General features: G+C 73.7%; 153 protein-coding genes, 3 tRNA genes and 1 pseudogene. 89 read left to right on the top strand and 68 right to left on the bottom strand.

The window, feature by feature from the left end:
- Positions 1-235: pseudogene (locus ABD080_RS16065) on the bottom strand (hypothetical protein); the annotation flags it as partial.
- A gap of 36 nt (positions 236-271) precedes the next feature.
- Positions 272-1,192: a hypothetical protein gene (locus ABD080_RS16060; RefSeq protein WP_343906376.1), complete on the bottom strand. Its 921-nt coding sequence runs from the start codon at positions 1,190-1,192 to the stop codon at positions 272-274.
- A 152-nt stretch (positions 1,193-1,344) separates the two neighbouring features.
- Here ABD080_RS16060 and thiD point away from each other — a divergent pair, with 152 nt between their 5' ends.
- Positions 1,345-2,223, top strand: a complete 879-nt coding sequence (gene thiD / locus ABD080_RS16055) for a bifunctional hydroxymethylpyrimidine kinase/phosphomethylpyrimidine kinase (RefSeq protein WP_343906374.1) — start codon at positions 1,345-1,347, stop codon at positions 2,221-2,223.
- A 19-nt stretch (positions 2,224-2,242) separates the two neighbouring features.
- On the opposite strand, the gene ABD080_RS16050 is transcribed toward thiD, so the two are convergent.
- Positions 2,243-3,475, bottom strand: a complete 1,233-nt coding sequence (locus ABD080_RS16050) for a glycoside hydrolase family 3 N-terminal domain-containing protein (RefSeq protein ID WP_343906372.1) — start codon at positions 3,473-3,475, stop codon at positions 2,243-2,245.
- A gap of 62 nt (positions 3,476-3,537) precedes the next feature.
- Here ABD080_RS16050 and ABD080_RS16045 point away from each other — a divergent pair, with 62 nt between their 5' ends.
- From ABD080_RS16045 to ABD080_RS16030, 4 genes are all read left to right on the top strand, one after another.
- A complete protein-coding gene (locus tag ABD080_RS16045) occupies positions 3,538-4,149 on the top strand; it encodes a hypothetical protein (RefSeq protein WP_343906370.1) in 612 nt (203 codons plus the stop codon).
- Positions 4,146-6,308 carry a prolyl oligopeptidase family serine peptidase gene (locus tag ABD080_RS16040; RefSeq protein WP_343906368.1) on the top strand — a complete coding sequence of 721 codons (2,163 nt, stop codon included), beginning with the start codon at positions 4,146-4,148 and terminating at the stop codon, positions 6,306-6,308. Before ABD080_RS16045 ends, ABD080_RS16040 begins: the two co-directional genes overlap by 4 nt.
- Positions 6,305-7,672 (top strand): alpha/beta hydrolase, encoded by a 1,368-nt coding sequence (locus ABD080_RS16035; RefSeq protein WP_240811157.1) that lies wholly within the window; start codon positions 6,305-6,307, stop codon positions 7,670-7,672. Before ABD080_RS16040 ends, ABD080_RS16035 begins: the two co-directional genes overlap by 4 nt.
- A gap of 77 nt (positions 7,673-7,749) precedes the next feature.
- Positions 7,750-8,589 carry a hypothetical protein gene (locus tag ABD080_RS16030; RefSeq protein WP_343906365.1) on the top strand — a complete coding sequence of 280 codons (840 nt, stop codon included), beginning with the start codon at positions 7,750-7,752 and terminating at the stop codon, positions 8,587-8,589.
- A 19-nt stretch (positions 8,590-8,608) separates the two neighbouring features.
- Here ABD080_RS16030 and ABD080_RS16025 read toward each other — a convergent pair whose 3' ends face one another.
- Positions 8,609-10,066, bottom strand: coding sequence for a DUF2079 domain-containing protein (locus tag ABD080_RS16025; protein WP_240811156.1), 1,458 nt, complete (start codon positions 10,064-10,066; stop codon positions 8,609-8,611).
- Between the two features lie 43 nt (positions 10,067-10,109).
- Positions 10,110-11,699 (bottom strand): aspartate:alanine exchanger family transporter, encoded by a 1,590-nt coding sequence (locus ABD080_RS16020; RefSeq protein WP_343906362.1) that lies wholly within the window; start codon positions 11,697-11,699, stop codon positions 10,110-10,112.
- Between the two features lie 232 nt (positions 11,700-11,931).
- Here ABD080_RS16020 and ABD080_RS16015 point away from each other — a divergent pair, with 232 nt between their 5' ends.
- A complete protein-coding gene (locus ABD080_RS16015; protein ID WP_343906360.1) occupies positions 11,932-14,658 on the top strand; it encodes a S8 family serine peptidase in 2,727 nt (908 codons plus the stop codon).
- A gap of 100 nt (positions 14,659-14,758) precedes the next feature.
- Here ABD080_RS16015 and msrA read toward each other — a convergent pair whose 3' ends face one another.
- The 8 genes from msrA to ABD080_RS15975 all read right to left on the bottom strand — a co-directional run bounded on the left by msrA (position 14,759) and on the right by ABD080_RS15975 (position 21,978).
- Complete coding sequence (gene msrA / locus ABD080_RS16010; protein ID WP_137771454.1) at positions 14,759-15,454, bottom strand: peptide-methionine (S)-S-oxide reductase MsrA; 696 nt, start codon at positions 15,452-15,454, stop codon at positions 14,759-14,761.
- A 111-nt stretch (positions 15,455-15,565) separates the two neighbouring features.
- Positions 15,566-16,120 (bottom strand): hypothetical protein, encoded by a 555-nt coding sequence (locus tag ABD080_RS16005; RefSeq protein ID WP_343906358.1) that lies wholly within the window; start codon positions 16,118-16,120, stop codon positions 15,566-15,568.
- Complete coding sequence (locus ABD080_RS16000) at positions 16,120-17,454, bottom strand: DUF58 domain-containing protein (RefSeq protein WP_343906356.1); 1,335 nt, start codon at positions 17,452-17,454, stop codon at positions 16,120-16,122. Before ABD080_RS16000 ends, ABD080_RS16005 begins: the two co-directional genes overlap by 1 nt.
- Positions 17,451-18,509 carry an AAA family ATPase gene (locus ABD080_RS15995; RefSeq protein WP_343906354.1) on the bottom strand — a complete coding sequence of 353 codons (1,059 nt, stop codon included), beginning with the start codon at positions 18,507-18,509 and terminating at the stop codon, positions 17,451-17,453. Before ABD080_RS15995 ends, ABD080_RS16000 begins: the two co-directional genes overlap by 4 nt.
- Positions 18,506-18,976 (bottom strand): hypothetical protein, encoded by a 471-nt coding sequence (locus tag ABD080_RS15990; protein WP_137771451.1) that lies wholly within the window; start codon positions 18,974-18,976, stop codon positions 18,506-18,508. Before ABD080_RS15990 ends, ABD080_RS15995 begins: the two co-directional genes overlap by 4 nt.
- Complete coding sequence (locus ABD080_RS15985) at positions 18,973-19,677, bottom strand: DUF4129 domain-containing protein (RefSeq protein ID WP_343906352.1); 705 nt, start codon at positions 19,675-19,677, stop codon at positions 18,973-18,975. The genes ABD080_RS15990 and ABD080_RS15985 overlap by 4 nt, the downstream gene beginning before the upstream one ends.
- A complete protein-coding gene (locus ABD080_RS15980; RefSeq protein WP_343906350.1) occupies positions 19,674-20,951 on the bottom strand; it encodes a class I SAM-dependent methyltransferase in 1,278 nt (425 codons plus the stop codon). Before ABD080_RS15980 ends, ABD080_RS15985 begins: the two co-directional genes overlap by 4 nt.
- 40 nt (positions 20,952-20,991) lie before the next feature.
- Positions 20,992-21,978 (bottom strand): NADP-dependent oxidoreductase, encoded by a 987-nt coding sequence (locus ABD080_RS15975; RefSeq protein WP_137771448.1) that lies wholly within the window; start codon positions 21,976-21,978, stop codon positions 20,992-20,994.
- 108 nt (positions 21,979-22,086) lie between these two features.
- On the opposite strand from ABD080_RS15975, the gene ABD080_RS15970 reads away from it, so the two are divergent.
- A complete protein-coding gene (locus ABD080_RS15970) occupies positions 22,087-23,370 on the top strand; it encodes a molybdopterin molybdotransferase MoeA (protein ID WP_343906348.1) in 1,284 nt (427 codons plus the stop codon).
- Positions 23,371-23,407: 37 nt separating this feature from the next.
- A complete protein-coding gene (locus ABD080_RS15965) occupies positions 23,408-24,025 on the top strand; it encodes a PH domain-containing protein (RefSeq protein ID WP_168198125.1) in 618 nt (205 codons plus the stop codon).
- A 176-nt stretch (positions 24,026-24,201) separates the two neighbouring features.
- Here the strand turns inward: ABD080_RS15965 and ABD080_RS15960 are convergent, their stop codons facing one another.
- Genes ABD080_RS15960 through ABD080_RS15945 form a run of 4 tightly spaced genes read right to left on the bottom strand, consistent with a single transcriptional unit; the run spans position 24,202 to position 30,015 of the window.
- Positions 24,202-25,917: an ABC transporter family substrate-binding protein gene (locus ABD080_RS15960; protein WP_137771445.1), complete on the bottom strand. Its 1,716-nt coding sequence runs from the start codon at positions 25,915-25,917 to the stop codon at positions 24,202-24,204.
- Positions 25,918-25,949: 32 nt separating this feature from the next.
- The gene (locus tag ABD080_RS15955) at positions 25,950-28,049 is read right to left on the bottom strand and encodes an ABC transporter ATP-binding protein (protein WP_343906345.1); all 2,100 of its coding nucleotides are present in this window, start codon (positions 28,047-28,049) and stop codon (positions 25,950-25,952) included.
- Positions 28,042-29,016, bottom strand: coding sequence for an ABC transporter permease (locus ABD080_RS15950; protein WP_264451015.1), 975 nt, complete (start codon positions 29,014-29,016; stop codon positions 28,042-28,044). Before ABD080_RS15950 ends, ABD080_RS15955 begins: the two co-directional genes overlap by 8 nt.
- A 9-nt stretch (positions 29,017-29,025) precedes the next feature.
- Positions 29,026-30,015: an ABC transporter permease gene (locus tag ABD080_RS15945; protein ID WP_343906341.1), complete on the bottom strand. Its 990-nt coding sequence runs from the start codon at positions 30,013-30,015 to the stop codon at positions 29,026-29,028.
- A 342-nt stretch (positions 30,016-30,357) separates the two neighbouring features.
- Here ABD080_RS15945 and ABD080_RS15940 point away from each other — a divergent pair, with 342 nt between their 5' ends.
- Entirely contained in the window at positions 30,358-31,470 is a 1,113-nt protein-coding gene (locus ABD080_RS15940) for a ThiF family adenylyltransferase (protein WP_343906339.1), read from the top strand.
- A 19-nt stretch (positions 31,471-31,489) separates the two neighbouring features.
- On the opposite strand, the gene ABD080_RS15935 is transcribed toward ABD080_RS15940, so the two are convergent.
- Together ABD080_RS15935 and moaA are read right to left on the bottom strand one after the other, a co-directional pair.
- Positions 31,490-31,750 carry a MoaD/ThiS family protein gene (locus ABD080_RS15935; protein WP_240811154.1) on the bottom strand — a complete coding sequence of 87 codons (261 nt, stop codon included), beginning with the start codon at positions 31,748-31,750 and terminating at the stop codon, positions 31,490-31,492.
- Between the two features lie 2 nt (positions 31,751-31,752).
- Entirely contained in the window at positions 31,753-32,844 is a 1,092-nt protein-coding gene (gene moaA / locus ABD080_RS15930) for a GTP 3',8-cyclase MoaA (protein WP_343906336.1), read from the bottom strand.
- 124 nt (positions 32,845-32,968) lie between these two features.
- Between moaA and ABD080_RS15925 the strand changes: the two genes are divergently transcribed.
- From ABD080_RS15925 to ABD080_RS15905, 5 genes are all read left to right on the top strand, one after another.
- Positions 32,969-34,243: a molybdopterin molybdotransferase MoeA gene (locus tag ABD080_RS15925; protein WP_137771440.1), complete on the top strand. Its 1,275-nt coding sequence runs from the start codon at positions 32,969-32,971 to the stop codon at positions 34,241-34,243.
- The gene (moaC, locus tag ABD080_RS15920) at positions 34,243-34,734 is read left to right on the top strand and encodes a cyclic pyranopterin monophosphate synthase MoaC (protein WP_137771439.1); all 492 of its coding nucleotides are present in this window, start codon (positions 34,243-34,245) and stop codon (positions 34,732-34,734) included. Before ABD080_RS15925 ends, moaC begins: the two co-directional genes overlap by 1 nt.
- Entirely contained in the window at positions 34,731-35,279 is a 549-nt protein-coding gene (locus tag ABD080_RS15915) for a MogA/MoaB family molybdenum cofactor biosynthesis protein (protein ID WP_240811153.1), read from the top strand. Before moaC ends, ABD080_RS15915 begins: the two co-directional genes overlap by 4 nt.
- Before the next feature lie 17 nt (positions 35,280-35,296).
- Complete coding sequence (locus ABD080_RS15910; protein WP_137771438.1) at positions 35,297-35,734, top strand: molybdenum cofactor biosynthesis protein MoaE; 438 nt, start codon at positions 35,297-35,299, stop codon at positions 35,732-35,734.
- 67 nt (positions 35,735-35,801) lie between these two features.
- The gene (locus tag ABD080_RS15905; RefSeq protein ID WP_137771437.1) at positions 35,802-36,656 is read left to right on the top strand and encodes a metallophosphoesterase family protein; all 855 of its coding nucleotides are present in this window, start codon (positions 35,802-35,804) and stop codon (positions 36,654-36,656) included.
- A gap of 15 nt (positions 36,657-36,671) precedes the next feature.
- On the opposite strand, the gene ABD080_RS15900 is transcribed toward ABD080_RS15905, so the two are convergent.
- Positions 36,672-36,845: a hypothetical protein gene (locus ABD080_RS15900; RefSeq protein ID WP_343906330.1), complete on the bottom strand. Its 174-nt coding sequence runs from the start codon at positions 36,843-36,845 to the stop codon at positions 36,672-36,674.
- 369 nt (positions 36,846-37,214) lie between these two features.
- Here ABD080_RS15900 and groES point away from each other — a divergent pair, with 369 nt between their 5' ends.
- From groES to guaB, 6 genes are all read left to right on the top strand, one after another.
- The gene (gene groES / locus ABD080_RS15895) at positions 37,215-37,511 is read left to right on the top strand and encodes a co-chaperone GroES (RefSeq protein WP_137771436.1); all 297 of its coding nucleotides are present in this window, start codon (positions 37,215-37,217) and stop codon (positions 37,509-37,511) included.
- Positions 37,512-37,514: 3 nt separating this feature from the next.
- Complete coding sequence (gene groL / locus ABD080_RS15890) at positions 37,515-39,101, top strand: chaperonin GroEL (protein WP_137771435.1); 1,587 nt, start codon at positions 37,515-37,517, stop codon at positions 39,099-39,101.
- A gap of 140 nt (positions 39,102-39,241) precedes the next feature.
- Complete coding sequence (locus ABD080_RS15885; protein WP_137771434.1) at positions 39,242-39,931, top strand: hypothetical protein; 690 nt, start codon at positions 39,242-39,244, stop codon at positions 39,929-39,931.
- The gene (locus ABD080_RS15880) at positions 39,928-40,935 is read left to right on the top strand and encodes a pseudouridine synthase (RefSeq protein WP_343906327.1); all 1,008 of its coding nucleotides are present in this window, start codon (positions 39,928-39,930) and stop codon (positions 40,933-40,935) included. The genes ABD080_RS15885 and ABD080_RS15880 overlap by 4 nt, the downstream gene beginning before the upstream one ends.
- Positions 40,932-41,756: a hypothetical protein gene (locus tag ABD080_RS15875; RefSeq protein ID WP_240811152.1), complete on the top strand. Its 825-nt coding sequence runs from the start codon at positions 40,932-40,934 to the stop codon at positions 41,754-41,756. The genes ABD080_RS15880 and ABD080_RS15875 overlap by 4 nt, the downstream gene beginning before the upstream one ends.
- Before the next feature lie 97 nt (positions 41,757-41,853).
- Positions 41,854-43,353 carry an IMP dehydrogenase gene (guaB, locus tag ABD080_RS15870; RefSeq protein WP_137771433.1) on the top strand — a complete coding sequence of 500 codons (1,500 nt, stop codon included), beginning with the start codon at positions 41,854-41,856 and terminating at the stop codon, positions 43,351-43,353.
- 18 nt (positions 43,354-43,371) lie between these two features.
- Here the strand turns inward: guaB and ABD080_RS15865 are convergent, their stop codons facing one another.
- Positions 43,372-43,797: a VOC family protein gene (locus ABD080_RS15865; RefSeq protein WP_137771432.1), complete on the bottom strand. Its 426-nt coding sequence runs from the start codon at positions 43,795-43,797 to the stop codon at positions 43,372-43,374.
- A gap of 120 nt (positions 43,798-43,917) precedes the next feature.
- Between ABD080_RS15865 and ABD080_RS15860 the strand changes: the two genes are divergently transcribed.
- From ABD080_RS15860 to ABD080_RS15850, 3 genes are read left to right on the top strand one after another with little or no spacing between them, the layout of a single operon-like run.
- On the top strand, positions 43,918-44,637 hold the full coding sequence (locus ABD080_RS15860; RefSeq protein ID WP_137771431.1) for an exonuclease domain-containing protein: 720 nt from the start codon (positions 43,918-43,920) through the stop codon (positions 44,635-44,637).
- A gap of 40 nt (positions 44,638-44,677) precedes the next feature.
- Positions 44,678-45,787: a GuaB3 family IMP dehydrogenase-related protein gene (locus ABD080_RS15855; RefSeq protein ID WP_137771782.1), complete on the top strand. Its 1,110-nt coding sequence runs from the start codon at positions 44,678-44,680 to the stop codon at positions 45,785-45,787.
- A 25-nt stretch (positions 45,788-45,812) separates the two neighbouring features.
- Positions 45,813-46,400 carry a GNAT family N-acetyltransferase gene (locus tag ABD080_RS15850; protein WP_137771430.1) on the top strand — a complete coding sequence of 196 codons (588 nt, stop codon included), beginning with the start codon at positions 45,813-45,815 and terminating at the stop codon, positions 46,398-46,400.
- Positions 46,401-46,406: 6 nt separating this feature from the next.
- Here the strand turns inward: ABD080_RS15850 and ABD080_RS15845 are convergent, their stop codons facing one another.
- From ABD080_RS15845 to pta, 3 genes are all read right to left on the bottom strand, one after another.
- Positions 46,407-46,982 (bottom strand): hypothetical protein, encoded by a 576-nt coding sequence (locus ABD080_RS15845; RefSeq protein WP_137771429.1) that lies wholly within the window; start codon positions 46,980-46,982, stop codon positions 46,407-46,409.
- 98 nt (positions 46,983-47,080) lie between these two features.
- Complete coding sequence (locus ABD080_RS15840) at positions 47,081-48,343, bottom strand: acetate kinase (RefSeq protein ID WP_137771428.1); 1,263 nt, start codon at positions 48,341-48,343, stop codon at positions 47,081-47,083.
- Entirely contained in the window at positions 48,340-50,448 is a 2,109-nt protein-coding gene (pta, locus tag ABD080_RS15835) for a phosphate acetyltransferase (RefSeq protein WP_205750649.1), read from the bottom strand. The genes ABD080_RS15840 and pta overlap by 4 nt, the downstream gene beginning before the upstream one ends.
- Positions 50,449-50,590: 142 nt before the next feature.
- Here pta and ABD080_RS15830 point away from each other — a divergent pair, with 142 nt between their 5' ends.
- From ABD080_RS15830 to ABD080_RS15815, 4 genes are all read left to right on the top strand, one after another.
- Positions 50,591-51,472: an SURF1 family protein gene (locus ABD080_RS15830; RefSeq protein ID WP_137771427.1), complete on the top strand. Its 882-nt coding sequence runs from the start codon at positions 50,591-50,593 to the stop codon at positions 51,470-51,472.
- A complete protein-coding gene (locus ABD080_RS15825) occupies positions 51,447-51,827 on the top strand; it encodes a DUF3817 domain-containing protein (RefSeq protein ID WP_103385005.1) in 381 nt (126 codons plus the stop codon). The genes ABD080_RS15830 and ABD080_RS15825 overlap by 26 nt, the downstream gene beginning before the upstream one ends.
- Before the next feature lie 96 nt (positions 51,828-51,923).
- On the top strand, positions 51,924-53,513 hold the full coding sequence (gene guaA / locus ABD080_RS15820) for a glutamine-hydrolyzing GMP synthase (RefSeq protein WP_137771426.1): 1,590 nt from the start codon (positions 51,924-51,926) through the stop codon (positions 53,511-53,513).
- Between the two features lie 225 nt (positions 53,514-53,738).
- Entirely contained in the window at positions 53,739-53,909 is a 171-nt protein-coding gene (locus ABD080_RS15815) for a hypothetical protein (RefSeq protein WP_168198122.1), read from the top strand.
- Positions 53,910-53,916: 7 nt separating this feature from the next.
- Here ABD080_RS15815 and ABD080_RS15810 read toward each other — a convergent pair whose 3' ends face one another.
- The gene (locus ABD080_RS15810) at positions 53,917-54,987 is read right to left on the bottom strand and encodes a GNAT family N-acetyltransferase (RefSeq protein WP_137771425.1); all 1,071 of its coding nucleotides are present in this window, start codon (positions 54,985-54,987) and stop codon (positions 53,917-53,919) included.
- Between the two features lie 120 nt (positions 54,988-55,107).
- On the bottom strand, positions 55,108-56,859 hold the full coding sequence (locus tag ABD080_RS15805; RefSeq protein ID WP_240811151.1) for an MDR family MFS transporter: 1,752 nt from the start codon (positions 56,857-56,859) through the stop codon (positions 55,108-55,110).
- A gap of 171 nt (positions 56,860-57,030) precedes the next feature.
- Between ABD080_RS15805 and ABD080_RS15800 the strand changes: the two genes are divergently transcribed.
- Complete coding sequence (locus ABD080_RS15800) at positions 57,031-57,666, top strand: TetR/AcrR family transcriptional regulator (protein ID WP_240811150.1); 636 nt, start codon at positions 57,031-57,033, stop codon at positions 57,664-57,666.
- Between the two features lie 11 nt (positions 57,667-57,677).
- On the opposite strand, the gene ABD080_RS15795 is transcribed toward ABD080_RS15800, so the two are convergent.
- Positions 57,678-58,685 (bottom strand): acyltransferase domain-containing protein, encoded by a 1,008-nt coding sequence (locus ABD080_RS15795; protein ID WP_137771423.1) that lies wholly within the window; start codon positions 58,683-58,685, stop codon positions 57,678-57,680.
- A 92-nt stretch (positions 58,686-58,777) separates the two neighbouring features.
- Between ABD080_RS15795 and ABD080_RS15790 the strand changes: the two genes are divergently transcribed.
- Positions 58,778-60,373, top strand: coding sequence for a helicase HerA-like domain-containing protein (locus ABD080_RS15790; protein ID WP_137771422.1), 1,596 nt, complete (start codon positions 58,778-58,780; stop codon positions 60,371-60,373).
- A gap of 202 nt (positions 60,374-60,575) precedes the next feature.
- Here the strand turns inward: ABD080_RS15790 and ABD080_RS15785 are convergent, their stop codons facing one another.
- The 4 genes from ABD080_RS15785 to ABD080_RS15770 all read right to left on the bottom strand — a co-directional run bounded on the left by ABD080_RS15785 (position 60,576) and on the right by ABD080_RS15770 (position 63,941).
- Positions 60,576-60,989 (bottom strand): hypothetical protein, encoded by a 414-nt coding sequence (locus ABD080_RS15785; RefSeq protein WP_137771421.1) that lies wholly within the window; start codon positions 60,987-60,989, stop codon positions 60,576-60,578.
- A gap of 213 nt (positions 60,990-61,202) precedes the next feature.
- Entirely contained in the window at positions 61,203-61,949 is a 747-nt protein-coding gene (locus ABD080_RS15780) for a phosphoglyceromutase (protein ID WP_137771420.1), read from the bottom strand.
- A gap of 47 nt (positions 61,950-61,996) precedes the next feature.
- Positions 61,997-62,422 carry a D-aminoacyl-tRNA deacylase gene (gene dtd / locus ABD080_RS15775; protein ID WP_137771419.1) on the bottom strand — a complete coding sequence of 142 codons (426 nt, stop codon included), beginning with the start codon at positions 62,420-62,422 and terminating at the stop codon, positions 61,997-61,999.
- Positions 62,423-62,429: 7 nt separating this feature from the next.
- A complete protein-coding gene (locus tag ABD080_RS15770; RefSeq protein WP_137771418.1) occupies positions 62,430-63,941 on the bottom strand; it encodes a phosphotransferase in 1,512 nt (503 codons plus the stop codon).
- 57 nt (positions 63,942-63,998) lie between these two features.
- Here ABD080_RS15770 and ABD080_RS15765 point away from each other — a divergent pair, with 57 nt between their 5' ends.
- The 7 genes from ABD080_RS15765 to purM all read left to right on the top strand — a co-directional run bounded on the left by ABD080_RS15765 (position 63,999) and on the right by purM (position 70,115).
- Positions 63,999-64,424: a DUF3151 domain-containing protein gene (locus ABD080_RS15765; protein WP_137771417.1), complete on the top strand. Its 426-nt coding sequence runs from the start codon at positions 63,999-64,001 to the stop codon at positions 64,422-64,424.
- Positions 64,425-64,544: 120 nt separating this feature from the next.
- The gene (locus ABD080_RS15760) at positions 64,545-65,843 is read left to right on the top strand and encodes an adenylosuccinate synthase (RefSeq protein WP_137771416.1); all 1,299 of its coding nucleotides are present in this window, start codon (positions 64,545-64,547) and stop codon (positions 65,841-65,843) included.
- Between the two features lies 1 nt (position 65,844).
- Positions 65,845-66,261 carry a sterol carrier family protein gene (locus ABD080_RS15755; protein ID WP_137771415.1) on the top strand — a complete coding sequence of 139 codons (417 nt, stop codon included), beginning with the start codon at positions 65,845-65,847 and terminating at the stop codon, positions 66,259-66,261.
- Entirely contained in the window at positions 66,258-67,055 is a 798-nt protein-coding gene (locus tag ABD080_RS15750; protein WP_343906314.1) for a copper homeostasis protein CutC, read from the top strand. Before ABD080_RS15755 ends, ABD080_RS15750 begins: the two co-directional genes overlap by 4 nt.
- Positions 67,052-67,393, top strand: coding sequence for a hypothetical protein (locus ABD080_RS15745; protein WP_343906312.1), 342 nt, complete (start codon positions 67,052-67,054; stop codon positions 67,391-67,393). The genes ABD080_RS15750 and ABD080_RS15745 overlap by 4 nt, the downstream gene beginning before the upstream one ends.
- Positions 67,394-67,467: 74 nt before the next feature.
- Positions 67,468-68,967 carry an amidophosphoribosyltransferase gene (gene purF / locus ABD080_RS15740; RefSeq protein WP_343906310.1) on the top strand — a complete coding sequence of 500 codons (1,500 nt, stop codon included), beginning with the start codon at positions 67,468-67,470 and terminating at the stop codon, positions 68,965-68,967.
- A complete protein-coding gene (gene purM / locus ABD080_RS15735) occupies positions 68,964-70,115 on the top strand; it encodes a phosphoribosylformylglycinamidine cyclo-ligase (protein WP_343906308.1) in 1,152 nt (383 codons plus the stop codon). The genes purF and purM overlap by 4 nt, the downstream gene beginning before the upstream one ends.
- Before the next feature lie 100 nt (positions 70,116-70,215).
- On the opposite strand, the gene ABD080_RS15730 is transcribed toward purM, so the two are convergent.
- The gene (locus ABD080_RS15730) at positions 70,216-70,407 is read right to left on the bottom strand and encodes a DUF3073 domain-containing protein (protein ID WP_137771410.1); all 192 of its coding nucleotides are present in this window, start codon (positions 70,405-70,407) and stop codon (positions 70,216-70,218) included.
- Between the two features lie 422 nt (positions 70,408-70,829).
- Between ABD080_RS15730 and ABD080_RS15725 the strand changes: the two genes are divergently transcribed.
- The 3 genes from ABD080_RS15725 to ABD080_RS15715 are packed head-to-tail and all read left to right on the top strand — an operon-like array spanning position 70,830 to position 72,548.
- A complete protein-coding gene (locus ABD080_RS15725; RefSeq protein ID WP_137771409.1) occupies positions 70,830-71,045 on the top strand; it encodes a BldC family transcriptional regulator in 216 nt (71 codons plus the stop codon).
- Positions 71,042-72,079: an alpha/beta hydrolase gene (locus tag ABD080_RS15720; protein WP_343906305.1), complete on the top strand. Its 1,038-nt coding sequence runs from the start codon at positions 71,042-71,044 to the stop codon at positions 72,077-72,079. The genes ABD080_RS15725 and ABD080_RS15720 overlap by 4 nt, the downstream gene beginning before the upstream one ends.
- Positions 72,069-72,548, top strand: coding sequence for a hypothetical protein (locus ABD080_RS15715; protein ID WP_137771407.1), 480 nt, complete (start codon positions 72,069-72,071; stop codon positions 72,546-72,548). Before ABD080_RS15720 ends, ABD080_RS15715 begins: the two co-directional genes overlap by 11 nt.
- Positions 72,549-72,568: 20 nt before the next feature.
- Here ABD080_RS15715 and ABD080_RS15710 read toward each other — a convergent pair whose 3' ends face one another.
- A complete protein-coding gene (locus ABD080_RS15710) occupies positions 72,569-73,735 on the bottom strand; it encodes a flippase-like domain-containing protein (protein WP_137771406.1) in 1,167 nt (388 codons plus the stop codon).
- A 60-nt stretch (positions 73,736-73,795) separates the two neighbouring features.
- Here ABD080_RS15710 and ABD080_RS15705 point away from each other — a divergent pair, with 60 nt between their 5' ends.
- Positions 73,796-74,131, top strand: coding sequence for a hypothetical protein (locus tag ABD080_RS15705; protein ID WP_137771779.1), 336 nt, complete (start codon positions 73,796-73,798; stop codon positions 74,129-74,131).
- Positions 74,132-74,205: 74 nt separating this feature from the next.
- Positions 74,206-76,935: a UvrD-helicase domain-containing protein gene (locus ABD080_RS15700; RefSeq protein WP_343906302.1), complete on the top strand. Its 2,730-nt coding sequence runs from the start codon at positions 74,206-74,208 to the stop codon at positions 76,933-76,935.
- Between the two features lie 81 nt (positions 76,936-77,016).
- On the opposite strand, the gene ABD080_RS15695 is transcribed toward ABD080_RS15700, so the two are convergent.
- Both ABD080_RS15695 and ABD080_RS15690 read right to left on the bottom strand, forming a co-directional pair.
- Complete coding sequence (locus tag ABD080_RS15695) at positions 77,017-77,409, bottom strand: hypothetical protein (RefSeq protein WP_137771404.1); 393 nt, start codon at positions 77,407-77,409, stop codon at positions 77,017-77,019.
- A 32-nt stretch (positions 77,410-77,441) separates the two neighbouring features.
- On the bottom strand, positions 77,442-77,705 hold the full coding sequence (locus ABD080_RS15690) for a hypothetical protein (RefSeq protein WP_137771403.1): 264 nt from the start codon (positions 77,703-77,705) through the stop codon (positions 77,442-77,444).
- Between the two features lie 189 nt (positions 77,706-77,894).
- Here ABD080_RS15690 and sucC point away from each other — a divergent pair, with 189 nt between their 5' ends.
- From sucC to ABD080_RS15665, 5 genes are all read left to right on the top strand, one after another.
- Entirely contained in the window at positions 77,895-79,061 is a 1,167-nt protein-coding gene (gene sucC, locus ABD080_RS15685) for an ADP-forming succinate--CoA ligase subunit beta (RefSeq protein ID WP_343906299.1), read from the top strand.
- A gap of 9 nt (positions 79,062-79,070) precedes the next feature.
- Positions 79,071-79,961 carry a succinate--CoA ligase subunit alpha gene (sucD, locus tag ABD080_RS15680; RefSeq protein WP_343906297.1) on the top strand — a complete coding sequence of 297 codons (891 nt, stop codon included), beginning with the start codon at positions 79,071-79,073 and terminating at the stop codon, positions 79,959-79,961.
- Positions 79,962-80,105: 144 nt separating this feature from the next.
- A complete protein-coding gene (locus ABD080_RS15675; RefSeq protein WP_343906295.1) occupies positions 80,106-80,837 on the top strand; it encodes a metal-dependent transcriptional regulator in 732 nt (243 codons plus the stop codon).
- A 222-nt stretch (positions 80,838-81,059) separates the two neighbouring features.
- Positions 81,060-82,034, top strand: a complete 975-nt coding sequence (locus tag ABD080_RS15670; RefSeq protein ID WP_343906293.1) for a C40 family peptidase — start codon at positions 81,060-81,062, stop codon at positions 82,032-82,034.
- Positions 82,035-82,128: 94 nt separating this feature from the next.
- A complete protein-coding gene (locus tag ABD080_RS15665; RefSeq protein ID WP_343906291.1) occupies positions 82,129-82,956 on the top strand; it encodes a hypothetical protein in 828 nt (275 codons plus the stop codon).
- Positions 82,957-83,005: 49 nt separating this feature from the next.
- Here the strand turns inward: ABD080_RS15665 and ABD080_RS15660 are convergent, their stop codons facing one another.
- Positions 83,006-83,851: an HAD hydrolase family protein gene (locus ABD080_RS15660; RefSeq protein ID WP_343906289.1), complete on the bottom strand. Its 846-nt coding sequence runs from the start codon at positions 83,849-83,851 to the stop codon at positions 83,006-83,008.
- Between the two features lie 118 nt (positions 83,852-83,969).
- Between ABD080_RS15660 and ABD080_RS15655 the strand changes: the two genes are divergently transcribed.
- The 10 genes from ABD080_RS15655 (at position 83,970) to hutH (ending at position 96,673) form a co-directional block, all read left to right on the top strand.
- Complete coding sequence (locus ABD080_RS15655) at positions 83,970-84,743, top strand: IclR family transcriptional regulator (RefSeq protein ID WP_343906287.1); 774 nt, start codon at positions 83,970-83,972, stop codon at positions 84,741-84,743.
- A gap of 25 nt (positions 84,744-84,768) precedes the next feature.
- Positions 84,769-85,755 carry an alpha/beta hydrolase gene (locus ABD080_RS15650; RefSeq protein ID WP_343906285.1) on the top strand — a complete coding sequence of 329 codons (987 nt, stop codon included), beginning with the start codon at positions 84,769-84,771 and terminating at the stop codon, positions 85,753-85,755.
- Positions 85,752-87,206, top strand: a complete 1,455-nt coding sequence (locus tag ABD080_RS15645; protein ID WP_343906283.1) for a condensation domain-containing protein — start codon at positions 85,752-85,754, stop codon at positions 87,204-87,206. The genes ABD080_RS15650 and ABD080_RS15645 overlap by 4 nt, the downstream gene beginning before the upstream one ends.
- Positions 87,203-87,886 carry a DUF6320 domain-containing protein gene (locus ABD080_RS15640; RefSeq protein ID WP_343906281.1) on the top strand — a complete coding sequence of 228 codons (684 nt, stop codon included), beginning with the start codon at positions 87,203-87,205 and terminating at the stop codon, positions 87,884-87,886. The genes ABD080_RS15645 and ABD080_RS15640 overlap by 4 nt, the downstream gene beginning before the upstream one ends.
- Before the next feature lie 117 nt (positions 87,887-88,003).
- A complete protein-coding gene (locus ABD080_RS15635) occupies positions 88,004-89,761 on the top strand; it encodes a urocanate hydratase (RefSeq protein WP_343906279.1) in 1,758 nt (585 codons plus the stop codon).
- A 5-nt stretch (positions 89,762-89,766) separates the two neighbouring features.
- Complete coding sequence (locus ABD080_RS15630) at positions 89,767-90,972, top strand: allantoate amidohydrolase (RefSeq protein WP_137771391.1); 1,206 nt, start codon at positions 89,767-89,769, stop codon at positions 90,970-90,972.
- On the top strand, positions 90,969-92,348 hold the full coding sequence (locus tag ABD080_RS15625; RefSeq protein WP_343906276.1) for a formimidoylglutamate deiminase: 1,380 nt from the start codon (positions 90,969-90,971) through the stop codon (positions 92,346-92,348). The genes ABD080_RS15630 and ABD080_RS15625 overlap by 4 nt, the downstream gene beginning before the upstream one ends.
- The gene (locus ABD080_RS15620; RefSeq protein WP_343906274.1) at positions 92,345-93,604 is read left to right on the top strand and encodes an amidohydrolase family protein; all 1,260 of its coding nucleotides are present in this window, start codon (positions 92,345-92,347) and stop codon (positions 93,602-93,604) included. Before ABD080_RS15625 ends, ABD080_RS15620 begins: the two co-directional genes overlap by 4 nt.
- A 44-nt stretch (positions 93,605-93,648) precedes the next feature.
- The gene (locus tag ABD080_RS15615) at positions 93,649-95,046 is read left to right on the top strand and encodes a YjiH family protein (RefSeq protein ID WP_343906272.1); all 1,398 of its coding nucleotides are present in this window, start codon (positions 93,649-93,651) and stop codon (positions 95,044-95,046) included.
- Between the two features lie 85 nt (positions 95,047-95,131).
- Entirely contained in the window at positions 95,132-96,673 is a 1,542-nt protein-coding gene (hutH, locus tag ABD080_RS15610; protein ID WP_343906270.1) for a histidine ammonia-lyase, read from the top strand.
- 22 nt (positions 96,674-96,695) lie between these two features.
- On the opposite strand, the gene ABD080_RS15605 is transcribed toward hutH, so the two are convergent.
- A complete protein-coding gene (locus ABD080_RS15605; RefSeq protein ID WP_137771386.1) occupies positions 96,696-97,565 on the bottom strand; it encodes a methyltransferase domain-containing protein in 870 nt (289 codons plus the stop codon).
- 40 nt (positions 97,566-97,605) lie between these two features.
- Here ABD080_RS15605 and ABD080_RS15600 point away from each other — a divergent pair, with 40 nt between their 5' ends.
- Entirely contained in the window at positions 97,606-98,190 is a 585-nt protein-coding gene (locus ABD080_RS15600; protein ID WP_137771385.1) for a GNAT family N-acetyltransferase, read from the top strand.
- A gap of 57 nt (positions 98,191-98,247) precedes the next feature.
- Here ABD080_RS15600 and ABD080_RS15595 read toward each other — a convergent pair whose 3' ends face one another.
- On the bottom strand, positions 98,248-100,611 hold the full coding sequence (locus tag ABD080_RS15595; RefSeq protein WP_343906267.1) for an ATP-binding cassette domain-containing protein: 2,364 nt from the start codon (positions 100,609-100,611) through the stop codon (positions 98,248-98,250).
- 84 nt (positions 100,612-100,695) lie between these two features.
- Between ABD080_RS15595 and ABD080_RS15590 the strand changes: the two genes are divergently transcribed.
- Entirely contained in the window at positions 100,696-102,138 is a 1,443-nt protein-coding gene (locus tag ABD080_RS15590) for a mycothione reductase (RefSeq protein WP_343906265.1), read from the top strand.
- Between the two features lie 49 nt (positions 102,139-102,187).
- Here the strand turns inward: ABD080_RS15590 and ABD080_RS15585 are convergent, their stop codons facing one another.
- Positions 102,188-103,732 carry an LCP family protein gene (locus ABD080_RS15585; RefSeq protein ID WP_343906262.1) on the bottom strand — a complete coding sequence of 515 codons (1,545 nt, stop codon included), beginning with the start codon at positions 103,730-103,732 and terminating at the stop codon, positions 102,188-102,190.
- Between the two features lie 893 nt (positions 103,733-104,625).
- Between ABD080_RS15585 and ABD080_RS15580 the strand changes: the two genes are divergently transcribed.
- Both ABD080_RS15580 and galE read left to right on the top strand, forming a co-directional pair.
- The gene (locus tag ABD080_RS15580; protein ID WP_343906260.1) at positions 104,626-106,086 is read left to right on the top strand and encodes a GuaB1 family IMP dehydrogenase-related protein; all 1,461 of its coding nucleotides are present in this window, start codon (positions 104,626-104,628) and stop codon (positions 106,084-106,086) included.
- A 59-nt stretch (positions 106,087-106,145) separates the two neighbouring features.
- Positions 106,146-107,123 (top strand): UDP-glucose 4-epimerase GalE, encoded by a 978-nt coding sequence (gene galE / locus ABD080_RS15575; RefSeq protein ID WP_137771380.1) that lies wholly within the window; start codon positions 106,146-106,148, stop codon positions 107,121-107,123.
- Positions 107,124-107,208: 85 nt separating this feature from the next.
- On the opposite strand, the gene ilvA is transcribed toward galE, so the two are convergent.
- The 3 genes from ilvA to ABD080_RS15560 are packed head-to-tail and all read right to left on the bottom strand — an operon-like array spanning position 107,209 to position 109,429.
- The gene (gene ilvA, locus ABD080_RS15570) at positions 107,209-108,534 is read right to left on the bottom strand and encodes a threonine ammonia-lyase IlvA (protein WP_343906257.1); all 1,326 of its coding nucleotides are present in this window, start codon (positions 108,532-108,534) and stop codon (positions 107,209-107,211) included.
- A complete protein-coding gene (ispF, locus tag ABD080_RS15565) occupies positions 108,531-109,136 on the bottom strand; it encodes a 2-C-methyl-D-erythritol 2,4-cyclodiphosphate synthase (protein WP_343906255.1) in 606 nt (201 codons plus the stop codon). Before ispF ends, ilvA begins: the two co-directional genes overlap by 4 nt.
- Positions 109,133-109,429, bottom strand: a complete 297-nt coding sequence (locus tag ABD080_RS15560; RefSeq protein ID WP_137771377.1) for a PTS sugar transporter subunit IIB — start codon at positions 109,427-109,429, stop codon at positions 109,133-109,135. The genes ispF and ABD080_RS15560 overlap by 4 nt, the downstream gene beginning before the upstream one ends.
- A 112-nt stretch (positions 109,430-109,541) precedes the next feature.
- Between ABD080_RS15560 and ABD080_RS15555 the strand changes: the two genes are divergently transcribed.
- Both ABD080_RS15555 and ABD080_RS15550 read left to right on the top strand, forming a co-directional pair.
- Complete coding sequence (locus tag ABD080_RS15555; RefSeq protein WP_137771376.1) at positions 109,542-110,294, top strand: IspD/TarI family cytidylyltransferase; 753 nt, start codon at positions 109,542-109,544, stop codon at positions 110,292-110,294.
- 10 nt (positions 110,295-110,304) lie between these two features.
- Positions 110,305-110,616, top strand: a complete 312-nt coding sequence (locus ABD080_RS15550; RefSeq protein WP_137771375.1) for a hypothetical protein — start codon at positions 110,305-110,307, stop codon at positions 110,614-110,616.
- A 34-nt stretch (positions 110,617-110,650) separates the two neighbouring features.
- On the opposite strand, the gene ABD080_RS15545 is transcribed toward ABD080_RS15550, so the two are convergent.
- Both ABD080_RS15545 and ABD080_RS15540 read right to left on the bottom strand, forming a co-directional pair.
- Positions 110,651-111,382: a 2-C-methyl-D-erythritol 4-phosphate cytidylyltransferase gene (locus tag ABD080_RS15545; RefSeq protein WP_137771374.1), complete on the bottom strand. Its 732-nt coding sequence runs from the start codon at positions 111,380-111,382 to the stop codon at positions 110,651-110,653.
- 28 nt (positions 111,383-111,410) lie between these two features.
- A complete protein-coding gene (locus ABD080_RS15540; protein WP_137771373.1) occupies positions 111,411-111,893 on the bottom strand; it encodes a CarD family transcriptional regulator in 483 nt (160 codons plus the stop codon).
- 222 nt (positions 111,894-112,115) lie between these two features.
- Here ABD080_RS15540 and ABD080_RS15535 point away from each other — a divergent pair, with 222 nt between their 5' ends.
- The gene (locus ABD080_RS15535) at positions 112,116-112,667 is read left to right on the top strand and encodes a hypothetical protein (protein WP_137771372.1); all 552 of its coding nucleotides are present in this window, start codon (positions 112,116-112,118) and stop codon (positions 112,665-112,667) included.
- Positions 112,668-112,766: 99 nt separating this feature from the next.
- Here ABD080_RS15535 and ABD080_RS15530 read toward each other — a convergent pair whose 3' ends face one another.
- Entirely contained in the window at positions 112,767-113,459 is a 693-nt protein-coding gene (locus ABD080_RS15530; protein WP_259360507.1) for a response regulator transcription factor, read from the bottom strand.
- A gap of 1 nt (position 113,460) precedes the next feature.
- Positions 113,461-114,681, bottom strand: coding sequence for a sensor histidine kinase (locus ABD080_RS15525; RefSeq protein WP_343906249.1), 1,221 nt, complete (start codon positions 114,679-114,681; stop codon positions 113,461-113,463).
- Between the two features lie 194 nt (positions 114,682-114,875).
- Here ABD080_RS15525 and phoU point away from each other — a divergent pair, with 194 nt between their 5' ends.
- Complete coding sequence (phoU, locus tag ABD080_RS15520; RefSeq protein WP_137771369.1) at positions 114,876-115,556, top strand: phosphate signaling complex protein PhoU; 681 nt, start codon at positions 114,876-114,878, stop codon at positions 115,554-115,556.
- Positions 115,557-115,632: 76 nt separating this feature from the next.
- Here phoU and ABD080_RS15515 read toward each other — a convergent pair whose 3' ends face one another.
- From ABD080_RS15515 to ABD080_RS15480, 8 genes are all read right to left on the bottom strand, one after another.
- Complete coding sequence (locus ABD080_RS15515) at positions 115,633-115,998, bottom strand: DUF4235 domain-containing protein (RefSeq protein WP_137771368.1); 366 nt, start codon at positions 115,996-115,998, stop codon at positions 115,633-115,635.
- A gap of 27 nt (positions 115,999-116,025) precedes the next feature.
- Positions 116,026-117,069, bottom strand: a complete 1,044-nt coding sequence (locus ABD080_RS15510) for an LCP family protein (RefSeq protein WP_264450051.1) — start codon at positions 117,067-117,069, stop codon at positions 116,026-116,028.
- 109 nt (positions 117,070-117,178) lie between these two features.
- Entirely contained in the window at positions 117,179-118,012 is an 834-nt protein-coding gene (trmB, locus tag ABD080_RS15505; protein WP_137771778.1) for a tRNA (guanosine(46)-N7)-methyltransferase TrmB, read from the bottom strand.
- A 2-nt stretch (positions 118,013-118,014) separates the two neighbouring features.
- Entirely contained in the window at positions 118,015-118,446 is a 432-nt protein-coding gene (locus ABD080_RS15500; protein ID WP_137771366.1) for a QcrA and Rieske domain-containing protein, read from the bottom strand.
- Between the two features lie 38 nt (positions 118,447-118,484).
- A complete protein-coding gene (gene def, locus ABD080_RS15495; RefSeq protein ID WP_137771365.1) occupies positions 118,485-119,051 on the bottom strand; it encodes a peptide deformylase in 567 nt (188 codons plus the stop codon).
- Positions 119,048-120,196, bottom strand: a complete 1,149-nt coding sequence (locus ABD080_RS15490; protein WP_137771364.1) for a YihY/virulence factor BrkB family protein — start codon at positions 120,194-120,196, stop codon at positions 119,048-119,050. Before ABD080_RS15490 ends, def begins: the two co-directional genes overlap by 4 nt.
- A 73-nt stretch (positions 120,197-120,269) precedes the next feature.
- On the bottom strand, positions 120,270-122,813 hold the full coding sequence (locus ABD080_RS15485) for a glycoside hydrolase family 65 protein (RefSeq protein WP_137771363.1): 2,544 nt from the start codon (positions 122,811-122,813) through the stop codon (positions 120,270-120,272).
- Positions 122,810-123,592 carry an HAD family hydrolase gene (locus ABD080_RS15480; RefSeq protein ID WP_137771362.1) on the bottom strand — a complete coding sequence of 261 codons (783 nt, stop codon included), beginning with the start codon at positions 123,590-123,592 and terminating at the stop codon, positions 122,810-122,812. Before ABD080_RS15480 ends, ABD080_RS15485 begins: the two co-directional genes overlap by 4 nt.
- A 190-nt stretch (positions 123,593-123,782) precedes the next feature.
- On the opposite strand from ABD080_RS15480, the gene ABD080_RS15475 reads away from it, so the two are divergent.
- The 6 genes from ABD080_RS15475 (at position 123,783) to ABD080_RS15450 (ending at position 129,630) form a co-directional block, all read left to right on the top strand.
- On the top strand, positions 123,783-124,556 hold the full coding sequence (locus tag ABD080_RS15475; protein WP_264450056.1) for an SRPBCC domain-containing protein: 774 nt from the start codon (positions 123,783-123,785) through the stop codon (positions 124,554-124,556).
- A gap of 79 nt (positions 124,557-124,635) precedes the next feature.
- On the top strand, positions 124,636-125,976 hold the full coding sequence (locus tag ABD080_RS15470) for an MFS transporter (protein WP_137771360.1): 1,341 nt from the start codon (positions 124,636-124,638) through the stop codon (positions 125,974-125,976).
- Positions 125,977-126,108: 132 nt separating this feature from the next.
- Positions 126,109-126,594, top strand: coding sequence for a VOC family protein (locus ABD080_RS15465; RefSeq protein WP_137771359.1), 486 nt, complete (start codon positions 126,109-126,111; stop codon positions 126,592-126,594).
- 71 nt (positions 126,595-126,665) lie between these two features.
- Positions 126,666-127,367 carry an ABC transporter ATP-binding protein gene (locus ABD080_RS15460; protein WP_343906242.1) on the top strand — a complete coding sequence of 234 codons (702 nt, stop codon included), beginning with the start codon at positions 126,666-126,668 and terminating at the stop codon, positions 127,365-127,367.
- A complete protein-coding gene (locus ABD080_RS15455) occupies positions 127,364-128,875 on the top strand; it encodes a hypothetical protein (protein WP_343906240.1) in 1,512 nt (503 codons plus the stop codon). Before ABD080_RS15460 ends, ABD080_RS15455 begins: the two co-directional genes overlap by 4 nt.
- Positions 128,872-129,630 carry a class I SAM-dependent methyltransferase gene (locus ABD080_RS15450; protein ID WP_343906238.1) on the top strand — a complete coding sequence of 253 codons (759 nt, stop codon included), beginning with the start codon at positions 128,872-128,874 and terminating at the stop codon, positions 129,628-129,630. Before ABD080_RS15455 ends, ABD080_RS15450 begins: the two co-directional genes overlap by 4 nt.
- 21 nt (positions 129,631-129,651) lie before the next feature.
- Here ABD080_RS15450 and ABD080_RS15445 read toward each other — a convergent pair whose 3' ends face one another.
- Together ABD080_RS15445 and ABD080_RS15440 are read right to left on the bottom strand one after the other, a co-directional pair.
- Positions 129,652-130,863, bottom strand: a complete 1,212-nt coding sequence (locus ABD080_RS15445) for an aminotransferase-like domain-containing protein (RefSeq protein ID WP_343906236.1) — start codon at positions 130,861-130,863, stop codon at positions 129,652-129,654.
- A 106-nt stretch (positions 130,864-130,969) separates the two neighbouring features.
- Positions 130,970-131,040, bottom strand: a tRNA-Gly gene (locus ABD080_RS15440).
- A gap of 216 nt (positions 131,041-131,256) precedes the next feature.
- Between ABD080_RS15440 and ABD080_RS15435 the strand changes: the two genes are divergently transcribed.
- From ABD080_RS15435 to ABD080_RS15425, 3 genes are all read left to right on the top strand, one after another.
- A tRNA-Pro gene (locus ABD080_RS15435) sits at positions 131,257-131,330 on the top strand.
- A gap of 91 nt (positions 131,331-131,421) precedes the next feature.
- The gene (gene tig / locus ABD080_RS15430; protein ID WP_343906234.1) at positions 131,422-132,975 is read left to right on the top strand and encodes a trigger factor; all 1,554 of its coding nucleotides are present in this window, start codon (positions 131,422-131,424) and stop codon (positions 132,973-132,975) included.
- Positions 132,976-133,109: 134 nt separating this feature from the next.
- The gene (locus tag ABD080_RS15425) at positions 133,110-133,697 is read left to right on the top strand and encodes a dihydrofolate reductase family protein (RefSeq protein ID WP_137771353.1); all 588 of its coding nucleotides are present in this window, start codon (positions 133,110-133,112) and stop codon (positions 133,695-133,697) included.
- A 154-nt stretch (positions 133,698-133,851) separates the two neighbouring features.
- Here the strand turns inward: ABD080_RS15425 and ABD080_RS15420 are convergent, their stop codons facing one another.
- Complete coding sequence (locus ABD080_RS15420; RefSeq protein ID WP_343906232.1) at positions 133,852-134,673, bottom strand: C40 family peptidase; 822 nt, start codon at positions 134,671-134,673, stop codon at positions 133,852-133,854.
- A gap of 391 nt (positions 134,674-135,064) precedes the next feature.
- On the opposite strand from ABD080_RS15420, the gene ABD080_RS15415 reads away from it, so the two are divergent.
- The 7 genes from ABD080_RS15415 to nrfD all read left to right on the top strand — a co-directional run bounded on the left by ABD080_RS15415 (position 135,065) and on the right by nrfD (position 143,883).
- Entirely contained in the window at positions 135,065-135,694 is a 630-nt protein-coding gene (locus ABD080_RS15415; protein ID WP_137771351.1) for an ATP-dependent Clp protease proteolytic subunit, read from the top strand.
- Between the two features lie 115 nt (positions 135,695-135,809).
- Positions 135,810-136,439, top strand: coding sequence for an ATP-dependent Clp protease proteolytic subunit (locus tag ABD080_RS15410; protein ID WP_137771777.1), 630 nt, complete (start codon positions 135,810-135,812; stop codon positions 136,437-136,439).
- Positions 136,440-136,598: 159 nt separating this feature from the next.
- A complete protein-coding gene (gene clpX, locus ABD080_RS15405) occupies positions 136,599-137,975 on the top strand; it encodes an ATP-dependent Clp protease ATP-binding subunit ClpX (protein ID WP_343906230.1) in 1,377 nt (458 codons plus the stop codon).
- Positions 137,975-138,334, top strand: a complete 360-nt coding sequence (locus ABD080_RS15400) for a chorismate mutase (RefSeq protein ID WP_137771349.1) — start codon at positions 137,975-137,977, stop codon at positions 138,332-138,334. The genes clpX and ABD080_RS15400 overlap by 1 nt, the downstream gene beginning before the upstream one ends.
- Positions 138,335-138,410: 76 nt before the next feature.
- Positions 138,411-141,716, top strand: coding sequence for a formate dehydrogenase-N subunit alpha (gene fdnG / locus ABD080_RS15395; protein WP_343906228.1), 3,306 nt, complete (start codon positions 138,411-138,413; stop codon positions 141,714-141,716).
- Positions 141,713-142,708, top strand: coding sequence for a 4Fe-4S dicluster domain-containing protein (locus ABD080_RS15390; RefSeq protein ID WP_137771346.1), 996 nt, complete (start codon positions 141,713-141,715; stop codon positions 142,706-142,708). Before fdnG ends, ABD080_RS15390 begins: the two co-directional genes overlap by 4 nt.
- Positions 142,705-143,883, top strand: coding sequence for an NrfD/PsrC family molybdoenzyme membrane anchor subunit (gene nrfD / locus ABD080_RS15385; RefSeq protein ID WP_137771345.1), 1,179 nt, complete (start codon positions 142,705-142,707; stop codon positions 143,881-143,883). The genes ABD080_RS15390 and nrfD overlap by 4 nt, the downstream gene beginning before the upstream one ends.
- 37 nt (positions 143,884-143,920) lie before the next feature.
- On the opposite strand, the gene selD is transcribed toward nrfD, so the two are convergent.
- Complete coding sequence (gene selD / locus ABD080_RS15380; protein ID WP_343906225.1) at positions 143,921-144,964, bottom strand: selenide, water dikinase SelD; 1,044 nt, start codon at positions 144,962-144,964, stop codon at positions 143,921-143,923.
- A gap of 191 nt (positions 144,965-145,155) precedes the next feature.
- Here selD and ABD080_RS15375 point away from each other — a divergent pair, with 191 nt between their 5' ends.
- The 4 genes from ABD080_RS15375 to selB all read left to right on the top strand — a co-directional run bounded on the left by ABD080_RS15375 (position 145,156) and on the right by selB (position 149,701).
- Positions 145,156-146,274: a fatty acid desaturase family protein gene (locus tag ABD080_RS15375; protein ID WP_137771343.1), complete on the top strand. Its 1,119-nt coding sequence runs from the start codon at positions 145,156-145,158 to the stop codon at positions 146,272-146,274.
- Positions 146,275-146,373: 99 nt separating this feature from the next.
- A tRNA-Sec gene (locus ABD080_RS15370) sits at positions 146,374-146,468 on the top strand.
- Positions 146,469-146,528: 60 nt separating this feature from the next.
- Positions 146,529-147,863: an L-seryl-tRNA(Sec) selenium transferase gene (gene selA / locus ABD080_RS15365; RefSeq protein ID WP_343906223.1), complete on the top strand. Its 1,335-nt coding sequence runs from the start codon at positions 146,529-146,531 to the stop codon at positions 147,861-147,863.
- Positions 147,863-149,701, top strand: a complete 1,839-nt coding sequence (selB, locus tag ABD080_RS15360; protein ID WP_343906221.1) for a selenocysteine-specific translation elongation factor — start codon at positions 147,863-147,865, stop codon at positions 149,699-149,701. Before selA ends, selB begins: the two co-directional genes overlap by 1 nt.
- Positions 149,702-149,711: 10 nt before the next feature.
- Here selB and ABD080_RS15355 read toward each other — a convergent pair whose 3' ends face one another.
- Positions 149,712-150,206 (bottom strand): hypothetical protein, encoded by a 495-nt coding sequence (locus tag ABD080_RS15355; protein ID WP_343906219.1) that lies wholly within the window; start codon positions 150,204-150,206, stop codon positions 149,712-149,714.
- 122 nt (positions 150,207-150,328) lie between these two features.
- Here ABD080_RS15355 and ABD080_RS15350 point away from each other — a divergent pair, with 122 nt between their 5' ends.
- Positions 150,329-150,778, top strand: a complete 450-nt coding sequence (locus tag ABD080_RS15350; protein WP_343906217.1) for a hypothetical protein — start codon at positions 150,329-150,331, stop codon at positions 150,776-150,778.
- Positions 150,775-151,230: a hypothetical protein gene (locus ABD080_RS15345; protein WP_343906215.1), complete on the top strand. Its 456-nt coding sequence runs from the start codon at positions 150,775-150,777 to the stop codon at positions 151,228-151,230. The genes ABD080_RS15350 and ABD080_RS15345 overlap by 4 nt, the downstream gene beginning before the upstream one ends.
- A gap of 45 nt (positions 151,231-151,275) precedes the next feature.
- Here the strand turns inward: ABD080_RS15345 and ABD080_RS15340 are convergent, their stop codons facing one another.
- The 3 genes from ABD080_RS15340 to ABD080_RS15330 form a co-directional block, all read right to left on the bottom strand.
- Positions 151,276-151,764 carry a PH domain-containing protein gene (locus ABD080_RS15340; RefSeq protein ID WP_343906213.1) on the bottom strand — a complete coding sequence of 163 codons (489 nt, stop codon included), beginning with the start codon at positions 151,762-151,764 and terminating at the stop codon, positions 151,276-151,278.
- A 97-nt stretch (positions 151,765-151,861) separates the two neighbouring features.
- Positions 151,862-154,528 (bottom strand): valine--tRNA ligase, encoded by a 2,667-nt coding sequence (gene valS / locus ABD080_RS15335; protein ID WP_343906211.1) that lies wholly within the window; start codon positions 154,526-154,528, stop codon positions 151,862-151,864.
- Positions 154,529-154,611: 83 nt separating this feature from the next.
- Entirely contained in the window at positions 154,612-155,859 is a 1,248-nt protein-coding gene (locus ABD080_RS15330) for an ABC transporter permease family protein (RefSeq protein WP_343906209.1), read from the bottom strand.
- 801 nt (positions 155,860-156,660) lie between these two features.
- Here ABD080_RS15330 and ABD080_RS15325 point away from each other — a divergent pair.
- Positions 156,661-157,425: a metallophosphoesterase family protein gene (locus ABD080_RS15325; RefSeq protein WP_343906207.1), complete on the top strand. Its 765-nt coding sequence runs from the start codon at positions 156,661-156,663 to the stop codon at positions 157,423-157,425.
- A gap of 86 nt (positions 157,426-157,511) precedes the next feature.
- Here the strand turns inward: ABD080_RS15325 and ABD080_RS15320 are convergent, their stop codons facing one another.
- From ABD080_RS15320 to ABD080_RS15295, 6 genes are all read right to left on the bottom strand, one after another.
- On the bottom strand, positions 157,512-158,105 hold the full coding sequence (locus ABD080_RS15320; protein ID WP_343906205.1) for a hypothetical protein: 594 nt from the start codon (positions 158,103-158,105) through the stop codon (positions 157,512-157,514).
- A 70-nt stretch (positions 158,106-158,175) separates the two neighbouring features.
- Positions 158,176-159,261: a lipoate-protein ligase LplAB gene (lplAB, locus tag ABD080_RS15315; protein WP_343906203.1), complete on the bottom strand. Its 1,086-nt coding sequence runs from the start codon at positions 159,259-159,261 to the stop codon at positions 158,176-158,178.
- Positions 159,262-159,326: 65 nt separating this feature from the next.
- The gene (locus tag ABD080_RS15310) at positions 159,327-160,682 is read right to left on the bottom strand and encodes a hypothetical protein (RefSeq protein ID WP_137771331.1); all 1,356 of its coding nucleotides are present in this window, start codon (positions 160,680-160,682) and stop codon (positions 159,327-159,329) included.
- A 61-nt stretch (positions 160,683-160,743) separates the two neighbouring features.
- Entirely contained in the window at positions 160,744-161,820 is a 1,077-nt protein-coding gene (locus tag ABD080_RS15305) for an ABC transporter ATP-binding protein (protein WP_343906200.1), read from the bottom strand.
- Between the two features lie 2 nt (positions 161,821-161,822).
- Positions 161,823-162,680: an ABC transporter permease gene (locus tag ABD080_RS15300; protein WP_343906198.1), complete on the bottom strand. Its 858-nt coding sequence runs from the start codon at positions 162,678-162,680 to the stop codon at positions 161,823-161,825.
- The gene (locus ABD080_RS15295; protein WP_370297010.1) at positions 162,673-163,476 is read right to left on the bottom strand and encodes an ABC transporter permease; all 804 of its coding nucleotides are present in this window, start codon (positions 163,474-163,476) and stop codon (positions 162,673-162,675) included. The genes ABD080_RS15300 and ABD080_RS15295 overlap by 8 nt, the downstream gene beginning before the upstream one ends.
- A gap of 125 nt (positions 163,477-163,601) precedes the next feature.
- Here ABD080_RS15295 and ABD080_RS15290 point away from each other — a divergent pair, with 125 nt between their 5' ends.
- Entirely contained in the window at positions 163,602-164,882 is a 1,281-nt protein-coding gene (locus ABD080_RS15290; RefSeq protein ID WP_343906195.1) for a dicarboxylate/amino acid:cation symporter, read from the top strand.
- A gap of 117 nt (positions 164,883-164,999) precedes the next feature.
- A complete protein-coding gene (locus ABD080_RS15285) occupies positions 165,000-167,201 on the top strand; it encodes a molybdopterin oxidoreductase family protein (RefSeq protein WP_343906193.1) in 2,202 nt (733 codons plus the stop codon).
- Positions 167,202-167,349 lie beyond the last annotated feature (148 nt).

Raw genomic sequence — 167,349 nt, 5'->3', positions numbered from 1 at the left:
CCGTGGTCTGCTCGGTGCTCGCGCTCGCCGACTCGGTGGTCGCCGTCGCGCTCGCCGTCGGGTCGCCGCCACCGGAGCCGGGACGCAGCACGAGGTAGCCGACGGTCGTCCCGACGATCAGCAGGAACACGACCGCGAAGGCGAGGCCGCCGATGAGCAGCGGCATGCCGCGACCGCCGCCGGGTCGCTGGGGCCCGGTGCCGGGGCTCGTCGTGGTGCTCGGTCCGGTGTGCATCGATGCTCCTGAAGGGCGGTCCGGTGGGGCGGGTCGTCAGTCGACGACCTCGAGGCTCGCGATGATGTCCTCGAGGTTCTGGACGTGGTCGGGGTGGTCGGCGGCGACGTCGGAGGCGAGGGCGCTGGGACCGTCCGGGGTCTCCACCACGATCGAGGTGACGATCGAGGCGCTCGTGCTGCTGAACTGGTCCTGGTCCTCGAAGTGGTAGGTGGCCTGCACGATCCACGCCGGCTGGCCGTCCACCGTCGTCGGCTCGGAGCGGTGGTCGGTGACCTCGGGGTTCTCCCCGAAGCCCACGAGCACGCCGGAGGTCGTCGCGTAGCACTGGAAGATCGTCACGGCGGCCTGCTCGAGGCCGGGGTAGCCGCCCTCGTCCTCCGTGAACTCGACCTTGCCGAGGTTGACGACGCTGTACCAGGAGCCCTCGACGTTGCGGCCCTGGGAGCCGACCTCGGACATGTAGGGCAGCGAGCTCTCGCTCCACGGGTAGTCCCAGCCCTCGGGGGGCGTGTACTGGAGGTTCCCCCCGCGCACCGTCCCCGGATCGGCGGCGGCGGCCGGCGCGTACTCCGGCATCGTGCAGTCCGTGGTGGGCGCCTGGGTGAAGATCGGGGGCGGCGGGGCGAGGGACGGGTCCTCCTCGTTGGGGACGTACTCCTCGTGGCCCTCGGCGCTGCGCGACGCGGTCGAGGAGGCGACGGTGCGCTCCTCGTCGTCGAGGCCGCGGAACACGGTCTGGGACAGCACGAGCGCCCCCACGGCGAGCAGCACGAGCGCGGAGCCGATCACGGAGAGCACGAGCACGAGGGTGCGGCGCCGCGCGCCCTCGGTGGGGCCGACGGCCTCGTCCCCGCCGTGCTCGTAGTCGGGGAGCCCGTCGGGGCCCGACCCGACGAAGTCGGGCAGCCCGGAGGCGGAGCCCGTGCCGGTGCCCTGATCCTGCGTCGGCGACATCCCGCCTCCCCTCACCCCTGGTCCGGCGGTCCCGATCGTGCCGCCCGGGGGCGATTCTCGCACGGGCGCGCGCGGTGCACGGCGAGCGCACGCCCATCGGGTCACCAGGACCCGCCGCTAGACTCCCCGCCAGCGAACGAACGGAGAACCCCATGCGCCCGCCCCTCGTCCTCACCGTCGCCGGGTCCGACGCCGCCGGCGCCGCCGGCGTCCAGGCGGACCTCAAGACCTTCACCGCCCTCGGCGTCTACGGGGCCAGCGCGATCACGCTCGTCACCTCCGTGGCCGGACACGGACCGCGCGGCACGCACCCGCTGCCGCCGGACGTCGTGCGCACCCAGATCGACGAGGTGGTCCGCGACCTCCACGTGGACGTCCTGAAGATCGGTGCGCTCGGCACCGCCGCGATCGTCCAGACGGTCGCGGACGCCGTGCGCACGCACCGCGACCGGTTCGGGCCGATCGTGCTGGACCCGGTGATGATCGCCTCCGACGGCGCCCCGCTGATCTCCGCCGAGGGGGCCGATGCGCTCCGATCGGAGCTCGTGCCGCTCGCGACCGTGCTCACCCCGAACCTCGCCGAGGCGGCGCAGCTGCTGGGCCGCCCGCAGGCGACGACGATCGAGGAGATGCGCGAGCAGGCCCTCGCCCTGCAGGCGCTCGGCCCGCAGGCCGTCGTCATGAGCGGCGGGCTGCTGCCCGCGGAGGACGACGCCGTCGACGTCGTGGTCCATCCCGGCGGCACGGACCTGCTGCGCGCCGAGCGCGAGGCGGGCCGGCACGTCGCCGGCGCGGGGGCGACCTACTCGGCCGCGATCGCCGCGCAGCTCGCACGGATCGCGGACTTCGACCGGGCCGGGGAGCTCGAGGAGATCGGCGAGGAGGGCGAGGACGACGACCTCGCGACCATCATCGCGACCGCCCGCGAGTTCGTCGCGAGCGCGACCGCGCACGCCGCGGACTGGGAGATCACCCGCTCCGCGCAGGTGCGCCGGCCGCTGAACCACCTCATCACCCTCGACAAGAGCTGACCCCGGGCGGCGCGGGCGATCAGGAGCCGAGCAGCCCCCGCCTCTCCTTGAGCGCGAGCATCCGTCCCGCTGCCTCCCGCACCCGGGCCGCCTGCTCGGGCGACTCCTGCGCCCAGGCGGCGATCGCCTCCGCGAGCTCGGCGGCTATCGACGGGTCCGCGGTGAGGACGACGTCGCCGCCCGCGGCCAGCAGGCGGGTCGCGCGCTCCGCGACGGGGACGTCCGCGACGGCCTTCGCGGCGCCGATGTCGTCGGTGACCACGAGGCCGTCGAAGCCGAGGGTCCCCCGCAGCAGGTCCGTCACCACGGCGGAGGAGAACATCGCGGCGTTGTCCGGGTCGATCCGCGGGTAGACGGCGGAGGCGAGCATGACGGCGTCCGCGCCGGCCGCGATGCCCTCCGCGAAGGAGTCGAGGAACGGGTCCTCCGCGCTCGTGGTGGTGTCCTCGATGCCCTCGGCGGAGAAGTCGGTGTTCTCCCGCACCCGGCCCAGCCCCGGGAAGTGCTTGAGGGAGGCTCCCACGCCTTGCGCGTCGAGCGCTTCGACGGCCGCGCGCACGCACGCGCCCACCTGCTCCGGGTCCGTGCCGAAGCCGCGGTCCAGCGCGCCGACGGGCCCGTTGTCCTCGCCGAGCTCGGGGTCGACGACGTCCGCGACGGGGGAGAGGGCCAGCGGGATGCGGCGCGCGGCGAGGTCCTCGCCGATGCTCGTGTAGGCCTCCGTGACCGCCGCCGCCCCCTCCTCGCCGAGCCGGGCGGCGGAGGAGGTGCGACGGGCGGCGCTCCCGCGCAGCATGCGCACCTGCCCGCCCTCCTGGTCCACGGCGAGCAGCGGGGGGAGGTCCTCGCGGCCGCCGTCGAGGGCGGCGTCGACGACCTCGTCCACGGCGTCGGCGGACTCCCACACGCCGAGCAGGAAGAAGCCGCCCACGGGATGCTCCTCGAGCAGCTCCGGGTCGATCGAGGTGCCCGTGCGCACGCCCACCATGACGAGCTGGGCGGCGAGGTCGTCCTCGGAGAGGTCCTCGAGCAGCAGCTCCGCGGCGCTCGGCGGGGCGGGGGCCGTGGGCTCCGCGGTGGCCGCGCCGTCCGAGGCGCCGCCGCCGTCGGACGCGGAGCCGTCGGAGACGCCTCCGTCGGACGTCCCGCCGTCGGCGGTTCCGTCGGAGCCGCCGCCCGCGGTGCACGCGGCGAGGGCGGGCGGCAGGGAGAGCGCGAGGGCGAGGGCACGGCGGCGGGGGAGGGAGGACATGACCTCGAGTGTTCCACGGCTCCCCGTGACCGGGGACACGGGCGGGACCGTAGTCTGGCCCCATGCAGGACCTCCCCGTCACGATCCCCCCGCAGGAGCACGCCCAGGCCGCCGCGATCGAGCGCGCCACCGGCACCCCGCTCGCCGAGTGGACCGCGCGCCTGGACGCCGCCGGCGCGCGCGAGCTGGGCCACCGGGAGATCGCCCGGCTGCTCGTGGACCGCCACGGCGTCGAGGAGTGGTGGGCGCAGGGCGTGACCGTCGCCTACGAGCAGGTCGTGGGGCTGCGCGTCGTGGGGCAGACCTGCGAGGGCGACTTCGCCGTCTCCGCCTCCCGCACCGTCCCCAGGGACAGGGACGCGGTGCTCGCCGCGTGGAGCGCCTTCATGACCCCCGAGCGCCGCGAGGACCTCCGGCTCGAGGAGCCCGCGATCAGCGAGACCGCGCGCTGGCGATACTGGCGCACCTCCGGGCTCGACGGGTCGCGCGCCTCGATCAACATCTGCGCCAAGGACGAGCAGGGCGGCCGCCCCCGCTGCACCCTCGCCGTCGCCCACAAGGGTATGGAGGACGCCGACCAGCGTGAGGCCTGGAAGGCCACCTGGAAGCAGACCCTCACCGACTTCACCGACAGCCTCGACACCACCACGGACACCACGCAGGAGCAGCGATGAGCACCACCCCCACCCCGTCCCTGCCCGCGCCGGACGGCTCCTCCGACCCGCACCTGTGGCTCGAGGACGTCACCGGCGAGAAGGCCCTGGACTGGGTGCGCGAGCACAACGCGCGCGCCGAGGCGGAGCTCGACGCGGTCACCGGCCCGGACGGCGCGCCGCTCGCCGCGACCCTCCAGCGGGAGATCCTCGAGATCCTCGACGCGAGCGACCGCATCCCCGGCGTCACCCACCGTGGCGGCCACCTCTACAACGTGTGGACCGACGCCGAGCACGAGCGCGGCCTGTGGCGCCGCACGACGCTCGAGTCCTACCGCACCGAGGAGCCCGAATGGGAGGTGCTGATCGACGTCGACGCGCTCAACGAGGCCGAGGGCGAGGACTGGGTGTGGCACGGCGCCCGCCTGCTGCGTCCCGCCCCCGGGCAGCCGTACCGGCGCGCCCTCGTGGACCTCTCCCACGGCGGCTCCGACGCGGACACGACCCGCGAGTTCGACCTCGAGACCCTCACCTTCGTGCCCGCCGCCGAGGGCGGCTTCGAGCGCCCCGAGGCGAAGGGCAGCCTCGCCTGGATCGACGAGGACACCGTGTGGGCCTGCACGGACTTCGGCGAGGGCACGCTCACGAGCTCCGGGTACGCCCGGCAGGCGCGGATCTGGCGCCGCGGCACCCTGCTCGCCGAGGCGGAGCTCGTGCTCGAGGCCGCGGAGTCCGACCTCGCGGCCTTCGCCTCCCACGACTCCACCCCCGGCTGGGAGCGCGACTGGGTGCTGCAGGCCCACGCGTTCTACGACCAGACCCTCCACCTCGTCGAGGGGATCGGGACCGAGGACGGCGTGCGGCTCACGACGATCGACGTGCCGCGGGACCTCGAGGCGAACGCCCACCGCGACCTCGGCGTCTTCTCCCCGCGCAGCGACTGGACCGTGGGGGAGCAGGTGTTCCCCGCCGGCTCCCTCGTGGTCGGCGACTTCGCCTCCTTCCTCGACGGGGAGCCGGGCCTCCACCTGCTCTTCGAGCCCACGGACTCCACCTCCCTCGACGGCATGACCATCACCCGCAGCACGATCGTGCTCTCGATCCTCGAGGACGTCGTGCACCGGCTCGAGGTCCACCACCGCGACGAGGACGGCGCGTGGGTCAGCCAGGACCTCTACCCCGAGCTGCGCGGAGCGCTCGGCGTCGCCGCCTTCGACGCGGACGAGGACGACCGCGTCTGGATCACCGTCACCGACTTCGTGGAGCCCACGACCCTGCTGCTCGGCGACCTCTCCGAGGTGCCCCATGGCGGCGCCCCCGGCGAGCTCGAGACGATCAAGCGCGCCCCGGCCCGCTTCGACGCGGAGGGCATGGACGTCACCCAGCACTTCACGACGAGCGAGGACGGCACCCGCGTGCCGTACTTCGAGATCTCGCCGCGCGGCGCCGAGGAGGCCGCCGAGGCCGGCACCCCCGTGCCCACCCTGCTCTACGGCTACGGCGGCTTCGAGATCTCCCTGACCCCGAGCTACCTCGGCCCGATCGGGAAGGCCTGGATCGAGCGCGGCGGCCGCTACGTCATCGCGAACATCCGCGGCGGCGGCGAGTACGGCCCCCGCTGGCACCAGGCGGCGCTCACCGAGCACCGCCACCGCGCCTACGAGGACTTCGCCGCCGTCGCGAAGGACCTCGTGGAGCGCGGTGTCACGGACCGCGAGCACCTCGCGGTGCGCGGCGGCTCCAACGGCGGGCTGCTCACCGGCAACATGCTCACCCGCTACCCCGAGCTGATCGGCGCCGCGGTGATCCAGGTGCCGCTGCTGGACATGAAGCGCTACTCGCACCTGCTCGCGGGCGCCTCCTGGATGGCCGAGTACGGCGACCCGGACACCGAGGACTGGGAGTTCGTGCGCACCTTCAGCCCGTACCACCTGCTCGCGGAGGGGGTCGACTACCCGCCGTCCTTCGTGCTCACCTCGACCCGGGACGACCGCGTGCACCCCGGGCACGCGCGCAAGCTCACGGCGGCGCTCGAGTCCCTCGGGGCGGACGTCCGCTCCTTCGAGAACATCGAGGGAGGACACGGCGGCGCGGCCACGAACGAGCAGGCCGCACGGATGAACGCCCTGCTCTACAGCTTCCTGTGGAGCACGATCGGGCGGGACGAGCGCACCGCGTGAGGTCCGTCGACCTCTTCGAGCGCTCCGCGCAGGACGACCTGCTGCTGCTGCGCGGGGACGTCATGACGGTGCTGCGGGAGATCTCGGGGAAGGACCCGCGGCTGTTCCCGCTGCGGTACGCCCGGCGCACGCCGCGCCATCCGCGGCCGCAGGACCTCGAGGCGGCGCGCCGCGCCGGGGTCGCCGCCCCGCAGGTGCCGCTGCTGCTGATCCCCGACGGGCCCGGCCGCGCCTCGGTGCTGCCCTACGACCGCCTGCGCCGCACCCTCAGCGACCGCGGCATGGACGTCATCATGATGGAGCACCGCGGGGTGGGGCTCTCGCGGCAGGACGGCGCGGGCCGCGACCTGCCGCGCCACGGCATGCGCCTGACGGAGGTGCTCGCGGATCTCGTCGCCGTCCTCGATCACGCGCACGTGCCGGAGGCGGCCGTCTACGGCGCCGGCTACGGCGGCCATCTCGCGCTCGCCCTCGCCGCGCACCATCCGGAGCGCGTGGCCTCCCTGGTGCTGGACTCCCCGCTCATCACCCCGGACGACGAGGCCGCGGGCCGGGACGCGCTGCGCGCCGCCTACTGGGACGGGACGGTCCCGGCGACCTCCTCCACGGCGTCGGTGCTGCGGCGGCTCGTGGAGGAGGGGCAGGTGGAGGGCCGGCACGCGGGAGCGGTGGTGCTCGCGGTGCACGAGCACGGCGGGCCCGCCGCGGTGCGCGACCTCGTGGACCTCCTCGCACTCGGCCGCGGCCGCCTCACCTGGAGCAGCGTGCGCCAGGTGCTCGCCCAGGACTGGCTGCAGTCCACCCCGTACGTCGACGAGCACGACCTCGTCGCCCCGATCGCGCACACCGAGCTCGGATACGGGCACCATGCCGACGGCGGCCCGCTGGACCCGCTGGGCCTCGCCGCCTCGCAGGGCCACGGGGTCCCGCCCTTCGCCGGGGAGCCCTGGGACATGCCCCGCCTCGCCGCGGGGATCACGACGCCGACGCTCGTGCTCGCGGGGGAGCGGGACCTCGTGCGGCCCCCGCACCTCTCGCGTGCGCTCGCCGCGGCGATGCCGGAGGCGGCGATGCTCGAGGTGCCGGGCGCGGGCCACGTGCTGCTCGAGTCGCGCACGCCGCTCGCGCAGGTCGCCGCCCGCTGGGCCGTGAGCGGGGCGCAGATGGAGCTGCCCCGCCTCACCCGGTCGCTCGCGGCGCTCCCCGCGACTCCCGCGGACCAGACCCTCGCGGGCGGCCTCCGGCTCGCGCTCGCCGCGGAGCGGTACTCGCCGTGGCGCCTGCGCGTGGAGTCCGCGCGCACGCGGCGGCACGAGGCGGCGGTGGATCCGACGGCCCGGCGCAGCCGCTCCGTGAAGCTCTGAGGTCGCGCCGGACCGCACCGGCGTGACCTGCACGGACCCTGGTGTCGGGGTCCGGAATCTCCCGATACCCTGTGCGCATGCGCCGTCGAGCCACCGGGATCCGCAGCTCCCTCCCCCTGCCGCCGCGCCGCCGCACGCCCGTGCTCGCGGCCGCCTCGTGCCTCGTCCTCGTGGGCGGGCTCACGGGTCTCGGACTCGCCGGCATGGGACCGCTCGGCGCCCTCGGCGGATCCTCCGCACAGGACGGCGCCGGCAGCGCCGTGGCCTCGACGCCGCCCTCCGCGTCGCCGAGCGCCTCGCCATCCGCCTCGGAGGAGCCGACGGTCGCACCCCCGACCATGGAGCAGCCGACGACCGAGCAGCCCACGACCGAGGCGCCCACGACGGAGGCGCCCGTGACCGAGGCGCCGACGACGGACGCGCCCGCGGTCGAGGAGCCCACCGCCCGGGAGACCGCGGCCGAGGACCCCACCCCCGTCGAGTCGGCGACCACGTCCTCGACGCGAGGCAGCACGACGCGCGGCACCGGCGGGGACCACGGATCCTCGGGGTCGGGGTCGGGGTCGAGCGGCGGATCCTCCTCGGGCGGGACGGGGTCGTCCGGTGGGAAGGGCGGCTCCGGTGGCCAGGGCGGCTCCGGCGGCAGCGGCACCGGCGGGTCGAGTACCCCGTCGGAGTCGGAGGAGCCCGCGAGCCCCTCGCCCTCCGACCCCGCCGATCCCGAGCCCACGACGCCGGACCCCACGGTGCCCGATCCCGATGACGGCACGCCGACCGGCGGCACCCCGGGCGAGGGGACGCCGTCGGAGGGGACCGCCGATCCGGGGGAGCCGGGCGAGGGGACGTCCTCCGGCTCCGCCTCGCCGGTCACCGATCCCGTCGCGAGGACGGGCGCCGGGACGGGCGCGGAGGGCTGAGCCCCGCCCCGTCCGGCGCTCAGGAGCGGCAGGCCACCACGAAGCCGCCGTCGTCCGAGGTCACGGAGTAGGTCGACCCGTACTGCTCGTGCGCCCAGGCGGCGACGTCGGAGGGCGGGGCGCCGCTCCAGGAGAAGGCCTGCTCGTCCACGAGCACGCACTGCGGGACCCGCTGGTTCGGCCCGTGCACCCACTGCACGTCGTGGTCCGGGACCGCACGGGCGAGCAGGGTGATGTCGGAGGCGACGACGGTGCCCTCGGGCAGCGCGTCCAGGGCGCGCTCGGCCGCGGGGAGCCGCGGGCTCTCCTGCCAGGCGGAGGGACGCAGCACGTCCACGAGCGGCAGTGCCCCGCCCAGGGTCGCCGTCACCGCGAGGGACACACCGATCGCGAGGCCGCGCACCACGGCGCCGGGCCGGGCCGCGGAGGTCCCCGTCCAGTCGCCCGCGCGGCCCGTGCGGCGGTCGCCGAGCGCGTCGAGCAGCGCCGCGATCATGACCGGCATGAGGATCGCGCTGTAGTGCCAGGTCCAGTCCCAGTAGAACTCGACCGTGCCGGTGAAGCGCCAGGCGAGCGTGGGCAGCACGAGCACCAGGAGCGGGGAGCGCAGCCCCACCATCCCCGCCAGCGCGAGCAGCATGAGGACCACCTGCCACTTCGAGGCGGGGGTGAACACGTCGAAGACGGACCCGAGGTTGCCCGTGTAGTCGTAGCGCCCGGCCACGTTCAGCAGCGGCAGGATGACGAAGGTCGAGAGCACGAACCAGGCGAGCCCCCAGGCGGCGAGGCCCAGGCCCCAGTGCCGTCCCTCGGCGCGTGACCGCTCCTCCGTGTGCGACCGCCAGGCGATGACGAGCCCCAGCATCAGCACCGTGAGCCCCAGGTCCTCCTTGACCAGGACGAGCGCCCCGCCCCACAGCGCCGCCGCCCGCACCCGCCCGCGCAGCAGGGCCGTGAGGGACAGGGCCAGCAGCGGCACCCCGAAGGCGATCTCGTGGAACTGCACGGCCGCCGCGGCCTGCAGCCCCCAGGACAGCGCGTAGGCGAGGCCCACGAGGGTGCCGGGGAGCGTGCCCAGGCGGTCGATCGCGAGCCGTGCGAGAGGGATCGCGGAGCCGCCCAGCAGCAGCGCCTGCGTCCACAGCAGCGCCGCGCCCGAGGGCCACACCCACCACACGGGGGCGAGCAGCACGAGGATCGGATGGAAGTGGTCGCCCAGCAGGTTCGCGCCGTCCCCCTTGATCGGCACGATCGGGGCGGAGAACGTGCCGTAGTCCTTCGCGAGCTGGGTGAAGATCCCCAGGTCCCAGGACGGCGCGTCGAGTGAGCGCCACTGCTGCACGCCCAGCAGCCCGTAGCCGAGCGCAGCGATCAGGGCGATCAGCGGCGGCACGAGCACCCGCGCCGTGAGCAGGCTCCGCACCGGGCGGGGACCGGCGGCGGCGACGGGGCGGGGCGGGTCGGCGGCGAGGGTCACGGCACGAGCGTAGCGGGAGCGGGACGGCGGGCCCCGGGCCGGCTCACAGGAGCACGATCGCCTGCACCACCAGGATCTTCACGACCATGCCGACGGCGAAGAGGGCGGAGTAGCCGGTCTCCGCGCGCTCGTCGTCCGTGAGCGACTGGACGTGGCCCAGCAGCACCGGCTGGCCCACGAAGCCGGCCATCGCGCCGAGCGTGCGCGGAGTGGACATGCCGAGCCGCCGGCCCAGCTCCCGCAGGGCGAGCACCGACGCGGCCGTGAGCACCGCGGCGAGCAGGGCGATCTGCAGGCCCGTGAGGCTGAAGGCGGTCGCCGCGAAGGAGTGGCCGCTCGCGAGGCCCACGCAGGCGAGGAAGAGCACGAGCCCCAGCTGCCGGATCGTGAGGTTCGCGGCGCTCGGCATCGTCCACACGAGCCGGCCCGTCCGCTCGATCCGGCCCAGCACGAGGCCCACGACGAGCGGACCGGCGGCCGCGCCGAGCGCGACGGAGGCCCCGCCGCCGAGCGGGACCGCGACGAGCCCCGCGAGCACGCCGAGGGCGATGCCGAGGCCCGCGCTCGTCCAGTCCACCTCGGTGATGCGCTGCTCGCTGTCCCCGAACAGGGCGGAGATCTCGCCCATCCGCTCGCGCGGCACGACCACCCGCACCCGGTCGCCGAGGTGCAGCGGCATGTCCGGCACGGCGAGCAGGTCCCGGTCCCCGCGGCGCACCCGGGTGATGATCCCTCCGAACCGCGAGGGGATCCGCAGCTGGGCGACGGTGCGCCCGGCGATCTGCGGGTCGGAGACCACCCAGCGGCGGTAGTCGACGACGGAGCGGTCGTCCGCGAGGTGCTCCGGGACCACGTGCCCCAGGGCCCCCGCGGCGAGCCGCACGGCCTCCGGCACGCCGACGAGCAGCAGCCGGTCGCCCACCTCGAGCGAGTCCTCCGGCCGGGCGACGCGCACGGCGCCGCCGCGCAGCAGGTAGGACATGCGCACCTGGCCTCCCGCGAGGCCCGTCGTCGCGGCGATGCCGGGGATCTCCCGCACCGTCATCGCCCGCTCGACCTCGACGGTCACGGTGAGCAGGCCCGCCGCGGAGGACGGCGCCGGGTCCCGGTGCCCCCGCAGCGGACGGTGCGCGACGGCGGAGAGCACGAGCAGGGAGACGACGACGCCGACGGGGTACCCGATCGCGAAGCCGATCGCCGGCTGCGGGGAGCCGCCGGTCGCCGCGGTCGCCGTGTCGAGCGCGGGGGAGGCGGTGGTCATGCCGGCGAACATGCCGCCGATCGCGCCCGTGTCCAGTCCCAGCAGCCGCGCCGCACCGAGGCTCGCGGCGCCCACGAGCACGAGCAGCACGGTCGCCCCGAGCACGAGCCGGGTCTGGGTGCGCAGGTCCCGGAAGACGGTCGCGCCCGCGGCGAGGCCCGTCGTGTAGACGAACAGGGCGAGGCCGAGCGCCTGCAGCAGTGCGAGCCCCTCGCCCAGGCGCGGATCGAGCGCGCCCACGGCGAGCCCCACGAACAGCGCGCCCGCCGCACCGAAGCGCACAGGCCCCAGCCGCACCGATCCGAGGGCCGAGCCCGCCGCCATGACGAGGAGCAGGACGAGCAGTGGGGAGGCGGCGAGGAAGTCCAGCATGCGACGAGCCTAGAACGCGGGGACCGTGACTCCGCAGGTCAGAGCGTGACGTGATCGGAACGTCACCGTGTCGTCCCGGTCACGGCCGAATAACGGTTTGCGTCTCCGGGGCGGTTCCGGCCCCGTGACGCGGCGCACATGGTCGAATGCCGCCAGCGGTGCGCCCCGGGAACGGTCCCGGAGGCGCGCGAGCGCGGCGCACCGCCCGTCCCCACCCCGGAGGTCCTCCTCGATGTCCGTCAGATCCACGCCGCCCTCTCCCTCCTCGCCGCCGTCGGCCCCGCGCCGGCACCTCCCGCGGGCCCGCGGGCTCCTCGCCGGGACCGCCGGCGCCGCCCTCGTCGCCGGGCTGCTCACCGCCCCCGCCGCCCTCGCCGCCCCCGCGGACCTCGACCCCCTCGGCTCCGCCTCCGAGCTCGGCGTCGACGTCCCCGTCCAGGACGACCTCCTCGACGGCGCCGCCGAGGCGATCCCCGGCCGCTGGCTCGTGCAGGTCTCCGGCGACCCCGCCCTCCAGGGCGGCAGCGCGGGCGCCAACCGCACCACCCAGAAGAAGGTCGAGGACTCGGCGGAGGCCGCCGCGGTCCCCTTCACCGTGCAGCGCTCCTTCACGGGCGGCTGGAACGGCATGTCGGTCTCCATGGACGATGCCGACGTCGCCGCCCTCCGCCAGGTCCCCGGCGTCGAGGCCGTCTTCCCGGTGCTCGCCGTCGAGGCCCCGCGGCCCGCCGACGCCGCCCCCGAGGACGAGTACGGCAACGCGATGACCGGGGCGGACACGCTCCAGCAGGTCGACGGCCTCACCGGCGACGGCGTGAAGGTCGCCGTGATCGACTCCGGCATCGACTACAACAACCCCGACCTCGGCGGCGCCGGGACGGACGACGAGACCGCCGACTTCCCCGGCGATCGCGTGATCGGCGGCTACGACTACGTGGGCGACGACTACGACTCCTCCACCGCGGGCAGCACCCCGCAGCCCGATGCGTACCCCGACGACTGCGGCGGCCACGGCACGCACGTCGCCGGCATCATCGGCGCCGACGGCGAGGTCACCGGGGTGGCGCCCGAGGCGGACCTCCTCGCGTACCGGATCTTCGGCTGCGACGGCACGAGCGACACCGACGTGATCCTCGCGGCGATGGAGCAGGCTCGGGCCGACGGCGCCGACGTGGTCAACATGTCCCTCGGCGCCTCGTTCATGACCTGGCAGGACTACCCGACGGCGCAGCTCGCCGACTCCCTCGTCGCCTCCGGCACGACCGTCGTGATCTCCGCCGGCAACTCCGGCACCTCCGGCACCTTCTCGAGCGGCGCGCCGGGCGTGGCCTCCGACGCGATCACCGTCGCCTCCGTGGACAGCACCCACCGCCGCTCGCCCTTCGCGACCGCCGCCGGCGCCGACCGCGGCTACGCGGCCGCCGAGGGCGCCGTCGCCCCGCCCACCTCCGGTGAGCTCACGCTCGTCGCGGCGGGCGAGGCCGGCACCGATGCCGCGCTCGCCTGCGACCCCGCCGCCGTCCCCGCGGCGACGGGCGAGGGCCAGGCGCTGCTCGTCTCGCGCGGCACCTGCAGCTTCCGCGAGAAGGCGCTCGCCGGCGAGTCCGCCGGCTACGACGCCGTGATCCTCCACAACAACGCCCCCGGCTCCCTCTCGCCGACGGTCGAGGGCGACCCCGCCCTCACGATCCCCGTGGTCATGGCCTCGCAGGCGGACGGCCTCGCCCTCCAGGAGGCACTCGCCGCCGGCCCGGTCACCTGGGCCTGGCAGGAGGGCACCACGGTGCTCGAGAACGAGACCGCCGGCCTCGTCTCCGACTTCTCCTCCTACGGCCTGACCGCGGAGCTGGAGCTCAAGCCCGACATCGCCGCCCCCGGCGGCTCCATCTGGTCCACGCTCCCGCTCGAGGAGGGCGGACACGGCTCCATGTCCGGCACCTCGATGGCCGCTCCGCACGTCGCGGGCGCCGCCGCGCTGCTGCTCGAGAAGCCCCCGGAGCTCACCCCGGCGCAGGTCAAGTCCGCGATGATGAACACCGCCGACCCGCTGACCTGGTCCCTCGCCCCGGACCAGGGCTACCTCGAGCCCGTCCACCGCCAGGGCGCGGGCCTGCTCGACCTCGTCTCCGCCGCGCATACGACGACCAGTGTCGCGGAGCCGTCGATCTCCCTCGGTGAGGGCGAGGACGGCCCCCGCACCGTGACCATCACGGTCGCGAACGCCGCCGACGAGGACCGCACCTACGACGTCGGCGTCCGCCACGGCGTCGCCACCGGCGCCCCGACCTCGGACCCGGAGTTCTACGCCGCCGAGGGGATCGCGGAGCCCTCCGCGAGCACCGTCACCGTCCCCGCCCACGGCAGCGCCGACGTCGAGGTGACCCTCGGCGAGGACTTCGGCGAGGACGGCATCATCTACGGCGGCTGGGTGACGCTGACCGGCACCGACGAGGACCTCGTGGTCCCCTTCGCGGGTCTCTCCGGCGACTACCAGGCGCTCACCGTGCTCGACGACGCCGGCGCCGGCCTGCCTGCGCTCGGCGTCTCCGACGGCGAGGGCAGCGTGAACCTCGATCCCGACGGCGGCCACACGTACACGATGCAGGACGGCGATGTCCCCTACCTCGCGTACTCCCTCGCCTACCCGGCGGAGCGCTTCGAGGTCCGTGCCTACGAGGTGAAGAAGAACGGGAAGCTGAAGATCGTGAACCCGTCCGTCGGCCACGTCGCCGCGGAGGACCACCTCGGTCGCACCGAGTCCCCCGAGGTCTGGGCCTGGGACGGCAGCTACGCGCTGAAGAACGAGAAGTCCAAGTCGGTCAAGAACGGCGACTACCTGCTCGAGCTGCGGGTGCTCAAGCCGCTCGGCGACGCCTCGGACCCCTCGGACTGGGAGACCTACACGTCCCCCCGGTTCACCATCGCGAACCCGACGCCCGGCAAGCCCGGGGCGCACTGACGCGCTGAGCGCGCACCGATGACGATCGGGCGGCGATCCCCTCGGGGTCGCCGCCCGTCGTGCATCCGGCACGGATCCGGGTCGGGCCCGCGCCGCGGGCTCAGCCGATCGAGCAGGCCACGCCGTTGAACCCGTGGTTGCAGTACCCGCCGGGGTTCTTCGCGAGGTACTGCTGGTGCTCGGGCTCCGCCGTGTAGTAGCGGCCGTCGCCGGCCTCCGCGAGCGGGGCGAGCTCTGTCGTGATCGCGCCACGGCCCGCCGCGTCCAGATCGCGCTGGTAGCGCTCGGCGCTGTCCCGCACCACGCGGCCCTGGGCCTCGGAGGTCCAGTAGACGGCGCTGCGGTACTCGGTGCCCACGTCGTTGCCCTGACGGTTCGCCGTCGTCGGGTCGTGCTGCTCCCAGAAGGCGGTGAGCAGGGCGCGGAGGGTCTCCTCGCCGCCCGTGTAGACCACCCGCACGGCCTCGGCGTGACCCGTCCGTGCGGAGAACACCTCCTCGTAGGTGGGATGCGCGGTGAAGCCGCCCGCATAGCCGGCGGAGGTCGTGTGGACGCCCGGCACCTCCCAGGCGATGCGCTCCACGCCCCAGAAGCAGCCGCCCGCGAGGACGATCTCCTCGGAGCCCGCCGGCCAGGGGGCCGGGTCCGTCGGCGCGTCGGGGCCGAGCATGTCCGTGCCGAGCACCGCGTGCTCGCGCACCAGGGGATAGGCGTAGCCGGGACGCCCCGGGAGGGCCTCCTCGCGCGAGATCATCTGCTTCTTGTGCCCGTACAGGAGGTCCATCATCTGCCACATGCCGACCACGCTAGACCTCCCGCGCACGGCGGTGGAAGCGGAGGTCGCGCACGGAACACGGGGATCCGCCCAGGGCGTACCGGGAGGGCCGTGGGGCCGACGGGACCCGTCTCAGCGCTCCCGGCGGGGGAGCACCACGACCGTGAGCGCGGCGAGCGCGAGCACCGCGGGGACCAGCATCCAGGGGCCGAGGTCCACCCGGGAGACGAGCAGCACGAGCCCGGCGCCCGCCGCGGAGGCCACGAGGACCATCAGGTGCGCACGCCCCGTGAGCGCCCACGCGGCGCGGGTGAGGCGGCCGTGCAGCGGGATCGTCGCCGCGAGCGCCCACGCGCAGTGCGCCGCGAGCAGGCACAGCGCCACGAGCACGGCCCGGCCCGCGGTCAGCTCCGCCTGCGGCACGAGCCCGAGCACCACGGCGGCGGAGGCGAGCAGTCCGAGGTCCGAGTCCGGGGCGAGGGTCGAGGCGATCAGCCCCGCGATCGCGGCGAGGGAGAGCAGCGCCGGACCGAGTCCCGAGAACAGGCCACCGGGCATCGTGAGCAGCAGCGCGGCCACGGTCGCGGCGAGGCCGAGCAGGCGCAGCCCCGCCTGCTCGGGGCTCACCGTGCGCAGCAGGAGCAGCCCCCGGGCGAGCGGGTCGACGAACCGCTGGACCCACCGCATCAGGACCGCCTCCGTCGCGGCGCGGTGCGGGCGGCGGTGAGCGAGAGCAGCACGGGGGCGAGCGAGCTCGGCCCCTCCCAGGGCGTGACCGGCACCCCGGACTCCCGCAGCTCGCGCACGGTCTCCTCCCGCTGCAGGCGCCGCAGCGCCCAGGCCTCCGCCCAGAAGCGCTCGCTCGCGCGGCCGTCCACGGCGAGCGGCCGGCCGTGGAGCACCGAGGTGTCGCCCACGCTCGCGGGCAGGGTGTCCACGACGACGACGTCCGCCCCGTGCGCGACGAGCACCCCGATCTGCTCGATCGCGGGCACGGCGAGCAGCGGGGAGCAGAAGACCACGAGCGTGCCCGGCCGCACGGTGCGCAGGCGCCGCGCGGGCTTCGGGGCGCCCGTGTCCCGGGCGGCGCGCGAGAGGGCGTCGGTGAGCACGCGCAGCTGCCGCGGACCGGTCCCCGGGCGCACGGGGCCCAGCAGATGGCCCACGTCGAACACGCCCACCCGGTCCCCGGCGCTCAGGTAGTGGCGGGCCACGGCGGCCGTGGCCCGCACGGTCACGTCGAGGCTGCTGGGGGCGTCCGGCCCCGCCCACGGCGCGGGCAGGACGTCCGCGATCGTGTCCGTCACGATGAGCACGTCCGTGTCCTGCTCGGTGAAGGTCGCGTTGGTGTGGAGGGTGCCGGTGCGGTTCGTGACCCGCCAGTTCACGCGGTGCAGGCGGTCGCCAGGGCGGAAGGCCCGCACCTCCGCGAGGGCCGTGCCGTCCCCGCGCCGGCGGGAGAGGTGCACCCCGCTCACGCCGATCGGGGTGGGCACCTCGACGGGGGCCTCGAGCACCGAGGCGTCCGGCAGCACCTGCACGTGCACGGGGGTGACCTCGACCTGCGCGCGCGAGGCGCCGAGGGGATCGGAGGCGAGGACGTGGAGCGGGCCCACCGCGATCCGGCCCCAGCGCCGGGCGCGCACCGCGATCCGCACCGCGCCGTCCCCCGCGAGGGAGCCGTGCGGCGGCGTGAGATCGCTGTGGCGGGTGAGCGGCACGGTCACCGCGGTGAGCACCCCCGGCCCCGTGCGCACGTCCACCGCGACGCTCGAGCCCTCCTCGACGATCCGCCGCGACGCCGCGACCCGTGCGGAGGGCACGCCCTCGGGATCACGGCGGAGCACCGCGACGAACGCCCACACGAGCAGCGGCACGACGACGAGGAGCACGAGCGGGCGCCCCACGAGCACCGCGAGCAGCGCCCCGCCGCCGCCCACGGACCCGGCGCGCACGAGCGCGGCCGACGGCCGGTCGCGCAGGCGCCGGGTCGTCGACGGGGGAGCGGGGGAGGAGGTCATCCGGCGCCGCCGGCCCGCGCGCCGACGGGGCCGGGCGTCGCCGAGGGCTGCTCCGCGGCGGGGACCGGGACCTGCTCGAGCACCGCGGAGACCACACCCGCCCCGGTCGCGTTCTGCAGCCACAGCTCGGGCTTGACGGTCACGCGGTGGTCGAGCGCCGGGTGGGCGAGGGCCTTGACGTCCTCGGGGACCACGTAGTCGCGGCCGCGGATCACCGCGAGCGCCCGCGCGCACGTGATGAGCGCGAGGGTGCCGCGGGGCGAGGCGCCCACGAGGGCGTGCGCGTGCTCGCGGGTGCGGCCCACGAGCTCGACCGCGTACCGGCCCACGGCGTCGGCCACGTGCACCGTCTCCACGGCGGCCTGCACGGCGAGCAGGCCCTCGCCGTCGAGCACCTGGGGGACGGACTGCTCCTCCTGGCGACGCACGAGGCGACGGGAGACCACGTCCCACTCCTCCTCGGGCGTCGGGTAGCCGAAGGAGAGCCGCAGCAGGAAGCGGTCCAGCTGGGCCTCGGGGAGCGGGTACGTGCCCTCGTGCTCGACGGGGTTCGCGGTCGCGAGCACGTGGAAGGGGCGGGGCAGCGGGCGGGTCGTCCCCTCGACCGAGACCTGCCGCTCCTGCATCGCCTCGAGCAGCGCGGACTGGGTCTTCGGCGGGGTCCGGTTGATCTCGTCGGCGAGCAGGAGGCCCGTGAAGACGGGACCGGGCCGGAACACGAACTCCCCCGTGAGCTGGTCGAACACCTCGGCGCCGGTGAGATCGGCGGGCAGCAGGTCCGGTGTGAACTGGGCGCGCGTGAAGGGCAGCCCGAGCGCCTGCGCGAAGGAGCGCGCGGCGAGGGTCTTGCCGAGCCCCGGGAGGTCCTCGAGCAGCACGTGACCGCCCGCGAGGACCCCGGCGAGCACGAGCTCGAGGACGGTGCGCTTGCCCACGACCGCGCCCTCGACGGCATCGAGCACACGGGCCGCCGCGCGGCTCGCGGCGGGTACGTCCGACGGCGGGGGCGTCCTCGCTCCGGCCGTGGGGGCGGGGTGCTGCGGGGTGTGGGTCATGGGAGCCTCTCCTCGTCGGCGGCGGCGAGCTGTCTCAGGTGGCGGTGCAGGGCGGCCCGGTCCACGGGCACGGCCTCGGGGCCGTCGGGTCCGCTGCGGCGCGGCAGGTCCAGGTGCACGCCGCGCGCCGCGGCGAGGCCCTCGAGCTCCCGCACGAGCGCGCCGGTCGTCATCCGGCGGCGCGGGCCGGCGCCGTGGATCGTCTCCTCGAGCCGCCGCACCCGCTGGTCCTGCGCATGGGGCAGGGCGTAGTCGACGTCGAGGTCCAGCGGCGGGGAGTGCAGCTGGTCGGCATGGTCCACGCCGACATGCACCCACCAGGCGATCGCCCCGGCCGCGAGGCCGAGCGCGAGCGGCAGCGGGAGCGCGAGCTGCAGGTCGAACAGGGAGCACACGAGCACGACGACGAGCGCGGTCGCGGCGCCGATCAGCAGCCGCACCGCGAGACCCGTGCCGCGCCCGTTCACGGCGCCTCCTGCAGCTGCGACTCGAGCCGCTCGAGCAGCAGCAGGGCGCGGTCGCGGTCCGCCTCGACGAGCGGGTGCGGGTCGAACAGGGCGCGCCGGTACAGTCCGGCGAGCTCGTCGAGGGCGGCGGCGTCGAGCGCGAGCGCGCCGAGCACCGCCACGACGTACTCGAGGGTCGTCTGCGAGGGAGCACGGCTCACCCCGGCCCGGCCGATCGCCCGCTCGAGGGCGAGCCAGGCGGCGATCACCGCGTCGTGCGCGGAGACGACGGTGGAGAGCGAGCGGCGGGCCTCGGCGAGCGCGTCCCGGGCCTGCTCCGTCGTGAAGCCCTCCTCGTCCTCCACCTCGCCGGCGCCGCGCAGCCGCTCCGGGGCGAGGCGCCACATGCGATAGGCGACGAGGGCCACGAGGGCCGCGGCGATCACGCCGAGCACCACGAGGATCCGCACGAAGGACTCCCGGGACATCGGGTCCATCGGCGGGGGGATCGTGGGCTGGTCCTCCGTCGCCCATTCGGGCTCCTCATAGGCCTGGCCCTCGGCCGGCGGCGGGGGAGCGGTGCGCTCCTGCCCGTCGAACAGGGCGATCGTGCCGCGATCCGCCCCGGCGCCCAGGGCGAGCATCGCCAGGGCGAGCACGCCGAGCAGGACCAGCAGCGGCGCGAGCGCGCGGCGGCGTGGGGCCCTGCCCGGGGCGGTCATGCCCTCGTGCTCCCGTGCGGTGACGCGACGATCACCGACTGCTCCCCGGCGATCCGGGTGAGCACGAGCGTCGCGGCCTCGTCGCCGAAGCGGCGGGGACGCAGCCTGCGGCGCAGCTCCTCGGGCTCGACGGCGGTGCCCCGCTTCTTGATCTCGAGCACCCCGATCCGGTGCTCCCGCAGGTAGCCCGTGAGGGCCTTGATCGAGAAGGGCATGACGTCGCGGACGGCGTAGCCGCGGGCGAGGGGCGAGTCGACGCGGCGGTCCGCGGTGAGATAGGCGATCGTCGGGTCGAGGGTGCGCGCCCCGAGCCGCTCGGCGAGGGCGCCGAGCAGACCGGCGCGGATGACGGCGCCGTCGGGCTCGTAGAGGTGGTCGCCGAGCGCACCGGGCACCGGGTCGCCGGGGGAGTCCGCGCGCAGGTCCAGCCGGTGCGCCCCCTCACGGCCGATGACCAGGGCGGAGGACCGGACCCCCTCGCGCGCGAGCGGGCCGCACCACAGCACCGCCTCGAGCACGCTCCCGTGCAGGGACAGCCACTGGACCTCGACCTCCTCGGGCAGCGCGGAGCGGTCCACGGCCGGGCCGAGCTTCGCGCCGAGCGCGCCGAGCGTCCCGGGCGCGGCACCGCCGCGCTCCCCGAGCCGGCGGGCGAGGTCGAGCACGAAGGACAGCGGCGGCTCGTACTCCTCGGGGTCGTGGAGCCGGCGGGCGCCGCGCGCCGAACCGCGCGCGGGAGCGCGGCGGGCGGGATCCAGCCAGATGCCGTCGGTCAGCGCGGGGTCGTGGTCCTCCGCGCTGCCCAGGTGCACGGCCGTGGAGGGGAAGGGGCGCAGGTTGACGGTCGCGACGGCCACCGTGAGCGGGTCCCGGTCCACGGCGCGCACGTCGAGGCCGAGGCCCGCGAGGGCCATCGCGTCCCCGCCGATCCCGCAGCCCAGATCCGCCACGGCGGAGACCCCGGCGCGCTGGAAGCGCTCCGCGTGCAGGGCCGCGACCGGCAGGCGGGTCGCCTGCTCGAGGCCGTGCTCGGTGAACAGCATGGAGCGCGCGAACTCGCCGAACTTCTCCTCGCCGCGGGCGCGCAGGCGTGACTGCGTGAGGGCGGCGGAGACGAGCTCCGGGGAGTGACCCGCCTCGCGCAGGGAGCTCGAGCGGGAGAGCACGTCCTGCTCCCGGTAGGGCGGGAGGGAGTTCAGCAGCGCCCAGCCCTGGGGGTNGTGCAGCAGGGGCTCGATCGCCCGCGCGGCGTCGTCGGCAGGGGCGGAGGGCATACCCGACACCCTACCGGCGGCGACGCGCCGGCGCGGCCGTTCAGGCGTGCGCGTCCAGCACGAGCTTCCCGCGCGTGTGACCCTCCGCGAGCAGGCGGTGCGCGCGTGCGATCTCGCCGAGCGGCAGCACGGTGGAGGCCTCGAGCGGGTAGGCGCCCGAGCGCAGGCCCTGCACGAGGTGGTCGAGGCGGTCGCGGCCGGGCACGAGCTGCGGCACGTGCACCTCGATGCCGCGCTCGGTCGCGGGGGAGGTGTCCGCGAGGGTGGGGAGGGTGACGATCCGCCCGCCCGGGGCGAGATGGTCCAGGCTCGGCACGAAGGTGGTGAAGTAGTGCGTGTCCAGCACGACATCCACGCCGCGGCCGCCCGTCGCCTCGTCGATCTCGGCGCGCCAGTCGGCGTCGTCGTACGCGATCGGGGTCGCGCCCAGCTCGCGGATCCGCTCCGCGTTCGCCGCGCGGCCCGTGGCCCACACCTGGGCGGCGCCGGCCTCGAGGGCCATGGGGATCAGCAGCTGTCCGACGCCGCCCGCGCCCCCGTGCACGAGCACCGTCTCGCCCTCGGCGATCCGGGCGCTGTCTCGCACCACGGCGATCGCCGTGAGGCCCACGAGGGCGAGGCCCGCCCAGCGGGGGAGCTCCTCGGCGGTGACCTCGTCCGGGATCGGGGCGAGATCGTCCGCCGCGATCGCGATGACCTCCGCCGCCGTGCCGCGCTGGTCCGCGCCGGCGCGCATGCCGAACACCCGGGTGCCGGGGGCGACGCCACGCGCCTCGAGCTCCGCCTCGTCGAGGTCGGGACCGGCGGAGAGCACCACGCCCGCCATCTCGCGGCCCGTCCCCGCGGGGAGCACGAGATCCTTCGAACGACCGGAGGAGCCGTCGCGGATCTTGTAGTCCAGAGGGTTCAGGCCCACGTAGGCGACCTCCACGAGCACCTCGCCCGGGCCCGCCACGGGCTGCGGGGCGTCGGTGTGGAGCGTCAGGACCTCGGGGCCGCCGAAGCTGTCGAAACGGATCTCACGCATGGCTCCATGATGCACCGGGAGACGGGGAGGTGGCAGGGTGCACCATGGGAACGGACCGTGATGGGACGATGCCACCGAGCACGGAGCCGCAGGCCGAGGAGGAGCAGCATGGGTGAGCACCGCGGCGATCCGTGGCAGTGGCGCGACGAGATCGTGCAGGCGCACGGCGCCGGGCGTCACGACACGTCGCACCACAGCGATCGCGGCCCGTCGGCCGGCCCGCTGCCGCGCACCTCCCTCGTCCCGCTCGCGGAGGTGGCCGGCCGGGTGCTCGCCGCGCCCCTGACCAGCCCCGAGGCGCTCCCCGCCCAGGACCTCTCCGCGATGGACGGCTTCGCCGTGCGCCGCGCCGAGCTCACCGCCCCCGGCGCGACCGTGCTCCCCGTCGTCGCGGACCTCCCCGCCCGGCCCGGTCACCCCGCACCGCTGCCGCCCGGCACCGCCGCCCGCATCATGACGGGCGCCCCGCTGCCGCCCGGGGCGGACGCCGTCGTCCCCGTCGAGGACACCGACGCGGATCCCGCCGGCCCCGTCCCCGCCGCCGTGCGGATCACCCTCGCCTCGCCCCTGCCCCCGCGCAAGCACGTGCGCGGTCCCGGGGAGGAGGTCACCCGCGGCGAGGAGCTCGCCCCCGCCGGGACCCGGGTGGGCGCCGCCCTCATCGGGCTCGCCGCCGCCCTCGGCGTGACCGACCTCGAGGTGCACGCGCCGCCGCGGGTGGGCATCGTCGTCACCGGGGACGAGCTCACGGGCGCCGGCCCGGCCGTCCCCGGGACCGTCCGCGAGTCCGACGGGACGATGCTCGCCGCCGCGCTCGTGACCCACGGGGCGATCCCGCGGGTGCTCCGCGGCCCCGACGACCCCGCCCGGCTCCGCGCGGTGCTCGCGGACGCCGCCCGGGACGCGGACCTCGTCGTGACGACCGGCGGGATCGGCCACGGCGCCTACGACGTGGTGAAGTCGCTGCTGGGCCCGGGCGGTGACGGCACCTCCCGCTTCGCGCACCTCGCCCTGAGGCCCGGCGGGCCGCAGGGGCACGGGACCCTGCCACCTGCCGACGGGGCCGACCACGGCACGCCCGTCGTGCACCTGCCCGGCACCCCCGTCGGCGCGCTCGTGGGCTACCACCTCTTCGTGCGGCCGCTGCTGCCGGGGCCCGCCCCCGCGCCGCGCCGCGTGCTCGTGGGGGAGGGCTCCTTCGCGGTGCGCCGCCCGGGGCTCACCGTCGTCGCCGGGAGGCTGCGCCGCGGGGCCGACGGGGGCGAGAGCGTGGACACGCTCCCCGGACGGCGGCTCGGCCCCTACGGTCGGGCGGACGCGCTCGTGCTGCTCGACGGGTCGCTCCCTGCCACGGCGGCTCCGGGGGAGAGCGTGCTCGTCCTCGATCTCTGAGCAGGTCATGGGCGGGCGGTTCCACTACCGTGGGTCCATGCCCGCCGCGCCCGATCCCGCCGCACCGCTGATTCTGCGCCCCCGCAGCGCGGAGGTGATCACGATCGTCGTGGCCGTCGCCGCGGCGCTGCTCGCCCTCGATGCGGTGCTGCGCGCCGGGCTCACCGGTGCGCTGCTGCTGCCCGGGCTGCTGCTGCTCCTCGCCGTCGTCTGGGCGCTCCTGTGGGCGCCGAGGGTGGTGCTGCACCGCGAGAGCCTCGAGATCCGCAACGTGTGGCGCACCCACATGCTGCCCTTCACCGCGATCCGCGAGGTGCGCCTCGGCGCCATGCTCCGCGTCGACGCGATCACGGCCGACGGCACCGAGCAGACCCTCACCGCCTGGAACGCCCCCGGCCTGCGCCGCGACAACCCGCTGCGCCGCCGCGAGGCCGCGGCCGACGGCGGCCCCCGCGTGCGCATGGGACCCGAGGAGCGCCTGCGCAAGGACCAGCGCGACTCGCGCAGCGCGATCGTCGTGGACCGCGTCGAGGCCTGGCAGGAGCACCACGAGGCGGAGGTCGGCACCGGCCGCGCCCGCACCCGCTGGAACGTGCCCGTCATCGCCGTGCTCGCAGTGACGCTCCTGCTCGTCGTGCTCCGCGCGGTGCTCTGAGCGCACAGCGAAGGGCCCGGCCACCGCAGGTGCGGTGACCGGGCCCTCGTTCGCGGTACGACGCTCAGGTTCTGCTTGTCTCGCCTGATCTCCTACCGCTCGTTCCTCGCAGTACGTCGATCAGGCTCTGCTTCTCCTGCCTGATCTCCTACCGCTCGTTCCTCGCAGTACGTCGATCAGGCCTTGATACCCACCTGGGTCCAGTCGGTGTTCTCGAACTGGGACGCGCCGGTGTTCACGACGCCCTTCTTCACGCCCACGATGTTCGGCGTCGCGTAGAAGGGGATGAGCACGAAGGACTCGGCGATGACCTTCGAGATCTCGTTGGCGACCTTGTGGCGCTCGTCGAGGTCGAAAGCGGCCTTGATCTGCTTGTCCAGATCGCCCAGGCGGTCGTCCGCGAAGTTCGTGTAGTTCTGCTGGGAGTCCAGCGGGTACACGAGGTTCACGGAGGAGGACTCCGGGAACTGCGAGCCCACCCACGAGAAGGTCACCATGTCGAAGGTCTTCGGGTTGATGTAGTCGTCGAAGTACGCGTCGGAGGGGACCGTCTGCAGCTCGACGTTCAGACCCACCGCGTTGAGGTTGGTCTGCACCTGGCGGGCGCGGTCGGAGTTCGACTTGGTGTCCGCCGGGATGATGATCGAGAGGTCGAAGGTCTTGCCGTCCTTCTTCCGCTTGTCGCCGTCGAGCGCCCAGCCGGCCTCGTCGAGCAGCTTGCCCGCGGCCTCGGCGTCGTACTTCAGACCCCCGAAGGAGTCCTCGTAGCCGTCCTGGCCGGGCATGTACACGAAGTTGTCGACCAGCTGGATCGGGGCCTCGAGCGGGCCCACCACGGCGCGGCCGATCGCGTCGCGGTCGATCGCGCGGGCGATCGCCTCGCGGACCTTGACGTCCTCGAGCTTGCCGTCGGCGCCCTTGACGTTCATGGTCAGGTGCGTCCAGGTGAGGCCGTTCGTGGACTGGATCTCCGCATCGGAGCGGGTCTTCGCCTGGGAGAGCACGTCACCGTTCGCGATGTCGAGGAGGTCGATCTCGCCGTTCGCGAAGGACTGCGGCTGCGTGGTCTGGTCCACCACCGAGAAGGTGATCGTCTCGAGCTTGGGGGCGCGGCCCCACCACTTGTCGTTGCGCTTGATGTTCACGACGCCCCCGGTGGTGTCCACGGAGTCCACGGTGAAGGGGCCCTTGGAGGGGGTCGGGGTCGAGACGTAGGACTCGTTCCACGCCTTCGCGGACTCCGAGACCTTCTTCGGGACGTCCGGGTGCACCACGGTGATCCAGTCGATGAAGGGCTCGGAGAAGACGATCTCACCGGTGTACTCGTCATCGGTCTGGGTGATCGACGTGATCTGGTCCCAGCCCACCGTGGAGCCGATCTGGTAGTCCTCGTTCTCGCCCGAGTTCGCCTTCCACTGCGAGATGAGGTCCTCGACCACGATCGGGGAGCCGTCGTCCCACACGCCCTTGGGGTTGTAGGAGAAGGTGACCGTCTGCGGGTCCTCGCTCGTGAGCTCGGCCTTCGCGATGTAGTCCGGGTTCAGGGTCTTCTCGCCGGACTCGGAGTAGGTGATCTCCGCGCCGGCGCCGAGCGGGCCGCGGATGTCGCTGAGGTCGGCGAGGAGGCCGTCGGCGTGGTTGTAGTTCCAGTTGTTGGGCAGCTGGGACACGGCGAGCTTCAGCGAGCCGCCGTCCGGCACCTGGTCGTAGTCCAGACGCTCCCAGGCGGTGCTGGGCAGCGCGGCCGCCTCCTCCGCGGCGGAGGAGTTCTCCTCGGCGGCCTTCGAGGCCTGCTCCTCGGCGGACTGCTGGCCGCAGGCGGCGAGCGCGGCGGCGCTGCCGACGACGCCGGTGCCGGCGAGGAACAGACGGCGGGTGCTCGTGATCTTCATGTTGTTTCTCTCTTCCTGGGTGGGATGCTGCGTCAGGCGCTGGTCACGGACGACTGGGAGGCGGCGTCGACGGTGTCGAGCCGGGAGATGGAGTCCACGTGGTGGCAGGCCACCCGTGAACCCCCGTGGAGCACGGGGACCGGGTCCTCGCCGCGGCACCGCTGCTGCTTGCCCTCGGGGAGGAGCGAGATCAGCGGGCACCGGGAGGCGAAGTTGCAGCCGGCGATGTCCTCCGCCGGGCTGGGCTGGTCGCCGGCGAGGATGATCCGGCGGCGCGTGCGCTCGACCTCGGGATCCGGGACCGGCACCGCGCTCATGAGCGCCCGCGTGTACGGGTGGCGCGGCGAGGCGTAGACCTCCGCGACCGGGCCGTACTCGACGATGCGCCCCAGGTACATGACGGCGATCGTGTCCGCGATCTCGCGGACGATCGCCAGGTCGTGGGCGACGAACAGGTAGGACAGGCCCAGCTTGTCCCGCAGGTCCTCGAGCAGGTTGACGACGCCCGCCTGCACCGACACGTCCAGCGCGGAGACCGGCTCGTCGAGCACGAGCACCTTGGGCTCGGTGATGAGCGCGCGGGCGATGCCGATGCGCTGGCGCTGGCCGCCGGAGAACTCGTGCGGGTAGCGGTCCGCCATCTCGGGGTCCAGGCCCACGAGCTCGAGCATCTCGGCGACCTTGCGCTGGCGCTCGGCGCGCGGGACCTTGTGGACCGTCAGCGGCTCGGCGACGATGTCGCCCACCGGGAGCCGCGGGTCCACCGCGGCCATCGGGTCCTGGAAGACGATCTGCACGTCCTTGCGCATCGCGAGGCGATCGGACTTGCTGAGCTTCGCGACGTCGTGACCGGCGACGTGGAGGCTGCCCGCCTGCGGCGCGGTGAGCTCCATGAGCTCGAGGCTCGTCGTCGACTTCCCGGAGCCGGACTCGCCGACGAGGCCGAGGGTCTGGCCGGGCAGCACCTCGAAGTCCACGCCGTCCACGGCCTTGACCGTGCCCACGGCGCGGCGGAACACGGCGCCCTTGTACAGCGGGAAGTGCTTGACCAGGCCCTTCGCGGAGACCACCGGCTCGGTGACGCGGTCCTCGAGCACCTCGCGCTCGTGGAACGGGGGCCGGGGGAAGATGTCCACCGCCCGCAGCGTGCCCGCGGCGATCTCGTCCGCGCGATGGCAGGCGACCTGGCGGCCGGTGCCGTCGGTCGCGAGCAGCTGCGGCTCCGCCTCGCGGCAGCGATCCTGCGCGGCGGGGCAGCGGGCCGCGAACGGGCAGCCCTGGGGGAGCTTCGCGAGGTTCGGCGGGCGCCCCTCGAGGGGCACGAGCCGGCTGCTGCCGGCGGTGAGCATGTTCGGCACCGAGCGCAGCAGGCCCATCGTGTACGGCATGCGGGGGGCGGAGAAGATCTCGTCCACGGGGCCCGTCTCGACGAGCTTGCCCGCGTACATGACGGCGACCCGGTCCACGTTGCCGGCGACCACGCCGAGGTCGTGCGTGATGAGCACGACCGAGGCGCCCGTGACCTCCTTGGCCTTCTGGAGGACCTCGAGGATCTGCGCCTGGATCGTCACGTCCAGGGCGGTCGTGGGCTCGTCGGCGATGATCAGCGAGGGATCGTTCGCCATGGCGATCGCGATCATCGCGCGCTGGCGCATGCCGCCGGAGAACTCGTGGGGGAACGCCTTCACCCGGCGCTCCGCGGCGGGGATGCCGACGATCTTCAGCAGCTCCACGGCCCGCTTGTGGGCGAGGTCCCCGCTGATCCCCCTGTTGTGCAGGGTCAGGGCCTCCTCGATCTGCTGGCCCACCGTGTAGACGGGGGTGAGCGCGGAGAGGGGGTCCTGGAAGATCATCGCCATCTCGCGGCCGCGCAGCCGGGAGAGCTGCTTGTCGCCCATCCCCAGCAGCGACTGCCCCCGGAAAGTGATGTCCCCGGTGATCCGTGCGGAGGAGGGCAGCAGGCCCATGACGGCGAGCGAGGAGACGGACTTGCCGGAGCCGGACTCGCCGACGATGCCGAGGAACTCGCCCTCGGCGACCGAGTAGTCGACGCCGCGCACCGCGCGGACGTCGCCGCTCGCGTTCGGGAAGGAGACGGTCAGGTCCTTGACCTCGAGAAGGGGCTCAGGCACGGTTCACCTCACTGGTGGGATCGATCGCGTCGCGCAGTCCGTCGCCGATCAGGGCGACGGCCGTGAGGAGCGTGACGAGGAAGCCGGCGGGGATCAGGAACAGCCACGGCCGGGAGACGGCGGCGCTCGTGCCGTCCTGAAGGAGCGTCCCGAGGGAGACGTCCGGCGCCTGGATGCCCAGGCCGAAGTAGGACAGCGAGGTCTCCGCGAGGATCGCGGAGGCGACGCCGAGGGTGGCGTCGATGATCAGCAGCGAGGCGACGTTGGGGATGATGTGGCGGCGCAGGATGGTCAGCGTGCCGACCCCCATGTAGCGGGCCGCCTTGACGTACTCCCTCTCCTTGAGGGACTTCGTCTGGTTCTTGACGATCTGGGCCATGATCATCCAGCCGAACAGGCCGATCGCGACGACCAGGATCACCCAGCTCATCGAGGACAGCAGCGGCGAGATGATCATGAGGACGTAGAACACCGGCAGCACGAGCAGCAGGTTGATGACCCAGTTGGTCGCCGTCTCCACGAAGCCGCCGAGGTAGCCGGCGAGGGAGCCGATGAAGGCGGCGAGCACGGTCGCGAGAGGCGCGGCGAGGAAGCCGATCAGCAGGGACTTGCGCAGCGCCTCCGTCATCGAGGCGTAGAGGTCCACGCCGATCGCGTCGGTGCCGAAGAAGTGCTGCCCGCTGGGCTTCGCGTTGAAGCTGTACGGGTCCTGCTCACCCAGCTCGTAGATGTTCAGCAGGTCGCCGAACAGGGCGAAGAGGACGATCAGCGTGAGGATCACGGCGCCGATCCAGAAGTTCGGCTTGCGCCGCAGGCGACGCCAGACGAGGCGACCGCGGGAGACGGGACGGTAGGCCTTCTGAGCCGCGGAGCCGGCGCCCACGCCGGCCTCCTCCGCGAGGGAGGCGGTGGGCTCGAGGTCCGTGGGGAGGTCGACGGCCTGGTCGGTGGGAGGGGTCGGAGTCATCGACATGGGTCAGACCCTCACTCTCGGGTCGAGCGCCGCGTAGAGGACTTCGGAGAGCGTGGAGCTGATCAGCAGCAGGATCGCGGTGAAGCAGACGGTGCCCGCGAGGGCGTTCACGTCGGACTGCTGGACGGCCATGATCCCGTACTGGCCCATGCCGGCCCACGAGAAGATGATCTCGAGGAAGGCGGAGCCGGAGACGAGCGTGCCGAAGTTGTACGCGAAGTAGGTGGACATGGGGATGAGGGCCACGCGCACGCCGTGCTTGACGAGGGCGTGGGTGCGGGTCGCGCCCTTGGCGCGGGCCGTGCGGATGAAGTCGCTGCCGAGCACGTCGAGCATGACCGCGCGCTGGTAGCGCGAGTAGCCGGCGGCGCCGAACAGCGCGAGCGCGATGGTGGGCAGCAGCAGGTGCACGCCCTTGTCCATGAGCTGCGGCCAGAAGCCCGTGATGCCGGGGGTGTAGGCGCCCGTGAAGCGGATCACCTGGTGACCGGTCGCGTTGTTGAAGTTCGTCGCGAGGATCTGCAGGATCACGCCGCCCACGAAGGTCGGGGTCGAGATGAGGATGAACGAGGCGTAGGAGACGATCTGGTCCGAGGCCTTGTACTGGCGCACCGCGCCCCACACGCCGAGGACCACGCCGAGGATCGCCGCGATGATCGAGCCCGCGAGCAGCAGCTGCAGGCTCACGCCGGCCCGGGAGAAGATCTCGGAGATGACCGCGTTGTTGCCGAGATCGTGCCCGAGCTTGTCCGGCAGCGGGTCCGTGACGATGCGCTCGATCCACCACCAGGTCCGCAGGAGGACCGGGTCCTTGTCGTTGATGCCGTATCCGGTGAGGATGCTGTCGATCGAGTCCTCGGGGATCGGGGGGTTGCGCCCCAGGTACCGGCGCCGAGGATAGAAGAACGTGGACGCGGCGATGTAGACGAACACCGTCGCGAGCGCCGTGAGGATGGCGTAGTTGACGAAGCGTCGCAGGATGTAGCTGGTCACGCCGCGGCTCCTCGTCGTGCACGCACTCCGCCGATGGTGCGGTCGACGTCACTGGACCCGATCGCGGGGCGATCGGGGAGCCGTCCCGACGGGGGCGGGGAGAAGGGGTGGAGCACGAGAGCGTCCTCACGGATCGGAAGGTGGTTCCCGCTGCGGTGCGGCAACCTGTCAGTAAGTTGTGGAGACTGTATGCCGAGTCACAGGGTGTTCAGCGCCAGATCGAGAGGCCATGGCCGAATCGTTATCGAGGGACACGGAAGCGCCGGCGAGAGCAACGGGCCTCACATGGCGGACGGAGATGGCGGAGCGAGGGCGGACGTGCAGGGCAAAAGTGCTGGACAGGTGTCGGAACAGGGTGCGCTGGGGCCCCGCTACGCCCGGCAGCGCCGGCTGCCCGAGCTCGGCGACGCGGGCCAGGAGCGTCTCGCGACCTCCCGGGTGCTCGTGATCGGCGCGGGCGGCCTGGGCGCGCCGCTGCTGTCCTATCTCGCCGCCGCGGGCGTCGGCTCGCTGACGGTCGTGGACCCCGATCTCGTGGACCTCACGAACCTCCACCGCCAGGTGCTGTTCACCCCGGCGGACGTCGGCCGCGCGAAGGCGGAGGTCGCCGCGGAGCGGCTGACCCTCCAGAACCCCGAGGTCGAGGTGCGGGCGGTGGTGGACGCGGTGACCCCCGTGACCGCGCTCGACCTCCTCTCCGGGCACGACCTCGTCCTCGACGGCAGCGACAACTTCCCCACCCGCTACCTCGCCTCCGACGCCTGCGAGATCCTGCGCCTCCCGCTCGTGTGGGGATCGATCCTCGCCTTCTCCGGTCAGGTGGCCGTGTTCCGCGCCGACACCGGCGGCCCCACCTACCGCGACCTCCACCCCGTGCCTCCGCGACCGGGTGAGGTGCCCTCCTGCGCCGAGGCCGGCGTGCTCGGCATGCTGTGTGGCGTCATCGGCTCGACCATGGCGCTCGAGGCCGTCAAGGTGCTCGCCGGCATGGGGGACCCGCTGCAGGGCAGGGTCGCGCTCTACGACGCGCTGCGCTCGCGCTGGCACGAGCTGCCGCTCGCCCGCGACCCCTCCCGCGCCCCCGTGACCGCGCTCGAGGACCTGCGGGTGACCTGCGCGCTCCCCGGCCCCTCGGGGCCTGCGGGATCCGCGGCGGCGCCCGAGGTGCTGCCCGTGGAGCTCCCGGCCCTGCTCGCCGCCGGGGTGCGCGTCATCGACCTGCGCGAGAGCTCGGAGATCACCGAGCGCGGCGCCGTCGCGGGCGCGGAGCACGTGCCGCTCGCGGAGCTGCTCGCGCTCACGGGGGAGGCGCGGGCCGCGCTCGAGGGAGCGGTGCTGCTGTGCGCGGGCGGCACCCGCTCCGGCAGCGCCCAGCGGGTGCTCGCCGAGCACGGCGTGGGCGTGCGCTCCCTGCGCGGCGGGGCCGAGGCCCTGCGCGCCTTCCGCGCGCGCTGACGCGGCCGCAGCGGCGAGATCAGCCGCCCGCGAAGGGCGGGAGCACGTCGATCCGGTCGCCGTCGGCCAGCGTCCTCCCGGGATCGGTGCAGGCCACGGCGTTCACGAGCAGGCTCGAACGGCCCACCACGGTGCGGGCCTCCGCGGAGGCACCCTCGAGCAGGTCCGCGATCGCCGCCTCCACGGTCGCCCCGTGCACGGTGGCGTCGTCGGCCCCGTAGGCCGCCGCCGCCCCGGCGAACAGCCGCACCCGGACCTCCGGGCTCCCTGCTGCGCTCATGCTCATCCTCCGATCGCGCTCATGGGCCGCTCGGGCGGCACGAAGTCCGCCCGGTCCATGCCGTGCCCGGCCTTCTTGCCCCAGTGGGCGGCGCGCCAGAGGTCCGCGATCTCCGCGTCCGTCGCACCGGAGCGCAGGGCCGTGCGCAGGTCCGTCTCCTCGCGGGAGAACAGGCACGTGCGCACGCTGCCCTCCGCGGTGAGCCGGGTGCGGCGGCAGTCCGCGCAGAAGGGCTCGGTGACCGAGGCGATGATCCCGAGGCGGCCCAGGTGCTCCCCATCGTCCCGGGCGGCGACGTCGAACAGCTCCGCGGGGGCGCCCTCGCGGGCCACGGGGGCGGGGGAGAGGGAGAAGCGGTCCTCGAGGATCTCCCGCACCCTGCCGGCGGTGACCATCGCGCCGCGGTCCCAGACATGGTCCGCGTCCAGCGGCATCTGCTCGATGACCCGCAGCTGCAGGTCCCGCTCGAGGCACCAGGCCAGCAGGTTTGGCAGCTCGTGGTCGTTCACGCCCGGCAGGATCACCGCGTTGATCTTGATCGGGGAGAGCCCGGCCTCCCGCGCCCCGTCGATGCCCTCGAGCACGCGGTGCAGCAGGGGGCGGCGGGTGATGCGCTCGAAGGTCTCGGAGACCACCGTGTCCAGGGAGACGTTGATCCGGTCCAGCCCGGCAGCGGCGAGACCGGCCGCCCGATGGTCCAGCCCGATCGCGTTCGTGGTGAGCGAGAGCTCGGGCCGCCCGGGCAGGGCCGCGCAGCCGGCGAGGATCTCCTCGAGGTCCGGGCGGGTGAGCGGCTCCCCGCCGGTGAAGCGCACCTGCTCCACGCCCAGCTCCTCCACGCCGATCCGCACCAGGCGGACGATCTCCTCCGTGGAGAGCAGCTGGTCGCGCTTGAGGAAGGTGAGCCCGGACTCCGGCATGCAGTAGCTGCAGCGCAGGTTGCAGAAGTCGGTGAGCGAGACCCGCAGGTCCGTCGCCGCGCGGCCGAAGCGGTCCACGAGGGCGGGGGAGGAGGGGCGGTCGGAGACGTCCGGCAGATCGCCCCGGGGATCGGTGCGGCGGGGCACGGGGATGCCGAGCGCGATGCGGGCCATGCGGCGGCTCCTTCCGTGGCGCGGGATGGCGGGCGTCCCTCCAGGATAGGCCGGGCGCTACCCTCGGTGGTGGCCCCCTCACCGCGCCGGATCGGTGAGGAGGTGCCCAGAAGGAGGCCCCGCCATGGCATCGCGCCGCATCCCCCTCGCGGACCACGTGGCGGACGTCACCGCCCTGCTCGCGGAGACCCTGGGGGCGTTGCCGGTGCCGCTGGGCGCCGCGGCCCTGGGACGCGTGGCCGCGCAGGAGCTGCGCAGCCCGCTCGACGTCCCCGCGGCGGACGTCTCCCAGATGGACGGCTATGCGGTGCGCGCCGCGGACCTCCCCGCCGCGGGCGAGGAGGTCACCCTGCCGCTCGGGGCGATGATCGCCGCCGGAGACCTGCCCGGCGAGCTCGCGCCCGGCACCGCCCGCGCGATCATGACCGGCGCCCCCGTCCCCGCCGGCGCGGACCTGGTGGTCCCCGTCGAGGAGAGCGCCGCCGGGCGCTTCGTGCCGGGTGGGTCCGACGGGCCCGACGGCGACGCGGTCTCCGTGGTGCTGACTCCGCTCGGGACCGGGTCCGGGCGCTTCGTGCGTCCCCGGGGCTCGGCGACCCGTCGCGGGGACACGATCCTGCGCGTGGGGCAGGTGCTCACCCCCGGCCGGATCGCCCACCTCGCCGCGTGCGGCGCCCGCGAGGTCGAGGCCCGCATCCCGCCGCGCGTGCTCGTCCTCTCCACCGGCAGCGAGGTCGCCCCCGCGGGCGGCGACCCCGGCCCCGGGCGCACCCATGACGCGAACGGGCCCGGTCTCGCCGCCGCGCTCGCCGAGGCCGGCGCCGAGGTCGTCGGCACGGCCGCCGTGCCGGACGACCCGGCCCTCCTGCTCGAGCGCCTCCACGCGGAGCTCGAGAGCACCGATGCGGACCTCATCGTCACGAGCGGCGGCGTGAGCCAGGGCGCCCGCGAGGTGGTGCGGATGGCCGCCGAGCACCCTGAGGTCTCGCTCGCCTTCCCGACCCTCGCCCTCCAGCCGGGCGGGCCCCAGGGCATCGGCACCCTGCTCCACGAGGGGCGCCGTGTGCCCTGGATCGCCCTGCCCGGCAACCCCGTCTCCGCGCTGCTCAGCTGCGAGCTGATCCTGCGACCGGCACTCGGCGCCCCGCCCCGCCGGCGGCTGCGGCTGCCGCTGCGGCTCGAGGACCCCGCCCGTCCCGAGCCCTCTCCCGCTCACCTGCTCCAGCACCGGCGGGCGCGCGTGCTCCCCTCGGGCCAGGTGCGGCTCGTGGGCGGCCCCGGCTCCCACCTCGTCGCCGCGCTCGCCGCCGCGGACGCCCTCGTCGCCGTGCCGGTCGGCACCGACCTCCTCCACGACGGCGACCTCGTCGAGACGATCCTGCTCACGGAAGGCTCCTGATGACCCGACCCGACGGCCTCTCCCATGTGCGCGCGGACGGCTCCGCCCACATGGTCGACGTCACCGACAAGCCCGTCACCTCCCGCGAGGCCACCGCCCGCGGGCTCCTGCGCACGCGGCCGGACGTGCGCGAGCGGATCCTCGCCGGGGACCTCCCCAAGGGCGAGGCGGTGCCCGTAGCCCGCATCGCCGGGATCATGGGCGCGAAGCGCACGAGCGACCTCGTGCCGCTGTGCCACCCGCTGCCGATCTCCGGCGTCACCGTGGACGTGGCCCCCGCGGGGGAGGATGCCCTCGAGATCACCGCCCGGGTGCGCACCACGGGCGTCACCGGGGTGGAGATGGAGGCGCTCACCGCGGTGAGCGTGACCGCCCTGACCCTCTACGACATGATCAAGGCCGTGGACCGGGAGGCGAGCATCGAGGGGATCCGGGTGCTCGCGAAGTCCGGCGGCCGCAGCGGCGACTGGCAGCGCGAGGAGGACCGATGAAGGAGATGCCCGCACGGCGCAGCGACGCCGACTGCTCCGCCCGCGACGAGGACGCGCCGCCGCCCGCCCTGCGCGGCAGGGCGCACGTGGTCGTCGCCTCGACCCGCGCGGCGGACGGCACCTACGAGGACCGCACCGGACCGCTGCTCGTCTCCTGGCTCGAGGGCAGGGGGCTGGAACCCGTCGTCCGCGAGGTCGTGGCCGACGGCCCCGAGGTCGGCGCCGCGATCCGTCGCGGACTCGACACGGGGGCCGACGTGGTCGTCACGACCGGCGGCACCGGCATCGGCCCCGCGGACGTGACGCCCGAGCAGACGGCGCCCCTCATCGAGCGGGAGATGCCGGGCGTGCTCGAGGCGGTGCGTCGGCGCGGGGAGGCCGCCTCACCCGCGGCGCTGCTCAGCCGCGGTCTCGCCGGCATGGCCGGCCGCTGCTTCGTCGTGAACCTGCCGGGCTCCCGCGGCGGTGTGAAGGACGGCATCGCCGTGCTCGACCCGATCCTCGACCACCTGCTCGAGCAGCGCGACGGGGCGGGGCACGAGTGAGCGCCGACGATCCCGCGATGGGTGAGGCGGCGGAGCGTCTCCGGCACGCCGGGGTGACGACCGCGGTCATCGAGGTCGCCGCGATGGTCGAGGCGGTCGCCGATCCGCGCTGCGGCGCCGTGGTCACCTTCGACGGCGTGGTCCGCGACCACGACGAGGGCAGGGGCGTCACGGCACTCACGTACACGGCGCATCCGTCGGCCCAGGAGGTCCTCGCGCAGGTGGCGCACGGGATCGCGGAGCGCTTCCCGGACGTGCGCCTCGCGGTGGCGCACCGTCACGGACCGCTCGCGATCGGGGACAGCGCGCTCGTCGCCGCGGTCGCCGCCCCGCACCGCAAGGCGGCCTTCGCGGCGTGCGACGCGCTCGTGGACGAGGTCAAGGCCCAGGTGCCGATCTGGAAGCATCAGCGGTTCACCGACGGCACCGACGAGTGGGTCGGGGCGCTCGGATAGGACGACCGCGCGCGGGTGAGGGGCTCCCGTTCACCCACGGGACACCCCCGCTCGCTACGGTGCCCGCATGCGCATCCTCCAGATCACGGACACCCACCTCTACGGCGACCCCGCCGCCCGCCACTACGACCGCATCGACACCGGCGCTGCCCTCGAGGGCCTGCTCGGGGCGCTCGGCGCGATCGGTCCCGTGGACGCGGTGGTGCACACGGGGGACGCCTCCGAGGACGGCACGGAGGAGTCCTATCGGCGCCTGCACGCGATCCTCGACCCCGTCGCGGAGCGGCTCGGCGCGCCGCTCGTGGTGACGATGGGCAACCACGACGTGAGCGCGGCCTACGCGGCGGTACGGGGTCCGGGGGCGCGGGGCACGGAGGTGCAGGACCGGGTGCACGAGCTCGCGGGCGGCGGCCGCGTCGTGGTGCTCGACTCGAGCCGGCCGGGTGCGGGCTACGGGGAGCTGACGGGGGAGCAGCTGGACTGGCTGCGCGAGGTGCTCGCGGAGCCCGCGGCGGGCGGGACCGTGCTCGCGATCCACCACCCGCCGCTCGTCGCGGCGACCCCGCTGCTGCGTAGCCTCGACCTCGAGCCGCTGGAGGAGCTCGCAGAGGTGCTCGCGGGGAGCGATGTGCGGATCGTGCTCGCGGGGCACTACCACCACGAGATGAGCGGCAGCATCGGCGGGGTGCCGGTGCACGTCGCCCCCGGGGTCACGAACGTGGTGGACCCGCTGGGGGCGGGGGAGAGCGAGCGGGCGCTCGCGCTGAGCGGGGCGAGCCTCGTCGAGCTCGGGGAGGGCGCCCCGCGGGTCGTCACCTCGGTGCTCCCGAGCGCGGGGGACACGCTCGGGGACGTCACCGTGCCGGTCTACCTGTTCGGGCCGGCGGAGGTGCGGGCGATCGCGGAGGCCGCGGGGCGCTGAGCCCGCGCCCGGCGGTCAGCGGCCCAGGCCGAGGGGGCTGACGCCCTGGGAGGTGCGGGCCTGGGTCACGGCGGCGACGTCGCCGCCCATCCGGTTGCCGATGACGGCGTTGTGCCGCTCGACGTCCTGGCCCTGCATGCGGTCGGCCATGCGGCCGAGGGCGGTGGAGAGGCTGCGGAGGAAGGTCATGGGGGTCTCCTGGTGGATCGGTCCTCGTGCGGGCCGCCCGGGGTCTCCGATGCGGCCGTGTCCCTCTTGTTGTACGCGGACGCGGGCGGGTCGTCACGGGTTCCGCCATGTCCAGTTGCCAGGTTCACAATAAGTGTGTGACCTGGGGCGCAGGAGAGTTCGCCGGGGGCGGACGTCCGGCCGTTAGCACTCGTCTTGCATGAGTGCCAGGACGGTCCTAGAGTGGTCCCCGTTGGCAGTCGAAGGCCGAGAGTGCCAGAGGCTGCCGTGAGGGTCCCGTCCCGGTCGGCACCGCGACGACGTCCAGGACACCGGGTCCCTCCGCCCAAAACTCAGCAGAGTCCATTCTTCTATGAAGGAGTGAGCCGCATGTCGGTCTCCATCAAGCCCCTCGAGGATCGCGTCGTCGTCAAGCCGCTCGAGGCCGAGCAGACCACGGCCTCCGGCCTGGTCATCCCGGACACCGCGAAGGAGAAGCCCCAGGAGGGCGAGGTCGTCGCCGTCGGCGAGGGCCGCTTCGACGACAAGGGTGCCCGCATCCCGGTCGACGTCAAGGTCGGCGACAAGGTCGTCTTCTCCAAGTACGGCGGCACCGAGCTCAAGTACGGCAACGAGGAGTTCCTCGTGCTGGGCGCCCGCGACATCCTCGCGATCATCGAGGCCTGATCCATGGCCAAGGAGATCCTGTACAACGAGGAGGCGCGCCGCGCCCTCGAGCGCGGCGTCGACAAGCTCGCCGACACCGTCAAGGTGACGCTCGGCCCCAAGGGCCGCAACGTCGTCCTCGACAAGAAGTGGGGCGCCCCCACGATCACGAACGACGGCGTCACCATCGCCCGTGAGATCGAGCTCGAGGACCCCTACGAGAACCTCGGCGCGCAGCTGGCGAAGGAGGTCTCCACCAAGACCAACGACGTCGCCGGCGACGGCACCACCACCGCCACCGTGCTCGCCCAGGCGCTCGTCCACGAGGGCCTGCGCAACGTGACCTCCGGTGCGGCCCCGGCCGCGCTCAAGCGGGGCATCGAGAAGGCCGTCGAGGCCGTCTCGGAGAAGCTCGGCGAGCTGTCCATCCCGGTCGACGGCAAGGAGCAGATCGCGTCCGTCGCGGCCGTCTCCAGCCAGGACCGCGAGATCGGCGAGCTGCTCGCCGAGGCGTTCGACAAGGTCGGCAAGGACGGCGTCATCACGGTCGAGGAGTCCTCCACGACCGCGATGGAGCTCGACTTCACCGAGGGCATGCAGTTCGACAAGGGCTTCATCTCCCCGCACTTCGTGACCGACGGCGACCGCCAGGAGGCCGTGCTCGAGGACGCCCAGGTGCTGCTGCACCAGGGCAAGATCTCGGCCGTGGCCGACATCCTCCCGCTGCTCGAGAAGGTCGTGGAGGGCGGCAAGCCGCTCTTCATCATCGCCGAGGACGTCGACGGCGAGGCCCTGTCCACGCTGGTCGTCAACCGCATCCGCGGCAACTTCAAGGGCGCCGCCGTGAAGGCCCCGGCCTTCGGCGACCGTCGCAAGGCGATGCTCCAGGACATCGCGGTCCTCACCGGTGCGCAGGTTGTCACCGCGGACCTCGGCCTGGACCTCAAGTCTGTGGGCACCGACGTGCTCGGCCATGCCGGCCGCGTCGTCATCACCAAGGACTCCACCACGATCGTGGGCGGGGCCGGCGACGAGCAGGCCGTGGCCGATCGCGTGGCGCAGATCCGCTCCGAGATCGAGAACACCGATTCCGACTGGGACCGCGAGAAGCTCCAGGAGCGTCTCGCCAAGCTCGCCGGCGGCGTGTCCGTGATCAAGGTGGGCGCCCACACGGAGGTGGAGCTCAAGGAGAAGAAGATGCGCATCGAGGACGCGGTCTCCGCGACTCGTGCGGCCATCGAGGAGGGCATCGTCGCCGGTGGCGGAAGCGCCATCGTCCAGGCCTCCACCGTCCTCGAGGGCGACCTCGGGCTCTCCGGCGACGAGGCCGTGGGCGTGCGCGCCGTGGCCCGCGCCGTCGTCGAGCCGCTGCGCTGGATCGCGGAGAACGCGGGCCTCGAGGGCTACGTCGTCGTCGAGAAGGTGCGCGACGCGCAGGCCGGCCACGGCCTGAACGCCGCCACCGACGAGTACGTCGACCTCGTCGCGGCCGGCATCATCGACCCGGTCAAGGTGACCCGCTCCGCGCTGCGGAACGCCGCCTCGATCGCGGCCCTGGTGCTCACCACCGAGACGCTCGTCATCGAGAAGAAGGACGACGAGGAGGCCTGAGCCCCCTCGCCCCACCGGGACGGGCCGCCCGGCAGCGACCCGACCGCCCGGACCGTGGCGGTGCGTCCCCGCCGTCAGGGAGGGGACCTAGTATGTGCAGGTCCGATGTGTCCGATCGTTGCGTGGCAGGAGGCGGTTCCGTGGCCGGAGGCCCCCGTGTCGACGAGGAGTCCCTGCCCACCCGGACCTTCTCCCCGCCGGCGATCGTGATCGGTGCGGCCCTTCTCGCCGGCGTCGTCTTCGGCGTGGTCCTCGAGTTCCTCGTCATCGTGAGCCTCATCGGGCAGCGGCTGTGGCACGACCCCGCCCTCGGCCACGACCTCCTGTTCACGCTCCCGCTGCTGCTCTGGGTCGCCGTGCTCGCGGCGACCGTGCTGGGTGTGGTGCGCGTGGTCTCCTCGTGGCTCGAGGTGGACGAGCACGGCTTCCGCCTGCACGGCCTCGTGCGCCGCGACAGCGCCGCCGGCTGGGACGAGGTCGCCAAGGTGCTCGCGATCCGCGAGATCGACCGCGGCCTGACCCCCGTCGAGCTCCTCGACGTGCCCGAGACCGCGTACGACGGGATCTACCTCCTCGACGCGCAGGGCCGGCGGATGCTCGCGGTCTCCAGCCGCATGTTCGGCCACCGCGCCCAGCGGATCACTCTCGAGCGGGCCCGCGCCGCCGGCGTCGAGGTCGAGGACATCGAGGTGCTCGCCTTCACCGAGCTGCGGGCGCGGGCGCCCCAGGCGCTCACCGTGCTGGACCGTCACCCGAACCTCTGCCTGGCCCTGCTGGCCCTGTTCTACGTGGGCCACAACGTGCTCACCTTCGTCGTCTGGGGACTGTGAGCGCATCCGGCCCCGGGCCCCGGCCCGGCCGTGCGGCCCGTCGGCGGGCGCGGCGGCCTCCCGCCCCGCTCCCGCAGCGGGACGGCCTGGACCCCGTGCGCTGGAGCGTCCCTCCCGCCTGGGACGGACCCACCACCGCTCTCGCCGCCCTGCTCCACCGCTTCCCGCCGCTCGCGGCGCCCGCGGCGACCTCGCTCGCGGACCGGTTCCGGGCCGGCGAGGTCGTGCGCACCGACGGCACGCCCTGGGCCGCCGAGGACGCCGTGCACCCGGGGGAGGAGTTGTGGTTCCACCGCGAGCTCGCCGCGGAGGAGGTGCCTCCGGCGCGGATCCCCGTGCTGCTGCACGACGCGCATCTGCTCGTGGTGGACAAGCCCTACGACATGGCCACCATGCCCCGTGGGGCGCACGTCCGCTCGAGCCTGCTCGTGCGCCTGCGCCGCGAGACCGGCATCGCGGAGCTGAGCCCCCTGCACCGGCTGGACCGGCGCACCGCCGGCGTCATCGCGCTCGGCATCCGCGCCGAGGAGCGCTCCGCCTACCAGCAGCTCTTCGCCGCGCGCGCCGTGCGCAAGGAGTACCTCGCCCGGGTGCGACCCGCGGAGGGATCGACGCTGCCGAAGGCGGTGGGGGAGCGGGCGCTGCTCGAGGACCGGCTCGAGAAGCACCACGGGGAGCTCACCACCCGGGTGCTGCCCGGGGAGCCGAACTCCTCCACCGAGCTCGAGGTGCTCGACGTCGAGGCCGACGGCACGCTCCTGCTGCGGCTCGTCCCGCTCACCGGCCGCACCCACCAGCTGCGCGCCCAGCTCTCCTCCCGCGGCGCCCCGATCGTGGGGGAGGACCTCTACCCGAGCCCCGCGGAGGCCGCTCGCACGGCAGGCGGCGGAGCCCTCCAGCTGCTCGCCCGCGGCCTCGCCTTCACCGACCCGGTCACGGGGGAGGCGCGTCACGTCACGAGCACACGGACCCTCGGGCCGGGCCCCCGTACGCTGGCACGATGAACGAGAGCGCGCCCGCGGAGGGACCCCGCGAGGAGGCCCCGGGGATGCCCGACGGGCCCGCGGGGTCGCCCGACGGGCCCGTCGCCGCGCCTCCCGCGCCCCGGCGCACCCGCTCCGGCGCCGTCGTCGTGGGCCCCACCGCGATCGCGCGCTGGCGCCCGCTCGCCCTCGTGGGTCTCCCGATCATCGCCCTGCTCCTGTGCCCCTTCGCCGCGACCGGCATCGCCCAGTGGCAGCAGGGCCGCGCCGCCGCGGGCCTCGACGACCTGCTCACCCGAGCCCTCGGCCACGGAGCGCTCCAGCTGCTGGTCGGCGCGATCGTGCTGTGGATCCTCTTCGCGCTGTGGGCCCTGGTCCCGATCCTCGCCACCCACAAGGTGGCCCTGCTCGACGAGGACGCCCGCACGCTCACCCTGCGCCGCGGGCTGCGCACCGCCGGGACCGCGCCGCTCGCGCAGGTGGTCTACGCCGTCGGCGAGGCGGAGCGCGGCAGCACCGGTCTCATCGGCGTGGACCGCGGCGGCGAGGAGCCCGAGCGCTGGATCCTGCCCGAGGTCGCCTGGGACGAGGAGTCCTTCGACGGGCTGCGCGTGCTGCAGGCCGCGGCCGGTCTGCGGCCCGCCCCGTCGCGCCGTGTGCTCGCCGCCCTCGCGCGCCGCAGCCGCCGCGGCGCCGCCCACCGTGAGCTCGCCGCTCGGCTCGGCATGCCCTGGCGGCCCGAGTACGAGGAGGACGAGGCCGCCTTCGGCGCCGAGTTCGACCGCGTGCGCCGGGTGATCGGCGGCAAGGAGCCGCCGCGCGAGGGGGACCCGCGCCCCTGACCCCCGTCGGCCGTCGGTCGCTGCGCCGGGGTCGACGTGGCCGGTCCCACGTCTCACGGCCTGCCGCCCCCCGGGACGCCCCGAGTAGCATCGGTGCATGACGAGCGCGGACCCCTTCGGCTTCATCGGACTGACCTACGACGACGTCCTCCTCCTCCCCGGGGAGACGGACATCATCCCCTCCGAGGTGGACACCAGCAGTCGCCTCACCAAGGAGATCTCGCTGCGGATCCCGCTGGCCAGCGCCGCGATGGACACCGTCACCGAGTCCCGCATGGCGATCGCCATGGCCCGCCACGGCGGCATCGGCATCCTCCACCGCAACCTCTCGATCGAGGACCAGGCCCACCAGGTGGACCTCGTCAAGCGCACCCAGACCGGCCGCATCACCAACCCCGTCACGATCGGCCCCGAGGCGACCCTCGAGGACTTCGACGCCCTGTGCGGCCAGTACCGCGTCTCCGGCCTGCCCGTCGTCGACGAGGGCCTGCGCCTGCTGGGCATCTGCACCAACCGCGACCTCCGCTTCATCCCCGTCGCCGAGTGGGCCACCACCAAGGTCGGCGACGTCATGACCACCGAGCTGTTCACCGCGCCGAGCGACGTCTCCCACGAGGACGCGACCGCGCTGCTGCGCAGGAACAAGCGCGAGCGCCTGCCGCTCGTCGACGAGCGCGGCATCCTCACCGGCCTCATCACGGTGAAGGACTTCGTGAAGTCCGAGCAGTTCCCCGACGCCTCCAAGGACGGCCAGGGCCGCCTGCTCGTCGGCGCCGGCGTCGGCTTCTTCGGCGACTCCCTCGAGCGCGCGGGCGCCCTCCGCGACGCCGGGGTGGACGTGCTCGTCGTCGACACCGCGAACGGCCACGCGCGCCTCGCGCTCGAGATGATCCGTCGCATCAAGGGCGATCCGGCCTTCAAGGACGTCCAGGTGATCGGCGGCAACGTCGCCACCCGGGCGGGCGCGCAGGCGCTCGTGGACGCGGGCGCGGACGCCGTGAAGGTGGGCGTCGGCCCCGGCTCCATCTGCACCACCCGCGTCGTCGCCGGCGTCGGCGTCCCCCAGGTGACCGCGATCCACGAGGCCTCCAAGGCCACGAAGCCCGCCGGCGTCCCGCTGATCGGCGACGGCGGCCTGCAGTACTCCGGCGACATCGCCAAGGCGCTCGTCGCCGGCGCGGACACCGTCATGCTCGGCTCGCTGCTCGCGGGCACCGAGGAGTCCCCGGGCGAGGTCGTCCTCGTGGCGGGCAAGCAGTTCAAGGCCTACCGCGGCATGGGCTCGCTGGGCGCCATGTCCTCGCGCGGCAAGAAGTCCTTCTCGAAGGACCGCTACTTCCAGGCCGACGTCGACTCCGACGACAAGATCGTCCCCGAGGGCATCGAGGGCCGCGTCTCCTACAAGGGCCAGCTGCGCTCGGTGGTGCACCAGCTCGTGGGCGGTCTGCACCAGTCCATGTTCTACGTGGGCTCGCAGGACATCACGCAGCTCAAGGAGCGCGGTCAGTTCGTGCGCATCACCGCGGCAGGCCTCAAGGAGTCCCACCCGCACGACATGGCCGCGATCATCGAGGCGCCGAACTACTCGGCGCGCTGAGCGGACCTCTCCGCTGAGTCACTCCGCCCGCTGGGCGGGATCCGCCTCGGTGTGCTCGTAGCCGATCAGCCAGAGCACGCCGAAGCGGTCCCGCACCTGCCCGTCGGAGGCGCCCCAGGGGCGACGCTGCAGCGGGTCGACCACCTCGCCGCCCTCGGAGAGCGCCGCGAACCAGGTGCGCAGCGTCGTCGGCTCCGCCCTCCCCAGGAGCGCCATCATGAGCCCGCGGGAGGCGAACACCTCGTCCCGCTCCGTCGCGTCCGAGGCGCACACGTCCACCGAGCCGCGCAGCTCGCCGTGGGCGATCGCGTGCGCCGGCCCGTCGGTGCGCGAGAAGTCCTCGTAGGTCGCGAGCACCAGCTCCCCGCCGAACACCCGCTGGTAGAGCTCGAGCGCCTCGCGCGCGGTGCCGGAAAGGTGGAGGTACGGGGTGGGCGCGGGCATCGGGATCTCCTCGGGGAGCGGGGTCGGGCGTCCCGTGATCATTCCTCCCCAGCGCCGCGCCGTCCACCGCCCCGGCCGGCGCGGGGGTGGACGGTCGGTGCCGGTGCATAGGCTGGGGGCATGACGACGGACACCGCCTCCCGCTGGATCGACCGGCCCCTGCTCGGCTTCGACACCGAGACCACCGGCACCTCGACGAGCGAGGACCGCATCGTCACCGTCGCGCTCGTCCACTCGGTGGGGCAGGGCCGGGAGAACGAGACCGTCGCGACCTGGCTGATCGACCCCGGTGTGCCGATCCCCGAGCAGGCGGCCGCGATCCACGGCATCAGCACCGAGCACGCCGCCTCCCACGGGATGGCGCCGGCCGCCGCCCTCGAGGAGGTCGCCGCGCTCATCGCGGAGTCCCTCGCGAAGGACGTCCCGCTCGTCGCCTTCAACGGCGCCTTCGACGTGCAGATCCTCGAGAACGAGCTGCGCCGCCACGAGCTGCCGACGGTCGCCGAGCGCCTGGGCCATGACGTCGCCCCGCTCGTGGACCCGCTGGTCATCGACCGCGGCGTGGACCGCTACCGCAAGGGCAAGCGCAAGCTCGTGGACCTCCTCGAGGTCTACGGCGTGCAGCAGGACGGCCGTCTCCACACGGCCGACGTCGACGTCTCCTCGACCCTCGACGTGCTGCGCGCGATGGTCGCCAAGCATCCGCGGCTCGGCGAGTCCTCCCTCGAGGAGCTGTTCCGCCAGGAGATGGAATGGCACCGCGAATGGGCGGAGAACTTCATCGGCTACATGAAGAAGCAGGGCAAGACGGTCGACGTCAGCACGACCTGGCCGCTGTGATCCCGGCTCCGGGCCGCGTCGCCGGTAGACTCCTCGCGTGATGAACGAGATCGAGATCGGCCGGAACAAGCGCGGGCGCCGCAGCTACAGCTTCGACGACGTGGCGGTGGTCCCCTCCCGGCGCACCCGTGACCCCGAGGACGTCTCGACCGCCTGGCAGGTGGACGCGTACCATTTCGACATCCCCATCTTCGCCGCCCCCATGGACTCGATCATGTCCCCCGAGGTCGCGATCGAGCTGGGGCGCCTGGGCGGACTGGGCGTGCTGGACCTCGAGGGCCTCTGGACCCGCTACGAGGACCCGACCCCCCAGTACGAGCGCATCGCGACCGCCTCCGAGGCCGAGTCCGTGCAGGTCATGCGTGAGATCTACAGCGAGCCCGTGAAGGGTGAGCTGATCCGCGACCGGATCGCGCAGCTGCGCGACGCGGGCGTCACGGCGGCCGGCTCGCTGTCCCCGCAGCGCACGCAGGAGCACTGGAAGACGGTCGTGGACGCGGGCGTGGACCTCTTCTTCATCCGCGGCACCACCGTCTCCGCGGAGCACGTCTCCTCGGACCGCGAGCCGCTGAACCTCAAGCGATTCATCTACGAGCTCGACGTCCCCGTCATCGTGGGCGGCTGCGCGACTTACACCGCCGCCCTCCACCTCATGCGCACGGGCGCCGCGGGCGTCCTCGTGGGCTTCGGCGGCGGCGCCTCGCAGACCACCCGCGAGACCCTCGGCATCCAGGTGCCGCTCGCGAGCGCGGTGGCGGACGTCGCCGCCGCCCGCCGCGACTACATGGACGAGTCCGGCGGCCGCTACGTGCACGTCATCGCCGACGGCGGCCTGGGCCGCTCGGGCGACCTCGTCAAGGCGATCGCCTGCGGCGCCGACGGCCTCATGGTCGGTGCGGCGCTCGCCCGCGCCGAGGAGGCGCCGGGCCGCGGCCACCACTGGGGGAGCGAGGCCCACCACCCCACGCTCACCCGCGGCCACCGCGTCGAGGTGGGCACGGCGGCGCCGCTCGAGCAGATCCTCTTCGGCCCCTCGATCTCCGCGGACGCGACGACGAACCTCGTGGGCGCCCTGCGCCACGCCATGGCCACCACCGGCTACACCGAGCTCAAGGAGTTCCAGCGCGTCGAGGTCGTCACCACGGCCTGAGCCGGCACGAGGAAGGAAACGCCGCATGGAGCACAGCACGACGCTCGCCCGGGACGGCGTGCACCTGCGCCCGCTGCGCGTCGAGGACGCCCCGGCGTTCCGCGCGCTCGTGGACGAGGAGAGCTGGGCGGGCATGTCCTCCCCGCTGCCGGCGAGCGACGAGGCCATGGCCGAGCATCTCGCGCGCATGATCGCGGCCCCGGCACAGCTCGCCTTCGCCGTGGAGCAGGACGGCCGACTCGCGGGCCGCACGACCCTCTACGAGCTCGTGCCGGGACTGCGCGTCGAGATCGGCAGCACGATCTACGCCCGGGACGTGTGGGGCACCGAGGTGAACCCCACCGCGAAGCTGCTGCTGTTCACACACGCCTTCGAGGAGCTCGGCGTGGGCCGCGTCGCGCTGCGCTGCGATCACCGCAATACCCGCTCGCACCGAGCGATCGCCCGGCTCGGCGCCCGCTTCGAGGGCACGCTGCGGGCGTTCCGCCGCGCGGCCGACGGCACCGTCGCCGACATCGACTACTTCTCGGTGCTGCGCTCGGAGTGGCCGGCGGTGCGGCAGGGGCTCGAGGCGCGGCTGCGCCCGGCCGAGCCCGTGCCGGGCATCGCCTGAGTCGGCTCAGGGTCGCGAGGAGCGCACGCGCGCCACGATTCCCCAGATGAGCAGGGCGATCGCGACCAGGCCCAGCAGCACCGGGATCAGCAGACCGACCACGAGCCCCACCAGGGTGCTGCCGAACCCCATCTCGCCCACGGCCACGTCGCTCACGCCCTGGCACGCGACGTCCACCTGCTGCGAGCTCGTCACCGTCACCGTGCCGACGCTCTCGTACGCGGCGCCGTCGACGGTGACCGGCATCCCCGAGGTGCTCGCGTCCCACTCGACGTCGCTCCCGGTCACCTCGCACGAGGCGGAGGCGGCCTCCCCCGCGGGAGCGTAGACGAAGATCATCGAGGAGGATGAGGTCTCGATCGTCGCGGTGGTGCCGCCCGCGCTCGTCGCGTCCACGTTCAGCACGGCGAACGCGGCGACCACGATGCTCGCGAGGAGCGGCATGACGACGAGCCCGATGAGGTTCGCGAGGATGCCGAGCGCGCCGAACACGATCCGCTTCATGCCGCGCTTGCGCGGTGGCGGTGCGTACGAGCCGTTGCCCGGGGCGGAGGGGTACGGGCTGGGTGCGGGGTAGGACACGGCAGGCTCCTCGAGGGTGCGGGACGGATGCTCCCAGCCTAGAGGAGCCGCAGGTCGGGGCCGACCTCCTTATGGACGGGGGGCCCGCCCGTGCCGTGTCAGCGGGCGGAGCGCGCCACCTCGAGGGACTGCTGCGCGATCGCGAGCTCCTCGTCCGTCGGCACGACGAGCACCCGTACGGCGGAGTCCGGGGCGGAGATGGTGCGCACGCCCTTCTCGCGCCGCGCGTTCGCCTCGGGGTCCAGCACGATGCCGAAGGCCTCGAGGCCCTCGAGGGTGCGCTCGCGCACCTCCGGCACGTTCTCCCCGATGCCGGCGGTGAAGGCGATCGTGTCCAGACCGCCCAGGGTGAAGGCGTAGGAGCCCACGTACTTGCGCAGCCGGTGCACGTAGACCCGCATCGCGAGCTCCGCCCGCTCGTCCCCGGCGCGGATCGCGGCGGTGATGTCGCGGAAGTCGTTCATCCCGCACAGGCCCTGCATGCCCGAGGACTTGTTCAGGAGCGTGTCGATCTCGTCGATGCTCATGCCCGCGCTGCGGGACAGGTGGGCGTACACCGAGGCGTCGATGTCGCCGGTGCGGGTGCCCATGACGAGGCCCTCGAGCGGGGTCAGGCCCATGGAGGTGTCCAGTGGCGCGTCACCGCGCACAGCGGAGGCGGAGGCCCCGTTGCCCAGGTGCAGGACGATCTGGCGCAGATCGGAGACGTCCGTCCCCTCGGAGGCGAGCAGTGCGGAGACCTGCTCGGAGACGTAGCGGTGGCTCGTCCCGTGCGCGCCGTAGCGGCGGATCCGGTACTCGGAGGCGACCTGCGCGTTCAGGGCGTAGGTGCGGGCCTCCTCCGGCAGGGCCGTGAAGAACGCGGTGTCGAAGACGGCCACGTGGGGGATGTCGGGGAAGAGCCGACGGGCCGCGTCGATGCCCTGGACCGCGGCGGGGTTGTGCAGCGGCGCGAGCGCGCCGAGATCCGCGATCTGGTCCCGCACCCAGGAGTCCACGAGCTGCGGGCTCGTGAAGCGGGCTCCGCCCTGGACCACACGGTGCCCCACGGCGACGACGTTCGCCTCCTGCAGGCTCATGCCGGCGTCCTCGAACAGCCCGGTGACGACCTCCATGGCGACCTTGTGGTCGGGGACCTCGCCCGCGTACGGCTGGCGGAGGTCGCCGGCCTCGAGATGCGCTTGGCCGCGGTCCTGGCCGATCCGCTCGACGATGCCGGAGGCGTGGACGACCTCGGCGACGGGATCCAGGAGCTGGAACTTCAAGGAGGAGGAGCCCGAGTTCAGCACGAGCACGGTCGCGGCGTCCGGCACCCCGGGGAGGCGGCCGGCGGCGTCGGAGCGAGGGGCGGGGGAGGTCATGCGGTCTCCTTCGGGGACGCGGCCGGGGCGGGGCTCTCCTCGGCGGCCTGCGCCTGGATCGCCGTGATCACCACGGTGTTGATGATGTCGTCGACGAGCGCGCCGCGGGAGAGGTCGTTGACGGGCTTGTTCAGGCCCTGCAGCACCGGCCCGATCGCGATCGCCCCGGCGGAGCGCTGCACGGCCTTGTACGTGTTGTTGCCGGTGTTGAGGTCCGGGAAGACGAACACGGTCGCGCGGCCGGCGACCGCCGAGTCCGGGAGCTTCGTGCGCGCCACGGAGGCGTCCACCGCGGCGTCGTACTGGATGGGCCCCTCGACGTCGAGATCGGGGGCGAGCTCGCGCACCAGGGCGGTCGCCTCGCGCACCTTGTCGACGTCGGCCCCGCTGCCGGAGGTGCCGGTCGAGTAGGAGAGCATCGCGACCCGGGGCTCCACGCCGAAGCGGCGTGCGGTCTCCGCGGACTGCAGGGCGATGTCCGCGAGCTGCTCCGCCGTCGGATCCGGGTTCACGGCGCAGTCGCCGTAGACGAGCACCCGGTCCTGCAGCGCCATGAGGAACACGGAGGAGACGATCTTCGCGCCGGGCTTCGTCCGGATGATCTCGAAGCTCGGCCTGATGGTGTGGGCGGTGGAGTGGACGGCGCCGGAGACCATGCCGTCCGCCTGGCCCGTCTGCACCATCATCGTGCCGAAGTAGGAGACGTCCTGGACCTTCTCGCGGGCCTGCTCGAGGGTCACGCCCTTCTTCGCGCGCAGCCGCGCGTACTCGGCGGCGAAGGACTCCACGAGCTCCGGGTCCTGCGGGGAGACGATCCGGGCCTCGGAGATGTCGTGGCCCAGCTGCGCCGCCCTCGCCCGGATCGCGGTCTCCTCGCCGAGCAGCACGATCCGTGCGACGCCGCGCGCGAGGATCGACTCGGCGGCGGCGAGGATGCGCGGCTCGTCGCCCTCGGGCAGCACGATCGTCTTCTTCTCGCCGCGGGCGCGGGCGAGCAGCTCGAACTCGAACATCATCGGGGTGACGACCTCGCTGCGCGTGACCTCGAGAGCGGAGAGCACGGCGGAGGCGGGGAGGTGCTCGGCGACGGCGCGGCGGGCCGCGTCGAGCTTCTGCGGGCTGTCGCCGCTCAGCCGGCCGCGGGTCCCGGCGACCTTCACGGCGGTGTCGAAGGTCGAGAGGTCCGTGGCGATGATCGGGAGGTCCTGCTGCACGCCCTCGATGAGCCGGTGCACCGCGGGCGGGATGTCGTAGCCGCCGGTCAGCACGATCGAGGAGAGCGCAGGGAAGGTGCCCGAGTGCTGCGCGAGGATCAGCCCGGGCAGCAGGTCGTAGCGGTCGCCGGGGGCGACGACGGTGCAGTTCTCGGTGAGCCGCTCGAGCACGTTGGGCAGGCTCATCGCGGCGACCACGGTGCCGGTGGAGACGCGGCCCAGCCACTCGGGGCTGCCCTGCAGGAGGGTGCCGGAGACGGCGTCCTTCACCTGCTGCACGGTGGGCGCGAGGATCACGGGGTTCTCGGGGATCGCGGAGACCAGCAGGCCCGGCACACGGGCGCTCACCGCCTCGCGCACCGCGTCCAGGCTCGCCGGGTCCGCGCGGTTGACGACCACGGCGATGGGGGTCGCGTGGTGGCCCGCGAACTCGCCCTGCGCGACCGCGGCGAGCGCGCCCACCTGGTCCGGGCTGCGGTCCATGCCGGAGAGCACGAGGATCACCGGGGCGCCGAGGTTCGCGGCGACCTCCGCGTTGAAGGCGAGCTCGGTGGGGTTCGCGAGGTCGTCGTAGTCGGAGCCGAGCACCACGAGCAGCGAGTACTTCGCGGAGAGCTCGCGGTGGCGGCGCAGGATCTCCTCCTGCGCGGCGTCCGGGTCCGCGAGCACCTGCTCGTAGTCGACGCCGACCGCCTCCTCGTAGGGCTGGTCCACGGCGGGATGCGCGGTCAGCAGGCTGACGGCGTAGTCCGGTGCGCCCGCGGACTTCACCACGGGGCGGAAGACGCCCACCCGCTCGGAGCGGGAGGCGAGGGCTTCGAGGAGACCGAAGGCCACGATGGACTTCCCGGTCATCCCCTCGGGGCTGGCGACGTACACGCTCTGGGACACGCGCTCACCCTACGGCGGGGACGGCGCGGTGGGGAGGCCCGAGGTCCTGTCCGGACGCCCGCGGGAGGTGCACGGGGCCGACGGCGGTGAGGAGGGCCACCTCGTCCCGGCCGCGTCCAGCCGGGGCTCCTACGATGAAGGCATGCTCCGTGCCGCCCTGCGCCCCCGCTCCCTCGGGATGCTCGCCCTCATGGTGGCGGCGACCGTCGTGTGCGGCATGCTCGCGGGCTGGCAGTGGGACCGTGCGCACCGGGCGATCACCGAGCGCACCTCCGCCCCGGCGGAGCTCGGCGACGTGCGCGACGTGCTCGAGATCGGCGGGGTCGTCACGAACGACGACTCCGGCGGCATCGTCACCGCGACCGGCACCTACGACGCCTCCCAGCAGATCCTCGTGGGCGGGCGGCACATCGACGGGACGGACGCCGCGATCGTCGTCACGGCCCTCCACCTGACCCTCGCCGACGGCTCCGAGGTGCTGCTGCCCGTCGCCCGCGGCTGGGTCGCGGCGGAGGACGTCACCGGGGCCGACGGCGAGCTCGACCCGGCCCTCGCCCCCGACCCGCCGAGCGGCGAGGTGACCGCGACCGGCCGGCTCGAGGCGAGCGAGGCCGCGACCGACGGCGTCGAGGACGGCATCGCCTCGGAGATCTCCACCCCGCTGCTCGTGAACGAGTGGGGGAGCCCCATGTACGCGGGCTACGTCGCGCAGACCTCCGCCGCGGAGGGCCTGCAGCCGATGCCGGAGGCCGAGTCCGCCTTCTCCCGCGGCCTGGACTGGCAGAACATCGGCTACGCGGCCCAGTGGATCGTCTTCGGCGTCTTCTTCCTGTACCTGTGGTGGCGCACCGTGCGCACCCACCACCTCGACGAGCAGGAGGCGCAGCGGGAGGCCCTGCGCGCCGCCCTCGGCGAGGAGACCCCGCGTCCCGCCCCCGGCGCGGACGCCCCGACCCCCGCCGGCGCCCCGGGCGCCGCCCATCCCCAGGAGGACGCCGATGCCGGCACCCCGCCCGCTCGATGAGGTGCAGGTGCGCACCTCCTTCGCCCGCTTCCGGGTCGCCTCGATCGTCGAGGGCTGCGCCCTGCTCGTGCTCTGCGCGATCATGATCATGCGCTACCTCGTCTACGGGGGGACCTCCCACACCTGGGAGCAGGTCTCCTCGGTGTGGTCCCCGATCCACGGCCTCATCTACATGGTCTACGTGATCCTCGGCTTCGACCTGTGGCTGAAGATGCGGTGGGCGCTGCCGCGCATGCTCCTGCTCATGCTCTTCGGCGTCGTGCCGGTGCTGTCCTTCTTCGGCGAGCGCTGGACCCACGAGTCGGTCGAGCGGGAGCTCGCCCGTCGGCCCACCCTGCAGGACGGCGAGCGCTGAACTCCCGCGCTCGGTGAGACGAGCACCGCTCGTTGAGACGAGCACCCCACGGGACGCGGGCGCGCCCGGGGTGCCGCGGCCCGTAGACTCTGCCGGGTGACCGACACCGACCAGCGCCCCGTCCTCGTCGTCGACTTCGGCGCCCAGTACGCCCAGCTCATCGCACGCCGCGTGCGTGAGGCGCGCGTCTACTCCGAGGTCGTCCCCCACACCATGGGTGTGCAGGACGTGCTCGCGAAGCAGCCGCGCGCGATCATCCTCTCCGGCGGCCCCTCCTCCGTGTACGCCGAGGGTGCGCCGCGCCTGGACCCGGCGCTGCTCGAGGCGGGGATCCCCGTGCTCGGCCTCTGCTACGGCTTCCAGTCGATGGCCGCGGCCCTCGACGGGACCGTCGCGCCGACGGGGGTGCGCGAGTACGGCGCCACGCGCCTCGAGGCCCTCGACGGCGGCTCCGAGCTGCTGCGGGATCAGGACCTCGAGCAGAACGTGTGGATGAGCCACGGCGACTCCGTGACCGAGGCCCCGGCGGGCTTCCGCGTGGTCGCCCGCTCGCAGGGCTCCCCGGTCGCCGCCTTCGAGCATCCCGAGAAGCACCTCTACGGCGTGCAGTGGCACCCCGAGGTGGGCCACAGCGACCGCGGCCAGGAGGTGCTCGAGAACTTCCTGCACCGTGGCGCGGGCATCGAGCCCACCTGGACCACCGGCAACGTCATCGAGGAGCAGGTCGAGCGGATCCGCGCCCAGGTGGGCGAGGGCACCGCGATCTGCGGCCTCTCCGGCGGCGTGGACTCCGCGGTCGCCGCCGCGCTCGTGCAGCGCGCGATCGGTGACCGTCTCACCTGCGTGTACGTGGACCACGGGCTCATGCGCCAGGACGAGTCCGCGCAGATCGAGAAGGCCTTCGGCGAGTCCACCGGCGGCGCCCGGCTCGTCATGGTCGACGCCGAGGAGCAGTTCCTCAGCGCGCTCGCCGGGGTCACCGACCCCGAGGAGAAGCGCAAGATCATCGGCCGCGAGTTCATCCGCTCCTTCGAGGGCGCCCAGGCGGAGATCCTCCGCGAGCAGGGCGTCATCCAGGGCGACCACGCCGAGGCGAAGACCTTCCTCGTGCAGGGCACGCTCTACCCCGACGTCGTCGAGTCCGGCGGCGGCGAGGGCGCGGCGAACATCAAGAGCCACCACAACGTGGGCGGCCTGCCCGAGGATCTCTCCTTCGAGCTCGTCGAGCCGCTGCGCGCCCTGTTCAAGGACGAGGTCCGCGCCGTCGGCTCCGAGCTGGGCCTGCCGGACGAGATCGTCTGGCGCCAGCCCTTCCCGGGCCCGGGCCTCGGCATCCGGATCATCGGCGAGGTCACCAAGGAGCGCCTGGACGTGCTGCGCAAGGCCGACGCGATCGCCCGCGCCGAGCTCACCGCCGCCGGCCTGGACCGCGACATCTGGCAGTGCCCCGTCGTGCTCCTCGCCGACGTCCGCTCCGTCGGCGTCCAGGGCGACGGTCGCACCTACGGCCACCCCGTCGTGCTGCGCCCCGTCACGAGCGACGACGCGATGACCGCGGACTGGGCGAAGGTCCCCTTCGAGGTGCTCTCCCGCATCTCCACGCGGATCACGAACGAGGTCAGCGAGATCAACCGCGTCACCCTCGACATCACCTCGAAGCCCCCGGGCACCATCGAGTGGGAGTGACGGCGCGTCCCTGACGCGCCCGCCCCCCCGCAATGGTCCGATTCCGTTCCAGATCCGCCGGCAATCCGGAACGAAATCGGACCTCTTTGCATTCGGGCGCCTCGTCGACCGCGACCCGGTCGCGCAGTTCGGCGACCTGTTCGCGATCGCGCAGCGCCACGGATGCGGGATCGACCTCCAGCTGCATGCCGGCGGTGAGCTCAGCTCTGCTCTTTCGACGACGCGATGATCAAGGACCGCACGCGTCACAGCGGGCTCACGGGGCGGCGGGACGTGGCGCACGGCTCCGCGCTCGGCCGTCTGCCCGCGGCGCGGCGGGAGGAGCTGCTCGCGCAGTTCGCGGAGCACCGCGACCGGGGCCGGGCGGTCGTGGAGGACGGCGCGCTGGCCGTCTGAGCCGCGCTCAGCCCTCCGGCGGCTCGAGCAGCCGGGAGGGGTGGGACGCGGCCCGCGCGTGCCAGGTCTGCGTGCGCTCGAAGGCCCGGAAGCCCATCGCCTCGTAGAGGCCGTTCGCCCCGGTGGGGGAGTCCGCGTCGACCTCGAGCTCGAGACGGGCGCGGCCGCGCTCGGCGGCGTCGCGGAAGGCGGCGTGCAGCAGCGCCTTGGCCACGCCCCGGCCGCGGGCGCTGCGGTGCACCCCGAGGTACTCGAGATAGGTGCCCTCGCCGAGGTCGCCGCGGGGCTCCTGGCGGGCGGCGACGAGACCGCCGGCGGGCAGCCATCGGCCCTCCCTTTCGACCTCGGCGATCCACCAGTGGTCCCAGTCCGCCTCGCGGGGGTCCTCGACCAGGCGCTGCACGAACTCGGCGAAGGACTCCCTGTAGGACCCCCAGTGGTCCGCGAAGGACTCCTCGAGCATGCGGTGCACGGTGGTGACGTCCTGGGCGACGGGCAGGCCCGAGGGGTGTCGGTGCACGCGCCGCACCCGTGTCCCCTCGCGAGGGGCGGGCAGGTCGGTCGCGTCGGTGGGGTCGACGGGGCGGCGCATGTGCAGCCAGGTGCGCACGTGCGTGAAGCCGGAGGCGGCCAGCAGCGCCGAGCGGTCCGTGTCCGTCTCGGTGACGGAGGCGTCCAGCCAGGTGGCCTCGACCCCGCGGTGGCGGGCGAAGGAGCCGCCCACCTCGCGGGCCCAGGCGAGCAGGGCCGCGGCGAGCTCCGCCCGGCGGGGCAGGTCGCGGGCGAGCGCCCACTGCAGGTCGGTGCGGCCGCTCGCGCGGTCGGCCAGGGCGATCCAGCCCACCGGCTCCGCCGTGTCGCCCGCTCCGTCGGGCACGACGACGACCTGCCGGCGGGAGAAGGAGCGCAGCCCCACGAGCCGCGAGCGCAGCGAGTCGGCGGTGACCTCGGCGTCGGGGGTGTGGGTGCGCTGGTCCGCGGTGACCAGGGCGTCGAGCGGTCCCACGTCCGCCTCGACGGGAAGGCGCGAGGTGAACCCCGCGGGCAGGTCGGGCGGGAAGTGGTCGCGCAGGAGCATCCGCCCATGGTGGCACGGCCGTGCCTCGGAGGCGCCCCGGGACGACCACGGCCCCCTGCCGCGAGGGCAGGGGGCCGTGGGGGAGCGGGGCGGACGCCGAGGTGCCGTCCGCGCCCGGGGTCAGCGCTCGGCGGGTCCGTCCGCCCGGTGCGAGTGCCGCTCCTCCGTGTCGACCACGCGGATCTCACCGGTCGTGGTGACCGAGCCGCTCGCGCCGATCGCCGCGAGGGCGCCGGTCGTGGTGTCGCGGAACTCGTGCGTCTCCTCGGCGGTCTCCGTCGAGTCCTGCTCGTGGAGCGTGTCGCGCAGCGGCATCTGCTTGATGAACAGCGAGAGCAGCAGCGCGGCGATCACGAAGGGCAGGGCGGTGAGGAACACGTCGTGCATGGCCTCGCCCATGCCGGTGCGGATCGGGTCCACGAGGAACGCGGGGAGCTTCGCGAGGGCCGACGGGTCCAGCACCGCGGCCTCGAGCTGGGAGGCGTCCAGCCCGCCCTGCTGCTGCAGGGCCGCCATCTGCTCGGCGGGGAGCTTCGCGAGCTGCTCGGGGATGGCGGTGGCCATCTGCGCGGTCATCACGGTGCCCAGCACCGCGGTGCCGATGGTCGAGCCGATGTTGCGGAAGAACTGGATCGCGGCGGTCGCGATGCCCAGCTCGCGCTGCGCGACGGCGTTCTGCACGACCAGCGTGTACACCTGCATGCACAGGCCGAGCCCCAGGCCGATCACGATCATCGCGAGGGTCAGGTGCCACTGCGAGTCGCCGTACTGCAGGTTCGCCAGCAGCAGGTAGCCGCCCACGAGCACGAGTCCGCCGAGGATCAGGAAGGGCTTGTAGCGGCCGGTGCGGGTGATGAGCAGGCCCACCACGATCGAGGTGACGATCATGGCGACGGAGAGCGGGATGAGGATCGCCCCGGAGTTCGTGGCGGAGACGCCCATGACGCCCTGCGCGTAGACCGGGATGTAGATGATCGCACCGAACATGGCGACGGCGATCGCGAAGGACGCGCCGACGGAGAGCGCCACGATCGGGCGGCCCAGCAGGTGCATGGGCAGCAGCGGCTCTGCCACGCGGGTCTCGATGATCACGAAGGCGGCGAGGAACAGCGCGGCCACGGCGTACATGCCGATGATCGTCGCGGAGCCCCAGTCGTAGGTGTTGCCGCCCCAGGTCGTCGCGAGCAGCGCGATGACCAGGCCCGGGGTGAGGGTGAGGATGCCGGGGAAGTCGACCTTGCCGTGCTGGCCGGAGACCGGCAGGTGCAGGAAGCGCAGGATGAAGCCGAAGGCGACCACGCCGAGCGGCAGGGTCAGGTAGAACAGCCAGCGCCAGCCGAAGTTGTCCGTGATCGTGCCGCCGATGAGCGGGCCGACCACGGAGGTCACGCCGAAGACGGCGCCCATGATGCCCTGGTACTTGCCGCGCTGGCGGGGCGGGATGATATCGCCGATGATCGTCTGGGACAGCGGCATCAGGGTGCCCATGCCCAGGCCCTGGACCGCGCGGGCGAAGACCAGGAACCAGAAGCCCTGGGAGAGGCCGGCGAGGATCGAGCCGATCATGAACACGGCGAGGCCGCCGAGGTAGAACCAGCGGCGACCGTAGAGGTCGGACAGCTTGCCGACGATCGGGACGGCCACGGCGGAGACCAGCATCGCGGCGGTCGCGATCCAGCTGTAGTGCTCGACGCCGCCGAGCTCGGCGACGATGCGCGGCATCGCGGGGCCGACGATGGTCTGGGAGAGGGAGGCCACGAACATGCCGAGCATGAGGCCGACGAAGACGAGCTTGCCCTGCCGGTCGAGGCCGGTGAAGGCGGTCTGGGGTTCGGCGCCGGAGCCCGGCGCCTGGGGGGTGGATGTGCTCACGGATACCTCGGAGTGATGGACGGTGGACGGATGGTGAGGGCGCGCGCGGACGCGCCCGGCGGTCGCAGCACGCCCTCGGGCCCGACCGGAACATGCTAGCCAACTGTTGCATTCACTGCACTATTGCACTGAGTGCAGTTTTTGTGAGATGGCGGACCTACGATGGACCCCGTGACCGACACCCGCACCCCGACCGACACCTCCACGGCCGCCCCCGCCTGCGAGGAGCTCGGGCTGCGCGAGCAGAAGAAGCGCCAGACCCGCCTGGCCATGCACCGCGCCGCCCTCGAGCTCGTCGCCGAGCACGGGCTCTCCGCGGTCACCGCGCAGATGATCGCCCAGCGCGCCGGCGTCTCGACCCGGACCTTCTTCAACCACTGGTCCACCAAGGAGTCCGCCATCCTCGGGGTCGTCGGGGACGAGGGGCCCCGCGCCGTCGCGTCGCTGCGCGAGAAGCTCGTGGTGATGACCGTCCGGCAGGCGCTGCACGCGGTCATGCGGGACGGCATCGCGAACGTGCCCGTCGACCCCGAGCTACGCGACCTCAAGAAGAGGGTCATGGCCAAGGAGCCGAGCCTGCAGAGCATGTCGACGGGGAACCTGCAGGCGATGCAGGCGGAGCTCGTCGATGTGCTCACCGAGTCCCTCGACGGCGAGCACGCGCGCGACCACGCCGAGATCATGGTGCAGGTGGGCTTCGCGCTCACGCGCAGCGCCTTCTCGATCGCCATGCGCCGCGGCATCGACCCCGTGCGCGCCTTCGACCAGGTCGTCGCCGTCTATCTCCGGGACGACATCGACCTCTGACCGCAGCGGCCTCAGCGCATCAGGCGCCCCGTGCCGCCCGTCCAGCCGCGGCCGTCGGCCAGCCGCTCCGCGACGCCCTGCTCGAGGCGGGTGCGGCGGGGGAGCGAGGCCGGGTCCACGGGCGGGCGCTGCCCGAACACGAAGAACAGTGCCGCGTCGTCCATGCGGGTGTGCTCGAGCATCTGCCAGAGCGCGGCGAAGCGCGCGAGGTTCGAGGTGGGTCCGGTGACCTCGGCGAGCTCCTCGCTCAGCAGCCAGGAGTCGCACGTGAACTCGTGGCCGAAGGCAGGCTCGTCCTCGGCGCGACCGGCGCCGAGATCGGCATAGTGCTCCGAGAAGTAGGCGGTGGCCGCCGCGAAGGAGGCCTCGACCTCCGCGGGGTCCAGCGGCCCGGTCGCGGGGATGTGCGTGCCGACCATCCAGCGGGAGGGCTCGTCCGGTGAGATCCGCTCGGCGCCGGTCGCGAGCCGCGCGACCCGCCGTTGCGAGAGGTCGAACTGGAGCCGGCCCAGGTGCACGAGGCGCCCCGCCCAGTTCCCGCTCACCCAGTTCAGCTGGTGCAGGCCCAGGCGGCCGGTGCCTTCGCGGTGCACCCGCATCTGCTGGCCGAGGTCCGCGAGCACGTGCCAAGACTGCTCGGGGCTCAGTCCGCGGGCGGCGTGCCAGGCCCGCACGGTCGAGGTCGAGACCAGCAGGGCGAGGATCGGCACGAGGCCCTCACCGGGGGCGAGGCGCTGCTGGAGCGCGTCGTGGCGGGGCTTCTCCGTCTCGAGGTCCACGGCGGGCACCTCGAGGCCCGCGCCGGCGCGCAGACGGTTCGCGAGGGCGGTGACCTCGGCGAGGATCTCCTCGTCGGCCGCGGCGGCATCGAGCAGCGCGGGGAGCTCCGCGGCGTCCTCACCCGTGATCCCGAGCTGGTCGAGGAGGGCGGAGCGCGAGGGGGCGGTGAGCATGACGCGCACGGCGGCGGCCTCGAGCTCGTCCTCGGCGTGCAGGGCGGTGGGCGCGGGCGACGTCATGGGGACACGCTAGTGGGTGACGGGCGCCACGGTGGTTACGATCACGGGGTCCCGTCCACCAGCGCCGTCCCCCGGCGACCAAGGAGCCCTCGATGACCGCCACGCCGCAGGATCCCTCCGCCCCTGCCACCCCGCCCGCCGCCGGCTCCGAGGAGGCGCAGAAGGTCCGCGACGCGTACGCCTTCGAGGGCGGCCGCATCCACCTCGGCGCGATGCTCGACGGCGAGGAGCCCGACCCCTCCGTCCCCGTGAACCTCTCCCTCGCCATGCTCAACCGCCACGGCCTCATCGCGGGCGCCACCGGCACCGGCAAGACCCGCACCCTGCAGATCATCGCGGAGCAGGCCGCGCACGCGGGCGCCGCCGTCTTCGTCGCAGACATGAAGGGCGACCTCTCCGGCATCGCCGTCCCCGGCACCGCCTCGGAGAAGCTCACCGCGCGCGCCGCCGCCCGCGGCCAGGAGTGGGTCTCCCGCGCCGCGCCCACGGAGTTCTACACCCTCGGCGGCGAGGGCGAGGGCGTGCCGATCCGCACCACGGTGAGCGACTTCGGCCCCGTGCTCATGGCGAAGGTGCTCGAGCTCAACGAGACCCAGGAGTCCTCGCTGGGTCTGATCTTCCACTACGCGGACTCCCAGGGCCTGGCCCTGCTGGACCTCAAGGACCTGCGCGCGCTCATCCAGTTCCTCACCTCGAAGGAGGGCAAGGGCGAGCTCCAGGGCATCGGCGGGATCTCCTCGGCGACCGCGGGCGTCATCCTGCGCAGCCTCACCGCCTTCGAGGCCTCCGGGGCCGACGTCTTCTTCGGCGAGCCGGCCTTCGACACCCAGCAGCTGCTGCGCACGAAGGACGGCGCCGGGATCATCTCCTGCCTCGAGCTGCCCGGCGTCGCGACCCGGCCCGCGCTCTTCTCGACCTTCATGATGTGGATGCTCGCGGAGCTCTACCAGGAGCTGCCCGAGGTGGGCGACCAGCCCGTCCCCAAGCTCGTGTTCTTCTTCGACGAGGCGCACCTGCTGTTCAAGGACGCCTCCAAGGCGTTCCTGGACCAGGTCGTGCAGACGGTCCGGCTGATCCGCTCGAAGGGCGTGGGGATCTTCTTCATCACCCAGACCCCCAAGGACATCCCCTCCGAGGTCCTCGCCCAGCTCGGCAACCGCGTCCAGCACGCCCTGCGCGCCTTCACCCCGGACGACGCGAAGGCCCTCAAGGCGACCGCTAAGACCTTCCCCACCTCGAGCCACGATCTCGAGGAGGTCATCCCGGCGCTCGGCACGGGCGCCGCGATCGTCACCGTCATGAGCGAGGACGGCGCCCCCACGCCCGTCGCGATCACCGCGGTGCGCGCGCCGGAGTCCTCGATGGAGCCCGCGGGTGCGGAGGTCATCAGCGGGATCGTCGCGGCCTCCCCGCTGCAGGCCGAGTACGGCACCCCGGTGGACCGCGAGTCCGCCTACGAGATCCTGCAGAAGCGCGCGGCCGGCGCCCCGGAGGCCGGTGCGGCCGACGGCGCACCCGCTCAACAGGGCCGGGCGGCGGAGCCCGACGCCGAGCCGGCCGCGAAGGCGAAGAAGAAGGAGGAGGGGATGCTCGACAACCCCGCCGTGAAGTCCTTCCTCCGCTCGGCGGGAACCGTCCTCGGCCGCGAGATCAGCCGCTCCCTGTTCGGCACCCGCAAGCGGCGCTGAGGCGCCGGGCGCCGCGCACGCCAGGGCCCCGGGGACACGGTCCCCGGGGCCCTCTACACTCCGGAACCGTCAGTCGCCCTCGTCGAGGGCTACGTAACCATCTGCCATGTCTCTGAACGCGAGGTTGTGCGCGGCAAGGGCCATGACCTGGTCCCTCCATGCACGGCGGAACGGGGCTCCGAAGTGAGCCAGCTCGGGGAGATCAGCGGCGGGGGAGACGTCTTTGCTGTCGATCGTCACCCCCGCGAGGTCCGAGGTGGATCGCCTCGAGTCCGTGCAGTCCGCTGATCGGGCTCAAGTCCTCGTAAGGGCCCCACTTGACGTCCAGGAACCGCAGGTTCGGCAATCCCGAGACGGCATCCAACAACCGCTGGGGGACGCGGGATGCGAGGAAGAGGTGGGTGATCGGCGCATCCCCCGCGGAGAGCAGCTCAATCCACCCGTCGAGTATGCGCCGTTTCTGGGTCGTCGTCCTCGCCTGCTCGTCGTCGAGCTGTGTCGCCTGGACGGCGACCCACGACTCGCCCGCGTAGGTCGCGGGGTCCCACAGCCCGGTGAAACGGTCCATGTGGCGCATCGGTGGGCTGAAGCCCTCAGGGACATCGGGGTAGAACATGGGCATCCTCCTGCAGGCGTCTGATGCCCCAATGATGCGCTGTCGGTCCTCGGACGAGATGCCACCGCGTCGTCCGTGGTGCGCCGGGGACCCGGCACGGTTCGACGCTGGCACGCCCCCGGTGACCCGGGGAAGGGGGAGAAGTCCCCATGGACAGCACGGCGCCCCCACCCTGCAGCAGGATGGGGGCGCCGTGGGCGCGGAGCGCTCAGCTCACTTCTTGCCCTGGTTGGCGACGGCCTCGGCGGCGGCCTTCGCGGCGACCGGGTCGAGGTAGCGGCCGCCCTTCTCCACGGGGGAGAAGGACTCGTCGAGCTCGTAGACCAGCGGCTGACCGGTCGGGATGTTCAGGCCGGAGATCTCGTCGTCGGAGATGCCGTCGAGGTACTTCACGAGCGCGCGCAGCGAGTTGCCGTGTGCCGCGATCAGCACGACCTTGCCGGAGACGAGGTCGGGCTTGATGCCCTCCTCCCAGTAGGGGAGGAAGCGCTCGACGACGTCCTTGAGGCACTCGGACTTCGGGAGCTGGTCGCCGAGGTCCGCGTACTGCGGGTCCTGGTCCTGCGAGAACTCGGAGCCGAACTCGATGGGCGGCGGCGGGGTGTCGTAGGAGCGGCGCCAGGCCATGAACTGCTCCTCGCCGTACTTCTCCCGGATCTCGGTCTTGTCCAGGCCCTGCAGGGCGCCGTAGTGGCGCTCGTTCAGGCGCCAGTCGCGGCGCACGGGGATCCAGTGGCGGTCCGCGGCGTCGAGCGCGAGGTTCGCGGTCATGATCGCGCGGCGCTGCAGGGAGGTGTGCACGACGTCCGGGAGGATGCCGGCCTCCTTGAGGAGCACGCCGCCGCCGGCGGCCTCCTCACGGCCCTTCTCGGTGAGGGCCACGTCGACCCAGCCGGTGAACAGGTTCTTCGCGTTCCATTCGCTCTCGCCGTGGCGGAGCAGCACGAGTGTGTAGGTCATGCCCTCAGCGTACTGGGCGCGCCCGGGCAGCCGCCGGGCCTCTCATCTCAGGCCTCGACGAGCACCGTGAAGGGGCCGTCGTTCAGGAGGCCCACGCGCATCTGCGCGCCGAACACGCCGGTCGCGACGGTGATCCCGCGGCCGCGCAGGTCCGTGACGACGGCGTCGACGAGCGGCTCCGCGACCGGTCCCGGGGCGGCGGCGCTCCACGAGGGCCGGCGGCCCTTGCGCGTCTCGCCGTAGAGCGTGAACTGGGAGACCACGAGGACCTCCGCCCCGGCGTCGGCCACGGAGCGCTCGCCGTCGAGGATCCGCAGCTCCGCGATCTTGCGCGCGATCGTCGCCGCCTGCTCGGGGCCGTCCTCGTGGGTGACGCCGACGAGGGCGAGCAGACCCTCGCCCGCGATCGCGCCGACGACCTCGCCGTCGACCTCCACGCTCGCGCCGTCCACGCGCTGCAGCACCGCTCGCACCGTCGCCTCAGCCCGGGAGGTTCGTGGGCAGGCGGCGCTCCTGCGTGGGGGCGTCGTCCTCCGCCGCGGCGGCCGCGTCGAGGGGAGCCTGCGGCGCGGTCGCGACGCCGGGCGCCGAGGGGACCGAGCGTGGCGGGGACGTCATCGGGGCGCCCGCGGGGGGAACGGGGTGCGGTGCCGGGGCCGCCGCAGGGACGGGACCCGGGGCCGACGGCGTGGGCACGACGGGCAGGCGCTGCGACTCCGCCGCCCGCGCCCGCTCGACCCAGCGCTCGGCGACCCGCACGATGGCCTCCGTCGCCGCCTCCCAGGACGCCTCCTGCTGGCGGTGCGGGCCGGTCGCGAGGGAGAGCACCACGCCCGCGGAGCGCAGCGCGAGCTCGGTGGGGTCCACCCGTTGGGCGAAGGTGACCTGCCAGGTCGTGATCGCCTCCTCGACTCGCTGCTGCATCGCCCGGTCGATCCGGCCGGCGTTGCCGTAGTCCGCGAGCACGCTCAGGTGCGCGAGCAGGCACGCGAGGTCGTCGGAGCGGCGGCCCGGACCCACGGTGTCGATGTCCAGCAGGCCCACCACGCGGCCGTCCTGCACGAACACCTGCGCCTCGTAGAAGTCGCCGTGGACGACGTCGTGCGGGCGCACGTCCATCCGCCGCTCGAGCGCCGCGAGGCCCTCGCGGATCGCGCGCACGAGCCCGTCCAGGCGCGGCCCGAGGGCGGGGACGGAGGAGGCGACGATGCCGGCGTAGAACTCGACGGAGTCCGTCCACGGCGGGCGCAGCGGCAGCGGGTACAGCGAGGCGGGGAGACGGTCCAGCAGGGCGACCAGGTCGTCCGCGGAGCAGGCCTGCACCCCCTCGTCCACGACTGCTCGGGAGAGCGGGCGGCCCGGCAGCTCGCGGAGCACGACGAGGCCGTCGTGATGGGCGAGGACCTCCGGGACGGGCACGCCGGCGCCGAGCAGCCGCTGGTGGCGGTCCACGATCTCGCCGCTGCGGTGGGGCTGCATGACCTTGAGGAAGACGGCGACGCCGTCCTGGCTCGCGCGGAGCACCGCGCGCCGGCCGGGACGGTAGGAGACGACGTCGATCGCGATCGGCGCCTGCGGGTCCGGCCCGAGCGCGACGCCCAGGTCGCGGAGGGTGCGGCCGACGACGTCCGGGTAGCAGACCTGGGGGAGCATCGGCAGCCACGGGTCGTGCGGGTAGCGCCACACGCGCACGTTGATGTCGCCGTCGGTCATGACGAGGGTCTGCTCGGCGACGTAGAGGTCCTTCTCCCGCTCGCCGATGTGGGCGCTCGCCCCGAACAGCTCCTCGCGGGCGGGGGCGTCCGGCCCGTCGAGCTCCGGCCAGGAGACCATCGTGCGGTACAGGGCCTTGGTGCTCCGGCCGGGACGGTGGTCGACGTGGTCGAGCTGCCAGCTGTGCAGCACCCCACCGGAGTTGCCGACGGCGGAGCGGAGGAGGCCTCCGGCGCCCGTGCCGGTGAGCAGCTCCGAGCCGTCCTGCGTGCGTGCCATGGATCGTTTCTACCAAGCGTCGGGGGATCGTGAGGCGGGCTCGCCTACGATGCGTGCATGGCTGATCGTACCGATACCCCGCGCTCCGCGAACCTCCTGGGGATCCCGGAGACCCTCCTCCCCGACGACTTCGTCGACGTCGAGGTGGCCGAGCTGCTCGTCGACGGGGACCCCCGGGAGATCGCGAGCACCCACCTGGATTCGCCCCTGGCCTGGGCGATCCTCGCGCAGGACGCCCTCGAGGACGGTGACGAGGTCGCCGCTTACGCCTATGCCCGCACCGGATACCACCGCGGTCTGGACGCATTGCGACGCAACGGCTGGCGCGGCCAGGGCCCGGTGCCCGCCTCGCACGCCCCCAACCGCGGCTTCCTGCGCGCGCTGGTCATGCTGGGGGAGACCTCCCGTCGGCTGGGCGACGAGGCCGAGCACGAGCGCGTGCAGGACTTCCTGCGCGAGGCGGATCCCACACTCCTGCCCTGAGCCCCGGGATCCCCTCGGGGACTCTGAGACCCCTGTCGCCGCGGCGGCGGCTCCCGGCCCGGTCACGGGTGGCGCTTGGTACGATCCTCGCGTCCTTCCACCGTCCTCCGAGGAGTCGCCATGCCCGCCGTCGTGATCGTCGGAGCCCAGTGGGGCGACGAGGGCAAGGGAAAGGCCACCGACCTCCTCGGTGAGCGCGTCGACTTCGTCGTCAAGCCCAACGGCGGCAACAACGCCGGGCACACGGTCGTCGTCCACGGCGAGAAGTTCGAGCTCAAGCTCCTCCCCGCCGGCATCCTCTCCCCGCGGGTGACCCCGGTCATCGGCAACGGCGTGGTCGTGAACCTCGAGGCGCTCTTCGAGGAGATCGCGACGCTCGAGTCCCGCGGCGTGGACACCAGCCGCCTGCGGATCAGCGCGAACGCGCACGTCGTCGCCCCGTACCACCAGACCCTCGACAAGGTCACCGAGCGCTTCCTCGGCAAGCGCGCGATCGGCACCACCGGCCGCGGCATCGGCCCCGCCTACATGGACAAGATCGGTCGCCTCGGCATCCGCGTCCAGGACCTGCTGGACGCGTCGATCCTGCGCCAGAAGGTCGAGGGCGCTCTGCGCCAGAAGAACGAGCTGCTGGTCAAGCTCTACAACCGCCGCTCCGTCGACGTCGACGAGATCACCGACGGCCTGCTCGCCTACGCCGACCGGCTGCGCCCGATGATCGTGGACACCACCGAGCTGCTGAACTCGGCGCTGGACCGCGACGAGGTCGTCCTCATGGAGGGCGGCCAGGCGACCTACCTCGACGTGGACCACGGCACCTACCCGTTCGTCACGAGCTCGAACCCCACCGCGGGCGGCGCGTGCACCGGCACGGGCATCGGCCCCACCCGGATCGACCGCGTGATCGGCATCGTCAAGGCGTACACGACGCGCGTGGGCGCCGGCCCGTTCCCGACCGAGCTCGAGGACAAGTGGGGCGAGTACCTCCAGCGCGTGGGCCACGAGGTCGGCGTGAACACCGGTCGTCCCCGGCGCTGCGGCTGGTACGACGCGCTCATGATCCGCCACGCGGTGCGCATCAACGGCTTCACCGACATCGTGCTCACGAAGCTCGACGTCCTCACCGGCATCGAGGAGGTGCCGATCTGCACCGCCTACGACGTGGACGGCGTGCTCCACCACGACATGCCGATGACGCAGACGGACTTCCACCACGCGAAGCCGGTGTTCGAGACCCTCCCCGGCTGGACCGAGGACCTCTCGCTCGCCCGCAGCTTCGAGGAGCTGCCCGAGAACGCGCAGAACTACGTGCGCCGCCTCGAGGAGCTCGCCGGCTGCCGGATCAGCGCGATCGGCGTGGGCCCGGACCGCGAGGACACGATCGTCGTGCACGAGCTGCTCCCGGCGGCGACCCGCTGACGTGGTGACCCGCCGCACCGATCCGCAGGAGGGACGGGACGCGCTCGCCGCCTGGGCCCTCGACCCCGAGGGCGCCCGGCGGCCCGTGCTCGCCCCGGCCGTGCGGCACACCCTCGAGCTGTTCGCCGAGGAGTTCCCCGGCGGCGCCGTCGAGCTGCGGGTCCCGCCCTACGCCGCGGTCCAGGCGGTCCCCGGGACCCGGCACACGCGCGGCACCCCGCCGGCCGTCGTCGAGACCGACGCCGCGACCTGGCTCGCCCTCGTGACCGGCGGCCTCACCTGGGCCGAGGCCCGCGACACCGGCCGCCTGACGGCCTCGGGGGAGCGCAGCGACCTCTCCGAGCTGCTGCCGCTGCCCGGACCCCGTCGCACCGTCCGCACGGCGCTGGCCGCGGGCGCCGCGGAGGACCCCTCATGAGCGTCGCCGTCGAGATCGCCGTCCAGGACCTCGTGGGCCTCGAGATCGCCGCCCTCGCGGGCGCCGACCGGGTCGAGCTTTGCGTGGGCCTCGAGCGCGGCGGCATCACCCCGCCCGCCGAGCTGGTCGCCGAGGCCGCGGAGCGCGCCGCGGCGCTGGTCTCCGTGCGCGACGCCCGGCCGCAGTTCGACGTCCACGTGCTCCTGCGCACCCGCGCGAGCACGGGCGACTTCCTCGGCCGGCCGGAGGAGTTCGTGCACGACGCCGAGGAGATCGCCCTGCTCGCAGCCCAGGCCGCTGAGGTCGTCGAGGCGGGCGCCGCCGGCGTGGTCCTCGGCGCGCTCACCCCCGCCGGCGAGCTCGACGTCCCCGCGCTCACCACGATCCGCGACGCGGCCCTGGGCGCCGCGCAGTCCGCGATGCGCGGGCTCACCCTCACGGAGCACCGCGCCGTGGACGCCCTGCCCGATCTCCCCGCCCGCGAGGAGGCCGTGCGCACGCTGCTCGGCCTCGGATTCCACCGGGTGCTGAGCTCCGGCGGCGCCGCACGCGCCCTCGACGGCGCCGCCGACCTCGCCGGCATGGTCCGCGCCGGCGAGGAGCTCATCGACATCTGCGCCGGAGCCGGCATCCGCCCGGCGGACATCGCCGAGCTCGTGCGCACCACGGGCGTCGCCGACGTCCATCTCTCCGCCCGCCGCCGCCCCGGCTCCGCCGTCGAGGCGGACGCCCCCGACACCCCCACCGACCCGGCGATCGTCGCCGCCGCGGTCGACGCCGCAGGAGCACTGTGAACGACACGTCCCACCCCGCCAGCCCCTCCACCCCCGCGACCGCCCCGGTGGCACCCGCCGCCGAGGACGCCCCGACGGAGTCCGAGCTCGCGGGCGCCACCACGCTCTACAAGCGCACGGGCCGCGTGCCCACGCTCGGGTTCTGGATCGTGATCGCCTTCCTCGCCCCCGTGCTCGTCGCCCTGATCGTCTCCCCGTTCCTGCAGCTCGGCGGTCTCGCCGGCGCCGTGACCCTCGCGCTGGACGCCGCCCTCTTCGTGGGTGTGCCGCTCGCGGCGATCGTCTGCCTCGTCGAGATGCTCGTGCTCCGCGCACGGTCCCGCCGCGCCGGTCGCTGACCAGCGGTTCCGTCGCCCGAGCGGGCGCGCGGACGACCGTCGCCGGGGATCTGCCGCTGTGGCAGAATGGCCGGGTGGCACGCGGCGACGGAACCCTCTCCCACGACCTCCTCCCCGGCGAGAAGGGCCCCCAGGACGCCTGCGGCGTCTTCGGAGTCTTCGCCCCGGGGGAAGAGGTCTCCAAGCTCACCTATTACGGGCTCTACGCCCTGCAGCACCGCGGGCAGGAGTCCGCTGGCATCGCGACCTCCGACGGCTCGCAGATCCTCGTCTACAAGGACATGGGACTCGTCTCCCAGGTCTTCGACGAGACCAGCCTCGAGGCGCTGCAGGGGCACATCGCGATCGGGCACACCCGCTATTCGACGACGGGCGGCTCGATCTGGTCCAACGCCCAGCCCACGCTGGGCCCGCGGCCGGACGGCACGGTCGCGCTCGCCCACAACGGCAACCTCGTGAACACCGAGGAGCTCCTCGCGCTCGTCGAGGAGCGTCACGGCGGGCAGTCCCGCGGCGAGATCGCCCGCGGCAACACGACGGACACCGCCCTGGTGACGGCCCTGCTGAACACCGAGGGATCGCTCGAGGACTCCCTCGCCGAGATCATGCCCCGCCTGCACGGCGCCTACTGCTTCACGCTCATGGACGAGCGCACCCTCTACGCCGCGCGCGACCCCCAGGGGATCCGCCCGCTCGTGCTGGGCCGTCTCGAGCGCGGCTGGGTGGTCGCCTCGGAGACCGCCGCCCTGGACATCTGCGGCGCGAGCTTCGTGCGGGAGGTCGCCCCGGGCGAGATGCTCGTCATCGACGAGCAGGGCCTGCGCAGCCGCCAGGTCATCGAGCCGAAGCCCAAGGGCTGCGTCTTCGAGTACGTCTACCTCGCCCGCCCGGACACCCGCATCGCCGGCCGCAGCGTCAACGAGTCGCGCGCCGAGATGGGCCGCCGCCTCGCCCGCGAGCACCCCGTCGAGGCGGATCTCGTGATCCCCACCCCGGAGTCCGGCACGCCCGCCGCGATCGGCTACGCGCAGGAGTCCGGCATCGCCTACGGCCAGGGCATGGTGAAGAACGCCTACGTGGGCCGCACCTTCATCCAGCCCAGCCAGACGATCCGCCAGCTCGGCATCCGCCTCAAGCTCAACCCGCTGCGCGAGGTCATCGCGGGCAAGCGCCTCGTCGTCATCGACGACTCGATCGTGCGCGGCAACACGCAGCGCGCGGTCGTGCGGATGCTGCGGGAGGCCGGGGCCGCGGAGGTGCACGTGCGCATCTCCTCCCCGCCGGTGCGCTGGCCCTGCTTCTACGGCATCGACTTCGCCTCGCGTGCGGAGCTGATCGCCAACGGGCTGGACACCGAGGAGATCGCGCGCTCGATCGGTGCGGACTCCCTCGGCTACATCTCCGAGGAGGGCATGATCGCGGCGACGGAGCAGGGCCGCGGCGCCCTGTGCACGGCCTGCTTCTCCGGCGAGTACCCCGTGTCCCTCCCGGATCCGGTCGCCCGCGCGCAGGGGATCCCCGCGTCGGCGAACTCCGCACCTCTCGAGCACCGCACCGTCAAGGAGCCCGCATGACCACGAGCGAGTCCGCCTCGCCCTCCGGCCTGACCTACGCCGCCTCCGGCGTCGACACCGCGGCGGGGGACCGTGCGGTGGACCTCATGAAGGAGGCGGTGGCCGCGACCCACGGCCCCGAGGTGATGGGCGGGATCGGCGCCTTCGCCGGCCTCGTCGACGTGAGCGCCCTCAAGGACTTCCGCCGACCGCTGCTCGCGTCCTCGACCGACGGCGTCGGCACGAAGATCGCGATCGCCCGCGCCCTGGACGTGCACGACACGATCGGCCAGGACCTCGTGGGCATGGTCGTCGACGACATCGTCGTGGTCGGCGCCCGCCCGATCGCGATGACCGACTACATCGCCACCGGCAAGGTCGTCCCCGAGCGGATCGCCGACATCGTCCGCGGCATCGCGGAGGGCTGCCGGCTCGCCGGCTGCGCGCTCGTGGGCGGCGAGACCGCCGAGCACCCGGGCCTCATGGCCGCCGACGACTACGACGTGGCCGGAGCGGCCGTCGGCGTCGTCGAGGCGGATGCGCTGCTCGGCCCCGAGCGCGTGCGCGCCGGTGACGTCGTGCTCGGCATGGACGCCTCCGGACTGCACTCCAATGGCTTCTCCCTCGTGCGCGCCGTGCTCGACGGCGCCGGCATCCCGCTGGAGGGGCACGTCGAGGCGCTCGGCCGCACGGTGGGGGAGGAGCTCCTGGAGCCCACCCGCATCTACGCGGCGGACGTCCTCGCCCTGCTCGAGGACGCGCGCACGACGGGCGCGGTCCATGCCCTGAGCCATGTCACCGGCGGCGGGCTCGCCGCGAACCTCGCCCGTGTGGTGCCCGAGGGCATCGGGGTGCGGATCGACCGCGCCTCCTGGACGCCGCTGCCCGTCTTCGGGGAGATCGCCCGCTGGGGTGCGGTGCCGCAGCTCGATCTCGAGGGGACCCTCAACATGGGGATCGGCATGATCGCCGTCCTCGAGGCGGAGCGCGCCGAGGCCGCGATCGCGGTGCTCGCCGAGCGCGGGCTGGGGGCGCGGGTGATCGGCGAGGTCCTCGATCCCGCGGAGCTGCCCGCCGCGTCCTCCCCGATCGAGCACGTCGTGACGGGGGCGAAGGGCGTCGAGGGCGGCGAGGTGCTCATGGCCGGCCAGCACCCGGGCTGGGCCTGAGCGGGCCGGGACCGCTCACCAGGACCATGACGGACAGACGGAGGGCCGCCCCGATGGGGCGGCCCTCCGTCGCACGGATCCGGTGCGTGACCGGGGAACGTCAGCGGCGACGTGCGGACGGAGCGTCCTCGTCGGCCCAGTCGTCGCTGTCCTCGTTCCCGTCGCTCTCGCCGACCTCTCCTCGCTGGCTCTGCAGCTCGCGCTGGAGCGCGGTGAGGTCGGTGGGCGGGCTGTAGTACTTGAGGTCCCGTGCCACCTTGGTCTGCTTGGCTTTCTGTCGGCCGCGACCCATGGATCTGACCCCCTGTGCGTCGGCTGGCGGGCGCTCTGACGGGCCCGGGAGATGGCAATGTATCGGAGTCCAAGAATACATGCCTGCACCGCCCCGCGCCCACCGCGCCCGAGGAGACGTGAGCGACTCCCTCGACATGGGGGCCGTCGGGGCCCCCGACGAGGCGGGGGCCGAGGCCATCGGCGCGCGCCGCGCGGGGAGAGGTCGTGCATATGTGGACACCTGTCGCGGGACACGGCACCGTGATCGTTTTACGATACTGTGGATAGACGTGCACGATGCAGGCCGCATCGGTGTGCGATGGGTCCGCGCCGCCTCTTCAGATGAACGGCCCCGATCGTGGGCGTCTACGCTGGTCCCCGGCGCGTCGGATTCCCCGCCCCGCAGCCGCTCTTCCCGCCCTGTCGAAAGGCCCACCTCCGATGAACGGATCCTCGGACGCTCCCACGAACGGTGACGAGCAGACGCAGCTGCTCACGCCGGCCGAGGTGGCCCAGATGTTCCATGTCGACCCGAAGACCGTGACCCGCTGGGCGCAGGCCGGGAAGCTGTCCTACATGCGCACCCTCGGCGGCCACCGCCGCTACCATCGCCACGAGGTCATCGAGCTGCTCAAGGAGAGCTCCGGGGACGCATGATCCGCGACCCCGTCTTCGGGGCCGGATACACGGCGCGGCGGATCGATCTCGGCGAGGACGCCGAGGGGCCGCTGATCGCCACCCTCGTCCATCGCGAGCAGGAGGACGCACCGCAGGAGCGACGACGCCCCCCGGTGCTCGCGCTGCACGGGTGGTCCGACTACGTGCTGGACCGGGACCTGCTCGACCACCTCGGCGCGTCCGGTCACGACGTCTGGGGGCTGGACCTGCGCAAGCACGGCCGCAGCCTGCTGCCGGGCCAGACGCCCACCGCGATCGACCACCTCTCCCGGTACGACCGTGAGCTCGATGCCGCGCTCCGGATCATCGGGACGCCTCCCGTCCTGCTCGCGCATTCCACGGGCGGGCTCGTCGCCGCGCTGTACGCGCAGCGCCGACCGGGCGCCGTCGCCGCGCTCGCGCTGAACTCCCCGTGGCTCGAGATGCACCTGGGTCGGGCCGCACGGGCCCTGCTCGAGGCGCCGATCGCGGCCCTCGCGGCGCGGAGGGGCGACCTGCCCGTGCTCCCGCCGGGGCCGTCGCACTACGTGCGCACCGTGCACCGCGACTACGGCGGCGAGTACCACTACGACCTCGAGCTCAAGCCGCCCGGCGGCCACCGCTTCCCGACCTCCACGCTCGCCGCGGTGCTCGACGGCCAGCACCGCCTCGCCGCGGCCGGTCCGCTCACCGTGCCGGTGCTCGTCCTGCACTCCGAGCGCAGCCGGCTCGGGTTCCGCTTCCAGGAGTCGATGCGGCGCGCGGACGTGGTGCTCGACGTCCGCGCGATCGCCTCCGCCGGGAGGCGGCTCGGGCCGTCCGTGCGGGTCGTCGCGCTCCCCGGCGCCCGCCACGACGTGTTCCTCTCGGAGGAGTCCGTGCGGACAGCCGCGATCGACGTGCTCGACGGGTGGCTCGAGGAGCTTCCCGCGCCGCCGGACGGCCCTACGATGGGCAGGCAGCAGTCCCCGGGCGGCACGGCCGGGGGCCCGAGGACGGCGAGCAGCGGGGGTGCACCGAGCGATGGACTCTGACCTGCGACATCACGCCTCCGCCCTGCGCCGCGGCGCGGACCGCCTGACCCTGCTGCGGCTGCGCGTCTCCCACGGGCTCGGCGCCCTCGCCGGATCCGGGCCGGAGCCGGAGCCGTCCGGGGCCGACGGCCCTGCCGCGGGGGAGGACCTCCTGGAGCAGTGGTCGGAGGGCGCCTATCCCGCGCTGGGCCGGGCCGCCGCGATGCTGCGCGGACGCGCCGGGGAGCTCGAGCGGCACGCCGAGCGGATCGAGCGCCGCAGCGGTCGCCGGCTCGGCGGCTACGCGGGCGCCGGGTTCCTGGGGCGCGGCGAGGAGGCCGGGCACCACGTGCGGGCCGTCGCGCGCTTCGTGGGGGCGGAGCAGGGTGCCGGGATCGGCGGGTTCCCGCTGCCCGGAGGGGCGGCCCCCGCCCCGTTGCACGTCTCCGACGACCTCGGTCAGTCCACGCCGGACGATCTCGAGGACTGAGCCGTCGCCTGAGGCGACCCTCAGGCGGAGACGCTGCGCCGCCGGGGCAGGAGCGCCGCGGCGACCGCGCCGATCACGATCGGCACGAGGGTCGTCGTCACCATGAGCAGCAGCATCGCGGAGGCCGCGGCGGCGGCCGGGACGCCGATCGCGACGAGCAGCGCCGCCCCGGCGGTCTCCGCGATCCCCGTGCCGCCGGGGGTGAGCGGGACGAGGGCGAGCAGCCGCCCCAGCGCGTAGACGACGAGCACGAGCAGCAGCGGGAGCACGACGTCCACCGCCCGCAGCGCCAGCCAGAGCGAGAGCAGCTGCACGGCGCGGGCGAGCAGGGTGGGGACCAGCAGGCCTGCGGGGCGACGCCGGAGCAGGGTGACCAGCCGGTCCCGCTGCTCGAGCACGGTGCCGAGGAAGACGGCCCGGCGGGACTCGTCCTGCTCCGCCGGGGCGAGGGCGGCGTCGGCCTCCTTCCGTGCGGGATCGCGCAGGTCCGGGAGATCCGTGAGGCGACCCGCCTGCTCCAGGAGGGTGCTCAGAACCCCGCGGCGCAGCGCGAGGGTCAGCAGGCCCAGGCACAGCAGCGCGACGAGGACGGTCGCGATCGCCGCGCCGATCCCCCCGGGCAGGTCCACGGACGCCGCACCGGTCGACGAGACGACCGCGTAGCTCCCGAGCCCGAGGACGGGGATCAGCATGGAGCCGATCACGAGCTCGACGAGGGAGGCGGCGATCACGCCCACGAGGATCGTGAGCAGGGTGCTGCCGCGCCGGCGGAGCACGAGACCCAGCAGGAAGGTCCCGATGATCCCGCCGCCGGGCACGGCCACGGAGACCGCGGTCGCGGCGGAATGCCCCTGCAGCGCCGCGGGATAGCGCGAGCCGGTGACGGCGACCTGCACGGTGCGGGCCTCGAGCGCGAGCGCGAGCACCCCGGCGAGCACCGCGGCGGGCAGCGCCCAGGCGGGCAGGGCGCCCAGCGCGCCGCCGATCTCGGTCCACGTGGTACCGGTCAGGCGGGGCAGCGCCCACCCCAGCAGCGCTCCCACGAGGAGCAGAGAGGCGAGGGCCGCGAGGATCCGACCCCGGCCCAGGTGCGGAGCCTGCGCGGCGAGCTGCTCGTCGGTCAGCCAGGCCGGATCCGCCGACTCGTGCGAGGGCGGGGGAGCGGCGTCGCGGCGGGGCTCGGGCATCTGCCGATTCTCGCACGTGACCTGGGGGAGCGGCGGGCACCGGGGACGTACCCTGGAGGCATGTCCTTCCTGATCTCCCTGTTCGTCGTCCTGCACATGATCTGCTGGGCCATGGCCCTTGGCACCTGGGTCGCGGCCGCCCGCACGAAGGAGCCGAACCCCGGCATGGCGCACGCCGCCGCGGGCGCGCTCGTGTTCGGCCTCGTGCTGATGATCCTGGTGTCCGTCGGCGGTGACGCGAACCAGGCCAAGCTCGGCGTGAAGTTCCTCCTCGCGCTGGTCGCGACCGCCTTCGCCTTCGTCGCGAAGAACCGCCGCGCCGAGACGCCCGGCGTCGTGTGGTTCGGCATCCCCGTCGCGATCATCGCGAACATCGTCATCGCCGTCTTCGTCTGAGCCGCGGAGACCTCGTCCACACCGGGCCCCGTCGGCGCTGCGCCGTCGGGGCCCGCGCCTATCCTGGGTGGGCCATGAGCTCACTCTTCGACGACCTCTCCCTCCCCGACTCCTTCCGCACCCTCGAAGGGGTGCGTGCGGATCCGGCCGCCCCCGCGCGCCGGGACGATCCCGAGGCGGACGTCCCGCCGGAGGAGGCGCCCGTCGAGGACGCCCCGCCGGAGGAGGACGGCCCCGAGGAGGAGGATCCCTTCGCGGGGGACGCCCCGTGGACCCCGGCCCCGCCCGCGCTGCAGCAGGCCGTCGCCCGCGTGCCCGCGCCGCGCCGCCAGGTCGACCCCGCCGCCCTCGCCGTGCTCGTCGAGGACCTCAACGGGCCCCAGCGCGAGGCCGTCGAGCACCGCGGCGGGCCGCTGCTGATCGTCGCCGGCGCCGGCTCCGGCAAGACCCGGGTCCTCACCCGGCGCATCGCCCACCTGCTCCGCTCCGGCGAGGCGCTGCCCGGCGAGATCCTGGCGATCACCTTCACGAACAAGGCCGCCGCGGAGATGCGCGAACGCGTCGCGGAGCTCGTGGGCCCCGCGTCGGCCGGTATGTGGGTCTCCACCTTCCACAGCGCCTGCGTGCGGATCCTGCGCCGCGACGCGCAGGCGGCGGGCCTGAAGAGCTCCTTCACGATCTACGACAGCGCGGACTCCCTGCGGCTGATCACCACGATCTCCAAGGACCTCGAGCTGGACACGAAGAAGAACGCGCCGCGCGCGATCGCGGCGCGGATCTCCGCGCTCAAGAACGAGCTCGTGGACCCGATCGACTTCGCGGACCAGGCGGAGACCGCGAAGAACCCCTTCGAGAAGACCCTCGCGCGCATCTACACGAACTACACCGAGCGCCTCCGCCAGGCGAACGCGGTGGACTTCGACGACCTGATCGGCCTCACGGTGCAGATGCTGCGGGAGAACCCGGCGATCCGCGAGGGCTACCGGCGCCGCTTCCGCCACCTCATGGTGGACGAGTACCAGGACACGAACCCCGCCCAGTACGCGCTCGTCCAGGAGCTCGTGGGGGAGGACCCGCGGGCGGACCTCACCGTCGTCGGCGACTCCGACCAGTCCATCTACGCGTTCCGCGGTGCGACGATCCGCAACATCGTCGAGTTCGAGCAGGACTTCCCCTCCGCGCGCACGATCGTGCTGGAGCAGAACTACCGCTCGACGCAGAACATCCTCTCCGCGGCGAACACGCTCATCGCGGGCAACGAGGGGCGGCGCCGCAAGAACCTGTGGACCGACCACGGCTCCGGGGAGAAGATCACCCTCTACGTCGCTGACGACGAGGCCTCCGAGGCGCGCTACATCGGCCGGCAGATCGACGCCCTCGTCGACGCCGGGCGCCGCGCGGGCGACGTCGCGATCTTCTACCGCGCCAACGCCCAGTCGCGCGCGCTCGAGGACCAGCTGATCCGCGTGGGCCTGCCGTACAAGGTCGTGGGCGGGACGCGCTTCTACGAGCGCCGGGAGATCAAGGACGCCCTCGCCTACCTGCAGGTCCTCGCGAACCCCGAGGACGAGGTCAACCTGCGCCGCATCCTCAACGTGCCCAAGCGCGGCATCGGGGACCGGGCGGAGGCCGCGGTCGCCATGCTCGCCGAGCGGGAGCGGATCGGGTTCGGCGAGGCGCTGCGCCGCGCCGAGGAGTCGCCGGGCATCGCCACGCGCTCCCTGAACGCCGTGCGCCTGTTCGTCGTCATGCTCGACGAGCTGCGGGAGCTGAGCGAGCAGGGCGTGACGCCCGCGGAGCTGCTCGAGGCGATCCTCACGAAGTCCGGCTACTACGCGGAGCTCCAGGGCAGCGACGACCCGCAGGACGAGTCGCGTCTCGAGAACCTCGCGGAGCTCATCAGCGTCGCCGCCGAGTTCGAAGCGCAGCAGGAGGCCATGGCCGCCGCCGCGAGCGAGGCGGAGGACGAGGAGCTCGACGGGGTCGGGGCGGCCACGGCCGGCGGGGCCACCGCCGGAGGGGCCGACGCGGCGTCGGCCGCCGAGGGCGCGGGAGACGGCGCGGCGGGCACGCGCCTGCCGAGCGTCGAGGATCCCGACGCGACGCTGCTGGACGCCTTCCTCGAGAAGGTCGCCCTCGTGGCGGATGCGGACCAGGTCCCCGGGGGTGAGGACCAGTTCGTCACCCTCATGACCCTCCACACCGCGAAGGGTCTCGAGTTCCCGGTCGTGTTCCTCACCGGCATGGAGGACGGCACCTTCCCGCACCAGCGCACCCTCTCTGATCCCACGGAGCTCGAGGAGGAGCGGCGGCTCGCGTACGTGGGCATCACCCGTGCCCGCGAGAAGCTCTACCTCACGCGCGCCCAGATGCGCGCGACCTGGGGCGCCCCGCAGTTCATGCCCGCCAGCCGCTTCCTCGACGAGGTCCCCGACGAGGTGCTCGACGTCGCGCGCGCCGGCTCCTCGCTGAGCGGCGTGGGCTACGGCGGCCGGGGCGGCTCCGGCGGGTACGGGAGCTCGGGCGGATCCGGTGGTCGCGGGCCCTCCTTCTCCGGCGGGATCGGCGGCGGCCGCAGCGACGTCAGGCGCACGAGCAGCTTCGGCTCGGGCCGCACGCCCACCCCGACCGCGTCGCTCCCGCAGCTCGCAGTGGGGGACCGGGTCACCCATGACTCCTTCGGCATGGGCACGGTCTCCGAGGTCGCCGGCCAGGGGGAGAAGACCCAGGTCGAGGTGCAGTTCAAGGCGCCGCACGGCACCAAGCGGCTGCTGCTGCGCTACGCCCCGCTCACGAAGCTCTGAGCCCCGGTGCGGCCGCGGCGAGGTCGCCGGTCCACAGCTCGAGGTGGTGCAGCGCGCCGCGGGCGCCGGGGGAGGGGACCGTCACCGGTCGCGGGGATCCGCGGCGCGCTCCCGCTGCCGGCGGACGTTCGCGTAGAGGCTGCTCGCGAAGGCGATGAGCACGATGATCAGCACCGCGACGATCACGGCCGTGAACGGGATGGGCAGCCCCGCCGCGTAGAGCACGCCCCAGATCGCGAGCAGCGAGCCGCCGATCAGCAGCGCGTCGCGGAAGGCGCGGGCGATCTTCCCGCCCAGGCCCTCCGACTTCGCCCGGTCGCCCGCGCGCTGCGCGGTGCGGCCGGCGACGGTGGCATACGCGTTCGCGCTGCGCCGGGCCCTCTCCGCGGAGTCCTGCACAGCGCGCTTCGCCCCGGGCGCCTGCTTCTTGGCCGTGTTCTGCGCGGCCTTCACATAGGTCTTCCAGTCGGCCATCGCGTCTCCTCGTGCTCCGTCCTCGCCGCGGCTCAGCGGCGGTCGTCCTCGCGCCAGCGGATGTCCCCGCCGCCCTGCGCCGGCGGGTTCCGCCGCGCGGTGCGGGCGCGGTGCTCCGACCAGTAGGACAGGCCGACGTTCAGCGCGAGGGTGATGAGCACGCTGAAGAAGAAGCCGGAGACCGTGGAGCGGACACCGAGCAGGCGCAGCAGGATGAACAGCACGAGGATCGCGACCACGCTGAAACCGAGGTGCTCGCGGATGCGCTGGGTGAGGCTGCGGGAGGAGCGGCTCATCGCGCCATCGTAGTCGTGGACCCTGGGACCTGCGTCACGGGCCCCGCGGCCGCTGTGACGGCGGGCACGCTGCCGCGGAGGCGTCCGGGAACCCCTGGTGGAGCGGCTACGCTGGCACCGATCACAGGGGCGGCCCCGAGGCCGAAGGCGGCCGGTCGCCCGCTGCCGACTGGGAAGGAAACTCACCCCGTGGACCTGTTCGAATACCAGGCCCGCGACATCTTCGAGAAGCACGGGGTTCCCGTGCTCGGAGGAGTCGTCGCGGAAGATCCCGCCGCCGCCCGAGCAGCCGCAGAGCAGCTCGGCACCCCCGTCGTCGTCGTCAAGGCCCAGGTCAAGACCGGCGGTCGTGGCAAGGCGGGCGGCGTGAAGGTCGCGAAGTCCCCCGAGGAGGCGGAGCAGAAGGCCTCCGAGATCCTCGGCATGGACATCAAGGGCCACACCGTGCACCGCGTCATGGTCGCCGCCGGTGCCGACATCGCCGAGGAGTACTACTTCTCGCTGCTGCTGGACCGCGCGAACCGCAACTACCTCGCCATGTGCTCCGTCGAGGGCGGCATGGAGATCGAGCAGCTCGCCGTCGAGCGGCCCGAGGCCCTCGCCCGCGTCGCCGTGGACCCGAACGTGGGCATCGACGAGGCCAAGGCGAAGGAGATCGTCGAGGCCGCGAGGTTCGACGCCGAGACCGGCGCGAAGGTCGCCCCCGTGCTGCAGAAGCTCTGGGACGTCTACCGCGAGGAGGACGCGACCCTCGTCGAGGTGAACCCGCTCGTGAAGACTGGCGCCGGCGACATCGTCGCGCTCGACGGCAAGGTCACCCTCGATGAGAACGCCGAGTTCCGCCACGAGGACCACACCGCCCTCGTGGACACCAAGTCCGAGGACCCGCTCGAGGCGAAGGCCAAGGCCCTCGACCTCAACTACGTGAAGCTCGACGGCGAGGTCGGCATCATCGGCAACGGCGCCGGCCTGGTCATGTCGACCCTCGACGTGGTCGCCTATGCCGGTGAGGCGCACGGCGTGAAGCCCGCGAACTTCCTCGACATCGGCGGCGGCGCCTCCGCGGAGGTCATGGCCAACGGCCTCGACGTCATCCTCGGCGACGAGCAGGTCTCCGCCGTGTTCGTCAACGTCTTCGGCGGCATCACCGCCTGCGACGCGGTCGCCAACGGCATCGTGGGCGCGCTGCAGAAGCTCGGCGACGCCGCCACCAAGCCGCTCGTGGTGCGCCTCGACGGCAACAACGTGGAGGAGGGGCGGAAGATCCTCGCGGACTTCGCCCACCCCCTCGTCACCCAGGCCGACACCATGGACGGCGGCGCGGCCGAGGTCGCCGAGCTCGCCGCCGGAAAGTGAGGGACCGCCATGTCGATCTTCCTCGATGAGAACAGCAAGGTCATCGTCCAGGGCATGACGGGCTCGGAGGGCATGAAGCACTCCCAGCGCATGCTCGATTCGGGCACCCGGATCGTGGGCGGCGTGAACCCGCGCAAGGCCGGCCAGTCCGTCGCCTTCGAGGGCGGATACGAGGTGCCGGTCTTCGGCTCCGTCGCCGAGGCCATGGAGGCCACCGGCGCGAACGTCTCGGTCGTCTTCGTGCCGCCGAAGTTCGCCAAGGACGCGGCGCTCGAGGCCATCGACGCGGCGATCCCGCTGCTCGTGGTCATCACCGAGGGCATCCCGGTGAAGGACTCCGCGGAGTTCTTCAACTACGCGCAGGGCAAGGGCACCACCCGCATCATCGGCCCGAACTGCCCGGGCCTCATCAGCCCCGGGAAGTCCAACGCCGGCATCACCCCCGCGAACATCACGGGCGCCGGCAAGCTGGGCCTGGTCTCCAAGTCCGGCACGCTGACCTACCAGATGATGTACGAGCTCGCGGACATCGGCTTCACGACCGCGATCGGCATCGGCGGGGACCCGGTCATCGGGACCACGCACATCGATGCGCTCGAGGCCTTCGAGAACGATCCTGACACCGTGGGCGTCGTGATGATCGGCGAGATTGGCGGCGACGCCGAGGAGCGCGCCGCCGCGTACATCAAGGACAACATGTCCAAGCCGGTGGTCGGCTACGTCGCGGGCTTCACCGCCCCCGAGGGCAAGACCATGGGCCACGCCGGCGCGATCGTCTCCGGCTCCGCCGGCACCGCGCAGGCGAAGAAGGAGGCCCTCGAGGCCGCCGGCGTGAAGGTGGGCAAGACCCCCACCGAGACCGCCGAACTCATGCGCGAGATCGTCAAGGGTCTCGCCTGAGCGACGCCGCACCGCACCGGCGCCGCCGGTGAGCGCGCCCCGGAGCCCCACGGCTCCGGGGCGCGCCCGCGTCGGGGCGGGGCGGGGCGTCTGCCCGGACGACTAGGCTGGGGTGATCTGCCGGCCGACCAAGGAGGGGACCGAGTGAGCGGCGATCTCATCGACACCACCGAGATGTACCTGAAGACGGTGTTCGAGCTCCACGAGACGGGGACCGCGCCGATGCGCGCCCGCATCGCCGAGCGACTGGGTCATTCGGGACCCACCGTCTCGCAGACGGTCGCGCGCATGGAGCGCGACGGCCTGCTGCACCTCGACGAGAACCGTCGGATCCAGCTGACGGATGCGGGCCGGGAGCTCGCGACGGACGTCATGCGCCGCCACCGGCTCGCCGAGCGGCACCTGCTCGACGTGATCGGGCTCGACTACGCGCTCGTCCACGAGGAGGCGTGCCGCTGGGAGCACGTCATGAGCCGTGAGGTGGAGCGTCGCATCGCCGAGCGCATCACCCCGCCCTACGTTGACCCCTACGGCAACCCGATCCCGGGGCTGCGCGAGCTCGGCGTCACCCTCGCGGGTGGCGAGGAGCAGGTCACCCCGGAGGGTCAAGAGCGTGTCAAGGCGATCGCGGACCTCGGTGACGTCGTCGCCGACGGCGCCCGCGCGGAGGTGCGCATCGAGCGGATCGGTGAGGTGCTGCAGTCCGATCCCGGCCAGCTCGGCGAACTCGCAGACCACGGCATCGTCCCCGGTGCGGTCGCGGACGTCGACCGGGTCGCCGACAGCTTCGTGCTGCGCGGGCCGGCCGGCGGCGAGATCGGCGTCCCGCTCGCCGTCGCAGGTCAGCTGCGTGTGACCGTGATCTCACACGGGTAAAGGCTTCTCCAAGCTCTTCCCCAGAAGCGCCCAGCGGGCGCGCAGGGGCGGGTGGGTCCCCCTAGGGTCGGACGCGTGCCGCGGCGAGGATCGCCCGGTTCGTCCCCCGGGTCCCCCACTGCGCACCGGGCAGGACAGCGAGGAGATCCGTGCGCAGGGTGAGAGCCCCGGGGGTCGGGAGCTCACGTGTCGAAGACTGCGAACAACACTCACCGTCGCGCCATGCGCACGGTGACCCCTGCCGTCCGCGCCGGGCGCGCCGCCGCCGGTGCCGCCGTCGCCGCGGGCCTCATGCTCGGCGGGGCCTCCGCCGCCCTCGCCGATCCGCAGTCCGACTCCGCTCCGCAGGCCGAGGCCGCCGCCGCGCCCGTCCTCGCCCCGGTGACGGCCCCAGCCGTCGGCATCCCCGCGGTGCAGGGCTCCGGTGACGATGAGGCCGAGGCCGCCCCGGCGCTCGCCCCCGCCGCCGGCACGATCTCCATCGAGCTGCCGCCCGAGCCCGAGCCCGTCGTCGAGGAGACCACGACCGAGGACGACACGACCTCGGACGAGGCCACCGACGAGGACACCAGCACGGAGAGCACCTCCTCCGAGGCCGCCGACGACTCCTCGGAGGACACCTCCTCCTCGCAGGAGACCCGCTCAAAGAGCTCCTCCTCGCGCAGCACCGAGCGCACCTCGACCGATGACGACGACGAGGACTCCTCGAGCTCCTCCTCGTCCTCCTCGAGCGAGAAGAAGTCCTCCTCGAAGAAGAAGTCCTCCTCGAAGAAGAAGTCCTCCTCGTCCTCGGACAGCGATTCCTCGGACGACTCGTCCTCCTCGGAGGAGTCGGAGAGCTCCGCCCCGGCGCCGTCCGCCGGCAAGGGCTCCTCGATCCTCGCGACCGCCCGCAACGGCATCGGCGTCCCCTACGTGTACGGCGGCTCGACGACCTCCGGCTGGGACTGCTCGGGCTTCACCGCCTGGGTCTACGCCCAGCACGGCGTCTCGCTGCCCCACAGCGCGGGCGCGCAGGCCGCCATGGGCACGAAGGTCTCCGCCTCCGAGGCCCGCCCCGGCGACCTCGTCTACAAGCCCGGCCACATCGGCATCTACGCCGGCAACGGCAAGTTCGTGGACGCCGGCAACAAGCGCGTGGACACCTCCGAGCGCAACATCTACTCCGGCAGCTGGACCTACATCCGCATCGGCTGATCCTCGGCCCGCCCGCCGCGGCCCCGCATCCCTCCTCGGATGCGGGGCCGCGGTGCGTCCGGGACCCTCAGGCGCCGCCGGTACCGTGGGGCCCGTGACCGCCCTCCGCGACCTGCTCTCCGTCCTGCTGCTCCTGGGCGCCCTCGTGCTCGGGGCGGCCTGGCTGCCCGCCGTGTGGTTCGAGCAGAACGTCGTCGACCAGGAGGGCTTCCTCGCGGTGACGCAGCCGCTCGCGGACGACCCCGCCTTCCGGACCACGCTCACGGACAGCGTCGTCGAGCAGCTGCTCGCCGACGACGCCGTGCCCTCCTGGATCCAGGAGTCGCTGACCCCGCTCGCCCAGGACCAGGCCTCGAAGCTCGCGGGGACCGACGCCTACGCCGCCATGTGGGACGAGACGATGGTCCAGCTGCACGGTGCGCTGTTCACGCCCGGCGGCGCCCCGGTCGACGTGGACCTCGCCCCCGGGATCGACGCGATCCTCGACGGGGTGGAGACGCACCTGCCGATCACCCTGCCGCGCCCCGACAGCGCCTCCGTCACGCTCTTCACGGTGCCGGACGTCCCGTTCCTCCACCATGCGACGGTGATGGACCCGTGGGCGCAGCGTCTGGGGCCGATCGCCCTGGGCATGGCGCTGCTCGCCCTGCTGATAGGCGGCCACCGCCGAGCGCTGCTGCTGCTCGCCGGGATCGCCGCGGCGGCCGCGGGGGCGCTCGACTGCATGCTCGCCTCGAGGATCGAGCAGGTGGTGCCCGATGCCGTGGACCAGGCCGCGTTCCTGGGCCCGCTCGTGCAGGTCTTCGAGGGTCGCTTCGCCGATCAGCTGCCGGCGCAGGCGGTCGTGCTCATGGGGGCCGGGGCGCTCGTCGCCGTCGCGGGCCTCGTGCTCCTGGGCCTGCGCCGGCGACCGGTGCGCTGAGGCCGCCGGGCGCCGGGCGCTCGTTCGCGGCTCCGTCGCGGGGAGGGCCTCAGAGCAGGCCGAGGCGCTCGAAGGCCAGGGCGAGGCCTGCCTCCTCCGGGCCGGGGACCACAAGATCCGCCGCCTCGAGCACCGACGCCGGGGCGCCCTCGATCGCGATCGAGGTGCCCGTGGCACGCAGCATGCCGAGATCGTTCAGCCCGTCGCCGGCGCCGACCGTGGCGTCCATGCCGAGCCCGAGGTGCTCCGCCGCCAGCTGCACGCCGCCCGCCTTGTCGAGGTGGCGCAGGAACAGCTCCCCGGCGCTGCCGTCCACCCGGCTCATCGAGCTTGGCAGCGCGGCGATCTCCTCACCGATCTCCGCAGCGAGCTGCTCGACGGCCACAGGGGAGCGCCACAGCGAGATCTTCGCGAAGGAGCAGCTCGCCAGATCCTCGGGGAGCCGCACGGCGCGCGCCAGGTCGAGGGTGCCGCCGCCCACGGTGCCGGCTGCGGCGGGCGGGAGCGCCTCGGCGCGGTCGCGGATCCAGTCGGCCATCGCCGGGGTGCAGAGCAGGGCGTCGGGGGCCTCGAGCACGAAGGGGACCTCGTGCGCGGTGAGGACCTCGACGGCGCGGCGGCCCAGGTCCTCCGGGAAGCGCTCGTCCCGCAGCAGGGTGTCTCCCACGCGCACGTGGGCGCCCGCGGAGCAGATGGCGCCGTCGAGCAGGTCGAGCACCTCGGGGGCGACGATCGAGGCGCAGCGGCCGGTGCTGAGCAGCACCGCGTGGCCGTTCTCGCGCACCGCGCGCACGGCCTCGACATGGGCGGCGGGCACGACGCCCTGCTCCGCGAGGGTCCCGTCGTAGTCGAGGAAGACGGCGCGGCGGTCGGACGGGGCGGGAGTGGTGGGCACGACGCTCCTGGTGCGGTCGGGACGGATGCTACCAGCCTATGTCGTGGGCACGGTCGGGGGAGCGGCCTCGCCCGCCTGGGCGGCGCCGGTCGTGCCCCGGGATGGCATCCTGGCCTCGATGCCCCATTCCAAAGTGCCCGCGGCCGATGCCACCCTGCGCATCCTCACGCATCTCGCGACCCAGCAGGGCCCGGTCGCCGCGGCGCGGATCGCGCAGGACCTCGATCTCCCGCGATCGCGGACCTACGACCTGCTCGCGGCCCTCACCGAGCACGGGTACGTCGTGCACCTGGGGGAGGAGCGCCTGTACGGGCTCGGGCCGGCGGCGCACGAGCTGGCCGGCGGCCACCTGCGTCAGGTGCCGCTCGCGAGGATCGGCCGGCGGGTCGTGGAGACGATGGTCGACGAGGTGGGGGAGTCCGGGCACCTGGCCGTGCTGCGCGGGGCCGACGTCCTCTACGTCGTCGAGGAGCGCGCACCACGGCGCCCGAGCCTCGTGACCGACATCGACGTGCGGCTCGCCGCGCACCTCACGGCGAGCGGCCGGGCGATCCTCGCGCTGCTCCCCGCGGCGCAGCTGCGCGCGCTCTACGGCCGCGAGGCGGACTTCTCCGCCCGCACCGATGTGCCCGGGCCCACCTCGCCGCGGGAGCTGCGGGAGCTGCTCGCCCGGGTGCGCGCCGAGGGCGTCGCCCACGAGCACGGGGAGGTGACGGCGGAGCTCGCCTCCGTCGCGGCGGTGGTCCGTGACCACGCCGGTTATCCCGCGGCCTCCGTCGCCCTCACCTATCCCGCCCCGCAGGAGGGCGGTGACCTCGCGGCGCGCTGCGAGGCGGCCGTGCGCGGCGCCGCGGCGGAGATCACCCGGCGGCTGCGCGGCGTCGCGGGCTGAGCCGCACGCCGCCTATCCTGCGCCCATGGACCCGTCCGACAGCTCCCGCCCCCGGGCCCGCTCCGAGCGCCCTCCGGTGGGGGAGCTGCGGTCGTGGCTGCTCCGCCTGGTCTCCGCGCCCCGCGTGAACATGCGCGAGGACTACGCGAAGGTGCGCCGCCTGCAGCGCGCGATCGCAGGGCTCCCCTCACTGCGGTACCAGCCGATCGACGTCACCGCCCGCTACGGCGAGGGCACCCATCCCGTGCCGATCCGGATGTTCCTCCCGCGCGAGCGGAGCCGCGAGGAGGTGGTCCTCTTCCTCCACGGCGGGGGCTGGGTCACGGGCGACGTCGAGAGCTACACACCCGCCTGCGCCGCGATCGCGGACGCGCTGGGATGCCCCGTGGCCTCCGTCGACTACCGGCTCGCGCCCGAGCACCCCTTCCCGGCCGGCCTCGAGGACTGCTACCGGGTCGCGAGGATGTTCCTCGCGGAGCCCTGGCGAGTGGGCCTCGAGGACGCCCGCTCGCTCGTGCTCATGGGCGACTCGGCCGGCGGGAACCTCGCCGCCGTCGTCTCCCAGCGGCTCGCCCGCGAGGGCCACGCGGTGCCGCGGCGGCAGATCCTGCTCTACCCGGTCACGCAGGAGGACCACGACCCGGCGACGAGCCCCTTCGAGTCCGTGCGCAGCTACGGGGAAGGGCTGCGGCTGACCTCCGCCGAGGTGCGTGACTACCTGGAGCTCTACGTCCCCGATCCCGAGCGCCGGCATGACCCGGAGGTGGCGCCGCTGCACGGCGCCGATCTCACGGGGCAGCCGGACACGCTCGTGATCACCGCGCAGCTCGACCTGCTCGCGGACGAGGGCGCCGCCTACGCCGCCGCGCTTGAGGCGGCCGGGAACCGGGTGCTCCTGCACGAGGTCGCGGGCGCCCTGCACGGCTTCATCACGCTGCCCCGCCGGGCGCGAGCGCCCCGTGAGGCGCTCGGCGTCATGACGGCCTTCCTCGACGACGGGCCGCCCGGGTGAGCACCCGCGCCTGGGCACGGCTGGACAACGCCTCGAACATCTTCCTCGCGGCGCGCAGCGCCCGCGATCCCAAGGTGTTCCGTCTCGGTGCGGAGCTCGACCACGAGGTGGATCCGGCGCTGCTCCAGCGGGCGCTCGAGCTCACCGTGGACCGCTACCCGCTGTTCCGGGCGGTGCTGCGTCGTGGGCTGTTCTGGTACTACCTGCAGGGCAGCGACAAGCATCCGCAGGTCGTGGCCGACGTCCTGCCGCCCTGCGCCCCGCTCTACGAGCCGGGCCACCCCGGCCTGCTGTTCCGCGTGGTCCACCACGGGGATCGGGTGGGCCTCGAGGTCTTCCACGCGCTCGTCGACGGCACCGGAGCGCTGTGGTTCCTCGGCGACCTGCTGGCCGCCTACCTGCGGCTGCGGGGCGAGGGAGCGGGCACGGACGCCGAGCGGGAGACCGAGGAGGCGATCGAGGCGGACGCCTCGGAGCACCGGGGCATCACGGGCGACGCCTTCCGCCACCACTTCCGGCGCCGCCGGATCCGCGACCGGGCCCCCGATCCCGCCCGCTTCGCCCGCGACGCCGCCCCCGCGGCCCTGCGCTCCGCCGAGGAGCTCGCCTCCCTCGTCTCCACCGGGGCGACCCGTCGGGGCGGTCGCGCCGGTCGCGACGCCGGGGGCGCCGGCGGCCACCACCGCCCGCGCGTGCACCGCGTGCACGGGGAGCTCACCCCGGACCTCCGCCCCCGCACCGTCGAGCTGTCGATGCCCGCGGACCAGGTGCTCGTCCTGTCGCGTGCGGCGGGGGTGTCCCTCTCCTCGTACCTCACGGCGCTGCTGCTCGAAGGGGTGCGCCGCTCCTCCGGCGGGCTCGGCGCGGCCCGCACCCTCGCGGTCTCTGTGCCCGTGAACCTGCGGCAGTTCTTCCCCTCGCGCTCCCCGCGCAACTTCTTCGCGACCGTGCGCCTCGAGCACACCTATGCGCCCCACGAGGCGGATCCCGAGGTCGAGGTGGACCTCGACGAGCTCGCCCGCTCCCTCGAGGAGGGGTTCCGCCCGCAGGTGAGCGCGGAGGCGCTCGCGGCGCGGCTGCGCCGGCTGATCGGCCTCGAGCAGATGCTGGGCCCGCGACTGGTGCCCCGCCCGCTCAAGGACCTGCTGCTGCGGGTCGTCAACGCGCGGGTGAACCGCACGCTGACCCTTGCCGTCTCGAATCTGGGCCGGGTGCGGCTGCCGGAGCCGGCGGAGGCGCATGTGCGGCGGATGATGTTCGAGGTCTCCGCGGTGCGCCCGCAGTTCTGCGCGATCTCCCACGCGGGGGTCCTCACCGTGAGCTTCACCGCGCCGTTCGTGCGCACGGACCACGTGCGGGAGGTGGTGCGGCTGCTCGTCGCACGCGGCGTCGAGGTCTCCGTCGCGGCGACGCGCGTGACCGAGCACGAGCTCGCCGAGGTGGGCGTGTGAGCCGCTGCCGCGGGTGCGAGGCCCGGGTCGAGGGGAGCTGGGCTCGCTGCCCGCTGTGCGGCACGGAGCTCGAGCCGCTCACGGACGGGACCGGCCCCGGCTCGCCGCGTCCCTCGGAGCCGTTCCCCGCCGTCGCGCTGCGCTACTCGGGCCGGCGCGTGCTGCGGGTGCTGCTGCTGGTCTCGTTGGGGATGGTGATCGCGTCCTTCGCGCTGCAGCTGCTGCTGCCGCACACCGAGTCCGGCTGGGGCTGGCTGCGCGCCTCCTGGCTGGGGCTCGCGACGACCTGGCTGCTCGTCCTCATCGCGCTGCGGGAGCGGCGCAACCTCGCCCGGGCGACGGCCTATCTCGTGGTGCTCGTGGGGCTGGTGAGCGCGTACTGGGACTACCTCACCGGCTGGCACGCCTGGTCGCTGACCTACACCGTGCCGATCGTGTGCGGCAGCTCGATCATCGCGGTGCTCGTGCTGGTCCGGGTGCGGCGCATGGAGCCGGGTGACCACGTCCTCTACGCGGCGCTCACGATCGCGGTGGGCCTGGTCCCGCTGCTCTTCCTGGTCCTGGGGTGGGTGACGACGCCGCTTCCCTCGCTGCTGTGCGCCGCGCTCGCGCTCGCGCAGATCACCGTCTCGCGGGGCCGGGAGGTCCTCCGCGAGCTCTCGAGGAGGCTCCATCTGTGACAGGCGTGTGAACTGTCCGGTATCCCGGACAACGGCTGCTCGGGGGCCCTCGACGGCCCGGGGTGCGGATGGTGTCCTGGATCTCACCCCGATCCCCACCCCGCAGCAGGAGCCCCGATGTCCCTCCCCGGCGCACGCCCCGTCCGCGCACCGCGCGGCACCGCCCTCACCGCGAAGTCCTGGCAGACCGAGGCCCCGCTGCGGATGCTCATGAACAACCTCGACCCCGAGGTCGCCGAGCGTCCCGACGACCTCGTCGTCTACGGCGGCACCGGCCGCGCCGCCCGCAGCTGGGAGGCCTTCGACGCGATCGTCGAGACCCTGCAGGACCTCGAGGAGGACGAGACCCTGCTCGTGCAGTCCGGCAAGCCGGTGGGCGTGCTGCGCACCAACCCCTGGGCGCCGCGCGTGCTCCTCGCGAACTCGCACCTCGTCCCGGACTGGGCGACCTGGCCCGAGTTCCGCCGCCTCGAGGGGGAGGGCCTGCTCATGTACGGGCAGATGACCGCCGGCTCCTGGATCTACATCGCGACCCAGGGCATCCTCCAGGGCACCTACGAGACCTTCGCGGCCGTCGCCCGCGCCCGCTTCGGCGGCACCCTCGCCGGGACGATCACCCTCACCGGCGGCTGCGGCGGCATGGGCGGCGCGCAACCCCTCGCCGTGACCCTCAACGGGGGCGTGTGCCTCATCGCCGACGTCGACCGCTCGCGCCTCGAGCGCCGCGTCGCCAAGCGCTATCTCACCGAGATCGCGGAGGACCTCGACGACGCCGTCGCCCGCGCCCGCGCCGCCCGCGACGAGGAGCGCGCCGTCTCCATCGGCATCGTCGGCAACGCCGCCGAGGTCTTCCCCGCGCTGCTCGAGCGCCACCGCGCGGGGGACCTGCGGATCGACGTCGTCACCGACCAGACCTCCGCGCACGACCCGCTCTCCTACCTCCCGCTCGAGCGCGAGGTGGGCACCTGGCAGGCCGAGGCCGCCGCGGACCCCGAGGGCTTCACCAAGAAGTCCCGCGAGTCGATGGCCCGCCAGGTCCAGGCCATGGTCGACTTCCAGGACGAGGGCGCCGAGGTCTTCGACTACGGCAACTCGATCCGCGACGAGGCCCGCACCGCCGGCTGCGAGCGCGCCTTCGCCTTCCCCGGCTTCGTCCCCGCCTACATCCGCCCGCTGTTCTGCGAGGGCCTCGGCCCGTTCCGCTGGGTCGCCCTCTCCGGCGACCCGCAGGACATCGCCGTCACCGATGCCGCGCTCAAGGAGCTCTTCCCCCAGAACGAGCACCTGCACCGCTGGCTCGACGCGGCCGGCGAGTACGTCGAGTTCGAGGGGCTCCCCGCCCGCATCTGCTGGCTCGGCTACGGCGAGCGCCACCTCGCCGGGCAGCTCTTCAACCGCCTCGTGAAGGAGGGCAAGGTCTCCGCGCCGATCGTCATCGGCCGCGACCACCTCGACTCCGGCTCCGTCGCCTCCCCGTACCGGGAGACCGAGGGCATGCTCGACGGCTCCGACGCGATCGCCGACTGGCCGCTGCTGAACGCCCTCACCGCCGCGAGCTCGGGCGCGACCTGGGTGTCCCTCCACCACGGCGGCGGCGTCGGCATCGGTCGCTCGATCCACGCCGGCCAGGTGGGCGTCGCCGACGGCACCGACCTCGCCGCCGCGAAGCTCACCGCGCTGCTCACCAACGACCCCGCCATGGGCGTGATCCGCCACGTCGACGCCGGCTACTCCCGCGCTGCCGAGGTCGCGGACGAGCGGGGCGTGCGCGTCCCCCTGCCCCCGCACGTGCGCGACGCGGGGGACCCCGCCGCCGCGCAGCGCGAGGCGACCGCCCGCGCCGCCTCCCGACAGGCCCCGAAGGCCGGGGCCTGAGCGCCGTGGCCGGTGGGTTCGACCGCCGCTGGGCGGAGCTGCTGCCCGTGGGCCGCGACGGCACCACGGGCGGCTACCGGCGCTTCGCCTGGACCCGCGAGGACCACACCCTGCGCGAGTGGTTCGCGGGGGAGTGCGGTGCTCTGGGCCTCGACCTCACCGAGGACCGCATGGGCAACCAGTGGGCCTGGTGGGGCGACCCCGACGCCGCGCCCGGCGTCGTCATCGGCTCCCACCTCGACTCCGTGCCCGACGGCGGCGCGTACGACGGCCCGCTCGGCGTGGTCTCCGCGCTCGCCGCCGTGCAGGCCCTCCAGGAAGAGGGCTTCCGCCCCTCCGTCCCGATCGGCGTCGTGAACTTCGGCGACGAGGAGGGCGCGCGCTTCGGCGTCGCCTGCGCGGGGTCCCGCGTCATCACGGGAGCCATGACCGCGGAGCGGGCCCTGGGCCTGCGCGACGCGGACGGCGTGAGCATGGCCGAGGCCCTGCGCGCCACCGGGCGCGGCCTCGACCTCGGCCCGGACCCGGCGACCCTCGCCCGCGTCGGCTCCTTCGTCGAGCTGCACGTCGAGCAGGGGAAGGCGCTCGCGCTCATGGACCCGGCGACCTCAGCGGTCGCCGTCGGCACCGACATCTGGCCGCACGGCCGCTGGCGCGCGGACTTCGCCGGCCGCGCCGATCACGCCGGCACCACGGCCCTCGCCGACCGGACGGACGCGATGCTCGAGGCCGCGGCCTTCGCCCTCGCCGCGCGGGAGGCCGCCGCCCGCCGCGACGACCACGAGCACCGCTGCGTGGCGACCGTCGGCAAGCTCGAGGTGACCCCGGGCGGGATCAACGCGATCCCCTCCCACGTCACCGCCTGGCTCGACGCCCGCTCCCCGCGCGAGGACCTCGTGCAGGGGGTGATCGCCGACCTCCACGGACTGTTCCCCGAGGCGCTGCGCGAGGAGTCCTGGACCCCCGCGACCCGCTTCGACGAGACGCTCACGCTGCGGGTGAGGGACGCGCTCGGGGAGACCACGCCTCTCCTGGGCACGGGCGCCGGACACGACGCCGGGATCCTTGCGAACGCCGGCGTGCCCACCACCATGCTGTTCGTCCGCAACCCCACGGGCTCCTCCCACACCCCCGAGGAGCATGCGGACGCCGCGGACTGCCACGCGGGCGTGGACGCCCTGGTCACCGTCGTGAAGGAGCTCGCGGCATGAGCGGGACGGCCGCCAGGGGCGTGCGGCGCACCCTCTGGTGCGAGCACGCGCTGCTGCCCGAGGGGCACCGCCGCGGGGTGCGCCTCGGCATCGACGCCGCCGGCCGGCTGGACCGGGTCGAGGTCGCCCGGCGACAGGACGGCGACGAGATCCTGCCCGGCGTGACCCTGCCGGGCCTCGCGAACACCCACAGCCATGCCTTCCACCGGGCGCTGCGCGGTCGCACCCATGATGCGGGCGGCACCTTCTGGACCTGGCGCGAGCGGATGTACCACGTGGCCGCGCGCCTGGACCCGGATGCGTACCTCGCGCTGGCCCGGGCCGCCTACGCCGAGATGGCGCTCGCCGGCGTCACCGCCGTCGGCGAGTTCCACTACGTCCACCACGCCCCTGGCGGCACGCCCTATGCGGATCCGAACGCCATGGGCCGCGCGCTCGAGCAGGCCGCCGCGGAGGCCGGGGTGCGGCTCACCCTGCTGGACACGCTCTACCTCGCGGGCGGCCTCGACGCGGGCGGGCACCTGCCCCCGGCCCCCGAGCAGCGCCGCTTCACCGATCGCGACGCGGACGCCTGGGCGCAGCGGGTCCGGGCCCTGCAGGAGCGCGAGGACCCGCAGGGCGACATGCTCGTGGGCGCCGCCGCGCATTCCGTGCGCGCCGTGCCGCTCGACCAGCTCGGGCGGCTCACGACCCTGCTCCCCGAGCTCGGCGGGGACGGGCCCCGCCTGCCGCTGCACGTGCACGTGAGCGAGCAGCCCGCGGAGAACGCGGCCTGCCTCGCCCACCACCGACGCACCCCCGTGCGCCTGCTCGCCGATGCGGGCCTGCTGGACGAGCACCTCACCGCCGTCCACGCCACCCACCTCACCACGCAGGACCTGCACCTGCTGGGGGAGGCCCGGGCCTGGGCGAGCTTCTGCCCCACCACCGAGCGGGACCTCGCCGACGGCATCGGACCCGCGCGGGCCCTGCGCGAGGCCGGGGCGCGGCTGTGCCTGGGCAGCGATCAGCACGCCGTGATCGACCTCGTCGAGGAGGCCCGCGCCCTCGAGATGCACGAGCGGCTGGCGAGCGGAGAGCGCGGTCGGTTCACGCCCGCACAGCTGCTCGAGGCCGCGACGGGCCACGGCAGCATCGGGCGGCCCGACGCCGGACGCCTCGCCGTCGGCGCCCCCGCGGATCTCGCGGTGCTCTCCCTGGACACGGTGCGCACCGCCGGCTCCGACCCCGCGCAGATCCTGCTCACCGCCACCGCGGCCGACGTCACGACCGTGATCCGCGGCGGGGAGACCATCGTCGCCGCGGGCCGTCACCGCCTGGGTGACGTGGCCCGCCTGCTCCAGGACGCCATCAGCCCCCTCTGGGAGGACGCATGACCAGCACCCTGCTCACCGGCATCAGCGAGCTCTGGACCCTCGACCCGGCCCTCGAGGAGCCGGGGGAGCGGGGCGCGGCCCCCGGCCAGGTGCTCCACGACGCCGCGCTCGTGGTCGAGGAGGGCCGCGTCGCCTGGACCGGCCCGGCCGCGACGGCCCCTGCCGCAGACCGGCGCGAGGACCTCGGCGGCCGCGCCGTGCTCCCCGGCTGGGTCGACTCCCACACCCACCTCGTCTTCGACGGCGACCGCGCCGCCGAGTTCGAGGCCCGCATGGCCGGGGAGTCCTACGCCGCGGGCGGCATCGCCGTCACGACCGCCGCGACGCGCGCCGCGAGCGACGAGCGGCTCCTCGCGCTCGTGCGCTCACGGCTCGCGGAGGCCGCCGCGGGCGGCACCACGACCCTCGAGACGAAGACCGGCTACGGACTCACCGTCGCCGAGGAGGGCCGCGCCGCGCGCCTGCTCGACGCCCTCGCCCGGGCCGGGGAGATCGACGAGGTGACCTTCCTCGGCGCGCACCTCGTGCCCGAGGAGCACGCGGGCCGCGCGGAGGAGTACGTGGACCTCGTGGTGGGGGACATGCTGCAGGCGGTCGCCCCGCACGTGCGCTGGATCGACGTGTTCTGCGAGGCGGGTGCCTTCGACCCGGAGCAGTCCGCGCGCGTGCTCGCGGCGGGCGCCGCCGCGGGCCTCGGACTTCGCGTGCACGGCCATCAGCTGGGCCGCAGCGGCGGCGTGGAGCTCGCCGTGCGCCACCGCGCCGCGAGCGTCGACCACCTCAACCACCTCGACGCGGGGGACGTGGACGCGCTCGCCGCGACCGCCTCCCTCCCCACCGCCCCCGGGGACGCCCCGGGCCGCCTCGCCGTGGACGCGGGGCCGACGGTCGCGACGGTGCTGCCCGCGTGCGACCTCTCCACCCGCGCCCCGCTCGCCCCCGCCCGCGCCCTGCTCGACGCGGGCGCCCAGCTCGCGATCGCCTCGAACTGCAACCCCGGCACGAGCTACACGAGCGCCGTGGCCTTCTGCGTCGCGACCGCGGTGCTGCAGATGCGCCTCACCCTCGCCGAGGCGATCCGGGCCGCGACCCGCGGCGGGGCGCTCGCCCTGCGCCGCGACGACGTCGGCCACCTCGGTGTGGGCGCCCGCGCGGACCTCCACGTGCTCGACGCCCCCGCCGCGATCCACCTCGCCTACCGCCCCGGCATGCCGCTCACCCATCAGGTGCGCCGTGCGGGGAGCCGGCTCGCCTGACCCGGGACACCCCGCTCCCCGCCCCCCGCACCGAAGAGGTCTTCATGATGACGACGCCCGACGCAGTCCAGGACCCCCGCCGCGAGCCCTTCGCGGGTTCCGCCGCCGATCGCGCCCGTTCCGTGATCGGCGCCGACGGCGCCGAGCGTCCCGTCCCACCCCACCGCTGGCGGTTCTTCCTCTACAGCGCGATCGGCATCGCGATGTTCTTCGTCTCGGTCGAGATCGGCGGGAAGTCCACGATCCTCGTCGACCACGCCCTGACGTTCGTGCGGTGGGTGCTCGGCCCCGCCGTGCCCTGGGTGGTCGTGGCGCTCGTGCTCGTCGGCACCGTCCGCCCCTTCGTCACCGGCACCTGGAGGGACGGCGCGCTGCGCACCGTCTTCGCCCTCGCGAACATCGTGGGCCTCGTCGTCGCGGTCTGCGCGGCCGCGGGCTTCTATCCGGGCCCGCTCTCGAACCCGGACATCGGCCCGTTCCTGTGGGAGAAGCTCGGCATCCCGGTGGGGCTGATCGTGCCCGTCGGCGCCGTGTTCCTCGCTCTGCTGATCAACTACGGCCTGATGGAGTTCATCGGCGTGCTGGTCCAGCCGATCATGCGTCCGGTGTGGAAGGTCCCCGGCCGCGCCGCGGTCGACGCCGTCGCCTCCTTCGTCGGCTCCTACTCCCTCGCCCTGCTCATCACCGACCGGGTCTATCGCGAGGGGCGCTACACGGGCCGGGAGGCCGCGATCATCGCGACCGGGTTCTCGACCGTCTCGGCGACCTTCATGGTCATCGTGGCGAGCACCCTGGACCTCATGCAGCACTGGACGCTCTACTTCCTCCTCACCTTCGCGGTGACCTTCGCGGTCACCGCGATCACGGTGCGGATCCCCCCGCTGAGCCGGGTGGCCGACGAGCCCTTCGAGGGGGTGGAGCATCTCGCCGAGCCGGTCTCGCGGGGCAACCGCCTCACGCAGGCCTGGGACGAGGCGATGCGGGCGCTCGCGATCGCCCCGGGCGTGGTCCGGGGAAGCTGGGCGACCTTCAAGGACGGCGTGCTCATGGCCGCCGCGATCGTCCCCTCGATCCTCTCGATCGGTCTCGCTGGGCTGCTGCTGGCCACGTACACCCCGGTGTTCGACCTCATCGGCTGGCTGTTCGTGCCCTTCGCCTGGCTGGTCCAGCTCCCCGAGCCGGCGCTCGCGGGGAAGGCCTTCGCCGTGGGCATCGCGGAGATGTTCCTGCCGGCGACCGTGGTCGCCGGCCACGAGTCGGAGGCGCTGCGCTTCACCGTGGGCGTCACCGCCGTCTCCCAGATCGTGTTCTTCTCCGCCCTGGTCCCCTCGATCCTCGCCACGCGGATCCCCGTGAACGTGGGCCAGCTGGTGGTGCTGTGGTTCGTCCGGGTCGTGCTGACGATCCTCATCACCGCACCGCTCGCCCACCTCCTGCTCTGAGCGGCCCCGTCCTCACCCCGTCCTCACCACGGCCACCGTCCGCGGCGGTCGGCGCGGCCCGCGACCGCCGTCCGAAAGGAACCCCATGACCGGCACCGTCCGTCTCTCCCGCTCCGACCTCACCGCCGCCGAGGTGCTCGCGGTCGCCCGCCGCGGCGCCCGCGTCGAGCTCGACCCCGACGCCCGCGAGCACGTCGCCGCCGTCCGCGCCCACATCGACGCCCTCGCCGCGGGGGAGACCCCCGTGTACGGCGTCTCCACCGGGTTCGGCGCCCTCGCGGACACGTCCATCCCGCCGTCGATGCGGCACGCCCTGCAGCGCTCCCTCATCCGCTCCCACGCGGCGGGCGCCGGTCCCGAGGTGGAGCGGGAGGTGGTGCGCGCCCTCATGCTGCTGCGCGCCCGCACCCTCGCCTCCGGCCGGACCGGCGTGCGGCCCGTCGTCATCGAGACCATGCTCGCGCTGCTGAACGCCGGCATCACCCCGATCGTCCACGAGTACGGCTCGCTGGGCTGCTCGGGGGACCTCGCCCCGCTGTCGCACTGCGCGATCGTGCTCATGGGGGAGGGGCGCGCCCGGGACCGCGACGGCGCGGAGCGTCCCGTCCCGGAGCTGCTCGCGGAGGCCGGGATCGTCCCCGTGCTGCTCGAGGAGAAGGAGGGCCTCGCCCTCATCAACGGGACCGACGGCATGCTCGGCATGCTCCTCATGGCCCTCGCTGACCTCGACGAGCTGGTGCGCACCGCGGATCTCGCCACCGCCCTGACCGTGCAGGGCCTGCGCGGCCGGGACGGCGTCTTCCGGCCCGAGCTGCACGCGCCCCTGCGCCCGCACCCCGGGCAGGCGGCCTCCGCCGCGAACGTGCTGGCCCTGCTCGAGGGCTCGCCGATCATCGCCGACGTCGCCGCCGAGGGCTCGCGCGTCCAGGACGCCTACTCGCTGCGCTGCGCCCCGCAGGTCGCGGGAGCCGTCCGGGACACGATCACGCATGCCCGCACGGTCGCCGAGCGGGAGGTCGCGAGCGCGATCGACAACCCCGTCGTGCTCGAGGACGGCACCGTCACCTCGAACGGCAACTTCCACGGCGCCCCCGTGGCCTACGTGCTCGACTTCCTCGCGATCGCGAGCGCGGACCTCGCCTCGATCGCCGAGCGCCGCACCGACCGCATGCTCGACAAGTCCCGCTCCCACGGGCTGCCGCCCTTCCTCGCCGACGATCCCGGCGTCGACTCGGGCTTCATGATCGCCCAGTACACGCAGGCGGCCCTGGTCTCCGAGATGAAGCGGCTCGCGGTGCCCGCGAGCGTCGACTCGATCCCCTCCTCGGCGATGCAGGAGGACCACGTCTCCATGGGATGGCACGCGGCTCGCAAGCTCCGCACCTCCGTGGAGAACCTGCGCCGGGTGCTCGCGATCGAGCTGCTCACCGCCGCGCGGGCCGTGGACCTGCGCGCCCCGCTGCAGCCCTCGGCCGCGTGCGCCGCGGTGATCGGCGTGCTCCGCGAGGACGTCGAGGGGCCGGGCCCGGACCGCTTCCTCGCCCCGGACATCGCGGCCGCGGAGGAGGGCCTGAGGGACGGCTCCCTGCTCGCCGCCGCGGAGGAGGTCGTGGGGCCGCTCGCCTGATCCCGCGTGTGGACGGTGCGGGTCAGCGCACCGTCCACGCGCTCACCCGTACCGAGAGCGTCACCTCGAGCTCGTCCGGCAGGCCGAGCGCGGCGGGGTCGACGTGGCGCGCGCTCGGGGTCATGAGCACGAGGTCCGCGGCCGCCTCCGCGCCGAGCCGCAGCGGCGCCCGCACGATGATCTCGGGGCCTGCCGTGAAGTGCGGGTCCAGGGCGGCGGCGAGCCGCTCCTCCTTGCGCGGGTCGATGCCGACCATCGCGGGCACGGTCTCCCGCAGCTCGGCGAGGTGGTCCGGTGCGGGGCGGGCCACGACGAGCCGGCCGCCCGGGCGCAGCATCCGCGCGAACTCGGGCGGATTGCGCGGGGAGAACACGTCGAGCACGACGTCCACGGAGGCGTCGGCGAGCGGCAGGCGGGAGAACAGGTCCGCGCCGATCGCGGCGAGGTCCTCGTGGGCGCGGGCCGCGAAGCGCAGGGACCGGGTCGAGGTGTCCAGGCCGATGCCGAGGGTCCCCGGCTGCTCCGCGAGCAGGGCGGCGAGGTACCACCCGGAGCCGCAGCCCGCGTCCAGGACCGTCCGACGGGCGCCGACGGGGCTCCCGTCGGGATCGGCGCAGACCTCCGGTGCGGCGAGGTCCAGCACGGCGTCCCGCAGCGGGCCGTAGGCGCCGGTCGCGAGGAAGCGGTCCCGGGCCCGGGCCATGTCGTCGTCGTCCCCGCTCACGGGGGCGGGACCGGAGAGCAGGGAGACGGAGCCGCCGCGCGCCGCGTCGAAGCGGTGGCCGCCCGCGCAGCCGAGGGTGCGCTCCCGGGCGTCGAGCGGCAGGGCGCACACGGGACAGCGCAGCAGCGGCAGCGCGGCGAGCAGGGCGGCGGGGAGCGGGCGGGTCACGGGGACACGGTACGGGGTGCGCCGGCCCTACGCTGGCGCCATGACGGCGCAGCGGCAGGACCCTCACGAGCGCGTGGCCCCGGAGCGGATCGCGCTGCGGCTCCTGCTCGAGGAGGACGCCGCGCGCCTCGCCCACCTCGAGACGGTGAACCGCGAGCACCTGCTCACCGGGGCCCCGGTGCGCCCCGAGGGATGGGCGACGGAGGAGGGCCAGCGGCGCATGATCCGCTCGCTGCGCACCCAGCTCGAGGCCGGGTCCACGGTCCCGCTCGTCATCACCGTGGACGACGAGGTCGTGGGCCGGCTGACCCTCAGCGGGGTGCTGCGCGGCCCCGCCCAGTGGGCGAGCCTCGGCTACTGGGTCGATGCGGGGGCCACGGGGCGCGGCGTCGCCTCCTGTGCGGTGCGCGAGGCCGTCGACCTCGCCTTCGGCGCCCTCGACCTGCACCGCGTCGAGGCGAGCGTCGCCGTGGGCAACGAGGCCTCCGCGCGGGTCCTCGAGCGCAACGGCTTCACGCAGATCGGCCTCGCCCCGCAGTACCTCCGGCTCGGCTCGGCGGGCGGCGGCTGGGCGGACTGCCGCCTGTTCCAGCGGATCAACCCCGCCTGGCGCGGCAAGAGCTGAGCCGGCGGGCCGACGTCCCCGTCGGCCGTCCCGGCGTCGGCCCCGTCGGCCGGCCCCTCAGGCCCCGACGTACTGCGCGAGCGCCTCCCCGGTGAGGCCCGCCCGCTCGGCGACGAGCTGCGCGGGCGTGCCCTCGAAGACGACGGTGCCGCCGTGCTGGCCGGCGCCGGGGCCCATGTCGATGATGCGGTCCGCATGCGCCATCACGGCCTGGTGGTGCTCGATGGCGATCACGGACCTCCCGGCGTCCACGAGGGCGTCCAGGAGCGCGAGCAGCTGCTCGACGTCCGCCATGTGCAGGCCCGAGGTGGGCTCGTCGAGCACGTAGATCCCGCCCTTATCGCCCATGTGGGTGGCGAGCTTGAGGCGCTGCCGCTCGCCGCCGGAGAGGGTCGTGAGCGGCTGGCCGATCGTGAGATAGCCGAGGCCCACCTGGTCCAGGTGGCCGAGGATCCGCGCCGCGGCGGGCACCTTCGCCTCCCCGTCGGAGAACAGCTCGCGCGCCTCCGCGACCGACATCTCGAGAACGTCGGCGATGCTGCGCCCGCCGAGGGTGTGCTCGAGCACGGAGGCCTGGAAGCGGCGGCCCTCGCACTCCTCGCACACGGACTCGACGGTCTCGAGGAAGCCCAGCTCGGTGTACGTGACGCCGGCGCCGTTGCAGACGGGGCAGGCCCCCTCGGAGTTCGCGGAGAACAGGGCGGGCTTGACGCCGTTCGCCTTCGCGAAGGCCTTCCGGATCGGCTCGAGCAGTCCCGTGTAGGTCGCGGGGTTCGAGCGGCGAGAGCCGCGGATCGGGGACTGGTCCACCATGACGACGTCCGCGTCGCGGGGGAGGGAGTCGTGGATGAGCGAGCTCTTGCCGGAGCCGGCCACGCCGGTGACGACCGTGAGCACGCCGAGCGGCACGTCGACGTCGACGTCGCGGAGGTTGTGGGTGCTCGCCCCGCGGATCTCGAGCACCCCGCTGGGCTCGCGCACCGTCTCCTTGAGCCGGTTGCGGGCGGCGAGGAAGCGGCCCGTGAGGGTGCCGGAGGAGCGCAGCCCCTCGACGTCCCCCTCGAACACGAGCTCCCCGCCGTCGCGGCCGGCCCGCGGGCCCAGGTCGACGACGTGGTCCGCGATCTCGATGGTCTCCGGCTTGTGCTCGACGACGAGCACCGTGTTGCCCTTGTCACGCAGCTCGAGCAGCAGCTCGTTCATGCGGGAGATGTCGTGGGGGTGCAGGCCCACCGTCGGCTCGTCGAAGACGTAGGTGACGTCGGTGAGGGCGGAGCCGATGTGCTGGACGAGCTTCGTGCGCTGCGCCTCGCCGCCGGAGAGCGTGCCGGAGGGGCGGTCCAGGGAGAGGTAGCCGAGGCCGATACCGACGAAGGCGTCGAGCAGGGCGCGGAGGTTCGCCAGCAGCGGGCCGACGCCCTCGTCGTCGAGACCCGCGACCCAGTCGCGCAGGTCGGTCACGGGCAGGGCGGAGACGTCGGCGATGGAGACCCCGTCGATGAGGGAGGTGCGGGCGTGCTCCGCGAGCCGCGTGCCCGCGCAGTCGGAGCAGGTGATGAAGGTGACCGCGCGGTCCACGAAGGCGCGGATGTGCGGCTGCATCTGGTCGCGGTCCTTGGAGAGCATGGACTTGCGGATCTTCGGGACGAGCCCCTCGTAGGTGAGGTTCACGTCCCCGATCTTCACCTTCGTGGGCTCCTTGTAGAGGAAGTCCTCGCGCTGGCGGGCCGTGAAGTCCTGGATCGGGACGTCCGGCGGCATGAACCCGGACTCACGGATGATCCGCACGTTCCAGCCGTCGCCCGTGTAGCCGGGGATCGTGAACGGGTCCTCGGAGAGGGTCTTCGTGCCGTCGTACAGCTCCGTCAGGTCGAGGTCGCTCACGTTCCCCATGCCCTCGCAGCGCGGGCACATGCCGCCCACGCGGGAGAAGTCCGCCTTCTCCGCGAGGGTCTTCCCGCCCTTCTTCACGGTGATCGCCCCGGCGGCGGAGACCGAGGGGACGTTGAAGGAGTACGCGCCGGGGCCGCCCACGTGGGGCTCGGCGCGGCGGGAGAAGAGGGTGCGCAGGTAGGCGCTCGCATCGGTGATGGTGCCGACGGTCGAGCGTGGCCCGCCGCCGAGCCGCTCCTGGTCCACGACGATCGCGGAGGTCACCCCGGAGAGCACGTCGACCTCGGGGCGCGAGGTCGAGGGCATGAAGCCCTGCACGAAGGCGCTGTAGGTCTCGTTGAGCAGGCGGCGGGACTCCGCGGCGATCGTCCCGAACACGAGCGAGCTCTTCCCGGAGCCGGAGACGCCCGTGAAGACGGTGAGGCGGCGCTTGGGGATGTCGACGTCGACCCCGCGGAGGTTGTTCTCGCGGGCCCCGACCACGTGGATCACGCCATGGGCGTCGGCGGGATGGGCGGCGGCGGTCATGGCGGCTCCTGGGTGCGGTGGGGGACGTCGGGACCGATTCAACCAGGATCACCCCGCCGGCGCGCGGCGGACTAGCCTGGCCCGGTGAACGCGCAGACCCATTACGACATCGCCCTCATCGGCTCCGGCTCGGTGAACTCCTTCCCGGGACCGGACCTCGCGGGCCACAGCATCGTGCAGATCGACCGCGGGGTGGGCCCGCAGGCCGTGTTCGGCGGCACCTGCCTGAACCTCGGCTGCATCCCCACGAAGATGTTCGTGCGCACCGCGGACCTCGCGCTCGCGCCGTCGGAGTCCGCCGCGCTCGGTGTGCGCGAGCGGCTCGAGGGCGTGGACTGGCCCGCGATCCGGGACCGGATCTTCGGCCGGATCGACCCGATCTCCGCGGGCGGCGAGGAGTACCGCGCCTCCCACGAGGACAATGCGAACCTCACCCTGCTGCGCGGCGAGGCCCGCTTCACGGGCCCGAAGGCGCTGCGGGTCGAGCTCGCGGACGGCACCACCCGCGAGATCACCGCGGACACGATCGTCCTCGGCGCCGGCTCCCGCCCCGAGATCCCCGCGATCGACGGTCTCGCCGACGCCGCCCCGCAGACCTCCGACACGGTCATGCGGATGGACGCGCTGCCCGCGTCGATGCTGATCCTCGGCTCGGGGATCATCGCCGTCGAGTTCGCGCACGTGCTCGACGCGCTCGGTGTGGACGTCACCCTCGTCGCCCGCTCCCAGCGGGTGCTGCGCGCGGCCGATGCCGACGTCTCCGCCCGGCTCACCGAGATCCTCGGCGGCCGGATCCGGCTCGAGACCGGCCTGGACACGACCTCCGTGCGCCGCACCGCGGAGGGCGTCGAGCTGCGCGGCACGCGGGGCCGCGAGGAGGTGGTCCTGCAGGCGGAGGACGTGCTCGTCGCGACCGGCAGGCGCCCCAACTCCGACCGGCTCGACGTGGCCGCCGGCGGGATCGGCCTCGCCGACGGCGGCCGGGTCGCGGTGGACGCCTACCAGCGGGTGCTCGACCCGGGGGGCCAGGTCCTCCCCGGCGTGTGGGCGCTCGGGGACATCTCGAGCCCCGACCAGCTCAAGCACGTCGCGAACCATCAGCTGCGGATCGTTCGGCACAACGTGCTCCACCCCGAGGAGATGCGCCGCTCCGACGAGATGCCCGTGCCCTTCGGCGTCTTCACCCATCCCCAGGTGGCCTGGGTGGGCAGGGACGAGGAGACGGCCCGCGCGGAGGCCGAGCGCTCCGGTCGCGAGATCCGCGTCGCCGTGCAGGAGTACTCCTCGATCGCCTACGGCTGGGCGATGGAGGACACCACCGGGTTCCTCAAGCTCGTCGTGGACGCGGAGTCCACGGCGATCCTGGGTGCGCAGATCATCGGCCCGGAGGCGACCTCGCTCATCCAGCTGCTCGTGCAGGCGATGAGCACCGGGCAGACGGCCCGGGACCTCGCGCGCACCCAGTACTGGATCCATCCGGCGATGCCGGAGCTCGTGGAGAACGCCCTGCTGCAGGTGGCCGACTGACCCGTCCCCGTCCCCGTCACCGGGGAGGGCCGGGGGAGGGACCTGTCGGTCAGTTCCCCTCCTCGGCCCCCGGCAGGCAGGACTTCAGCGGGTCCTGCTCGATGACCGGGGCGGAGGACTCGCTCGAGGTCTCGTCCCCCGTGGAGGAGGACTCCTCCTCGGTGGGCGTCGCCTCCTCGGTCGTGGTCTCCTCCTCGGCGGAGGAGCTGGACTCCTGGTCCGGGGCGGCGCCGGTCTCCGCGGGCTCTGTGGAGCCGGCCTTCGTCTCGCCGGTCACGGACTGCGCGCCGGTGGACTGCATGGAGTCCTCGATCGAGGCCTGGGTCCACTTCTTGAGGTAGTCCCAGTCGGCGTCGTAGCTCGGCGTGACGTCCTGCGTGATCGGGTAGGACTTGAAGCCGGAGTCCTTGATCCGCAGGGCGAGCTCGGCGAAGGCGTCGATGTCCGAGGTCGGGATGTCGGTGACGATGTTGTTCTCGGTCGCGGTGACGAGCCCGGGGATCGACATGGCGAGCGTCGCGGGGTTGGACTCCTCGGTGACCACGCGCACCATGCGCTGCTGGCGGCACATGCGGTTGAAGTCGTCGGAGCCCTCGCGGGAGCGGGCGTACCAGAGGGCGTGGTAGCCGTCGAGGTGCTGCTGGCCGGGCTCGATGTACCCGGTGATCGGGTACTTGCCGCCCGTGGCCTGGTTGGTGCCGCCGCCGATCGGGATGCGGCGCTCCACGACCATGTCCACGCCGCCGATCGCGTTGACCATGTCCTCGAAGCCCTGCAGGTTCACCTGCGCGTAGTAGTCGGTCTTCAGGCCGAGGGTCTCCTCGACGGCCCAGGTGGTGGCGGTGAGGCCGGGGCTGTCGTCCCCGGGGAACAGGTCCTTGTTCTCCTCCGCCCACGCCCACACGGCGTTGATGAGGTTCTGGTTCTTCCCGTAGTAGTCGAAGCCGTCGGGGAACTTCTCCGCGGCGACGGTGCCCTCCGGGAAGCGCACCTTCTCGAGGTTGCGGGGGATCGAGAAGAGGGCCGTCTTGCCGGTCGCAGTGTCCACGGAGGCGACCATGATCGTGTCCGGTCGGGTTCCCGTGCGGTCCTGCCCGGCGTCCTGGCCGAGCATGAGGATGTTGATGCGGCCGACGCCGGCCCACGGGTCCTCGCCGTCCGCGAGGGTGGAGGAGCCCGAGCGGGAGAACACGGAGTCCGAGCCGAGCAGTCCCTGGGTCACCCACAGCGACTGGACGCCGCGGCCGAAGGGCAGGCCGACGGCGATCACCATGACGGCGGCGAGGCCGAGCGCGACGAACCGGCGCCGGCGCTCGAGCCGCTGCGCCGTGGAGTGCGCGAGGGCGGCGAGGACGATCTGCACCATCCACACCACCATGGCGACCGCAGCGGCGACGAGCAGGGCGATGAGCACCCCGCGGTGGGTGACGAGCTTGACGCCCGTGCGCAGGGGGTCGCCGAGCAGCAGGAAGGCGGCGACGCCGAGGACGACGGCGGCGAGCAGGCCGATCAGCACCCAGCCGAGCTTCCGCATCCGGGTCGTGACCAGGCCCAGGCCCGGCAGCACCGTGGTGCCGACGGTCCAGGCGGCCACGCGTCCCAGGCTCCCGCCGCGGCGGGAGGGCTCGGGGCGCTCGTCGCGCGCGCCCCGATCCGAGGGAGGCTCGTCCCCGGAGCCGGAGCCGGAGCCGGATCCCGACCCCGCTTCGGAGCTCGCGGCTGCGGGAGCGGCGGCTGCGGGAGCGGCGGCGGTGACGTCGGCGGGGCGCGAGGGCTCGCGCGGGGGGACGGCGCCGCGCTCGGCGGCCGCGGCGGAACGGCCGGCGGTGGACCAGGCGTCACGCTCCTCGGCGGGCTCGGGGGAGGAGGCCGCCGCCGCCAGATCGTGCTCGGCGGCGATCGGGCGCGCCGCGCGCCGACCGTGGCCGGTGCGTCGCGCCGGGGGTACGACCGTCCCGCGGGGGTCCTCACCGGATCCGGCGTTCCCCGCCGGCGCGGCCGACGTCGCGCCTGTGCCGGACTCTGCCGATGCTGCGGACCGGACGCTCGGCGTCGGCGTGGGGGCTGCGGCGGGCTCCGCGGCCGCGGCGGGCCGGAGCGGCTCGGTGGCCGGCTCGACGGTCCCCGCCGGGGGCGTCAGGGGACGGGAGGCGTCGCCGGCCCGAGCGGCGGGAGCGCTCTGCTCGTCGGCCGTGTCGGGCCGGGAAGGGTCGACGGGATCCGCGCCGCGACCGGTAGGGGCGTCCACCCAGGTGCGGGGGGACGTGCCGAACGCCTGCTCCCGATTCTGGCGGGCGACGTCGGGAGGGAGGGGGCGGGACGAGTCGCGGCGGACCGGCTGCTGATGCCGGCCTCCACGACGAGTCCTGCGCCACGAGGCCGAATCCGTCATGCGGGCCATCCTAGGTTCTCCCTCGGCGGGACCCGGGACGCGCCTGTGAGGGGATCGTGGAGGTCACGCGGATCCGGGGTCCCTATCCTGGGCAGATGCGCCTCATCCACACCCCGTCGACGGACCTCACCTACGACGACTGCTTCTTCCTCCCCGCGCGCTCCGACGTCACCTCGCGGTTCGACGTCGACCTCGCGAGCGACGACGGCACCGGCACCACGATCCCCCTGGTCGCGGCCAACATGACCGCTGTCTCCGGCCGCCGGATGGCCGAGACGATGGCGCGTCGCGGCGGACTCGCCGTGCTCCCGCAGGACCTCTCCGCGGAGCGCATCGACTCGATCGTCCGCTCGCTGAAGACCCGCGACCTGATCGTCGACCACCCGCTCACCCTCCCCGCGGACGCCACCCTCGGCCAGGCCGCGTCGCTGCTGCCCAAGCGACCACACGGCGTCGTCGTCGTCGTGGACGGGGAGCGTCGCCCCCTCGGCGTCGTCGGTCCCGAGGAGATCACGGGCCGGGACTCCTTCGCCGCCGTCGGCGACCAGCTCGCCGCGGACGTGCTCGTGCTCCGTCCCGCGGATCTCGAGGCGGAGCCCGCGGCGCTGCACGCCCGGATCGCCGCGACCCACCACGACGCCGCCGTCGTCGTCACCGAGGACGGAGTGCTCCAGGGCGTGCTCACCGCGACCGGCGTGCTCCGCTCCACGATCTACCGCCCGGCGACCGACGCCGAGGGCCGCCTCCGCGTCGCGGTCGCCGTCGGCATCAACGCCGACGTCGCTTCCCGCGTCACGGACCTCGTCGCCGCCGGCACCGACGTGATCGTCCTGGACACCGCCCACGGCCACCAGGACAAGATGATCGAGGCGCTCCGCACCGCGCGCGCCGTGCTCGGTCCCTGCGAGGGGACCTCCGTCCGGCTCGTCGCCGGCAACATCGTCACCGCCGAGGGGACGCGCGAGCTCATCGAGGCCGGCGCCGACATCGTCAAGGTGGGCGTGGGCCCGGGCGCCATGTGCACGACCCGCATGATGACGGGCGTCGGCCGCCCCCAGTTCTCCGCGGTGCTCGAGTGCGCCGCCGAGGCCGCCCGCCACGGGAAGCACGTGTGGGCGGACGGCGGCGTGCGCCATCCCCGCGACGTGGCCCTCGCGCTCGCCGCGGGCGCCTCCAACGTCATGATCGGCTCCTGGTTCGCCGGGACCTTCGAGTCGCCCGGCGAGATGCGCACCGACGAGCACGGCCGCCGCTACAAGGAGAGCTTCGGAATGGCCTCCAAGCGGGCCGTCTCCCACCGCACCGCGCACGAGGACGCCTTCGCCCGGGCCCGCAAGGGCCTCTTCGAGGAGGGCATCTCGAGCTCGCGCATGTACCTCGCGGAGGGCTCCGGCAGCGTCGAGGGGCTCATCGACGAGATCACCGCCGGCGTGCGCTCCTCCTACACCTACGCCGGCGCGCGCAGCACGCCCGAGTTCCGCGACCGCGCGGTGATCGGCCTGCAGGGCGCGGCCGGCTACGCCGAGGGCCGTCCGCTGTCCAGCTCCTGGACCTGAGGCGCGACCGGGGAGCGGCGGGACGACCGCTCCCCGGGTGACCCGGTAGGCTCGCGACCATGACGACTCTCGTGATCGGTGGTGCCGGGTACATCGGGTCGCACGTGGTGCGACTCCTCCTCGACAAGGGGGAGCGGGTGATCGTGGTCGACGACCTGTCGACCGGCTTCCGCTCCCGCACGGAGGGGGCCGAGCTGCTCGAGCTCGACGTGACCCTCCCCGACGCGGTCGAGAAGCTCGCCTTCGCCCTGCGCTCCTCGGGTGCCGACTCCGTGATCCACTTCGCCGCCCACAAGCAGGTCGGCGAGTCCGTCGAGAACCCGGAGATGTACTGGCACGACAACGTGGGCGGCCTCGCCAACGTGCTCGCCGCCTGCGCGAGCGCCGACGTGCGCGACGTGGTCTTCTCCTCCTCCGCGGCCGTCTACGGCGTGCCCGACGTCGACCTCGTCACCGAGGACCTCGCCCCGCAGCCCATCAACCCCTACGGCGCGACCAAGTACGTGGGGGAGTGGATGCTCGCCGACGCCGAGCGCGCCCACGACATGCGCACCGTCGCCCTGCGCTACTTCAACGTCGCCGGTGCCGGCTGGCCGGAGCTCGCGGACACCCAGGTCATGAACCTGGTGCCGATCATCCTCAACGCCCTCGAGAAGGGGCGCACGCCCACCGTCTTCGGCGACGACTACGACACCCCGGACGGCACCTGCATCCGCGACTACGTGCACGTGCTGGACCTCGCCCACGCCCACATCGCGGCGCTGGACTACCTGCGCGGCGAGGAGCGCCCGCACCGCGTCTTCAACGTCGGGACCGGCGAGGGTTCGAGCGTGCTCGAGGTGATCGACGCGGTCGCCCGCGTCAAGGGCATCGACATCACCCCGGAGATCGGCCCGCGCCGCGCCGGCGACCCCGCCCGCCTGATCTGCTCCGGCGACCGGATCGCGCAGCACCTGGGCTGGAAGTCCGAGCACGGGCTCGAGGACATCGTCCGCTCCGCGGTCGAGGCCCGCGCCCAGGCCGTCGACCCGTCCTGATCCCCGCACCCGCCGCACGACGACGGCGCCGGTCCCCTGGGGGACCGGCGCCGTCGTCCGTCCCGGGCGGGCCGGGACGCGGTGATCAGGTGAGGTAGCGGTAGATCGGGTCGTGCGGGTCGATCCGCTCGATCTGCATCTGGGACGCGGCCATCCGCCCCATGAGCGGCTCGAGATCGGCGCGGGAGCCGATCTCGACGCCCACCAGGGCCGGTCCCTCCTCGCGGTTGTTGCGCTTGATGTAGTCGAACAGGACGATGTCGTCGTCCGGCCCGAGCACCCGGTCCAGGAAGCGCCGCAGCGCCCCCGGCTCCTGCGGGAAGGTCACGAGGAAGTAGTGCTTGAGCCCCTCGTGGACGAGGGAGCGCTCGACGATCTCCGTGTACCGCGAGACGTCGTTGTTGCCGCCGGAGACGACGACGATGACGTCGCCCTCCCCGTCCTCGTCCGCGGCGAGGTCCCGGACCGCCCCGGTCGCGACGGCCGCGGCGGCGAGGGCCCCGGCCGGCTCGGTGATGATCCCGTCCACCTGGTAGAGCGAGAGCATCTCGGTGCACACGGCGCCCTCGTCGACGCTCAGCAGCTCCGGCTCGATCGCCTGGACCATGCGCAGCGGCCCCGCGCCCACGCGGCGCACGGCGGCGCCGTCCACGAAGCGGTCGAGCTCGCGCAGGGTCACCGGGTGGCCCGCGCGCACGGCGGCCGCCATGGACACGGCGCCGGCGGGCTCGACGCCGACGATGCGCATCGTCGGCGTGCGTTCCCGCAGCCAGGCCCCGCAGCCGCCCAGCAGACCGCCGCCGCCCACCGGCAGCACCATGGTGGATGCCTCGCGGCCGTGCTCGAGGCGCAGCTGCTCGACGGCCTCGAGGGCCACGGTGCCCTGGCCGGCCATGATCGTCGGATGGTCGAAGGGCGGCACCGTCACGGCGCCCGTCCGCTCGGCGTCGTCCGCCGCGGCGGAGGCGGCGTCGTCGAAGGTGTCCCCGGTGAGGACGAGCTCCACGAGGTCGCCGCCGATCGCGACGATCCGGTCCCGCTTCTGGCGCGGGGTCGTGCCGGGCACGTAGATGCGGCCGCGGATGCCGAGCTCGCGGCACGAGCGGGCGACGCCCTGCGCGTGGTTCCCGGCGCTCGCGGCGACCACGCCCGCGGCCCGGGACTCCTCGTCCAGCGCGGCCATGAACAGGTGGGCGCCGCGCAGCTTGTACGAGCGCACGGACTGCAGGTCCTCGCGCTTGAGCCACACGGGGACCCCGGCGATCTCGCTGAGCCGCTCCGAGCGGTGCAGGGGCGTGCGCCGCAGCACGGGGCCGAGGGTCGCCGCGGCGGCCTCGACGTCCTCCGCGGTGAGCGGGAGGGGACCGGTGGCCGGCGTGGCCTGCTGCTCGTGGGGGGAGGGCGTGCTCACGGACGGGGCTCCTCGGGGTCGGGTCGGTCCATGGTCGGCGGGGCCGCGTCGCCGGGGACGGCCGTCGCGGCCGTCGCGGCGTGCGCGGTGGACACGGGGGCGTCGGCGGTGCCCGGGGGCACGGGGACGACGAGCGCGGTCGCGATCGCCGCGACCCCCTCGCCGCGGCCGGTCAGGCCCAGGCCGTCGGTCGTGGTGCCCGAGACGGAGACCGGCGCGCCGGCGGCGGCACCCATGGCCGCCTCCGCCTCCGCGCGACGACGGGAGATCGGGGGACGGTTGCCGATCACCTGGACGGAGACGTTGCCGATCCGGAAGCCGGCCTCGGTGACGAGCCGCGCGGCCTCCCTGAGCAGGGCCGTCCCCGCCGCTCCGGCCCACTCGGGCCGATCGGTGCCGAAGTGCGCGCCGAGGTCGCCGATGCCGGCGGCGGCGAACAGCGCGTCGCAGGCGGCGTGGCACGCGACGTCCGCGTCGGAGTGGCCGACGAGACCTCGCTCACCGTCCCACCGCAGCCCGGCGATCCACAGCTCCCGGCCGGAGCCCTCGGGCGCGAGGGCGTGGACGTCCGTGCCGGTGCCCACGCGGGGCAGCGCGGTCATCGCGGCGTGCTCTCGAGACGGTCGAGGAGCGCGTCGAGATCGGTGAAGGTCAGCGCGGGGTTCGTGCCGAGCAGCAGCGGCATCCCGTTGACACGGGGGATGCCGAGGGTCGAGGGGAGGTCCACGGTGGAGACCACGACATCGGCCGTGAACCGGGGGGAGAGCAGGTCGATCACGGTGGACTGGACCACCTCCGCGTCCCCGGCGCGGTGCGCGAGGTGGTCGCGCACCTGCTGGGCGATGAGGGCGGAGGTGGCGACCCCCGCCCCGCAGACGACGGCGATCGTGAGCATGCGTGCTCCTGGTGCTCGAAGGAGGGCGAGAGGTGCCCCGGGACGATCCTCGATTCTTCCATGCCGGGCGGGGTCGGTCCACGCGGCGCCGCTCGCCGTCTACGATGCCGGGGTGAGCCAGTCCCGCCGTCACCGCCCCTCCCGCCTGCGCGGGCGGGCCGCGGGCATCGTGCTCGCCGGGGGATCCGGGACGCGGGTGGGCGCCGGCATCAACAAGGCCTTCCTGCCGCTCGCGGGCCGCAGCATCGCCAGCTGGGGGCTCAACACGCTGGGATCGGTCGACGGGGTGGGGCTGCTGGTCTTCGTGGTCCGGCCCGACGATCTCGAGCACGCGCGCTTCGTCGCCTCGCGGGAGAGCGCGCACCACCTCGAGATCATCACCGGCGGCGACACCCGCCAGGAGTCCGAGCTGCTGGCCCTGCGCCATCTCGCGGACAGGATCGACCACGGCGTCATCGACACCGTGCTGATCCACGACGCCGCGCGACCGCTCGTCTCCCACGGCCTGGCCGCGGCGGTGCTGCACGCGGCCCGCGAGGCCGGGGGAGCGGTGCCGGGCATCCCGGCCGAGGGGGTCGCCCCGGTGGACGGCCCGGACGCCCTCGCGACGGGCGCCTTCTCCCCGGACTCCCTGCTGCGCGTGCAGACCCCGCAGGGCTTCGACGCGGCGACGATCCTGGACGCGTACGAGCAGGCGGCCCGGGACGGCTTCGTGGGCACGGACACGGCGTCCTGCGCCGAGGAGTACACGGACATCCCTGTCACCTGGGTGCGCGGCGAGGAGACCAACTTCAAGATCACCTATGCGCAGGATCTGCTCCTGGCCCAGGACGTCGTCACCGCGCTAGGTTTGAGATCCGTGTGAGGAGGGGATGATGGCCGTCGAGGAGAGCTTCCTGCGCTGCACCGCATGCGACCAGGAGGCGGAGCACGTGGTGATCTATGCCGGTCGCTTCGTCTCCGAGATCCAGTGCACCGGGTGCGGGGCCGTCACCCGTCTCGACGTGAGCGACGAGTACCTGCCGGACCTCCGCCAGCGGATCTCGAGCAAGCCCGGCCGGCTCCTGCGCCGCCTGCGCGCGGATCCCGGTGAGCTCGCGAGCACCCTGCCCGTGCGCACGCTCTCGAAGCCGGTGCGGATGGTGGAGGAGTTCCGGACGGTCTGGCGCTCGCGCCGACGGGGCTGACGGGACGCTCGCGCCGCAGCAGGTGCCGCCGCGCTCAGGCGCGACGGGCGAGACCCTGCCGCGAGGTGGTGTCGCGGGCGAGGCCCAGCGAGATCTGCGCCTGCCAGAGCGTCAGACGGTCCACGACCGCGAAGCCGTCGTGCGAGCCGTGCACGGTGCGCACGTCCCCGCCGCCGGCGAGCACGGCGAGGATCTCGTCCTCCGGGGCGTCGACACCGGTGCCGGCCGCTCCGGCCATGCGGGCCGTCGCCGCGCGGAGCGCCTCGCGGCGCAGCAGCCGGGGGCTCTGGAGGACGGCGAGGGTGCTGCGGTCGATGTTGCGCAGCCCCGCGCTCCCGGCTTCCTTGACGGAGTCCGTCATGGCGACGGTGGGCACGACGGCGTCCACGCCGTCGACGAGCGCCGCCATCACCTCCCGGTGCGCGGAGGCGGGGGTGAGGGCGCGCTCGGCGTCGTGCAGGAGCAGCGCCGGCTCGTCGCACGCGTCGAGCGCGGCGAGGATCCGATCACGGCGGGAGCCGTCGCGGGGGACGAGCACCGCTCCATGCGGGAGCGTGCCCTCGAGGCGGACGGCGATCGCCGAGGGTGCCACCACCACGGCGGGCGGCGGGCACACCTCGGCGAGTGTCCCCAGGAGCCGGTCCACGAGCCGGGAGCCGCCCAGGAGCTGCAGGGCGGGGGCAGTGGTCGCGCCCTGCTGCTCGGGGCCCGACGGGGCCACGAGGACGACGGGGCGCACCGCTGCTCCGGTGCGGGGGACGGGCACGGAGGGAGGCGGGTTCAGGGCCGCGCCTTCAGGAGGCGAGGACCTCGTCGAGGATCGACTCGGCGCTGGACTCGTCGGTCTTCTCGGCGAGGGCGAGCTCGGAGACGAGGATCTGACGGGCCTTGGCGAGCATGCGCTTCTCCCCGGCGGAGAGACCGCGGTCCTGGTCGCGGCGCCAGAGGTCGCGCACGACCTCGGCGACCTTCTTCACATCGCCGGAGGCCAGCTTCTCGACGTTCGCCTTGTAGCGGCGGGACCAGTTGGTGGGCTCCTCCGTGTACGGCAGGCGGAGGACCTCGAAGACCTCGTCGAGGCCCTTCTTGTCGACCACGTCGCGGACGCCGACCATGTCGACGTTGTCGGCCGGGACCTCGATGGTCAGGTCGCCCTGGGCGACCTTGAGCTTGAGGTAGGTGCGTTCCTCGCCCTTGATGGTGCGGGTCTTCACCTCCTCGATGAGGGCTGCACCGTGGTGCGGGTAGACGACGGTCTCGCCGACGACAAAGTTCATGTGTCTGGTCCCCTTTCCGCGGAACAGTCTATCACCGACCACCTGTGCTACTCTTCGCGCGCCCATGCCTGCGAGCAGGATGAGAGTGCCCTGCTCGCCACCCGGCCCAGCACCCGACCCGGCCGGCCCGGTGCCCGGAGGGGGTGCCCGAGTGCGGTACCCTGGCAGGGCTGTCCCTGCCCCTCCCCGTCGTGCCTGCAGTGCACCGAACAGGAGTTCCCCGTGCGTCGTCCCCGCCGACTCGTGCTCTCCGTCGCCGCCCTCGGCCTCGTCGCCGCGGCCTCCGGCTGCTCCTACTTCAACCCGGTGCAGACGCACGACTTCTACCAGGCGGCCGACGGCACGAACGCCAACCTCGAGCAGGACTCCGGCGCCCTCGCGGCGGGCGTCCGCAACGCGATCGTCGTCGTCGACGACTCCGGCAGTGCCGAGCTCCGCGGCTCCGCGGTCAACTACCTCGAGGACGACATCACCCTCGACCTCGAGGGCTCCGTCGACGGCGCCTCCGCCTTCACCGCGTCCGTCGCCGTCCCCGCCGGCGGCTCCGTCGAGCTGGGCCCGGGCGAGGGCGAGCAGGCCGTGGACATCACCGCGCTCGACGTCGCCCCCGGCGACATCATGCAGCTGACGGTCACGCTGGACGGCGAGTCCACCGAGATCTCGCTGCCCGTCACCGACACGACGCTCGCCTACTACCAGGACTCGAGCTCGGACCCCAACGGCGAGGGCGCGGCCTCGGACGGCGGCGGCGCCTCCGACGGCGGCGAGGGTTGACCATCCCCGCACCAGGCATGACGAAGGGCCCCCGGGTGATCCCGGGGGCCCTTCGTCGTCGGCCCCGTCGGTCGGAAGTCGTGCGCCGTCCCTGCGCGGTCAGGCGCCGGTGGACTCGAACTTGTAGCCCAGACCGCGCACGGTCACGAGGTGCACGGGGTTCTTCGGATCGTCCTCGATCTTCGCGCGCAGGCGCTTGACGTGCACGTCGAGGGTCTTCGTGTCGCCCACGTAGTTCGCCCCCCACACCCGGTCGATCAGCTGACCGCGGGTGAGGACCCGGTCGACGTTCCGCAGCAGCATCTCCAGCAGCTCGAACTCCTTCAGCGGGAGCGCGACGTCCGTGCCGTGCACCTGCACCACGTGCCGCTCCACGTCCATCATGATGTGGCCGGCGGTGAGCGTCGCGGACTCCTCGGACTCCGCGCCGTCGCTCCCGCGGCGCAGCACCGCCTTGATCCGGGCGAGCAGCTCGCGCGAGGAGTACGGCTTGGTGACGTAGTCGTCCGCGCCGAGCTCGAGGCCCAGCACCTTGTCGAACTCGTCGTCCTTCGCGGTGAGCATGATGACCGGCACGGAGGAGGTGCGGCGGATCTCGCGGCACACCTCGGTGCCGCTCATGCCCGGGAGCATGAGGTCCAGGAGCACCAGATCCGCGCCGTGCGCGGAGAAGATCCTCAGGCCGTCCGTGCCGTTGTCCGCCACGGCGACCTCGTACCCCTCCTTCCGGAGCGAGTACGAGAGGGGATCGGAGAACGACTCCTCGTCCTCGACGATCAGGATGCGCGTCATCTCAATGTCCCTTCCGTGGGTTCTGCTGGGGATCCGAGGGCCGTGACGGGGGCGTCGCCCCGCTGACGGTGACGGCGCCGGTGCGCCCCATCTCGGGGAGGCGGAGGGTGAAGGTGGAGCCCTGCCCGGCCATGGACCAGGCGGTCACCTCCCCGCCGTGGTCGGTCGCGATGTGCTTGACGATGGCCAGGCCCAGCCCGGAGCCGCCCGTCGCGCGGGACCGTGCCCGGTCCACGCGGAAGAAGCGCTCGAAGACGCGCTCCAGGTTCTCCTTGGAGATGCCCATGCCCTGGTCCTTCACCGACAGCTCGACCATGCCCTGGTCGCGCCGCACGGAGATCCCCACCCGGGTGTCCGGCTCGGAGTAGCTGATGGCGTTGGAGACGAGGTTCGACAGCGCGGTCGTGAGCATCGAGGCGGAGCCGAACACGCGCAGGCCGCCCGTGCCGCCCGTGACCACCTCGATGCGGGAGCCCAGGGCGAAGTTCCGGTTCAGCGCGACCGCCTCGGCGACGACGTCGTCGATCTCGACGGGCTCGGCGTCCGGCAGCGCGGAGGAGCCCTGCACGCGCGAGAGCTCGATGATCTCCTGGACCAGGTGGCCCAGCCGGCGGGACTCCGTCTGCATCCGCTCCGCGAAGCGGCGCACCGCATCCGGATCCTCCGCGGCGTCCTCCATCGTCTCGGCGAGCAGGGTGATCGCCCCGACCGGGGTCTTCAGCTCGTGGGACACGTTCGCCACGAAGTCGCGGCGGGTCTCCTCGACGCGCACGGCGCGGGTGAGGTCGTCGGCGAGCAGCAGCACGCCCGTCTCGCCGAGCGCACCGATGCGCACGTCGATCACGGCGTCGTCGTCCTCCTGGCCGGAGCGGCGCAGGGAGAGGCGCTCGTCGCGCCAGCCTCCCCCGCGGCCGACGTCGGCCGCGAGCTCGAGCAGCTCGGGGCTCGCGAGGCGCGGGTAGTCGTTCCCGGAGGCGCGGACGATGCCGTACGAGTAGGCCAGCGGCGAGGCGCGCAGCACGTCCCCGCTCGCGTCGAGCACGACGTACGCCGAGCGCAGGATCGTGAGGACCTCGGCGACCTGCTCCGGGAGTGTCCCGGGGGAGTCGGCCTCGGCGCGCTCGCGCTCGCGGCCCTCGGAGCGGTGCATCGCGTACATCGCGGCGCACCCGATCACGAGGCCGGTGAGACCGGCGAGCAGGAGGAGGACGGAGAGCGGCACCGGTACAGCCTATTGCCGATAGGGTGATGACTCGCTCCTGCCCCCGCACCTCGAGCGGGGCAGGGACCAGGAGTTCACCGGGACTCCGCCTCGAGTTCACCCCACGGCGATCGCTGTTCATCCGCCATTGCCAGACTCGACGGTCGGGGAACCCCCTACTTCCCGCTCGGAATCGGCATCAGGAGTGTGCACACATGCGCGAGGCGTACCAGAGCGACCTGCGTCATCTCGTCGACGATCTGCTCGACATGGCGTCCCTCGTCAGCTCCGCGCTCGAGGACGCCACCACGGCGCTGCTCGAGGGCGACCTCGGACTGGCGGAGCGCGTCATCGCCGCGGACCCCCACATCGATCAGCGCCAGTACGACCTCGACACCAAGATCGTCGAGCTGCTCGCGCGCCAGAACCCCGTGGCCGGCGACCTCCGCCTGCTCGTCTCCTCGCTGCGCATGAGCTCCTCGCTCGAGCGCATGGGCGACCTCTGCGGCCACATCGCGCTCACCGCGCGCCGCACCCATCCCGAGCCGGCCGTGCCCGAGCAGCACCACGCCCAGATCCGCGAGATGGCGCGGCTCGCCGGCGAGGCGCTCGCCAACGCCTCGACCGTGATCGCCGAGCGCGACCTCGCCCTCGCCGCACGGGTCGAGGAGGAGGACGAGAAGATCGACGCGCTCCTCCAGGAGGTCGCGCGCGAGCTCGCGAAGGGCGGCGAGGCGTACACCAACGCGCAGATCGCGGACATGACGCTGCTCATCCGGTTCTACGAGCGGATCGGCGATCACGCCGTCTCCCTCGTGCGCCGCATCGGCTTCCTCGTCACCGGCGACTCGATCGACACCCTCAGCGGCGGTGGGACCGAGGTCTCCGAGATCTGACCGCGCCGTCACCGCATGCAGGAGCGCCCGTCCCCGCGGGGACGGGCGCTCCTGCATGCGGGCGAGGTCGCCGGGATCAGCCCCGGTTCGCGCGGGGGCGACGGGAGACGACCCGCTCGGTGCCCTTCTTCGCGTACTGCTGCGCGAGCTGCTTGAAGCCCTGCAGCATGACGCCGGAGATCAGCGTCCACAGCATGACCTTCCAGACGGGCTGCTCGTCCATCGGGTCGCGGATCTCGTCGATCTCCGCCTTGCTCAGGCCGTCCTTCTTCGCCTGCTTGCGGCGGGCGGCGGTGTCCTTCTTCGAGGCGCGGTTCGCCTTGACGGTGGGGGCGTCCTCACCGAAGACCGCGCCCCACCCGGAGCGTGCGGCCCTCGATCCCACCTGCGCGGCGAGGATGCCGGCGATCGGGACGACGATCTTCACGAGCGGATTGGCCACGGGGATCCTCCTGCGGGGTCGGCGGGGTCAGCCGTTGCTGACGTGGTCAGCGTAGTACGAGGACATGGTGTCCTCGCGCAGAGCGGTGCGGAGCAGGTCCATCGCCTCCTCGTCGGTGCCGACCACGCTCGCGCCGCCGCTGGTGGTGTAGGGGCCCGAGTTCGGCACGGCGAGGTAGTGGATGTCGCCGCTGCGGATCGAGCGCAGGGACAGGCCCAGCTCGATCATGGCGCCCGAGTCCAGGCCGTCGTCGGTCGTCATGTAGGGCGCGATCGTCGAGATCGTGTCGCGCAGCTTCGCCGGGTCGGTGAGGGTGTCCGCGCTGATGAGCTTCGAGATGATCCCCTGCAGGACCGCCTGCTGGTTGCGGTTGCGCTGGAAGTCGCCCTCGGAGAACTGCTTGCGGGCGCGCACGAAGGCGAGCGCCTCCTCGCCGTTGAGGTGCTGGGTGCCCTTGGTGTACTGGTGGCCGTCGGCCTCGAAGTCCTCGGGGACGGTCACGTCCACCCCGTCGAGGGTGTCGACGAGGCCCTGGATGCCCTCGAAGTCGATGAGCGCCACGTGGTCGATCGGCACGCCCGTGTAGTTCTCGACCGTGGTCACGGCCAGGCTCACGCCGCCGTAGGCGAGCGCGGAGTTGATGCGGCCCTTGCCGTGGCCCGGGATGTCCACGTACAGGTCGCGCGGGAAGGAGGTCACGTAGACCTCCTTGTTGTCCGCGGAGATGTGCACGAGCATCATCACGTCCGAGCGCTGGCCGCTCACGTTCTCCGCCTTCGCGTCCTCCTCGCTGCGCTTGTCCGAGCCCAGCAGCAGGAAGTTGCGGCCCTGGCCGTCCTCGGGGCGCTCGCCGTCCGAGGCGCCGCGGGAGATGGACACGGTGGTGACCTTCTCGTAGGCCGAGCGCAGCGAGTTGAGGTAGGCACCCACGGCGATGACCGCGCCGAGCACGAGCACACCGGCGAGGCCCAGCGCGATGAGCGCGAAGCGGCGGCTGCGACGGGCGCGGGGATCGGGCTCGGAGTCGTCCTCCCAGTCGGAGGGCAGCTGCAGGTCGTCGGGGGCGTTCATGAGGGCTCGCTCTCGTCCGGTGCCGAAGGGGGAGAAGATCGGATGCGGGTCGGTCCGACCTCGCAACGGCAGTCGGCGCGCTCCCTCGTCGTGGCCGCGGGATCCGCGCTCACGGCGCAGGGGTGTACGCCAGATCCCATACTAGGCGTCCGGCACGGGCGCCCTTGTTCTCGAAGCTGGTCTTCACACGACCCTCGAATCTGGGCGCCCAGCCCTTCACCGGGAGGTCCTCGGGCACGGGATCGGCGGCCTCCCCCTCGGGGCGCGGCCCGTCGGGGTGGAGGCTGCGCAGCCGGGGATCCGCGTCGAGCACCTGCCGCATGTGGTGCGCGTACTGGGCCCAGTCCGTCGCGAGGCGGAGCACGGCCCCGGGCGCCAGCAGCGGGATCATCGCGTCGAGGAACGGCGGGTTCACGAGGCGTCGCTTGTGGTGGCGGGACTTGTGCCACGGATCGGGGAAGAACACCCACAGCTCCTGCACCGACCCGGCGGGCAGCAGCGCGGGCAGCGACCGCTGGGCGTCCAGGGGGAGCAGGCGCACGTTGTCCGGCAGCCCCGCCCGCTCGATCCGGTCGAGGGTCTGGGCGAGCCCCGGCAGGTACACCTCGACCGCGAGGTGGTCCCGCTCCGGATGCGCCGACGCGGCCGCGGCGATGTTCTCGCCGAGCCCGCTGCCCACCTCGATCACGAGCGGCGCGCGCCGCCCGAAGGTCGCCTCGAGGTCGAGCGAGGCGCCCTCCTCCGGGAGCGTGTCCCGCTCCCCGCGCGGGAGGTCCAGCACGTAGCGCCCGGCGAGGCGGTCCCAGGCGTCCTGGCGGCTCGACGAGAGCCGCGCCCCGCGGCGCACGAAGGAGACGATGTCCCGCGACGGGCGCCCGGCCGGTGCGGTGGCCTCCGCAGGAGCGTCCGCGGAGGCGGAGCCCTCGCGGCCGCCGTCGGGCACGGTCACGAGGTCACGCGGCGCACCGCGCCGTCCTCGACGCTCACGGCGACCTCCGGGAGGTGCGTCGTCGCCGGGCCGCGCAGCACCTCGCCGGTGAGGGCGTCGAAGCGCGAGCCGTGGCACGGGCAGTCGAGCTCCTCGTCGTTCTGCGCCAGGGCGCAGCCGTTGTGGGTGCAGTACCCGGAGAACCCGGAGACGTCCTCGCCGTCACCGCGCACGAGCAGCACGAAGGGGCGCTCCCCGCCGAAGTTCACGAGCGCCGCGCCGTTCTCGGGGACGTCGGTCAGCGGGACCGAGCCGTCCTCCTGGGCGCGGATCGGCTCGGCATCGCCGAACCCCTCGTCCTGCGGGGCGCAGGCGGCGAGGGCACCGAGGCCGGCGACGGAGGCGGGGAGGGCGAGCGCACGGCGGCGCGACAGGCAGGGACGATCCATGCCCGCAGGATAGTGCGCCCACCTGAGCGAGGAGGGGCTCAGACCTCCTCGGCGAGGCGCTCCCGCGGGTCCCAGGTGAGGATCCCGCGGGCGCGCCAGGCGCGGGCGGTGACGGCGTCGAGCGCCTCGCGGCGCCGGGCGGGGGAGAGACGGTCCAGGTACAGGGAGCCGTCGAGGTGGTCCACCTCGTGCTGCAGGCAGCGCGCGAGCACCCCGCCCTCGTCCTCGACGACGACCTCCTGACCGTCCAGATCCGTGCCCGTCACGCGGGCGCCGCGATGACGTGCCGTGGCGAAGCCCTCACCGGGCACCGAGAGGCAGCCCTCGAGGGTCTCCTCGTCGAGGTCCAGCGGTCCCCACCGCTCGAGCCGCGGGTTGATGACGACCCCGCGGCGCAGCTCCCCCGAGGCGTCCTTGCAGGAGTACACGAACAGCCGCCAGCGCGAGCCGACCTGGGTGGCCGCGAGTCCCGCGCCCTTCGCGGCGTCGTTGGTCTCGAACATGTCCGCGACGAGGGTGCGGAGGTCCTCGGTGACCTCGCGGACCTTCTTCGTGCGCTGCTCGAGGGCGCGGTGGCCGATGATCGTGATCGGACGGACGCTCATGCGGCGGGGTCTCCTGGTGTGCTCTGGCCGATCCCCTCACGCGGGTCCTCGGCGTCGGTGCTGGTGATGCGGTGGTGCTGGGGCGGGTTGACCGCCGTGATGGCGGTGGACTCGGCCACCCATGCCGATCTCGCGCGGGTCAGCGGCTCGCCGGTCCGGGCGGCGATCGCGACCTCCCGGCCGATCGCCTCCGCCTGCTCCGCGTCCTGGGCGAGGAAGTCGAGGGTGTGGGTCGCGTGGGCGTCCAGCACGATCGTGTGCCACGCGTCGAGGCCCGCGGCGATCTGGCGCGCCCGCAGGAACTCGGCGTCGAGCGCGGCCCCCGCGACGATGACGATGTTCGCGACCCACAGCAGCAGCAGGATGCCGATCAGGCCGTTGAGGACGGTGAGGACCTCCGCGAAGCTCGTCACGAGCGCGGCGAGGCGACCCGCCAGCAGCGCCGCGCCGAAGAGCACGAGGACGGACACCGTCGAGCCGAGCGTCATGAGCCGGTAGCGCGGCAGGCGCACGTTCGGGAACAGGTAGTAGGCCATCGACACCCCGATGACGAGCAGCACGAGCAGGATCGGCCACTTCACGAGGTTCCACGCCTCGAAGGCGAAGCGGGGGATGCCCACGATCTCGCCGAGCGCCTGCGACGCCTCGTTGCCGATCACGAGGATGCCGAGGGCCAGCAGCACGAGGGTGACGATGACGACCGTCTCCCCGAAGACGATCGTGCGGAACCACAGGAAGGGGCGCCCCTCGCGGGTGTCGTACACGCGGTGCAGCGCCCGGTGGAGGGCGGCGACGCCGTTCGAGGCGCTCACCAGGGAGCCGGCGGTGCCGACGACGAGCCCGATCACCCCGCCGTTCGTCGTGGACACCGCGATGATCGCGTCGACGAACGGATCCGGGTCGAAGGTCGGGAAGATCTCCCGGATCGCGACCGCCGCGGCGTCCAGCGGCTCCTGCTCGATGCCGAGCATCGACATGAGGGACACCGCCGCGACCGCCCCGGGGAACAGCGACAGCAGCGTGTAGAAGGTCATCGTCCCCGCGACGTCCCACACCTGGATGTCGAGCAGCCGCATCCGCACCCGGTTCAGGACGTGCCAGATCGTCAGCCGCGGGCGCACGTACTCGCGCTGGTCGGCGGCCATGGTCCTCCTCCGGGGCGTGACGTGCGGGTGCGCTGGGAGCCTACGTCAGCGCGGGCCCGTGGCCGGGGAGCGCTCAGGCCTCCTCGATGATGTCGTCGGGATCGGTGTGCACCGGGTACTCCCACGGGTCCTCGGGGTCGGCGGGCACCGCGGAGGTGACGATGGTGCCGTCCGCGCGCCGGTCCCCGACGCCGACGGGCGTGGCCAGCACGGCGTCGTCCAGCACCGGGCCCTGGTCCGCGAGCGGCACGGTCGCGCCGTCGGCCGTCACGCGCACGCTCTCGCCGCGCACCGTGACCTCGACCTCCTCGCCCGTCTCGAGGGTGAAGGAGATCTCCTCCGGGCGCAGGCGCACCCGGAAGCGGGAGCCGCGCAGGGTGAGCGGGAAGTCCAGCCCCTCCCAGCCCTCCGGGAGGCGGGGGTCGAAGGCGAGCGCGCCGTCCTCCTGCCGCATGCCGCCGAATCCGTGCACGAGGGCGTTCCACACTCCGCCCGCGGAGGCGATGTGCACGCCGTCGCCGGTGTTGTGGTGGAGGTTGCCGAGGTCCACGAAGAGCCCGGCGCGGAAGTAGTCGAGCGCCGCCTTCTGGTGGCCGACCTCCGCCGCGATGATCGACTGCACGACCGCGGAGAGCGAGGAGTCGCCCGTCGTGATCGGGTCGTAGTACTCGAAGTCCGCGCGCTTCTCCTCGGCGGTGAACTCGCTGCCGCGCAGGAACAGCGCGAGCACGACGTCCGCCTGCTTGAGCACCTGGAAGCGGTAGATCACGAGCGGGTGGTAGTGCAGCAGCAGCGGGAACGCCTCGTCCGGGGTCGAGGAGAGGTCCCAGACCTCACGCTCGAGGAAGGCGTCCTCCTGCAGATGGATGCCGAGGGCGTCGTCCTTCGCGATGAACATGCCGTCCGCGCAGGCGTCCCACTGGTCCAGCTCCTTCTCGTCGAGCTCGAGCTCGACCGCGAGCGCCTCGTACGCCGACGTGTCCGCCTCGCGCAGCTCGCGCACGGCGCGGGCCGCCCGGCGCAGGGTGTGACGGGCCATCACGTTCGTGAACATGTTGTTGTTGACGACGGCCGTGTACTCGTCCGGGCCGGTCACGCCGTGGATGTGGAAGATCGCGTCGCCCTGGGCGGTGACCCGCCAGAACCCGAGGTCCGCGAACATCCGCGCGGTCTCCACGAGCACCCGCACCCCGTCGCGGTGCTGGAAGTCGGTGTCCCCGGTGACGTCCACGTACTGGGCGAAGGCGAAGGCGATGTCCGCGTCGATGTGGTACTGCGCGGTGCCCGCCGCGTAGTAGGCGGAGGCCTCCTCGCCGTTGATCGTGCGCCACGGGAACAGCGCACCGCGCTGGTTCAGCTCCCGTGCGCGCTCCCGCGCCTTGGGCAGCAGATGGGTGCGGAAGCGCAGGGCGTTGCGCGCCCACGCGGGGGAGGTGAACGTGAGGAACGGGACCACGTACACCTCGGTGTCCCAGAAGTAGTGGCCCTCGTAGCCGGAGCCCGTGAGGCCCTTCGCCGGGATGCCCCACTGGTCCGACCGCGCCGAGGCCTGGGCGAGCTGGAAGAGGCACCAGCGGGTGGCCTGCTGCTCCGCGGGCTGTCCCGGCAGCTCGACGTCGCTGCGCAGCCAGAAGTCCTCGAGATAGCGGCGCTGGTCCGCGAACTGCGCGTCGAAGCCCTCCTCGCGGATCCGGTCCAGGGTGCGCCGGCAGCGGTCGAAGAGCTCCCGGTGGGGGACCGTGCGGGAGGAGTGGTACGAGATCGCCTTGCGGACCGTGATCCTCTGGCCGGAGCCGAGGTGGGCGCGGGCCACCATCCGCCCGCGGTCCGGCGTGGTCTCCAGGAAGCGGTCCACCTCGACGTCTGCGTCGATGTCGTGGTCCGCGCCCACGGCGAGGGACATGCGGCTCGAGACGGTGCGGTAGCCCAGCAGCATGCGGCGCTCGCTGTGCGTGTCCTCCTGCGGCTCGAGCACCCGGTGGGTGAAGGCGGTCGTCTGGCGCGGGTCGTCCTTGTCGGTGAGCGCGCCGCTCACGCCCTGGCCGAAGTCGTCGGCGGTGTCCTCGCGATTGATGATCTGGGAGGAGATCGCGATCGGCGCGGAGCCGTCGAGCATCTCCACCTCGAGCGTCATGAGCGCGAGGTGGCGCTGGGTGAAGGAGACCATGCGGGAGGTGCGCACCCGCACGCGCTTCCCGGCCGGGGTGCGCCACACGAGATCGCGGCGCAGCACGCCCTCGCGGAAGTCGATCCAGCGCTCGTACTCGAGCAGGTCGGCGGTGTTCAGCAGCAGCGGCTCGTCGTCCACGTACAGCTTCATCACCGTGGAGTCCGGCACCGAGACCATGGTCTGCCCGGTGCGGGCGAAGCCGAAGGCGGACTCCGCGTGGTGGATGTCCCAGGTCTCGTGGAAGCCGTTGAGGAAGGTGCCGTGGGCATGGGCGTCGCGGCCCTCCACGGGCGTGCCGCGCATGCCGAGGTAGCCGTTCGCGGTCGCGAAGAGCGTCTCCTTGAGCGCCTGGTCCCCGCCGGGGCGGGACTCGACCAGGCGCCACGGGTCCACCGGGAGGTGGGTGCGATCCACCGGATCCGCGGGCACGGAGCGCAGGCGGCTCATCGGCCGGCCTCCGTCGCGTCCGACGAGGCGGAGGGGACGAGCGCGTCGAGGTCGTCGACCACCCGGGTCGCGCCCGCGCCGTGCAGCGCCTCGTGGCCCGCCCCGCGGTCCACGCCGATGACGGCGCCGAAGCCGCCCGCGGCGCCCGCGGCGACGCCCGAGACCGCGTCCTCGTAGACGACGGCGTCGCCGACGGCGACGCCCAGCAGCTCGGCGGCGCGCACGAAGGTGTCCGGCGCGGGCTTGCCCGGCAGCCCCTCCGCGGCGGCGACCATGCCGTCGACGACGACCTCGAAGCGGTCGCGCAGCTCCGCGCCCCGCAGCACCTCCTCGGCGTTGCGGGAGGAGGAGACCACGGCGAGGCGCGCGCCGGCGGGCAGCGCGTCGAGGTAGGCGACGGTGCCCGGGTACGGGGCGACGCCCTCGGTGCGGATCAGCGCGAGCACGCGGTCGTTCTTGCGGTTGCCGAGCCCGCGCACGGTCTCCTCGCCGGGGGCCTGGTCCGCGGGGTCCTCGTCGGCGCCCTCGGGGATCGTGATCCCCCGGGAGGCGAGCAGCTCGCGCACGCCGTCGTAGCGGGGGCGGCCGTCCACGTGCGCGAAGTAGTCGCGCTCCGTGTAGGGCTCCACGACGCCGCGGCTGCGCAGGAAGGCGTCGAACATCTCGGCCCAGGCGCGCATGTGCACCTCGGCGGTCGGGGTGATCACCCCGTCCAGGTCGAAGAGGTGAGCGGTGAAGTCGGGTTCGGGGCGGGTCTGCTCGGCGTTCACCCGGTCCATGCTAGGGGCAGTCCGCGCCGCGACGGGAGGCGGGCGCGGCTGTGCGCCGAGCTGTGACCTGCACGGTGCGGGGCCCCTGTGCGCGACGGCACGGGGTCTGTGCGGGAGGTGCGGCCGTGGGCTACTCTCGCTCCGTCCGCGCCCGCGCCACGGCGCCGGTGCGGAGCGGCGACGACTCTTCGAGGAGACCATGACGACCCTGCGGTCGCAGACCGTGACGGACGCGGTGCGACGAGCGCTCGAGATCGACGACCTGGGGGAGCAGCTGCGGCTGCGGCTCTCCCTCTCCACGGCCGTGGACCTGGCCCCCGCACGCCTCTGGCCGCTGCTCACCACACCCGACGGCCTCGCCTCCTGGTACGGACCCGTGCAGGGGGAGCTCGGCGAGGGCGGGCGCTTCTCGCTGCCCGCCGCCGAGGGATCCCTGCTCGCCCTCACCGGCCCCGAGCCCGTCGAGGGCAGCGTGCTCGAGGTCGAGGGCCCCCACCGCCTCGTCCTCTCCTGGGAGCGCGGGGGCCGCACGGACCTCCTGACGCTGCTGCTGGACCCCGAGGACGACGGCACCACCTCGCTCGTGCTCACGCACACCCTCGTGCGGGAGCGCGCCGACGTCGAGGAGCGCGGCCCCGGCGTGTGGGCCGTGGGCTGGGAGCTGATGCTGCTCGCCCTCGCGGCGGAGACCGACGGCTGGCGCAGCACCTGCCGCTCCCGTCCCGATCGTCCCACCGGGACCTGGCTCGCGGGCGAGGGCGGCGGCGACGCCCTCGAGGCCTGGGCCGTCCGCTGGGCGGCCGAGGCGCTCGCCGCGGGGCTCGACGAGGAGCAGGTACGGCGCGGCGAGGAGGCGACCCGCGCGTCCGTGGGTCCCGGCAGCCCTGCCGCCCATGCCGTCCCCGGGCCGCCGGTCGCCGGCGCCGGGCGGACCGCGCTCCCGCTCACCGCCGCCCGTCGCCCCGGCGCCTGAGGAGGCCGCCGGGGAGGCGTGCGTCCCACCGGGCGGGAGATCGTTGCCCGAGCTCACGACCCGGTGACAGACTGCCCGCGTGACCGCTGCGCCCCCGCCCTCCCGATCGGCGGAGGAGCGCACCACCGCCCAGGTCATGCGCCAGCTCGTGCCGTCCGTGTACGTGCCCACGCTGCTCGAGTTCAGCGGCAACTCGGCGCTGCTGCCGGTCATCCCGCTCATGGCCCTGGCCCTCGGCTTCGACGTCCCGCAGGCGGCCGCCCTGAGCCTCGTCTTCGGGATCTTCTCGTTCCTCGGCCCGATCCCCGCGGCCCGCCTCATCTCCCGGATGGGCGCCCGCCCCGCGCTCGTGCTCACCGGTGCGCTGCTCGTCGTCTCCAACGTCGTCGCCTATCTCCTGATCACCCCGGGGCTGCAGGGAGACCCTGCGCTCCGCCACCGGCTCGCGCTGATCGCCGCCCTCGTCGTCATGGCCGCCTGCTCGCAGGTGTGGACGCTGGGCCGGCAGGCCTACCTCGGCAGCGCCCTGCCGCCCGGGATGCGGGCCCGCGGCATGACCGCCTTCGGCGGCATGATCCGGATCGGCCAGGTGGTCGGTCCGCTGCTCGGCGCGATCGTGCTGGGCCTCGGGCAGGACTCCGTCGTCTTCCTGCTCTACGCCGTGACGACCGCCGCCGCGACGGTCATGGTCGGCATCTTCCTGCCCGTCGGCGAGACCCGGGGGAGCGCCCGCACGATCCCGCGCGGGCGGAGCCGTAGCCCGCTGCACCGCCGGCTCGACCGCGCCGTGCTGCTGCGCATGATCTCGATCGGCTGCGGGATCGCGCCCGTGATGATCTCCCGTGTCAACCGACCGGTCATCGTGCCGCTGCTCGGGGCCTCCCTGGGCCTGGACTCGACCCTCATCTCCCTCGTGTTCGGGGCGAGCGCGGTGCTCGAGATCATCATGGTCATCCCCGCCGGGGTGCTCATGGACCGGTTCGGGCGGGCCGCGGTCGCCGTGCCCTGCGGCCTGATCATGGGGGCCGGCTACGTGCTGCTCGCGGTGCTCGCGGCCGCCCTCGAGGGGCACGGCCAGGCGGCGGCGCTGGTCGCGCTGCTCGTGCCGAGCGCCCTCATCGCCCTCGGCAACGGGCTGGGCTCCGGCATCGTCATGACCCTCGGCATCGACGTGTCCCCGGTGCACGGCCGCACCGGTTACCTCGCCTGGTGGAACACGCTCATGGGCGCGGGGCGGCTCGTCGCCCCGCTCGTCGTCTCCGGCGTCACCCTCGTCGCGCCGGTCGCCGCCGCGGGCGCCGCGACCGGGGTGCTGTGCCTCGCCGGCGGGTTCTGGCTGCTGCGGGCGCTGCCCCGCCTCACGCCCTCGGGCGGCACCCGCGCGGGCGGTGGGCGTCCCGTCGCCGCCCGCCGCGGCTGAGGCCCCCGGCGCGTCCCCTCACCCCCTCCCGTCCGTCGCCCGGCGCCCCTACGATGAGCGCGGCGCCGGCCCCGGCGCCGCCCGTCGCACGCCCGGCCCGTCGGCCCGGCCGACCGCTCCCAGGAGGACCCGATGACCGTCCAGCTCCGCGCGTACCTCAACTTCCCCGGCACCACCCGCGAGGCCCTCGAGACCTACCGCGACATCTTCGGCGGCGAGCTCATCCTCAGCACCTTCGGCGAGTTCCACGCCGTTCCCGAGGGCCACGAGGCCGCCGGGAAGATCATGCACGCCGAGCTCACGACCGAGCACTTCGTGCTGAACGCGGCCGACGCCATCCCCGACATGCACCCCGTGACCATCGGCGACAACGTCAACCTGGCCCTCATGGGCACCGGCGAGGAGGACCTCGCCGCGCTCACGGCGATCTTCGACCGCCTCGCGGAGGGCGGCGAGGTCGAGATGCCGCTCCAGAAGCAGATCTGGGGCGACGTCTACGGCGCCGTGGTGGACCGCTTCGCCATGCACTGGATGATCAACGTCGGCGGCGTGGGCGGAGACCGCGGGGACGCTGCCGGCGAGGAGCAGGCCGCCCCGGTCGCCGACCCCACCCGCTGAGCGCCCCTCGACACCGGATCGTCGACGGAGGTCGGGTGCCGAGGGTCCGGGAGCAGGGGTTCCATGGACCCATGGCCCGCCGCTCGCGCACCCGATCCCTGCCGTCCCCCTCCGGGGGCGGGCCCGTCGTGCGCGCCGAGGAGGTCGGCGCCGCGGAAGGGGAGGTCGAGCTGCTCAGCCCCGTCTCCCTCCGGGTCGACGCGGGCGAGGTGCTCGCGCTGAGGGGCCACAACGGCTCCGGGAAGACGACCCTCCTGCGCCTCCTCGCGGGACTGCGACGCCCCTCCACGGGCAGCATCGAGGTGCTCGGCCACGCCCCCGACGACCGCGACCCCGCCCTGCGCGCCGCGCTCGCCGCGCTCATCGGCCCCCCGCAGACGGCCCGCGACCTCACCGTCCGCGAGCACCTCCGATTCCTCGGCGCGACCTGGGGCCGGGCGGCCGGCCCCGCGCAGGAGGAGGCCGACGCCCTGCTCGAGGAGCTCGCGCTGTCCTCGCTCGCCGCGCGCTTCCCGCACGAGCTCTCGAGCGGGCAGTCCCAGCTCCTCGCCCTCGCCCTGACCCTCGGGCGCCCCTCCCGGGTGCTGCTGCTCGACGAGCCCGAGCAGCGGCTGGATCCCGACCGTGTCACCCTCGTCGCCGACGCCCTGCGCGCACGGGCGGGGGCCGGCGCCGCGATCGTCCTCGCGAGCCACAGCCCCGCGCTCGTCGACTCCCTCGCGACCGCCGAGCTCACGCTCACGGCGGCCGGCACGGTGGGCGCCGCCCGATGAGCGGTGATCTCGCCGGGGTCCGTGAGGTCTGGGCCGGTCGCTCCACCGCCCGCGGCACCTGGGCGCAGGTGGAGCTCCTCTACCTCGTCGTCATCTCGGTCCTCGTGCTCGTCGTCCCCGCCCTGGGGAGCGTCGGCGGCCTGCTCGCGCGGCCCGACGTGCTCCCGCTGCTGCTCGCCCCCGCCGCGCCCACGATCGCCGTGCTCGCCGTGGCCGTCGCCGCGGCGGGCGCCGTGCTCGTGGGCGGCACCCGCGGCCCGGCGCTGCTGGACCCCTTCCTCACGACGACACTCGCCGGCAGCGCGCTCCGCCGACGCACCGTGCTGAGCCGTCCCGCCGCCCGCGCCCTGCTCGTCCCGCTCGGGGCGTGCCTCCTGACCGCCGCGGTCGTGGGCACCGTGCTGCTGGATGCCGACGTCGCCTCCGGCGCGGAGCTCGCCGCGCTGCTGGTCGCCGCGACCGGCACCGGCCTGCTGCTCGGCCTGTGCTGGCTCACCGGGGAGCTGCTGGCCCCCGCCGCGCGACCGCTGCTTGCGCTCGGGGTGCTCGCCCTGGGTCTCGTGCTCGCACTGCCGGGGCAGGCCGGACCGGCCGCCCTGATCCCCGGACCGGTGCCGGCCGGTGCCCTCCCCTGGCCGTGGGCCCTCGGGATCGCGGCCGCGGGCCTGCTCGCCGCCGTCATCGGGTGGGCGCTGCTGGACCGCCTGCGCGGCGCGGTGCTGCTCGAGCAGTCCCTGCGCTGGGACGCCGCCCGCACGAGTGCGGACGCGGGCGACCTCGCGGGCGCCGCCGCCGGCTTCCGCAGCCCGCCCCGTGCGGGGCGCCGGCTCCCGGCCGTCGGCCCCGGCCCTCTCGCGCTGGTCTACGCGCGCCGCGACGCCGTGGCGTGGCTGCGCAGCCCGGGGCGCAGCGCCCACGGCGCGATCGGCGTGATCGCCGGCGCCGCCCTGCTCACCGCCGGGGCGACCCTCGTGACGGGGCCCGCCGCGGTCGTCGCCGTGCTCGTCGGCACGCTGGGCGTGTGGCTCGGCAGCGGGCCCTTCGTGGACGGGCTCCGCCATGCGGTGCACACCCTCGGCGCGCCCGCCCTGTTCGGGCAGTCCGCCCCGGTGCAGGCGGTCCTCCACCTCATCGCCCCGACGTCGCTGATGGTCCTGCTCGCGGCGGCCGGGAGCGTGCCCGTCGCGCTCCTCTACCCCCTTCCCCTCGAGCACCTCGCCCCGGCGCTGCTGCTCGCCCTCCTGCTCGTCCCGGCCCGCCTGCGGGACGCCGCGAAAGGTCCCATGCCGCTCGCCCTCACCGTCCCCCTGCCCACCGCCCAGGGGGACGCCTCCGTGCTCCCCCTGCTCGCCTGGCAGTCCGACGCGCTCCTCCTCGCCCTCGCGACCGGGGGAGCGCTCGTCCTGGCCGCCGGGCTCGGGCTCCCCGCGGCGCTCGCCGCCGCCGCGCTGATCGGCGCGCTGCTCGCCCTCATGACCGCCCTCCGGCTCCGGGCGCTGCGCGCATGACCGCCGACGGCCCCCGCGAGCCCTTCGACCTGCGCACCACGAGGAACGCCCTCGTGCGGGCCGCGGGGAGGCAGCTCGGACGCTGGAACGCCCGCCGCCCGTGGGACCACAACGCCCACTTCCACCGCTGGGTCCTCGCGGGCGTCCCCGCCGGTGCCCGGCGCGTGCTCGACGTGGGCAGCGGCCGCGGCGACCTCGCCCGCGCGCTGCGAGGCGTCGCCGCCGAGGTCGAGGGCATCGACCCCGACGCACGCATGGCCTACGCCGCCGCGAGCGCGCTGCGGGACCTCGACGGCGTGCACATCGCCCGCCGCACGCTCGCCGAGCACGCCGCGGACCCGTCCCGCCACGGCGCCTACGACGCGGTCTCGATGATCGCCTCGCTCCACCACCAGGACCCCGTCGCCGCCTTCGCCCAGGCCCGGGCGCTGCTGCGCCCGGGAGGACGGCTGCTCGTCGTGAGCCTCGTGCGGCCCGTCGGCCCGGCGGACCGGATCTGGGACCTCACGAACGTGCTCACCAACCCGCTGATCGGTCTCGTGAAGCACCCGTGCCCCGTGCGGGCGCTTCCGCCGGCCGACGCCGCCGGGCGGGGACGGCGCGAGGACGCGATGCCGATCACGGACGCGGCCTTCTCGACGGCGGAGCTGCGCGAGCTCGCCCATGGGCACCTGCCCGGCGCCCGCGTGCGCCGCCGCACGGGGTTCCGGGTGACGCTGCGGTGGACCGCGCCCCCGGGACAGGACGCCCGCTGAGCAGGCCCTGATGCGGAGGGCTCAGCGGCCGCCGTGGCGCGCGATGACCTCGCCGAGCCGGCCGATCGCCTCCGCGATCACCGCGGGGGAGTGGGTGACGAAGCTCAGCCGCATCGTCGAGCGGTCCGGGTCCTCCGCGAAGAACGACCAGCCGGGCAGGTAGGCGACGCCCGCGGCGACCGCGTCCGCGAGCATCTCCTGCGCGTCGTACCCCTCGCCGAGCGCGGCCCACAGGAACATGCCGCCCTCGGGCCGGGTCACGTGCGCGCCCGCGGGCAGCACCGGCGCGAGGGCCTCGGCGAGCGCGTCCCGCCGCTCCCGGTAGACCGCGCTGACCGTCCTCACGTGCGCGTCGAGCTCCGCCGTCTCGAGATACCGGGCGACCATCAGCTGGTCCACCACGGAGGACTGCATCGAGATCGCCGCCTTCGCGACGGCGAGCGTCTCCAGGACCGGCCCTTCGCCGCGGATCCAGCCGATCCGCACGCCCGGGCTCATGAGCTTGCTCATGGAGTTCAGCAGCAGGGTGCGCTCCGCCATGCCGGGGAGCGAGGCGATCGGCGGCATGACGACGCCCGTGAAGGACAGCTCGCCGTAGGGGTCGTCCTCGATGAGGGGGACCTCGTGGCGCAGCAGCACCTCGGCGACCGCGCGACGACGCTCGAGCGGCATCGTCCGGCCCGTCGGGTTCTGGAAGGAGGGGATGAGGTAGACCATCCGCGGGTGATGCGTGCGGATCGCCTCCTCGAGCGCTGCCGGGTCCACGCCGTCGTCGTCCGTCGCGACGCCCACCATCCGCGCGCCGTGCACGGCGAAGGCCTGCACCGCCGCGAGGTAGGTCGGGGACTCCACGAGCACCACGTCACCGGGCTCGAGCAGCGCCTCCGCGACGACGAACAGCCCCTCCTGGGAGCCGGAGGTGACCCGGATCTGCGAGGCGTCGGTGGGCAGGGTGCGGGAGACGCGCCGCGCGGCCTGCACACGCAGCTCGGGCTCGCCCTCGCTCACCCCGTACTGGAGCGCGCGGGACCCCTGGTGGGAGAGCACCCAGTCGTAGGCGGCGGTGACGGTGCCGAGGTCGAACAGCTCCGGGTCCGGGATGCCGCCGGCGAAGGAGACCACGCCGGCTGCGGCGGCGAGGTCGAAGATGCTCTTCAGCGGCGAGGACGCCATACCGGCGTAGCGGCCGGCGACGGGGAAGCGGAACGGGGCGGTGGTCTCGGGCACGGTCATGGTGCCCATGGTTCCACGCCCGGGCGTCCGCGCCGGGCAGGGAGGGCCGACGTGCCGGGACGGCGAAGGGCCCCGGTCGGAACCGGGGCCCTTCGGTGCTGCAGCGAGCGGATGACGGGAATCGAACCCGCGTAATCAGTTTGGAAGACTGAGGCTCTACCATTGAGCTACATCCGCGTGGCCTGCACCGATGCCGTGAGGCGGGGGACAGGCCCGGGCCGTGGGGCGGGCATCTCTCGATGGTCCCGCTCGTGCGGCGAGGCCTATTGAACCAGATCCCGGCGCCCCCGGCCGTGCCGCGCGCCCCGTCGCGGGCATGGGTCTCCTCACAGCGCGGAGGGACGGCGAGCGCGGCCCCGCGCGTGAACCGGTAGTATCTGGCGGGTTGCCCTCCGGGGTGTAGCTCAGCTTGGTAGAGCACCCGCTTTGGGAGCGGGAAGTCGCAGGTTCAAATCCTGTCACCCCGACTCCGCCCGCCGGGTCGCCGCCTGCGGCCGCGCCGGGGGCGCCCGTGACAACACACGTCCTAGACCACCGATGAACAGGGAGACCTGACCAGTGAAGACCGCGTCCGAGAAGCTCGGCCCCACCCGGGTGAAGCTCACCGTCGAGGTGCCGTTCGACGAGCTGAAGCCGGCCGTCGAGGCCGCCACCGTCAAGATCGCCGACCAGGTGCAGATCCCGGGCTTCCGCAAGGGCAAGGTCCCCAGCCGTCTGGTCGAGCAGCGCTTCGGCCGTCCGGCGATCCTGCAGGAGGCCGTCAACGACTCCCTGCCGGACTTCTACCAGAAGGCCGCCGCGGAGGCGGAGATCAAGCCCGTCGGCCGCCCCGAGGTCGAGGTCGTCGAGATCCCCGGCCTGGACGGCAAGGACGAGGGCGACCTCGTCTTCACCGTCGAGCAGGACGTCCGCCCCGAGTTCGATCTCCCGGAGTTCTCCTCCGTCGAGCTCGAGATCGAGGAGCCGACCGTCGACGACGACGCCGTGCAGGTGCGCCTGGACCAGCTCCGCGAGCGCTTCGGCACCCTCGTGGGCGTCGACCGTCCCGCCGCGGACCGCGACTTCGTCTCGCTCGACATGAAGGCCACCATCGAGGGCGAGGAGATCGAGTCCGTCGAGGGCGTCTCGTACCAGATCGGTGAGGGCAACATGCTCGAGGGCCTGGACGAGGCGCTCATCGGCCTCTCCTCCGGCGAGTCCACCACCTTCGTCTCGCAGCTCGCCGGTGGCGACCGCGCGGGCGAGGACGCCCAGATCTCCGTGACCGCGCAGTCCGTCAAGGTGCGCGAGCTCCCCGAGGCCGATGACGAGTTCGCCGAGCTCGCCTCCGAGTTCGACACCATCGACGAGCTCAAGGACGACCTCAAGAAGCAGGCCGAGGCGGACGCCACCTCGAACCGCGTGGGCCTCGCCCGCAACGCGCTCCTCGAGAAGCTCCTCGAGGACCTCGAGATCCCCGTGCCCGAGCAGCTGGTCGAGGACGAGATCCTGTCCCACCTGCAGAACGAGGGCAAGGAGGCGGGCGACCCGCACGCCGAGGAGATCCGCGAGGACACCGTCAAGGCGATCCGGACCCAGTTCCTGCTCGACGAGATCCACGCGACCCGCGAGGTCTCCATCGAGCAGAACGATCTCATGGACTACATGACGCAGCTCTCCGCGCAGTACGGCATCGAGCCGAACCAGCTGCTGCAGATGCTCGCCCAGTCCGGCCAGCTCGAGCAGATCTTCTCCGAGGTCCAGCGCTCCAAGGCCCTCGACGTCGCCCTCTCCGAGGTCGTCGTGAAGAACGAGAAGGGCGAGGTCCTCGACCTGGGCCTGGCGAAGGCCGAGGAGTCCGCCGAGTCCGAGGACGCCGCCGCTGCCGACGAGGCCGCTGAGGAGAAGGCGCCCGCGAAGAAGGCCCCGGCCAAGAAGGCTCCGGCCAAGAAGGCTCCCGCGAAGAAAGCCCCGGCGAAGAAGGCCGCCGCTGCCGACGCCGAGGAGCCGGCCGCCGCCGACGCCGCCGAGAAGAAGCCCGCCGCCAAGAAGGCCCCGGCCAAGAAGGCGCCCGCCAAGAAGGCGCCGGCCAAGAAGGCCGCCGAGGCGACCGAGGCCACCGAGGCCGAGTGATCACCGCTCGCTGACCCGCCGCGCGCGGGCTCCGCGAGCACAGGAACGGGCCGTCACCCTCCGGGGTGGCGGCCCGTTCCGTCGTCCCGGCGGCCGTGGCAGACTCGGGGCCCACCGCCACGAGGAGGAACGGGATGGGTACGGTCGTCTGGGGATTCACCGCATCGATCGACGGTTTCCTCGCCTCCCCCGGTCACGACATGAGCTGGCTCGAGGAGATCGCCGCGCGCGAGGCCGCCGCCCCGGAGCCCGAGGGGCCCGATCTGACCGCGACCCTTGCGGCGCCGGTCGCGGTGATCATCTCCGGGCGCCGCGGCTACGACGCCGCCCTCGCCCAGCGGGAGACCCGCGGGGAGCTGACCTCCGAGGCGTACGGCGGGGCGTGGTCCGGGACGGAGATCATCCTGACCCACCGGCCCGAGGAGCTCGCCGGGGACGACACGGTCCTCGCCTGGGACTGCGACGTCCGGGAGGCGCTGCGGCGGGCGCAGGAGATCGCCGGCGAGGGCGAGATCCAGATCATCAGCGCGGACATCGCGCGGCAGGCGCTCGAGGCGGGTCTCGTCGACGAGATCCAGGTGATGTGCGCGCCCGTCCTGCTGGGGGACGGGACCCGTCTGTTCGAGGTCCCGGGCGGGCGCCGCGTCGACGTGCAGCTCGTGGGGCCGATCCCCGGGGCGGAGCGGGCGTTCGGCCGCGTGTATCGACCGCTGCGCCGGTGAGCCCGACGGGGGCGGGGCATGTGCTCGCCCGTCCCTCGTGGATGTCCCGTGCACCTGTCCCACGGGACCTGCCCGCACGACGGAGGACCCGGCCCCCGCAGCTGCGGGGACCGGGTCCTCTCGGTGGTGATCGGCGGCGCGGTGGCCGCGCGGATCAGCGGTAGGTGACGAAGCCCTTGGGGGAGCCCCAGATGTCGCGCTCGACGACCTGCTGCTTCGAGCCGGAGGCGTCGATGATGCGGCCGTTGCCGACGTAGATGGCCACGTGGCCCGAGTAGACGACGAGGTCGCCCGGCTGGGCCTCGGACTGGGAGATCCAGCGGCCGCCGTTGCCCTGCGCGCTGCTGGAATGGGGCAGCGAGATGCCGGCAGCCTTATAGGCGTACTGGGTCAGGCCCGAGCAGTCGAAGCCCTCGCTCGGGGAGTTGCCGGCCCAGGTGTACTGGGTGCCGATGACGGAGCGGGCGCGGTCCACGATCGAGCTGGAGGAGCTCGAGGAGGACGAGGAGGTGCTGGCGGAGGCGCCGGAGGTGCGGATCGACTCGCCGCCGTTGAGGGAGGCGCGGGTCTTGGGGCCGACGACGCCGTCGACGGCCAGGCCGTGCTCGCTCTGGTACTCGCGCACCGCGGCGTTGGTCTTCTTGCCGAAGACGCCGTCCTCGGCGAGGTTCGCGCCGTTGTCGTTGAGGGCGCCCTGCAGGTCCTCGACGGCGTTGCCGCGATCGCCGGAGCGCAGCTTCTGGGTGCTGGTGAGCTTCGCGGCGGAGGCCTCGGTGGGCGCGGCGGGGGACGCGGTGGCGGCGGCCGGGGCGGCCGGCGCGGCGGGGGCCGCGTTGGCGGCGGTGCCGGCGAAGGCGGTGCCGACGAGGACGGTGCCGAGGACGGCGGCACCGCCGAGGCCGCGGGCGGCGCGGTTCGCGGAGACGAGGGGGGTGACGGCGCGGCCGGCGGCGCGGTGCGAGTTGTGCTGAGCCATGATGAGCAGTGGTTCCTTCCGACCCCGAGTGGATCGGGGGTACGTGCAGTACGTCGTGCATCCCAGGGCGGTGGCGCTCCGTGGGGGGGGGGGTGCCACCAACGTAGAGGCGGGGGACGGCCCCGGACAGAGGGCTTGAAGCACCTCGCCCGGGAACTTTCCCGGAGCTTTACCCGGAAACAGTCAACGTGACCGAAACGGGGGGAGCCTTGACCCTCGGGAAGGGCGTGAGCCACATCCGCGGCGTCCTGTCATGGCGTCCTCACACCTGCCGCACGGGTGCCTCACGGGGTGCGGGCGAGTGTGCGCCCGCGGCGAACAGCACCCCGGAGGCGCGGGGGCACCGCCTAGAGTCGATCCCATCGCACCACCCGCCACGAAGGAGACACCCGTGACCTCCCAGAGCACCGAGAACCGGCCCCGCGCCGCGGCCGGGGACTACCCCCTGGGCCTCGACGACAACGTCTACCAGCGCCTGCTGCGCGAGCGCATCGTCTGGCTGGGCTCCGAGGTCCGCGACGAGAACGCCAACGCCATCTGCGCGAAGATGCTGCTCCTCGCCGCCGAGGACCCCGAGAAGGACATCTACCTCTACATCAACAGCCCCGGCGGCTCCATCACCGCGGGCATGGCCATCTACGACACGATGCAGTTCATCCAGCCGGACGTCGTGACCGTGGCCATGGGCATGGCGGCGTCGATGGGGCAGTTCCTGCTGTCCTCCGGCACCCCCGGCAAGCGGTACGCGACCCCGCACACGCGCGTGCTCCTGCACCAGCCGCTCGGCGGCCTCGGCGGCACCGCCTCGGAGATCAAGATCCAGGCCGAGCTCATCCTCTCCATGAAGCAGCAGATGGCCGAGCTGACGGCGCAGCAGACGGGCAAGTCCCTCGAGCAGGTCACCGCCGACGCCGACCGCGACCACTGGTTCACCGCGCCGGAGGCCCTCGAGTACGGCTTCATCGACCAGATCGTCACCCGCGCCGGCGACGTCACGGGCGGCGGCGGCACCGAGGGCTGATCCCCTCGGCGCCTCCCGCGCCTCCTGCGTCCTCTCCGACCCACTCGACCTCACCTCATCAGGAGAACCCGTGACCTTCGATCCCCGCCTCGCCGGCTTCGCCCAGGCCGGCCCGATGCCCACCAGCCGGTACGTGCTGCCCCAGTACGAGGAGCGCACCGCCTACGGCTTCAAGCGCCAGGACCCGTACACCAAGCTCTTCGAGGACCGCATCATCTTCCTCGGCGTGCAGGTGGACGACGCCTCGGCCGACGACGTCATGGCGCAGCTGCTCGTCCTGGAGTCCCAGGACCCCGACCGCGACATCACGCTCTACATCAACAGCCCCGGCGGCTCCTTCACGGCGCTGACGGCCATCTACGACACGATGCAGTACATCAAGCCGGACATCACCACGGTGTGCCTCGGCCAGGCCGCCTCCGCGGCCGCCGTGCTGCTCGCCGCCGGCAGCCCCGGCAAGCGCCTCGCGCTGCCCAACGCCCGCATCCTCATCCACCAGCCCGCCATGGGCGGCCAGGGCGGCGGCGGTCAGGCCTCGGACATCGAGATCCAGGCCAACGAGATCCTGCGCATGCGCGAGTGGCTCGAGCAGACCCTCGCCCATCACACGGGACGCGCCGCCGAGGAGATCAGCCGCGACATCGAGCGCGACAAGATCCTCACCGCCGCGAGCGCACGCGACTACGGCCTGGTCGACCAGGTCCTCGCGAGCCGCAAGGACGTGCCGGGCCAGATCGCCCGCTGATCCGGACGCGCGGCCCCGACCTCCCCCGCGGAGGTCGGGGCCGCGCGCCTCCGTCCCCGCCCGGCCGTGCTGGGCTACCGTGGTCCAGGCGGTCCTGGCCCGCACCAAAACTTCCCCCGAGACCCCACCGCTCCCCGTCGGGAGAGAAAGAGGACGGTCATGGCGCGCACGAGCGACGGAGCCGACGTGTTCAAGTGCTCCTTCTGCGGCAAGTCGCAGAAGCAGGTGGAGCGGCTGATCTCGGGCCCGCAGGTGTACATCTGCGAGGAATGCATCGAGCTGTGCAACGAGATCATCGCCGAGGAGATCCAGGCCGCGCAGCCCGCTCCCGAGAAGCAGGAGCCGCTGCCGTCCCCGAAGGAGATCTTCGACTTCCTCGAGCAGTTCGTGGTGGGGCAGGAGCCGGCCAAGCGCTCCCTCGCGGTCGCCGTCTACAACCACTACAAGCGGGTGCGCGCCCAGGAGGCGCAGGCCGCCGCCGGTCCCGCGCGGGCCGGCAAGGGCGGTCGCCCCGGACCCGCCGCGGTCCATGCGGAGGAGGACGGCGAGGCCGAGGCGCCGGACGAGCTCGACGGCGTCGAGGTCGCGAAGTCCAACGTGATGATCGTGGGCCCCACCGGCTGCGGCAAGACCTACCTCGCCCAGACCCTCGCCCGGATGCTCGACGTCCCCTTCGCGATGGCGGACGCGACCGCCCTCACCGAGGCCGGGTACGTGGGCGAGGACGTCGAGAACATCCTGCTCAAGCTCCTCCAGGCCGCCGACTACGACGTCGAGAAGGCGCAGCGCGGCATCATCTACATCGACGAGGTCGACAAGATCGGCCGCAAGGCGGAGAACCCGTCGATCACGCGCGACGTCTCCGGCGAGGGCGTGCAGCAGGCGCTGCTGAAGATCCTCGAGGGCACGGTCGCCGCGGTGCCGCCGCAGGGCGGCCGCAAGCACCCCCACCAGGACTTCATCCAGATCGACACGACGAACGTGCTGTTCATCGTCGCCGGCGCGTTCGCGGGCATCGAGGACATCATCGGCAACCGGATCGGTCGCCGCGGCATCGGCTTCGGCGCGGACCTCCACACCCCCATGGAGCAGGAGCAGATCTACGGCGAGCTGCTGCCGGAGGACCTCCTGAAGTTCGGGCTGATCCCCGAGTTCATCGGCCGCCTGCCCGTGATCACGAGCGTCTCGAACCTGGACCGCGAGGCCCTCATCTCGATCCTCACCGAGCCCCGCAACGCGCTCGCCCGCCAGTACCAGAAGATGTTCCGCCTGGACGGCGTGGAGCTCGACTTCGACCGCGGCGCCCTCGAGGCGATCGCGGAGAAGGCGATCGCCCGCGGCACCGGCGCCCGCGGACTGCGGGCGATCCTCGAGGAGTCGCTGCAGCCGGTCATGTTCGAGGTCCCCTCCCGGGACGACGTCGCCAAGGTGGTCATCACCGAGGGCGTCATCACCGAGGGGCGGCCCCCGCTCATGCTCACCACCTCGGAGGCCGAGCGCGACGAGGCGGGCGACCGCCGCGATCGGAGCGCCTGATGGCCGAGGCCCCCACCGCGCCGGGCTCGGACCCGGAGGACGTCGCCCGGGCGCGTGAGGTGCTCGCGCTCGAGCGGCGCAGCATCGACAACATCGACGCCGCGCTCGTGCATCTCCTGGCCGAGCGCTTCTCGCACACGCAGCGTGTGGGCCGGCTGAAGGCCGAGCACGGCCTGCCGCCGGCGGATCCCAGCCGCGAGCAGGCCCAGATCGACCGCCTGCGGGCGCTCGCGGACGACGCCGGCCTCGACCCGACCTTCGCGGAGGCGTTCCTGCGCTTCATCGTCACCGAGGTCATCCGCCACCACGAGCGGATCCGCGAGGAGGAGGCGGGCGCCCCGTCGGGCGACGAGGTCTGAGCCCTCGACCGCTGATCCCCGGCCGGGCCGTCGGTCCGTGACCCCCGCCGGTCATCGGACTGTTAGCATCGATCCCATGGCTCGACCTGTGCTCCTGAACTGGCCGGTGCTGCGCCAGCTGCGCGGCGCCGATCGGACGGGCCGCGGCGTCGCGGTGACGTCGCCGGTGACCCGCGCCACCACGCCGCGCACCGCTACGGCGGACGGCATGACCGAGAGCGTCTGCCCCTACTGCGCGGTGGGCTGCAGCCAGCGGGTCTACCATCGTGACGGCAAGGTCGTGCAGATCGAGGGCAACCCCGACTCGCCGGTCTCCCGCGGCCGGCTCTGCCCCAAGGGTGCCGCGAGCGAGCAGCTCGTCAACTCCCCGCTGCGGCAGACGACGGTGCGCTATCGCGCCCCCTACGCGAGCGACTGGCAGGACCTCGACCTCGACACCGCGGTGGACATGATCGCGGACCGCTTCCTCGAGGCGCGCCGGAACCACTGGCAGGACGAGGACGAGCACGGCCATCCGCTGCGGCGGACGATGGGCATCGCGAGCCTCGGCGGCGCGACCATCGACAACGAGGAGAACTACCTCGCGAAGAAGTTCTTCACCGCCGCGGGCGCCATCCAGATGGAGAATCAGGCGCGCATATGACACTCCGCGACGGTTCCCGGTCTGGGAGCCTCGTTCGGACGCGGCGGCGCGACGCAGTCGGTGCAGGACATCGCTAACGCTGATTGCATCGTCATCGAGGGATCCAACATGGCGGAGGCGCACCCGGTCGCCTTCCAGTGGGTCATGGAGGCGAAGAAGCGCGGCGCGCGCGTGATCCACGTGGACCCGCGGTTCACCCGCACGTCCGCCAACGCGGACCGCCACGTGCCGATCCGCACGGGCACCGACGTCGTGCTGCTGGGCGGGCTGATCCGCCACGTGCTCGAGAACGACCTGTGGTTCGAGGAGTACGTGCGGCTGTTCACGAACGCCTCGACGATCCTCTCCGAGGAGTACGCGGACGCCGAGGACGGCGAGGGCCTGTTCTCCGGCTACGACCCGGAGACCGGCACCTATGACAACGCGACCTGGGCGTACGCGGGCGAGCACGAGCAGGTGCGGCGCGGCCTGCCCGAGCGGGACGAGTCCCTGCAGCACCCGCGCAGCGTCTTCCAGGTGCTGAAGCGCCACTACGCCCGGTACACCCCGGAGATGGTGGAGGCCACCTGCGGCATCTCGCCGGAGGACTTCGCCTACCTGGCGGAGTCGATCACCTCCGCCTCCGGCCGCGAGCGCACCACCTGCTTCGTCTACGCGCTGGGCTGGACCCAGCACCAGGGCGGCGCGCAGATGATCCGCACCGCGGGCGTGCTGCAGCTCCTGCTCGGGAACGTGGGCCGGCCCGGCTCCGGGATCATGGCGATGCGCGGCCACGCCACGATCCAGGGCTCCACGGACATCCCGACGCTCTATCACATCCTCCCCGGCTACCTGCCGATGCCGAAGGCCGGTCAGGACGACTTCCGGGAGTATGTCGACGCGATCGGCCATAAGGAGCAGAAGGGCTTCTGGGCGAACGCGGAGACATACACGGTGAACCTGCTGAAGGCCTGGTGGGGTGACGCGGCGACCGCCGAGAACGACTGGGCCTACGACTACCTGCCGAAGCTGACCGGCGCCCACGGCACCTACCAGACGACGATGCGGATGCTCGAGGACGGGGTCGACGGCTTCTTCCTGCTGGGCCAGAACCCGGCGGTGGGCTCCGCGAACGGGCGGCTCCAGCGGGAGGCGATGAGCCACCTCAAGTGGCTCGTGGTGCGCGACTTCCACATGATCGAGTCGGCGACCTTCTGGAAGGACGGCCCGGAGATCGAGACCGGGGAGATGCGCACCGAGGACATCGGCACCGAGGTCTTCTTCCTGCCCGCCGCGAACCACACCGAGAAGGCCGGCTCCTTCACGCAGACCCAGCGCATGGTCCAGTGGCGCGACAAGGCCGTCGACCCGCCGGGCGATGCCCGCAGCGAGCTGGACTTCCTCTACGAGCTGGGCCGGCGCGTGCGCGAGAAGCTCGCCGGCTCCACCGACCCGCGGGACCGGCCGCTGCTCGACCTCACCTGGGACTACCCGACGGACGAGCACGGCGAGGTCGAGGCGGAGGCGGTGCTCGCGGAGATCAACGGCCGCCACCTCACGGGGGAGAAGGCCGGGCAGCCGCTCTCCGCCTTCGCGGAGATGACGGCCGACGGCTCGACCGACGGCGGCTGCTGGATCTACGCCGGCGTCTTCGCCGACGGCGTCAACCAGGCCCGCCGCCGCACCCCCGGCGCCGAGCAGGACGAGATCGCCGCGGACTGGGGCTGGGCATGGCCCGCGAACCGCCGGATCCTCTACAACCGCGCCTCCGCGGACGCCGAGGGCAGGCCGTGGAGCGAGCGCAAGAAGCTCGTGTGGTGGGACGAGGAGCAGGGCCACTGGGTCGGGGACGACGTCCCCGACTTCCCGGCGACGAAGCGCCCCGACGATCCCGGCGAGCCGGGGAAGGGCGGCGCCGCGGCGCTGGCCGGCACCGACGCCTTCATCATGCAGGCCGACGGCCGCGGCTGGCTCTTCGCCCCGACCGGCCTGGTCGACGGACCCCTGCCCACGCACTACGAGGCGCCCGAGTCCACGGTCCCGAACCCGCTGTACCTCCAGCAGTCCAACCCGACCCGGGTGGGATTCAAGGCGGGGGAGGACAACCTCAACTCGCCCGGCGCCCTGGGCCTCGGCGGGCGCGTATACCCGTACGTGTTCACGACCTACCGCATCACCGAGCACCACACGGCGGGCGGCATGAGCCGCTTCCTGCCCTACCTCTCCGAGCTGCAGCCCGAGCTGTACATGGAGGTCTCCCCGGAGCTCGCCGCCGAGGTCGGCCTCGAGCCGTACGGCTGGGCGACGGTGATCTCCGCCCGCTCCGCGATCGAGACGAAGGTCCTGGTCACCGAGCGGATGACGCCCCTGCGGATCGGGGACCGCACGATCCACCAGGTGGGCCTGCCCTACCACTGGGCCCGCGGGGACCAGGCGATCGTCACGGGCGACGGGGTCAACGACCTCATCGGCATGAACCTCGACGCCAACACCCAGATCCAGAACTCCAAGAACAACGCGTGCGCGATCCGGCCGGGGCGCCGCCCGCGCGGCCCCGCGCTGCTCGAGCTCGTCGAGGAGTACCGTCGCCGGGCGGGCATCGTGGACGCCGAGCACCACGTGCTCGAGCGACCGGAGACCCCGCGCGACGCGCAGCTCGACCCGACCGACGAGTCCGTCGCGCACCACGCGCGCGGACCGGAGGAGGCGCCCGCCGTGCCCGTCGCCCAGCCGTCCCAGCGCGAGATGAGGAACCGATGACCCCGCCGCTGCCGCCCCTGCTCGCCGGACCGGAGGGCCCCGCGGCCGATGCCGGCTGGGGCGCCGGTACGGAGCGCAAGGGGTTCTTCACCGACACGTCGATCTGCATCGGCTGCAAGGCCTGCGAGGTCGCCTGCAAGGAGTGGAACCGCAACCCGGTCGACGGCGACCTCGAGATCCTCGGCTCGAGCTACGACAACACGGGCGCCCTCGGTGCGAACACCTGGCGCCACGTGGCCTTCGTCGAGCAGACCAAGGACCGCATCGAGGAGGCCCGCGAGTCCGGCCGGAAGCTCGTGAGCCTCGGGATGCCGAGCATCGGCCCCAAGGAGCGGGCGGTGCCCGCCGCGGGAGCGGACACGACGCCGCCGGACACCCCCGAGTTCCGCTGGCTCATGTCCTCGGACGTGTGCAAGCACTGCACGAACGCGGGTTGCCTGGACGTGTGCCCCACGGGCGCGATCTTCCGCTCCGAGTTCGGATCGGTCGTCGTGCAGTCCGACGTCTGCAACGGCTGCGGCACCTGCGTGGGCGCCTGTCCCTTCGGCGTCATCGAGCGCCGCGACGACGGCACCGTCTCCGCGAAGGTGGACCGCGAGGAGCCCGTCCCGCACCGCGGCACGGCGAACAAGTGCACGCTCTGCTACGACCGGCTCGTGGACGGCGAGCAGCCCGCCTGCTCCGCCACCTGCCCCACCCAGTCGATCACCTTCGGCGACCGCGAGGACCTCGTCGAGGAGGCCCGGGACCGGCTCGCGCAGATGCACTCCCAGGGCCGCACCGAGGCCCGGCTCTACGGTGCGAACAGCGCCGACGGCGTGGGCGGCACCGGCTCGGTGTTCCTGCTTCTGGACGAGCCCGAGGTCTACGGCCTCCCGCCGGACCCGCAGGTCCCCACGAAGGACATGCCGATGATGATGCGGCAGGTGGGCGTCGCCGCGCTCGGCATGGCCGCCGCGACGGCCCTCGCCTTCCTGGGGGCACGCCGATGACCCTCACGCCCTTCGACGCGGACCGCCCGCCCGAGCGCCCGCGCCGCCGCCGTCGGCCGGCCTCCTCCGGCAGCACCGAAGGCCGGCGCCCGCTCGACGCCGCCGGGAAGCGCCGCGGCGCGGGAGCGGATGCCGGCGACCGCGAGATGTCCCTCGTGGGGGACATGGAGTTCGAGTCCTACTACGGGCGGCCCATCGTCAAGGCGCCGCCGTGGGAGGAGCCGATCGCGCTGTACCTGTTCGTGGGCGGCGTCGCCGGCGGCTCCGGCCTGCTGGCGCTCGGCGCGCACGCGAGCGGTCGCCCCGGCCTGCGCCGCGCGGCCCGGCTCACGGCCCTCGGCGCGATCGGGGTGGGCACCCCGGCCCTGGTCGTCGACCTCGGCCGCCCGGAGCGCTTCCTCAACATGATGCGCACCGTGAAGATCACAAGCTTCATGAGCATGGGCACCTGGATCCTCTCCGCCTCCGGAGCGGTCGCGGGCGTGAGCGCCCTCATCGAGGTGGACCGCCTGAGCAGGGAGCGGCTGCCGCTGGGCCCGCTGCGCCCCGCTCTGCACGCTCTCGACACGCCCGCCGCGATCGCCCAGGCGGGCACCGGCGCGCTGCTCGCCACCTACACCGGCGGCCTGCTCGGGGACACGGCCGTGCCCACGTGGTCCGCCGGCCGGCACGACCTGCCGCTGCTGTTCGGCTCCTCGGCGACCCTCGCCTCCGCGGGCGCCGCCCTCGTCCTCGCCCCGGGAACCGAGCTGGGGCCCGCACGGGCCCTCGCCGCGGCGGGCGTCGCGGGGGACCTGCTGAGCATGCACCGCATGAAGGCGTCGATGCACCCGCTCGAGGCGGAGCCGCTCGAGACCGGCCGGGCGGGGCGCCGTCTGCGCTGGGCGGAGCGGCTCGCCGTGGCCGGCGGCGTGGGGGCCGTGGCCTCCGGGCTGCTGTCCGCGGGCGCGGGCACCGGCGTGGGGCGCTCCCGGGTCCGGACGGCCGGTCGGGTGCTCACGGCCGCGAGCGGCCTCGCCCTGCTGGGCGCCTCCGCGCTCACCCGCTTCGGCGTGCTCGAGGCGGGGCTCGAGTCGGTGAAGGATCCCCGCCGCGTGGTCGAGCCGCAGAAGGCGCGGCTCGCGGCCCGACGGGCGGCCGGCACGTTCGACGACTCGATCACCACCGGCGCCTGAGCCCGCGCCCGGTGCCGCGGCGCGGCACCACGGCGGGTCAGCGCACGCGGATCCCGGAGCCCTCCACGGTCTCTCCGATCACCGGGTAGCCGGGGACCTCGCCGATCACGAGCAGCCCGCCCGAGGTCTGGGCGTCCGCGAGCAGCAGCAGGTCCTCCTCGGTGCGGCCGGCGTCGGCCGTGACATGGGGGCGCACCCAGTCGAGGTTCCGTCGGGTGCCGCCGGAGACGAAGCCGTCCCGCAGCGCCTCGGCGGCGCCGTCCACGAGCGGCACCGCGGAGCGGTCGATCACGGCGCCCACCCCGGAGGCCCGGGCCATCTTGTGCAGGTGCCCCAGCAGGCCGAAGCCCGTCACGTCCGTCGCGGCGCGCGCCCCGGCCTCGAGCGCGGCGAGCGAGGCGTCGCGGTTCAGCTGCGTCATCGTCGCGATCGCCGCCTCGAACACCTCGCCGGTGCTCTTGTGGCGGTTGTTCAGCAGGCCCACGCCGATCGGCTTGGTCAGCGTGATCGGCAGGCCGGCCTCCGCGGCGTCGTTGCGCAGCAGGCGCTCCGGGTCCCCGATGCCCGTGACGGCCATGCCGTACTTGGGCTCGGGATCGTCCACGCTGTGCCCGCCGATCACCGGGACCCCCGCCTCCTGGCCCACGGCGAGGCCGCCGCTGAGCACCTCGCGCAGCAGGTCGAAGGGGAGCACGTCCCGCGGCCAGCCCACGAGGTTGATCGCGACGACGGGGGTGCCGCCCATCGCGTAGACGTCGGAGAGCGCGTTCGCGGCGGCGATGCGACCCCAGTCGTAGGGGTCGTCGACGACGGGGGTGAAGAAGTCCGCGGTGGAGAGCACCGCCCGGCCGCCGTCGATCCGCACCGCGGCCGCGTCGTCGCCGTCCTCGAGCCCCACGACCACCTGCTCGTAGGACTGCCCGGCGAGACCCGCTACGACCTCCTCGAGCTCGCCCGGCGGGATCTTGCATGCGCACCCGCCGCCGTGGGCCATCGTCGTCAGACGGACGGCCGTGGCCGACGGCGCCGACGGGGCGGGGGAGGAGGCAGGAGAAGAAGCTGGGGCGTCGCTGCTCGTCATGCTCCCGAGTCTAGGCCTGCCCGTGGACAGGGGGGCGAGCAGAGGAGCGGAACGCCCGGCCCGGACCCGGCGGGCATGCGTGGGGCTCCCAGGCGGCGCCCGTATCCTCCTCGCGTCGGGACACTCCTCGGCACCTGCGCCCCGCGCAGCCGCGATGGCGCCACCGGCGTCCCACCGAAGGCAGGTGCCCGATGACGGCCCTCACCCCCGCCCGAGCCACCGCCCCTCCCGGCGCCCCCACCATCGGCGCAGCCGGGACCGGCCAGATCGATGCCTCCTCGTTCCCTCCGCAGCTGCGTGCCTTCGTGGAGGTCTCCCGGCTGGTGAAGGCGGAGGGTCTGCTCGAGCGCGCCCGCGGCTACTACGCCGTGGTCGGCGTGGTGCTCGCGCTCGCGCTCGCCGCGTGCGGCGCGGGGATGATCCTGCTGGGGGAGAGCTGGTGGCAGCTGCTGATCGCCGCCGCCCTCGGCGTGATCTGCACCCAGATCGCCTTCGTCGCCCATGAGGCCGGGCATCGTCAGGTTCTCGCCGGCGGGCGCGCGAACACCCGGCTCGCGCGGCTGCTGGCCGGCGTGGTGGGCCTCAGCTTCAGCTGGTGGGACTCCAAGCACTCCCGTCACCACGGCAACCCCAACCAGGTGGGCAAGGACCCGGACATCGAGGTGGACACGATCTCGTTCCTCCCGTCGGACGCCGCCGAGGCCCGCGGCCTGCGGCGCTGGATCACCCGGCGCCAGGGCTGGCTGTTCTTCCCCCTGCTCACCCTCGAGGGTCTGAACCTCCACCTGCACAGCGCCCGTCACCTGCTCTCCCGCCGCCCCACGACGCGCCGCTTCACCGAGATGGCGCTCATCCTGGGGCGCACGGCCGTGCTCGCCGTGCCCGCCTTCCTGCTGCTGCCGCCGCTCATGGCGGTCGCCTTCCTCGCGGTCCAGGTGGCCGTGTTCGGCGTGTGCATGGGGGCGTCCTTCGCCCCGAACCACAAGGGGATGCCGGTCGTGGCGCCCTCGGCCCGCCTCGACTTCTTCTCCAAGCAGGTGCGCACCTCCCGCAACATCGCCGGCGGATGGTGGGCCACGCTGCTCTACGGCGGCCTGAACTACCAGATCGAGCACCATCTGTTCCCGTCGATGCCGCGCCCGCACCTCGCGCGGGCCCGCGAGATCGTGCGCGAGCACTGCGCCCGGCTCGAGGTCCCCTACGCGGAGGTCCCGCTGCACCGCTCCTACCTCATCGTGGTGCGCCACCTCAACGAGGTCGGCCTCGCCGCCCGCGACCCCTTCGAGTGCCCGATGCTCGGCGCGCGCTGAGCGCTGAGCGCCGGGCGCCGGATGCCGGGCGCTCCCGCGGGGAGCGATAGTCTTCCCGAGGGACGGGATGCCCGGCGCGAGTCGACGGCCTCGTCCCAGGGAGGCGTCCGTGTCCTGGTGGGCGCCGTGGTCTTCAAAACCATCGAGCCCGAGCATCTCGGGCTGGCGGGTTCGATTCCCGTCCGCCTCCGCCAGTCCGGGCCGCGTGCCCGGTCCATCCCGCCGGGTCCGGCCCGGCCGTGCGAGGAGAGTCGATGACGCAGGGGAGCGCGCCGCAGGGCGCCGAGCACGAGGACCCTCGCCGTCGGATCCCGCGCACCGACGCGCTGCTCGCGCTGCCGGCCGTGGAGCGGGCCCGCGCGAGCCTCGGCGAGACCGTGATCCGCGGGATCGTGCGCGCCGCCCAGGACCGTGCCCGTGCCGGGGAGATCACCCCCGAGCAGGTGGAGGACGCGGTGCTCGGCGCGATCGGCGACCACCCCGCCGCCTCGATGCGGCCCGTCCTCAACGCGACCGGCGTCATCGTCCACACGAACCTCGGCCGGGCGCCGCTCTCGGCACCGGCCCGCGCCGCCCTGCAGGACGCCGCCGGGTACACGGACGTCGAGCTCGATCTCATGACCGGTGCACGCTCCCGCCGCGGCGCCGGAGCACGCGCGGCGCTGCTCGCCGCCTGCCCCGCCGCGGAGGACGCCCTCGTCGTCAACAACGGTGCCGCGGCGCTGCTGCTCGCGACGACCGCGCTCGCCGCCGGGCGAGAGGTGGTGTGGAGCCGCGGGGAGATCGTCGAGATCGGCGCCGGGTTCCGCCTCGCGGATCTCGTCTCCTCCGCGGGGGCGCGTGTGCGCGAGGTCGGCACCACCAACCGCACCCACGCCGCGGACTACACCGCCGCATGCGAGGACGGGCAGGTGGGAGCCCTGATGAAGGTCCACACGAGCAACTACCGCATCGAGGGCTTCACGAGCGAGGTCGGCGTCGCGGAGCTCGCCGGGATCGCCCACGAGCACGGCCTGCCGCTCATCGCGGACCTCGGCTCGGGGCTGCTGCGGCCCGAGTCCGTGCTGCCCGGGGAGCCCGACGCGACCGCCGCCCTCGAGTCCGGGGCCGACGTCGTCATCACGAGCGGCGACAAGCTCCTGGGCGGCCCGCAGGCCGGGATCCTGCTGGGCACCGCCGCGACCATCGCGCGCCTCGCCCGGCACCCCCTCGCCCGTGCCGTGCGGGCGGACAAGCTCGCTCTCGCCGCGCTCGAGGCGACGCTCACCGGCCCCGTGCCGCCCGTCCTCGCGGCGCTGCGCACGGACCCCGCCGCGCTGCGCCGGCGCACGGAGGCCCTCGCCGCGCGGATCGGCGGGGAGCTCGTCGCGCACGACGGTCGCGTGGGCGGCGGAGGCGGCGCCGAGGTGCCGCTCCCCGGCTGGGCGATCGCCCTTGAGCCCGAGCTCGCCCCCGCCCTGCGCACGGGAGAGCCGGCCGTGGTGGGCGTGCTCTCCCAGGGGAGGCTGCTGCTGGATCTCCGCTGCGTGCCCGAGGACCAGGAGGACGCGATCGTGGTCGCGGTGGACGCGGTGAGGGAGCCCCGCTGATGCAGGTCGTCGCGACCGCCGGGCACGTGGACCACGGCAAGTCCACGCTGGTGCGTGCGCTGACCGGCATCGAGCCGGACCGCTGGGACGAGGAGCGCCGTCGCGGGCTCACGATCGACCTCGGCTTCGCCTGGACGACCCTGCCCTCCGGCGCCGAGGTCGCCGTCGTCGACGTCCCCGGCCACGAGCGCTTCCTCGGCAACATGCTCGCGGGGATCGGTCCCGCCCCGATCGTCTGCTTCGTCGTCGCGGCGGATGCCGGCTGGCAGGCGCAGTCCTCCGACCACCGTGACGCGGTCGCCGCCCTCGGCATCGACCAGGGCCTGCTCGTCGTGACCCGCAGCGACCTCGCCCCGGACCGCGTCGAGGAGGTCACCGCGCAGGCCCGCGCCGAGCTCGCCGGGACGGGCCTGGCCCACGCGCCCGCCGTCGCCGTCTCCGCCCGCACCGGCGAGGGCCTGGACGCGCTGCGCGCCGCCCTCGACGACGTGCTCGCCGCCGCCCGCCGGCCGAAGCCGGAGGCGCCCGTGCGGCTGTGGGTCGACCGCGCCTTCACCATCACCGGCGCCGGGACCGTCGTCACCGGCACCCTCAGCGGGGGCACCCTGCGCACCGACGACACGCTCGAGCTCGCCGGGACGGGGGAGCCGCGGCGCGTCCAGGTGCGCGGGCTGCAGTCCCGCGGCGGTCAGGTCCCCGAGCTGGGCCCCGTGAGCCGCGCCGCCGTGAACCTCCGCGGCGTGGACGCGGACGACGTGACCCGGGGCGACGCCCTGCTCACCCCTGGGGCGTGGACGGCGACGGAGCTCCTGGACGTGCGGGCGACCGTCCCCGGCGCCTTCGCCGACGCGCCCGGGGAGCTCGTCGCCCACGTCGGCACGGCCGCCGTCCCGGTGCGCGTGCGACCGCTCGGCGAGGACCATGCGCGCCTCACCCTCGCCCGCCCGCTGCCGCTGCGGGTGGGCGACCGGATGGTGCTGCGCGGCACGGGGGAGCAGACCCTCCGCAGCGGCGCCCTCGTGCTCGACGTCGACCCGCCCGCCCTCACGCGCCGCGGGGACGCCGCCCGCCGGGCCGACGCGCTCGCCGCGTCCGGCGACGGCGGCGACCTCGCCGCGGAGGTCGCCCGACGCGGCGCGGTGGCGTCGGCCGTCCTCACCCGTCAGGGGGTGCAGGTGCCGGCCGTGCTGCCCGAGGGGGTGCAGCGGGTGGCCGACGGCCGTGGCGGCGAGCTGCTCGCCGCGGAAGCGGCGATGCAGGACTGGACCGCGCGGCTGCGCGATCTCGTCGAGACCGAGCACCGGGAGCACCCGCTCTCCGCCGGCCTGCCCCGGAAGGCCGCGCTCGACGCCCTGGCCCGGGAGCCCGCGCCCCGTGGTGGAGGCGCACCGCCGCTGCCGGCACCCGCGCTGCTCGAGCTCCTCGTGAGCCGTGCCGGCCTCGAGGAGCAGGACGGCCGGCTCCGCGATCCGGCACGGCAGGAGGGCCTCGGCGACGCCGAGGGAGCCGTCGCCGAGCTCGAGCGGCGACTGCGTGCGGAGCCCTTCCGGGCGCCCGAGGCCGACGACCTCGCCTCCCTGCACCTGGGCTCCGAGCAGCTCGCCGCCGCGGCGCGCCAGGGCCGCCTGCTGCGCCTGCCCGGCGAGGTGATCCTGCTGCCCACGGCGGCGGCCCTCGCCATGCGAGAGCTGTCCCGGCTCGAGCAGCCCTTCACGACCTCCCAGGCGCGGCAGGCTCTCGGCACCACGCGGCGGGTCGTCATCCCGCTGCTCGAGCATCTCGACGCGCGGGGCTGGACCCGTCGCCTCGACGCCGGGCACCGTCAGGTGGCCCGCTGAGCGGGAGTCCTCATCTCGGGGTGTGCTCTCCGCCCCGGGCGGCCAGCCACTGCTGGTGCGCGGTGACCAGCGCATGCTGCACCGCCGAGTGATCGGGGCCGCCGCTCAGCACGGACGGCACCGTCGCGGGCTCCCACAGCGCCCGGACGGGCACGGCCGTGCCGTCGTGCAGCAGCGCGAACGCCACGAGCCGGCGGTCCCCCGGGGTCGGAGGCGCGATCCGCTGCAGCTGCTCCCAGCGCACCGACTGCTCGGCGCCCACGAAGCCTGCCCACCGGAAGCCGGCCGCGTCGATCCGCAGCCGCGAGCGCCGGGCGCCCCACAGCACGAACGCCCCGCCGCCCAGGGCGAGCACGGCAGGGATCAGCAGGGCGAGGAAGCCCGCCTCGCCCAGCACGAGCGTGAGCACCACCGCGGTGATCGCCGTGCCCACCCCGATCAGCATCACCGCAGGGCCGACGACGACGTTCACGTGGGAGCCGGCGGAGCGGAAGGTCGAATCCATGGCCGCCAGCCTAGGGGTGAGCCCGCATGGGGAGTCCTCCCCATCGCCGTGCCGAGCAGGGCGGCCTAGTCTCGGGAGCACGTCAGGGACGGTGGGGCAGGACAGACAGGGTCGATGCCGCGATGAGCGGGTTCTACGGTGCGGACACGGAGCAGCTGCGCGAGCAGGCGGGGGCCTGCCTGCGCGGCTCGGGCACCCTCAGGGACCTCATCGGGACCACCTCCGCGATGGTCGGCGCGGTCGAGTGGACGGGGCCCGACGCGGACGCCTTCCGCGAGCGCTGGCAGTCCGAGGTGCGCGCCCAGCTCACCGCGCGGGCCGACGCCCTGCGCGCCCGGGCGGACGAGCTGACCGCCCGGGCCGAGGAGCAGGACGGCGCCTCCGACGGCGACGGCAGCGGCGGCGGGCCCTTCGGCAGCCCCCTGCCCTTCCCCTTCCCGTTCCCGTTCGAGCTGCCGGGGCCGTGCGGGGTCCCGGGGACGGGTACTCGTTCGGGGCCAAGCCGGGATCGGGTCTGTATGCGTCGCAGAGCGCCACGGTCGACGGACCGCTCGGAACCTCGGGCACCTTGACCCAGGACTACTTCGTGGGTGCCAACGCGGATGCCTCGCGGTACGCGCACCTGACGCGCAACGAGGATGGTCAGGCCAACGGGGTGACGTTCGGAGGCGGGGCGAACGCCTTCGCGGGCGCTCAGGTCACGCAGAAGTTCGAGCAGACGGGCCCGTTCGGCTGGTTCTCCGGGTCGACGTCGATCAGCGGGAAGGCGGGGGCGGGCGCCGGGGCCTCGGGAGGGACGACGATCTCCGCGGATGAGGTCTCGGTGAACGTCGGGGGCCAGCTCGCCGTCGAGCTCGGGCTCGGGGGCACGACCAGTCTCGCCGTTCATCCGAACGCCATCGTCAACACCTTCACCCCAGGGGATTACGACCTCGACGACGCGATCTCCGACGCCTCCGGGGCCTTCGACGGCGCTCGTGATGCCGTGGGCAGCACGGTGAGCGCGATCAACCCCTTCGACTGAGCCCGAGACGGGGCCCACGCTCAGCGCACCCGCGTCCTGGCGGCCTCAGCGCCTCTGGCCGTGATGCATCCACCATCCGCGGTGCGCGTCCGTGATCGCCTGAGCGGTACGGAGATATCCGGCATCGGCGCTGTTGCCGCCCTCGCCCCCGGACATGCTCACCGCGGTGACCGGGACGACGGCGCCGTCCCGCAGGTGCAGACGGACGCTGCGCGGACCGCGGCGAGCGGTCGGGACCTCGACCCCTTGGACCGCGGAGAAGGGAACAGTGCGGGGGGCGCTCGTGAGCGTGCGCCAGGTGACGGCGTCCCCGGTGAGCTCGACCCGGCTGCGCCGTCCCGCGAGATGCAGGAGCAGCCCGGCGACCAGGCCGACCGGCACGAACAGCAGCATCAGCAGCACCGCTGCGTCCCCGCTGGTCGCCCAGAGGACCAGGGGGAGAGGGACGAAGAGCAGCACCGCGATCAGGGCGACGAACGGGCCGATCCACATCATCATCGTCGCGGCGCCGGAGCGGAACGTCTGGGTCTGCATGAGGTCGAGTCTGTCAGAGCACACGGATCAGCACATGCCGACGGCGCCCCCTGTGGACAGGAGGCGCCGTCGGGACGCTCAGAGGTGCTGGCCCTGATCAGCCCTTGTTGCGGGGCTGCTTCACCGGCGGCTCGCCCAGCTCGGCGTCCTCGGTGCTGATCGCGTCGACCTCGCCGCCGGCGATCTCGAGCGCCTCGATGCGGCCCAGCGCCATGAGGTCGCAGCGGGCGGCCTCGAGGTGGCCGGCGGCGGCCTCCGGGGCGCGGAGGGTCACCGAGAGCACGGGCGTCTTCTGGGAGACCTTCGCGTCGGACTTCAGGCGGCGCACGACGATCGCGGCCTGGGCCACGGTGTCCAGCAGTGCGGCGTCCTGTCCCTGGGCGGCGGCGCGCAGCGGCTCGGCGACGGGCCAGGGCTGCGTGTGCACGCTGCCGCCGCGCCACCACGACCACACCTCCTCGGTCGCGAAGACGATCACGGGCGCGAACAGGCGCAGCTGCACCTCGAGCGCGATCGCGAGCGCCGCGCGCGCCGAGTCGGCACCGGCCTGGCCGGAGGGGGCGTTGCCGTGGGCACGCTCCTTGACCAGCTCGATGTAGTCGTCGCAGAACGCCCAGAAGAACGGCTCCACGAGCTCGAGCACCCGCGCGTAGTCCATGTCCTCGAAGGCGGTGGTGGACTGCTCGACGACCTCGGCGAGGTTCGCCAGCAGCGCCCGGTCCAGCGGATCGGTGACCGCGGCCGGGTCGGCCGCGAGGGCGCCCGAGGGATCCGCGGGGGCCTCGCCGAAGCCGAGCGCGAACTTCGAGGCGTTGAGGATCTTGATCGCGAGACGGCGACCGATCTTCATCTGGCCCTCGTCGAACGCGGTGTCCACGCCCTGACGGGCACGGCCGGCCCAGTAGCGCACGCCGTCGGAGCCGTGCTGCTCGAGCAGACCGATCGGGGTGACGACGTTGCCCTTGGACTTCGACATCTTCTTGCGGTCGGGATCGAGGATCCAGCCGTTGATCGAGGCGTGCTTCCACGGCAGGGCGTCCTGCTGCAGGTGCGAGCGCACGATCGTGGAGAACAGCCAGGTGCGGATGATGTCGTGGCCCTGGGGGCGCAGGTCCATCGGGTACACCTTGGAGAACAGCTCCGGATCGGAGTTCCAGCCGCCCGCGAGCTGCGGGGTGAGCGAGGAGGTCGCCCAGGTGTCGAGGATGTCGGGATCCGCGACGAAGCCGCCGGCCTGGCCGCGCTGCTCCTCGGTGAAGCCCTCGGGCACGTCGATCGTGGGGTCGATCGGGAGGCGGTCGACGGACGGGGTGAGCACCGTGTCGTAGTCGGTCTCGCCGTCCGCGCCCACGCCGTACCAGACGGGGAAGGGGACGCCGAAGAAGCGCTGCCGGGAGATCAGCCAGTCGCCGGCGAGGCCCTCGACCCAGTTGCGGTAGCGGGACTCCATGTGCGCCGGGTGCCAGGTCAGCTCGCGACCGCGGGCGATGAGCTCGTCGCGCAGGCCGCCCTCGGAGCCGTCGCGGCCGCCGTTGGTGAGGTACCACTGACGAGAGGTCACGTACTCGAGCGGCTTGTCGCCGTTCTCGTAGAACTTCACCGGGTGGGAGATCTTCTCGATCTCGCCGGTGAGGTCGCCGGACTCCGTCGCCATCTCCACCACGCGCTTCTGCGCGCTGAACACGGTGAGCCCCGCGAGCTCGGCGTAGTTCGCCTGCCCCTCGGGGGTGGTGATCCACGGGGCCTCGGGCAGGAAGCGGCCGTCGCGGCCGATCACCGAGCGGGTGGGCAGCTCGAGCTCCCGCCACCAGGTGACGTCGTTCGCGTCGCCGAAGGTGCAGATCATCGCGATGCCGGCGCCCTTGTCGGGCTGGGCGAGGGGATGGGCGAGCACGGGCACCTCGACGCCGAACAGCGGCGAGGTGACGGTCGTGCCGAACAGGCCCTGGTAGCGCTCGTCGTCGGGGTGGGCGACGAGGGCCACGCACGCGGGCAGCAGCTCGGGGCGGGTGGTCGCGATGACGACCTTCTCGCCGGAGCCGTCCGTGCGGGTGAAGCCGAGGCGGTGGTACGCGCCGTCGCGGTCGCGGTCCTCCTGCTCCGCCTGGGCGACGGCGGTGCGGTAGGTGACGTCCCACATGGTGGGGGCCTCGGACTGGTAGGCCTGGCCGGCAGCGAGGTTCTCGAGGAACGCGCGCTGGCTCGTGGCGCGGGAGTGGGCGTTGATGGTCTGGTAGCCGTGCTTCCAGTCCACCGAGAGGCCCAGGGTGCGGAAGACGTCCTCGAAGGACTTCTCGTCGATCTCGGTGAGGCGCTCGCACAGCTCGATGAAGTTGCGACGGGAGATCGGCAGCTGGTTCGCGGCCTTCGCGGACTTGTTGTCGCCGCCCTCCTGCGGGGGCGTGAAGTCCGGGTCGTAGGGCAGCGACGGGTCGCAGCGCACCCCGTAGTAGTTCTGCACGCGGCGCTCGGTGGGCAGGCCGTTGTCGTCCCAGCCCAGCGGGTAGAAGATGTTCTTCCCGCGCATGCGCTGGTAGCGCACGATCATGTCCGCCTGCGAGTAGCCGAACACGTGGCCCACGTGCAGGGAGCCCGAGGCCGTGGGCGGCGGGGTGTCGACGCTGAACACCTGGTCGCGGGTGGTCTCCGGATCGAACGCGTAGAGCTTCTGCTCGCTCCATACGCCGTCCCACTTCTCCTCGAGCCCCTCGAGGGAGGGCCGATCGGGGATGGCGGCGGGCTGGCGTGGTGCGGTATCGGTCATGGGGGCCATTGTTCCAGGCCCGCGCCCGCACGCAACGTCGATCCCGCTCCCTGGAGCGTCAGGTGCGCCACGCCCGGGCCGGGTCAGCGATCCCGGCGCCCGAGGCGGAAGAACCTGATGCTCATCATGAGATGCACCAGGGTCGCCACCGCGAAGACAGCGGTCGCCACCCGATCCTCGATCGTGGAGCCGTGTTCGTCGACGACGCTCCCGTCAGTGGCGAGGACGGCGATCCCGAGCGCGAGCATGACGGCGAAGACGCCGGTGACGACCAGGGCCAGCGCCCCGAACCCGATCGCCCATGAACGCGGGATCCTCTCCGACGAGTCGGCACCGTTGAGAAGTGCCCAGAGGTACCTCCAGAACCCAACGGGGGCGGGCGTCTCTCGGGCCGGCGCCGAAGGCGTCCGGTCCAGCGCAGCGATCGCCTCAGGAGGCACCCCGAGGACGTCCACGAGTGTCGTGAGCGGATCGCCGGGTACGTCGTCCGAACGGAACAGGGCGCGGAGCCGCGCCGAATCGACGGGGCGGTCCCGACTCAACCGCGCGAACTCCTCGGTGATCTCGTCCCGAACCTCCCACCCGCTCAGGGCAGGCTCGGTCCACGACGAGCTCCAGACCATCGAGGCGAGCATGCGAGATCGATGGAAGACCATGGCGCCGCTGGTTGCTCCCTCACCGCGCCACAGGAGGAGCACCCGCCGCCTGCGGTGTCCGAGGTTTCCTGCTTGGAGCGCCGTCCCGACGATGATCGCGAGCTCGTCGGATGTCTCGGCGTCGGTGGTGGGCTGCAGAAGGGACCAACCGTCGTCGAGGGCGGAGAGCTCCACGGGGACGAGAGTCGCCGTGGCCAAGGACCCCGCTGCACGCATCCGCTTCTCGGGGATCTGCGCCAGGACGACGGCCGTGCGGGGCTGCGGCGGGTCGATGTCCGGGAGACCGACCGCGGATCCCAGATCCTGTGCGAGGTCGTCGGGGTCGGGGCGAGCCGCGATCCGGGAGATGAGCACGTCCCGATGGTCGGGGCTCAGCTCCAACACATCGGTGAGTGCATCGACGATTGTCGGAGGCACGGTCAATTCGTCCGCGCGAGGAATCTCTGACGCCGGGACCCATCTCAGCGCGGTCGATCGTGAGTCTGTCCTGACGACCAGCGTGACCTCGACGTCCAGATCGAGGAGGATCGATGGGAGGTTCGAGGGAAGGGCGTCCTCGTCCTCCACGACTGCCGCCGTCCACCCGCGCTCTGAGCCCGGCGACACCGATGCGGTCGGATCCTCGGCGAGGAGCCGGAGCACATCAGCTTGCGGAAGGCGGATGAGAGCGAGCACCAACGGATACTAGGCGAACACGCCCATCAGAGCGCCGAAGGGGCCCGGCCCACGGGGGCTCGGGCTGGAGGAGACGGAGGGAGAGACGGGAATGCGTACGGAGATGACGCGGCGCGAACGCGAAGCGGCCGCGCAGACGGACTCAGACCTGAAGCTGGTCGCCCGCGAGATCGCGCCGTTCATGCGGTCCCGGGGCTGCGCGAAGGCGGGGCCCGTCACCTGGCGCCGTGATCGCCCGGAGCTCCAGAGCCGGCTCTCCCTCAGAGCAGGCACTCCTGCGCAGGGCCCTTTCGCCAAGATCAGCGGCACAGTCCACGTCGAGCTCGTCGCCTCGCCCCCGGGGCCACGGTTCCGGGAGAGCATCATCCGCACGCATCCCGAGATCATGAGCCGCGACGACGCGTACCTGATCCGTGACGCCGACGATCGAACCGCCCTCCTCGAGGATCTGACGACCCAGCTCGTCCCCTGGCTCCTCCACCTCGATTCCTTCGACGCGTTGTGGAGAGCGCTTCTCCACGGCGAGCCGCCTGCTGCCGGGGGAGGGCGCAGCGAGGGCGGGAAGAGACGTTCCTGGGCCTTCCGCGCGCTCGAGATCGCTTGCTTCGACTTGGACGATCCGAGGTACGTCGACGAGGCCATCGAGTACTGCAACACGGAAGGATTCGTGTTCGACCTCGACCGGTTCGACGGGCCCATGGCAACGATCGGTGCACGGGTCGCCACCCGTCGGCGACACCGGTCCCCACACCTCGAGGTGACGCCCTGCCCACGTCTGTCGCCCCGCCGTACCGTGGGCGCATGGCCCTCACCCGCATCGCCCTGGTCTCCGACGTGCACGGCAACCTCACCGCCTACGAGGTGGTCCTCGCTGACATCGCCTCCCGCGGCATCACCCGGGTGATCAACCTCGGCGACGTCGTGGGGAAGGGCCCGCGCGGCGCGGCCTGCACGGACCTCACCCGGGAGCGCTGCGAGGCGACGGTGCGCGGGAACTGGGAGGTGTTCGTCGCGAGCCCCGAGGCGCCGGAGGGGGAGGGGCCCGCGTGGTGGCACGGCGAGCTCGGCGCGGAGCGGCGCGACTGGCTGCTGGGCCTCCCGGGCAGCCTCGATCTGCGGCTCTCGGGCCGGATCGTGCGGCTCGTGCACGCCTCGCCGATCGACGAGTTCACCCGGGTGCACCGCGACCCGGACCCGGAGACCTTCGCGATGATGTTCGAGCCGACGCCGTTCACCGGGGACGGCCCGTCGGCGGACGTGCTCGTCTACGGCGACATCCACGACGCCTTCCTCGAGGTGCAGGGGGAGCGGACGCTCGTCAACGTCGGCAGCGTCGGCAACCCGCTCGACGGCCCCGTCCCCTCGTACGTGATCCTCGAGGGGGACGACGGGGCCGACGGGGCCGCACCGTTCGGCGTGCAGTTCGTGCGCGTCCCCTACGACGTGGAGGCCGAGATCGCCGTCGCCCACGAGCGGGTCATGCCCGCCGCGGAGGCCTGGGAGATCGAGCTGCGCACGGGGATCTACCGCGGGCGGCACGCGGCGCTCGGTCTCACGGCCGCCTGATCCTCGCGAGCCCGCTCGTCCTGCGCTGTCGGCGGCGACCCCTCCGGGGTCTCACCGGTCGGGTGCCCACGGGACGCCGGCGGAGCTCAGTCGCCGACGACGTGCAGCGCCTCCGCCCCGTCGCCCGGGGTGGGGAAGCTCGGGCTCAGCGGCACGGCGGCGGCCGGCACGGTGGTGCCGTCGTGGTCGAGCACGCGGAGCGTCGGACCCCAGGACAGCGCGCCGGTAGCCATCACGACCGCTTCGCCGTCGGGTCCCATGAACAGCGCGAACGTCGCGGGGAGGTCCTCGTCGAGCGGCTCGGGTGCGGTCCGGGCGAGAGCGGCGGCGTCGGCGTGGCGGAGCCAGAACGACGAGTCGCAGGGCCAGCACGTGACCCCGGCAGGGGTGGACAAGCTCTGCGGGTTGAGGAGGACATCGGCGCCGCCCCGTACGCAGTTCCGCGCGTCCTCCGCGGTGAGGCCCGCCTCCCGCAGGGCGCACAGCGCCCCGTCGAGATGGCGGAGGTAGAGGTGCGCGCCGTTCTCGGCGAGGTCGCCCGGTGCCAGGTCCCCGTAGGCATCGCCGGGTGAGGCGTGCGTCGAGGCAGGGACGGTCAGACCCGCGAAGGAGTCGGGCGAGAGACCGCGGCTCAGCTCGTAGGTGCGGGACCCGCGCGGGAGGAACCGCCGAGTGCTCACGTGCACCTCTCCTGTCGGTCGAGCACACCCCGAGCGGGGTGCGTGGTGGCCCGGTGCGGCTCCCCGCACCTCAGGGGATGCGCGCGGTCCACTGCTCGGTCCCGAACTTGGTGCGCACCAGCTCGCGGGCCGTCTCGAGCTCCGCCTCGGTGTACGCGGAGTCCGTGGTCGCGTAGCGGGAGCGGAAGACGTCCAGGAAGCCGGCGATGATCTCGTCGCGCGGCAGGCCCGTCTGCGAACGGATCGGGTCCACGCGCTTGTTCGCGCTCTTCGTGCCCTTGTCGGAGAGCTTCTCCCGACCGATCCGCAGCACCTCGCCCATCTTCTGCGCGTCGATGTCGTAGCTCATGGTCACGTGGTGCAGCAGCACCCCGCCCGCGAAGCGGCGCTGGGCGGCGCCGCCGATCTTTCCCTGCTCCGAGGCGATGTCGTTGAGCGGGACGTAGCGGGCCTGCACGCCGATCTCCGCGAGCGCCGCCATGACCCAGTCGTCGAGGTAGGCGTAGGCCTGCTCGAAGCTGAGGCCCTCGACGAGCGAGGTGGGGACCACGAGCGAGTAGGTGATGCAGTTGCCCTGCTCCATGAACATCGCGCCGCCGCCGGTGATGCGCCGCACCACGTCGATGCCGTGGCGGGCGGCGCCCTCCGCGTCGATCTCGTTGCGCAGCGACTGGTAGGAGCCGATCACCACGCACGGCTCGTCCCAGTCCCAGAACCGGAACAGGGGCGCCCGGCGGCCCGCGGCGACCTCGTGAGGGAGCACCTCGTCGAGGGCGACGTGCAACGCGGGCGGCAGCACCTGCGGGCCGATGACGTCGAAGGTGAGGTCGTCCCAGGAGCTCGCCTGGCCCAGGGCCCGGCGGGCCGCGATCGCGACCGCCTCCGCGTCGAAGCCGATCATCTGCACGCCGCCGGGCAGCGCCTCGAGGCGGGTGGTGATCGCGGCGGTCGCCGCGGGGGAGGAGACGTCCGAGGGCAGGCCCACGAGCGCCGCGCCGATCTCCTCGAGCGCATGGTCCGGCTCGAGGAAGAAGTCGCCGAACACGTGCGCGGAGGCGATCCTGCCCTCGTCGATGGTGAGGTCCACCGAGACGAGCTTCCCGCCGCGGACCTTGTACTCCCCGTGCCGCACCGCGGCCCCTGCGCTCTCCGTCATGGCACCATCCTGGCGCACCGGGGCGGCAGGTGGCGGCGTGAGATCGCCGACGGCCGCGCGGACCCTCAGCCGCGCAGGTCCCGCAGGGGGATCGTCAGCGAGCGCAGCGCCCGGTGCACCTCCCACACGAAGTCGGAGGTGGACTGGCCCTTCCCGGGCGCGACCGCATAGGACTCGGGGGCCAGCTCCGCGGTCGCCTCGCGGGTCACGCGCGGCACGAGGGAGGTCCACGGCGCGGCGCCGCCCACCGAGATCCGGTACAGCACCTCCGGGTCGCCGTCGGCCTCGACGAGCCGCAGGGCGAGGGTCGTCGAGGTGAGCGCCGGCTGGCGGCGCGCAGGTGCCAGGGCGAAGCCGCGCTCGGCGAGCAGGGTCGGATGGAACAGGGCCCACAGCAGCAGGCGGGCACCCTCCGCCTCGGGGGAGACGGCCGTGCCGATCAGCTCCGGGGGGTCCGGGAGCAGGGACGGATCGGCCCGCCAGGCGGCGGCGTCGCGGGCGAGCGCGTCGAGCCGCTCGTCGGCCTGCGCGGTCTCCGCAGGGTCCTCGAGGGAGCCGATGCCGAGCGGGATCGGGGTCTGCGTGCCGCGCCGGGCGTGCACGAGGGTGCCGCGATCCGCCTCGCCCAGCTCGAGCCCGGCACGGGCGCGGGCCACGCCGGCCTGCAGGTGCGCGCCCACCTGACCGCGACGGGTGGAGAAGCGCGGCGAGGTGTTCAGCAGCTCGCGGCTCGCGCGGCGCAGCAGCTCGAGGTGGCCGTGGAGCTCCTCCGCGACCCGCGGGGAGGTGAGCAGGGCGCGGGCGTCGAGCGGGTACTGGACCACGGGCGAGCCGGCGTTCTCCCCGATCTCGCCGATCGTCTCCCAGAGGTCCTTGTGGCCGGGATCGGCCTTCGCGAGCTTCTTCCCGATGCGGCTCCAGGTGGAGACCACGATCGCGGGCACCGCGGGGGTGGTCGCCTCGAGCTGGGCGGTGGCCTCCGCGGCGGTGCGGCGCTGGGCGTCAGCGTCGTGGCTGCGCACGATGCTGACGATCGCGTCCTGCGGGTCCGGGCCCAGCGCGGCGGCGATGCGCACGAGGCGCGCGGTGCTCAGCGGCGACTGCACGCGCACGGCGACGCCGAGGCGGGCCGCGTCCTCCGCGGCGCCGTCCTCGGGCAGGAGGTCCGCGACCAGGTCGGGGGAGGAGCGGCGGGGGCGGGGGTCCGCGACGATCGCGCCGGTCTCCCGCTCGCTGCGCGCGATCGTGCGCAGGAACGCCTCCCGGCTGCGCGGCGCCATGAGCACGAACTCGAGCATGTGGCTCAGCATGAGCTCCACATGGGCGGTGTGGTCGCGGTGGGAGGCGAGGTCCGGGGAGGAGACGGCCTTGTCCACGGCATAGGTCGTCATCTGGCCGACGGTCGCATAGGAGCGGGCCATGGTCCTCCTTCAGGGGGCGCGGGCGGGGAGTCGTCCATCATCCCACCACCCGGGGTGTCCCCTATGCCCGGTCCGGCCCCTGGTCGGGCTCGTCCCCTGGCCCCGCCCCGCGGGCGGGTTCCTTCCCCCGCGCGTACACCTGCCGCACGAGGTCCTCGATCGCGGGCTCGGTGAGGGCGAGGTCCCGGATGCTCGCCTGCGCACCGATCGCCTCGAGCAGCGCGGGCACGGTCAGCGCCGTGCCCGAGAAGCGGATGCGGTGGCGGATCCCCTCGGCCTCGACGGCGTCGGTCGCGGCCCCGGCGGGCAGGGCCAGGGTCTCCCTCGGCTCGGCGAGGTCCACGATCAGCTCGCGCGGGGAGTCGAGGTGCTCGCGGAACGCGGTGATCGTGCCGTCGAAGGCGACGCTGCCGTGGTTGACGACCGCGATCCGCTCGCACAGCCGCTCCACGTCGCCCATGTCGTGGGTCGTGAGGAAGAGCGTGGTGCCGCGCTCGGCGCGGTCCTCCTGCAAGAAGCGGCGCAGTCCCTCCTTGGAGACCATGTCCAGCCCGATCGTCGGCTCGTCGAGCACGACGAGGGCGGGGGAGTGCAGCAGCGCGGCGGCGACCTCGCCGCGCATCCGCTGGCCCAGCGACAGCTGGCGCACGGGCCGGTCCAGGAACTCCTCGAGGCCCAGGCCCTCCACGAGCCGCTCGAGCCGCCGCTCCCGCGCCGAGTCGGTCAGGCGGTGCATCGCGGCGAGGATCCGGTAGGACTCGCGCAGCGGCAGGTCCCACCACAGCTGCGAGCGCTGGCCGAAGACGACGCCGATCTCCCGCGCCAGGTGCCGCCGCTCGGGGACCGGCTCGCGGCCCAGCACGCTCACGCTCCCGGAGGTGGGGCGCAGGATGCCGGTCATCATCTTGATCGTCGTCGACTTGCCCGCGCCGTTCGCGCCGACGAAGCCGACGGCCTCCCCGCGCCGCACGGTGAGGGTGAGGTCGTCCACGGCGCGCACGGTGCGCCGCTCACGGCGCAGGGAGCCGGGGCGACGGGAGCGCACGGCGAAGTCGCGGCGCAGGGCGTCCAGGACGACCGCCGGGGCGTCGCCGGCCGCGGCGGGGGAGTCGGTGGTCGAGGTGGGGGACGTGGTCATGGTCAGCCTCCGGCTCCGGTGTAGCGGCGCACCCCGGCGCGCCAGAGCAGCGACGCGAGGGTCCAGGTGAGGATCCCCGCCGGCACCCCGAGCCATCCCGACCATGCCGGGATGAGGGCGGGGCCCGGCAGGTCCAGCAGGGTCAGGGTGGGGGCGTAGGCGATGAGGGTCGCGGGGACGACGAAGGTGAAGAAGGCCCGCAGCGGCAGCGGGAACACGGCGCCCGGGTTCGTCGCGACGTAGTTGCCGCCGTAGGTGAAGGCGTTCGCGAACTCACGGCCGTCGACCAGCCAGAACTGCATCGCCCCCGCCGTCGTCAGCAGCGCCGCGAACACGGCCGCGCCGGCGAGCGGCGCGGTGAGGGCGAGCAGCAGGGTCAGCGGCGTGGGCGAGAACCCGGCGACCACGAGCGCGATCACGTAGGTGGACAGCCCCACCAGGATCCGGCCCAGGCGCCGCAGGGAGAGGTCCATGCTCGAGATCTGCAGCAGGACGGGCAGCGGCCGGATCAGCAGCGTCTCGAGCTTCCCCGAGCGCACCATGGTGGAGAGCCCGTCGATCTCCCCGAAGAAGAGGTCCGCGAGGCCGAAGGCGAGGGCGCCGAGACCGTACACGACCGCCACCTGGGTGAGGGTCATCCCGCCGAGCACCCCGACCTGCGAGAGGATCACCCACAGCTCGAGGAACTCGGTGCCCACCACGAGCATCTGGCCGAGGACGTCCGCGACGAAGCTCGTGCGGAACGAGGCCTGCGAGCGGATCCGGGACGCGTAGAGCAGGCCCATGACGCGGGGCAGGGAGAGCGGCCGCTCCGCGCGTGCGGCGGAGGCGGCGGGAGTGCTGCGGGCGTGATCAGCCACCCTGCACCTCCAGGGAGCGCACGCCGATGCGCAGCATGAGCACGGCGGCGACCGTGAGCACGAGCGCCCAGGCCGTCTGCTCGCCCAGCAGCGCGAGCGCCTCGATCGGCGGGATCCGGCCGGAGAGCGCGTCGATCGGGGTCTGCACCATCGAGGGGAACGGGGTCGCGCGGGCGATCGCGGCGAGCCAGTCCGGGAACCAGGCGATCGGGATGAGGAAGCCGGAGAGCAGGTTCATCACCGCCATGTAGACGACGCTCAGCCCGCGTGTCTCGACGAGCCAGAAGGAGGCGAGGTTGATCATCGCGTCCCCGAGGAAGGCGACGGTGATCGCGAGCAGCAGGCAGGCGGCGCCCACGAGGTAGGAGAGCGGGTCGCTCGGCAGGGCGAGCCCCGTGAGCACGGCGCCGACGAGCATCGGCGGGATGCCGCGGGCCAGCAGCAGGAACCCGGCGCGGCCCAGCTTCTGCGCGTAGAACATGCCGAGCAGGTGGGTGGGGCGCAGGAGGTCCACGGCCACGTCGCCCTGGTGCACACGCTGGGAGATCTCGCGGGTGCCGAAGGCCTCGATGGGGGCGAGCAGGGCCTGCCCGAGCCACACATAGGTCGCGGCCTGGAGGGCGTCGTAGCCGCGCAGCTCCCCGCCCGCGGCGTGGATCGCGGCGAGCAGGATCGAGGCGCGGATCAGCCCGAAGACCGAGTTGGTGAACACTCCCGCGGCCGTCGCCATGCGGTAGGTGGAGTACTGCCGGAAGGAGGCGCGGGCGACACTCCAGTAGGCAGACACTCGCGGCATAGTACGCAAGCGTGGCGCCGATCACAAGGGGTGTCGCCGTCGGATCCGCGGATTCTCCTGCGGCGCGCTCCCGCCCCCGCCTACCCTGACCCGGTCCCCACCCCCGCACGGAACCGGATCCCCGCATGACCTCCTCCGTCCCCGCGCCCGCACCCCTCGGCGCGCCCGACGCCCCCGGCGACCCCGCCGGCCCTGCCCGCCGCAGCCGGTTCGGCCTGCTCCCGCGCATCCTGCTCGCGATCGTCCTGGGCGTGCTCCTGGGCCTCGTGATGCCCGAGGCGATCGCCCGCGTCTTCACGACCTTCAACGGGATCTTCTCGAGCTTCCTGGGCTTCCTCATCCCGCTGATCATCGTGGGGCTCGTGACCCCGGCGATCGCGGAGCTCGGCCGCGGCGCCGGGAAGATGCTCGCCGCGACCACGGGCATCGCCTACCTCTCCACGATCCTCGCGGGCGGCTTCGCCCTCACCGTCGCGCTGCTCGTGCTGCCGCGCATGCTCGACGGGGTCAGCGTCGGCTCCCTCGACAACCCCGAGGACTCCGCGATCGCCCCGTACTTCGAGATCGGGATCCCCCCGGTCCTCGACGTCATGACCGCGCTCGTGCTGAGCTTCTGCCTCGGCATCGGGCTGACGGTCGTGCGGCCCGGCGCGCTGCAGGAGTCCTTCGTGCAGCTGCGGGACATCGTCGTGAAGACCATCGAGGCGGCGCTCATCCCGCTGCTGCCGATCTACATCTTCGGCATGTTCCTGGGGCTGACCATGAACGGCCAGATCTGGATCGTCATCGGCACCTTCCTCGCGGTCATCGTGCTCGTGTTCACGATGACGATCCTCGTGCTGCTCGCGCAGTACGGCGTCGCGGGCCTCGCGACCGGCCAGAACCCGCTGCGCATGCTCGCCCGGATGGCGCCCGCCTACGCGACCGCGCTCGGCACGAGCTCCTCCGCGGCGACGATCCCCGTCACCCTCGAGTGCACGAAGCGCAACGGCGTGCCCGCGGCGATCGCGGACTTCGTCGTGCCGCTGTGCGCGACGATCCACCTCGCCGGCTCCACCCTGAAGATCACCACCTTCTCGGTGGCGATCATGATCATCACCGGCATGGACCTGAACCTGCCGGTGCTCATCGGGTTCGTGTTCATGCTGGGCGTCGTCATGATCGCGGCGCCGGGCGTGCCCGGAGGGGCGATCATGGCGGCCGCCGGGATCCTCTCCTCGATGCTGGGCTTCGGGGAGGCCGCGGTGGGTCTCATGATCGCGAGCTACATCGCGATCGACTCCTTCGGCACCGCGACGAACGTGACCGGCGACGGCGCGATCGCCGCGGTCATGGGGCGCCTGTCCCGGGGCCGCGTCTCGGGAGACCTCTCGGCCGACGAGACTCCGCACGTCCAGGGCGTCTGAGCGCGGCGGCGGCCCGGACGGCGAGATCGCCGGGCCTCCGTGACCGGATCGTGACCCGGCGTCCCGGGCGGTGACCCGGGGCCGACGCCACCCCGCCCCGCCGCGCACGCTCGTCCCATGCCGAGCACTCCGAGCGCCTCCGCGGGCACCGCCCCGTCGGGGACGGCGACGCACTGCCCCTACTGCGCGCTCCAGTGCGCGCAGACGCTCACCCCCGTCGCCGGGGGCGGAGCCGACGGCGCCCCCGTGCTCACCGTCGAGGGCCGGGACTTCCCCACGAACCAGGGCGGACTGTGCCGCAAGGGATGGACCTCCGCGGAGGTCCTCACCGCCCCCGACCGGCTCACCGCCCCGCAGCTGCGCGGCGCGGACGGCGAGCTGCGCGAGGTGAGCTGGGACGCGGCCCTCGACCACGTCGCGACCCACCTGCGCGAGCAGCGGGAGCGCCGCGGGTCGGACGCCGTCGCCGTGTTCGGCGGCGGCGGGCTCACCAACGAGAAGGCCTACGCGCTGGGCAAGTTCACGCGGGTCGTCCTCGGCTCACGGCTCATCGACTACAACGGTCGCTTCTGCATGTCCGCCGCGGCGACCGCCTCCAACCGCTCCCTGGGCCTGGACCGCGGGCTGCCCTTCCCGCTCCCGGACCTCGCCGGAGCGGACTGCGTGCTGCTGCTCGGATCGAACCTCGCCGCGACCATGCCGCCCTTCGTCCAGCACCTCGAGGGCGTGCGCTCCCGCGGCGGCCTCGTCGTCACGGACCCGCGCGGATCGGCGACCGCGGCGCTGACCGCGGAGGGCGCCGGCGTGCACCTCGCCCCGGTGCCCGGCACGGACCTCGTGGTGCTGCTGGCCCTCCTCCACGTGGTGCTCGCGGAGGACCTCGTGGACCACGAGTACCTCGCCGCGCGCACCACGGGCCTCGAGGCGCTGCGGGCGAGCGCCGCCGCCTGGTGGCCCGAGCGCGCGGAGGCGGTGTGCGGCGTCCCCGCTCGGCGGCTGCGGCAGGTCGCGCGGATGCTCGCCGACGCATCCCCGTCCCGCGGCGGCCGCGGCGCCTACGTGCTCACGGGCCGCGGGGTCGAGCAGTCCACCCAGGGCACCGCGACCGTCACCGCCGCGATCGACCTCGCCCTGCTGCTGGGCCTCGTGGGCCGTCGCGGCTCCGGCTACGGGCCGCTCACCGGCCAGGGCAACGGGCAGGGCGGCCGCGAGCACGGGCTCAAGGCGGATCAGCTGCCCGGCTACCGGAAGATCACCGACCCGGAGGACCGTGCGCACGTCGCCGCCGTCTGGGGCGTGGACCCGGAGTCCCTGCCCGGCCCGGGCGTCCCCGCCGTCGAGCTGCTCGGCATGCTCGGCAGGCCGGTCGGCCCCTCCGCGCTGATCGTGTGCGGGGCGAACCCCGTCGTCTCCGCGCCGGACGTCTCCCGGGTGCGGGAACGGCTCGCCGCGCTCGACCTGCTCGTCGTCATGGACACCGTCCCGTCCGAGACGGCGCTGCTGGCCGACGTCCTCCTCCCCGTCACCCAGTGGGCGGAGGAGGAGGGCACGATGACGAACCTCGAGGGCCGCGTGATCCGCCGCCGCCGGGCGCGGGAGGCCCCGGGCGGGGCGCGCAGCGAGCTGTGGATCCTCCGCGAGCTCGCCGCGCGGCTCGGCGTGCCGACCGGCTTCCCGGCCGAGGCCTCCGCCGTGTTCGACGAGCTCGCCCGGGCCTCCGCGGGCGGCCGCGCCGACTACTCCGGCCTGAGCCATGAGCGGCTGGACCGCGAGGGGTCGATGCACTGGCCCGTCCCCGGCCCGGACCATCCGGGGACGCCGCACGCGCTGCTCGACGGCTTCCCGACGGCCGACGGCCGTGCTCGCCTGCTCCCGGTGACCCACGAGGACCCGGCCGATCCGCTCCGGGCCGATGCCCCGCTGCACCTGGTCACGGGGCGCCTGCTCGAGCAGTACCAGTCCGGGGCGCAGACCCGCCGGGTGCCCTCCCTGCTCGCCGCGCGGCCCGCGGCCTTCGCCCAGATGCACCCCCTGCTCGCGGACCTCCTCGGCATCGAGGACGGCGAGGAGGTGCTGCTGCGCACCCGCAGCGGCGAGCTGCGGGTGCCGGCGGAGGTCACCGAGGAGATCCGGCCGGACACCGTCTTCATGCCCTTCCACTACCCCGGGGAGGGGAGCGCGAACCTGCTCACGGGCAGCGCGACCGATCCGCTCTCCGGCATGCCCGGCTTCAAGGTGACGGCGCTCGAGGTGCTCCCCGCGCCCCGGCCCGTCCCCGTCCCCGATGTGGTCACCGTCCAGCAGAGGAGCATCGTATGAGGATCGTCGTGATCGGCCACGGCATGGTCGGATCCCGGGTCGCCGCGGATCTCGCGGCGGCGGACCCGGGTGCGCGCCTGACGGTGCTCGGCCAGGAGGACCACGACCCCTACAACCGGGTCCAGCTCTCCTCGGTGGTCGCCGGGAA

This window comes from Brachybacterium rhamnosum, assembly GCF_039526185.1.
GTDB lineage: Bacteria > Actinomycetota > Actinomycetes > Actinomycetales > Dermabacteraceae > Brachybacterium > Brachybacterium rhamnosum.
Note: the sequence above shows the minus strand (reverse complement) of the source record. Positions and strands in the feature narration are given on the sequence as shown.

Bases quoted from the DNA above. Each gene is read 5' to 3' on its own strand.
- ABD080_RS16060 (WP_343906376.1), bottom strand. From the start codon at position 1,192: ATGTCGCCGACGCAGGATCAGGGCACCGGCACGGGCTCCGCCTCCGGG.
- thiD (WP_343906374.1), top strand. From the start codon at position 1,345: ATGCGCCCGCCCCTCGTCCTCACCGTCGCCGGGTCCGACGCCGCCGGC.
- ABD080_RS16050 (WP_343906372.1), bottom strand. From the start codon at position 3,475: ATGTCCTCCCTCCCCCGCCGCCGTGCCCTCGCCCTCGCGCTCTCCCTG.
- ABD080_RS16045 (WP_343906370.1), top strand. From the start codon at position 3,538: ATGCAGGACCTCCCCGTCACGATCCCCCCGCAGGAGCACGCCCAGGCC.
- ABD080_RS16040 (WP_343906368.1), top strand. From the start codon at position 4,146: ATGAGCACCACCCCCACCCCGTCCCTGCCCGCGCCGGACGGCTCCTCC.
- ABD080_RS16030 (WP_343906365.1), top strand. From the start codon at position 7,750: ATGCGCCGTCGAGCCACCGGGATCCGCAGCTCCCTCCCCCTGCCGCCG.
- ABD080_RS16020 (WP_343906362.1), bottom strand. From the start codon at position 11,699: ATGCTGGACTTCCTCGCCGCCTCCCCACTGCTCGTCCTGCTCCTCGTC.
- ABD080_RS16015 (WP_343906360.1), top strand. From the start codon at position 11,932: ATGTCCGTCAGATCCACGCCGCCCTCTCCCTCCTCGCCGCCGTCGGCC.
- msrA (WP_137771454.1), bottom strand. From the start codon at position 15,454: ATGTGGCAGATGATGGACCTCCTGTACGGGCACAAGAAGCAGATGATC.
- ABD080_RS16005 (WP_343906358.1), bottom strand. From the start codon at position 16,120: ATGCGGTGGGTCCAGCGGTTCGTCGACCCGCTCGCCCGGGGGCTGCTC.
- ABD080_RS16000 (WP_343906356.1), bottom strand. From the start codon at position 17,454: ATGACCTCCTCCCCCGCTCCCCCGTCGACGACCCGGCGCCTGCGCGAC.
- ABD080_RS15995 (WP_343906354.1), bottom strand. From the start codon at position 18,509: ATGACCCACACCCCGCAGCACCCCGCCCCCACGGCCGGAGCGAGGACG.
- ABD080_RS15985 (WP_343906352.1), bottom strand. From the start codon at position 19,677: ATGACCGCCCCGGGCAGGGCCCCACGCCGCCGCGCGCTCGCGCCGCTG.
- ABD080_RS15975 (WP_137771448.1), bottom strand. From the start codon at position 21,978: ATGCGTGAGATCCGTTTCGACAGCTTCGGCGGCCCCGAGGTCCTGACG.
- ABD080_RS15970 (WP_343906348.1), top strand. From the start codon at position 22,087: ATGGGTGAGCACCGCGGCGATCCGTGGCAGTGGCGCGACGAGATCGTG.
- ABD080_RS15965 (WP_168198125.1), top strand. From the start codon at position 23,408: ATGCCCGCCGCGCCCGATCCCGCCGCACCGCTGATTCTGCGCCCCCGC.
- ABD080_RS15960 (WP_137771445.1), bottom strand. From the start codon at position 25,917: ATGAAGATCACGAGCACCCGCCGTCTGTTCCTCGCCGGCACCGGCGTC.
- ABD080_RS15950 (WP_264451015.1), bottom strand. From the start codon at position 29,016: ATGACTCCGACCCCTCCCACCGACCAGGCCGTCGACCTCCCCACGGAC.
- ABD080_RS15935 (WP_240811154.1), bottom strand. From the start codon at position 31,750: ATGAGCGCAGCAGGGAGCCCGGAGGTCCGGGTGCGGCTGTTCGCCGGG.
- moaA (WP_343906336.1), bottom strand. From the start codon at position 32,844: ATGGCCCGCATCGCGCTCGGCATCCCCGTGCCCCGCCGCACCGATCCC.
- ABD080_RS15925 (WP_137771440.1), top strand. From the start codon at position 32,969: ATGGCATCGCGCCGCATCCCCCTCGCGGACCACGTGGCGGACGTCACC.
- moaC (WP_137771439.1), top strand. From the start codon at position 34,243: ATGACCCGACCCGACGGCCTCTCCCATGTGCGCGCGGACGGCTCCGCC.
- ABD080_RS15915 (WP_240811153.1), top strand. From the start codon at position 34,731: ATGAAGGAGATGCCCGCACGGCGCAGCGACGCCGACTGCTCCGCCCGC.
- ABD080_RS15910 (WP_137771438.1), top strand. From the start codon at position 35,297: ATGGGTGAGGCGGCGGAGCGTCTCCGGCACGCCGGGGTGACGACCGCG.
- ABD080_RS15905 (WP_137771437.1), top strand. From the start codon at position 35,802: ATGCGCATCCTCCAGATCACGGACACCCACCTCTACGGCGACCCCGCC.
- ABD080_RS15900 (WP_343906330.1), bottom strand. From the start codon at position 36,845: ATGACCTTCCTCCGCAGCCTCTCCACCGCCCTCGGCCGCATGGCCGAC.
- groES (WP_137771436.1), top strand. From the start codon at position 37,215: ATGTCGGTCTCCATCAAGCCCCTCGAGGATCGCGTCGTCGTCAAGCCG.
- groL (WP_137771435.1), top strand. From the start codon at position 37,515: ATGGCCAAGGAGATCCTGTACAACGAGGAGGCGCGCCGCGCCCTCGAG.
- ABD080_RS15875 (WP_240811152.1), top strand. From the start codon at position 40,932: ATGAACGAGAGCGCGCCCGCGGAGGGACCCCGCGAGGAGGCCCCGGGG.
- guaB (WP_137771433.1), top strand. From the start codon at position 41,854: ATGACGAGCGCGGACCCCTTCGGCTTCATCGGACTGACCTACGACGAC.
- ABD080_RS15865 (WP_137771432.1), bottom strand. From the start codon at position 43,797: ATGCCCGCGCCCACCCCGTACCTCCACCTTTCCGGCACCGCGCGCGAG.
- ABD080_RS15860 (WP_137771431.1), top strand. From the start codon at position 43,918: ATGACGACGGACACCGCCTCCCGCTGGATCGACCGGCCCCTGCTCGGC.
- ABD080_RS15855 (WP_137771782.1), top strand. From the start codon at position 44,678: ATGAACGAGATCGAGATCGGCCGGAACAAGCGCGGGCGCCGCAGCTAC.
- ABD080_RS15850 (WP_137771430.1), top strand. From the start codon at position 45,813: ATGGAGCACAGCACGACGCTCGCCCGGGACGGCGTGCACCTGCGCCCG.
- ABD080_RS15840 (WP_137771428.1), bottom strand. From the start codon at position 48,343: ATGACCTCCCCCGCCCCTCGCTCCGACGCCGCCGGCCGCCTCCCCGGG.
- ABD080_RS15830 (WP_137771427.1), top strand. From the start codon at position 50,591: ATGCTCCGTGCCGCCCTGCGCCCCCGCTCCCTCGGGATGCTCGCCCTC.
- ABD080_RS15825 (WP_103385005.1), top strand. From the start codon at position 51,447: ATGCCGGCACCCCGCCCGCTCGATGAGGTGCAGGTGCGCACCTCCTTC.
- ABD080_RS15815 (WP_168198122.1), top strand. From the start codon at position 53,739: ATGATCAAGGACCGCACGCGTCACAGCGGGCTCACGGGGCGGCGGGAC.
- ABD080_RS15810 (WP_137771425.1), bottom strand. From the start codon at position 54,987: ATGCTCCTGCGCGACCACTTCCCGCCCGACCTGCCCGCGGGGTTCACC.
- ABD080_RS15795 (WP_137771423.1), bottom strand. From the start codon at position 58,685: ATGACGTCGCCCGCGCCCACCGCCCTGCACGCCGAGGACGAGCTCGAG.
- ABD080_RS15790 (WP_137771422.1), top strand. From the start codon at position 58,778: ATGACCGCCACGCCGCAGGATCCCTCCGCCCCTGCCACCCCGCCCGCC.
- ABD080_RS15785 (WP_137771421.1), bottom strand. From the start codon at position 60,989: ATGTTCTACCCCGATGTCCCTGAGGGCTTCAGCCCACCGATGCGCCAC.
- ABD080_RS15780 (WP_137771420.1), bottom strand. From the start codon at position 61,949: ATGACCTACACACTCGTGCTGCTCCGCCACGGCGAGAGCGAATGGAAC.
- ABD080_RS15770 (WP_137771418.1), bottom strand. From the start codon at position 63,941: ATGGCACGCACGCAGGACGGCTCGGAGCTGCTCACCGGCACGGGCGCC.
- ABD080_RS15765 (WP_137771417.1), top strand. From the start codon at position 63,999: ATGGCTGATCGTACCGATACCCCGCGCTCCGCGAACCTCCTGGGGATC.
- ABD080_RS15760 (WP_137771416.1), top strand. From the start codon at position 64,545: ATGCCCGCCGTCGTGATCGTCGGAGCCCAGTGGGGCGACGAGGGCAAG.
- ABD080_RS15750 (WP_343906314.1), top strand. From the start codon at position 66,258: ATGAGCGTCGCCGTCGAGATCGCCGTCCAGGACCTCGTGGGCCTCGAG.
- purM (WP_343906308.1), top strand. From the start codon at position 68,964: ATGACCACGAGCGAGTCCGCCTCGCCCTCCGGCCTGACCTACGCCGCC.
- ABD080_RS15730 (WP_137771410.1), bottom strand. From the start codon at position 70,407: ATGGGTCGCGGCCGACAGAAAGCCAAGCAGACCAAGGTGGCACGGGAC.
- ABD080_RS15725 (WP_137771409.1), top strand. From the start codon at position 70,830: ATGAACGGATCCTCGGACGCTCCCACGAACGGTGACGAGCAGACGCAG.
- ABD080_RS15720 (WP_343906305.1), top strand. From the start codon at position 71,042: ATGATCCGCGACCCCGTCTTCGGGGCCGGATACACGGCGCGGCGGATC.
- ABD080_RS15715 (WP_137771407.1), top strand. From the start codon at position 72,069: ATGGACTCTGACCTGCGACATCACGCCTCCGCCCTGCGCCGCGGCGCG.
- ABD080_RS15710 (WP_137771406.1), bottom strand. From the start codon at position 73,735: ATGCCCGAGCCCCGCCGCGACGCCGCTCCCCCGCCCTCGCACGAGTCG.
- ABD080_RS15705 (WP_137771779.1), top strand. From the start codon at position 73,796: ATGTCCTTCCTGATCTCCCTGTTCGTCGTCCTGCACATGATCTGCTGG.
- ABD080_RS15700 (WP_343906302.1), top strand. From the start codon at position 74,206: ATGAGCTCACTCTTCGACGACCTCTCCCTCCCCGACTCCTTCCGCACC.
- ABD080_RS15695 (WP_137771404.1), bottom strand. From the start codon at position 77,409: ATGGCCGACTGGAAGACCTATGTGAAGGCCGCGCAGAACACGGCCAAG.
- ABD080_RS15690 (WP_137771403.1), bottom strand. From the start codon at position 77,705: ATGAGCCGCTCCTCCCGCAGCCTCACCCAGCGCATCCGCGAGCACCTC.
- sucD (WP_343906297.1), top strand. From the start codon at position 79,071: ATGTCGATCTTCCTCGATGAGAACAGCAAGGTCATCGTCCAGGGCATG.
- ABD080_RS15670 (WP_343906293.1), top strand. From the start codon at position 81,060: ATGCGCACGGTGACCCCTGCCGTCCGCGCCGGGCGCGCCGCCGCCGGT.
- ABD080_RS15655 (WP_343906287.1), top strand. From the start codon at position 83,970: ATGCCCCATTCCAAAGTGCCCGCGGCCGATGCCACCCTGCGCATCCTC.
- ABD080_RS15650 (WP_343906285.1), top strand. From the start codon at position 84,769: ATGGACCCGTCCGACAGCTCCCGCCCCCGGGCCCGCTCCGAGCGCCCT.
- ABD080_RS15635 (WP_343906279.1), top strand. From the start codon at position 88,004: ATGTCCCTCCCCGGCGCACGCCCCGTCCGCGCACCGCGCGGCACCGCC.
- ABD080_RS15625 (WP_343906276.1), top strand. From the start codon at position 90,969: ATGAGCGGGACGGCCGCCAGGGGCGTGCGGCGCACCCTCTGGTGCGAG.
- ABD080_RS15620 (WP_343906274.1), top strand. From the start codon at position 92,345: ATGACCAGCACCCTGCTCACCGGCATCAGCGAGCTCTGGACCCTCGAC.
- ABD080_RS15615 (WP_343906272.1), top strand. From the start codon at position 93,649: ATGATGACGACGCCCGACGCAGTCCAGGACCCCCGCCGCGAGCCCTTC.
- hutH (WP_343906270.1), top strand. From the start codon at position 95,132: ATGACCGGCACCGTCCGTCTCTCCCGCTCCGACCTCACCGCCGCCGAG.
- ABD080_RS15600 (WP_137771385.1), top strand. From the start codon at position 97,606: ATGACGGCGCAGCGGCAGGACCCTCACGAGCGCGTGGCCCCGGAGCGG.
- ABD080_RS15595 (WP_343906267.1), bottom strand. From the start codon at position 100,611: ATGACCGCCGCCGCCCATCCCGCCGACGCCCATGGCGTGATCCACGTG.
- ABD080_RS15580 (WP_343906260.1), top strand. From the start codon at position 104,626: ATGCGCCTCATCCACACCCCGTCGACGGACCTCACCTACGACGACTGC.
- galE (WP_137771380.1), top strand. From the start codon at position 106,146: ATGACGACTCTCGTGATCGGTGGTGCCGGGTACATCGGGTCGCACGTG.
- ispF (WP_343906255.1), bottom strand. From the start codon at position 109,136: ATGACCGCGCTGCCCCGCGTGGGCACCGGCACGGACGTCCACGCCCTC.
- ABD080_RS15560 (WP_137771377.1), bottom strand. From the start codon at position 109,429: ATGCTCACGATCGCCGTCGTCTGCGGGGCGGGGGTCGCCACCTCCGCC.
- ABD080_RS15550 (WP_137771375.1), top strand. From the start codon at position 110,305: ATGGCCGTCGAGGAGAGCTTCCTGCGCTGCACCGCATGCGACCAGGAG.
- ABD080_RS15540 (WP_137771373.1), bottom strand. From the start codon at position 111,893: ATGAACTTTGTCGTCGGCGAGACCGTCGTCTACCCGCACCACGGTGCA.
- ABD080_RS15530 (WP_259360507.1), bottom strand. From the start codon at position 113,459: ATGACGCGCATCCTGATCGTCGAGGACGAGGAGTCGTTCTCCGATCCC.
- phoU (WP_137771369.1), top strand. From the start codon at position 114,876: ATGCGCGAGGCGTACCAGAGCGACCTGCGTCATCTCGTCGACGATCTG.
- ABD080_RS15510 (WP_264450051.1), bottom strand. From the start codon at position 117,069: ATGAACGCCCCCGACGACCTGCAGCTGCCCTCCGACTGGGAGGACGAC.
- ABD080_RS15500 (WP_137771366.1), bottom strand. From the start codon at position 118,446: ATGGATCGTCCCTGCCTGTCGCGCCGCCGTGCGCTCGCCCTCCCCGCC.
- def (WP_137771365.1), bottom strand. From the start codon at position 119,051: ATGAGCGTCCGTCCGATCACGATCATCGGCCACCGCGCCCTCGAGCAG.
- ABD080_RS15490 (WP_137771364.1), bottom strand. From the start codon at position 120,196: ATGGCCGCCGACCAGCGCGAGTACGTGCGCCCGCGGCTGACGATCTGG.
- ABD080_RS15485 (WP_137771363.1), bottom strand. From the start codon at position 122,813: ATGAGCCGCCTGCGCTCCGTGCCCGCGGATCCGGTGGATCGCACCCAC.
- ABD080_RS15480 (WP_137771362.1), bottom strand. From the start codon at position 123,592: ATGGACCGGGTGAACGCCGAGCAGACCCGCCCCGAACCCGACTTCACC.
- ABD080_RS15475 (WP_264450056.1), top strand. From the start codon at position 123,783: ATGACGACCCTGCGGTCGCAGACCGTGACGGACGCGGTGCGACGAGCG.
- ABD080_RS15465 (WP_137771359.1), top strand. From the start codon at position 126,109: ATGACCGTCCAGCTCCGCGCGTACCTCAACTTCCCCGGCACCACCCGC.
- ABD080_RS15460 (WP_343906242.1), top strand. From the start codon at position 126,666: ATGGCCCGCCGCTCGCGCACCCGATCCCTGCCGTCCCCCTCCGGGGGC.
- ABD080_RS15455 (WP_343906240.1), top strand. From the start codon at position 127,364: ATGAGCGGTGATCTCGCCGGGGTCCGTGAGGTCTGGGCCGGTCGCTCC.
- ABD080_RS15450 (WP_343906238.1), top strand. From the start codon at position 128,872: ATGACCGCCGACGGCCCCCGCGAGCCCTTCGACCTGCGCACCACGAGG.
- ABD080_RS15445 (WP_343906236.1), bottom strand. From the start codon at position 130,863: ATGACCGTGCCCGAGACCACCGCCCCGTTCCGCTTCCCCGTCGCCGGC.
- ABD080_RS15425 (WP_137771353.1), top strand. From the start codon at position 133,110: ATGGGTACGGTCGTCTGGGGATTCACCGCATCGATCGACGGTTTCCTC.
- ABD080_RS15420 (WP_343906232.1), bottom strand. From the start codon at position 134,673: ATGGCTCAGCACAACTCGCACCGCGCCGCCGGCCGCGCCGTCACCCCC.
- ABD080_RS15410 (WP_137771777.1), top strand. From the start codon at position 135,810: ATGCCCACCAGCCGGTACGTGCTGCCCCAGTACGAGGAGCGCACCGCC.
- clpX (WP_343906230.1), top strand. From the start codon at position 136,599: ATGGCGCGCACGAGCGACGGAGCCGACGTGTTCAAGTGCTCCTTCTGC.
- ABD080_RS15400 (WP_137771349.1), top strand. From the start codon at position 137,975: ATGGCCGAGGCCCCCACCGCGCCGGGCTCGGACCCGGAGGACGTCGCC.
- ABD080_RS15390 (WP_137771346.1), top strand. From the start codon at position 141,713: ATGACCCCGCCGCTGCCGCCCCTGCTCGCCGGACCGGAGGGCCCCGCG.
- nrfD (WP_137771345.1), top strand. From the start codon at position 142,705: ATGACCCTCACGCCCTTCGACGCGGACCGCCCGCCCGAGCGCCCGCGC.
- selD (WP_343906225.1), bottom strand. From the start codon at position 144,964: ATGACGAGCAGCGACGCCCCAGCTTCTTCTCCTGCCTCCTCCCCCGCC.
- ABD080_RS15375 (WP_137771343.1), top strand. From the start codon at position 145,156: ATGACGGCCCTCACCCCCGCCCGAGCCACCGCCCCTCCCGGCGCCCCC.
- selA (WP_343906223.1), top strand. From the start codon at position 146,529: ATGACGCAGGGGAGCGCGCCGCAGGGCGCCGAGCACGAGGACCCTCGC.
- selB (WP_343906221.1), top strand. From the start codon at position 147,863: ATGCAGGTCGTCGCGACCGCCGGGCACGTGGACCACGGCAAGTCCACG.
- ABD080_RS15355 (WP_343906219.1), bottom strand. From the start codon at position 150,206: ATGGATTCGACCTTCCGCTCCGCCGGCTCCCACGTGAACGTCGTCGTC.
- ABD080_RS15350 (WP_343906217.1), top strand. From the start codon at position 150,329: ATGAGCGGGTTCTACGGTGCGGACACGGAGCAGCTGCGCGAGCAGGCG.
- ABD080_RS15340 (WP_343906213.1), bottom strand. From the start codon at position 151,764: ATGCAGACCCAGACGTTCCGCTCCGGCGCCGCGACGATGATGATGTGG.
- valS (WP_343906211.1), bottom strand. From the start codon at position 154,528: ATGACCGATACCGCACCACGCCAGCCCGCCGCCATCCCCGATCGGCCC.
- ABD080_RS15325 (WP_343906207.1), top strand. From the start codon at position 156,661: ATGGCCCTCACCCGCATCGCCCTGGTCTCCGACGTGCACGGCAACCTC.
- lplAB (WP_343906203.1), bottom strand. From the start codon at position 159,261: ATGACGGAGAGCGCAGGGGCCGCGGTGCGGCACGGGGAGTACAAGGTC.
- ABD080_RS15310 (WP_137771331.1), bottom strand. From the start codon at position 160,682: ATGGCCCGCTCCTATGCGACCGTCGGCCAGATGACGACCTATGCCGTG.
- ABD080_RS15305 (WP_343906200.1), bottom strand. From the start codon at position 161,820: ATGACCACGTCCCCCACCTCGACCACCGACTCCCCCGCCGCGGCCGGC.
- ABD080_RS15295 (WP_370297010.1), bottom strand. From the start codon at position 163,476: ATGCCGCGAGTGTCTGCCTACTGGAGTGTCGCCCGCGCCTCCTTCCGG.
- ABD080_RS15290 (WP_343906195.1), top strand. From the start codon at position 163,602: ATGACCTCCTCCGTCCCCGCGCCCGCACCCCTCGGCGCGCCCGACGCC.
- ABD080_RS15285 (WP_343906193.1), top strand. From the start codon at position 165,000: ATGCCGAGCACTCCGAGCGCCTCCGCGGGCACCGCCCCGTCGGGGACG.